The sequence below is a fragment of the Sphingobium sp. B11D3A genome (assembly GCF_025961695.1).
Classification (GTDB): domain Bacteria; phylum Pseudomonadota; class Alphaproteobacteria; order Sphingomonadales; family Sphingomonadaceae; genus Sphingobium.
On record NZ_JAOQOE010000001.1, the window covers coordinates 2,362,364 to 2,587,853 of the forward strand.

General features: G+C 65.1%; 208 protein-coding genes, 1 tRNA gene, 2 pseudogenes and 1 riboswitch (2 of these 212 cut by a window edge). Of the genes and pseudogenes, 124 read left to right on the plus strand and 87 right to left on the minus strand.

The window, feature by feature from the left end:
* From groES to M2332_RS11235, 4 genes are all read left to right on the plus strand, one after another.
* A protein-coding gene (gene groES, locus M2332_RS11220) for a co-chaperone GroES (protein ID WP_181560932.1) crosses the window boundary here: on the plus strand, positions 1-166 show its 3' portion. The gene continues 122 nt to the left of window position 1, outside the view; only the last 166 of its 288 coding nucleotides appear in the window; its start codon lies beyond the left edge, outside the window; it ends in the stop codon at positions 164-166.
* A gap of 38 nt (positions 167-204) precedes the next feature.
* On the plus strand, positions 205-1,851 hold the full coding sequence (gene groL, locus M2332_RS11225; protein WP_181560931.1) for a chaperonin GroEL: 1,647 nt from the start codon (positions 205-207) through the stop codon (positions 1,849-1,851).
* A 187-nt stretch (positions 1,852-2,038) separates the two neighbouring features.
* Positions 2,039-3,904: an oligoendopeptidase F gene (gene pepF, locus M2332_RS11230; protein ID WP_264574103.1), complete on the plus strand. Its 1,866-nt coding sequence runs from the start codon at positions 2,039-2,041 to the stop codon at positions 3,902-3,904.
* Positions 3,905-3,945: 41 nt separating this feature from the next.
* Entirely contained in the window at positions 3,946-4,245 is a 300-nt protein-coding gene (locus tag M2332_RS11235; protein ID WP_264574104.1) for a hypothetical protein, read from the plus strand.
* A 370-nt stretch (positions 4,246-4,615) separates the two neighbouring features.
* On the opposite strand, the gene M2332_RS11240 is transcribed toward M2332_RS11235, so the two are convergent.
* Together M2332_RS11240 and M2332_RS11245 are read right to left on the minus strand one after the other, a co-directional pair.
* The gene (locus M2332_RS11240; RefSeq protein ID WP_264574105.1) at positions 4,616-4,855 is read right to left on the minus strand and encodes a hypothetical protein; all 240 of its coding nucleotides are present in this window, start codon (positions 4,853-4,855) and stop codon (positions 4,616-4,618) included.
* Positions 4,836-5,243, minus strand: a complete 408-nt coding sequence (locus M2332_RS11245; RefSeq protein ID WP_264574106.1) for an EVE domain-containing protein — start codon at positions 5,241-5,243, stop codon at positions 4,836-4,838. Before M2332_RS11245 ends, M2332_RS11240 begins: the two co-directional genes overlap by 20 nt.
* Before the next feature lie 151 nt (positions 5,244-5,394).
* Between M2332_RS11245 and M2332_RS11250 the strand changes: the two genes are divergently transcribed.
* Positions 5,395-6,342: an isopenicillin N synthase family dioxygenase gene (locus tag M2332_RS11250; RefSeq protein ID WP_264574107.1), complete on the plus strand. Its 948-nt coding sequence runs from the start codon at positions 5,395-5,397 to the stop codon at positions 6,340-6,342.
* A gap of 89 nt (positions 6,343-6,431) precedes the next feature.
* Here the strand turns inward: M2332_RS11250 and M2332_RS11255 are convergent, their stop codons facing one another.
* Entirely contained in the window at positions 6,432-6,803 is a 372-nt protein-coding gene (locus tag M2332_RS11255; protein WP_181560925.1) for a dihydroneopterin aldolase, read from the minus strand.
* A gap of 165 nt (positions 6,804-6,968) precedes the next feature.
* Here M2332_RS11255 and M2332_RS11260 point away from each other — a divergent pair, with 165 nt between their 5' ends.
* The 4 genes from M2332_RS11260 to M2332_RS11275 all read left to right on the plus strand — a co-directional run bounded on the left by M2332_RS11260 (position 6,969) and on the right by M2332_RS11275 (position 9,977).
* Positions 6,969-7,514: a GNAT family N-acetyltransferase gene (locus tag M2332_RS11260; RefSeq protein WP_264574108.1), complete on the plus strand. Its 546-nt coding sequence runs from the start codon at positions 6,969-6,971 to the stop codon at positions 7,512-7,514.
* Between the two features lie 83 nt (positions 7,515-7,597).
* Positions 7,598-8,164, plus strand: a complete 567-nt coding sequence (locus tag M2332_RS11265; RefSeq protein ID WP_264574109.1) for a DUF1285 domain-containing protein — start codon at positions 7,598-7,600, stop codon at positions 8,162-8,164.
* Positions 8,161-8,760 (plus strand): CoA pyrophosphatase, encoded by a 600-nt coding sequence (locus M2332_RS11270; RefSeq protein WP_264574110.1) that lies wholly within the window; start codon positions 8,161-8,163, stop codon positions 8,758-8,760. The genes M2332_RS11265 and M2332_RS11270 overlap by 4 nt, the downstream gene beginning before the upstream one ends.
* The gene (locus tag M2332_RS11275) at positions 8,757-9,977 is read left to right on the plus strand and encodes a CCA tRNA nucleotidyltransferase (RefSeq protein WP_264574111.1); all 1,221 of its coding nucleotides are present in this window, start codon (positions 8,757-8,759) and stop codon (positions 9,975-9,977) included. The genes M2332_RS11270 and M2332_RS11275 overlap by 4 nt, the downstream gene beginning before the upstream one ends.
* Here the strand turns inward: M2332_RS11275 and M2332_RS11280 are convergent.
* The 4 genes from M2332_RS11280 to M2332_RS11295 all read right to left on the minus strand — a co-directional run bounded on the left by M2332_RS11280 (position 9,941) and on the right by M2332_RS11295 (position 16,095).
* A complete protein-coding gene (locus M2332_RS11280) occupies positions 9,941-11,656 on the minus strand; it encodes a putative bifunctional diguanylate cyclase/phosphodiesterase (protein ID WP_264574112.1) in 1,716 nt (571 codons plus the stop codon). The two genes, M2332_RS11275 and M2332_RS11280, sit on opposite strands and share 37 nt — an antisense overlap.
* A 207-nt stretch (positions 11,657-11,863) precedes the next feature.
* On the minus strand, positions 11,864-14,155 hold the full coding sequence (gene parC / locus M2332_RS11285; RefSeq protein ID WP_264574113.1) for a DNA topoisomerase IV subunit A: 2,292 nt from the start codon (positions 14,153-14,155) through the stop codon (positions 11,864-11,866).
* A gap of 41 nt (positions 14,156-14,196) precedes the next feature.
* Positions 14,197-14,682: a cyclodeaminase/cyclohydrolase family protein gene (locus M2332_RS11290; protein ID WP_264574114.1), complete on the minus strand. Its 486-nt coding sequence runs from the start codon at positions 14,680-14,682 to the stop codon at positions 14,197-14,199.
* A 48-nt stretch (positions 14,683-14,730) separates the two neighbouring features.
* Positions 14,731-16,095 carry an MFS transporter gene (locus tag M2332_RS11295; RefSeq protein WP_264574115.1) on the minus strand — a complete coding sequence of 455 codons (1,365 nt, stop codon included), beginning with the start codon at positions 16,093-16,095 and terminating at the stop codon, positions 14,731-14,733.
* A 175-nt stretch (positions 16,096-16,270) separates the two neighbouring features.
* Between M2332_RS11295 and hemB the strand changes: the two genes are divergently transcribed.
* From hemB to M2332_RS11310, 3 genes are read left to right on the plus strand one after another with little or no spacing between them, the layout of a single operon-like run.
* Positions 16,271-17,266: a porphobilinogen synthase gene (hemB, locus tag M2332_RS11300; RefSeq protein WP_264574957.1), complete on the plus strand. Its 996-nt coding sequence runs from the start codon at positions 16,271-16,273 to the stop codon at positions 17,264-17,266.
* Between the two features lie 21 nt (positions 17,267-17,287).
* Positions 17,288-17,863 (plus strand): GNAT family N-acetyltransferase, encoded by a 576-nt coding sequence (locus M2332_RS11305; protein WP_264574116.1) that lies wholly within the window; start codon positions 17,288-17,290, stop codon positions 17,861-17,863.
* Positions 17,860-18,417: a gamma carbonic anhydrase family protein gene (locus tag M2332_RS11310; RefSeq protein ID WP_264574117.1), complete on the plus strand. Its 558-nt coding sequence runs from the start codon at positions 17,860-17,862 to the stop codon at positions 18,415-18,417. Before M2332_RS11305 ends, M2332_RS11310 begins: the two co-directional genes overlap by 4 nt.
* Here the strand turns inward: M2332_RS11310 and M2332_RS11315 are convergent.
* Complete coding sequence (locus M2332_RS11315) at positions 18,392-18,916, minus strand: hypothetical protein (RefSeq protein WP_264574118.1); 525 nt, start codon at positions 18,914-18,916, stop codon at positions 18,392-18,394. The two genes, M2332_RS11310 and M2332_RS11315, sit on opposite strands and share 26 nt — an antisense overlap.
* A gap of 227 nt (positions 18,917-19,143) precedes the next feature.
* Between M2332_RS11315 and rplU the strand changes: the two genes are divergently transcribed.
* The 3 genes from rplU (at position 19,144) to M2332_RS11330 (ending at position 20,670) form a co-directional block, all read left to right on the plus strand.
* Positions 19,144-19,506, plus strand: coding sequence for a 50S ribosomal protein L21 (gene rplU / locus M2332_RS11320; RefSeq protein ID WP_181561558.1), 363 nt, complete (start codon positions 19,144-19,146; stop codon positions 19,504-19,506).
* A gap of 90 nt (positions 19,507-19,596) precedes the next feature.
* Positions 19,597-19,866 (plus strand): 50S ribosomal protein L27, encoded by a 270-nt coding sequence (rpmA, locus tag M2332_RS11325; RefSeq protein ID WP_181560913.1) that lies wholly within the window; start codon positions 19,597-19,599, stop codon positions 19,864-19,866.
* 231 nt (positions 19,867-20,097) lie between these two features.
* Positions 20,098-20,670 (plus strand): GNAT family N-acetyltransferase, encoded by a 573-nt coding sequence (locus tag M2332_RS11330; protein WP_181560912.1) that lies wholly within the window; start codon positions 20,098-20,100, stop codon positions 20,668-20,670.
* 67 nt (positions 20,671-20,737) lie between these two features.
* Here the strand turns inward: M2332_RS11330 and M2332_RS11335 are convergent, their stop codons facing one another.
* Entirely contained in the window at positions 20,738-21,706 is a 969-nt protein-coding gene (locus tag M2332_RS11335) for a magnesium and cobalt transport protein CorA (RefSeq protein WP_264574119.1), read from the minus strand.
* A gap of 125 nt (positions 21,707-21,831) precedes the next feature.
* On the opposite strand from M2332_RS11335, the gene obgE reads away from it, so the two are divergent.
* The 7 genes from obgE (at position 21,832) to lptG (ending at position 29,353) form a co-directional block, all read left to right on the plus strand.
* Positions 21,832-22,902 carry a GTPase ObgE gene (gene obgE, locus M2332_RS11340; protein ID WP_181560910.1) on the plus strand — a complete coding sequence of 357 codons (1,071 nt, stop codon included), beginning with the start codon at positions 21,832-21,834 and terminating at the stop codon, positions 22,900-22,902.
* Between the two features lie 262 nt (positions 22,903-23,164).
* On the plus strand, positions 23,165-24,295 hold the full coding sequence (gene proB / locus M2332_RS11345; RefSeq protein WP_264574120.1) for a glutamate 5-kinase: 1,131 nt from the start codon (positions 23,165-23,167) through the stop codon (positions 24,293-24,295).
* Positions 24,292-25,215 carry an NAD-dependent epimerase/dehydratase family protein gene (locus M2332_RS11350; protein WP_264574958.1) on the plus strand — a complete coding sequence of 308 codons (924 nt, stop codon included), beginning with the start codon at positions 24,292-24,294 and terminating at the stop codon, positions 25,213-25,215. The genes proB and M2332_RS11350 overlap by 4 nt, the downstream gene beginning before the upstream one ends.
* A gap of 101 nt (positions 25,216-25,316) precedes the next feature.
* On the plus strand, positions 25,317-25,565 hold the full coding sequence (locus tag M2332_RS11355; protein WP_181560908.1) for an acyl carrier protein: 249 nt from the start codon (positions 25,317-25,319) through the stop codon (positions 25,563-25,565).
* 4 nt (positions 25,566-25,569) lie between these two features.
* Positions 25,570-26,829 carry a serine palmitoyltransferase gene (gene spt / locus M2332_RS11360; RefSeq protein WP_264574121.1) on the plus strand — a complete coding sequence of 420 codons (1,260 nt, stop codon included), beginning with the start codon at positions 25,570-25,572 and terminating at the stop codon, positions 26,827-26,829.
* 214 nt (positions 26,830-27,043) lie between these two features.
* Complete coding sequence (locus tag M2332_RS11365) at positions 27,044-28,255, plus strand: LptF/LptG family permease (protein WP_181560907.1); 1,212 nt, start codon at positions 27,044-27,046, stop codon at positions 28,253-28,255.
* Between the two features lie 3 nt (positions 28,256-28,258).
* Entirely contained in the window at positions 28,259-29,353 is a 1,095-nt protein-coding gene (lptG, locus tag M2332_RS11370) for an LPS export ABC transporter permease LptG (protein ID WP_264574122.1), read from the plus strand.
* A gap of 568 nt (positions 29,354-29,921) precedes the next feature.
* Here lptG and M2332_RS11375 read toward each other — a convergent pair.
* Complete coding sequence (locus M2332_RS11375) at positions 29,922-30,737, minus strand: flagellin (RefSeq protein WP_181560905.1); 816 nt, start codon at positions 30,735-30,737, stop codon at positions 29,922-29,924.
* A 374-nt stretch (positions 30,738-31,111) separates the two neighbouring features.
* Here M2332_RS11375 and M2332_RS11380 point away from each other — a divergent pair, with 374 nt between their 5' ends.
* The 21 genes from M2332_RS11380 to M2332_RS11480 all read left to right on the plus strand — a co-directional run bounded on the left by M2332_RS11380 (position 31,112) and on the right by M2332_RS11480 (position 49,081).
* A complete protein-coding gene (locus M2332_RS11380) occupies positions 31,112-32,371 on the plus strand; it encodes a sigma-54 interaction domain-containing protein (RefSeq protein ID WP_264574123.1) in 1,260 nt (419 codons plus the stop codon).
* Between the two features lie 17 nt (positions 32,372-32,388).
* Positions 32,389-32,745, plus strand: coding sequence for a flagellar hook-basal body complex protein FliE (gene fliE / locus M2332_RS11385; protein WP_181560903.1), 357 nt, complete (start codon positions 32,389-32,391; stop codon positions 32,743-32,745).
* Between the two features lie 4 nt (positions 32,746-32,749).
* Positions 32,750-34,516, plus strand: a complete 1,767-nt coding sequence (fliF, locus tag M2332_RS11390) for a flagellar basal-body MS-ring/collar protein FliF (protein ID WP_264574124.1) — start codon at positions 32,750-32,752, stop codon at positions 34,514-34,516.
* Positions 34,509-35,525 carry a flagellar motor switch protein FliG gene (fliG, locus tag M2332_RS11395; RefSeq protein ID WP_264571519.1) on the plus strand — a complete coding sequence of 339 codons (1,017 nt, stop codon included), beginning with the start codon at positions 34,509-34,511 and terminating at the stop codon, positions 35,523-35,525. The genes fliF and fliG overlap by 8 nt, the downstream gene beginning before the upstream one ends.
* Positions 35,518-36,201: a flagellar biosynthesis protein gene (locus M2332_RS11400; RefSeq protein ID WP_264574125.1), complete on the plus strand. Its 684-nt coding sequence runs from the start codon at positions 35,518-35,520 to the stop codon at positions 36,199-36,201. The genes fliG and M2332_RS11400 overlap by 8 nt, the downstream gene beginning before the upstream one ends.
* Positions 36,198-37,529, plus strand: coding sequence for a FliI/YscN family ATPase (locus M2332_RS11405; RefSeq protein WP_264574126.1), 1,332 nt, complete (start codon positions 36,198-36,200; stop codon positions 37,527-37,529). Before M2332_RS11400 ends, M2332_RS11405 begins: the two co-directional genes overlap by 4 nt.
* The gene (locus tag M2332_RS11410; RefSeq protein WP_181560898.1) at positions 37,526-37,954 is read left to right on the plus strand and encodes a hypothetical protein; all 429 of its coding nucleotides are present in this window, start codon (positions 37,526-37,528) and stop codon (positions 37,952-37,954) included. Before M2332_RS11405 ends, M2332_RS11410 begins: the two co-directional genes overlap by 4 nt.
* Positions 37,951-39,342 (plus strand): flagellar hook-length control protein FliK, encoded by a 1,392-nt coding sequence (locus M2332_RS11415; RefSeq protein WP_264574127.1) that lies wholly within the window; start codon positions 37,951-37,953, stop codon positions 39,340-39,342. The genes M2332_RS11410 and M2332_RS11415 overlap by 4 nt, the downstream gene beginning before the upstream one ends.
* A gap of 12 nt (positions 39,343-39,354) precedes the next feature.
* Positions 39,355-39,975 carry a flagellar basal body-associated protein FliL gene (fliL, locus tag M2332_RS11420; RefSeq protein ID WP_264571515.1) on the plus strand — a complete coding sequence of 207 codons (621 nt, stop codon included), beginning with the start codon at positions 39,355-39,357 and terminating at the stop codon, positions 39,973-39,975.
* 38 nt (positions 39,976-40,013) lie between these two features.
* Positions 40,014-40,883 carry a flagellar motor switch protein FliM gene (locus M2332_RS11425; RefSeq protein WP_181560895.1) on the plus strand — a complete coding sequence of 290 codons (870 nt, stop codon included), beginning with the start codon at positions 40,014-40,016 and terminating at the stop codon, positions 40,881-40,883.
* A gap of 11 nt (positions 40,884-40,894) precedes the next feature.
* The gene (fliN, locus tag M2332_RS11430) at positions 40,895-41,224 is read left to right on the plus strand and encodes a flagellar motor switch protein FliN (protein ID WP_181560894.1); all 330 of its coding nucleotides are present in this window, start codon (positions 40,895-40,897) and stop codon (positions 41,222-41,224) included.
* On the plus strand, positions 41,221-41,493 hold the full coding sequence (locus tag M2332_RS11435) for a flagellar biosynthetic protein FliO (RefSeq protein WP_181560893.1): 273 nt from the start codon (positions 41,221-41,223) through the stop codon (positions 41,491-41,493). Before fliN ends, M2332_RS11435 begins: the two co-directional genes overlap by 4 nt.
* Before the next feature lie 103 nt (positions 41,494-41,596).
* Positions 41,597-42,445: a flagellar type III secretion system pore protein FliP gene (gene fliP / locus M2332_RS11440; protein ID WP_413715957.1), complete on the plus strand. Its 849-nt coding sequence runs from the start codon at positions 41,597-41,599 to the stop codon at positions 42,443-42,445.
* Positions 42,446-42,467: 22 nt separating this feature from the next.
* The gene (gene fliQ / locus M2332_RS11445; RefSeq protein WP_181560891.1) at positions 42,468-42,740 is read left to right on the plus strand and encodes a flagellar biosynthesis protein FliQ; all 273 of its coding nucleotides are present in this window, start codon (positions 42,468-42,470) and stop codon (positions 42,738-42,740) included.
* The gene (gene fliR / locus M2332_RS11450; protein WP_181560890.1) at positions 42,737-43,513 is read left to right on the plus strand and encodes a flagellar biosynthetic protein FliR; all 777 of its coding nucleotides are present in this window, start codon (positions 42,737-42,739) and stop codon (positions 43,511-43,513) included. Before fliQ ends, fliR begins: the two co-directional genes overlap by 4 nt.
* Before the next feature lie 3 nt (positions 43,514-43,516).
* Positions 43,517-44,662 carry a flagellar biosynthesis protein FlhB gene (locus M2332_RS11455; protein WP_264574129.1) on the plus strand — a complete coding sequence of 382 codons (1,146 nt, stop codon included), beginning with the start codon at positions 43,517-43,519 and terminating at the stop codon, positions 44,660-44,662.
* A gap of 58 nt (positions 44,663-44,720) precedes the next feature.
* The gene (locus M2332_RS11460; protein WP_264574130.1) at positions 44,721-45,164 is read left to right on the plus strand and encodes a hypothetical protein; all 444 of its coding nucleotides are present in this window, start codon (positions 44,721-44,723) and stop codon (positions 45,162-45,164) included.
* 120 nt (positions 45,165-45,284) lie between these two features.
* Positions 45,285-46,667: a flagellar filament capping protein FliD gene (fliD, locus tag M2332_RS11465; protein WP_264574131.1), complete on the plus strand. Its 1,383-nt coding sequence runs from the start codon at positions 45,285-45,287 to the stop codon at positions 46,665-46,667.
* Between the two features lie 75 nt (positions 46,668-46,742).
* Positions 46,743-47,111 carry a flagellar export chaperone FliS gene (gene fliS, locus M2332_RS11470; protein WP_264574132.1) on the plus strand — a complete coding sequence of 123 codons (369 nt, stop codon included), beginning with the start codon at positions 46,743-46,745 and terminating at the stop codon, positions 47,109-47,111.
* Positions 47,112-47,244: 133 nt separating this feature from the next.
* Positions 47,245-47,397 (plus strand): hypothetical protein, encoded by a 153-nt coding sequence (locus M2332_RS11475; RefSeq protein ID WP_264571511.1) that lies wholly within the window; start codon positions 47,245-47,247, stop codon positions 47,395-47,397.
* A gap of 166 nt (positions 47,398-47,563) precedes the next feature.
* Positions 47,564-49,081 carry a PQQ-dependent sugar dehydrogenase gene (locus tag M2332_RS11480; protein WP_264574133.1) on the plus strand — a complete coding sequence of 506 codons (1,518 nt, stop codon included), beginning with the start codon at positions 47,564-47,566 and terminating at the stop codon, positions 49,079-49,081.
* Positions 49,082-49,127: 46 nt separating this feature from the next.
* Here M2332_RS11480 and gdhA read toward each other — a convergent pair whose 3' ends face one another.
* Positions 49,128-50,477, minus strand: coding sequence for an NADP-specific glutamate dehydrogenase (gene gdhA / locus M2332_RS11485; protein ID WP_264574134.1), 1,350 nt, complete (start codon positions 50,475-50,477; stop codon positions 49,128-49,130).
* Between the two features lie 472 nt (positions 50,478-50,949).
* Here gdhA and ung point away from each other — a divergent pair, with 472 nt between their 5' ends.
* Both ung and M2332_RS11495 read left to right on the plus strand, forming a co-directional pair.
* On the plus strand, positions 50,950-51,690 hold the full coding sequence (gene ung, locus M2332_RS11490; RefSeq protein WP_264574135.1) for a uracil-DNA glycosylase: 741 nt from the start codon (positions 50,950-50,952) through the stop codon (positions 51,688-51,690).
* 74 nt (positions 51,691-51,764) lie between these two features.
* Positions 51,765-52,694, plus strand: a complete 930-nt coding sequence (locus M2332_RS11495; protein WP_264574136.1) for a DUF808 domain-containing protein — start codon at positions 51,765-51,767, stop codon at positions 52,692-52,694.
* 163 nt (positions 52,695-52,857) lie between these two features.
* Here the strand turns inward: M2332_RS11495 and M2332_RS11500 are convergent, their stop codons facing one another.
* Positions 52,858-53,175 (minus strand): hypothetical protein, encoded by a 318-nt coding sequence (locus M2332_RS11500; RefSeq protein ID WP_264574137.1) that lies wholly within the window; start codon positions 53,173-53,175, stop codon positions 52,858-52,860.
* An 80-nt stretch (positions 53,176-53,255) separates the two neighbouring features.
* Here M2332_RS11500 and M2332_RS11505 point away from each other — a divergent pair, with 80 nt between their 5' ends.
* The gene (locus tag M2332_RS11505) at positions 53,256-54,368 is read left to right on the plus strand and encodes a serine hydrolase domain-containing protein (protein ID WP_264574138.1); all 1,113 of its coding nucleotides are present in this window, start codon (positions 53,256-53,258) and stop codon (positions 54,366-54,368) included.
* Positions 54,369-54,380: 12 nt separating this feature from the next.
* On the opposite strand, the gene M2332_RS11510 is transcribed toward M2332_RS11505, so the two are convergent.
* Genes M2332_RS11510 through pdxH form a run of 3 tightly spaced genes read right to left on the minus strand, consistent with a single transcriptional unit; the run spans position 54,381 to position 56,834 of the window.
* On the minus strand, positions 54,381-55,199 hold the full coding sequence (locus tag M2332_RS11510; RefSeq protein ID WP_264574139.1) for a PhzF family phenazine biosynthesis protein: 819 nt from the start codon (positions 55,197-55,199) through the stop codon (positions 54,381-54,383).
* A complete protein-coding gene (locus tag M2332_RS11515; RefSeq protein WP_264574140.1) occupies positions 55,196-56,203 on the minus strand; it encodes a cation diffusion facilitator family transporter in 1,008 nt (335 codons plus the stop codon). Before M2332_RS11515 ends, M2332_RS11510 begins: the two co-directional genes overlap by 4 nt.
* A gap of 10 nt (positions 56,204-56,213) precedes the next feature.
* On the minus strand, positions 56,214-56,834 hold the full coding sequence (gene pdxH, locus M2332_RS11520) for a pyridoxamine 5'-phosphate oxidase (RefSeq protein WP_264574141.1): 621 nt from the start codon (positions 56,832-56,834) through the stop codon (positions 56,214-56,216).
* A gap of 163 nt (positions 56,835-56,997) precedes the next feature.
* Between pdxH and M2332_RS11525 the strand changes: the two genes are divergently transcribed.
* The 10 genes from M2332_RS11525 (at position 56,998) to M2332_RS11570 (ending at position 67,139) form a co-directional block, all read left to right on the plus strand.
* Positions 56,998-57,693 carry a DUF4136 domain-containing protein gene (locus M2332_RS11525; RefSeq protein ID WP_264574142.1) on the plus strand — a complete coding sequence of 232 codons (696 nt, stop codon included), beginning with the start codon at positions 56,998-57,000 and terminating at the stop codon, positions 57,691-57,693.
* A 237-nt stretch (positions 57,694-57,930) separates the two neighbouring features.
* A complete protein-coding gene (locus tag M2332_RS11530; protein ID WP_181560876.1) occupies positions 57,931-58,857 on the plus strand; it encodes a DnaJ C-terminal domain-containing protein in 927 nt (308 codons plus the stop codon).
* 94 nt (positions 58,858-58,951) lie between these two features.
* Positions 58,952-59,908, plus strand: coding sequence for a YihY/virulence factor BrkB family protein (locus M2332_RS11535; RefSeq protein WP_264572320.1), 957 nt, complete (start codon positions 58,952-58,954; stop codon positions 59,906-59,908).
* Complete coding sequence (gene fabI / locus M2332_RS11540) at positions 59,905-60,714, plus strand: enoyl-ACP reductase FabI (RefSeq protein ID WP_181560875.1); 810 nt, start codon at positions 59,905-59,907, stop codon at positions 60,712-60,714. The genes M2332_RS11535 and fabI overlap by 4 nt, the downstream gene beginning before the upstream one ends.
* Before the next feature lie 52 nt (positions 60,715-60,766).
* A complete protein-coding gene (aroC, locus tag M2332_RS11545) occupies positions 60,767-61,837 on the plus strand; it encodes a chorismate synthase (RefSeq protein WP_264574143.1) in 1,071 nt (356 codons plus the stop codon).
* Entirely contained in the window at positions 61,834-62,421 is a 588-nt protein-coding gene (locus tag M2332_RS11550; protein ID WP_264574144.1) for a hypothetical protein, read from the plus strand. The genes aroC and M2332_RS11550 overlap by 4 nt, the downstream gene beginning before the upstream one ends.
* Before the next feature lie 27 nt (positions 62,422-62,448).
* Entirely contained in the window at positions 62,449-62,865 is a 417-nt protein-coding gene (locus M2332_RS11555; RefSeq protein WP_264574959.1) for a secondary thiamine-phosphate synthase enzyme YjbQ, read from the plus strand.
* Between the two features lie 73 nt (positions 62,866-62,938).
* Entirely contained in the window at positions 62,939-64,261 is a 1,323-nt protein-coding gene (locus M2332_RS11560; protein WP_264574145.1) for a dicarboxylate/amino acid:cation symporter, read from the plus strand.
* Between the two features lie 8 nt (positions 64,262-64,269).
* Positions 64,270-65,205 (plus strand): glutaminase, encoded by a 936-nt coding sequence (locus M2332_RS11565; protein WP_413715958.1) that lies wholly within the window; start codon positions 64,270-64,272, stop codon positions 65,203-65,205.
* A 77-nt stretch (positions 65,206-65,282) separates the two neighbouring features.
* The gene (locus M2332_RS11570) at positions 65,283-67,139 is read left to right on the plus strand and encodes an ABCB family ABC transporter ATP-binding protein/permease (RefSeq protein WP_264574147.1); all 1,857 of its coding nucleotides are present in this window, start codon (positions 65,283-65,285) and stop codon (positions 67,137-67,139) included.
* Position 67,140: 1 nt separating this feature from the next.
* On the opposite strand, the gene M2332_RS11575 is transcribed toward M2332_RS11570, so the two are convergent.
* The 4 genes from M2332_RS11575 to M2332_RS11590 all read right to left on the minus strand — a co-directional run bounded on the left by M2332_RS11575 (position 67,141) and on the right by M2332_RS11590 (position 70,339).
* A complete protein-coding gene (locus M2332_RS11575; protein ID WP_264574148.1) occupies positions 67,141-67,833 on the minus strand; it encodes a methyl-accepting chemotaxis protein in 693 nt (230 codons plus the stop codon).
* Positions 67,834-67,933: 100 nt separating this feature from the next.
* The gene (locus M2332_RS11580; RefSeq protein ID WP_264574149.1) at positions 67,934-68,464 is read right to left on the minus strand and encodes a L,D-transpeptidase family protein; all 531 of its coding nucleotides are present in this window, start codon (positions 68,462-68,464) and stop codon (positions 67,934-67,936) included.
* Positions 68,461-69,525 (minus strand): GTP cyclohydrolase II, encoded by a 1,065-nt coding sequence (gene ribA / locus M2332_RS11585; RefSeq protein WP_264574150.1) that lies wholly within the window; start codon positions 69,523-69,525, stop codon positions 68,461-68,463. The genes M2332_RS11580 and ribA overlap by 4 nt, the downstream gene beginning before the upstream one ends.
* A gap of 13 nt (positions 69,526-69,538) precedes the next feature.
* Positions 69,539-70,339: an exodeoxyribonuclease III gene (locus tag M2332_RS11590; protein WP_181560868.1), complete on the minus strand. Its 801-nt coding sequence runs from the start codon at positions 70,337-70,339 to the stop codon at positions 69,539-69,541.
* A 621-nt stretch (positions 70,340-70,960) separates the two neighbouring features.
* Here M2332_RS11590 and M2332_RS11595 point away from each other — a divergent pair.
* Entirely contained in the window at positions 70,961-71,446 is a 486-nt protein-coding gene (locus tag M2332_RS11595) for a vgr related protein (RefSeq protein WP_264574151.1), read from the plus strand.
* Positions 71,447-71,451: 5 nt separating this feature from the next.
* Here M2332_RS11595 and M2332_RS11600 read toward each other — a convergent pair whose 3' ends face one another.
* The 9 genes and pseudogenes from M2332_RS11600 to M2332_RS11640 form a co-directional block, all read right to left on the minus strand.
* On the minus strand, positions 71,452-71,946 hold the full coding sequence (locus M2332_RS11600; RefSeq protein WP_264571491.1) for a flavin reductase family protein: 495 nt from the start codon (positions 71,944-71,946) through the stop codon (positions 71,452-71,454).
* 135 nt (positions 71,947-72,081) lie between these two features.
* Complete coding sequence (locus M2332_RS11605; protein WP_413715179.1) at positions 72,082-72,513, minus strand: SufE family protein; 432 nt, start codon at positions 72,511-72,513, stop codon at positions 72,082-72,084.
* 40 nt (positions 72,514-72,553) lie between these two features.
* Positions 72,554-72,814 carry a hypothetical protein gene (locus tag M2332_RS11610; RefSeq protein WP_264574152.1) on the minus strand — a complete coding sequence of 87 codons (261 nt, stop codon included), beginning with the start codon at positions 72,812-72,814 and terminating at the stop codon, positions 72,554-72,556.
* 25 nt (positions 72,815-72,839) lie between these two features.
* Positions 72,840-73,062: pseudogene (locus tag M2332_RS11615) on the minus strand (hypothetical protein).
* A gap of 103 nt (positions 73,063-73,165) precedes the next feature.
* Positions 73,166-73,468, minus strand: coding sequence for a cell division protein ZapB (locus M2332_RS11620; RefSeq protein WP_181561549.1), 303 nt, complete (start codon positions 73,466-73,468; stop codon positions 73,166-73,168).
* A gap of 95 nt (positions 73,469-73,563) precedes the next feature.
* The gene (pspC, locus tag M2332_RS11625; RefSeq protein WP_181560863.1) at positions 73,564-73,944 is read right to left on the minus strand and encodes an envelope stress response membrane protein PspC; all 381 of its coding nucleotides are present in this window, start codon (positions 73,942-73,944) and stop codon (positions 73,564-73,566) included.
* A 1-nt stretch (position 73,945) separates the two neighbouring features.
* On the minus strand, positions 73,946-74,212 hold the full coding sequence (pspB, locus tag M2332_RS11630) for an envelope stress response membrane protein PspB (protein ID WP_181560862.1): 267 nt from the start codon (positions 74,210-74,212) through the stop codon (positions 73,946-73,948).
* 3 nt (positions 74,213-74,215) lie between these two features.
* Entirely contained in the window at positions 74,216-74,884 is a 669-nt protein-coding gene (gene pspA, locus M2332_RS11635; protein ID WP_264574153.1) for a phage shock protein PspA, read from the minus strand.
* 66 nt (positions 74,885-74,950) lie between these two features.
* Positions 74,951-75,127, minus strand: coding sequence for a hypothetical protein (locus tag M2332_RS11640; protein WP_264574154.1), 177 nt, complete (start codon positions 75,125-75,127; stop codon positions 74,951-74,953).
* A gap of 182 nt (positions 75,128-75,309) precedes the next feature.
* Between M2332_RS11640 and pspF the strand changes: the two genes are divergently transcribed.
* Positions 75,310-76,350, plus strand: a complete 1,041-nt coding sequence (pspF, locus tag M2332_RS11645; protein ID WP_264574155.1) for a phage shock protein operon transcriptional activator — start codon at positions 75,310-75,312, stop codon at positions 76,348-76,350.
* A gap of 33 nt (positions 76,351-76,383) precedes the next feature.
* On the opposite strand, the gene M2332_RS11650 is transcribed toward pspF, so the two are convergent.
* Positions 76,384-76,947, minus strand: coding sequence for a urate hydroxylase PuuD (locus M2332_RS11650; protein ID WP_264574156.1), 564 nt, complete (start codon positions 76,945-76,947; stop codon positions 76,384-76,386).
* A gap of 247 nt (positions 76,948-77,194) precedes the next feature.
* On the opposite strand from M2332_RS11650, the gene M2332_RS11655 reads away from it, so the two are divergent.
* Positions 77,195-77,806 carry a superoxide dismutase gene (locus tag M2332_RS11655; RefSeq protein ID WP_264574157.1) on the plus strand — a complete coding sequence of 204 codons (612 nt, stop codon included), beginning with the start codon at positions 77,195-77,197 and terminating at the stop codon, positions 77,804-77,806.
* Between the two features lie 183 nt (positions 77,807-77,989).
* Here the strand turns inward: M2332_RS11655 and M2332_RS11660 are convergent, their stop codons facing one another.
* Positions 77,990-78,445, minus strand: a complete 456-nt coding sequence (locus tag M2332_RS11660; RefSeq protein WP_181561548.1) for a universal stress protein — start codon at positions 78,443-78,445, stop codon at positions 77,990-77,992.
* A 142-nt stretch (positions 78,446-78,587) separates the two neighbouring features.
* Between M2332_RS11660 and M2332_RS11665 the strand changes: the two genes are divergently transcribed.
* The 5 genes from M2332_RS11665 (at position 78,588) to M2332_RS11685 (ending at position 86,172) form a co-directional block, all read left to right on the plus strand.
* Positions 78,588-79,901 (plus strand): pyruvate dehydrogenase complex dihydrolipoamide acetyltransferase, encoded by a 1,314-nt coding sequence (locus M2332_RS11665; RefSeq protein ID WP_264574158.1) that lies wholly within the window; start codon positions 78,588-78,590, stop codon positions 79,899-79,901.
* A 7-nt stretch (positions 79,902-79,908) separates the two neighbouring features.
* Positions 79,909-80,313 (plus strand): acyl-CoA thioesterase, encoded by a 405-nt coding sequence (locus M2332_RS11670; protein WP_181560855.1) that lies wholly within the window; start codon positions 79,909-79,911, stop codon positions 80,311-80,313.
* A 66-nt stretch (positions 80,314-80,379) separates the two neighbouring features.
* On the plus strand, positions 80,380-81,795 hold the full coding sequence (gene lpdA / locus M2332_RS11675; RefSeq protein WP_264574159.1) for a dihydrolipoyl dehydrogenase: 1,416 nt from the start codon (positions 80,380-80,382) through the stop codon (positions 81,793-81,795).
* Between the two features lie 12 nt (positions 81,796-81,807).
* Complete coding sequence (locus tag M2332_RS11680) at positions 81,808-82,470, plus strand: phosphatase PAP2 family protein (protein WP_264574160.1); 663 nt, start codon at positions 81,808-81,810, stop codon at positions 82,468-82,470.
* Between the two features lie 378 nt (positions 82,471-82,848).
* Positions 82,849-86,172, plus strand: coding sequence for a TonB-dependent receptor (locus tag M2332_RS11685; RefSeq protein ID WP_264574161.1), 3,324 nt, complete (start codon positions 82,849-82,851; stop codon positions 86,170-86,172).
* A gap of 112 nt (positions 86,173-86,284) precedes the next feature.
* Here M2332_RS11685 and mtgA read toward each other — a convergent pair whose 3' ends face one another.
* A complete protein-coding gene (gene mtgA / locus M2332_RS11690) occupies positions 86,285-87,037 on the minus strand; it encodes a monofunctional biosynthetic peptidoglycan transglycosylase (protein ID WP_264574162.1) in 753 nt (250 codons plus the stop codon).
* A 29-nt stretch (positions 87,038-87,066) separates the two neighbouring features.
* Positions 87,067-88,404, minus strand: coding sequence for a dihydroorotase (locus tag M2332_RS11695; RefSeq protein WP_264574163.1), 1,338 nt, complete (start codon positions 88,402-88,404; stop codon positions 87,067-87,069).
* 49 nt (positions 88,405-88,453) lie between these two features.
* Here M2332_RS11695 and M2332_RS11700 point away from each other — a divergent pair, with 49 nt between their 5' ends.
* The 3 genes from M2332_RS11700 to M2332_RS11710 all read left to right on the plus strand — a co-directional run bounded on the left by M2332_RS11700 (position 88,454) and on the right by M2332_RS11710 (position 90,245).
* A complete protein-coding gene (locus M2332_RS11700; protein ID WP_264574164.1) occupies positions 88,454-89,230 on the plus strand; it encodes a YgfZ/GcvT domain-containing protein in 777 nt (258 codons plus the stop codon).
* The gene (locus M2332_RS11705; protein WP_264574165.1) at positions 89,227-89,973 is read left to right on the plus strand and encodes a glutaminyl-peptide cyclotransferase; all 747 of its coding nucleotides are present in this window, start codon (positions 89,227-89,229) and stop codon (positions 89,971-89,973) included. Before M2332_RS11700 ends, M2332_RS11705 begins: the two co-directional genes overlap by 4 nt.
* Positions 89,974-90,062: 89 nt before the next feature.
* A complete protein-coding gene (locus M2332_RS11710; protein ID WP_264574166.1) occupies positions 90,063-90,245 on the plus strand; it encodes a DUF2892 domain-containing protein in 183 nt (60 codons plus the stop codon).
* Positions 90,246-90,386: 141 nt separating this feature from the next.
* On the opposite strand, the gene M2332_RS11715 is transcribed toward M2332_RS11710, so the two are convergent.
* From M2332_RS11715 to M2332_RS11725, 3 genes are all read right to left on the minus strand, one after another.
* Positions 90,387-91,205 carry a DsbA family protein gene (locus M2332_RS11715; RefSeq protein ID WP_264574167.1) on the minus strand — a complete coding sequence of 273 codons (819 nt, stop codon included), beginning with the start codon at positions 91,203-91,205 and terminating at the stop codon, positions 90,387-90,389.
* A complete protein-coding gene (locus tag M2332_RS11720) occupies positions 91,202-92,626 on the minus strand; it encodes a M48 family metalloprotease (RefSeq protein ID WP_264574168.1) in 1,425 nt (474 codons plus the stop codon). The genes M2332_RS11715 and M2332_RS11720 overlap by 4 nt, the downstream gene beginning before the upstream one ends.
* An 89-nt stretch (positions 92,627-92,715) precedes the next feature.
* Positions 92,716-95,403, minus strand: coding sequence for an Rne/Rng family ribonuclease (locus M2332_RS11725; RefSeq protein WP_264574169.1), 2,688 nt, complete (start codon positions 95,401-95,403; stop codon positions 92,716-92,718).
* 512 nt (positions 95,404-95,915) lie between these two features.
* Between M2332_RS11725 and M2332_RS11730 the strand changes: the two genes are divergently transcribed.
* The 5 genes from M2332_RS11730 to M2332_RS11750 all read left to right on the plus strand — a co-directional run bounded on the left by M2332_RS11730 (position 95,916) and on the right by M2332_RS11750 (position 102,075).
* Positions 95,916-96,821, plus strand: coding sequence for an N-acetylmuramoyl-L-alanine amidase family protein (locus M2332_RS11730; protein ID WP_264574170.1), 906 nt, complete (start codon positions 95,916-95,918; stop codon positions 96,819-96,821).
* A gap of 71 nt (positions 96,822-96,892) precedes the next feature.
* Positions 96,893-99,394: a penicillin-binding protein 1A gene (locus M2332_RS11735; RefSeq protein ID WP_264574171.1), complete on the plus strand. Its 2,502-nt coding sequence runs from the start codon at positions 96,893-96,895 to the stop codon at positions 99,392-99,394.
* 183 nt (positions 99,395-99,577) lie between these two features.
* Positions 99,578-100,069: a DUF2062 domain-containing protein gene (locus tag M2332_RS11740; protein ID WP_264574172.1), complete on the plus strand. Its 492-nt coding sequence runs from the start codon at positions 99,578-99,580 to the stop codon at positions 100,067-100,069.
* Between the two features lie 120 nt (positions 100,070-100,189).
* Entirely contained in the window at positions 100,190-101,317 is a 1,128-nt protein-coding gene (gene prfB / locus M2332_RS11745) for a peptide chain release factor 2 (protein ID WP_181560842.1), read from the plus strand.
* Positions 101,317-102,075 carry a class I SAM-dependent methyltransferase gene (locus tag M2332_RS11750; RefSeq protein WP_264571472.1) on the plus strand — a complete coding sequence of 253 codons (759 nt, stop codon included), beginning with the start codon at positions 101,317-101,319 and terminating at the stop codon, positions 102,073-102,075. Before prfB ends, M2332_RS11750 begins: the two co-directional genes overlap by 1 nt.
* A 12-nt stretch (positions 102,076-102,087) precedes the next feature.
* On the opposite strand, the gene M2332_RS11755 is transcribed toward M2332_RS11750, so the two are convergent.
* Positions 102,088-102,759 carry a helix-turn-helix transcriptional regulator gene (locus tag M2332_RS11755; protein WP_264574173.1) on the minus strand — a complete coding sequence of 224 codons (672 nt, stop codon included), beginning with the start codon at positions 102,757-102,759 and terminating at the stop codon, positions 102,088-102,090.
* A gap of 102 nt (positions 102,760-102,861) precedes the next feature.
* Between M2332_RS11755 and M2332_RS11760 the strand changes: the two genes are divergently transcribed.
* Positions 102,862-103,047: a hypothetical protein gene (locus M2332_RS11760; RefSeq protein ID WP_181561545.1), complete on the plus strand. Its 186-nt coding sequence runs from the start codon at positions 102,862-102,864 to the stop codon at positions 103,045-103,047.
* A gap of 38 nt (positions 103,048-103,085) precedes the next feature.
* The gene (locus tag M2332_RS11765; protein WP_264574174.1) at positions 103,086-103,439 is read left to right on the plus strand and encodes a hypothetical protein; all 354 of its coding nucleotides are present in this window, start codon (positions 103,086-103,088) and stop codon (positions 103,437-103,439) included.
* Between the two features lie 21 nt (positions 103,440-103,460).
* Here the strand turns inward: M2332_RS11765 and M2332_RS11770 are convergent, their stop codons facing one another.
* Positions 103,461-103,940 (minus strand): hypothetical protein, encoded by a 480-nt coding sequence (locus M2332_RS11770; RefSeq protein ID WP_264574175.1) that lies wholly within the window; start codon positions 103,938-103,940, stop codon positions 103,461-103,463.
* 139 nt (positions 103,941-104,079) lie between these two features.
* On the opposite strand from M2332_RS11770, the gene M2332_RS11775 reads away from it, so the two are divergent.
* The 3 genes from M2332_RS11775 (at position 104,080) to M2332_RS11785 (ending at position 108,247) form a co-directional block, all read left to right on the plus strand.
* Positions 104,080-105,039 carry an NAD(P)H-dependent flavin oxidoreductase gene (locus M2332_RS11775; protein ID WP_264574176.1) on the plus strand — a complete coding sequence of 320 codons (960 nt, stop codon included), beginning with the start codon at positions 104,080-104,082 and terminating at the stop codon, positions 105,037-105,039.
* A 102-nt stretch (positions 105,040-105,141) separates the two neighbouring features.
* On the plus strand, positions 105,142-105,444 hold the full coding sequence (locus M2332_RS11780; RefSeq protein WP_181560836.1) for a hypothetical protein: 303 nt from the start codon (positions 105,142-105,144) through the stop codon (positions 105,442-105,444).
* A gap of 313 nt (positions 105,445-105,757) precedes the next feature.
* Positions 105,758-108,247: a PAS domain S-box protein gene (locus M2332_RS11785; protein WP_264574177.1), complete on the plus strand. Its 2,490-nt coding sequence runs from the start codon at positions 105,758-105,760 to the stop codon at positions 108,245-108,247.
* A gap of 16 nt (positions 108,248-108,263) precedes the next feature.
* On the opposite strand, the gene M2332_RS11790 is transcribed toward M2332_RS11785, so the two are convergent.
* The gene (locus M2332_RS11790; protein ID WP_264574178.1) at positions 108,264-108,758 is read right to left on the minus strand and encodes a MarR family winged helix-turn-helix transcriptional regulator; all 495 of its coding nucleotides are present in this window, start codon (positions 108,756-108,758) and stop codon (positions 108,264-108,266) included.
* A 269-nt stretch (positions 108,759-109,027) separates the two neighbouring features.
* Here M2332_RS11790 and ectA point away from each other — a divergent pair, with 269 nt between their 5' ends.
* The 12 genes from ectA (at position 109,028) to M2332_RS11850 (ending at position 124,326) form a co-directional block, all read left to right on the plus strand.
* Positions 109,028-109,543: a diaminobutyrate acetyltransferase gene (gene ectA / locus M2332_RS11795; protein WP_264574961.1), complete on the plus strand. Its 516-nt coding sequence runs from the start codon at positions 109,028-109,030 to the stop codon at positions 109,541-109,543.
* On the plus strand, positions 109,540-110,850 hold the full coding sequence (gene ectB, locus M2332_RS11800; RefSeq protein WP_264574179.1) for a diaminobutyrate--2-oxoglutarate transaminase: 1,311 nt from the start codon (positions 109,540-109,542) through the stop codon (positions 110,848-110,850). The genes ectA and ectB overlap by 4 nt, the downstream gene beginning before the upstream one ends.
* Before the next feature lie 15 nt (positions 110,851-110,865).
* Positions 110,866-111,279, plus strand: a complete 414-nt coding sequence (locus tag M2332_RS11805; protein WP_264574180.1) for an ectoine synthase — start codon at positions 110,866-110,868, stop codon at positions 111,277-111,279.
* 32 nt (positions 111,280-111,311) lie between these two features.
* Complete coding sequence (gene thpD / locus M2332_RS11810; RefSeq protein ID WP_264574181.1) at positions 111,312-112,232, plus strand: ectoine hydroxylase; 921 nt, start codon at positions 111,312-111,314, stop codon at positions 112,230-112,232.
* Positions 112,229-113,665, plus strand: coding sequence for an aspartate kinase (locus M2332_RS11815; protein ID WP_264574182.1), 1,437 nt, complete (start codon positions 112,229-112,231; stop codon positions 113,663-113,665). Before thpD ends, M2332_RS11815 begins: the two co-directional genes overlap by 4 nt.
* A 22-nt stretch (positions 113,666-113,687) precedes the next feature.
* On the plus strand, positions 113,688-114,923 hold the full coding sequence (locus M2332_RS11820; protein WP_264574183.1) for an MFS transporter: 1,236 nt from the start codon (positions 113,688-113,690) through the stop codon (positions 114,921-114,923).
* Entirely contained in the window at positions 114,920-116,266 is a 1,347-nt protein-coding gene (locus tag M2332_RS11825; protein WP_264574184.1) for an MFS transporter, read from the plus strand. The genes M2332_RS11820 and M2332_RS11825 overlap by 4 nt, the downstream gene beginning before the upstream one ends.
* A 236-nt stretch (positions 116,267-116,502) precedes the next feature.
* Positions 116,503-119,346, plus strand: coding sequence for a TonB-dependent receptor plug domain-containing protein (locus M2332_RS11830; RefSeq protein WP_264574185.1), 2,844 nt, complete (start codon positions 116,503-116,505; stop codon positions 119,344-119,346).
* A gap of 80 nt (positions 119,347-119,426) precedes the next feature.
* Positions 119,427-120,899, plus strand: a complete 1,473-nt coding sequence (locus M2332_RS11835) for an FAD-dependent oxidoreductase (protein WP_264574186.1) — start codon at positions 119,427-119,429, stop codon at positions 120,897-120,899.
* 34 nt (positions 120,900-120,933) lie between these two features.
* Positions 120,934-122,004 (plus strand): hypothetical protein, encoded by a 1,071-nt coding sequence (locus M2332_RS11840; protein WP_264574187.1) that lies wholly within the window; start codon positions 120,934-120,936, stop codon positions 122,002-122,004.
* Positions 122,005-122,038: 34 nt separating this feature from the next.
* On the plus strand, positions 122,039-122,950 hold the full coding sequence (locus tag M2332_RS11845) for a LysR family transcriptional regulator (protein ID WP_181560824.1): 912 nt from the start codon (positions 122,039-122,041) through the stop codon (positions 122,948-122,950).
* A gap of 38 nt (positions 122,951-122,988) precedes the next feature.
* Positions 122,989-124,326, plus strand: coding sequence for a hypothetical protein (locus M2332_RS11850; protein WP_264574188.1), 1,338 nt, complete (start codon positions 122,989-122,991; stop codon positions 124,324-124,326).
* 66 nt (positions 124,327-124,392) lie between these two features.
* Here the strand turns inward: M2332_RS11850 and M2332_RS11855 are convergent, their stop codons facing one another.
* The 5 genes from M2332_RS11855 to M2332_RS11875 form a co-directional block, all read right to left on the minus strand.
* Positions 124,393-125,181: a DeoR/GlpR family DNA-binding transcription regulator gene (locus M2332_RS11855; RefSeq protein WP_181560822.1), complete on the minus strand. Its 789-nt coding sequence runs from the start codon at positions 125,179-125,181 to the stop codon at positions 124,393-124,395.
* Positions 125,182-125,311: 130 nt separating this feature from the next.
* Entirely contained in the window at positions 125,312-126,799 is a 1,488-nt protein-coding gene (glpK, locus tag M2332_RS11860; RefSeq protein WP_264574189.1) for a glycerol kinase GlpK, read from the minus strand.
* A gap of 39 nt (positions 126,800-126,838) precedes the next feature.
* Positions 126,839-127,675 (minus strand): MIP/aquaporin family protein, encoded by an 837-nt coding sequence (locus tag M2332_RS11865; protein ID WP_264574190.1) that lies wholly within the window; start codon positions 127,673-127,675, stop codon positions 126,839-126,841.
* A gap of 28 nt (positions 127,676-127,703) precedes the next feature.
* Positions 127,704-129,221: a glycerol-3-phosphate dehydrogenase gene (gene glpD, locus M2332_RS11870; RefSeq protein WP_264574191.1), complete on the minus strand. Its 1,518-nt coding sequence runs from the start codon at positions 129,219-129,221 to the stop codon at positions 127,704-127,706.
* A gap of 99 nt (positions 129,222-129,320) precedes the next feature.
* Entirely contained in the window at positions 129,321-130,940 is a 1,620-nt protein-coding gene (locus M2332_RS11875; protein WP_264574192.1) for a carboxylesterase/lipase family protein, read from the minus strand.
* A gap of 104 nt (positions 130,941-131,044) precedes the next feature.
* On the opposite strand from M2332_RS11875, the gene M2332_RS11880 reads away from it, so the two are divergent.
* The 8 genes from M2332_RS11880 to M2332_RS11915 all read left to right on the plus strand — a co-directional run bounded on the left by M2332_RS11880 (position 131,045) and on the right by M2332_RS11915 (position 142,004).
* Positions 131,045-133,900 carry a TonB-dependent receptor domain-containing protein gene (locus tag M2332_RS11880; RefSeq protein WP_264574193.1) on the plus strand — a complete coding sequence of 952 codons (2,856 nt, stop codon included), beginning with the start codon at positions 131,045-131,047 and terminating at the stop codon, positions 133,898-133,900.
* A gap of 109 nt (positions 133,901-134,009) precedes the next feature.
* On the plus strand, positions 134,010-134,210 hold the full coding sequence (locus M2332_RS11885; protein ID WP_181561543.1) for a hypothetical protein: 201 nt from the start codon (positions 134,010-134,012) through the stop codon (positions 134,208-134,210).
* A 20-nt stretch (positions 134,211-134,230) separates the two neighbouring features.
* Positions 134,231-135,292 carry an FAD-dependent monooxygenase gene (locus tag M2332_RS11890; protein WP_264574194.1) on the plus strand — a complete coding sequence of 354 codons (1,062 nt, stop codon included), beginning with the start codon at positions 134,231-134,233 and terminating at the stop codon, positions 135,290-135,292.
* A gap of 540 nt (positions 135,293-135,832) precedes the next feature.
* Positions 135,833-135,909, plus strand: a riboswitch (cyclic di-GMP riboswitch).
* A gap of 264 nt (positions 135,910-136,173) precedes the next feature.
* On the plus strand, positions 136,174-136,701 hold the full coding sequence (locus M2332_RS11895; RefSeq protein WP_264574195.1) for a DUF4402 domain-containing protein: 528 nt from the start codon (positions 136,174-136,176) through the stop codon (positions 136,699-136,701).
* Between the two features lie 19 nt (positions 136,702-136,720).
* Positions 136,721-137,293, plus strand: coding sequence for a hypothetical protein (locus M2332_RS11900; protein ID WP_264574196.1), 573 nt, complete (start codon positions 136,721-136,723; stop codon positions 137,291-137,293).
* Positions 137,286-138,275, plus strand: coding sequence for a hypothetical protein (locus M2332_RS11905; RefSeq protein WP_264574197.1), 990 nt, complete (start codon positions 137,286-137,288; stop codon positions 138,273-138,275). The genes M2332_RS11900 and M2332_RS11905 overlap by 8 nt, the downstream gene beginning before the upstream one ends.
* Before the next feature lie 16 nt (positions 138,276-138,291).
* A complete protein-coding gene (locus M2332_RS11910; RefSeq protein ID WP_264574198.1) occupies positions 138,292-140,943 on the plus strand; it encodes a hypothetical protein in 2,652 nt (883 codons plus the stop codon).
* A 131-nt stretch (positions 140,944-141,074) separates the two neighbouring features.
* Positions 141,075-142,004, plus strand: a complete 930-nt coding sequence (locus tag M2332_RS11915; protein WP_264574199.1) for a DUF4402 domain-containing protein — start codon at positions 141,075-141,077, stop codon at positions 142,002-142,004.
* 61 nt (positions 142,005-142,065) lie between these two features.
* Here the strand turns inward: M2332_RS11915 and M2332_RS11920 are convergent, their stop codons facing one another.
* The gene (locus tag M2332_RS11920) at positions 142,066-143,520 is read right to left on the minus strand and encodes an amidohydrolase family protein (RefSeq protein WP_264574200.1); all 1,455 of its coding nucleotides are present in this window, start codon (positions 143,518-143,520) and stop codon (positions 142,066-142,068) included.
* A 334-nt stretch (positions 143,521-143,854) separates the two neighbouring features.
* Here M2332_RS11920 and M2332_RS11925 point away from each other — a divergent pair, with 334 nt between their 5' ends.
* Positions 143,855-146,206 carry a TonB-dependent receptor gene (locus M2332_RS11925; protein WP_264574201.1) on the plus strand — a complete coding sequence of 784 codons (2,352 nt, stop codon included), beginning with the start codon at positions 143,855-143,857 and terminating at the stop codon, positions 146,204-146,206.
* Positions 146,207-146,526: 320 nt separating this feature from the next.
* On the opposite strand, the gene M2332_RS11930 is transcribed toward M2332_RS11925, so the two are convergent.
* The 4 genes from M2332_RS11930 to M2332_RS11945 form a co-directional block, all read right to left on the minus strand.
* Complete coding sequence (locus M2332_RS11930; RefSeq protein ID WP_264574202.1) at positions 146,527-147,894, minus strand: lipase family protein; 1,368 nt, start codon at positions 147,892-147,894, stop codon at positions 146,527-146,529.
* 444 nt (positions 147,895-148,338) lie between these two features.
* Positions 148,339-149,127, minus strand: a complete 789-nt coding sequence (locus M2332_RS11935) for an SDR family NAD(P)-dependent oxidoreductase (RefSeq protein ID WP_264574203.1) — start codon at positions 149,125-149,127, stop codon at positions 148,339-148,341.
* Positions 149,127-149,984 carry a phytanoyl-CoA dioxygenase family protein gene (locus M2332_RS11940; protein ID WP_264574204.1) on the minus strand — a complete coding sequence of 286 codons (858 nt, stop codon included), beginning with the start codon at positions 149,982-149,984 and terminating at the stop codon, positions 149,127-149,129. The genes M2332_RS11935 and M2332_RS11940 overlap by 1 nt, the downstream gene beginning before the upstream one ends.
* 5 nt (positions 149,985-149,989) lie before the next feature.
* A complete protein-coding gene (locus tag M2332_RS11945; RefSeq protein ID WP_264574205.1) occupies positions 149,990-150,805 on the minus strand; it encodes a D-glutamate cyclase family protein in 816 nt (271 codons plus the stop codon).
* Positions 150,806-150,936: 131 nt separating this feature from the next.
* Between M2332_RS11945 and M2332_RS11950 the strand changes: the two genes are divergently transcribed.
* Positions 150,937-151,653, plus strand: coding sequence for an SDR family NAD(P)-dependent oxidoreductase (locus tag M2332_RS11950; protein WP_264574206.1), 717 nt, complete (start codon positions 150,937-150,939; stop codon positions 151,651-151,653).
* Here the strand turns inward: M2332_RS11950 and M2332_RS11955 are convergent, their stop codons facing one another.
* From M2332_RS11955 to M2332_RS11965, 3 genes are all read right to left on the minus strand, one after another.
* Positions 151,654-152,853 carry an MFS transporter gene (locus M2332_RS11955; RefSeq protein ID WP_264574207.1) on the minus strand — a complete coding sequence of 400 codons (1,200 nt, stop codon included), beginning with the start codon at positions 152,851-152,853 and terminating at the stop codon, positions 151,654-151,656. It lies immediately after the preceding gene.
* 918 nt (positions 152,854-153,771) lie between these two features.
* On the minus strand, positions 153,772-155,211 hold the full coding sequence (locus M2332_RS11960; protein WP_264574208.1) for a glutamine synthetase family protein: 1,440 nt from the start codon (positions 155,209-155,211) through the stop codon (positions 153,772-153,774).
* Positions 155,208-156,536, minus strand: a complete 1,329-nt coding sequence (locus tag M2332_RS11965; protein ID WP_264574209.1) for an aromatic ring-hydroxylating dioxygenase subunit alpha — start codon at positions 156,534-156,536, stop codon at positions 155,208-155,210. The genes M2332_RS11960 and M2332_RS11965 overlap by 4 nt, the downstream gene beginning before the upstream one ends.
* 191 nt (positions 156,537-156,727) lie before the next feature.
* Here M2332_RS11965 and M2332_RS11970 point away from each other — a divergent pair, with 191 nt between their 5' ends.
* Positions 156,728-157,315, plus strand: a complete 588-nt coding sequence (locus tag M2332_RS11970) for a TIGR00730 family Rossman fold protein (RefSeq protein WP_181560801.1) — start codon at positions 156,728-156,730, stop codon at positions 157,313-157,315.
* 14 nt (positions 157,316-157,329) lie between these two features.
* Here the strand turns inward: M2332_RS11970 and M2332_RS11975 are convergent, their stop codons facing one another.
* From M2332_RS11975 to M2332_RS12030, 12 genes are read right to left on the minus strand one after another with little or no spacing between them, the layout of a single operon-like run.
* The gene (locus tag M2332_RS11975) at positions 157,330-157,899 is read right to left on the minus strand and encodes a HupE/UreJ family protein (RefSeq protein WP_264574210.1); all 570 of its coding nucleotides are present in this window, start codon (positions 157,897-157,899) and stop codon (positions 157,330-157,332) included.
* A complete protein-coding gene (ureG, locus tag M2332_RS11980; protein ID WP_264572313.1) occupies positions 157,896-158,534 on the minus strand; it encodes an urease accessory protein UreG in 639 nt (212 codons plus the stop codon). Before ureG ends, M2332_RS11975 begins: the two co-directional genes overlap by 4 nt.
* Before the next feature lie 5 nt (positions 158,535-158,539).
* Positions 158,540-159,313 (minus strand): urease accessory protein UreF, encoded by a 774-nt coding sequence (locus tag M2332_RS11985; protein WP_264574211.1) that lies wholly within the window; start codon positions 159,311-159,313, stop codon positions 158,540-158,542.
* Entirely contained in the window at positions 159,228-159,746 is a 519-nt protein-coding gene (locus M2332_RS11990) for an urease accessory protein UreE (protein ID WP_264574212.1), read from the minus strand. The genes M2332_RS11985 and M2332_RS11990 overlap by 86 nt, the downstream gene beginning before the upstream one ends.
* 17 nt (positions 159,747-159,763) lie before the next feature.
* Entirely contained in the window at positions 159,764-161,473 is a 1,710-nt protein-coding gene (gene ureC, locus M2332_RS11995; protein ID WP_264574213.1) for an urease subunit alpha, read from the minus strand.
* Positions 161,473-161,781, minus strand: a complete 309-nt coding sequence (locus tag M2332_RS12000; RefSeq protein ID WP_264574962.1) for an urease subunit beta — start codon at positions 161,779-161,781, stop codon at positions 161,473-161,475. The genes ureC and M2332_RS12000 overlap by 1 nt, the downstream gene beginning before the upstream one ends.
* 31 nt (positions 161,782-161,812) lie before the next feature.
* The gene (locus M2332_RS12005; RefSeq protein WP_181560798.1) at positions 161,813-162,115 is read right to left on the minus strand and encodes an urease subunit gamma; all 303 of its coding nucleotides are present in this window, start codon (positions 162,113-162,115) and stop codon (positions 161,813-161,815) included.
* 1 nt (position 162,116) lies between these two features.
* A complete protein-coding gene (locus M2332_RS12010) occupies positions 162,117-162,935 on the minus strand; it encodes an urease accessory protein UreD (RefSeq protein ID WP_264574214.1) in 819 nt (272 codons plus the stop codon).
* Positions 162,936-162,937: 2 nt separating this feature from the next.
* Positions 162,938-164,395, minus strand: coding sequence for an aldehyde dehydrogenase family protein (locus M2332_RS12015; RefSeq protein WP_264574215.1), 1,458 nt, complete (start codon positions 164,393-164,395; stop codon positions 162,938-162,940).
* A 4-nt stretch (positions 164,396-164,399) separates the two neighbouring features.
* Positions 164,400-164,816: a DUF3830 family protein gene (locus M2332_RS12020; protein WP_264574216.1), complete on the minus strand. Its 417-nt coding sequence runs from the start codon at positions 164,814-164,816 to the stop codon at positions 164,400-164,402.
* Between the two features lie 17 nt (positions 164,817-164,833).
* The gene (gene metC / locus M2332_RS12025) at positions 164,834-166,030 is read right to left on the minus strand and encodes a cystathionine beta-lyase (protein ID WP_264574217.1); all 1,197 of its coding nucleotides are present in this window, start codon (positions 166,028-166,030) and stop codon (positions 164,834-164,836) included.
* 19 nt (positions 166,031-166,049) lie between these two features.
* A complete protein-coding gene (locus M2332_RS12030) occupies positions 166,050-166,826 on the minus strand; it encodes an SDR family NAD(P)-dependent oxidoreductase (RefSeq protein WP_264574218.1) in 777 nt (258 codons plus the stop codon).
* Positions 166,827-166,994: 168 nt separating this feature from the next.
* Here M2332_RS12030 and M2332_RS12035 point away from each other — a divergent pair, with 168 nt between their 5' ends.
* From M2332_RS12035 to M2332_RS12045, 3 genes are read left to right on the plus strand one after another with little or no spacing between them, the layout of a single operon-like run.
* Positions 166,995-168,005, plus strand: a complete 1,011-nt coding sequence (locus M2332_RS12035) for an isopenicillin N synthase family dioxygenase (protein ID WP_264574219.1) — start codon at positions 166,995-166,997, stop codon at positions 168,003-168,005.
* Positions 167,989-170,109, plus strand: a complete 2,121-nt coding sequence (locus tag M2332_RS12040) for a hydantoinase/oxoprolinase family protein (RefSeq protein ID WP_264574220.1) — start codon at positions 167,989-167,991, stop codon at positions 170,107-170,109. Before M2332_RS12035 ends, M2332_RS12040 begins: the two co-directional genes overlap by 17 nt.
* Positions 170,106-171,764 carry a hydantoinase B/oxoprolinase family protein gene (locus M2332_RS12045; RefSeq protein ID WP_264574221.1) on the plus strand — a complete coding sequence of 553 codons (1,659 nt, stop codon included), beginning with the start codon at positions 170,106-170,108 and terminating at the stop codon, positions 171,762-171,764. The genes M2332_RS12040 and M2332_RS12045 overlap by 4 nt, the downstream gene beginning before the upstream one ends.
* 24 nt (positions 171,765-171,788) lie before the next feature.
* Here the strand turns inward: M2332_RS12045 and M2332_RS12050 are convergent, their stop codons facing one another.
* Positions 171,789-172,778, minus strand: coding sequence for a LysR family transcriptional regulator (locus tag M2332_RS12050; RefSeq protein ID WP_181560790.1), 990 nt, complete (start codon positions 172,776-172,778; stop codon positions 171,789-171,791).
* Positions 172,779-173,017: 239 nt separating this feature from the next.
* On the opposite strand from M2332_RS12050, the gene M2332_RS12055 reads away from it, so the two are divergent.
* Together M2332_RS12055 and allB are read left to right on the plus strand one after the other, a co-directional pair.
* Positions 173,018-173,776, plus strand: a complete 759-nt coding sequence (locus M2332_RS12055; RefSeq protein WP_264574222.1) for an SDR family NAD(P)-dependent oxidoreductase — start codon at positions 173,018-173,020, stop codon at positions 173,774-173,776.
* Between the two features lie 25 nt (positions 173,777-173,801).
* Positions 173,802-175,226 carry an allantoinase AllB gene (allB, locus tag M2332_RS12060; protein ID WP_264574223.1) on the plus strand — a complete coding sequence of 475 codons (1,425 nt, stop codon included), beginning with the start codon at positions 173,802-173,804 and terminating at the stop codon, positions 175,224-175,226.
* A gap of 134 nt (positions 175,227-175,360) precedes the next feature.
* Here allB and M2332_RS12065 read toward each other — a convergent pair whose 3' ends face one another.
* Positions 175,361-175,945, minus strand: a complete 585-nt coding sequence (locus tag M2332_RS12065) for a YdeI/OmpD-associated family protein (protein WP_264574224.1) — start codon at positions 175,943-175,945, stop codon at positions 175,361-175,363.
* Between the two features lie 602 nt (positions 175,946-176,547).
* Here M2332_RS12065 and M2332_RS12070 point away from each other — a divergent pair.
* Positions 176,548-176,937 carry a MarR family winged helix-turn-helix transcriptional regulator gene (locus M2332_RS12070; protein ID WP_264574225.1) on the plus strand — a complete coding sequence of 130 codons (390 nt, stop codon included), beginning with the start codon at positions 176,548-176,550 and terminating at the stop codon, positions 176,935-176,937.
* Between the two features lie 66 nt (positions 176,938-177,003).
* On the opposite strand, the gene M2332_RS12075 is transcribed toward M2332_RS12070, so the two are convergent.
* The 3 genes from M2332_RS12075 to M2332_RS12085 all read right to left on the minus strand — a co-directional run bounded on the left by M2332_RS12075 (position 177,004) and on the right by M2332_RS12085 (position 181,394).
* Complete coding sequence (locus M2332_RS12075) at positions 177,004-178,098, minus strand: NADH:flavin oxidoreductase (RefSeq protein ID WP_264574226.1); 1,095 nt, start codon at positions 178,096-178,098, stop codon at positions 177,004-177,006.
* A gap of 128 nt (positions 178,099-178,226) precedes the next feature.
* Positions 178,227-180,767, minus strand: coding sequence for a TonB-dependent receptor (locus tag M2332_RS12080; protein ID WP_264574227.1), 2,541 nt, complete (start codon positions 180,765-180,767; stop codon positions 178,227-178,229).
* Between the two features lie 123 nt (positions 180,768-180,890).
* Positions 180,891-181,394 (minus strand): nuclear transport factor 2 family protein, encoded by a 504-nt coding sequence (locus M2332_RS12085; protein WP_264574228.1) that lies wholly within the window; start codon positions 181,392-181,394, stop codon positions 180,891-180,893.
* Between the two features lie 652 nt (positions 181,395-182,046).
* Here M2332_RS12085 and M2332_RS12090 point away from each other — a divergent pair.
* The 3 genes and pseudogenes from M2332_RS12090 to M2332_RS12100 all read left to right on the plus strand — a co-directional run bounded on the left by M2332_RS12090 (position 182,047) and on the right by M2332_RS12100 (position 185,547).
* On the plus strand, positions 182,047-182,595 hold the full coding sequence (locus M2332_RS12090) for a nuclear transport factor 2 family protein (protein WP_264574229.1): 549 nt from the start codon (positions 182,047-182,049) through the stop codon (positions 182,593-182,595).
* 249 nt (positions 182,596-182,844) lie between these two features.
* The gene (locus M2332_RS12095; protein ID WP_264574230.1) at positions 182,845-184,140 is read left to right on the plus strand and encodes a spinster family MFS transporter; all 1,296 of its coding nucleotides are present in this window, start codon (positions 182,845-182,847) and stop codon (positions 184,138-184,140) included.
* 271 nt (positions 184,141-184,411) lie between these two features.
* A pseudogene (locus M2332_RS12100) lies at positions 184,412-185,547 on the plus strand (autotransporter outer membrane beta-barrel domain-containing protein).
* A 291-nt stretch (positions 185,548-185,838) separates the two neighbouring features.
* Here the strand turns inward: M2332_RS12100 and M2332_RS12105 are convergent.
* Positions 185,839-186,477, minus strand: coding sequence for a TetR/AcrR family transcriptional regulator (locus tag M2332_RS12105; RefSeq protein WP_264574231.1), 639 nt, complete (start codon positions 186,475-186,477; stop codon positions 185,839-185,841).
* 95 nt (positions 186,478-186,572) lie between these two features.
* Between M2332_RS12105 and M2332_RS12110 the strand changes: the two genes are divergently transcribed.
* On the plus strand, positions 186,573-187,955 hold the full coding sequence (locus M2332_RS12110) for a sulfatase-like hydrolase/transferase (RefSeq protein WP_264574232.1): 1,383 nt from the start codon (positions 186,573-186,575) through the stop codon (positions 187,953-187,955).
* Complete coding sequence (locus tag M2332_RS12115; protein ID WP_264574233.1) at positions 187,948-190,845, plus strand: TonB-dependent receptor plug domain-containing protein; 2,898 nt, start codon at positions 187,948-187,950, stop codon at positions 190,843-190,845. The genes M2332_RS12110 and M2332_RS12115 overlap by 8 nt, the downstream gene beginning before the upstream one ends.
* A gap of 355 nt (positions 190,846-191,200) precedes the next feature.
* Here M2332_RS12115 and M2332_RS12120 read toward each other — a convergent pair whose 3' ends face one another.
* The 3 genes from M2332_RS12120 to M2332_RS12125 form a co-directional block, all read right to left on the minus strand.
* Entirely contained in the window at positions 191,201-191,731 is a 531-nt protein-coding gene (locus M2332_RS12120; protein ID WP_264574234.1) for a GNAT family N-acetyltransferase, read from the minus strand.
* Positions 191,732-191,827: 96 nt separating this feature from the next.
* Complete coding sequence (locus M2332_RS16665; RefSeq protein WP_413715959.1) at positions 191,828-191,980, minus strand: Arm DNA-binding domain-containing protein; 153 nt, start codon at positions 191,978-191,980, stop codon at positions 191,828-191,830.
* Between the two features lie 210 nt (positions 191,981-192,190).
* A tRNA-Ser gene (locus M2332_RS12125) sits at positions 192,191-192,282 on the minus strand.
* Positions 192,283-192,645: 363 nt separating this feature from the next.
* On the opposite strand from M2332_RS12125, the gene M2332_RS12130 reads away from it, so the two are divergent.
* Positions 192,646-193,803, plus strand: coding sequence for a M23 family metallopeptidase (locus M2332_RS12130; protein ID WP_264574235.1), 1,158 nt, complete (start codon positions 192,646-192,648; stop codon positions 193,801-193,803).
* Positions 193,742-194,155, plus strand: coding sequence for a bactofilin family protein (locus tag M2332_RS12135; RefSeq protein WP_264571390.1), 414 nt, complete (start codon positions 193,742-193,744; stop codon positions 194,153-194,155). Before M2332_RS12130 ends, M2332_RS12135 begins: the two co-directional genes overlap by 62 nt.
* 31 nt (positions 194,156-194,186) lie before the next feature.
* Here M2332_RS12135 and M2332_RS12140 read toward each other — a convergent pair whose 3' ends face one another.
* Positions 194,187-195,767: a peptide chain release factor 3 gene (locus M2332_RS12140; protein WP_264574236.1), complete on the minus strand. Its 1,581-nt coding sequence runs from the start codon at positions 195,765-195,767 to the stop codon at positions 194,187-194,189.
* Between the two features lie 402 nt (positions 195,768-196,169).
* Between M2332_RS12140 and M2332_RS12145 the strand changes: the two genes are divergently transcribed.
* Complete coding sequence (locus M2332_RS12145; protein ID WP_181560731.1) at positions 196,170-198,275, plus strand: TonB-dependent receptor; 2,106 nt, start codon at positions 196,170-196,172, stop codon at positions 198,273-198,275.
* Positions 198,276-198,458: 183 nt separating this feature from the next.
* Positions 198,459-198,995, plus strand: coding sequence for a hypothetical protein (locus tag M2332_RS12150; RefSeq protein ID WP_264574237.1), 537 nt, complete (start codon positions 198,459-198,461; stop codon positions 198,993-198,995).
* Positions 198,996-199,024: 29 nt separating this feature from the next.
* Here the strand turns inward: M2332_RS12150 and pheT are convergent, their stop codons facing one another.
* The 5 genes from pheT to rpmI form a co-directional block, all read right to left on the minus strand.
* Positions 199,025-201,427 carry a phenylalanine--tRNA ligase subunit beta gene (gene pheT / locus M2332_RS12155; RefSeq protein ID WP_264574238.1) on the minus strand — a complete coding sequence of 801 codons (2,403 nt, stop codon included), beginning with the start codon at positions 201,425-201,427 and terminating at the stop codon, positions 199,025-199,027.
* 130 nt (positions 201,428-201,557) lie between these two features.
* Complete coding sequence (gene pheS, locus M2332_RS12160) at positions 201,558-202,670, minus strand: phenylalanine--tRNA ligase subunit alpha (protein ID WP_264574239.1); 1,113 nt, start codon at positions 202,668-202,670, stop codon at positions 201,558-201,560.
* 89 nt (positions 202,671-202,759) lie between these two features.
* The gene (locus M2332_RS12165; protein WP_181561531.1) at positions 202,760-203,407 is read right to left on the minus strand and encodes a choice-of-anchor C family PEP-CTERM protein; all 648 of its coding nucleotides are present in this window, start codon (positions 203,405-203,407) and stop codon (positions 202,760-202,762) included.
* Positions 203,408-203,558: 151 nt separating this feature from the next.
* Positions 203,559-203,921 carry a 50S ribosomal protein L20 gene (gene rplT / locus M2332_RS12170; protein ID WP_181560727.1) on the minus strand — a complete coding sequence of 121 codons (363 nt, stop codon included), beginning with the start codon at positions 203,919-203,921 and terminating at the stop codon, positions 203,559-203,561.
* Positions 203,922-203,933: 12 nt separating this feature from the next.
* Positions 203,934-204,137 (minus strand): 50S ribosomal protein L35, encoded by a 204-nt coding sequence (gene rpmI, locus M2332_RS12175; RefSeq protein WP_014078133.1) that lies wholly within the window; start codon positions 204,135-204,137, stop codon positions 203,934-203,936.
* A gap of 214 nt (positions 204,138-204,351) precedes the next feature.
* Here rpmI and M2332_RS12180 point away from each other — a divergent pair, with 214 nt between their 5' ends.
* A complete protein-coding gene (locus M2332_RS12180; protein WP_264574240.1) occupies positions 204,352-205,191 on the plus strand; it encodes a universal stress protein in 840 nt (279 codons plus the stop codon).
* Positions 205,192-205,232: 41 nt separating this feature from the next.
* Here M2332_RS12180 and M2332_RS12185 read toward each other — a convergent pair whose 3' ends face one another.
* Positions 205,233-208,019: a [protein-PII] uridylyltransferase gene (locus tag M2332_RS12185; protein WP_264574241.1), complete on the minus strand. Its 2,787-nt coding sequence runs from the start codon at positions 208,017-208,019 to the stop codon at positions 205,233-205,235.
* 60 nt (positions 208,020-208,079) lie between these two features.
* Entirely contained in the window at positions 208,080-210,665 is a 2,586-nt protein-coding gene (gene mutS, locus M2332_RS12190) for a DNA mismatch repair protein MutS (protein ID WP_264574963.1), read from the minus strand.
* A 197-nt stretch (positions 210,666-210,862) separates the two neighbouring features.
* On the opposite strand from mutS, the gene M2332_RS12195 reads away from it, so the two are divergent.
* Positions 210,863-213,124, plus strand: a complete 2,262-nt coding sequence (locus M2332_RS12195) for an NADP-dependent malic enzyme (RefSeq protein ID WP_264574242.1) — start codon at positions 210,863-210,865, stop codon at positions 213,122-213,124.
* A gap of 59 nt (positions 213,125-213,183) precedes the next feature.
* Here M2332_RS12195 and M2332_RS12200 read toward each other — a convergent pair whose 3' ends face one another.
* Both M2332_RS12200 and M2332_RS12205 read right to left on the minus strand, forming a co-directional pair.
* Positions 213,184-213,951 (minus strand): hypothetical protein, encoded by a 768-nt coding sequence (locus M2332_RS12200; protein WP_264574243.1) that lies wholly within the window; start codon positions 213,949-213,951, stop codon positions 213,184-213,186.
* Between the two features lie 112 nt (positions 213,952-214,063).
* Positions 214,064-214,540: an outer membrane protein assembly factor BamE gene (locus tag M2332_RS12205; protein ID WP_264571380.1), complete on the minus strand. Its 477-nt coding sequence runs from the start codon at positions 214,538-214,540 to the stop codon at positions 214,064-214,066.
* 178 nt (positions 214,541-214,718) lie between these two features.
* On the opposite strand from M2332_RS12205, the gene M2332_RS12210 reads away from it, so the two are divergent.
* The 3 genes from M2332_RS12210 to M2332_RS12220 all read left to right on the plus strand — a co-directional run bounded on the left by M2332_RS12210 (position 214,719) and on the right by M2332_RS12220 (position 216,454).
* Positions 214,719-215,234 carry a ubiquinol-cytochrome C chaperone family protein gene (locus M2332_RS12210; RefSeq protein WP_264574244.1) on the plus strand — a complete coding sequence of 172 codons (516 nt, stop codon included), beginning with the start codon at positions 214,719-214,721 and terminating at the stop codon, positions 215,232-215,234.
* A gap of 4 nt (positions 215,235-215,238) precedes the next feature.
* Positions 215,239-215,787, plus strand: coding sequence for a YceD family protein (locus M2332_RS12215; RefSeq protein WP_264574245.1), 549 nt, complete (start codon positions 215,239-215,241; stop codon positions 215,785-215,787).
* 379 nt (positions 215,788-216,166) lie between these two features.
* Positions 216,167-216,454 carry a hypothetical protein gene (locus M2332_RS12220; RefSeq protein ID WP_264574246.1) on the plus strand — a complete coding sequence of 96 codons (288 nt, stop codon included), beginning with the start codon at positions 216,167-216,169 and terminating at the stop codon, positions 216,452-216,454.
* A 102-nt stretch (positions 216,455-216,556) separates the two neighbouring features.
* Here the strand turns inward: M2332_RS12220 and M2332_RS12225 are convergent, their stop codons facing one another.
* Positions 216,557-216,985, minus strand: a complete 429-nt coding sequence (locus tag M2332_RS12225) for a GFA family protein (RefSeq protein ID WP_264574247.1) — start codon at positions 216,983-216,985, stop codon at positions 216,557-216,559.
* A 48-nt stretch (positions 216,986-217,033) separates the two neighbouring features.
* Here M2332_RS12225 and dinB point away from each other — a divergent pair, with 48 nt between their 5' ends.
* On the plus strand, positions 217,034-218,131 hold the full coding sequence (gene dinB / locus M2332_RS12230) for a DNA polymerase IV (RefSeq protein WP_264574248.1): 1,098 nt from the start codon (positions 217,034-217,036) through the stop codon (positions 218,129-218,131).
* Here the strand turns inward: dinB and M2332_RS12235 are convergent.
* Positions 218,128-219,708: an SLC13 family permease gene (locus M2332_RS12235; RefSeq protein WP_264574249.1), complete on the minus strand. Its 1,581-nt coding sequence runs from the start codon at positions 219,706-219,708 to the stop codon at positions 218,128-218,130. The two genes, dinB and M2332_RS12235, sit on opposite strands and share 4 nt — an antisense overlap.
* Positions 219,709-219,813: 105 nt before the next feature.
* Positions 219,814-220,422, minus strand: a complete 609-nt coding sequence (locus M2332_RS12240) for a flavodoxin family protein (protein ID WP_264574250.1) — start codon at positions 220,420-220,422, stop codon at positions 219,814-219,816.
* Positions 220,423-220,560: 138 nt separating this feature from the next.
* On the opposite strand from M2332_RS12240, the gene M2332_RS12245 reads away from it, so the two are divergent.
* Positions 220,561-222,900: a prolyl oligopeptidase family serine peptidase gene (locus M2332_RS12245; protein WP_264574251.1), complete on the plus strand. Its 2,340-nt coding sequence runs from the start codon at positions 220,561-220,563 to the stop codon at positions 222,898-222,900.
* 50 nt (positions 222,901-222,950) lie between these two features.
* Positions 222,951-223,526 (plus strand): hypothetical protein, encoded by a 576-nt coding sequence (locus tag M2332_RS12250; protein ID WP_264574252.1) that lies wholly within the window; start codon positions 222,951-222,953, stop codon positions 223,524-223,526.
* 17 nt (positions 223,527-223,543) lie between these two features.
* Here M2332_RS12250 and M2332_RS12255 read toward each other — a convergent pair whose 3' ends face one another.
* Together M2332_RS12255 and M2332_RS12260 are read right to left on the minus strand one after the other, a co-directional pair.
* Positions 223,544-223,945, minus strand: coding sequence for a YidH family protein (locus tag M2332_RS12255; protein WP_264574253.1), 402 nt, complete (start codon positions 223,943-223,945; stop codon positions 223,544-223,546).
* Between the two features lie 11 nt (positions 223,946-223,956).
* Positions 223,957-224,487, minus strand: a complete 531-nt coding sequence (locus tag M2332_RS12260) for a DUF421 domain-containing protein (protein WP_264574254.1) — start codon at positions 224,485-224,487, stop codon at positions 223,957-223,959.
* A gap of 85 nt (positions 224,488-224,572) precedes the next feature.
* Between M2332_RS12260 and guaA the strand changes: the two genes are divergently transcribed.
* A protein-coding gene (gene guaA / locus M2332_RS12265; protein ID WP_181560712.1) for a glutamine-hydrolyzing GMP synthase crosses the window boundary here: on the plus strand, positions 224,573-225,490 show its 5' portion. The gene runs 663 nt beyond the window's last position; the window shows 918 of its 1,581 coding nt (coding positions 1-918); the start codon lies at positions 224,573-224,575; the stop codon falls past the right edge of the window.

Here is a 225,490-nt window from a genome sequence, read left to right on the forward strand (position 1 = left end):
CTCCGTGGGCACGGGCGCCAAGGCGGAAGACGGCAAGGTGACGCCGCTCGACGTCAAGGCCGGTGACCGCGTGCTGTTCGGCAAGTGGTCCGGCACCGAGGTCAAGGTCGACGGTGAAGACCTGCTCATCATGAAGGAAAGCGACATTCTAGGCGTCATCGCCTGATTTTCGCACTCCGTTGAATTCAAGGAAGGACTAGCAACATGGCAGCCAAGGACGTCAAATTTTCCCGCGATGCCCGTGAGCGCATCCTGCGCGGCGTGGACATTCTCGCCGATGCAGTGAAGGTCACCCTCGGTCCCAAGGGCCGTAACGTCGTGATCGACAAGAGTTTCGGCGCCCCCCGCATCACCAAGGACGGTGTGTCGGTCGCAAAGGAAATCGAGCTCAAGGACAAGTTCGAGAACATGGGCGCCCAGATGGTGCGCGAAGTGGCCTCGAAGACCAACGACATTGCCGGCGACGGCACCACCACCGCGACCGTTCTCGCCCAGGCGATCGTGCGCGAGGGCATGAAGTCGGTTGCGGCCGGCATGAACCCGATGGACCTCAAGCGCGGCATCGACCTCGCGGTGACCAAGGTGGTCGAGGACCTCAAGGCCCGCTCCAAGGCCGTTTCCGGCAACAAGGAAATCGCCCAGGTCGGTATTATCTCGGCCAATGGCGACACCGAAGTCGGCGAGAAGATCGCCGAGGCCATGGAAAAGGTCGGCAAGGAAGGCGTGATCACGGTCGAGGAAGCCAAGGGCCTCGATTTCGAGCTGGACGTCGTGGAAGGCATGCAGTTCGACCGCGGCTACCTCTCGCCCTACTTCATCACCAACCCCGAGAAGATGCAGGTCGAGCTGGCTGACCCCTACATCCTCATCCACGAGAAGAAGCTCTCCTCGCTGCAGGCGCTGCTTCCCATCCTGGAGGCCGTGGTGCAGTCGGGCCGTCCGCTGCTCATCATCGCCGAGGACATCGAGGGTGAGGCTCTGGCCACGCTCGTCGTCAACAAGCTGCGTGGTGGCCTGAAGGTCGCCGCCGTGAAGGCGCCGGGCTTCGGTGACCGTCGCAAGGCCATGCTGGAAGACATCGCCGTCCTCACCAAGGGCGAGGTGATCTCCGAGGATCTCGGCATCAAGCTCGAGAACGTCACGGTCGGCATGCTCGGCACCGCCAAGCGCGTCACCATCGACAAGGACAACACCACTATCGTCGATGGCGCTGGCGATGCGGATGCCATCAAGGGCCGCACCGAGCAGATCCGCGCGCAGATCGAGACGACCACGTCCGACTACGACCGCGAGAAGCTGCAGGAGCGTCTGGCCAAGCTGGCTGGCGGCGTGGCCGTCATCAAGGTTGGCGGTGCGTCCGAGGTCGAGGTGAAGGAGCGCAAGGATCGCGTTGACGATGCGCTGCACGCCACCCGCGCAGCTGTCGAAGAAGGCATTGTCCCCGGCGGTGGTACGGCTCTGCTGTACGCCACCAAGGCGCTGGCCGGCCTCAAGGGCGTCAATGACGACCAGACCCGCGGCATCGACATCATCCGCAAGGCCATCGAAGCGCCGCTGCGTCAGATCGCTCAGAATGCGGGCTTCGACGGTGCCGTCGTCGCTGGCAACCTGCTGCGCGAAAATGACGAGACCCGGGGCTTCAACGCTTCGACCGACGTCTATGAGAACCTGGTGGAAGCCGGCGTGATCGACCCGACCAAGGTTGTGCGCGCAGCTCTGCAGGACGCGGCTTCGGTTGCCGGTCTGCTCATCACCACCGAGGCGACCATTGCCGAGCTGCCCGAGGACAAGTCCTCGGCTCCGGCTGGCATGCCCGGCGGCATGGGTGGCATGGGCGGCATGGACTTCTAAGAAGTTCACCGCTTTGGTATCAGGGAAGGCCGTCGGGAAACCGGCGGCCTTTTCCTTTGGGCAACGGCGGGCCGTGCGGGCGCCGCCGGTTTCACACAAGCATCTTCCCATCGGCGCGCAATGCCGACACAGTAGGGCATCGCAACCTGGCGCTGCCTGTTCCGCGGCGCCCGATCAGGATGACCGCATGACCGACCTTTCCCGCCGCGAAGCCGTGGCCGCCGCCGCCATTGCCGGCCTCGCCGCGCTGGCGCCCGCGTCGCTTGCCGCGCAAACCGCCTCCAACCGGGATCTCACCTGGGATCTCAGTGCGCTTTATGCCGACGATGCCGCGTGGGACAGCGCCCGCCGTTCCGCGCTCGAGGCGGTCAAGGGCATGGCGGCCTATAAGGGGCGGCTTGGCGAAAGTGCCGAGACGCTCGCGGCGGCCTTCACCATGCAGTCCGACCTCTACCGGCAGATCCTGCGCGTCTATGTCTATGCCAGCCTGCGTGCCGACGAGGATGTGCGCGTCTCTGCGAACCAGGAGAAGCAGGGGCAGGCGGTTGACCTGTTCACCGCGTTCAGCGAGGCCAGCGCCTGGATCGCGCCGGAAGTGCTCAGCATCGGCGAGGCGAAGATCAAGCAGTTCATCGCGGGGAATGCCGTGTTGCGCGATCGGTTCGATCATGCGCTGGCCGACATGCTGCGTCGCGCGCCGCATACGCTCTCGCCAGAAGGGGAAGGCCTGCTGGCGAGCGCAACATCCGTGCTCTCGGCGCCGGGAGACATTTCGGACCAGCTGCGTAGCTCGGACATTCCCTGGCCCAGCATCACCCTGTCCACCGGCGAGAAAGTGAAGCTCGACAATCAGGGCTATACCGTCCACCGCGCGGCGCCCGAGCGGGCGGATCGCAAGGCGGTGTTCGATGCCTTCTGGAAGACCTATGGGGAGTTCCGCAACAGCTTCGGTGCGACCTATCTGGCGCAGGTCCGCGGCAATATCTTCGATGCGAAGGCGCGCAAATATCCCACCGCGCTGGCGTCGGCCCTCGCCGGATCGAATGTGCCGGAGGGCGTCTATCGCACCCTGGTGGCGGAGACCAACAAGGGCCTGCCCCAGCTTCACCGCTATTTCGAGCTGCGCCGCCGGATGCTCAAGCTGCCGGACCTCTATTATTACGATATCTACCCGCCGCTGGTCGAAACGGGGCGCCGCTTCTCGCTCGACGAGATGCGTCGACTGACGCTTGCTGCGGTGCAGCCGCTGGGCCCCGATTATGCCGCCTCTCTCTCACGCGCGACGGCCGCGCGGTGGATGGACCCGTGGCCGCGGACCGGCAAGCGGCCGGGCGCCTATATGCAGTCCAGCGCCTATGATGTGCATCCCTATCTGCTGCTCAACCTGAGCGACGAATATGAGAGCCTGAGCACCTACGCGCATGAGTGGGGCCATGCCATGCACAGCCTGCTCGCCAATACCGCGCAACCTTTCGAGAAAGCGGATTATCCGATCTTCACCGCCGAAATCGCCTCGACGCTGAACGAGCTGCTGCTGCTCGATTATATGGAGTCGCAGGCCAAGACGCGCGAGGAGAAGCTCTTCTATCTCGGCCAGCGGATGGAGAATATTCGCGGCACCTTCTTCCGCCAGACGATGTTCGCCGAGTTCGAACTGGTGGCGCATGACCGGGCCGAGGCGGGCGACGGTCTGTCGGGTGGCGCCTTCACCACGCTCTACACCGATCTGCTGGCGCGCTACCATGGGCCGAAGGTCGGCATGGAGCCGGCCTATGGCAATGAGTGGGCCTATATTCCGCACTTCTACAACAGCTTCTATGTCTACCAATATGCCACCTGCTTCTCCGCCGCCGTCTATTTCGCCGGGGAGATCAAGCGCGGCGGGGCGAAGGCGCGGGACAATTATCTGGCCGTGCTCAAGGCCGGCGGCTCGGATTATCCGGTCGAGATCCTCAAGCGCGCGGGGCTGAACATGGCGGGGCCGGAGCCCTATCGTGCCGTCGTCCAGCTTCTGTCGGATACGCTGGATGAGGCCGAGGCGCTGATGGTCTGATCGAAGGCCGGGCGTGCGGGGGTTTTCACCGCGCGCGACGCATGAAAATGGGGGCCGGCATCGCTACCGGCCCCCCCGATGCCATCGCCTTCCAGCCCGTCTCCGGGACATCCAGCGTCTGGCACGACGCTCTCGATCGTCAGATCGTGCGCCTCACGTCCTGTTCCTTGCGGAAGTCCGACGTGCTGATCCGGCTGCGGCAGGCCGCCTTCGGATCGGCCGCGCGAGGCTCGCCCGAAGGGCAAGCCGTGGCGGCCTTTGCGGATGCGGGATCATGCCTAGACGGCAGAGCCTGCATCCATCCCCGCTGCCTCGCGATCCTGTTCCCGGGGGAAGCGTGATCCTGCGGTTGGCGGCGGGCCGAACCAATCCGCCGAGCACGTTGCCGCGCGCAGGTCTTGGTCCGTAAGATCGACTCAACATCCTGATTTAACAGAACATTTCTGTCTCTCTATGGCTTGATGGTCTCACGAGAATCGAGTCGTGCAAAGCATTATCCGCCGCTGCAATGCGGGGAGCGAGATCAAAACTGTGGATGAGTGTGGATAAGTCCGGGGATAATTTGCGCCGGGCCGATCATTGGTCCGCGCTGTAGGGAAGCGGCCGCAGATTCGCCAGCAAAAAGGCGCACAAAAAAGGCGACGCCTTGCAGCGTCGCCTTTTTGATTTGCAGCAGAGCGACCTCAGTGGGTCGCGCCGTGCCTCATCTGCTTACAGGCCGCCGAACGGAACGCTCATGGCAGCGGCAGAGATGTAGGCAGCAAAAATCTTCTTGAGAATGGTCATGTCGTGGCTCCCGGAATTGATCGGGCGCAGCGCCCGTGTCTCTGGAGGCCATTTGTGTTGCAACGCAGCAAAGTTCAATTGCAAAGGCCGGGCGACGAATGCAAAAACTGCAATCGTTGTGGCCTGCGCATTCAATCGGGAATGATTATTGCTCTGATAAATCAACGATTCTCTGGAATTCCTCGTCGCTCACCGACGACACGGACAGGCGCGATTGTCGCACCAAAGCCATGTTCGCAAATGCAGGATCGGCCTTGATCTGCTTGAGCGTGACCGGCTTGGCGAGTTTGCGCACCGGCGCGACTTCCACCGCGAACCACTTGCCGGTCTCGTCCGTGCTGTCCTGCTCGGCCCCGCGCACGATCTCCATGATGCCGACGCATTCGACGCCGATGTTGCTGTGATAGAATAGCGCCTGGTCACCAACCTCCATCGCCTTCATGTTCAGCTTGGCGGCATGGTTGCGCACGCCGTCCCACTCGGCGCGAACCTTCTCGACCAGATCGTCCCAGGAGAACACATCGGGCTCCGATTTCATCAGCCAGTAGCGCATGGGCGATCGATCCTCCTTTGCCAGCCTGCCAGGGCGCCATTCCATGCCGGTACGCGGGGTGCAAGGGCCTTCCGCCTGCCAGGCCCGGCGTGACAGCCGCGCCGCGAACGCCTAGTCAGGCATCATCATTTCACGTTCGAATGAGACCGTCATGACGTCATCCGATCCGCTGGGGCATGTCCCCACTCTCTCGCTCGCGCGCCTCTCGCCGCAGGATTTCGCCGATGCGATCGGCAGCAGCTTCCGCGAATATGGCTTCGCCATCGTCACCGATCATGGGATGGACCCGGACCTCGTGGCGCGGGGCTGGGCGCTGGCAAAGGCGTTCTTCGCGCTGCCCGATCCGGTCAAGCGCGCCTATCTCGTGCCCGGCGGCGCGGGACAGCGGGGCTATACGGCGTTCGGGACAGAGGTCGCCAAGGGTGCCAGCGAGAATGACCTCAAGGAATTCTGGCATGTCGGCCGCGCCCTGCCGGCCGGTCATCCCCTCGCCGCCGATATGCCGCCTAACATCTGGCCGGGCGAGATCGCGGGGTTCGAGGAGACTTTTACGGCGCTGTTCGCGGCGTTCGATGTCGTGGGCACGCGCATCCTCTCCGGCGTCGCGCGCCATCTCGGCCTGGCGCCAGACTGGTTCGACGCCAAGATCGACGAGGGCAATTCCATCCTGCGGCTGCTGCATTATCCGCCCGTATCCGCGCAGGCGCCCGGCATTCGCGCGGGCGCGCATGAGGACATCAACCTCATCACCCTGCTGCTCGGCGCCGAGGAAGGCGGGCTGCAGCTGCTGACGCGCGAGGGTGAGTGGATTCCGGCCACGCCGCCCGCTGGCGCGCTGGTCATCAATGTCGGCGATATGCTGCAGCGGCTGACCAATCATGTGCTGCCTTCGACCAGCCACCGCGTCGTCAATCCGCCGCCCGAGCGCCGCCACATTCCGCGCTATTCCATGCCCTTCTTCCTGCATCTGGAGCCGGACGTGATGATCGAGGCGCTGCCGCAATGCGTGAGCGCGGAAAATCCGCTGCGTGAACCGCCGATCAGCGCGCATGACTATCTGCACGAGCGGCTGCGCGAGATTGGGCTGAAGAAGGGTTAGGTTTTCGCGCCCCCACACATCTCGTTCGTGTCTCGACTTCGCTCGACACGAACGGGGGGCGGAAGGATGTGGGTCTGCGGACCCGCAGCTTACTTCCGCCAGCGGGAGAGGGTGATGCCGATCTTCTCGTTCCGCTCGGAGAGGGCCAGCTTGACGATCTTCACCGTCACATGGCGCGCCTTGCGGTCCTGCAGGAAGATGGTGTCGATGATGTGATCGGCCACGGCCTCGACCAGCATGAAGTGCTGGCCGCGCGTGATCGCCGTGGTCGCCGCATGCTTGAGGTCCATATAGTTTTTGGACGTGCTGAGCGGCGTATTCGGCTCGTAATGGCTGCGATGCTCGAGCAGGGCGCGAATGCTGATTCGCAGCGGCTGCGGCAGATGGGTTTCCTCGGAATAGATGCCGGTCAGCACATCCACCTCAAGATCCTCAATCTCGAGCAGCAGCATGTCATCCATGGGATTCACGCCGTTTGCCGGATTGGCGCTGTGCCCTCCCGTTCCTGGCATTCCCGCCTCGCGTCCCGCCATCATAGCCTCGAATAACCCTTTTCATTTGGGCGTGAAGCGCTAAAGGCCGCCGCCTCGGGCGCTATTGCCCGCTTGGAAGGCGGACGGCAAGCGGTGACACGGATCGGCGAGCTGGCAGGAACCGGAGACGCGGCCATCACCGCGCTGCTCGATGCGGCATTTGGCCCGGCGCGCCACGGCCGCACGGCCTATCGCATCCGCCTGGGCATGGCCTGGTTCACGGACCTCTCCTTCGCCGCCTTCGATTCGGACGGGCAATTGATCGGCACGCTGCAGAGCTGGCCGGTGGCCCTGCACGGCCCGGACGGTCGCGAGACACCGCTGATCATGGTCGGGCCGGTCGCGGTGGTCCCAGCGATGCAGCGCCATGGCACCGGCCGCGCGCTGATGGACCGGCTGATCGAAACCGTCGATCTGCATCCGGGCGATCCGCTGGTGATGATCGGCGATCCCGAATATTATGGCCGCTTCTGGGGCTTTACGGCCGATGCAACGGGGGATTGGGCCGTGCCCGGTCCGGTCGAGCGGCACCGCTTGCTGACCCGCGCGGCGCCCGGCGTGGTGCTGCCCTCCGCCGGCAGTCTTGGCCCGCGCGGCACGGCCCTGGTGGCGGGGGCGACGGCCACGCCGGCGGTCTGAGCGCGCTGATCGCGGTCAGCACCGCGTGGCCCCGGTGCGAGACGCCCTTTGCCAAGCCGGCTGGCCTTGCCTATCTGCAGCGCATGGTTGCGCCTCTCGATCCCGGTTCCGATCCGCCCATTGCCGGTGTCCCGCAGGATGCCGATCCGGCGCGGCCCTATCCGGTCATGGATTGGGCGCCCACGCGCTGCGGGCACAGCGCCATGCGAATCGATGCGCAGGGCCGCTGGTTTCATGAGGAGCGGGAGATCCGCCGTCCCGAGCTGGTGAGCCTGTTCGCGCGCCTGTTGCGGCGCGAGCCGGACGGGCGGCATGTGCTGGTGACGCCGGTCGAGATGCTCGACATCGAGGTCGAGGACGCGCCTTTGTTCGCGGTGGAAATGGCGAGCGACGGGGAAGGGCAGGCGCGGACGCTGCGGTTTCGGATTGGAGCGACCGGGCAGTGGATCATAGCTGACGGCGCCCATCCGCTCGGGATGGAAGAGAATGCGGCGGGGCCGCGTCCCGCGCTCGGGCTGGAGGCCGGGCTGCGCGCGCGGCTGATCCGCCCGGTCTATTATGCGCTGGCCGATCTTGCCATTGCGGAGGGGCACGATCCCCTGGGCCTGTGGAGCAGCGGCGTTTTTCACGCGCTGGAGACGACGGCATGAGCTGGCGGGACCGGCTGACCGCGTCGTTGCGGCCGGAATTCGACTCGGCGCATACCCATGATTTCTTCCTGTATCGCAACCGGCCTGAGCCGGAGGGGCCGTTCACGCCGGCAGCGGTGCTGATCGCGGTCACGGACCGTCCCGATCCGGGCATGATCTTCACCCTGCGCCACGCAGGGCTGCGCGCCCATGCCGGGCAGGTCGCCTTTCCCGGTGGCCGGCTGGACCCGGGTGATCGCGACGCGGTGGAGGCGGCGCTGCGCGAGGCGCATGAGGAAATCGCGCTGCCGCCCGAAGCGGTGGAGGTGATGGGCCGATCGGATCGCTTCCGCACCGGCACGGGGTTCGAGATCGAGCCGATTGTCGGCATCGTCCCGCCCGATCTGGCGTTGCGGCCATCCGAGGCGGAGGTTGACGCCATCTTCGAGGTGCCGCTCGATTTCCTGCTCGATCCCACCAACCGCGCCTTGCGCACCGTGGATTGGGAAGGCGGCACGCGCAGCTATTACGAGTTTCTGTGGCAGGAGCACCGCATCTGGGGCGTGACGGCAGCGATGCTGGTCAACCTCGCCCGGCGCATCGAGGCGGCCGCATGAGCGCGCCCCTCCCCGAGCGGCTTCCCGATGCCGAGTGGCGGGCTTGGCCGGGCCTACTGGCACTCTGCGAGGCGCTGGGCGCGGACCAAGGCGAAGCGCGTTTCGTCGGCGGCGCGGTGCGGGATGCCCTGCTGGGCATCGCGGTTAAGGATATCGACATCGCCACCGTCCACCTGCCGGAGGAGGTGGTCCGGCGCGTCAAGGCCGCTGGCCTGCGCGCCGTGCCGACCGGCATCGCGCATGGCACGATCACCGCCATTCTGGATCATCGCCCGATCGAGATCACCACATTGCGGCGGGATGTTTCCACCGACGGACGCCGGGCGACGGTCGCGTTCGGCACGGACTGGCAGGATGACGCGGCCCGCCGCGACTTCACGATGAACGCGCTTTATGCCGATCCCGCCAGTGGCGTCTTGTCCGATTATTTCGACGGGCGCGCCGATCTGCTCGCTCGCCGCGTGCGCTTCATCGGCGATCCCCATCAGCGCATCGCCGAGGATCATCTGCGCATCCTGCGCTATTTCCGCTTTACGGCCCGGTTCGGCACGCTGGATCGCGACACGCCGGATTATCGCGCCTGCGTGGCGCACGCGACCAGCCTCATGGCGCTTTCGCGGGAGCGCGTCGCGGACGAGATGCTCAAGCTGCTCGGTCTGCCCGACCCGGCCGACGTGATCGCGGCGATGGTGGGCGACGGGGTGCTGGCGTCCGTGCTGCCGGAGATCGATGTGGAGGGCGTCGCCGCCTTGCGCGCGCTCATCGCCGCCGAGCAGGCGACGGGCATCGCGCCGGCCGGCTTGCGTCGTCTGGCGGCGTTGCTTCCGCCCGATGGCGCGCTGGCCGATCAGGTCGGCGCACGGCTGCGGCTCTCCAACAAGGCGCGCCAGCGTTTGCGCGCGGCCGCTACCCCGACCTCGGCGGCCACTCCGCAGGCACTGGCCTATGCGCTGGGCGAAGACAGCGCGGTCGATCAGCTGCTGCTGGGCCGGGCCTTTTCGTCCGACTGCGCGCCCACGCTGATCGGCTGGCAGGCGCCGCGCCTGCCGCTTTCGGGAGGCGATCTGATTGCGATGGGGCTGACGGCAGGTCCGCTGGTGGCGCGGACGCTTCAGGCGCTGGAGAGAGCGTGGATCGACCGGGGTTTTCCCGAGCCGGACGAGACGCGCGAGATGGCGCGTCAGATGGTCGGGGCGGCGCTGCGCTCCAGCCAGTAGTGGAAGGCTTCCTGCGGCGGCAGGGGGCGCGCGAAATGATAGCCCTGACCGAAATGGCAGCCGAGCTTGCGCAGGGCATCGGCCATATCGGGCGTCTCGATGCCCTCTGCGGTGGTTTCCATACCGAGCGCGCCGGCGAGGCTGACGATGGCGCGCACGATGGCGATCTTGTCGGCGTCGCCGATCATGTCCGTCACGAAGCTGCGGTCGATCTTGAGCACGTCGATGGGGAGCGACTGGAGGCTGGCGAGGTTGGAGAAGCCGGTGCCGAAATCGTCCATCGCCACCGTCACGTCCATCGCCTGCAGCGCGCCGAGCAATTGCCGGGTCTTGTCCGGGTCGGCGATGAGCGCGCTTTCGGTCAGCTCGATGATCAGGCGGTTGCCGGCAATGCCGGCATAGCGCAGCGCTTCCTCCACCGCGCGGGGCACATTGTCGCGCACCATCTGCACCGGTGAGAGGTTGACGTTCATCGTGATCGGCAGGGTTTCGCCGAACCGCCTGTCCCAATCCGCAAGGGTCTGCACGCACTCGCACATTGCCCAGCGCCCGAGCGGCACGATCAGCCCCGATTCCTCGGCGACCGGAATGAACTCATTGGGGGAGACCTGCCCCAGCACCGAATCCTCCCAGCGCGTGAGCGCCTCGAAGCCCTTCACCGCGCCGGTCTGCAGGTTGATCAGCGGCTGGAACACCATGGTGAGCTCGCCATTGTCGATCGCCTCGCGCAGGCGGTTCTCCAGCGTGAAGCGCTTGAGCGCCTCGCGGAGCACATTGGCGCGGTAGACCTCCAGCGCGCCGGATTTCTTGGCGCGCTTCACCGCCGCCTGCGCCTGCCTGAGCAGCCGCTCGATATCGTCGCTGTCTTCCTGCGCCAGCGCGCAGCCCAGCGCGACCTCGACGTTGATGAGATAGGTGGAGAGGCGGATCGGTGCCTCGAATGCCTTGCGCACGCGCTCGGCGATCTGCAGCACTTCGGACAGGCCATGGCCGACATGGGCGAAGATGGCGAACTCGTTGCCGCCGATTCGGGCCAGCACGTCGCCCGCGCGCAGCACGGATTTGACGCGGCGCGCGACGGTGATGATCAGCTCGTCGCCCGCCATCGCGCCCAGCGATTCGTTGATGCGGCTGAATCGCACGAGATCGAAGCCGATGATCGCATAGGTCGCCTTGCTCGCGGCCGGGCGGCCATTTTCGGCGAGGCCCTCGATCTGCTCGACAAAGCCAATGCGGTTGGGCAGCGAGGTCAGGCTGTCCGTCATCAGCTCCTTGCGCAATGTGCTTTCCGCATTGCGCTCGCTGGTGCGGTCGGTTGCGGTGAAGAGCACCAGCCGGGCGGGCTGCGCATCGTCTTCCTCAACCCAGGTCAGCGAGCAGCTGTAGGCCCGCAGCCCGAGCCGGTCGTGGAATTCCAGTTCGAAGCGGTCGGAGCGGCGCTGCGAATCGAACATCGCCTGCGCGCGGTGCCGCCAGTTACGCTGCCTGCGCTGGCTGTCTTCACTGTCGAGCAATTCGTTGGCGGCCTGATCCTCGACAAAGCTGAAAAACTCCGCATTGCCGACCAGAACGTGCAGGCCTGATGGGGATTGGGTCAACAGCGCGGCGGGATAAGGGAGCGCCTTCAGGAAGGCGGTATAGCCGCGCAGGTCGTCGACCGCCGGCAAGGGCTCTGTCATGGAGGCATCAAAGGGCGCAGGCCGCGGGCGTGCCGCTGCCTCTACATGCTCCGTCTCGCGTTTTGCGCTTGCCGTCATGGATCGCCGGGTTAACGGCCCATGGTAAATTAAGGCTGAAAGTCTGGCCCAAGCCCCTATTTTTGTTGATGCCGCAACAGTCCCCATCGTCCCGTGACGGGAAAAGGAGGATTCGCCTGCGCTGACGGATCAGTCGAAGCGGTTGTCGCGGGGGAAGCCGTTGGGCGGCATCCGCCCGGCAGCGCCGCGGGCCGCGCGCCAGGAGAGCAGGTCGGTTTCGGTGCGGGTCCGCCCGCTGTCCCCGCCCATCGTCCAGGAGAGGCCCTGCGCCAGCGTGAGCGTCATCGCGTCGGAGAGGCCGCCATCCTTGTAGCGCTGCAAGGTCACGCCCTGTCCGCGCGCCATTTCCGGCAGTTCGGCGAGCGAGAAGATGACGAGCTTGCGATTCTCGCCGATGACAGCGACCGAATCGGCCCCCGGTGCCACCGGCCGCACCACCTTGAGCTGCGCGCCGGCCTTGAGGTTCACCACCTGCCGGCCCTTGCGGGTCTCAGCGATGATCTCGCTCATCGCCGCGATAAAGCCGCGCCCGTCGCTGGCGGCGAGCAGCAGTTTGCCGTCCGCCCTGGCCGGCAACAGCGCGACGATGTCGGTCTCATTGGCCAGATCGATCATCAGCCGCACCGGCTCGCCAAACCCGCGTCCGCCCGGCAGCTTGTCCGCGCCCAGCGTGTAGAAGCGCCCATCCGATCCGGCGAGCAGCAGCTTGTCGGTGGTCTGCGCGTGGAAGGCATAGGCCGGGCCATCGCCTTCCTTGAACTTGAGCGCATCGGTGGCGGTGAGATCGGCATGGCCCTTCATCGCGCGAATCCACCCGCGCTGGGACATGATGACGGTGATCGGCTCGCGCTCGATCATCGCCTCAAGTGGAATCTCGCGCGCCGGCCCGGCCTGCTCCAGTCCAGTCCGCCGTGCGCCGATGCCCTTTTCCGGCGTGTAGCGCTTGCGCAGATCGGCGAGGTCGCGCTTGAGGCGGGTGCGCTGGCGGGCGGGCGATTCGACGAGCTTCTGCAGATCCTCGCGTTCGGCGGCGAGGTCGTCGCGCTCGCGCCGCAGCTCCATTTCCTCCAGCTTGCGCAGGGAGCGCAACCGCATGTTGAGGATCGCCTCGGCCTGCCGGTCGGTCAGCTGGAACTCCGCCATCATCACCGGCTTGGGCTCATCCTCGCTACGGATGATCTCGATCACCCGGTCGAGGTTGAGATAGGCGATGATATAGCCGTCGAGCAGCTCCAGCCGGTTGTCGATCTGCTCGATGCGGTGCCGGGCGCGGCGGACCAGCACCTCGATCTGGTGCTTGAGCCATTCGGTCAGCAGATCGCGCAGGCCCATCACGCGGGGCGTGTGGCTGGCATCCAGCACGTTCATGTTGAGCGGGAAGCGGCTCTCCAGATCGGTGAGACGGAACAGGCTGTCCATCAGCACGTCCTGATCCACCGTGCGCGCGCGGGGCTCCAGCACGATGCGCAGAACCTCGTCCGACTCGTCGCGCACGTCGGCGAGGATCGGCAGCTTCTTGTCGGCGATGAGCTGGGCGATCTGCTCGATCAGCTTGCCCTTGGCGACGCCATAGGGAATCTCGTCGATCACCGCGATCCAGGTGCCGCGCCCTTCATCCTCGCGGTGCCAGCGGGCGCGCAGGCGCATGCTGCCCCGGCCGGTCGCATAGGCGTCCGAGATCACCGAGGGCGGATCGACCAGCACGCCGCCGGTCGGGAAGTCCGGCCCTCTCATATACTGCATGAGCTGGGCGTGATCGGCTTCCGGCTGGTCGATCAGCAGCGTGGCCGCATCGATCACCTCGGCGACATTGTGCGGCGGAATGCTGGTCGCCATGCCCACCGCGATGCCGCTGGCGCCATTGGCGAGCAGATTGGGGAACAGGCCGGGGAAGACCTCGGGCTCTTCCTCCTCGCCATTATAGGTCGGGCGGAAATCGACGGTGCCATGGTCGAGGCCGGCCATCAGATCGGCAGCGGCCTGCGTCAGCCGCGCCTCGGTGTAGCGCATGGCGGCGGCGTTATCGCCATCGATATTGCCGAAATTGCCCTGCCCGTCGACCAGCGGGGTGCGCAGGGAGAAGTCCTGCGCCAGCCGGACCATCGCGTCATAGACAGAGGCGTCGCCATGCGGGTGATATTTGCCGATGACGTCGCCCACGACGCGGGCGCATTTCTTGTAGCTGGTGGTGTTCCGCTCGGGATTGGCGACCAGAATATCCGGCGCTGGCCCGCTCGGTTCGAGCCGCAAGAGGCGCATTGCCCACAGCAGGCGGCGGTGGACCGGCTTCAAGCCGTCGCGCAGATCGGGCAGCGAGCGCGCGGTGATCGTGGAGAGCGCATAGACCAGATATCGCTCGGACAGGGCTGAATCGAAGGGGTGGTCCTTGATGCTGTCCAGCGGATCGCGAAAATCTGTCATGCCGCGCGATTAGCAAGCGCAGCGGCGCTTGGGTAGGGGAGCTATGCGCCTTCGGTTGCGTCGCCTGCATTCTCCGAACCATTGGCCTCCATGATCGCGGAGGCGGCGTCGGCCAATCGGCGCGCGGCGAGGATGTCATTGGCCATGTTGGGGCGCAGCAGCGGCGCCAGTCGCTCGGCTTCCGACATGAGTTGCGCGCAGAGCCAGGTGAAGCGGTCGGCCAGCGCCACCAGATCGTCCGCCGCCTGCGCTTTCTCGCCATCCGGGCGGGCGCGGACGAGGCGCGGAAAACCGACGGCGTCCGCCTTGGCAGCGGCCAGCGCGCGATCCTGCAGGGCGCACAGCCGAGCCGCCGAATCGTGCAGGGCGGGGTCGACGGGGGGATGATGGAGGCTCACCGCGATCGCCTTGCGCAGGCAGGCAATGCCCATCGCCAGCGCGCAGGCTGCGGCCGTGCCGGAGCCCGACGAGAGGTCGCCCGAGGCGATCTCCTCCAGAACATCCTCAAATGGTGCGCGCGCCAGCATGCGCCTTAAGCGGACCTGCGCAGATTAGGTTCCCGCGGCTTGATCCGCTCAGGCCGGCAGCGGGACGGGGCGCCCGGCGGGCGGCATATGCTGGTCGACAATGAAGGAGGCTGCCGAGACGAGAATGGCGCCGACCGCCAGCACCGCGAAGAAGGGGATGACGCTGCCATTGCCCAGTTCCAGCAGCGCGCCGCCGAACGCACTGGCCGACACCGCGCCGACCCGGCTCATGAAGATACCGAAGCCGATTCCCGACGAGCGGCAGGAGGGCGGATAGCCATGGGTCATGATGACATACATGGTCGCGATGCCGCCGCTGAAGGCCGCCGCCGAGGCGCCGATCAGGCTGACCACGATCAGCCGCTCGGTCTCGGTCGGCGCCGGGGAGAGCGTCTCGACGAAAAAGCCGAGCGTGACGATGCAGAGGAACAGCGCGATGCTGATGCCGCTCATCACCGTGCGGGTGCCCAGCCGCCGGCTGAGGAAGCCAGCGGCAATCGCCGCGACCATGGAGGTGATGCCCGCCACCGAGACGGCATTGCCCGCCTGCGGCAGGGTGAAGCCGGCGGCGGTCAGGAATGTGGTGGACCAGTTGAGGATGCCATAGGCGACGAGGGCGCAGGCGGTGAAGGAGGTGCAGACGCCGATGTTCATCCGCAGGTTGCTGCGGTGGAGCACGCCGATGGCGACGCCGGCGCCATCATCCGCGCGATGGCGCTCCGGCATGAGGTCGATGTCTTCACCCAGCACGCGGCGGGCAACGGCCTGCGCCTCCGCCTTGCGACCGCGCGCGATAAGGAAGGAGGGGCTGTCGCGCAGCACGGCGATAATCAGCACGATGAGGAAAAGCGTCGCGATGCCGAAGACCATGAAGGTCCAGCGCCAGCTATAAAGGTCCGACAGGGCGGGGGCGACCCAGCCGACGACGGCGCCGCCAATCGGCGTGCCGACCGAGAGCGAGCTGACCGTGATCGGCCGCAGCCGGTCCGGCAGCCACTCGCTGGCCATGGTCAATGCGTTGGAATAGGCTGCGCCAAAGCCGATGCCGCTGACCAGCCGCCACAGAGCCATGCTGGTCACGCTGCCGGCCTGGCCTGCCGCGATGGTGCCGAGGCCGAAGATGATGGCGGCGAAGGCGAGGGCGTAGCGCCGGCCGATCCTGTCGCCCAGCATCCCGCCCAGCCAGCCGCCGAGACCGAAGCCGATCAGCGCCGCGCTCATCGCAATGCCGAATGTGCCGCGATCCACCCCGAAATCGGCGATCACCAGGGGCGCGACGATGCCGAGCAGCTGCATGTCGATGCCATCGCTGACAAGGATGAGCAGGCAGATGCCGACCGTGATCCACTGGAACCTGCGCACGGGCCTGCTGGCCAGCGCGGCGCTGAATGTGGTGGCGGCGGTGGATGCCATGCCTGCCTCTCCCTCGGATATGTTGTTGGCCGGATGTCGGCCGTTTGCGACGGCGTAACGGATTGAATATCATTTGTCGAAGGAATGAACGTGGATGGGCGCGCCCCACCGTCTCTCAGGGGCGAGCGGCGCCGCAGCCATTGATCGGGGCGCGCGAGAGGCCTATCCCGCCGGCATGACGCACGCTGCCTATCCCGAGCTTCGCCTTCGACGCACCCGCGCTGCCGCTTGGAGCCGGCGCCTTCATGCCGAGCATCGCCTGACGCCAGCCGATTTCATCTGGCCCCTGTTCATCACGGGCGGGCGCGGGGTCGAGGAGCCGGTCGGCTCTTTGCCGGGCGTCTCGCGCTGGTCGGTCGATCTCGCCGTGGCGCGCGCGCGGGAGGCTGCGGCGGCGGGCATTCCCTGCCTCGCCCTGTTCCCCAATACCCCGCATGACCGGCGCAGCGACGATGGCGTGGAGGCGCTCAATCCAGATAATCTGATGTGCGAGGCGATCCGCGCGATCAAGGATGCCGTGCCGGAGATCGGCCTGCTGACCGACGTGGCGCTCGACCCCTATACCGCGCACGGCCAGGACGGCCTGCTCGATGAAGCCGGCTATGTCGTGAACGACGCCACGGTGGAGATGCTGATCGGCCAGGCGCTCAATCAGGCCGCCGCCGGGGCGGACATCATCGCGCCGAGCGACATGATGGACGGGCGCATCGGCGCGATTCGCGAGGCGCTGGAGGCCGATGGTCACGCCAATGTGCAGATCATGGCCTATGCCGCCAAATATGCGAGCGCCTTCTACGGTCCGTTCCGCGATGCGGTGGGCTCGGGCGGGCTGCTCAAGGGCGACAAGAAGAGCTACCAGATGGACCCGGCCAATGGCGCCGAGGCGCTGCGCGAAGTGGCGATGGACATTGCCGAGGGCGCGGACAGCGTGATGGTCAAGCCCGGCCTGCCCTATCTCGATATCGTCGCGCGGGTGAAGGATGCCTTCAACATCCCGGTCTTCGCCTATCAGGTGAGCGGCGAATATGCGATGATCGAGGCTGCCGTGACCGTCGGCGCAGGCGAGCGCGACGCGCTGGTGATGGAAACGCTGATGAGCTTCAAGCGCGCCGGCTGTACGGGCGTGCTGACCTATCATGCGCTGCATGCCGCCCGGCTGCTGGGCGGCTGAGCGGGCCAGTGAGGCAACGCCATGGCCAGAATGATCGCTGAAACCGAGCGGCTGATCCTGCGGACCGAGCGGCCGGGCGATCAGCAGGTCTGGCTTGCCCACATGAACACGCCGGAAGTGCGGGCCTGTCTGGGCGGCCCCAGACCGGCGGAGGCCATTGCGGACAATTTCGCCCGGATCGCGGCCGACTGGGAGACCAAGGGCATCTCGCTGGCGATGATCGAGCGCAAGTCCGACGGGCTGCTGCTGGGCGATTGCGGGCTTGGCGTCATCGATTCGCCGGAAGCCCCCGACGAGCTGGCCGGGCAGTGGGAGATCGGCTGGATCATCCGGCACGATTGCTGGCGCAAGGGCTATGCGCAGGAGGCTGCGCGGGCGATGTTGGCGCGGGCGTTCGGGCCGTGGGATCTGCCGGCGGTCTTCGCGCAGACCTCGCTCAGCAATCCGCCCTCCTGGGGCCTGATGGAGAAGCTCGGCATGCGGCGTCGTGCCGATCTGGACTATGGTGACAGCCGTTATCCCGCTGCCGACAATCCCACGATCATCTATGAGATGCGGCGCGCGGACTGGACGGCGCACAGCGAGGACAAGTCATGACCAGGCCTCTTATCCTTCCCTTCAACGGCAAGACGCCGAAGATTCACGAGACCGCCTTCGTGGCGCCGGGCTGCGTCATTATCGGCGACGTGGAGATCGGCCCGCAGGCCAGCGTGTGGTACAATTGCGTGCTGCGGGCCGACATCAACGCCATTCGGGTCGGCGCGCGCTCGAACATTCAGGATGGCAGCACCGTCCATGTCGAGAGCGATTTCGGCGATGGGGGCCATCCGGCGATCATCGGCGACGATGTGCTGATCGGGCATATGGCGATCATCCATGGCTGCATGCTGGAGAATCGCGCCTTCGTCGGCATGGGCGCCATCGTGATGGACGGCTGCGTGATCGAGGGGGATGCCATGCTCGCGGCAGGCGCGATGCTCACGCCCGGCAAGCGCATGCCGGCAGGCCAGCTGTGGAGCGGGCGACCGGCCAAATATATGCGCGATCTGGGCGAGGCCGACCTGCACGGGATGCGCCGCGGCGTGGAGGCCTATGTCGAGGAGGCTGCGCTGCACACCGCCGCGCTCAAGGCTGCGGAAGCTGGCGCCTGAGGGCGTCGAGCGCATCATTCTGCGCGTCGACCATTGCCAGCACGCGCAGGCGGGCCGGATCGATGACGGCAAGGTCTGCGGCGACGCGGGCGGCATCCTCGGCATCCTGCCGCTCGACAAACAGCGTGTCGAGCGCGGCGAGCGCGGCGACGCTTTCATAGCGGGCACTGTCGAGCGCGCTGATTGCCGTCTGCGCGGTCACCCAGGATTCGCTGTTGGGCGCAGCGCCTGCGCCTGCTGCCACGCTGGCGCGACTGCCGGTGAGCAGGCTCTGAAAGGCCGTGTCGGCACTGCCTGCATCGCGGGTGAAGCGATCCACCTGCGTGGCGAGCGCCGGGTCCGTGGCGGCGGGCTTGATCGCCGGTGCCGGGGGCACCGTGCGGTCGCGGCTTTCGACCGGACGCTTGGCCAGCGACGGGAAGGCACGCGGGTCGGCCTGCGCGTTGACGGCAGAGCCCAGGATCATCAGGGCGAAAAAGGCGGTGAGTCGGCGCAGCATGATGCCTTTCATTTAGGGTGGCGGGAGAAGCGCTTCAACCATGGCGCGCAGGCGGTGCCCGTTGCAGGTTTGATGGCGCGGCGCGTGAGGTTGCGCGGCGAAAATCCGAGTCTTTCCGTTGACAGGTCCGGCGACCCTCACTAAGGGGCCACATTCCCGCGCGGACAGCTCCAAATGGCTGTGCCATGCCGTTCGCGCCAAGCATTTGATTGATGGAAGTTAAGCCCATGTTCGCTGTCGTGCGTACGGGCGGCAAGCAATATCGCGTCGCCGCCGGAGACAAGATCGTCGTCGAGAAGATCGCTGGTGAAGCCGGCGAAACCGTCACGCTGGACGATGTCCTGCTCGCGGGTGACGGCTCGGAAATCAAGGACAGCAAGGGCCTCACGGTCTCGGCTGAGATCATTGCCCAGGCCAAGGGCGAGAAGGTGATCGTCTTCAAGAAGCGTCGCCGGCACAATTACCGTCGTCGCAACGGCCATCGCCAGCAGCACACGATCCTCAAGATCGTGGCGATCGGCGGCGAAGCGCCGAAGAAGAAGGCCGCCGCCAAGAAGGCCGACGCCGCTCCGGCAGCCGCCGAAGCCTGAGCCTGAATTTGGTTGATTGAGCATTTTCGGACGCAAAACCGGTTTCCACTTTTGCTGAAAATGCTCTGAAAGTTTCGAGGAGTTTAGACCATGGCACATAAAAAAGCTGGCGGTTCATCGCGCAACGGTCGCGATTCAGAATCGAAGCGCCTTGGCGTGAAGAAGTTCGGCGGCCAGAGCGTGCTCGGCGGCAATATTCTCGTCCGTCAACGCGGCACGAAGTTCTACCCGGGCCGCAATGTCGGCATCGGCAAGGACCACACCCTGTTTGCGCTTACCGAAGGTCGCGTGGTGTTCCACGACGGCAAGCTCGGTCGCAAATTTGTGTCCGTGGACGTGATGGCGGAAGCCGCCGAATAATCGGACGATTCATGACAGGGATCGTCCAGCGGGACGATCCCTTGGTGAGCCGGTGCCGGTTCATCTGAAACCAAGGGAGAAGGGATCGCCCCTCCTCCCTTTTTTCTTGTTCTCCCTGGACCCTCGATAGACCTCGGCGCGTCAGGAGCACGGTTGCTCGCAGCGTTCGCAAGGCTGTCTCACAGGCGTCATCTGTCTGCGGCAGAGCGCCCCGGAACCGGAGACAAGACCATGTTTGCACGTACCCCCCGTTTGCTGCTGCGGCCCGGCTGGCCGGAAGATGCGCAGGCGCTCTATGCCGCCATCGCGGATGAAGCGATCGTGCGGAATCTTGCCCGCGCGCCCTGGCCCTATACGCTGGACGATGCGGTCGATTTTCTCGCCGGCGATCACGATCCGCTGCAGCCCAAGTTCCTGGTGATGAAGCGCACCCAGGGAGTACCGCGTCTCATCGGCTCCTGCGGCATCCATACGCAAGACGATGGCGCGCTGGAGCTGGGCTACTGGATCGCGCGCCCTTATTGGGGCCTGGGTTTCGCGACGGAAGCGGCTTCGGCCGTGATGCAGATCGCCCGCGCGACGGGCGTGCGCAACATTCGCGCCAGCCATTTCACCGACAATCCGGCGTCCGGCCGGGTGTTGCGCAAGCTCGGCTTCCGTCCGGCGGGCCGCCCCGAGCCGCGCCACAGCCGTGGCCGCAATCGCGCCGATCTCTGCCAATTCTATGAAGAGGGCGGCGAAGGCGACATGCGCGAGGACGTGGCGGTGGAAATCTATGCGGATCGCGAGCCCGTCGCAGCTTGAAAGTCGCGTGCTGTCGACGCGTTTGAAGTCCATGGCCGTGCTCGCCCCGAGCGCGGCCGCGGACCGCTCATAGCCAGCCGAGCTTGCGGAAGCGCCGATATAGCAGCGCGCAGATGATCGCGATTCCGCCCAGCACGATGAAATAGCCGTAGCGCCACTGCAATTCGGGCATGTTGCTGAAGTTCATGCCGTAGATCCCGGCAATGGCGGTGGGCACGGCCAGGATCGCGGCCCAGGCGGCGAGCATCCGGGTGATGTCGCCCTGGCGGCGCTGTTCGAGCAGGCTGCTCGTTTCCGCGACGGAGGTCAGATAGTCGCGCAGCCCGGCGACGCGATATTCGACCCGCCGAACATGATCCAGCACGTCGCGGAAATAGGGCAGCATGTTCTCGTCGATATTCGGCTGGACATGATTGACCATGCGCCCGGCAACATCGCTCATCACCCCGAGGATGCGCTGGAAGCGGACGATCTCCCGGCGGGTCGCGAAGATCTGGCGGATCTGGTCTGAGTCGAGGAAGGCCTCGCCGGCGGCGGCTTCCATCGCCAGCACCTGTTCCTCCAGCGCATCGACGACCGGGAAATAGCCGTCGACGATGAAGTCCATGATCGCGTGCAACACATAATCCGGGCCGTGGGCCAGGGCGGCGGGTGCGCTCTCCAGCCGGGCGCGCAGCTCCGAATGCGCCCGCGCCGAACCGTGGCGCACGGTGACGATGAAGTCGGCACCCAGGAAGACGGAGGTCTCCCCATAGCCGATGAGATCGCCTTCCAGATGCGCCGTGCGCAGGATCAGGAAGAGCTGGTCGCCATACAGCTCCAGCTTGGGCAATTGCTTGCCCTTGCGTGCGTCTTCCTGCGCGAGCGGGTGCAGGCCGAAACAGGTGCCGACCTGAGCCAGTTCTTCGGCATCCGGCTCATGCAGGCCGATCCAGACGAACTCGCCCCCCGGCAGCCGGTCATGGCGGGGGCAGTGGATGTCGACATCCCCCACAACCTCGCCATTGCGATATCGCCGTGCTGCTATGACGGTCACGCGCGTGCCTTTCACCAGTCGAACCCGGCTGAGGTAACGCCTCGCCGGAGAAATGGAAGCATGGGAAGGCGGGCCCGTATGAGGCCGCGCTTCACCTTTGCCGGCAAAGGCCTTATGGGCGGCCGATGCATTTCCTAGATCAGGCCAAGATTTTCATTCGCTCGGGTGCGGGCGGGCCGGGAGCGGTCAGCTTCCGGCGCGAGAAATATATTCAATATGGCGGCCCCAATGGCGGCAATGGCGGCAAGGGTGGCGACATCATCTTCGAGGCGGTGCCCGGCCTCAACACGCTCATCGACTTCCGCTACACCCAGCATTTCAAGGCGCCGCGCGGCGGCCATGGCGAGGGTGGCGACCGCACCGGTGCGGGCGGCGATGATCTCGTCATCAAGGTGCCGGTGGGCACGCAGGTCATCTCCGAGCCGGATGAAGAAGGCTATAGCGAGGTGCTGGCCGACTTTACCGAGCCCGGCCAGCGGATCGTCCTGCTGCGCGGCGGCGATGGTGGCCGCGGCAATGCCAGTTTCAAGACCAGCACGAATCGCGCGCCGCGCCAGCACGGCACTGGCTGGCCGGGCGAGGAACGCTGGGTGTGGCTGCGCCTGAAGCTGCTCGCCGATGTGGGATTGGTGGGGCTGCCGAACGCCGGCAAGTCGACCTTCATCAATCAGGTGACCAACACCAAGGCCAAGGTCGGCGCCTATCCGTTCACGACGACCAAGCCGCAGCTCGGCGTGGTGCTGCACAAGGGGCGCGAATTCGTGCTGGCCGATATTCCGGGGCTGATCGAGGGCGCCTCGGAAGGCGCAGGCATTGGCGACCGCTTCCTCGGGCATATCGAGCGCTGCCGGGTGCTCATCCACCTTATCGACGCGACCGGGGACGATCCGGTCGAGGCCTGGCGCATCGTGCAGACCGAACTGGAGAATTATGGCGAGGGGCTGGAGGACAAGCCACAGCTTCTCGCGCTCAACAAGGGCGATCTGCTTGGGCAGGAGCTGATGGAAGATGTCGCCAAGGACCTGAAGAAGGCCGGCGCGGGCAAGGCCTTCATCATCTCCGGCGCGACCGGCGAGGGCATGGAGGCGCTGCTCGATGCCGTGCTGCCCATGCTGGGCGAGGTTCACCGCGCCGAGGCCGAGGAGAAGGCCGCGCAGGAAGGTGAGGTGGAGGACAAGCCATGGTCCCCCATTTGAGGATGTATCTCCCCTCCTCTTTAGAGGAGGGGGCGGGGGTGATGATGCGCCGGTGTCGACTGCGCGGCGCTCACGCCCCATCGTTCAGCACCACCCCAACCCCTCCTCTGAAGAGGAGGGGCTTTTCCCCTGTCCCCCGCGCCGTTCGTGTCGAGCGAAGTCGAGACACGGCTGGCACTGTCCTCGCGTGTCTCGACTTCGCTCGACACGAACGGTGGGTTTGTTCTGGGCATGAGAGAAGAGTGCGTTGGGGATACCCATCATGACTGACGCCCTCACCGGTTTCCCGCCCGCCGCCATTCGGCGCATCGTCATCAAGGTCGGCTCGGCGCTGCTCGTCGCCCCGGACGGCTCCGTGCGGCGCGACTGGCTCACCAGCCTTGTCGACGAGATCGCGGCCCGCCGCGCGGATGGGCAGGAGATCATCGTCGTGTCCTCCGGCGCCATCGCGCTCGGCGCGCGCCGTCTGGGCCTCGCCAAGGGCGGTCGTGCGACGCTGGAGGATGCGCAGGCTGCGGCCGCCGTCGGCCAGATCGCGCTCAGTCAGGTCTGGGCCGACCTGCTTGCCGGGCACGATATTCCCGCCGCGCAGATGCTGGTGACGCTGGGCGACCTTGAGGATCGCCGCCGCTATCTCAATGCCTCCGCCACGCTGGACCGGCTCGCGGGCCTCGGCGTGGTGCCGGTGGTCAATGAGAATGACAGCGTCGCCACCGAGGAAATCCGCTTTGGCGACAATGACCGGCTGGCCGCGCGCATCGGCCAAGCGGCAGGCGCGGATGCAGTGGTGCTGCTTTCCGATATCGACGGGCTCTACACGGCGAACCCCCACAGCAATCCCGATGCCACATTGATCCCGCTGGTCGAGAAGATCGACGCCGCCGTGCTGGCCATGGGCGATGGCAACAGCGCCTCGGGCATGGGATCGGGTGGCATGATCTCCAAGTTGCAAGCCGCGCAGATCGCGACCGGCGCCGGTGCGCATCTGGCGATCATCTCCGGCCGGGTCGATGCGCCGCTGGGCCACTGGCAGAGCAGCGGACGCGGCACATTGTTCCGCGCCTCGGCCAAACGCGGCGGGCGCAAGGGCTGGCTGGCCGGGCGCCTCACCGTCAAAGGCAAGCTCAGCGTCGATGCCGGCGCGAGCGAAGCCCTGCGCAAGGGCCGCAGCCTGCTGCCGGCCGGTGTCACCGGGACGAGCGGCGTCTATGCGCGCGGCGACGTGATCGACATCGTCGGGCCGGATGGCGCGGTGATCGCGCGCGGCCTCGCGCAATATGACAGCCAGGATGCCGAGCGGATCATCGGCAAGCGCAGCGCTGAGGTTGCCGGCCTGCTGGGCGGCACCCCGCGCGCCGCGATGGTCCACCGCAGCTATATGGTGCTGCTCTGAGCACCCTTGCCCTCACCGGCGCCACCGGCTTTGTCGGCAAGGCGACGGTGGAGAAGGCGCTGGCCGCCGGCCATGCCGTGCGCGCGCTGACCCGCCGTCCCCAGCCGCCGCGCGAGGGCGTAAGCTGGATTGCCGGCTCGCTGGAGGATGCCGCCGCGCTGGATGCGCTGGTCGCCGGCGCGGATGCCGTCATCCACATTGCCGGCGTAGTCAATGCACCGACCCGTGCCGGGTTCGAGGCGGGCAATGCCACCGGCACCGCTGCCGTGATCGCCGCCATGCAGCGTGCGGGCGTGGTGCGGCTCGTCCATGTCTCCAGCCTCGCGGCGCGCGAGCCGGGGCTCTCCGATTACGGATGGTCGAAGGCGGAAGCCGAGCGCCATGTGCAGGCAAGCGGGCTCGACTGGACGATGATCCGCCCGCCCGCGATCTACGGTCCGGGTGATGCCGAGCTGCTGGAGCTGTTCCAGATGGCGACGCGCGGCTTCGTGCTGCTGCCGCCGGGCGGGCGCCTCTCGGCGATCCATGTCGATGATCTGGCGGAGCTGCTGGTGCGGCTCGGCGCTCGGCAGTGCGGCGAGACGCAGGGCAAAATCTATGAGGTGGACGATGGCACGCCCGAGGGCTGGAGCCATGTCGATTTCGCTCGTGCCATTGGCCGCGCCGTGGGGCGTGCCTCGGTGCGAACCATGTCCATGCCGTCCGCCCTGGTCCGCCTCGGCGCCCGCATCGACCGGCTGCTGCGCGGCGACAAGGCGCGGCTGACGCCCGACCGCGCCGCTTATTTCTGCCATGCCGACTGGGTGTCGAAGGCGGCGCTGCATCCGCCGGGCGATCTCTGGCGCCCGGCCATCGCCACCGAGGCGGGTCTTGCCATGACCGCGCAGGCCTATCGCGACAAGGGCCTGCTGCCGCGCTGATGCCCGAATCCCGCCTTATTCGCTTGCCATAGGCAGGGCGAAGCGGGCATTCGGCTCGCAACAGGGCCTTATCGGGCTATTACGGAAAGAAAGTCGCAGCCATGTCGGACCGTCAGGACGTCTACGCGCAGATTGCAGCGCAGATCGAACCCTTCAACAAGAAGGGCGTCGCCTTGAGTGACAGCACCACCTTCGCCGGCGACCTGGAGTGGGACAGCCTCACCGTCATGGATTTCGTCGCCGCCATCGAGGACGAGTTCGAGATCATCATCACCATGAACATGCAGGCGGAGATCGAGACGGTCGGCCAGCTGGTAGATGCGGTGATGAAGCTGAAGGCGGAGGGCTGAAGCCATGGCGAGCGTGATCGACGGGGCGGAAACCACCATGCGCGTGGCGGAGGCCGACAAGGACCTGTTCTCCAAGTTCGATCCCCTGATCGCCGAGCGCGAGGCGCTGCTGGCGACCGGCGTGCGCGATCCCTTCGCCATCGTGATGGACGAAGTGAAGTCGCCCACGCTTGCGGTGATCAAGGGCAAGGAGACGATCCTGCTCGGCACCTATAATTATATGGGCATGACCTTCGACCCGGATGTGGTGGCGGCGGGCAAGAAGGCGCTCGACGAGTTCGGATCGGGCACGACCGGCAGCCGCGTGCTCAACGGCACCTACCAGACCCACAAGGCCTGCGAGGATGCGCTCAAGGACTTCTACGGCACCAAGCATGCCATGGTGTTCTCGACCGGCTATCAGGCCAATCTCGGAATGATCTCCACGCTGGCCGGCAAGGGCGATTATATCGTGCTGGATGCCGACAGCCATGCCAGCATCTATGATGGCTGCGCACTCGGCAATGCCGAGATCGTGCGCTTCCGCCACAACAGCGTGGAGGATCTGGACAAGCGCCTCGGGCGCCTGCCGGCCGATGCGCTCAAGCTGGTCGTGCTGGAAGGTGTCTATTCGATGCTCGGCGACGTCGCGCCGCTGCCGGACATGGTTGCCGCAATCCGCAAGCACCCCAATTGCATGATCCTCGTCGATGAGGCGCATGGCATGGGCTTCTTCGGCCCCAATGGCCGTGGCGTCTATGAGGAGCAGGGCGTCGAGAAGGAGATCGATTTCGTCGTCGGCACCTTCTCCAAATCGGTCGGCACGGTCGGCGGCTTCTGCGTCTCGGATCATCCCAAGTTCGATGTGATGCGCCTCGTTTGCCGGCCTTATGTGTTCACCGCCTCGCTGCCGCCGAGCGTCGTCGCCACCGCCGCGACCTCGATCCGCAAGCTGATGCACGCCAGCGAGAAGCGCGCGCATCTGTGGGAGAACAGCCGCCGCCTGCACAAGGGGCTGATTGATCTCGGCTTCACGCTCGGCACCAAGACGCCGCAATCGGCGATCATCGCCGTCATCCTTACCGACCAGACGCAGGCCGTGGCGATGTGGCAGGCGCTGCTGGAGCTGGGGCTGTATGTGAACATGGCCCGTCCGCCCGCGACACCGGCCGGCACCTTCCTGCTGCGCTGCTCGCTCTGTGCCGAGCATTCGAGCGAGCAGGTCGGCCAGATTCTCGAGATGTTTGCGACGGCGGGCCGGATGACGGGCGCCATCGCTAGCTGATCGACCGGCCGGGCCTGTGTGAGGGCCCGGTCAAACCGCCCGCTGGTCGCACGACCGGGCGCCTTCGCGGCTCCGGCTGACGCGCGGCGCTATGATCTTGCGGGCGTTCACACACTCTAAGGTTGCGGCGCGGGCGCATCCCGCTTACGGCCTTGCCGTGTCCGGACCTTCCGGCCGGGCCACCTGAACCGGCTCAAGGAACCTGCGGACTCTCATGCTGACCGCTCTGGACCGCTACATGGCGAGGCTGATCGCGGTCCCGCTTTTCGCAAGCCTCATCGTTGCGGCGATGCTTCTGGTGCTGGACCGGATGCAGCGGCTGTTCGTCTTCGTCGCGACCGAGGGCGGTCCGGTGAGCGTGGTGTGGCGGATGCTCGCCAATCTCCTGCCCGAATATCTTGGCCTTGGCATTCCCATCGGCCTCATGCTCGGCATCCTGCTGGCGTTCCGCAAGCTGGCTCTGTCCTCCGAGCTGGATATTCTGCGCGGCGTCGGCCTCTCCTATACGAAACTGCTCAAAGTGCCGTATATGTATGCCATTGCGCTGGCGATCCTGAACCTGACCATCGTTGGCTTCATCCAGCCGGACAGTAAATATGCCTATGAGCGGCTGCGGTTCGAGCTGCGCTCGGGCGCATTGGGCGCCTCCATCAAGGTCGGCGAGTTCACCAAGCTGGGCGATGGCATCACCATCCGAATCGAGGAGAGCGAGGACGAAGGCAAGAAGCTGAGCGGCATCTTCGCGCGCATGGATAGCGACGGCGGCCAGTCGCTGGCGGTCACGGCGGCGCGCGGCCAGTTCCTGGCGACCGACGACCCCGATACGATCATCATGCGCCTCACAGATGGCGTGCTGGTGCATAATTCTCCGAGCTTCACCGAGCCGCGCATCCTCTCCTTCTCCAACCACGATCTGCCGATCTCGCTGCCGAAGATCGAGGAGTTCCGTACGCGCGGCGATGGCGATGTGGAGCTGAGCCTGCCGGAGCTGTTCCGCGCCGGCCTCACCCGCGATACGGCGCTGGGCCGGGCGCAGGCTTGGTCAAACTTCAATTTCCGCGTCGTGGAAGTGGCGATGATGATGCTGCTGCCGCTCGCGGCGATTGCCTTCGCGATCCCGCCGAAACGCTCGACCTCCGCGCTCGGCGTCTTCCTGTCGATCGTCTTCATCGTCACCTATCACAAGATCAACCAGACGATGCAGTCGCTGGGCGCACTGGGCCGGATCGATCCGTTCCTGGGCCTGTGGGGCCCGTTCCTCATTTTCGCCGGGATCATCGCCTGGCTCTATTATCAGACCGCCTATGTGCCCGGCGGCCAGCCCATCGGTGCGCTGGATCGTCAGTTCGCCAAGCTGCTCGGCCTGTTCAAGTCGCTGCTCAAATGGTTCGGCGACCGGCGTTACCGCAAGGCACATCGGGGATAGGCCATGCTGCTCAACTTCTTCCCTTCCCGCGCGCTGGCGCTGTATCTGGGCAAGACCTTCCTGCTGCGTTGCCTGGCGATGCTGGCGATGCTGGTGCTGATCCTGCAGATGCTCGATCTGCTGAGCGAGGCCGGCAAGGTGCTGGCCTATCCCGGCAATGGCGATGCGCAGCTGTGGCAATATGTCAGCCTGCGCGCGCCGCAGATCATCTCCCGCTTCCTGCCCTTTTCGGTGCTGCTCGGCACGCTGATCACGCTGGCGACGCTCAATGCCAATAGCGAGGTGGTGGCGATGAAGTCGGGCGGGCTCTCGGCCCACCAGATTCTCGCGCCGCTCATATTGGCCAGTCTTGCCGTGGCGGCGATCAGCTATGTGTTCAACGAGCGGGTAGTGGTGCGCGCCACCGCGACGCTCACCGCCTGGGAGGCCGCCAAGTTCGGTCCCATCCCCTCGGACCCGGGGGTCAAGGGCAACGTCTGGGTGCGGCACGAGGATGACCTCATCCGGGCCGGGACGATCACTGGTCGCGGCAACGCCGTGCGGCTGCAGGATGTGAACGTCTATGACCGGCATAACAATGCCCTGATCTCGATCGTCTATGCCAAGCACGGGCGCTTTACCCCGGATGGCTGGCTGCTTGAGGATATCCGCGTGTTCGATGTCGTGCGCGGGGTCAGCCGACATGTCGACCGGATGGTGGTCGGCAAGGGGGTCACGCCGGACCAGTTCACGCTGTCTTCGGTCGATCCCGATGCCATGTCCTTTGCCGACCTGAGCGAGGCGATCGATACCTTGCGCGAGGCGGGGCGCCCCGTGGCATCGCTCGAAGGGTCGCTCTGGCACAAGATCAGCGGGCCCTTGTCGGCATTGCTCATGCCGTTGCTGGGCTCGGTTGCCGCTTTTGGTATTGCGCGATCGGGCAAGCTGTTCGTGCGCGCGGTGATCGGCATGGCGCTGGGCTTCGCCTTCTTCGTGGCCGACAATTTCGCGCTCTCGATGGGCAATCTGGGGGTGTACCCCCCGATGCTGGCGGCCTGGGCGCCGTTCCTGCTCTTTCTGGTGGTCGGCGAAGCGGTGTTGATTACCACGGAGGAATAGCGCTCTGCCCGGATGGGTGGCGCGGTCCTTCGATACGCCGCTTCGACAGGCTCAGCAGCTACTCAGGACGAACGGAGGTGGGGCCTTGGCAGTCCACGTGCTGGACCAGAGCGGAACCGCCACTGTTTTCCCAACCTCGGAATTGTCCACGTCGCCTAACCTCTCGTTCGTGTCGAGCCCTTCGACTACCGGCAGGGCGGGCAACTATGCCGCAGACACGTCGTGCGCAATGCTTCTCGACTTCGCTCGAAGCGAACGGAGTGGTGGTGCAATGGAAGGGGCCATGGCTGGCCGTCCCCTTGCGGCCCGCCCCTACACCTCCGCATACGCATCGGCCTGACGGCTCACTACAGATGGCTGTTTGATCAGGCCCCTTGATCATCCGCCGGGGGCTGGCGCCCCGCTCGCCTACAATAGAAGAAACCCTCCGCCCGGGGGAGCGGAGGGTTTCCATATTCCCTGTTGGGGATGCTGACCCCCGGCACGATGGGGACTCTATGGTGCCGGGGGTCAACCGGGCCGGCGAGTGTGGACCAGTACCCTCGCCGTCCGATCTTAGGTGCTGCCCTTAGCGGAGCAGGCTGAGCACGCCCTGCTGGCTCTGGTTCGCCTGAGCGAGCATCGCCGTGGAGGCCTGGCTGAGGATCTGGTTCTTGGCGAGCGCCGTCGATTCCTCGGAGAAGTCGGCGTCTTCGATCCGCGAACGGGCGTCGGACAGGTTGGTGATCGTGGTGGTCAGGTTGCTGGCAGCCGATTCGAGGCGGCTCTGCGTGGCACCCAGATTGGCACGGCCGGTAGCAACCGCTTCGATCGCGGTGTCGATGGCGGTCATCGCTGCACCGATCGTCGTGCCGGCGCCGCCGATGTTCGGTGCGGCGGTGGCGAGCGCGGTGAGCGCCGTCGTTACGGTCGAGGTGTCAACCGAGACAGTGTCGGTCGAGCCGGTGCCGACCTGGATCGAGGTGGCCGTCGCGCTGAACAGCGCCACGCCGTTGAACTCCTGACCCTGCACCTTAGCGATCTGGTCGGTCAGCGCGGTGACTTCCGCCTGCAGATTGTCACGAGCGGCGGTGTCGTTGGTGCCGTTCTTCGCCTGCACAGCCAGTTCCTTCATGCGGACCAGCATGTTGGAGATGTCGCCCAGCGCGCCTTCAGCGGTCTGCGCCAGCGAGAGGCCATCATTGGCGTTGCGGCGTGCGGCAGCGAGGCCACGGACTTCGGCGGTCATCTTGGTGGCGATGGCGAGGCCGGCGGCGTCGTCCTTCGCGGTGTTGATGCGCTTGCCGGAGGACAGGCGCTCCATGGCCTGCGACAGGCCCTGATTCGCAGCGGCCGAGGCATTCTGGGCCCGAATCGCGGACACGTTGGATGCAATAACAGTCATGTGGTTTCCTTTCCCGCTTCACTGAGGGTCGCTGCCCTTTGGCGGTGGCGGCCTCGAAACCACAGAACGGATAAGGCCTCAGGAGCTTTAGGTGACCGTCTCAAATTTCCCCGAGACGCCGATTAATATTATGAAATAAAACGATATATTTTGCAACAAAGCGCGCCGGGCAGGGTTCGTCGAGAGGGAAAGTGGAGCTCTGCACGTCATGCGCGACATGATTTTCGCGCCTTCAGACGGTCGGCAAAATCCTGCCGCACTGCGGCAATGGTTCGCCGTCGTTAACCGAATGCTAAGCATTTTTTATCACTTTTAACGGGCAAGACGGGGGTGGCTCGCAAGAGCCCGGACTGGACCAAAACGGGGGCTTACGCATGTTGCATGTCGACATGAGTCAGCGCGTACAGCGGCTGTTGCCGGATCTGGACGCGTGGCTCGATACTGCCTGCTTTTCTGTACGAACGGTAGGCGCGGACACGCCGCGTGGTAAATCGATCCAGCGCATTCTCCTCGCCGAGGAAATTGCCGATGCCACATGTCGTGACCTGCTGATCGAGTGGCGCGAGGGCGCGCCGCGCTTCATGCCCGCCTCCAATGGCTTCCCCGCCCGCATTGCCTTCGGTGCGCAGGACAAGGCGATGGCCTTTGCCCTGATCGCCGAACTGCTCCGCCCGGCGCGGATGCCGGCGGTGGGTGATGAGAGCAGCGCCATGCTGATGCGCCTCGCCCAGCGGATCGCCGCCAGCGATGCGACGGTGCTCGTTCAGGGCGAGACCGGCACAGGCAAGGAGGGCATTGCACGCTTCCTTCATGATATGAGCCCGCGCGCCGACAAGGATTTCATCGCCGTCAATTGCGCGGCGCTGCCGGAAACCATGATGGAAGCCATGCTCTTCGGTCACAAGAAGGGCAGCTTCACCGGTGCTGGCGCGTCGTCCGACGGCCTGTTCCTCGCTGCCAATGGCGGCACGCTGTTCCTCGACGAGATCGCCGAACTGCCGCTGGCTTTGCAGGCCAAGCTGCTGCGCGCGCTGCAGGAAGGCGAAGTGCTTCCCGTCGGCGCGACGCATCCGGTCCCGGTCGATGTGCGCGTCGTGGCCGCCTGCAACCGCGATCTTTCGGCGGAAGCCGACGCCGGTCGGTTCCGTGCGGACCTTTACTGGCGGCTCAACGTGATGCCGCTGCACCTGAGCGCGCTCGCAAGCCGTCCGGGTGACATTCCGGCGATCACCGCTTCGTTTCTGCTGCGTCATCAGGGCGGCCAGTCCGGCTTTGCCTGGCCGACGCCCGCTGCCCTGGGGCATCTCGCCGCGCACAGTTGGCCGGGCAATGCCCGTGAGTTGGGCAATGTCCTGCAGCGGGCCATCGTGCTGCGGGAAGGCGACCAGATCGACGTGAGCGATCTCAGCCTTGCCGGCAACGCCATGCCCGCGCCCGTTCCGGCCGAGCCCGCGCCGCTGCCGGCCCGCGCTCGTCTTCAGGATGTTGCCCGCGCCTCGGCGATGGACGCCATTCGCCTCGCTCTGCGCGATACCGGCGGGCATCGCGCCCGCGCGGCGCGCATCCTTGGCATTTCCGAACGTACCCTGCGCTACCGTCTCGCTGAAATGCGTGACCTCGCGCTGGCCAGCTGAGCGCAGGAGGCATCATCATGTCGGGACTTTCCGTCGATAGCGTGCTGGCCCTGCGCCAGAGCATTCTCCAGCGTAACTCCGCGATCCAGGACGCCGCGAAAAGCGCCGCCGGTGCCGCGACCGGCGGCGCGCCCGCCAGCAGCCCTGCGGGTGGCGCCGATTTCGCGGACGCCATGCGCAGCGCCATCGAGGGCGTGAACAAGCTGCAGACCCAGTCGAGCGACGCGACCGCTGCCTATGAGCGCGGCGAGACCACGGACATCGCGGCGGTGATGCTGACTCGCCAGCAGGCGTCGGTGGGCTTCGAGACGACCCTGCAGGTCCGCAACAAACTCCTGTCCGCCTACAAGGACATCATGAGCATGCCGGTGTAATGAGATGAGCGACGCGAACATCACCACCACCACTGGCAACCAGGCAGCGATGCAGTCCGGCTTGCCTGCCCTCTCCGGGTCTGGCGCGGGCTTTGCGGCCGGCGCGCAGGGCATGAAGCTGCGCCTCACGGGCCTGCTCCAGCAGCCCGCCGTGCAGCGCAGCCTGCCGATGATCGGCCTGATTACTGTTGCTGCGCTCGCCGCGCTGGCCTGGCTGGCGCTGCGCGAACCGCCGCAGCGCGACCTGTTCCGGGGCTTGCCCGAGGCCGACCAGGCCGCCGTGGCCGAGGCACTGGGCAAGAGCGGCATCGCCTATAATTTCGATCAGACGAGCGGTGCGATCACCGTCGCCGAGACCGATTATTTCAACGCCAAGATGAAGCTCGCCGCCGAGGGCCTGCCCCGCAGCGCGCCGACCGGCGACACGCTGATCGACTCCATGCCGATGGGCGCGAGCCGCGCCGTCGAGGGCGAGAAGCTGCGCAGCGCGCGCGAGATGGATCTGGCCCGCACCATCGAGGCGATCGATGCGGTCACCAAGGCGCGGGTTCACCTCGCGGTCGAGGCGCCGAGCATCTTCCTGCGCGAGCGCTCCCGCCCGACGGCATCCGTGATGCTGCAACTGGCCAATGGTCGCTCGCTGTCCGAAGGGCAGGTCGAGGCCATCGTGCATCTGGTCGCCTCCTCCGTGGGCGACATGGCGCCGGAATCGGTGTCGGTCGTCGATCAGAATGGCCGCCTGCTCAGTAATGCGACCGGGGCCGGCGCGGAGACGGATCGGCAGATCCAGATCCAGAGCCGCATCGAAGATCGCTACCGTCAGGCTGTGACTGCGCTGCTCACGCCGATCATCGGTGCCGGCAAGTTCTCGACCGAGGTGCATGCCGAGGTGAACTTCGCCGAGCGGCAGGCCACGCGCGAAACCTATCCGCAGGACGAAGCCCGGCTGCGTGCCGAAACCGGCAGCTGGAACACGGATGCGCAGGGCAATGCGAATGCGGCACCCGGCGGCATCCCCGGCGCGCTGCAGCCCAATCCGCCGGTCAATCCCGCCGATCCGGGCGGCCCGCCGCCGACGCAGGCGCAGGCACAGGCCAACGCCATGCAGACGCCGCCCGCACCCGGCATGCCGCCGTTCAAGACGACCGAGACCTTCAACCGCAGCTTCGAGCTGGGCCGCGAAGTCTCCGTGACGCGGGACGCCGTGGGCACCGTGCAGCGCCTGTCCATCGCCGTCGCGCTGGATCAGGGCACCGATGGCAAGCCGCGCACGCCGCAGGAGATTGCCGCGCTCGAGGCGCTGGTCAAAGGCGCAATCGGCTTCGATCAGGCACGCGGCGACGTGGTGGCGATTTCCTCGCGCAAGTTCGCCGAAGCCGCCGGGGATGCCGCCACCGATGCGACGCCCTGGTATCAGGAAGCCTGGGTGGCGATGCTCACCCGCAACGTCTCGGCCCTGCTCGTCGCGCTGCTGCTGCTGGTCGGCATCGGCCGTCCGCTGCTCAAGCGCTGGTCCGCCGCGCAGGCGGAGCGTCAGGTGCTCGATGCGCAGATCGGCCAGCAGATCGGCACGGAAATCCAGGCAGAGATCGGCCGGGCCTCGGCGGCGGTGCATGACCCCGCTCAGCCGGTGACCCTCGATATGATCAGTGCCACGCACGACTATAGCGATCGCGCCACGCTGATCCGCAACTTTGTGAAGCAGGACCCCGATCGCGCTGCGCTCGTCGTTCGCGATCTCCTCAAGGATGGAGTGAAGGCCGATGGCTGAGGTCGAAGCCGCTCGCCCGCTCACCGGCAGCGCCGCTGCCGCCGTGCTGCTGATGCTCTTCGAGGAAGACGAAGCCGCGCAGATCCTCTCCCGGCTGGAGCCGGACGAGGTGCGCCAGCTCGGCTACGCCATGTATGACGTCGCCGATGTCGAGGTGGACGAGGTGAACGCCGCGCTGGACCAGTTCGTCTCCAAGGCGCGCGGTCGCACCACCATCGGCTACGGCGCCACCCAGCATATCCGCGGCGCCATGCACAAGGCGCTCGGGCCCGACCGCGCGGACAATATGCTCGCGCGGATCACGCCGCCAACGCGCTCGACCAAGCTCTCGATGCTCAAATGGATGGAGCCGGCTGAGATCGCCGCGATCATCGAGCCCGAGCATCCGCAGATCATGGCCATCGTGCTGGCCCATCTGGACCCGGCCGTCGCCGCCGCGACGCTGCAGCTGCTGCCGGCCGAGGTGCAGGACGATGTCGTCTATCGCGTCGCCACGCTCGGCCCGGTGAGCACCGAGGCGCTGGACGAGCTGGAGCAGCTCATCGCCTCCCGCCCGGCGCAGGGCCGCTCCTCCGCTGGCACCACCAAGCGCGGTGGCACCAGCGAGGCCGCCGCGATCATGAACAACATCCGCAAGGATCATGAGCAGCGCATCATCAAGGCGCTGAACAAGCGGGATCGCAATGTCGCGCAGCTTATCGAGGACGAAATGTTCGTCTTCGAAAATCTGCAGGCCCTGTCGGACAAGGATTTGGGCACGCTCATGCGGGCGGTGGACAACGCCATTCTGGTCGTCGCGCTCAAGGGCGCGAGCGACACGCTGCGCACGCGCATCCTGGGCTGCATGTCGCAGCGCGCCGCCCAGTCCATTCAGGACGAGATGGACGAGCGCGGCCCGATGCGCCTTGCCGAAGTGATGGAAGCGCAGAAGGCGATCATCGCCGAGGCGCGCCGCATGGGCGAGGAAGGGGCGATCATGCTGGGCGGAAAGGGCGACGACTATGTCTAGGATCTGGTCGGCCGATAGCGTCAGCGGCGCCGCGCCGCTGGAGAGCTGGGGCAATTTCGGCAGCGTCGGGCGCGATGGCAGGGGCTTTCGCCACCTCTATGCCGAGGAGCAGGGCCATCGGGCCTGGAATGTAACCTTCCCCGGCGGAAGCGGGCCGGGCGGCGGCTATGATGAGACGCTGGCCGCTCAGGCGCCGGTCGACCCCATTGAGGAAGCCGCGCGCGATGCCTTCGTGCAGGGCTTTCAGGAAGGCGAGCGCATCACGCGCGAAGCCGCCGAGCAGGACGATGCGGCGCGGCGGGAGCTGGCTGCCGCCGTTCTGGCGCTCGGCAAAGTGGATGAAGGCGCCTTCGCCACGCTGCTGTCCCAGGCGGTCATCCGTCTGGTCGGCCAGATCGTGGGTGAAGTGCCGATCGATGCCGATGTGCTCCGGGCGCGCTGCGAGGCAGTCGCCGCCTGCATCGACACCGAGGATGCCAAGGCCCGGCTGGAGGTCAATCCCGAGGATCTGCCGCTGCTGCAGGCCGAGCCGCTGCGCTTCTCGCTCGCGGCCAGCGCCGATGTGCCGCGCGGATCGGTCCGTCTCGCTACGGCGGATGGCTGGATCGAGGATGGCCCGGACGTGCGCCTGGCGCGCCTCAAGGCGCTGATGGACGATATGGAGGGCCGGCTGTGATCCAGGCGGAACTCGCCCGCGCCACGCGCCTGCTCGATCATATGCAGGTGCCCAATCAGGCGCCGCGCCATGTCGGCCGGCTGGTTGGCCATGATGGCGGGATGCTCGAAGTGACCGGCTTTTCCCGCCCCATCGGCGCCGGCGCGCGCATTCGTGCAGCCGATGGCATGTCGGTGCGCGCCGAGGTCGTTGGCTTCCGGGGCAGCCGCGCCGTGCTGGTGCCGCTGGATCAGGATGCGCCGCTGGAAAATGGCGCGCGCGTCGAGCCGGACAGCGCCGCCAATATGGTGCAGGTCGGCGAGGGGCTGATCGGCCGCGTCATCGATGCCATGGGACAGCCGCTCGATCGCAAGGGGCCGGTGCTTGCCAATGGTCAGTGGCCGCTCGCTGGGGTGCGCGGCAATGTGCTGGATCGTGGCCGGGTGCTGGAACGCTTCGATCTCGGTGTGCGCGCGGTGAATGCGTTGCTGACCGCCGGTCGCGGCCAGCGTATCGCCATCATGGCCGGTTCGGGCGTGGGTAAATCAGTGTTGATGGGCCAGATGATCGCCGGCGCTGAGGCGGACGTGATCGTCACCGGCCTGATCGGCGAGCGTGGCCGCGAGGTCAGCGACTTCCTCGAGACCAAGATCGGCGGCGCGCTCATGAACAAGAGCGTCGTCGTCGCCGTGCCGGCCGATCATCCGCCGGTGCTGCGCCTGCGCGCGGCTGCCCGCGCGACTGCCATCGCCGAATATTTCCGCGCCCGTGGCAAACAGGTGCTGCTGCTTATCGACAGTCTCACCCGCTGTGCCCATGCCCAGCGCGAGATCGGCCTGTCGCTGGGCGAGCCGCCGGCGATGAAGGGCTATCCGCCCTCGGCGCTGTCGCTCATCCCGCGCCTTGTCGAGCGGGCCGGCGTGGACAGCCGCTCGGGCGGATCGATCACCGCGATCTACACTGTGCTGGCCGATGGCGACGATACCGACGATCCGATCGTCGATACCGCCCGCGCCATTGTCGACGGGCATATCGTGCTCTCGCGGCATCTTTCAGAGCAGAGCATCTTCCCGGCTATCGACGTCGGGCGCTCGCTCTCGCGCGTGATGGCGGACATCGTCGATGACGAGCATCTGCGCGCGGCCGCCAATTATCGGCGGCTGTGGGCGGCCTATGAGGAAAATCGCGATCTCATCCTGATGGGCGCCTATCGCCCTGGCAATGATCCGACCATCGATGAGGCCGTGGAACGCCGGCAGCAGTTGCTGGGCTTCCTGCGCCAGAGCAGCAAGTCCACGATTGACGTCGACACCAGCGCCGCCGCGCTGATCGCGGAGTTCGGGGCATGAGCCGCATGGTCGCCGCGCGCAAGCGCCTCGTCCGGGTGCGGGACGTGCAGCACAATCAGGCCGTCGCCGCGCTCACGCTTGCGCAGGATGAGGCGAGCCAGATCGCCAGCAATGCCCGCCGCATCGCGCAGGTGCGCGAAGAGCTGTGCGGCCAGAGCGGGCAGCAGATCGGCGGACTCTTCGCTGCGCGGCGCGAACTGGCCAGCCGCCTGGAGCGCGCCGGCCGGCAGCTCGATGGCGCGCTGTTCGATGCCAATCGGCGGATCGACGCGCGCGATGCGGAACGGGTGGTGGCGGATCGTGAACGCGAAATTGCTGAGCGCCTCAAGGACAAGGCCAAGGCCGCACGGGAAGCGCAGCGCGAAGCCCGGCTGGCCGCGCAGCCGCGCGTCCGGCGGATGCAGAACAGGGGACTGGAAGAATGATCAACATCACGTCGCTCTTCAGCATGATGACGGGGCGCGCTCCGGCTGCCGATGCGAAGGCCGGGGAACCGGGCCTCGCCACGGGCGGGCAGTTCGCTGCGCTTGTCGAGCTGGCTGCGCTGAACGGCAATGCTCCGGCGGCCGGGGGCGCGGGCCTCAGCCTTGTCGTCGACAATGACGGGACTGCCACGACCGGACCGGCCGGTGCCCCGGACGAAGGCTTCAGCGCCGATATCCTCGCGCTGGTCGGCGGTGACAAGCTGGCTTTGACAGCGCCCGATCGGTTCGCGAGCCAGCCCCAGCAGGCTGTTACCGTCGCGGCTCAGCTGCAGGCGCAGCAGGCCCAGCAGGGCGCTGCGACAGCGCAGCCGCCCCAGGATGCCGCCCTGGTGTTGACCGAGGGCGAGCCGAATGCAGACGCCGAGGCCGGTGACACGGCCGCGACGGATGATGGCGCCACCAACGCTGCGGCGCCCGCGCAGCCGCTGCAGGCACAGGTCATTCCCTTCCCGCTCGCGCCCGGTATGCCGGCCATGGCTGCCCATGTTGCCGCCGGCACCGGGCCCAAGGGAGGCCGTGCCGCCGCTTCATCGCAGGATGGCGCGACGGCACCCGCCGGCGTGGCAGCGCTCGCTGCCCCCAAGGCCGATGGCGCGGACTCTCCAAAGGCGGAGGGTGCCAGCCTGGCAGATGCTCTGGCGGCGCAGGGCGCAACGACCGGCAAGGCCGCGGCGCCGGCTCCAGACACGGCCCAGCGCTTCGTCATCGACCTGCCGGTTGGCATCTCGACCGAGAGCGGCGCTGTCAGCAGCAGTGGCGGCGCAGGCCAGGCAGCGCCTTCGGCAGCTTCGGCGCTGGGCGCACAGGTTATCGACATGGGCGTCTCCGGCCAGTGGATCGACCGGCTGGCGCGAGAAATTGCCGGGCTGGCGGAAGGCGGCGGGCATAGCCGCTTCTCGCTCAATCCGCCGCATCTGGGCCGGCTTGAGGTCGATGTGTTCCAGGGCGCAGGCGCCATGGATATCCGCCTGACAGCGGAAACGGATGAAGCCGCACGGCGCCTCAACGAAGGGCGCGGCACGCTGCAGGCCGATGCACGTCTTGCCACCCTGCACCTCGGGCAGATCACGGTCGAGAAGGCCGGCGCCTCCTCGGATGCCGCGCGCGATCAGGGGCAGGCGCAAAGCCAGGCCCAAAATCAGGCGCAAAATCAGGCCCAGGGCCAGGCCCAGCGCGATCTGGCGAGCCAGATGCAGCAGCAGGGTCGCAGACAGGATGGCGATCGCGGGACATCGTTCACGCGCGTCGCCGGGGAACAATCTCGCCAGCCCGATGAGAGCAGGGTCGCCGCGCGCGACAGTGCCGACGGGCATGTGCGCTTTGCTTAAGGGGATCGATCGATGAGTGACGCACCGGACGCCGGCGCCGCCAAGAAGAAGGGCGGCGGCAAGAAGAAGCTGATCATCATCCTGGGCGCCGTGGCGCTGCTGGGTGGCGGTGGCGCTGCGGCGGGGTTCTTCGCCGCTGGCTCCATGCACAAGGAAAGCGGGCCGGCGGAAGACGCCTTTCGCCCGCAGCTGGTGCTGACCGGCGAGAAGCCCGAGGAGGTCGCCAAGACCTGGGCCGCCAAGGCCGCCGAGCAGCACGCGCCGGAGCGCGAGGGCAAGGGCGTGGATCTGCCCCGCCCGGCCAATGCCTCGGCCTATCAGGCGACCTATTTCCAGATCCCGGCGCCGTTCACCTCCAACCTCGCGGACAGTGACTCCTTCGCGCAGGTCTCGATCGCCGTGTCGACCTATTACGACCAGCGCGTGATCGAGGCGGTGCAGGCGCATGAGCTGCCGATCCGCTCGGCCATCCTGATGATGATGGCGCAGGAGCAGGAGCTCGACCTCTCGACCCCGCAGGGCAAGGAGAAGCTCCAGGCGAAACTTCTGACCGTTATTAACGATGTTTTGAAGGAAAAGACGGGCTACGGCGGCATTGATAACGTTTATTTTACCAATTTCGTTATTCAGTAGCGCCGTGTCCGACGGGGGTCGGACGGGGACAATGAACGATGAATGACGTGCAGCCTTTCGCGCTCGGGCGACAGACCAGTGAGCCGGTCGCCGCGATCAGCGGACTGGAAAAACTCGGCGAGCGGGTGAGCCGCCGGTTGCGCGCGATCATCGAGCCCTATGGGGGCGCGCGTCCGCTGGTCACCGCGCTGCCGCTCGAAGAAACCATGTTCATGATGTGGGATGCGAGCGCGCCGGAGTTCGCCAGCCTCTCGCTCTATCGCCTGCACCCAATCAAGGGGCCGGTGGTGCTGCGCATCGACGCGCCGCTGGTCTCGCTGCTGGTCGACCGCTTCTATGGCGGCAAGGGCGACCGTGCGAGCAGCGACAAGCGCGAGTTCACGCCCACGGAAACGCGGCTCGGCGCCCGGCTTGCCGATGGCATCATCGCGGCGCTGGTCGAATGCTGGGCCGAGATCGCCCCGCTGGAGCCGGTGCTCATCAACCGCGAGACCAATCCGGCCCATGCCCAGCTGATGCCCGGAGAGACGGCCATCGTGGTGCAGGGGTTCGAGGTCGACATGGGCGATCATCGCCCGCGCATCATCGAGTTCATTTATCCCAAGGCCGGCTTTGGCGGGCTAGAGATCGTCGGATCGCCCAAGGCGGGGGACGAGGCGCGGCCGGCCGATCCGGTCTGGCGGACCCGTCTGGCCACCCGGCTGGACGATGTGCGCTTCCCCGTCCGCACGGTGCTGGCGCGGCCCAATCTCAAAATGGCGGAGCTGATGTCGCTGAAGCCCGGCGACGTCATTCCCATTCACATCGCGCGGCAATTGCCGCTGCTCGTCGGGGACCGCGTATTCGCGCAGGGCACCGTGGGCGAACAGGACGGCAGTGCCGCCTTCATGATCGAAAAACTGGCCTGAGGACCAACATAATGAGCGAGATGAGCGAAACACTCCGGGCTGAGGCCGCCGCACCGGTGGACATGGGTCTGGGCCGCAACATGGCCCTGCTGGCCGATATCCCCGTCCGCATGTCCGTCGAGGTCGGCGCCACCCAGTTGCGTCTGGCCGAAATCATGAATCTGGGCGAGGGCAGCGTCGTGCAGCTCGATCGTCAGGCTGACGATCTGCTGGACATCATGGTCAACGGCACGCTGGTCGCCCGGGGTGAGGTGGTGACGGTGAACGGCCGTTATGGCGTGCGCATTGTCGAGATCGCCTCCACCGAGGCGCGCCTCGCCGGGCTTGAGCGCCGGGCATGAGCGCGCTCGCCTGGTATTTCCTCAAGCTGCTCATCATGCTGCCGCTGGTCGGCGGCATGGCTTATGGCGCGCTGTGGCTGTGGCGCAAATATCAGCCCGGCATGCTGGGCGCCGGCCAGCGCGATCGGATGGTCAAGCTGGTCGATGTGCTGCCCATGGGCACGCTCGGCAAGCTCGCGGTCGTGGAGTTCGAGGGCAAGCGCCTGCTGCTCTCGGTCTCGCGCGGCAAGGTCGAGAAGATCGCGGAGAGCGAAACCCGTCATGGTTGACCATATTCTGGCGACCATCCAAGTGCTCCCGCGCAGGCAGGAGCCCAGGGCGCAGTCGCTGTCCCTTGCCGCCCTGGGCTCCTGCCTTCGCAGGAGCACGGGTTTGCTGATCGGCGCTGCGCTGTTTTGCGCGCTGCTTCTAGCGACGCTGAGCCTCACGCAGCCCGCCTTCGCCCAAGCTGCGCCCGCCGCACCCGCTGCGCCAGTCGCCGCACCCGCGCCGCAAGTGCAGGCGCCGGCAACCGGTGCCCTGCCGCAAGGTGCCGCCGCTGCCTCGGGCGGGCTGACCCGCGCGCTCGACGATGTTTCGGGCGATGGCCGCCCGCTCTCCATCTCGCTGCAGATCCTCGTCCTGATGAGCCTGCTGACGGTGCTGCCGTCGCTGGTGCTGATGATGACCAGCTTCACGCGCATCATCATCGTGCTCTCGCTGCTCCGTCAGGCGCTCGGCCTCGCGCAGACGCCGCCGAACCAGGTGCTCGTCGGCCTCGCGTTGTTCCTCTCGCTGTTCGTGATGCGCCCGGCGATCGACCAGATCACCGCCAGCGCCTACACGCCTTATGGTGAGGGTCAGATCAGCATCGAGGAAGCGGTGAGCCGCTCGGGCAAGGTGCTGCATGGCTTCATGGCCAAGCAGACCCGCCAGAACGACCTCGCTCTGTTTCAGAACCTCGCCAACGTGCCGGCCTTCCGCTCGCCCGAGGAGATTCCCTTCTCGATCATGCTGCCGGCCTTCATCACCAGCGAGTTAAAGACCGCCTTCCAGATCGGCTTCATGATCTTCCTGCCCTTCCTCATCATCGATCTCGTCGTCGCCTCCACGCTGATGGCGCTCGGTATGATGATGCTCTCGCCGACCATCATCTCCATGCCGTTCAAGCTGCTGCTGTTCGTGCTGGTGGATGGCTGGGCGCTGACCATGGGCTCCCTCGCCGGCTCGTTCGCGACCTGAGCGGGCAGGAAAGGGACGCATCATGGAAAATGGCGATTTCTTCGTCGGCCTCGCCCAGCAGGCGCTATGGGTTGCCGCGCTCGCGACCGGGCCGATCCTGATCCCGGCCCTGCTGGCGGGCGTCATCATCGGCATGATCCAGGCCGCGACCTCGATCAACGAGGCGACGCTCTCCTTCGTGCCCAAGCTCATCATCGTCGCGGTGACGCTGGCGCTGTTCGGCGGGGCGATCCTGATGCTCATCGCCGATTTCACGCGCGAGATCTTCGAGCGGATTCCGGACCTGCTCAGATGATCGCACCGGCATTTGCGGGCCTCGAGGCGCAGCTGTGGCTCTGGATGCTGGCGATGATCCGGCCCGGCGCCGCATTGCTCGCCGCGCCGATCTTCGGCGCCGCCGCCGTGCCGGTGCAGCTGCGCATCATACTCAGCCTCGCGATCGGCATTGCCGCGCTCAACAGCGCCCCCTTTGCGCTGCCCGAACAAGGGCTGGCCAGCATCGCCGGCATCGCCCTCGTCGCGGCGGAAGTGATTGCAGGCCTCAGCCTCGGCTTCGCCTTGCAGATCGGCTATTCGGCGGCGTTCATTGCCGGCGAGACGATCGCCAATGCCATGGGCCTCGGCTTTGCCTCCATGGTCGATCCGCTCTCAGGCCAGCCAACGCCGGTCGTCGGCCGCTTTCTCTCGATCATTGCTACCTTCCTGCTGCTCGCCATGGATGGGCATCTGCTGCTCATCCAATACGTCGTGATGAGCTACAAGGCGCTGCCCCCGGGCAATCTCATGCCGGCGAGCGCGTTCGAGAGCATCGCGCAGTTCGGCGGCACCATGTTTGCCTCGGGCGTCATCATCGCCCTGCCGGTCACCTTCACGCTCATTCTCGTCCAGCTCGTCATGGGCATGCTCGCGCGCACCGCGCCGTCGCTCAATCTCTTCGCGGTCGGCCTGCCGGCGACGCTGCTGGCCGGCCTCGTGCTGCTCGCCATCGCCGCGCCGGTCATGGGCGAGGCGATCAGCGACGCCTTGCGCCAAGGGCTCGACATGAGCCGCTTGCTGGCGGGCGGCTGAACCATGGCGCAGGAAGCCTCCGGCGGCGGCGAAAAGACCGAGAAGCCAACAGCCAAGCGTCTGACGGACGCGGCCAGCAAGGGCGACATTCTCCAGTCCCGCGAACTCTCCACCGCCATGGTGGTGATGGCCGGCGTCGGCTGGCTCGCGATTGCCGGGCCGGCGTTGATCGACGCCATCCGCCTGATGCTCGCCGAGGCCCTGCGGTTCGATCAGGGCGATATTGCGGGCTTCGCCCCGGAGCAGCGCGCCTATCATCTGCTCGCCATCATCGCGCTGCCGCTCGCGGGCGTGCTGCTGGCGACGGTCGTCGCGGCGATTGCCGCGCCTGCCGTGCTTGGCTCGCTCGGCTTCCGCACCGGCGCGCTCGTGCCCAAGCCGGAGCGCATGAACCCGATCAACGGGCTCAAGCGCATCTTTGGCATGCAGGGCATTATCGAGCTGGTCAAATCCCTCGCCAAGGTGGTGCTGCTCGGCAGCATCGGCGGCGTGCTGCTGTGGCGGCAGTTCGATGCGATTCACGGCATGGCCAAGACCGGGGTGATGCCGGCGATGAGCGAGATGGGCCACATCTTCGTGGTCGTCACGCTCGCGCTCGCGGCGGCCCTGTTCCTCATCGCGGGCATCGACGTGCCGGCGCAGATCTTCCAGCGCATGAAGCGGCTCAACATGAGCAAGCAGGAAGTGAAACAGGAGCACAAGGAGACGGAAGGCTCTCCCGAACTCAAGGGCGCGATCCGCCGGCGGCAATATGAGACGCTCAACGGCTCGGTGCGTAAGGCGGTGGAAGAGGCCACGGTGGTGCTCACCAACCCGACGCACTTCGCCGTCGCGCTGCGCTATCATCCGGGGCGCGATGCGGCGCCTGTGGTAGTCGCGCGCGGTTCCGATGAAATCGCCGCGGCGATCCGCACGCTCGCGGCCGATCAGGGCCGGCCGGTGCTGCAATATCCCGAGCTTACCCGCGCCATCTACTTCACCTCGCGCGCGGGGCAGGAAGTGGACGAACGGCTGTTCATGGCCGTCGCCGCCATCCTCGCCTTCGTCTACCGGATCGAGCACGCCATGGCGACCGAGATGGACCGTCCGCACATCGATCTGCCCGATGCGATGCGATTCGATGCGGATGGGCGCAATATCGTGAATTAAAGCTTAGCCGAACTCGTCCGTCTTTTGTTGATGGGGACACATTAGAAGGCAATGTGTCATGAACGAGTTCTTGCCCCGCGCCGGGGCTGTCACCCCGGTGACCAGCGCAACGGAGCGCAGCCCCTTGGCTGTGCCTGCCGTTTCCCAATCCCGTGCCATGCATGGCGGGGCAGAGGGAGAGACTTCCCGCGCCGCCTTGCTGCGGGATCGCGAACGCTCCGCCGCCGCTGCCGATTATGCCCGCATCCATGCCGAGATCGCCGATGTGCTGGCGCATATCCAGCCCTCGGCCCGCAATGCTGAATCGAGTGTCGAACTGGCCGACCGGGCCATCGTCTCATTGATGCCGAGCCCCGTCGTCATGCTCCCCATGCCGCCGACCGACGAGCAGATGGTCACCTTCGTCGCCAATGTGGCGCAGGCGGTGGCGCGGCAGGCCGGGCTGGCCCAGGCGGCGCAGGCATCGGTCACCTCGCTCATGGTGGAAGCCGCCTCGCACTGAGGGTTCCGGCGCCAAGCGCGCCGCTGTTCGACGACTGAATGCGCCTGCCCTGATTCTTTGCCCGTGGCACTAAAGCCGCGCTCGCCGCTGCCGTTCTGAAGCCTTGAAAGGACGACGGATATGGCGACGGATATTGCGAGCGCACTGGGCATCGGCTCCGGGATCAACATCACCCAGATGGTGTCCGATCTCACCAATGCCTCGTTCCAGCCGCGCCAGAGTGCCGTCCAGTCCCGGCTGGATACCGCCAGTGCCCGCGTGTCGGCGCTGGCCTCCGCCAAAAGCTCGCTCGAGACCTTCTCCAAGGCCCTGACCGACCTGCTGCAGGGCACCGGCTATCGTGGCAATCCGGTCTCCAATGATCCGACCATCGCGGCGGTCTCGCTCATTCCGGGCGGCGTGCCCAAGGGCCTGCCGGCGCAGCTTGAGGTGCGCCAGCTTGCCGCCGGGCAGGTACTCCAGTCCGCCGCGCTGGCCGACAGCGCCGCCGTCGCTGGCACCGGCACGCTCAAGCTCACCGTGGGCAGCACCGAGACGATGATCACCGTCGGCGGCACCGGCACGCTGGCTGACCTTGCCTCGGCCATCAATGCCGCGAATGCCGGCGTGACGGCTTCGATCGTCACCGATCAATCCGGCGCGCGCCTCGTGCTCAAGGGCGAGACCGGCACCGCCAAGGCCTTCACGCTCACTGCCGAGGCCGATGCGGATGCCAATCTCCAGCGCTTCGTCTGGGATGGCGCCGCCGGGACGCTGACGCAGAGCCAGGTCGCCGCGAATGCGCTGATCCGCATCGACAATGTCGATATGGAATTCGGCTCGAACAAGATCACCACCGCCATCCCCAACATCCAGATCGACCTCAACAAGGCGGAGCCGGGCAAGACGATCACCCTCGCCACGGACCAGCCGACCAGCACCATGAGCGATCTCGTTCGCGAGTTCGTCACCGCCTATAATCAGCTCAAGGGCGCCCTCAACGACGCGACGGTCGCGCAGGGCGATACGGCCGGCCTGCTCTCGGGCGACTTTGGCGTGCGGGATCTGTCGCGGCGTCTCGCCGGTCTCGTCTCCCAGCCGCTGACCGACAGCGGCACCTATCGCACGCTGAGCGACCTGGGCGTGCGCACCGAGCGCAACGGCACGCTCACGCTGGATACCAAGCGGCTCGAAGCGGCGCTGGCGGCTGACCCCGAAGGCGTCACCCAGATGCTCAATCCCGCCGTGCCCAGCGCGACGCAGCCGGGCATTGCCGGGGCGCTCAAGGACATCACCGATTATGTGAACGGCAGCGAAGGTCCGCTCGCCAGTTCCGCAGCCATTTACGGGAAGCAGAAGGCCGCGCTGGAGAAGGAGCTGGAGAAGCTGGGCGATCAGCGCAGCACCTACAGCACCCAGCTCACCGCGACCTACGCGAAGATGCAAACGCGCCTGCTGCAGTTCCAGGCCACGCAGTCCTATCTTGAGCAGCAGGTCAAGATCTGGAGCAAGAACAACGACTAACGGTCCGGACGCAGACGCTGGACACACCAATAAGGGATACGCTGTATGTACATGGGTTCGCATCCGATGAGGCCGATGGCCGCGCTCCGCCATTATGCGGCGGTGGATAGCGGCAGCCGCGTCGAGGGCGCCACGCCGCACCAGCTCGTGCGCATCCTGTTCGACGAGCTGCTGCTCGCGCTGGATACCGCCGCACTGGCGCTCAAGGCCGGCGATCGCCACAAATGCCTGGACCGGCAGACGCGCGCGCTCGCCATTCTCCACGCGCTGGAGACGAGCCTCGATTTCGAGCAGGGTGGCGAGATCGCCATCAGCCTGGCGACCATCTACCGCGAGACGCGCCGCCGGACGCTGGAGGCGACCGTCGCCAATGATCCCAGCCTGATGGAGAGCGCTCACGGCTTCATCGCGGAAATCGCGTCGGCCTGGAAGCAGATCGGCTGACGGCCTACCCGGCCCGTCCGACGCTCCTTTCAACTCGTCCGCTTTTCCGGCATTCGTCGCAAAGCCGGGCACCGGCCGCTCTTCCATCCGTTTCTCTCCCATGCCCATCAAGGGCGACAAGAGAGGATGGACCATGGCAAACCAGAACCAGCAGAACGATCAACAGCGCCAGCCCGGCCAAGGCGGCCAGCAGGACCAGTCCAACACGGACAAGTCCGGTCGCCAGCAGGGCGGACAGGACGATCAGAACCAGCAGGGCGGCGGTCAACGCCAGAACCAGCGCTGATCGGATCAGACATGCGAAGGCCGCCGGTGTTCCGGCGGCCTTTGTTGTGTCCACGCATTCCGCAGCATCTTCACGCCCCCGCCGGCTCACATTTCACCGCCTTGTCCTTGACTTAGCGCGATATTGCCGATCTCCTCGTATCTGAAGGAACAGGCGGGAGCGAGTGATGCGGTCGGTTATCCTGTCGTGCATGATCCTCGCGCTGGCCGGATGCGGTGGCGATGACTCCGCCACTCCCACGCCGACGCCAACCCCCACACCGACATCCAATCGCGCGCCCGCTTTCACGTCGCCCGCCGCGGTCTCGGTCATCGAGAACGTCACGGCTGCTTATGCCGCCCGCGCCAGCGATCCGGATAATGATCCCGTCACGATCAGCATCGCCGGCGGTGCCGATGCAGCGCTGTTCTCGATCAACGTCACCGGCGATCTGGCCTTTCGCACCGCTCCCAATTTTGACGCGCCGGGCGATGCCAATGGCGACAATGTGTATGAGGTGGCGCTCAGCGCCAGTGACGGGCGCACGAGCGCCCAGCAGGATGTCCGCATCACGGTCGCCAATGATCGGGAGGGCATTGCCGTCCGCCGCGTCGCGCAGGGCTTCAGTCAGCCCATTGCACTGTATCGCAGCCCGGTCAGTTCCGCCCTTGTCTACGTCGCCGAGCGCGGGGGGCGCGTCTATCGGCTGGACACGACGAGTGGTGCGCGCACGCTCGTGCTGACTCTCAACAACCTATCGACCGATGGCGAACGCGGCCTCATCGGAATTACGGTGGGCAAGAGTGGAGGCGGTTTTCCGCAGAATCCCTACGCGCTCTACTTGCTGTGGACTGATTCGGCTGGGACTATCAATCTGACACAGCACCCCCTTCTTTCGGATGGATCCTTCTGGAATGGTGATTCGTTCAGCCCTCTCCGCCCGATCTTCTCCGCAGCCCACCCCGGCTTCAGCAATCATAATGGCGGGTGGGTCGATTTCGGCCCCGGCGGAGATAGCCTTGCCGGGGTGCTTTATATCGGGCTCGGCGACGGGGGCGGGGCAGGCGATCCCAATAATAACGCGCAAAATCAAAGCTCGCGATTGGGCAAGATCATGCGTTTGGCCCGCGATCCCGATCCCTACGCCGGGGCTTCGATCCGAGATTGGCTGCCGCCTACCGTCTTTGCCTCGGGCCTGCGCAATCCTTTCCGTGGCGGGTTCGAAGGATCGACCATGATCATCGGCGACGTCGGTCAGGATCAGCGCGAGGAGATCAATGTGCTGCCGATTGCAGAAGGGCCGTACAATCTCGGCTGGCCCTATCTGGAAGGCACGCTCCCCTATAAGGGCGCGGTCCCGGCGAATGTCACCCTGACCGGGCCCAAATTGCACTATGGCCACGGGACGGGGCTGTTTCAGGGCCGGTCAGTGATCGGCGGCGTGGTCTATCGCCAGTCGATTCCTGCGCTCAATGGTCATTATCTTTTCGCCGATTTCGTCAGCGGCAATCTCTGGTCGGTCCCGTTCGACCGGCTGCGGAACGGGCCATTGCTGGACGGGACGGGTTTCGAGAACCGCAATGCCGATTTTGTGCCGGACGTGGGCACGATCGATCAGCCCGTAGCGTTCGGCAAGGATTCCCTCGGAAACGTCTTCATCGTCGATTTCGACGGCGAGATTTTCCAGATCGTCCCAGCCAGTTGATTCGGACACGGAGGCCACCGTCTCGTCGGCAGCCTCCGTTACCGCGTCAGATTACCCCAAGCGCGTCCATCGCCTCGGCCACGCGGACGAAGCCGGCGATGTTGGCGCCCAGCACATAGTCGGCGGGGGCGCCATATTCCTCGGCGGTTTCCGCACAGCGATCGTGAATGTCGTGCATGATCGAGGCGAGGCGGCTTTCCGTCTTCTCGAAAGACCAGCTATCGCGCGAGGCGTTTTGCTGCATTTCCAGCGCGGAGGTGGCGACGCCGCCAGCGTTCGCGGCCTTGCCGGGCGCAAAGAGGATGCCGGCTTCCTGGAACAGCCGCACCGCATCCGGGGTGGAGGGCATGTTGGCGCCTTCGCCCACCGCGATGACGCCATTTTTGAGCAGCGTCTTGGCGTCATTGCCGGTCAGCTCGTTCTGGGTGGCGGACGGCATGGCGATGTCGCAGGGCACGTCCCAGACCGAGCCGCCCTCGACATAGTGGCTCTTGCCGCCCTTGAGGCGCACATAGTCGCTGATCCGGTCGCGGCGGACGAGCTTCACTTCCTTGACCAGTTCGAGGTCGATGCCGTCCTCGTCCATCACATAGCCGTTCGAGTCCGAGCAGGCCGCGATGATGCCGCCGAACTCAATGACCTTCTCCATGGTGTAGATAGCGACATTGCCCGAGCCGGACACGGTCACGCGCTTGCCATCGAAGCTCTGCTTGCGGGTCGCCAGCATCCGCTGGACGAAATAGGTCGCGCCGTAGCCGGTGGCCTCCGTGCGGGCGCGCGAGCCGCCGTGGAACAGCGCCTTGCCGGTCAGCACGCCAGCCTCATAGCGGTTGGTGAGGCGCTTATACTGGCCGAACATATAGCCGACCTCGCGCCCGCCTACGCCGATATCGCCGGCCGGCACGTCGGTATATTCGCCCAGATGCCGGAACAACTCGGTCATGAACGACTGGCAGAAGCGCATGATCTCGCCCTGCGAGCGCCCGCGGGGGTTGAAGTCCGATCCGCCCTTGCCGCCGCCGATCGGCATGCCGGTCAGGGCATTTTTGAAGGTCTGCTCGAAGCCGAGAAACTTGATGATGCCGACATTGACCGAGGGATGGAAGCGGATGCCGCCCTTGTAGGGCCCGAGCGCCGAGTTGAACTGGACGCGGAAGCCGCGGTTGATCTGGACCTGGCCATTATCGTCCAGCCACGGCACGCGGAAGATGATCTGCCGCTCGGGCTCGCACAGCCGCTCGATCAGGGCATTGTCTAGATAATGGGGCCGCTTTGCGACGACGCGGCCGAGGCTTTCCAGCACCTCGGTCACCGCCTGATGAAATTCCGGCTCGCCGCCATTGCGGCGGATGACGTCATGCAGGACCGGGCGAAGCTTATCGTCAATTCTCAGCAATGTTTGGTCTTTCTTCTCTGGACGTAAATTTGATGGCTGGGCTGGACGGCGCCGACAGGGCGCGCGTGGGGCAGGCAGAGACGAAGCGACCGAACATTGCCGGGCCGAGCAGGACTCAGCGCGCGGTGAAGGCCGGTGTGCGTGCTCTGGTCAGGCCCCGGAAGGGTGGCGGACTGGGATGGCGTGGCGTGGCATCATGCGGACTTTCGGGTGTGGGGCGCGCGCGTCTGGAACGTCGCACAGCGGTTCGGCGAAAGGGCCCCGAGCCCGGCGCGCACGGCGCCGGGTCCCGGGGCTAGATGCCCGCGAGAAGCTGCCCCGCATGATGGCGGATGGAAAAATGCCTGATGCATGTCCGCATGAAAAATCCCATGCGTTTCATCGCCTTGCGTGTCAACCGGCAGGGACTGTCTGTCGTTCGTGCCCTTGCGGCCCGATTTGCCCGGCGCCGCAAATGCTCTAAGCCGGGCGAATGACTGCCGATGCCGACACCGCCATAACCCCGCCCTCCATCCCTGCCTCGCTCGATGAGAGCTGGCGGGTGGCGCTGGCCGATGCGTTCGCCGCGCCCTCCATGGCGCAGCTCAAGGCCTTTCTTCAGGCCCGCAAGGCGGCCGGTGCGCAGATCTTCCCGCGCGGCAGCGACTGGTTCAACGCGCTCGCCCTCACGCCCCTGCCGGATGTCCGCGTGGTGATCCTCGGGCAGGATCCCTATCATGGGCCGGGGCAGGCGCATGGCCTGTGCTTCTCGGTGAAGCCGGGCGTGCGGCCGCCGCCGAGCCTCGTCAACATCTTCAAGGAATTGCGGACCGATGTGGACTTTACCCCGCCCGGCCATGGTCACCTCGTCCATTGGGCGGAGCAGGGCGTGCTGCTGCTCAACAGCGTGCTCACCGTCGAGAACGGGAAGGCCGGCGCCCATGCCAATCAGGGTTGGGAGCGGTTCACGGACGCGGTGATCGCTGCCGTCGCCGCGCAGGACAAGCCGGTCGCCTTCCTGCTCTGGGGGGCCTACGCTCAGAAGAAAGCGGCGTTCGTGCAGGATGTGAGCGCCGGGGGGCGGCATCTGGTGCTGAAGGCGCCGCACCCCTCGCCGCTCTCGGCCCATAATGGATTTTTCGGCTGCCGGCACTTCTCGCGGGCCAATGCGTTTCTCACCGCGCAGGGGCGGGGGGCGATCGACTGGTCGTTGCCGCCCGAGCCTGCCGCCTGACCCGCTGCCCGATCTTTCCGCTCGCCGGGAAATCGGGCAGGGTGGCTGCAATATCCTGACGAGGAGCATTCCTTATGGCCTCCGGCCTCGCCGCCCTGCTTGACGACGTCGCCGCCATCGCCCGCCTTGCCGCGGCATCCGTCGACGATGTGACGGCCGCTGCCGGCCGGGCCAGTATGAAGACAGCCGGCGTGGTGGTCGACGATGCCGCCGTGACGCCGACCTACGTCACCGGCTTTTCGCCGCAGCGCGAGCTGCCGATGATCTGGCGCATCGCGCTTGGGTCCATTCGCAACAAGCTCCTCATCCTTTTGCCGCTCGCGCTCCTGCTCAGTGCGTTTCTGCCGCAAGCGATCACGCCGCTGCTGATGGTCGGCGGCACTTTCCTCGCCTTCGAGGGGGCCGAGAAGATCATCGAGATGCTGCGGGGCGGCCATGCGCAAGAGGAGGACGCACTCCCCGCCGATGGCGACGCCAAGGCGCTGGAAAAGGCGAAAGTTTCTGGCGCGATCCGCACCGACCTCATTCTCTCCGCCGAGATCATGGCGATTGCTCTGGCGGACGTGGCAAGCCGCCCGCTGCTGACGCAGGCGCTGGTCCTCGCCGTCGTCGGCCTGCTCGTCACCGTGGGCGTCTATGGCGTGGTCGGGTTGATCGTGAAGCTCGACGATATCGGCCTGCACTTCGCCAAGACCGGCGGCCCTTTGGTCCAGCGGGTGGGTCGCGGGCTGGTGCGGATGATGCCGGGCGTGCTGAGCATGCTCGAATCGATCGGCATGGTGGCGATGTTGTGGGTCGGCGGCGGGATCATTCTGCACGGGCTGGAAGGCACGCCGCTGGCTGTGCTGCCCCATGGCCAGCATGCCATTGCTGAAGCGGTGAGCCACGCGCCGGTCATTGTCTGGACGATCAGCGCGATGCTGGCGGCGCTGTTCGGCTTCCTCGTCGGCTTGGTGGTGGCGGCGATTGTTCACCTCGTGCAAAAAATGCGTGGGGCGCATTGAGGCGATTTAGCCCCTCCTCTTTCGAGGAGGGGTTGGGGTGGTGTTGCACCCTCGCGTTTATTTACTGACTTTGCTATTTACTGACTTTGCGATGCTGGCGCATCGCCACCACCCCCGGCCCCTCCTCTGAAGAGGAGGGGAGACGTGTCGGTCCACCCCGCCCTCAGCGCTCGGGCATGCAGCCGAAGCCGGGCTTGAGTCGCGCGGATCGCGTGGCCAGCATGGGTATTTTGGCGGTCAGGCGCCGGGCCTCGGGCGCATCCTCATAGCGCACGAGCGCCATCCACGGCACGCCGGCCAGATCGCTCTGGCAGCTTTCGAGCGGGCGATTCTCGACATAGCGGCACGAGCAGCCCAGGCGCGCGGCGAGGCCGGCGGCCTGGTCGGCCTCCCGCTGCCAGCCGGGCCAGCTCACCGCGACCCAGAAGGCGACCAGAACCACCGGCAGCAGGGCGAGCCAGCCGCTCGCGCGCTTCATCATGGCCTTGCGCTTGAGAGGATCGCGCTGCCCCCACATCTGATTATCCCCTTTCATCGCGCTGCGTGATAAGGCCGCGCGCCATGAAGATCAAAAGCCTTTCCCGCTGGCTGTGCGTCACCGCCGCCAGCCTGATGCTCGCCGGGGCGGGTGCGTCGCAGGACGTGCCGGCCAGCCGCTATGCCGTGCTGAAGGACAGCCCCGGCCTCTCCGCCATGGCGCTGCGCGAGGCGGTGGACCCGCTGTTCGATCCCGGCGATGGCGCAGACGTGGGCGAGACGCGCGCGCTCATCGTGATGCGCGGGGGCGAGATTGTCGCCGAGCGCTATGCCGATGGGTTCACGCCGCAGAGCCGCTTTTTAAGCTGGTCAATTGCCCGCACGGTCACCGGCCTCATCGCCGGCATGATGGTCTCCGATGGTCTGCTGGCGCTGGACGATCCGGCCCCCGTGGCCGCCTGGCGACAGACCGGCGATCCGCGCGCCGCGATCAGCTTGCGGCACCTCCTGCAGATGAGCAGTGGCCTGCAATATCGCGAAGATTGGCAACCAGGCGAGCCGAGCGACACGCTCGCCATGCTCGCCGGCGAGGGGAGCACGGATCAGGCGGCGTTCGCGGCGGCCAAGCCGCTGGTGCAGGCGCCGGGCGCGACCTTCGCGCCGAGCGCGGGCAGCACCATGATCCTCACCGGCATCATGACGGACCGGCTGACTGCGAATCAGGACCCGCTCGCCCGCCGCGCTGCCATGGCGCGGTTTCTCGATGCCCGCTTCGCGAAACCGCTCGGGCTCAAGGACTTCGTGCCGGAATTTGATGCGCGCGGGACGCTCGAGGGCGCGTTGATGATGCATATGACGGCGCGCGACTATGCGACGATCGGCGAACTCATCCGCCAGCGCGGCCATGTCGCGGGGCGCCAGCTCATCGCCGACCCCTGGTTCGATTTCATGACGGCGCCATCGCCTGCGCATGCCGCATTTGGTGGGCATCTCTGGCTCAACCGGGGTGGCGACCCCTCACCGCTCTTTCCGGGCCAGGCCAGTGCGGGCGTGATGGCGGCGGTTGGCGAGCGCGGCCAGTTCGTCCTGGTTTCGCCCGAGCAGCGACTGGTCATCGTGCGCCTGGGCATCACCCGCGAGGAAGACATGGACGCCCTGCGCGAAGCCATGGCGCGGCTGGTTCGGCGCTTCTCCTGACGCGGATTGCACTCAGAGCAAAAACTGCCCCTCGATCACGGTGCGGCATCGACCGGTGAGAATGACGCGGTCGCCGGTGCGTTCGCAGTCGACATAGCCGCCGCGCGCGCTGGCCTGATAGGCGGTGAAGCGGTCGCGGCCGAGCCGGTCGCTCCAATAGGGCGTGAGCAGGCAATGGGCCGAGCCGGTCACCGGGTCTTCGTCGATCCCTGCGCCCGGCACGAAGGCGCGGCTGACGATATCGGTCTCGGCGCCCGGCGCGGTGGCGATGATGAGCAAATTGCCGAGCTTGCCGAGCGCCGCGAAATCGGGGCGCAGCGCGCGCACTTGCGCGTCGTCCGCATAGACGAGCAGGCGATAGCCGCCGTCGCGGGCGTGCGTCTCCTGCGGCGCGGGGCCACCGAGCAGGGCGGCGATTTCTGCCAGATCGGCTGGCGCGGTGGTCATGCCCGGCAGATCGAGCCGGTAGGCGTCGCCCTCATCGCCCGCCACGCGTTCGACCACCAGATCCCCGGCCTGCTGTGTGCGGAAGCGCAGGCTCTGTCGCGCAGCGCCCATCAGGGCATGGCCGCTCGCCAGCGTGGCGTGGCCGCACAGCGCCACTTCGACGGTCGGCGTGAACCAGCGCAAGTCATAGTCCGCGCCGGCGCCGGGTGGGAGCGGCACGGTGAAGGCCGTCTCCGCGAGGTTATTCTCCTGCGCGATCGCCTGCAGCACATCGTCCGCCAGCCAGTGATCCAGCGGCATCACGGCGGCGGGGTTGCCGGTGAACGGCGCATGCGCAAAGGCATCGACCTGGACGAAAGGGAGGATCATCGGCGCTGCCGTCATGGGGCCGGCGTCTCCGGTCCGGGCGCCTTGCCGCTCGCGGCGGCTTCGTTGACGAGCACCGTGCGGGCATCCTGCTGGGTGAGCAGGTCACCGCCTTCCGGCTGGTCGGCGGGGTCGGGGTGGATAATCAGCTCCAGACCGGGGAAGTCGGCGGTCAGGGCGCGGGTGATGTCCTCCATCACCTCATGCGCCTGTTTCAGGGTCATGTGCGGATCGAGCCAGATGTGGAACTGGGCGATGTCATGCGATCCGCTGCTGCGGGTGCGCAAATCATGGATGCCGTGCAGGGCCGGGTGCCGCTCGGCAATGTCGAGAAAGCGCTGGCGCTTTTCCAGCGGCCATTCCTTGTCCATCAACTCGCCAATGGCGTGCATCGCCGTCCGTCCCGCACTGAGGGCGAGCCACAGGCCGATGCCGAGGCCGAAGAGTGCATCGGCGCCGCGCAGGTGCAGCGCCGTTTCCAGCACCAGCGCGAGGATGACCGAGCCGTTGAGCAGCAGGTCGCTGCGATAATGCAGGCTGTCCGCGCTGATCGCGACCGATCCCGTCGCCCGGATCGCGCGTGCCTGATAGCTGACGAGCAGGATGGTCAACACGATGGCGAGGATGGAGACGCCGATGCCATATTCGATCGCCGTGGGCGTGCCGGCACTGCCGAACCGCTCGACCGAGCGCAGGATGATGAGCACGGCGGCAACGCTGATCAGCGAGACCTGAAACAATGCGGCCAGAGCCTCCGCCTTCCCGTGGCCGAACCGGTGGTCGTAATCCGCCGGGCGCGCGGCGAGGCGGACGGCGAAGAGCGTGACGAGGCTGGCGACCAGATCCAGCCCGGTGTCCGCCAATGAGCCAAGCATGGCGATGGACTCGGTGCGCAGCACGGCCCAGCTCTTGGCCGCCGCGAGAATGAGCGCCACGGCGACGCTGGCGAGCGCGGCCTTGCGATTGATCGCGCCGGTCGTGGCGAGATGATCCTCGCGCGCCGCAGGCGTCGCCGCACTCACCGGCCATGCCTCATGGATAGAGCATCTGCGCGGCCCAGCGACCCGCGCCGTCCTCCTCGTAGCGGCGACGCTCGTGGAGGCGGAAGGCCCGGTCCAGCCAGAACTCGATTGCGCGCGGGGCAAGGCGGAAGCCCGACCAGTGCGGCGGGCGGGGCACGTTGACGCCGGCGAAGCGCGCCTCGACCTCCCTGATGCGATCCTCGAAGGTTTCGCGGGCATCCAGCGGCCGGGACTGATCGGATGCCCAGGCGCCGATTTGCGACACACGCGGGCGCGAGGCGAAATAGGCGTCGGCCGTCGCGGCATCCACCGGGCCGACCGGTCCCTCGATCCGGATCTGCCGCCGCAGCGACTTCCAGTGGAACAGCAAGGCCGCCTCGGGATGAGCAAGCAGTTCCCCGGCCTTGCGGCTCTCGAAATTGGTATAGAAGGTGAAGCCTTCCGGCCCATAGCCCTTGAGCAGGACCATGCGGGTGGAGGGGCGGCCCTGCGCATCGACGGTCGAGAGCGCCATGGCCTCGGGATCATTGGGCTCGCTGGCGCGGGCGTCGGCCATCCATTGGGCGAAGAGGGCGAAGGGGTTGTCCGTCAGCGTGGTCGGCTCGGATGAGGTCGCGGTCTGTGTCGTCATGCGCTTCACCTAGCCTGTGCGGCCGCGCGTGGAAACTCTCCTGTCGATGGTCGACCGCCTTTCATTCATGCGCGCGCAAGGCGCCGTGCCATAAAGTTCCCGTGCCGATGCCGGGCCAGTGGGGTGGACTGGCGCGGGACAATCCCTGCGCAAGAGGACATTGATGATCGTCTCTCCCCTCGTCCGGCTGATCGCCGCCACTTCCTTGCTTGCTGTCGCGTCGCCGGGCGTCGCCCAATGGGGTCGCGGTCCGGACCGCTGGGGCGGCTCGCGCATCGATTCGCCGCGTGCACCTCTGGTGAGCAGCGGCCGTGACTCGCGCGAAGGGCAGGTCGATGCCGCACAGTTCACCGCCGAGGGCGAGGCCGCGCGGCTCGGCAGCGGACCGGTTCAGGTTTCCACGCTGACCGGCGCGGTCGATGACGTCGCGGGCACCGCCCCCTTTGAAGCGGCGGTGATTGATCAGCTGGTGAAGGCCGGCTATAATACGTTGGCGCATGGCGAAGGCGAGAGCGGGCAGGTGACCGAACTGCGCATTCGTCGCGAGGTGCTGGTGCCCGAGGAGACCAAGCGCAAGCCGGTGAGCGGCGAAATGATGGTCGGAACCGGCACCTATGGATCGACGATGGGCATGGCGCTCGCGGTCGATCTCTCCAAGCCGCGCAAGGCGCTGGTCTCCACCCGGATGGAAGCGCGCATCCTCGACAAGGCCACCGGCGCCCCCCTGTGGGAAGGCCGGGCCGAGATCGCGACGCGCGAGGGCGATTCGCGCTGGAGCGACCAGGCGATCGCCACGCGCCTCGCCGAGGCGATGTTCGAGCGCTTTCCGAACGGCCCGGCACGCGTCGCCGCGCGATAGGGCCAATCGACATTCAGCTCTGACGGCCTGCAAATGGCGATTTTCCGTGCTTCCGGTGCTCACGTACCTTGAGTACGCTGCGCTCCGGGTCACGAAAAATCACCATTTTCGCCACGTCATCATCTGAATGTCGATCGGCCCTAGCCGCACGCCAATCCCCACTTGCGGCGCCGCGCCGCAATCGCCAGATGAATGCCATGAGGCATGATATCTTCGTGAACGGGTGGGTAGAACGACATGGCTGATCCCTATTCGCTGCTGGGCGTCCCCCGCAGTGCGGACGAGGCGGCGATCAAGTCCGCCTATCGCAAGCTCGCCAAGGAGCTGCATCCGGACCGGAACAAGGACAATCCCAAGGCCGCGGAGAAATTCTCCGAGGTGACGCGCGCCTATGATCTGCTGTCCGACAAGGACAAGCGTGCCCGCTTCGACCGGGGCGAGATCGATGCCGACGGCAACCCCACGCATCCCTTCGGCTTTGGCGGACAGGGCGGGGGCCGCTCGCAGGGCGGCGGGCCGGAAGGCTTTGAGTTCGGGGCCGGCGGCGCGGACTTCTCGGATATTTTCGAGGGGCTGTTCAGCGGTGGACGCGGGCGACCGGGCGGCGGCTTCGGCTTTGGCGGGCGCGGTGCGCCACCGCCGCAGCGGGGCGCCAACATGGCCTATCGCCTGTCCGTGCCGTTCACCGATGCCGCGACGCTGGCGCCGCAGCGCATCACGCTCGCTGACGGCAAGACCATCGATCTCAAGCTCCCTGCCGGTGTCGAGAACGGCACCCAGATGAAGCTGAGCGGCAAGGGCCAGCCCGGCCCGGCGGGCGCGGGCGATGCCATCGTCACCATCGAGATCGGCGATCACGCCTTTTACAAACGCGATGGCGACAATGTGCGGTTGGACCTGCCGATCAGCCTCAACGAGGCCGTTGCCGGCGCGCGCGTCAAGGTGCCCACGGTCGATGGGCCGGTGATGCTCGCTGTTCCGGCCGGCGCGCATTCCGGGCAGACGCTGCGGCTCAAGGGCAAGGGTTTCCATCGCAAAAGCGGTGGTCGCGGTGACCAGCTCGTCACGTTGATGATCGACGTGCCGGGCCATGATGCCGCGCTGAAGTCTTTCGTGGAGAGCTGGAGCGACACGCGGCCGTTGCGGACGCATCTGGGCGTGTGATCCCGGCGCGGGCAAGCCCTGCGCTATGGCCGGGGGCGAGGGGTGCATGTGCGCGATTCCCTCGCCTGCCGCTTTGTTCTAGAGATCGGGCGTGCTGACCAATCCCTCTCCGCAATCGCCTGAAGCGCGCCGTCGCCGGTTGCGCGATCGGGGGGAGCGCCTGCGCGCGGAAATCGAGCGGAGTCGCTGGGCGAGCCGGGCCCTGGCCGTGGTCAAGCGCGTTGCGGTCGGCGTCTATAATGACGGCTTCATCCATGCCGGCAATCTCGCTTATCTGACGCTGGTCGCGGTTTTTCCCTTCTTCATCCTTGCTGCGGCGATCGCGCAGATCCTCGGGCGCACCCGCGCCGGTCTCGAAACGGTGAATGGCTTTTTGCTGACGGTGCCGCCGAGCGTTGCGCAGGTGCTGCGGCCGGCGATCGTCGATGTGCTGGAGGCGCGCACCGGGCCCTTGCTCTGGCTGGGTGCCATCATCGGCCTGTGGACCGTGGGCAGCTTGATCGAGACGATCCGCGACATTCTCCGCCGGGCCTATGGCACGCGCTCGACATCGCCCTTCTGGCATTACCGGCTGCGCGCGATGGGGATCATCGTGCTCAGCGTCTTTGGCGCGCTGCTCGCTTTGTCTCTGCAGGTCCTGCTTGTCGCGGCGGAGACGATCGTCGAGCAATTGCTGCCCGGCAGCGACCAGGCTTTCGCCATTCTGACCGCCACCCGCTTCGTGCCGGCGATCATCCTTTATCTTGCCCTTTACTTCATCTTCGCGGCGCTGACGCCGAGCCGTTATCGCGCCAAGCGCTTCCCGAAATGGCCGGGCGCGGCGTTCACGGCGGGCTGGTGGTATGTCACCTCGTTGCTGCTGCCGCTCTTCTTCTCCAACATTACCAGCTACAGCCTGACCTATGGCGGTCTGGCGGGCGCGATGATCACGCTCATTTTTTTCTTCATCATTGGGCTTGGCGTGGTAATTGGCGCCGAACTCAACGCCGCGCTGGCTGATTTCCCGGACGGGGAAGAACCGGCGGAAGAGACGGAGGATCCAACATCATGACAGGCCTTATGGCCGGCAAACGCGGCCTCATCATGGGGTTGGCCAACGACAAGTCGCTGGCCTGGGGTATTGCCAAGGCACTTCACGCGCAGGGCGCACAAATGGCCTTCTCCTATCTGGGCGAGGCGCTGGAGCGGCGCGTGCGCCCGCTGGCGGCGGAAGTCGGCTCCGATTTTCTGTTGCCCTGCGACGTGTCGGACATGGCGTCGGTCGATGCCTGCTTCGAGGGATTGGCCGCGCGCTGGCCGACCATCGACTTCGTGGTCCACGCCATCGGCTTCTCGGACAAGAACGAGTTGCGCGGCGGCTATGTCGACACCAGCCTGGAAAACTTCCTGCTGACGATGAACGTCTCGGCCTACAGCCTCGTCGCCGTGACGAAGCGCGCGGTGCCGATGATGAGCGAAGGCGGGTCGATCGTCACGCTGACCTATTATGGCGCCGAGAAGGTGATCCCGCATTATAATGTGATGGGCGTCGCCAAGGCCGCGCTGGAAACCAGCGTCAAATATCTCGCCATGGACCTGGGGCCGCAGAACATCCGCGTGAACGCGATTTCGGCCGGGCCGATCAAGACGCTCGCGGCATCGGGCATCGGCGACTTCCGCTATATCCTCAAGTGGAACGAGCTGAACTCGCCGCTGCGCCGCAACGTCACCATCGAGGATGTCGGCGGGGCCGGGCTGTATCTGCTGTCTGATCTTGCCTCCGGCGTGACCGGCGAGATCCATCATGTCGATGCAGGCTATAACGTCATTGGCATGAAGGCCGAGGACGCGCCGGATATCGCGCTCGACAAGGGATGAGCGGCAGCGCAGCCGTCTGCGCTGCCCTGGCGGCTGAGCTGGAAAGAATGGCATGAGCTTCAATAGTTTCGGGCGGGTCTTCCGCTTCACCACCTGGGGCGAGAGCCATGGCCCGGCGATCGGCGCCGTGGTGGATGGCTGCCCCCCGGGACTGACGCTGAGCGAGGCCGATGTGCAGCCCTGGCTGGACAAGCGCCGCCCGGGCACATCGCGCTTCACCACCCAGCGGCAGGAGCCGGATCAGGTGCGCATCCTCTCCGGTGTGTTCGAGGGGAAGACGACCGGCACGCCGATCAGCCTGATGATCGAGAATGTTGACCAGCGCTCCAAGGACTATTCCGAGGTCGCGCAGGCCTATCGGCCCGGCCATGCCGATTATGCCTATGATGCCAAATATGGCCTGCGCGATTATCGCGGCGGCGGGCGCTCATCGGCGCGCGAGACGGCGAGCCGGGTCGCGGCGGGTGCCGTGGCACGGCTGGTCGTGCCGCAGGTCCAGATCCTTGGCTATGTCAGCGAGATCGGCGGAGACGCCATCGATCCTGCCGCATTCGATGCCAGTGAGATCGGCAACAATCCCTTCTTCTGCCCGGACCCGGCTGCGGCCGCGCGCTGGGAAGCGCTTGTCGATGCGGCCCGCAAGGATGGCTCCTCGCTCGGCGCGGTGGTCGAATGCGTCGCCATGGGCGTGCCCGCCGGCTGGGGCGCACCGCTTTATGCCAAGCTGGACAGCGAACTGGCGGCGGCGATGATGAGCATCAACGCGGTGAAGGGCGTGGAGATTGGCGACGGCTTTGCGGCGGCGCGGCTGCGCGGCGAGGAGAATGCCGACCCGATGCGCCCGGGCAACGACGGGCGCCCCGTGTTCCTCGCCAATCATGCAGGCGGCATCGCCGGCGGCATCGCTACCGGTCAGCCGATCCGGGTGCGCGTGGCGTTCAAGCCGACCAGCTCGATCCTCATTCCGCAGGAAACCGTGACGCGCGAGGGTGCGGCAGCGGACATCCGCACCAAGGGTCGCCATGATCCCTGCGTCGGCATTCGCGGTGTGCCGGTGGTCGAGGCGATGATGGCGCTGGTGCTGGCCGATCAGGCGCTGCTCCACCGGGCGCAATGCGGATGAGGACGGCCCTCGCAATCCTCGCTCTGGCAAGCCTTGCCGCCTGTCAGTCCCAGCCTGCCGATCCGGACAATGGCGCGCAGGCGGGTCGCAACATGGCTGTGCCGGCCAATGACAGCGCCGCCGCGGCGAATGCGGCTGAGGAGCCGGCGGAGGCAGAGACGCTCGACCAGGTCGGGCCGATCCGCATCGGCGCCACCCTCGCCGAGCTGGCCGCGCAAGGGCTCGCGGTCGCCGGGCGGGATGATCCCATGCCGGGCTCGACCTGCACCTATGCGCATTTCAAGGGCTGGCCGGACGCGGCGGTGATGCTGGATGGCGACCATGTCGTGCGGGTCGATGTCTCCGATGCGCAGCATGAGGGACCATTTGGCCTGCGCGTGGGCCAGAGCGAAGCCGAGGCGATCAAGCGGCTCGGTTCGGCCGAGGTGCAGCCGCATCCCTATACCGGCCCGACCGGCCATTATCTGGTGTTCCATCGAGCCAATGCGCCGACGGGGCTGATCGCGGAGACGGACGGCAAGACCGTGCAGAGCTGGCGCATCGGCCAGTGGGAGCAGGTCCAGTGGGTCGAGGGCTGCTCATGATCTTTGCGCCCGCCGGTCATGGCTGATCTGCGGCAGGCCAGCACGGTCCTGCGTATCGCGACGCCGGGGCAGGCCATGGTGGAGATCAACCGCGAGGTTTCGCGCTGGGCTTTGGCGCAGGGCATGGACGAAGGCCTGCTTACCGTCTTCTGCCGCCACACCTCCGCCTCGCTCACCATTCAGGAAAATGCCGCGCCGGCGGTGCAGAAGGATCTGCTCGCCTGGCTGGCGCGGATGGCGCCCGAGGACCAGCGCTACCTGCATGACGATGAAGGGCCGGACGATATGCCGGCGCATCTCAAGGCCGTACTGACCGGCGTTTCGCTCAGCGTGCCGCTGATCGGCGGGCGGCTGGCGCTCGGCACCTGGCAGGGCATCTATCTGGTCGAGCATCGCCGTGCCCCGCATCAGCGCGAGGTGGCGTTGCATCTTCTGGGATGCTGAGTGGCTTTTTGCGTATTTGCGATGCGCTCCCCGCACTGTTAGCCTGCTTCGCAACACCAAAAGGGGATCGAGCATGACCGAAGCCAGCGCGGGCGAAGACCGCAAGGAAACGCGCCTGCAATACTGGATGCTCGGCGGGTTCCTGGCGGGGCTGGTGTTGGGGCTGATCGTCCACAGCGTCGCGGCAGACGCGGCCTGGGTGGCGCTCGTCACCACTTATGTCACGCAGCCCATTGGCCAGATCTTCCTGCGCCTGCTCTTCATGCTCATCATTCCGCTGCTGGTCTCGGCGCTGATCGTGGGCGTCGCGGATATGGGGGAGGCGCGGCATCTCAAGACCGTGGGCCTGCGCACCTTGCTCTACACGGTCGTCGTTTCCAGCATTTCGGTCGCCATCTCTCTGGCACTCGTCAATCTGCTCCAGCCGGGCGGCGGCATCGATCCGGCGCTGGCCCGGAGCATGATCGCGCAATCCTCGGAAGGGGCGGCCTCCATCGTGGCGCAGGCCGGCGAGTCCAAAACCGGCGTCGAGGCGGTGCTGGCGATCGTGCCGACCAACTTCGTCGCGGCGATGAGCGCGAACGACATTCTGGCGGTGATGTTCTTCGCGCTCTTCTTCGGCGTCGGCTTCCTGCTGGTCGATCCAGCGAAGACCGCGACGATCAAGGCCGGGTTCGAAGGCATTTTCGAGGTCTCGATGCGGCTCATCGGCCTTGTCATCAAGCTCGCGCCCATCGCCATCTTCTGCTTCATGTTCAATCTGGCGGCGCTGTTTGGCTGGGAACTGATCGGGCGTCTTTCCGCCTTTGTCTTTGTCGTGCTGCTGGCGCTCGGCCTGCAGATGTTCGGCGTGTTTCCGCTCATCCTCAAGTTCATCGCCGGCAAGAATCCCATCGCCTTCTTCCGCGAGACGCAAGAAGCCAGCGTGATGGCTTTCGCCACGGCCTCTTCCAATGCGACCCTGCCCACATCGTTGCGGGTCGCCGAGGAGGGCCTGAAGCTCCCGCGCCCTATCTCCCGCTTCGTGCTCACCATCGGCGCCACTGCCAACCAGAATGGCTCAGCCATGTTCGAGGGCGTGACGGTGCTGTTCCTCGCGCAATTTTTCGGCGTTGATCTGTCGCTCGGCCAGCAGCTCGTCGTGATGCTCATCTGCATCATGGGCGGGATCGGCACGGCGGGCGTTCCGGCCGGCACGCTGCCGGTGATCGCGCTCATCCTCGCCAGCGTGGGCGTGCCCCCGGCAGGCATCGGGCTCGTGCTGGGTGTGGACCGCTTCCTCGATATGTGCCGTACCACGGTGAATGTGGTGGGCGATCTGGTCGCGGCGCAGGTGATCGCCAGCACCTCCCGCGATGAGCTGCCGCGGGAGCCTGCCGATATCGTCATCCATTGATCGCTCCGATGGCTGGCGACCTGCAGACAATCGTCGACGAGATCGTCGCGGCCATGGCGGCCGAACGGGATCGCGGCGCCGTCGCGACCTATATCCCCGGCCTTGCCAACGTGTCCCCCGACCAGTTTGGCATGGCCATTGTCGGCGCGGACGGGACCATCGCCGTCGGCGGGGATGCGCGGACCAGCTTTTCGATCCAGTCCATCTCCAAGGTGTTCGCGCTCACCATGGCGCTCGGCAAGGTGGGGGACCAGCTCTGGAAGCGCGTCGGCCGCGAGCCTTCGGGCAATGCCTTCAACTCCATCGTCCAGCTCGAGGCCGAACAGGGCATTCCGCGCAATCCGTTCATCAACGCCGGTGCGCTGGTGGTGGCGGACGTCAATCTCTCCGGCCATCAACCGCGCGAGTCCATCGGCGCGCTGCTGCGCTTCGTGCGCTATCTGGCGGACGATGACAGCATCGCCATCGATGAAAGCGTGGCGCGCGGCGAGGCGGAGACGGGCTACCGGAACATCGCGCTGGCCAATTACATGCGGGCCTTCGGCAACATCCACAATCCCGTCGAACTGGTGACGGGCTGCTATTTCCACCAATGCGCCATCGCCATGGATTGCGTGCAACTGGCGCAGGCCGGCCGCTTCCTCATGCTGGATGGACGCCAGCCGGCGGGCGGGCGCGTGGTCTCACCCCGCCGCGCCCGCCGCATCAACGCGCTGATGCTGACCTGCGGCCATTATGATGCCAGCGGCGACTTCGCCTTTCGGGTGGGGATGCCGGGCAAATCCGGCGTCGGCGGTGGCATTCTCGCCGTCGTGCCCGGCAAGGCGAGCATCGCCGTCTGGTCGCCCGGCCTCAACGAAAGCGGCAACTCCCACCTCGGCACGCGCGCGCTCGAACGGCTGGCCGAAGCGACCGGCTGGAGCGTCTTCAGCGCGCGGGCGTGAGTGGGGCAGGGCCGCTCTTGCGCATTCGGGTGATCACCGCCCTTGGCAAGCGGTTGCCGCGCGCCTAACTGGCATCCATGCCACCGGACAATCAGGATAAGGATCTGCCCACGCCGCCTGCATGGGCGACGTTGCGGCGTTTTCTGCCCTATCTCTGGCCGGCGGGTGAGCCCAATCTCAAGGCGCGGATCATCGTCGCGCTGGTGCTGGTGTTGCTGGGCAAGGCGATCATCCTGGTCATGCCCTTCGCCTATAAGGGTATCATCGACCGGATGGGGCCGGGGATGCAGGCGGGGGTGGCCGTCGCATTGGGGCTGGTGCTGGCTTATGCCGGCGCGCGCTTTGGCGGCGTCGTCTCGGATAATCTACGCAATGTCGCCTTCGAGCGGGTCGGGCGCAATGCCCAGCGACTGATGGCCGAACAGACGCTGCGCCACCTGCACAATCTCTCGTTGCGCTTCCACCTCAACCGCAAGACCGGCGGCGTCACCAAGGTCATCGAGCGGGGCACCACGTCCATCGAGACGATGCTGCACTTCCTGCTCTTCAATATCGCCCCGACGGCGATCGAGCTGATCGCGGTGTGCATCATCTTCCAGGTCAAGTTCGGCTTCGGGCTGGTGGCGGGCACGCTGGTGATGATCGCGCTCTACACGGCCTTCACGCAGAAGATCACCGAATGGCGGAACGCGCTGCGGCGGGAGATGGTCGATCTCGATACCGGGGCGACGGCCCATGCCGTGGACAGCCTGCTGAACTTCGAGACGGTCAAATATTTCACGGCGGAGGACCGCGAGGCCGCGCGCTACGGGGCTGCGCAGCGCAGCTACATGAACGCCGCGACCAAGAGCAATAACAGCCTTGCGATGCTCAACATCGGCCAGGCGCTCATCACCAATGTGATGATGGGCGGGGCGATGGCGTTTACGGTGTGGGGCTGGGCGCAGGGCCGGTTCACGCCGGGCGATGTCGTACTGGTGAATGCGCTGCTGATGCAGCTCTTCCGCCCGCTCGATCTGCTTGGCATGGTCTATCGCACCATCCGGCAGGGCCTCATCGACATGGAGGCGATGTTCCGGCTGATCGATACCGAGACCGAGATCAAGGACGTGCCCGATGCGCCGCCGCTGGCGGTGACGGCGGGCGATATCCGCTTTGAGGACGTGGTGTTCGGCTATGATCCCGACCGGACGATCCTCAAGGGCGTGAGCTTCCACGTGCCGGCGGGCACGACGCTGGCGGTGGTCGGGCATTCGGGCGCCGGCAAGTCGACCATCGCGCGGCTGCTCTTCCGCTTCTACGATATTCAGGGCGGCCACATCCTCATCGACGGGCAGGATATCGCGCGCGTGCAACAGACCTCGCTGCGCGCCGCCATCGGCATCGTGCCGCAGGACATGGTGCTGTTCAACGATACCATCGGCTACAACATCGCTTATGGCCGCGACGGCGCGACGCAGGCGGACATCGAGGCCGGCGCGCGCGGGGCGGCGATCGACCGCTTCATCGACTCGCTGCCCAAGGGCTATGACACGCGGGTGGGCGAGCGCGGCCTCAAGCTCTCCGGGGGCGAGAAGCAGCGCGTGGCCATCGCGCGCACGCTGGTGAAAGATCCGCCGATCCTGGTCCTCGACGAAGCGACCAGTGCGCTCGACAGCCGCACGGAAGCGGCGATCCAGACCGTGCTCGATGACGTGGCGGCGCGGCGCACGACGATCATCGTCGCGCACCGGCTCTCGACCATCGTCCATGCCGACAGCATCATCGTGATGGATGACGGCCGCGTGGTCGAGCAGGGCACGCACGCGCAATTGCTCGCGCTTGGCGGCCATTATGCGCAGATGTGGATGCGCCAGCAGGCCGAGCGGATGAACCCGGAGGCGGGATTGGCGGCATCCGAACCCAGCGCATCGCTGGAGGATGCGGCGGAGTAGCTCAGGCGGCGATATCCGGCGCGATGCTGTGCTTCATCATGTCCACCGCGCGGGAGGTCGCGAGGCGGGTGTCCCCGGCCAGCTTCTTCACCTCATTGGCGACGACCGCGAAACCCTGACCGGCCTCGCCGGCGCGGGCGGCTTCGATGCGCGCGTTGAGCGCCAGCAGGTTGGTCTGGTTCGCGATGGCGCCGATCGTGGTCACGATGGCCGCCAGTTCGGCCATGGTGGACTGGAGCCGCGCATTGCCGCGCTGCAATTCACCCTGCAAGCGCTGGCTTTCCTCATAGCGGGCCTGCACTTCCTGTTCGAGCTGGACCTGCCGGGTGACGTCGGAGGCGATCTTGAGGATGCGCACCGGTCTGCCCTGACAATCGACAACGGGATTGTAGGTGGCCTGAAGATAGACGGACGCGCCGCCTCGTGAGCGCCGCTCATAGCGGCCGGCGTGGAACGCGCCTGAGGTCAGTGTCCGCCAGAAGGCCGCATAGTCAGTGGAGCGCACGAAGGATGGCGTGCAGAAGATGCGATGATGCTCGCCGACCACCTCATCGAGGCGGTAGCCCAATGTCTCGAGCAGCACGTCATTGGCCCACAGGATGGTGCCTTCGGGGCTGAATTCGATGACGCCCTGGGACCGGCAAATGGCTTGCCATGCTGCGTCGGTCCGCCCGTCTTCGAGATATGCGTTCATGAATCACCTTGTGGTCGTCCCGGCAGGTGAGGCCCCTGTGGTTAAGCGCTGCTTACCATCGGGCGGTTTCGCGACGAGCCGTTGAACGCGGCTGAAGGTGCTATCGCAATCTGAGCATCATGCCAGGGCGAAGCAGCCCAAGGACGGTGCCCATATCCTCCGGGGCGATGGCGACACAGCCTTCGGTCGCCTTGGGCTGGCCATTCTCGCCGATTACCCATTGATGGAAGAAGATCGCGCTGCCCATGCCGGGCGCTGGCGGCGCATCATTATGGCCAAGGACTATGATGACGTCATAGGCCTTATCCTCGCGCGCAAGCCGCTCGTGGCTGGTGTGGCGCGGCAGGTGGACGGGCCGGTTATAGGCAGGGTCGGCGGGATCGTCGCTCCAGCCATCGTCCGGCCGGACCCAGCGCCACGGGATTGCTGGCGCCTGAGCGGCATCGATGCGACCGGGGCGGAGCAGCGCGGCGCGAACCGGCCAGTCACCGATGGGCGAGGCGCCATCGCCCTCGCGCTTGTCCGCCGCAGCGATAAGGCCGCCCTTGCCGATGACGCAGGCGCAGGACCAGCCGCCGATGGTCAGCCGGCCAGCGGCGCCATCGACCAGAATGGCCGGCGCGTCGCTCACAATTGGTGGCCGGTGCGGTCCCGCTTGGTGGCGAGATAGCGCTCATTATGGGGGTTGGAGGGCAAAGCGAGCGGCAGCCGTTCGGCAACGCGGATGCCCTGCGATTCGAGGCCGGCGACCTTCTCCGGATTGTTGGTGAGCAGCCGGATTTCGTCGATGCGGAGCAGATCGAGCATGCGTGCCGCGACGCCGAAATCGCGCGCATCGATGGCGAAGCCCAGGCGGACATTGGCGTCCACCGTGTCGAAGCCCTGATCCTGCAGCTGATAGGCACGCAGCTTGTTGATGAGGCCGATCCCGCGCCCCTCCTGCCGGAGGTAGAGCAGCACGCCCCAGCGCGCATGGGCGATCTCGTGCAGAGCGCCGTGCAATTGCGGGCCGCAATCGCATTTGAGCGAGCCGAGCACGTCGCCGGTCAGGCACTCGCTGTGCAGGCGGACGACCGGGGCGCTGCCGTCACGCTCGCCGATGACGAGGGCGATGTGCTCACGCGGATCTTCGGGCGAGCGGAAGGCGACGATCTGCGCATCCACGCTGGCTTCGACGGGCAGCCGCGCGCGGGCGGCGATGGCGAGCCGGGTCGGGTCTGCATAAGTGGCGATGTCGTCCGCGCTCAGCTGCACCTCGGCCTCGGCGTCCTCGGAGCCGATGAAGAAGGCGGGCAACATGCCGGCGAGGCGCGCAAGCGTAAGGGCTGCGGCGGCCAGGGCCGGGTGCGGCACCGGCAGGGCGCGGAACGGACCTTTGAGCGGCGTCGCGAGATCACGCACCGGATCGGCAATGGCCATGGCGGCGGCGGGCGAATCGATCCAGCGCTCGCGGGCGATGAGCGCCGGCGCTTGCGGGTCCGCCGCCTCCCGCTGGTTGGCGAGCTTGAGCGTGACGGCCCGCGCTGCGGAGAGCAGCAGCGGTGCCTCTGCAACCGGGTCGAAGGAGGAGAGGCTGGCTGGCGTTGCGCCTTCCACAGGCAGCAGCGTCAGCGCCCCACCTGCATCGACCAGCCGGATGGGCCAGCCGCGCCGAAGGGCATCGATGGCGCGAGCCGCAGCGCGCCCGTCCATTATCGCGCGCCCATCAGAAGGCGAATTCCGTGATCAGCGGGGCATGGTCCGAGGGGCGCGTCCAGCTGCGGCAATCCTCGGCGACCTGATGCGAGACCGCCGTTTCCGCGAGATCGGGGCTCAGCCACATATGATCGAGCCGACGGCCGCGATCCGACTTTGCCCAATCCTGCGCGCGGTAGCTCCACCAGGTGTAGAGCCGCTCGGGCGCGGGCACGAAGCGCCGGCCAAGGTCGATCCAGTTGTGCGAGCTTTGGAGATGGCCGAGCAGGTCGCGCTCGATCTGGGTGTGGCTGACGACGTTGATGAGCTGCTTGTGGCTCCACACGTCGCACTCGAGCGGCGCGACGTTGAAGTCGCCGAGCAGCAGGGTCGATCCGCCGAGCTTGCCCGACCAGTCGATCATGCGCTGCAGAAAATCGAGCTTTTGGCCGAACTTGCGGTTGATCGTGCGGTCCGGCTCTTCGCCGCCGGCGGGCACGTAGACATTCTCGATGCGCAGGCCGTTTTCCAGCCGCACGCCGATGTGGCGCGCCTCGCCATTGGCCTGCCAATCGAGTCGCTCGTCCTCACGCACCGGAATGCGGCTGACGATGGCCACGCCATGGTGCATCGGCTGGCCGTGCAGCACCTGATGATTATAGCCGAGCCGGCGGAACAGGCCCTCCGGAAAGGAGCCGTCCACGACCTTCGTCTCCTGCATGCACAGAACGTCCGGCTGATACTCGGTAAGGAAGCGCTCGACGATTTCGAGGCGGGCGCGGACGCTGTTGATATTCCAGGAGGCGATCTTGAGAGTCTGCTTGGTCGACATGGCCAAAGTCCCTAGCCGCCCTCGGCGCCGAACCCAAGCCGCGAAGCGATTATTTTGACTCGAGCGGCTGTGCGCCGCGGCATCAGGCCGGGCGGATCGCGCGGACATCGAAAACCCCCGCTCCGGGGGGCATGGAGCGGGGGCTCGAAGAAAGCGCCTGAATTTTTGCGCATGTGGTGCGGGGCGAAGCCCGGGCAACAGGGGGGAATCCCGAGTTCAGTCCCCGCGCCACATCGCTTTTCTAAGTCAGCCCAGATGACCGCCCGATGAATGGACCTGTCAGACTTGGGCAAGATTGTCGGTTTTTGCGCACGGGAAGAGGGGAGCTGTGATCATCCGTAAAAAATTCCGCCGGGACGGGGCGGGCGCGCGGGTTTGATGCCGATCAATGTCGGCGGCGCCGTTCGGTGAAAAGAGGGCTCATCACATGGTTTGCAGGAGCATTCGCGATGAACCTTCTTATGCAGTGGCCGGTCCTGACCTTCATCGGCATGGTTGCGGTCTTTGGCGTCATTCTGGCGGCGGTTTCGGTTCTCGATCTCAAGAGCGAGTGACGGCCGGCGGGCATGCGCCGGGGCGGGCGGACCTTGCCGGTGAGGCAAGGGCGCCTATCTCGGCTGCATGGCCCTCCCATCCCCGCACGTTGCCGCCGTCGATCGGCCGCTATCCCAGCCGGAGCGCGCGCTGGTCGAGCGGATGTTCGGCGATGCGATCGCGCTCGATGAGGTGCGAATTCGCAACCGCAAATGGTGGCCTTTCCAGCCGCGTGCCATCGTCATGGCGCCGCGCGGGCATATTCATTTCCATCCGCAGGGGCGCAGCTACTGCGATTGCTTCGGTGCCGGCGATCTGGCGGCGCAAGGGCTGTTCATTCACGAAATGACGCATGTCTGGCAGCACCAGACCGGGACCAACCTATTGGTGCGGCGGCACCCGTTCTGCCGCTATGATTACGACTTCCAGCCGGGCAAGCCGTTCGCGCGCTACGGGATCGAGCAGCAGGCGGAGATCGTCCGCCATGTCTTCCTGATGCGCAGCGGTCGGCAGGTGCCGGGCAAGCCGTCTTTGCCGGAGCTGGAGGCGATCCTGCCGTTCGGCCGGGCGTGAGCCGGTCAGGCGGTGGCTTCTTCCAGATCGACAAGCCGGTGATAGCCACCGCGATAGAAGATCAGCGGCGATCCCTCGGGCGCACGCTCCATGGCCTGCACCGCGCCGACGACGAGAAGATGGTCGCCCAATTCCACGACCTTTTCGATCGCGCATTCGATCCATGCGAGCGCGCCATCGAGGATCGGCAGGCCGCCGGGGCTGGTGCCATGGGCCATGCCCTCGAACTTGTCGTCATGCCTTGAGGCGAATCGCCGGCAGGTCTCCAGCTGGGCATTACCCAGCACATTCACGCAGAAGCGGCCGGTGGTGGCGATATTGGCCCAGCTTCCCGAGCGCTTGTCGGGCAGGAAGCCGACCAGCGGCGGATCTAGCGAGATCGAAGAAAAAGTGCCGACTGCGAGGCCCCAGCGCTGACCGTCCGCATTGTTTGAGGTGATGACGCATACGCCGGTGGGATAACTGCCGAGAACGTCGCGGAAATGCTTGGGATCAATCAATGCGCCACCTGTTTCTTCTGGCGCCCGCCCTGTGCGTGACGGAGGCCGCATTCCAATTACACTGCGGTGAAAACCGCTCACCGGCATGGCGCCCAACCTGCAAGCTGTGACGTGAGCCTGTCAACCGCCCCCTTTTCAACCGGCAGCATCCTCCGCCTGCAGGCGAGTCGCCGTTTCCCGGATTAGCGCGATCATGTTCGGCAGCCCTTGCGTGCGATTGGACGAGAGCTGGCGCTTTAGGTCGAAGGGTGCGAGCGCCTGCTCGATATCGAACGTCGCGACCTCCGCCGGCATCCGATCCTGCACGGTGAGAAGGACCAGGGCGATGATGCCCTTGGTGATGGCCGCGTTGCTGTCCGCCAGGAAATGCAGCGCGCCATTGTCCAGCCGTGTCGGGTAGACCCAGACGGAGGCGGAGCAGCCCCGCACGAGCGTCGCGTCCGTCTTCAATGCGTCCGGCATCGGCTCCAGTTCGCGGCCCAGATCGATCAGCAGCCGGTAGCGCTCATCGCCTTCGAGCAGTTCGTAATCGTCCTGGATGGTCTGCAATGTCGTCATGCCGCCCATATAGGTCGCGGCGCGCGGGAGGCCAGTGAAACTCTTTGGGTCAGACGTCGATGCCGGCGGCGATGGCTTCCAGCTTGCGGACGCGCTCCTTGAGGTCGACCATCTCTATCAGCCCGCTGGCCAGGGGTGCGTCCGGGGTCGGCGCGCGCGGGGCGGCGCGGCTGGGGGCCATGTCCAGCTCCGCCCGCTTGAGCGCCAGCCATCCGTTCCAGCCCTTGAGCATGGCCAGGGCGACAAGTGCGAATGATAAAGTTAGCGCTATCATGGTCATGGCGTGCTTCACGAGGTCAAGATCGGTCATGACTCTATCTCCTCCTGTCGATGTCTTAGTGGTCGGTCCGCGTGGGGATTTCGTGCGGGGCGGATTCAGCGCCGCCGAGCTGGTCGATTTCATGGGCGAGGGCGGCGCCGCGATCGGTCACGATCCGCTCCAGCACGCGCACCCGCTGCTCCAGCCGCTCGACCTGCGCGGCATATTGTGCGGCCTTTTCTGCGGTCTGTGCCGAGTACGTCCAACTCGCGCTCGCGGAGCTTCATCTTCTGCCGCATATATTTGCTCCAGATGCCCCCGATGACCGGGATGCCGACGACAATCATGAAGAATAACAGCATTGAAGCAGGCATGATGGGCTCCCGGCCAGTTGAATGGCGATCAGTTGGAGGGGGTGCGCAGGCTCTCGATCTCGTTGGTCAGGTGAAGGGCGCTGTCGGTCACGATGCGCTCCACATTGGCCAGCCGATCCTTGACCGCGCCAAGCTCGGCACGCAGCTGCGCATTCTCCTGGCTGAGCAGCTTGATGCGCTCGCTCAGCTCCTCATTCTTCTGCGGATAGACCGCCTTGCCCCAGCTGTTCTCGAGCGGATAGCCGTGCCGGACGCGCAGCCATGTGTTGAAGACCCATCCGGCGATGGCCAGCAGGCCGAGCAGTGAACTGGCGCCGACGATGAGCGGCATCGATTCGACGACGGCGTCCGCGGTGATAGGATCCATGGTTCAAATTTCCCTGTAATCGAGCGCTGTTGCGCCTCTCATTCGCCTCGCGCGTCTTGTCAGCGCAGGCTGTCGATCTCGTCGGCGAGCCGGGTGTTGCGGCTGGTGTAGAAGGTCTCGATGTCGGACAGGCGCCGGTCGATGTCGCGGAACTTGCTGCGCACATCGCGGGTGGAGCGCGCCGGATTGGTACGCACGCCCTGCCAGAAGCGCTCGTCTTCCCGGTCGGCATAGAGGCCGGTCGGCTTGGGCTCGGCCATCCATGCGGCGAGCAGATAGGCGATCACCGTCCACGGGAAGCCGCCGGCCAGCGTAACGAGCACGGCGCCAATGCGGACCCAGAGCACGTCGATGCCCATATAGTCGGCAATGCCGGCGCACACGCCCATGGCCTTGGCATTTTTCTTGTCGAGGTAGAATTTGGTGCGGCGGGCGGACATCTCAGTTCCTCCTGTCGAAATAGGGATCGTCGCTCGCGCTCGGGCGGGCTGGACGGAAATCGGGATTATCGGCGGCGATGATCCGCTCGACCGTCTGGAGGCGCTCCTCCAGGCGACGGGCGAGCATGTGCATCTCATCGAGCAGCCGTTCGTCCTCATCGGTGATCTTGGGCGCCTGCTTCCACTTGGTGACATAGTGGAAGATCAGCCACGGCATGCCGATGAACAGCATGCCGCAGATGACGATGGGCAGAAAGACGTCCTCCATGGATCAATCCTTCCTGGCTTGCGCGGCCTTGAGCGCCGCGAGTTCGGCTTCCACCTTGTCGGCGGACTGAAGTTCGGCGATCTCCTGCTCCAGCGTCTTGGGCTGACCGCCCAGACCCATGGCATCGGCCTCGCCTTCGGCCAGATCGACCCGGCGCTCCAGCAGTTCGAAGCGGGAGAAGGCATCCTGCACGCGCTCGCCATTGTACATCTCGCGCGCACGCCGGCGCGTCTGTGCGCTCTCCATGCGGGCGACGAGGCTGTTCTGCCGGACGCGCGCCTCGCGCAGCTTGGCCTGCAGCTTGGCGATGTCCTCTTCGGATGCGGCCAGCGCCTCATCCAGCATGGCAATCTGCCCGCGCAGCTGCTCGGCCATGTCGCCGGCCTTCTGCTTTTCGACCAGCGCGGCCTTGGCAAGGTCTTCGCGATCCTTGGAGAGGGCGAGCTGCGCCTTATCGACCCAGCTTTCCTGCAGGGCGTCGAGCTTGGCGATGTGGCGGCGCATCTCCTTCTGGTCGGCGATGGTCCGCGCTGCCGATGCACGCACCTCGACCAGCGTCTCCTCCATTTCGAGGATGATCATGCGGATCATCTTTGCCGGGTCCTCGGCGCGATCCAGCAGATCGGTCACGTTGGCGGCAACGATGTCCCGGGTGCGAGAGAAAATACTCATGTACATACTCCAACTGAGGCGGTTCGGTCGGGGCAGCGGGGGTGTGCTGCCCCGACCTTGAAGCCGTCACACAAGGGATTGTGACGGCTTGTCCGGTGTGTTGTCCAGAGCCGCTGCAGTCGTGGCGGCAGAGTTGCCGGTGACAGCAGGGCCGACAGCGCCGATCACCATGATGGCGCTGAAAATGAGGGTGAGAAGCGTTGCGGCGGTTTGGGCACCGAAGCGGTCGATTGTGTTCAACATGGCGGTCTCTTCCTGATCCTGGTTAGGCCTTCAAATCCCGCTCATTGGCGGATTGCCCAATGCATTGCAGGGGGCGTGCCAATTTCTGATAAGCCCGGATTTTCGCCAATTTCTTCCCGGCCGAGGTGCGCGCGAAGCATTGTTTGTTGCAATGAGTTGGGAAATATCCCTAAAAGTTGGGAATGGAAAAGACGACGCATTTTGTCGGGGAATCCCTCGCCTTTCTGGATGCGGTCGAGCAGGCCGGCCGCGCGGCCGATCTCAACCGCCCGGTGCTGGTCATCGGCGAGCGGGGTACTGGCAAGGAGCTGATCGCCGAGCGCATCCATCGCCTTTCCCAGCGCTGGGATGGACCGCTCATCATCATGAACTGCGCCGCCTTGCCCGAGATGCTGATCGAGGCCGAGCTGTTCGGCCATGAGGCTGGCGCCTTCACCGGCGCGACGCGGGCGCGGGCCGGTCGCTTCGAGGAGGCCGATGGCGGCACATTGTTCCTCGATGAACTGGGCACGCTCTCCATGGCGGCGCAGGAGCGGCTGCTGCGCGCCGTGGAATATGGCGAGGTGACGCGCATCGGCAGTTCGCGGCCGCTCACCGTGGATGTGCGCATCGTCGGGGCGACCAACGAGCATCTGCCCGATGCGGTGGAAGCCGGGCGGTTCCGGGCCGACCTGCTCGACCGGCTGAGCTTCGAGGTGATTACCCTGCCGCCTCTGCGCGGCCGCGAGGGCGATGTCGACGTTCTGGTCGAGCATTTCGGGCGCAAGATGGCATCGGAATGCGGCTGGTCGTCCTGGCCGGGCTTTTCCAAGCGGATGATGACGGCGCTCAACGCCTATCGCTGGCCCGGCAATGTGCGCGAGCTGCGCAATGTCGTCGAGCGCGCCGTATATCGCTGGCCCGATCCGGATCGGCCGATCGACGAGATCCAGCTCGATCCTTTTGCCTCGCCATGGAAGCCGCAGCCGATGCCGGGCAAGCCCGCTGCCGCCAGCGCGGCGCCTGTTGCCGGTCCTTCAGAGGAGGGCGCGGCCGAGGACGGGCGATTGCTGATCGCGCTGGACGATGTCGCCGACTTTCGCGGCGCTGTCGACGCGCATGAGGCCGCGATCCTGCGCCATGCGCTCCAGCGCCACCGCTTCAACCAGCGCGCCACGGCCAAGGCGATCGGGCTCTCCTACGACCAGTTGCGGCACTGCCTGAAGAAACACGCCCTGCTTTGAGGCGCTTGCCGCCTCGCGCAGGGCGCCGGCCGCTCAGCCGCCGTTGAAGTTGACCATGCAGTAGAGCATCGGGATCGACAGCAGCGTGTTGGTGCGGCTGAAGATCATCGCGCGCGTGGCAGCGCTGGCCTTGGTCGCATCGTCGGCGGCCACCAGCCCCAGCGCCTTCTTCTGCGCCGGCCAGATCACGAACCACACATTGATCGCCATGATCACGGCGAGCCACATGCCCAGACCGATCAGTTGATAGGGTGCCTTGAACGCGAACGCCTCGTGCAGATAGCCGGTGCGCCATGCCACCAGCAAACCGGTCAGCACGGTCAGCGCCGCGGCCCAGCGGAAGAAGAACAGCGCGGAGGGCGCGATGAACTTGGAGACGCCCGGCTTCAACTCTGCCGGCACCTTGGGCATGGTCGGGATCTGCACGAAATTGAAGTAATAGAGCAGGCCGATCCACAAAATGCCGAAGAAGGTGTGCAGCCAGCGCAAGGCGGCGGAGACGGATTCGCCATTCGGGCCAATGCCGTAAATGACAGCCAGGGTCAGAATAACCCCGATCAGCAGGACGAGATGCAGATTGCCGAACAGTTTCGTCATGATGCTCCCCCAGTCGTTTGCCGGGTGCTTTGACCGCACCCTCCCCTAAAGCCGGTTATCGGCCATCGCACAGGCTATGCCAAAGTCGCGCCGCTGTCATATCGAAATTATATTTGGCGCTGATCGGGAGAGATGACTGGAAAGCTGCCGGTCTACGCGCCATCTGCTGCGGGCAACCGACACGAATCGCGCGCCTGCGCGTTTCGCCTGCAGAACGACTTTAATGCACCAAGAGGAGATTAGCGCCATGGCATTCACACTGCCCGACCTTCCCTATGCCAAGACCGCCTTTGGCGACGACATGTCGGCCGAGACCTTCGACTATCACCACGGCAAGCACCACAATGCCTATGTGACGAAGGCCAATGAGCTGGTTGCCGCCGATCCGGCCCTGCAGGGCAAGTCGCTCGTGGAGCTCATCAAGTCCTCCAAGGGCGGGCTGTTCAACCAGGTCGGCCAGATCTGGAACCACAGCTTCTTCTGGCAGTGCCTCTCGCCCGAGACGCAGCAGCCGAGCGGCAAGCTGGCCGATCTCATCAACGAAGGCTTCGGCTCGACCGACGCGCTGATCGAGAAGCTGAAGGCGGAAGCCGTCGGCCACTTCGCCAGCGGCTGGGCCGCGCTGATCCTCAAGGACGGCAAGCTGGAAGTGACCAGCTATCACGACGCCGATTGCCCGGTGGCGCATGGCGATACGCCGCTGTTCATCCTCGATGTGTGGGAGCATGCTTATTACATCGATTATCGCAACGCGCGCCCCAACTTCGCGGACACGATCCTCAAGAAGCACGTCAACTGGGCGTTCGTCGCGGAGAATCTGGACGGCAATGGCGCCGAACGGGCCAATCAGCCGGGCTGAACCCGCCGCAATCGGATTTTGAAGGAGGGGCTGGCGAAGGTCGGCCCCTTTTTCATTGTCGTAATGAAATTAACAGTGCTCCTGCGAAGGCAGGAGCCCAGGGCTCAACCGACGAACCTCGCCGCCCTAGGCTCCTGCTTTCGCAGGAGCACGGCTTTGATTTGACTTGGCGGCAGCGGACCCTCAGCTCAGCCGCTCGATATCCTCGCGGCTCAGCGATCCGGGAATGATCATCACCGGGCAGGGCAGTGTGCCGGCATCATTGCCGGCAAAGTGCGCCACCAGTGGTCCGGGCGCACCCTTGGGCGCGGCGCCGAGCACGAGCGCGGCGACCGTTTCGCCCGAGGCCAGCATCTCCTTCACCGATGCCACGGGATCGCCGACCTTGACCGTGATTGCGGGCTGGATGCCGGCTTCCGCCATCAGCGTGCCGGCGGCGCTGGCCGCGAGAGCCTCGGCGCGGGCGCGCGCTTCCTCCTCCATCGTCGCCTGCACGGCGCCCCATTGGACGAACTCGGTCTTGGGCACGAGCGCCAGCATATGCACGCCGCCGCCCGTCTTGGCAGCGCGGCGCGCGGCGAACAGCAGGGCCGATTCCGCCTCGCTGCTTTCGTCCACCACGACGAGATAAGTCCGCATCATCGCCTGCTCCCCCGAAGAAACCGGCTCGGTAGGTGCGGGAAATTCGGTCTGGATGCAAGGGATGGCCTTGACCCCGACGGGCAAAGCGTGAAGGTGGCCGGTGATTGTCCAACCCGAAAAACAGGAAAGCCTGGCCCCCATGGCGATCAATATCCAGATGCCCGCCCTCTCGCCGACCATGGAGGAAGGCACGCTTTCGAAATGGCTCGTGAAGGAAGGCGACACCGTCTCGTCTGGCGATCTGCTCGCCGAAATCGAGACCGACAAGGCCACCATGGAATTTGAAGCCGTGGACGAAGGGGTCGTCGGCAAGATCCTCGTCGCCGAAGGGACCGACAATGTGAAGGTTGGCACCGTCATCGCGGTGCTGGTCGAGGAAGGCGAGGACGTGCCGAGCGGCGATGCCCCCGCTGCAGCCAAGCCCGCGCCCAAGGCCGACGCCGCTCCGGAGAAGAAGCCGGAAGCCGCCAGCGCCCCCAAGCCGGAGCCGGAAGTCGCGAAATCGACCGCTGCGCCGGCCGCTGCCTCCTCTGGAGATCGCGTCAAGGCGAGCCCGCTTGCCCGCCGCATCGCCACGAACAGCGGCATCGATCTGGCTGCGGTTTCCGGTACTGGTCCCAATGGCCGCATCGTGAAGGCAGATCTGGAGGGGGTGAAGCCCGGCAGCACCGCGCCCAAGCCCGCCGCGAGCCCGTCCGCGGCGCCCGCAGCGTCTGCTCCGGCCGCGCCTGCCCCGGTGGCCGCGACCGCGCAGGATTTCGGCATTCCGCACGAGGTCGAGAAGCTCTCGAACATGCGCAAGACCATTGCGCGCCGCCTCACCGAATCGAAGCAGCAGGTGCCGCACATCTACCTCACCGTGGATGTGCGCCTCGATGCGCTGCTCAAGCTGCGTGGCGATCTCAACAAGGCGCTCGAATCGCAGGGCGTGAAGCTCTCGGTCAACGATCTGCTCATCAAGGCGCTGGCCAAGGCGCTGATCGCCGTACCCAAGTGCAATGTGCAGTTCGCCGGCGACCAGCTGCTCAAGTTCAGCCGGGCCGACATCTCGGTGGCGGTGTCCATCGAGGGCGGACTGATCACGCCGATCATCACCGATGCCGGCGCCAAGTCCGTCTCCGCCATCTCGACCGCGATGAAGGACCTCGCCACCCGCGCCAAGGAAGGCAAGCTCAAGCCGGAAGAGTTCACCGGCGGCACGGCCAGCCTCTCCAACATGGGCATGATGGGCATCAAGCAGTTCGAGGCAGTGATCAATCCGCCGCAGGCGATGATCATGGCGATCGGCGCAGGCGAGAAGCGGCCTTATGTGATCGACGATGCGCTTGGCATCGCGACCGTCATGTCCGCCACCGGCAGCTTCGACCATCGCGCCATCGATGGCGCGGACGGCGCGGAGCTGATGAAGGTGTTCAAGGAACTGGTAGAGGCGCCGCTGGGTCTGGTGGCGTAAGCGCACCATGGCCGCTGACGAGGATGTCCTGCCGGAAGGTGCGCCCGCCACGCGGATCACCGCGATGCCGGCGGATGCCAATCCCTATGGGGACATTTTCGGCGGCTGGCTGATGGGCCAGATGGATATGGCGGCGGCGCTTGTCGCCTCGCGGCACAGCAAGGGCCGGGCTGTCACCATCGCCGTGGAAGGCATGCAGTTCCACCGCCCGGTGCTGGTGGGGGACGAGGTCTCCGTCTTCGCGACGCTCGTGAAGGTGGGCAGCACGTCGATGACCATTGAGGTCGAAGCCTGGCGCCGCGCGCGGCACAGCGAGGAAACCTACAAGGTCACGCAGGCCCGGTTCATCTTCGTCGCCATCGACGAAGTGCGCCGCCCCCGCAGGGTGCCGCCCCTGGCGAACGCGCAATGAAGGCGCAGTTGGTCATTTTAGACCTCTCTCCCTCAAGGGGAGAGGGGCTTTTGAATGGAGCATTTCGTGTCTGAATCCTATGACGTCATCGTTCTCGGTTCCGGCCCCGGCGGCTATGTCGCGGCGATCCGCGCGAGCCAGCTTGGCCTCAAGACGGCCATTGTGGAGCGCGAGCTGCTCGGCGGTATCTGCCTCAACTGGGGCTGCATCCCGACCAAGGCGCTGCTGCGCTCGGCCGAGATCTTCCATTATATGAGCCACGCCAAGGATTATGGCCTGGCCGCCGAGAAAATCAGCGCGGACATCGAGGCGGTGGTGAAGCGCTCGCGCGGTGTCGCCAAGCAGCTCAATGCCGGCGTCACCCACCTGATGAAGAAGAACAAGGTCGCCGTGCACATGGGCACGGGTACGATCACCGGCAAGGGCAAGCTCTCGGTCACGGACAAGGACGGCAAGAAGACCGATCTGGCGGCCAAGCACATCATCGTGGCGACCGGTGCGCGGGCACGCGACCTGCCGTTCGCACCGGCCGATAGCAAGCGCATCTGGACCTATCGCACCGCGATGACCCCGCCGGAAATGCCCGGCAAGCTGCTGGTTATCGGCTCGGGCGCCATCGGCATCGAGTTCGCGAGCTTCTACAACGACATGGGCGCCGATGTGACCGTGGTCGAGATGATGGACCGCATCGTGCCGGTCGAGGACAAGGACGTCTCGGCATTCCTCGAAAAGCAGCTGGTGAAGCGCGGCATGAAGATCGTCACCGGCGCTTCGCTGGAAAGTCTCAAGGCCAGCGACAAGGGCGTCACCGCCGCCATCAAGGGCAAGGATGGCAAGAGCGAGACCAGCGAGTTCAGCCACTGCATCGTCGCCATCGGCATCGTGCCGAACACCGAGAATATCGGGCTGGAGGCGATGGGCGTCACGCTGGAGCGCGGTCATATCAAGACCGATGGCCTGTGCCGCACCGGTGTGGACGGCATCTGGGCGATTGGCGACGTGACCGCGCCGCCATGGCTCGCGCACAAGGCCAGCCATGAGGGCGTGACCGCCGCCGAGGCAATCGCGCAGGCGCTGGGCAACAAGGATGTCCACCCGCATGCGATGGACCCGCTCAACATTCCGGGCTGCACCTACTGCCAGCCGCAGGTCGCCTCCGTGGGCCTGACCGAGGCGAAGGCCAAGGACGCGGGCTACACGGTCAAGGTCGGCACTTTCCCGTTCATCGGCAATGGCAAGGCGATCGCGCTTGGCGAGGCGGAAGGTTTCGTGAAGACCGTGTTCGACGCCAAGACCGGCGAGCTGCTCGGCGCGCACATGGTCGGCGCTGAGGTGACCGAGATGATCCAGGGCTATACCATCGGCAAGACGGCCGAGCTGGTGGAGCAGGACTTCATGCAGACGGTCTTCCCGCACCCGACCATCAGCGAATCCATGCACGAGAGCGTGCTGGCCGCTTATGGGCGGGCGCTGCACATCTGATCCGACGGGCGGATGCGGCAACTGCCAACTCCGGGCGTCGCGCTCAGTTTTGCGCTCGGTCTGGCGTTGCTGGTCGCGGCCATCGGCTTCCTCCAGCCCACCGGCCTGTTCGCGCCCATTGATGAGCGGCTGATGGGACTGGCGGGCAAGCTGCACGGCGTGCGCGGTGCGGGGCTTGTGACGCATGGCGCGGTGGCGCTGGACCGGCTGGGCGCGGTCGGCGGTCGCACGTTGATCGTGCTGGCGGTGGGGCTGGTCTTCATCAAGCTGGGGCATCCCGAACGCTTGATCCCGCTGCTGGTCGCGGGCGTGGGGACCGCGCTCGTCATCGGGGTGGTGAAGCTCGGCTTCAATGCGCCGCGCCCGATGATGCTCTCCCCCGATATGCTCCCCAGCCTCGTCGAGACTGTGGGCACCAGCTTTCCCAGCGGGCACGCTGCCGGCGCCATGGCGCTCTATGGCGCCATCGCGCTGCTGGCGCGGAGCCGGGTGGTGACATGGATCTGCGCGGCGATGATTCTCGCCACCGGGGCCAGCCGGGTGTGGCTCGGTGTGCATTGGCCGAGCGATGTGGTGGGCGGCTGGGCGGTCGGCCTGATCTGGCTGCTGCTCGTGCTTTTCATCCTGCCCTGGTGGCGTCCGCTTCTGCAGCGGCCCGCCATCTCGCGCGACTGAGCCTCGCGGGCAGCCCAGACGGTTGATCGGCCCGGCGATCCGTTCATCTTATGGCAAGATTCTGCGCGAGCGTTGCATGGATGCCGCACTGCACAATATGCCCTTGATATTGCGCGATTTTATCGCTGCATAACGAGCGAGTTGCGGAATTTTGCTCCTTATTCCGGGTACATACCGCTTATTTCGCAATGGCGAGAATGGGCCGGTCGCCAGTATGAACCCGCCATCGTCATAATTGAGTCACGTCCGCCAGACACGGGCGCTGACATAAGGATCGCAGACTAGGCGAGAGGATGTGTCCGAGCCCAGAGGGGTGAAGGCAGCCGTGAACAGGACGGCTCAAGACCAGTTTTCGTGATGATCTAAAGGGGATCTTCGATGCGCAACTTCCGCTTCTTCCTCGCTGCCTCGGCCGCGAGCATTGCCACCTGCGTGGCGCTCAGCCCTGCCCATGCGCAGGAAACCACCTCGTCCGTGCGCGGCACGGTCACGGCGGAAGGCGCGCCGGTCGCCGGTGCCGCCGTCACCGTGACGCACGTCCCCTCGGGCACCGTCTCGCGCACGACGACGGGCGCCGACGGCAGCTTCTCGACCAGCGGCCTGCGTATTGGTGGGCCTTACACGGTTGAGGTCGCCGCATCCGGCCTCGAAGATGTTCGCGTGACGGACGTGTACACGGTCGTTGGCCAGTCCTTCACGCTGCCGATTGAGATGGCCTCGGGCGACGCCATCGTCGTGACAGCATCGGCCATCCGCGGCGCGGGCAACGTATCGCAGGGCCCCGCCATGGTCATGACTGCTGAGCAGATCGGCAAGATCGCTTCGGTCAATCGCGACATCCGCGACATTGCCGCGCGCGACCCGTTTGCGACGCTCGACACCAGCCAGACGACGGGCCGCCAGGTTTCGTTCGCGGGCCAGAATCCCCGCTTCAACCGCTTCACCGTGGACGGCGTTCCGGTCACCGACAGCTTCGGCCTCAACCCGGACGCGCTGCCGTCACGTCGTGGTCCGGTTCCGCTCGATTCCATCGGGCAGTTCGAAACCAAGGTTGCGCCTTATGATATCCGCGAAGGCTTCTTCCAGGGCGGCGTTTCGAACGCGATCCTCAAGTCGGGCACCAACGAATTCCACGGCACGGCCTTCTTCACCTTCAGCTCGGACGAGCTGACCGGGAAGCGCACCAAGCCCTATATCCTCAACACCGCCGGACGCGTCACGCAGCCCGATTTCACCAGCAAGGACTTCGGTGCAACCCTCTCGGGTCCGATCATCAAGGACAAGCTGTTCTTCATGGTCTCCGCCGAGCGCGTGCGCGCTGCCCGTCCGGTGGCCTTCGGTACGCAGGAAGACAATGCCGGTACGCCGGTCATCGGCGCGACGAATGCAGCCCTGCAGCAGATCGTGGGCATCGCGCAGAGCCGTTACAACTACGATGCCGGTGGCATCCTTCGCACGGATGGCGACAAGGACGATCGCATCGTCGGTAAGCTGGACGCCAACCTCTCCGAAACTCAGCGCGTCTCGCTGACCGGCCTCTACACCAAGGACGAGCTGAACGTCAGCTCGACCACCGGCACCCGTGACCTTGGCCTCGAATCCAACGCCTATCGCAAGCCCAACGAACTGAAGGCCGGTATTCTGGCCTGGAATGCCGATTGGTCGGATAGCTTCTCCACCGAGACCCGCGCGCTCTACAAGACCTATGACAGCGGCCAGTTTCCGTTGATGGGCCGCAGCGCCCAGATGTCCGTCTGCGCAGCGCCGACCTCGGATCGCGGTATCGCCCCCAACAACACTGCCACCGGGACGGCGGCCAGCATCGTGTGCCCCACCGGTACGCCGCAGTTCGTCCTGGGTGCCGGTGGCCCCAGCCAGTCGAATGTGCTGAACATCAAGAGCTGGGGCGGGTCCGTTTCCGCTAAGCTGAAGGCGGGTGACCACAACCTCCGCGCTCTTGCGGAATGGAATCACACCAAGTCCTTCAACATGTTCGTCAATCCATCGGCGGGCACCTATTATTTCGACTCGATCGCCGACTTCCAGGCCGGCACGGCGCAGAGCTTCAGCTACAACAACGCGGCTTCGCTCAATCCCGAGGATGCCGCCGCCAGCTTCTCTTACAATGTCTACACCTTCGGCCTGCAGGACGACTGGCGCGTGAACGAGACGCTCTCGGTCGGCGTCGGTCTGCGCTGGGATGTGTTCGGGATGAAGAGCACGCCCGTGGCCAATCCGAATTTTTATTCGCGCTACGGCTTTTCCAGCAACAATAACATCAGCGGTATCGATCTGCTGCAGCCGCGCTTCGGCTTCACCTACAAGCCGACGTCGCGCCTCACCGTTCGCGGTGGCGGCGGCATCTTTGGCGGCGGGTCGCCCGACGTGTATATCGGCAACTCCTTCTCCAACACCGGCGTCATCAACACGTCGATCACTGCGCGTCAGTTGGACGGCGGCGCTTACCAGCTTGTCGGCGTCTCAGGTGGTTCCGCAACCGCATCCTCGATCCTGAACAACCCGTCGTTCACGACCGTCCCGGCAGCGGCCAATACGGCGGTCGTAACGGCCGCCAACAATCTCACTAATCCCCTGAGCTCTACCTCGATCAATGCCATCGATCCGAACTTCAAGGCGCCCAACCAGTTCCGCGCGACCTTGTCGGCAGACTATGAAGCCAATCTCGGCCCGCTGGGCGATGGCTGGCGCTTTGGCGCGGACCTGCTGTACTCGAAGGTCCGCTCGCAGGTGAAGGTCATCGACCTGCGGTCGGTCGCGGTCGCAGGGTCTTTCACGCCGGACGGTCGCCAGCGTTATACCAGCAAGACTGGTTCGACTTCTGACACCGGCCAGGATTTGCTCCTGACCAACACCGATTATGGTCACGGCTGGATCGGCGTTCTGCGCGCCGAAAAGAGCTGGGACTGGGGCCTGACACTGGGCGGTGCCTATACCCGTCAGGACGTGCGGGACGACACCTCGCTCACCTCGTCGCAGGCCAGCTCGATCTACGGCAACACCGCCGCTTATGACGCCAATCTGAGCGGCCCTGGCCATTCGAATGATGAAGTGACTTGGGCGTTCCGTTACAACGCCTCGTTCGAGCGCGCGTTCTTCGGTGATTACAAGACGCGCATCGATCTGTTCGGCTCGACCCGTGCCGGCGCACGGTACAGCTACACGATGCAGGACATCCAGGGCACTCGCTCGAGCGTCTTCGGCACGGCCGGCAGTTCGCAGCGCTATCTGTTCTACGTCCCCACCGGTGTGAACGACCCGAAGGTCATCTATGATAGCGCGGCGACAGCGACGCGGATCGACAGCATCATCGCGGCCTCGGGCCTTGCGAACTATCGTGGGCAGGTTGCGCCGCGCAATGCCTTCCGCTCGAAGGCGTTCACGCGCATCGACCTTCATGTGGAGCAGGAACTGCCGCTGCCGCTGGGCACGCGCTTCGCGCTCTTCGCGGACATCGAGAACTTCACCAACCTGCTCAATCACAAGTGGGGCCAGCAGCTTCGGTCGAGCTTCCCCTACCGAAAGACGGTCGCGAAGGTCAGCTGCGTTGCCGCTGGCGCCAACGCCTGCGCTCAGTACAGGTATCAGGAGCCGAGCTCCGACACCGTTCTGGCGGACGAGCTGGTGACGACGAATGGATCGTCGCTCTACGCGATCCGCCTCGGCGCACGCTTCAGCTTCTGATCTGAGCAAATAGAAACCGGAAGGGCGGGGGCAGCGATGCCTCCGCCCTTTTTGTTGTCCGACTTGTTTGCAAAATCTCCTGACCCTGCAAACGGGCTCTGCTTGTGCCCGCTCAGGTCAGATCAAGGCAGGCATCTAGGCCATCGGCTTTCACATGGCCGATCCAGCGGGCGATGTTGTTGCCGTGGCGGCGGGTGAAGCCGGTGGGGGCGACTGCGCCGCGCTTCTTGGGCAAAGGGAGGACCGCCGCGATGCGGGCGGCCTCGGTGCGGCTCATCTTGTCCGCGCCATGGTTGAAGTAGCGGATTGCGCCGGCCTGCACGCCATAGGTGCCGATGCCGGTCTCGGCGACGTTGAGATAGACTTCCATGATCCGGCGCTTGCCCCAGATCGCCTCGATCAGCACCGCGTACCAGGCCTCCAGCCCCTTGCGGAAGAAGCCGCCGCCCTGCCAGAGAAACACATTCTTGGCGGTCTGCTGGCTGATCGTGGAGCCGCCGCGAATGCGCCCGCCGCGTGCGTTCTGTTCCATCGCCTGCCGGATGGCATCGGTGTCGAAGCCGTGATGTTGGCAGAACTTGGCATCCTCGCCCGCAATGACGGCACGCGGCATGTCCGGATCGATCTCCGAGAGCGGCGTCCAGTCCTTGGTGATGCCGTTCTTGTCCATCAGCATGGTGATGGTCACCGGCACCGGCACGAATTTATAGACCAGCACCTGCAGCAGCGAGATGCCGATGAAGCCGAGGATGAGCATCAGCAGCCAGCGGAACAGCTTGCCCGGCAGGCTGGTGGGGTTGCCGGGAAAGCGCAGGCCCTTGCGCCGCGGCGCCTTGCGTCTCGTGGTGCTGCGCGTTGTCGCCATCGCCCCGCCTTCCCCCTTTTGCCTTCGCCTTAGTGGCCAGGGAACTCGGTCGCCTCGAAGCGCACCGGTTCGCCCACCGCCTCATTGGCGAGCTGGTTGTCCCACATCACCCGATGGCCGCGCACGATGGTGCCGACCGGTCGGCCGGTCACGCTCATGCCCTCAAACGGCGACCAGCCGCAGCGCGAGGCCATCCAGTCCGCGCCCATCGTCCAGCGCGCCTTGAGGTCGACGACGGTGAAGTCGGCATCATAGCCGGTCGCGATGCGGCCCTTGCCGACCAGGCCAAAGATGCGCTGCGGTCCGGCGCTGGTCAGATCGATAAAGCGCTGCAGCGTCAGGCGGCCGTTCGCCACGTGATCGAGCAAAAGCGGCACCAAAGTCTGCACGCCGGGCATACCGCTCGGGCTGGCAGGATAGGTCTTGGCCTTTTCTTCCTTGGTGTGTGGCGCGTGGTCGGAGCCGAGCACATCGGGCACGCCCTGGCCGACCCAGTGCCACAGCCCCTCGCGATGGGCAGCGCTGCGGATCGGCGGGTTCATCTGCGCATAGGTGCCGAGGCGCGGATAGGCATCCTCGCCCGCCAGCGTGAGATGCTGCGGCGTCACCTCGCAGGTCGCGACATCCTTGTGCTGGCTGAGGAATTCCAGCTCGGCGGGCGTTGTGACGTGCAGCACATGGATGCGGCGGCCGGCTTCGCGCGCCAGCTTCACGATGCGGCGGGTGGCCATCATCGCGCTTTCATCGTCGCGCCAGACCGGGTGGCTGGCCGGATCGCCCTCGATCCGCTCATCTTTGCGCGCATTCATCCGCGCCTCGTCCTCGCAATGCACGGCGACGCGGCGATGACCATGGGCGAGCACCCGCGCGAGGGCCTCGTCCTCGGCGACGAGCAGGCTGCCGGTGGAAGCGCCCATGAATATCTTGACGCCCGCCGTGCCGGGGATGCGCTCCAGTTCGCCGAGCTGCTCGGCATTGTCGCCGGTCGCGCCGACATAAAAGGCATGGTCGCACCACATGCGGTGATGGGCGCGCTTGAGCTTGTCGGCCACGCGCTCGGCAGTGTCCGTATTCGGATTGGTGTTCGGCATCTCGAACACGGCGGTCACGCCGCCCAGCACCGCGGCACGGCTGCCCGATTCGAGATCTTCCTTATGCTCCAGCCCGGGTTCGCGGAAATGGACCTGGCTGTCGATCACGCCCGGTAGCACGTCGAGGCCGGCGCAGTCGATCGTTTCGCCCGCATCGCCAAGGCTGGTGCCGATCGCGGCGATCCTGCCGGCATTGACTCCCACGTCCACGCGTGCGGGGCCGCTCGGGAGGTGGACGGTGCCGCCCTTCAGCAGCAGGTCGAATGTCTGGGCCATCGCGCGAACCTCTCTTGGCTTGGTGCTCCTCTCCCCCTACCTAAAGCGCATGTCCGCCACCACCCCCCTTGCCACGCCGCCCCTCGCAACCACGCTGCGCGATCGGGCCATCCTTCGTGTCGGCGGGGCGGAGGCGCGGCCGTTCCTGCAAGGCCTGCTCACGCAGGATGTGCTCGGCCTGCAGCCGGGCGCGCCGCGTTATGCCGGGCTGCTCACGCCGCAGGGCAAGGCGCTCTACGATATGCTCCTCTGGGCCGATCCGGCGGGCGGCGAGGATGTGCTGATCGATTGCGAGGCATCGCGCGCCGAGGCGCTCGCCCGCAGGCTGACGCTGTACCGGCTGCGCCGCCCCGTCACCATCGGGATAGAGGAAGGGCTTGCTGCCCACTGGTCTGCCGATCCGGTCGAGGGGGCATCCGCCGACCCCCGGCTCGCCGCGCTGGGCTGGCGGTGGCTGGCCCCAGCGCGGGAGGGCGACGCTTCGGACTTCTATCGCGCGCATCGGCTGGCTCAGGGCGTGCCCGAGGGCGTGGCGGAGCTGGGCGAGGACAAGACGCTCTGGCTGGAGTGCAACGCGGAAGAGCTGCACGGCGTGGATTATGGCAAGGGCTGCTATGTCGGGCAGGAGAATACCGCGCGGATGCACTATCGCAACAAGGTGAACCGGCGGCTCGTGGTGGTGCCGCTTGACCGGTCCGACCCGGCCCGGCTGCGCATTGCCTATCCGGCTTTGGGGCTCGCGGTGGATCATCGTCCGGTCGATTCGCTCGAGGGGATCACGCTGCCGGACTGGCAGGCCGACGCGCTCGCGGAAGACGCCGAATGAAGCGGCTATTGGTCTCGCTCTTCGTCCTCGTCTTCAGCGCGGGGCCAGCGCAGGCGGAGATCAAATGGGAGATCGTGCGCGAACTGCCGCATGATACAAAAGCCTTCACCCAGGGCCTCACCATCCATGGCGAGCTGATCTACGAAACCACCGGCCAAGTCGGCGAGTCAGATGTGCGGATCATGCGGCTGAGCGACGGCAAGATCCTACAGCGGCGGCCCATGCGCGCCGATGTGTTCGGCGAGGGCAGTACGATCTGGGGCGACCGGATCGTGAGCATCACCTGGAAGGACGAGACCGGCTTCGTCTGGAACCGCAAGGATTTGAAGCCGATCGGCTCGTTCCGCTACACCGGCGAGGGCTGGGGCCTCACTCATGATGGCCACGCGCTGATCATGAGCGATGGCACGCCGGACCTGCGCTTTCTCGATCCCGAGAGCTACAAGGAGCAGCGCCGCGTCACCGTCACATGGGAAGGCGAGCCTGTGCGCTTTCTCAACGAGCTGGAGCAAGTCGGCGACGTTCTCTACGCGAACATCTGGTTCTCGCCGCTCATTGCCCGCATCGATCCGGCCAGCGGCAAGATCGACGACTGGATCAACCTGCAACCGCTGGTGGCGAAGAATATGAGCGCGAGCGGCGAGGGCGTGCTGAACGGCATCGCGTGGGATGCCAAGGCGCAGCTTCTCTACGTCACCGGCAAGAACTGGCCCAAAATCTACGCGCTGCGCTTGTTGGACTGAACGCCGGGCCTGTTTGATCTTCATCAAGGTCAGGCGCCCGCCACCCGCTTAGCATCACCATCAGATGAAATGGTGAGAGGGCTGTGGCCATGGCTGCGAACATCGGACGACTGGACCGGACCATCCGGATCCTGATTGGCCTCGGGCTGATCGCGCTCGTCTTTGTCGGCCCGCGAACGTCCTGGGGCTGGATCGGCCTGGTGCCGCTGCTCACCGCGTTCGTCAGCTTCTGCCCGCTCTACGCACTGATCGGAATCAGGACCAAGTCCTGACCGTCACTTTGCGCGCCTCTCGTCCCACCGTCCGGGCATTGGAGGCCAGTGCAAAGGGAGGCCCCCTCTTGGCAGCGGAGGGGGCCTCCAACGTCCGGCTTGGAGCCCTGAACGGCGCCGACCCAAGCCGTCTCTGGTCAATCAGCCCTTGGTGCGCGCCTTGTCCACGGCCGCCTGTAGCGTCTCGGTGCCGACAAGGCCGTTGAACACCTGATCGCCCACGACGAACAAAGGCGTGCCCTCGGCGCCGAGGGCCTGGGCGAGGCGGATGTTGCTCATGAACTCATCATCGCCGCCCTTCGCCGCAATGGCGGCCTTCGCCTTGTCGGCATCCAGCCCCGCCGTGCGCGCGGCCTTGAGGATGGCGTCCGAGGAGACGCCGCCGGCCGCGTACATCGCCTTGTGGAAGGCCATGAACTTGTTCTCGCTGGCGGCCAGCAGGCTGACCTTCGCCGCATTGGCACTGCCATCGGCAATGATCGGCAGTTCGCGATAGACCACGCGCAGATCGGGATTGGCCTTCACCAGTTCCTCGATATGCGGCAGCGCGGCGCGGCAATAGCCGCAGGCATAATCCATGAAGGCGACGAGGGTGACCTTGGGCTGGGCCGCGCCTTCCCATGCGCCCGGATAGGGCGTTTCCAGCGCGGACCGGTTCTGATCGACGGTGCCGGCGGTCTGCTTGGCCTTCAGCCGTTCCATCGCCTGCGGAATGATCTCGGGATGTTCGAGGATATAGTCGCGCACCACCGATTCGATGGCGGCGCGGTCCGCCGTCGGCATGGCTGGGCTTTGATTGGTCGCCGCATAGGTTACCGCCGCGCCGCCGGCGAGCAGCGCAACGGCCAGAGCCGGAATTACCATCCGCCCGCGCTTGCGCTCGCCGGTGCGGGTGCCCAGCGCGGACACGATCACCCCGGCTGCGCGGAACAGCGCGCCCGCGCCTGCCTTGTTCGTCATTTCTTTCGTGTCCTTTCCATGGCGGCGCGGCTGGCCATCGCAATGTCCTGCGCCCGCAGATAATCGGGTGAATTGGGTTGGATGCCGGCCAGTGCCACATCGGCATGGCGCAGGGCGAGCGCGTCCTGCCCTTCCATCGAGTAGCGCTCGGCCGTGGCGAGCGCGGCGCGGGCGGTGTCGCCCTTGCGCTGATAGACGACGCCGAGCGAATACCAGGCGAACGGATTCTGCCGATCCCGCGCAACCGTGTTGCGCAGCACGCGCTCGGCCTCATCGAGATGGCTGTCATCCTCGGTCGCGACGAGGGCATGGCCGAGCATCGCGGCGATCAGCGGCTCGCCATTGGTGCGCTGCACGGCCTCGCGCAGCGGCGGGATGGCATCGGCGGGCTTGCCGGATTCGAGCATGACCTGCCCTTGCAGCTCCAGAAAATAGGGGTCGTGCGGCGCGGCCTTGAGCAGGGTATCGACTTCCGCCAGCGCTTTCTCGGTGAAGGCGCTCTTATGATAGGCATAGGCCCGCGCATAATGGGCGGGCAGGCTCTGGTCCGAGGGCGGATAAAGCTTGAGGGTCTTTTCCGGCTCGCTGACGAAGCCGATCAGCTTGGCGCGCACACGCTGGAAGCGGGCTTCCAGCGCCGGATCGGTGGGCTTGTTCCAGGCCGGATCATTCTCATACAGCGCCGTCAGGGCCGAGATGCGGTCGCGCGAGAGCGGGTGGGTGCGGACATAGGTGTCCTGCGGCACGTAGAGCCGATATTCCAGATTCTGCAGCTTCTGGAAGAAGGCGATGCTGCCCTTGCCGCTGATGCCTGCGGCCTTGAGATAGCGCGCGCCGGCGGCGTCCGCGCTCGATTCCTGCGTGCGGGTGAAGGTGAGGAAGCGGCCCATGGCGGCCTGTTGACCGGCCGCCATGATGCCCATGCCGGCCTCGCCCCCGCCCGCTGCCATCGCCGCCGCACCGAGCAGCAGCGAGACGAGCTGGATGCCGGTCGCTTCCCGCGCGCCATCGGCAAAGCGCACGATGTGGCCGCCCTCGATATGGCCGAGCTCGTGGGCCATCACGCCCTGGACCTGATTGAGATCATCGGCCTCGGCGATCAGGCCGCTGTGGAACCAGACGATCTGTCCGCCCGCGACGAAAGCGTTGAGGCTGGGATCGTTGATCACCAGCATCTGCACATTGCGCTCATCGAGCCCGGCGGCCCGGATGATCGGGACGGAGGCATCGCGCATCAGCGCTTCGGTTTCGGCATCACGCAGGACGGATTGGGCCAGGGCGGGCTGCGCGGCGAGCAGGCTCAGCAGCGCAAGAACGGCGACAAGGCGGCCGATCAGCCAGGGCGCGACAGCCGCCTCACGGGCATGATGGGGTTTGAGCTGGCCGGCAAGCTGCCGGGGAGGGGAGAGCGGCCGATCCATGACCGGCCCCTTAGCCCGGCGAGCCTGAACCCGGCATGACGGATCGGGCGACCCATCATGCCGGTTCTCAGACCGCAGGGCGGTGTGCGTCACGCGCCGAACGTGCGCTGCCACCAGCCGCGACGGGGCGTTTCAGCGCTGTCGCCATCGGCTTGCGCCGACGCATCAGCGTCCGTGGCCGTGTCGGCGGCATCCGCGACCAGCGTCTCGCGCGCCTCGGTGGCGGCCTCGACGGTCTTGGGCTTGCGACGCGCGCGCGGCTTGGCGGCGGGCTTGGGCGCCTCTTCTGCCGCCTCGGTGCTTGCCTCAGCTTCGGGCTGGGCTTCACCCTCGGTCGCGGCGGGCGTTTCTGCAGCCTTGGTCGTCTTGCGGCGCGTGCGGCGCTTGGGTGCCGGTGCCTCTTCGGCGGCCTCGGTCGGTGCTTCCGCAGCAGGCGCTTCGGGGGTCGGAGTCTCCGCCAGTTCCGGCGAGACTTCCACCGTCACGGCTTCATCCGTGGCTTCGGCAGCCTTGCGGGTGCGGCGGCGGCGCTTGGGCGCAGGCGCTTCTTCCGCGTCGGCAGCAGGCTCGGGCGATGCGGGCTCGACCGTCTCCTGCACTGCCTCAGCAGCGTCCGCCGATTCGACCGGCGCGGCGTCTGCTGCGTCGTCCGTCGCGCCTTCGCTGGCTTCGGCGCCATTGTCTGCACCGTCGCTCTGTCCGCCCCGCCGGCGACGACCGCCACGGCGACCACGGCGGCCGCGACGCGGTGCCTCGTCAGACCCTTCGGCCTCGCTCGATTCGGACGGGCCGGCTTCGGCCTGCTCGTCATCGCGCTCATCGGCATCGGCCTGCGCGTCGTCATCCTCGTCGGACGCAGCGCCATCGCTGTCCTGCGGCGACTGGTCGTCCCGGTCACGCCGGCCACGGCGACCACGACGGCGACGCTTGCGCTTGCGTCCCTCGCCACCTTCGTCGTCTGCGCGAGGCTGGCGCTCTTCAGCGACCTCTTCCTCTTCCTCGACGTCCTCGATCTCGTCCTCTTCGTCCTCCACCTCTTCGGTGATGACGGGGGCATAGCTGACCTGCATGGTCGGGCGCGGGCCACTGGCCTCGACCGACATGCGGGCGCCCTCGATCTCGCCATCGGGCAGGATGAGGATGGTCACGCCATAGCGGTTCTCGATTTCATCGAGTTCGCGGCGCTTGTTGTTGAGCACGTAGAAGGCCGCTTCCTGGCTGGCGCGCAGGGTGATCTGGCTCCCGCGACCGCGCGCGGCTTCCTCTTCCAGCATGCGCAGGGCCGAGAGGCCCGCCGAGGATGCCGTGCGGACGAGACCGGTGCCCTCGCAATGGGGGCAGGGCCGGGTCGAGGCTTCCAGCACGCCGGTGCGCAGGCGCTGGCGGCTCATTTCCATGAGGCCGAAACCGGAAATGCGGCCCACCTGGATGCGGGCGCGATCGTCCTTGAGCGCCTCCTTCATCGCCTTCTCGACCTTACGGATGTTGGAGTTGTGCTCCATGTCGATGAAGTCGATGACGACGAGGCCGGCCATGTCGCGCAGGCGCAGCTGGCGGGCGATCTCGCGCGCAGCTTCCAGATTGGTGGCCGTGGCGGTCTGCTCGATACTGTGCTCGCGCGTCGAGCGGCCCGAGTTGATATCGATGGAGACCAGCGCCTCGGTCGGGTTGATGACCAGATAGCCGCCGGACTTGAGCTGCACGACCGGATTATACATCGCGGCGAGCTGGTCCTCGACCCCGAAGCGCTGGAACAGCGAGACCGGATCGGCATATTGCTTCACGCGCCGGGCATGGCTCGGCATCAGCAGCTTCATGAAGTCCTTCGCCTGGCGATAGCCTTCATCGCCCTCGACGATCACTTCCTCGATATCGCGGTGGTAGATATCGCGGATCGCGCGCTTGATGAGGTCGCTGTCATTGTGGATCAGCTCCGGCGCGGCGGCCCTGAGCGTGTTCTCGCGAATCTCGTCCCACAGGCGGGCGAGATAGTCGAAGTCGCGCTTGATCTCGGTCTTGGTGCGCGAGAGGCCCGCCGTGCGCACGATGCAGCCCATGGTGTTGGGCAGCTTCATCTCGGCGATGATGGACTTCAACCGCTTGCGATCCGCACCATTGCTGATCTTGCGCGAGATGCCGCCGCCATGGCTGGTGTTGGGCATCAGCACGCAATAGCGGCCGGCGAGGCTGAGATAGGTGGTCAGCGCCGCGCCCTTGTTGCCGCGCTCTTCCTTCACGATCTGGACGAGCAGCACTTGGCGGCGCTTGATGACGTCCTGAATCTTGTAGCGACGGCGCAGGGCCATGCGCTTGCGGCGCACTTCTTCTGCGGCCTGCTCATTGCCCTTGCCGTTCTGCTTGCGGGCCGGCGCTTCGCCTTCGCTCTCTTCGTCTTCGTCGAGATTCGGGCGCTCGACGACTTCTACGCCGTCCTCGCCATGATCATCCTCGTCGTCGACATCGCCGCGCAGGGCAGCCTCTTCGGCGGCATGTGCGGCTTCTTCAGCCAGCAGCGCCTCACGGTCCTCGCGGGGGATCTGGTAATAATCCGGGTGAATTTCCGAAAAGGCGAGGAAGCCGTGGCGATTGCCACCGTAATCGACGAACGCCGCCTGCAGCGAGGGTTCGACTCTGGTAACCTTGGCGAGATAGATATTGCCCTTGAGCTGCTTGTGTTCAGCGCTCTCGAAATCAAACTCCTCGATCCGGTTCCCCGTTACGACCGCGACCCGGGTCTCTTCCCGGTGGCGCGCATCGATCAGCATACGCATTGTCATTAAAGTCTCTCCAGCCGGTCATCGCCATGCGCCGCAAGCGGGGATGGCGACCCGGTGTCATGTAGGGGGGCGCGCTCTTGCGTGTCGTGTCGACACGGCAGCGGCGCTGAAAACCCCGGTTTTCAAAAAAGGATTGCGTGTCTGTCGCCTGGGCATGTCCGCGTCCTGCGGATACCGGCTTGAACAGTGCTCGCGGCTGAAGGCCCGCTTTCGCGCGCTCCAAGCTCATCAAGCCATGCCCCATGCAACATCAACCTGTCGGATCGCCCAGAAGGCGATGATTAACCGGAAAAATCCCCACCGCGCGCCAGTCGGGCACAGCGGGTTGTCCGGGAGAACGAAGCGCTAGCAGGGCTTGCTCCGCAGAGCAACGTGGAAAAGCAGAAGGCCCCGCGCTGCCAGACCAAGCCAGGCCGCTTGCCAGCGCGGCGCCACCCTGCACGCAAGAGCCTTGCCGGCCGGTTAACTTTTGGCTGGCGCTGGCGGCGCATGGGCGGCAAAAGTCGCCTTCCATGGCCCTGCTGACCGCATTTTCTGCTCTTGTGCTGAGCCTTGCCGCGCCGTCGGACGGGGGGCTGGCGCCTGTAGTTTGGGCGCCTGCGTCCGGCGCTGGTGACCTCACAAACCATATGAGCCGGCCGCCCAAGGGCCCGCGCCTTGTTGTGCGTATTCCCGATGCCGCGCCGGCTGTGCCCCTGCCAACGATCGAAGGGCCGAAAGACCCGCGCCGTCCGCTGGTGGTGATCGACGCCGGCCATGGCGGGCACGATCCCGGCGCTTACAATGCCAGCCTCGATATTCGCGAGAAGGATCTGACGCTGGCCATCGCGCAGGCCGTTCGGGATGAGTTGCTCAAGACCGGGCGCATTCGCGTTGCGCTGACACGGTCGGACGATCGCTTCCTCATCCTGCAGGAGCGCTACAGCATCGCCAGCAAGCTGGGCGCCGGACTGTTTATTTCGATTCACGCGGACGCCGCGCAAGACGGGGAGGCGCGCGGCGCGACCGTCTACACCCTGTCCGATGTCGCGTCCGATCGCGAGGCCGCGCGGCTGGCGGCGCGCGAGAACCGCACGGATATCATCAATGGCGTCGACCTCTCGGGCGCCAGCACGGCGGTCAGCTCGATCCTGATCGATCTGACGCGGCGGGACACGATGGAATCCTCGGCGCGCTTTGCCGAGATACTGCATCGCGAGGGGCTGCCGCATTTCCGCTTCCGCACGCCCTATCACCGCCAGGCCTCGCTGGTGGTGCTCAAATCGGCCGATACGCCCTCGGTGCTGCTGGAAACCGGCTATGTCAGCAACAATGCCGAGGCCGGCTGGATGGCGACGCGCGATGGGCGGTTGCAACTGGCCAAGGGCGTTGCCGCCGCTGTCTCGGTCTATTTCGCGCGGCAATCGGTGCAGCGCTGAATTCCAGATTTGCGCGCACCCTGCCGCAAAATCGGTTCCCTCACGCGGCAGAATTGGTCTAGGTGGCGCGCATGGAAGAAGCGACAAACGAAGCGACGAGCTTCCGGTTGCAGCGGGGCGGGCGTCTTGACGCCGTGCGCGCGCGCCTGCGCGACATGATGAGACGGCGGCGCTGGCGCTGGCTGGCTTATGCGCTGCTGGCCTTCATTGGCGCGATTTTCCTATTCTGGCTGCTGTTCGCGCGCGATCTGCCCGATGCGCGCACGCTGCTCGATTATCAGCCGCCGCTGCCCACGGTGGTGCGCGATATCGATGGCCAGCCCGTCTACAGCTTCGCCCGCGAACGGCGCGTCCAGCTCCAATATTCCGATTTCCCGCCGCTGCTTGTGAATGCCTATCTGGCGGCGGAAGACCGGACGTTCTTCAGCCATCACGGCCTGGATTATCCGGGGCTTGCCCGCGCCGCGTTCCAGGGCCTGATGAGCGGGCAGACGCCGCGCGGCACCTCCACGATCACCCAGCAGGTCGCCAAGAACCTGCTGGTCGGCAATGAGGTGAGCTATACGCGCAAGCTCAAGGAAGCGATCCTCGCCTGGCGCATGGAGAGCGTGCTGACCAAGCAGCAGATTCTCGAACTTTACCTCAACCAGATCTTCCTCGGCCGCAATGCTTATGGCGTGCAGGCGGCGGCGCGCGCCTATTTCGACAAGGATGTAGGCGATCTCAAGCTGCATGAGGCGGCGTATCTCGCGATCCTGCCCAAAGGGCCGGCGAATTATCGCCCGGAAGTGCACATGGATCGCGCGCTCGAACGGCGGAACTGGGTGCTGGGCGAGATGTTGCGCAACCGCTTCATCACGCAGGGCCAATATGAGGAAGCGCGTGCGCAGCCGCTGGGCGCAGTGCGGCAGCGCGGCAGCGGCTACAGTGCTGTCGGCGGCTATTATATCGAGGAAATCCGCCGGCGCCTGATCGCCGAGTTTGGCGAAGCTGCCGAGCATGGCCCCAACAGCGTCTATGCAGGCGGCCTGTGGGTGCGTTCGCCGCTCTCGCCTTTCATGCAGGAGCAGGCGGCGCGGGCCCTGCGCGAGGGCCTGCTGCGCTATGATTCGGGCAAGGGCTGGTCCGGGCCGATCGCGAAGATCGACAATGTGGATCGCTGGGAAAGCGAGCTTGCCGCGTCCAATTTGGGCATCGATTATGCGGACTGGACCGTCGCGGTGGTGCTGGACAAGTCCGGCAGCAGCGCCTCGCTCGGCCTGCCCGGTGGCCAGACCGGCACATTGCCGCGCGCGTCGGCGCTGCTGGCGGACCGGCGCAATGGCCGGCCGACCTTCGATTCGCTCAAGGCCGGCGATGTCATCGCGGTGAAGCCGGAAGGCAATGCCTATGCGCTGCGCAACGTTCCGGGCGTCTCAGGCGGCTTCATGATCGAGGGCGTCCACACCGGCCGGGTCTTCGCCATGCAGGGCGGGTTCGATGCGCGCCTGTCTTCATACAACCGGGTGACGCAGGCGATGCGGCAGCCCGGCTCGACCATCAAGCCGTTCGTCTATGCCGCCGCGCTCGACAATGGCATGACGCCCGCCTCGATCATCGTCGATGGCCCCTTCTGCGTGTGGCAGGGCGCCAATCTCGGGCAGAAGTGCTTCCGCAACTTCTCCGGCGGCGGCGGTGGCGCGCAGACGATGCGCTGGGGCATTGAGCAATCGCGCAACCTGATGACGGTGCGCACGGCCGCGCAGACCGGCATGGACCGCGTCGTCCGCACCATCAAGGCGATGGGCATCGGTGACTACCAGCCCTATCTCGCCTTCGCGCTCGGCGCCGGCGAGACGACCGTCGAGAAGATGGTCAATGCCTATGCGATGCTCGCCAATCACGGCCGCCAGCTCACCCCCAAGGTGATGGATTATGTGCAGGACCGCAACGGCCAGGTGATCTGGCCGCGCAACTGGAAACCCTGCCAGGGCTGCAATGCCGATGACTGGAACGGCAAGGCCATGCCGCGCTTCGCCCATGGCGGTCGTCAGGCGATGAACCCGATGACCGCCTATCAGATGGTGCACATCACCGAAGGCGTGATCCAGCGCGGCACCGCGACCAGCCTGCGCGATCTGGACCGGCCGCTGTTCGGCAAGACCGGCACCACCAACGGCCCGACCAACGTCTGGTTCGTGGGCGGATCGCCGGACATCGTCGCGGGCGTCTATGTCGGCTTCGACCAGCCCCGCAACATGGGCGGCTATGCCCAGGGCGGCACGCTGGCGGCACCGATCTGGAAGTCCGCCATGGCGCCTATTCTCAAGGATATGCCCAAGACGCCGTTCGTGGCGCCGGCGGGCGTCCGCATGGTGCGGGTCGACCGGCGCAGCGGCAAGCGCGTCTACGGCGGCTGGCCGTCGGACGATCCGCGGACCGCGATCATCTGGGAGGCGTTCAAGCCGGAAACCGAGCCGCGTATTTCCATGCGGCGCGATGAGCTGGAAGAGCGCGCGCGCGAGGACAAGCCCGCCGCGGCCCGCCGCGATGTGAGCCGCGATTTCGCCGGGGAGCAGGGCGGCATCTATTGAGCCGCGGGCCCGGCGACCTATATCGCTTGTCTGGCCCGTTACTTGTCCCGTCCTCGTGCGCCGCGTTCACGCGATGCTCAGCCTTGATGGGATAGACAGGTCGCCTGTCATGGAGGACCCGTCTTGAAGCGCTGGTTGATCGGCCGCCTGCCGACCCGCGAAAGCCTGCTATCGAATCGGTGGATGAAGCCGTTCGCGCACCGCATCGCGCACCCGCTGCTCTGGCATTTCAACCGGCGGTCGACAGCACGCGGGGTCGCGCTGGGTCTGTTCGCGGGCTTCCTGATTCCCTTCGGGCAGACGCCGGTTGCGGCCATGCTGGCATTTTCCGCACGGGCCAACATATTGACCGCCGCGTGCGCAACGCTGGTCACCAATCCGTTGACCTTTCCGCCCATTTATTTCGCGGCGTACAAGCTGGGGCATGGCGTGCTTGGCGACCGTCTCTCGGCAAGCGGCGACACGATGATTCGCTCCATTGGCGCGCGCGCGCTGGATTTTGCGGCGCCCACCGCGCTGGGGCTTCTGCTGTTCGCCATTGTGGCATCGATCCTGGGCTTTTGCCTCGTCCACCTTGGCTGGCGGGGCTGGGTGGCCCATCGTTGGCGGCAGCGCAGCCGCGCGCGGCAGGGCGATTCCGCCGCATCCGATCCGCCGGATCAGTCGTTGATCTGAGAGCAACTTTCCGCCCGCTGTGCCAAGGCCGGCCTTCTCGCCCCTTGACCGGGGGGAAGCGGCGTCGCATCGGGCTGCATTCGGCCCACCATCTGGCCACGGACTTGACGGAGATTTCTCATGCGTGCCGAAGCGCAGGCCCATGTCGACCACATTCAGGCAGCGCTGGATTTGCTGCGCCGGTTCCTCGACTGGGATCGCGCGCTGCGCCGCCTGGATGAGCTGAACGCGCGCGTGGAGGATCCGACGCTGTGGGATGATCCCAAGGCAGCGCAGGATGTGATGCGCGAGCGCCAGCGGCTCGACGCAGCCATCAACGCCACCCGCGCCATCGAATCCGAGATGAACGATACCGTCGAGCTGATCGACATGGCGGATGCCGAGGGCGACGAGGAGATGGCCAATGAGGGCATCGCCGGCCTCGCCGCGCTGGCTGAGCGGGCCGACCGCGACAAGGTGACGGCGCTGCTCTCCGGCGAGGCGGACGGCAACGACACCTATCTGGAAATCCACGCCGGCGCCGGGGGCACCGAGAGCCAGGACTGGGCGGAGATGCTGCTGCGCATGTACCAGCGCTGGGCCGAGAAGCGCGGCTACAAGGTCGAGATGATCGAGTATCAGGCGGGCGAACAAGCGGGCATCAAGTCCGCCACTCTGCTGCTCAAGGGCGAGAATGCCTATGGCTATGCCAAGACCGAGAGCGGCGTGCACCGGCTGGTGCGGATCAGCCCCTATGATAGCTCCGCGAGGCGCCACACCTCGTTCAGCTCGGTGTGGGTCTATCCGGTGATCGACGACAATATCGAGATCGAGATCAAGGAAAGCGACCTCAAGATCGATACCTATCGCGCGTCCGGTGCGGGCGGTCAGCACGTCAACACCACCGATTCCGCGGTCCGCATCACCCACGTGCCGTCCGGCATCATCGTGGCGAGCCAGAACGACCGCTCCCAGCACAAGAACCGCGCTACCGCGATGAACATGCTCAAGGCGCGCCTCTATGAGGCGGAGCTGCAGAAGCGCGAGGCGGAAGCCAACACCGACTATCAGGCCAAGACCGAGATCGGCTGGGGCCACCAGATCCGCTCCTATGTGCTGCAGCCCTATCAGCTGGTGAAGGATCTGCGCACCGGCGTCACCTCCACCGCGCCGGATGACGTGCTGGACGGCGCGCTCGATCCGTTCATGGCGGCCGCGCTCAGCCAGAAGGTGACCGGGGAGAAGGTCGACGTCGAGGATGTCGACTGATGCTGCGCGGGCGGGATGCGCGGCGCTCAGCCGCGCTGGTCCTGCTGCTTGGCCCTGCCTTGCTCTCGGGCTGCGATTCGCTCGCGCCGGCGTCCAGTGGCCGGCCTGACACGGCCGAAGCCTTCCCCCGCGCCGACCGGCCTGTCGCACCGATCATCTCGACGCGCTGGTCCACGGAGGAGGCGCGCGACCGGGTCAACGAGGCCGAGGAGATCATGGACCGCGCCGGCATCGCGCCGGGCATGACCGTAGCCGACATTGGCGCGGGTGAGGGATACTACACCGTGCGGCTCGCCACACGCGTGGGGCCGAGGGGCCGCGTGCTCGGGCAGGACATCATCGCCGAGGTGATCGACCAGCTCGGCCAGCGCGTGACCCGCGAGAATCGGGACAATGTCAGCGTCAAGCTCGGCACGCCGGACGATCCGCGCCTGCCGGAGCACAGCTTCGACCGGGTGCTGATGGTGCACATGTATCATGAGATTGCCGAGCCCTACGCCTTTCTCTGGCGGCTCTATCCCGCGCTCAAGCCTGGCGGGCAGGTGGTGGTCGTCGATATCGATCGCCCGACCGAGCATCATGGCACGCCGCCGGCGCTGCTGCGCTGTGAGTTCGAAGCGATCGGCTTCCGCTTCGTCGGCATGGAAGGCCGGACGGCGGCGGGCGGCTATCTGGCGCGTTTCGAGCCCGGCGAACGCCGTGTCGAGCCGAGCGAAATCAGGCCGTGCCGCTTGGCGCGTCGTGGTCGCCCCGGATAGCCGGCGAGGCGATCAGCCCACCCGGCGCCCGGCCCAGATCACGCGACCGACGATATTGACGAGGGCGGGGTCGACATCCTCCCATGTGGGATAGAGCGGGTTGTCGCTGCGGATCGAGAAGAGCCCGCGGCGGGGCGCCAGCGCGACGCGCTTGACCATCAGCACATCATCCATGCGCAGCACATAAATGCCGTCGCGCAGCCGATCGATGCCGTCGGCCCGATCGACCATGATATCGTCGCCATCGCTGAGCGTCGGCGCCATCGATTCGCCATCGACGCGAATGATGGAGAGCTGATCGGGCTGGCCGCCCAGGGCCCTCAGCCAGCGCATGTCGAAGGCTAGCGCGCCGGCCGCCGCCTCATCCTCGACCAGCGCGCCGACGCCGGCAGAAGCGCCGAGAGCGAGGCGAGGAACCGCGATGAGGCCGCGCGGCAGGGTGGCGCTGTGCCTCATCGGGGCGGGCGCCAGCGCTGAAGAGCCGCCGAGCAGCGCCTCCTCGACGCCGAAGAAGCGGGCGAGCAACTGGCGATCGGCCTCGTCCAGCTTGCGGGGCGAGCCGCGCTTCACGAACTGCTGAATATAGGCCGGATTGCGACCGAGCAGGCGGGAAATGCTGCCATAGCTTTCCCCACGCTCCTGAATCAGCCGCTCCAGATTAGCTCTCGCATCGACGCTGCCCATTGCGGAACACTACACATAGGAATTTTCCTAGACAAGTAGGAAATAACTTTAGAACCTAGGGGTCTTCCTATTGTCGAGTCCAGTGAGGAGGTTCGGTTGGCGATGACGGTCCTGAGATCCATAGAGTTGTTCCTGCGCCGCACAGGCATGGCGGCAACCCGTTTCGGTCGCGAATGCGTGCGCGATCCCCGTTTCGTGCATGATCTGCGTCGGGGGCGTGAACCCTCCGAACGCACGCGGCGCCGCGTAGAACATTTCATGAACATTTATGAAGAAGGTGCGCAATGAGAGCGCTGTTGAGATCCAGGCCGGCTCATTCGTCTGCCATGGCCAGCTCGTTGCCTCGCAAGGCTGCCCCGCCCCGCAGCACGCGGCGCGATTGTCACGGCCGTCTGCTGGCTGCCTTGCAGGCGCTGGCAGGCCCGGGCTGCGCTGTGGAGGATGGCGGACAGCGCCCCTGGTGCAGCGCGACGTTCGTCGGCGCGCAGCATCGGATCGTGCTGCACCTCGCAGGTCCGGATGCGTGGGACAGGGCGACGGCGCTGACCAAGACGTTGCCGAACGCAGAGATCGCCCTTGTCCATCACATTGTCGTCGATCTGGCGGTCGATTCCGTGATGGATGGGCAGGATGGCGGGGTGGAGATGGTGCTGGCGGTCCTCACGATTGAAGATTGGTGACCAGCGTGCGGTGCGGCTTTGTCAGTGGCGGGACTGGATGGTCAGCGCGCGCAGGCGGGCGAGCGCCTCGCTCAGCGCAGCCTGCATCGCGGCGGAGTCCTCCTCCATCGTGTCGCTGCCGACGCGGATGGCAGCCTCATCGCTTATCGGGCGGATGCGGGGCCAGTGCGCAGCGGCCAGCGCGCTGACCTCGAGATCGCTAAGTGGCGCCGGCATGATCGCGCTGAACGACGCCCATGCGGGCAGCGCGTTGGTCTCGGTGACGAGCATGAGGGCCGGGCGGCGCGGCGTCGGCGCTGTCTCCGCCACATCCGGAGTGGCGGGCAGGTCGTCGTTCTTACGAAGGCGAGGCGCCGGCCTTGGGCTCCATGCGGAGGGTACGGCCTGACTCTGAGCCGATGCCTGCGCGCGACTCGTGCGGCCGAACAACCGCGCCAGCAAGCTCGTCACATCCGGCGCGGCCCATGTCAGGCCTGCCCGCATCGTTCTTGTCTGTCCCATGCCGCTTACCCCCTTTGCCTCGATTGGCCCTGCCGTAGCGGTAGCGCGCAGATGGTAAACGAAACGGTAACGATGCGATTTTCGCCGGCATTGACGGGTGCATGCCGCCATGTCAGGCCGGGCGGGAGAGGAGAAACTGGTGTCCGTTCCCGAGAGCCTTCGCCGTGGTTTGCGTCTGCCCGTCATCGGCGCGCCGCTGTTCATCATCTCCAATCCCGATCTGGTGATCGCGCAGTGCAAGGCGGGCATCATCGGTGCCATGCCGTCGCTGAATGCGCGCGCGCCGGACCGCCTCGAGGACTGGCTGGAGCGCATCGTCACCGAACTTGCGGCGCATGATGCCGCCCACCCCGAGGCGCCGGCCGCGCCCTTTGCCGTCAATCTCATCGTTCATCGCTCTAACCCGCGCCTGATGGAGGATCTCGCGATCTGCGCTCGCTTCAAGGTGCCGCTGATCATCACGTCGCTGGGCGCCAATGAGGAGGTGAATGCAGCGGTGAAGGCCTGGGGCGGGCTCGTGTTCCATGACGTCATCAATCAGCGCTTCGCTCACAAGGCGGTCGAAAAGGGCGCGGATGGCCTGATCCTGGTGGCGGCGGGCGCAGGCGGCCATGCCGGCAGCCAGTCGCCTTTCGCGCTGGTGGCAGAGACGCGGGCGTGGTTCGACGGGCCGATCGCCCTTTCCGGCGCCATCGCCACGGGCAGCGGCATCGCTGCCGCGCAGGCGATGGGCGCGGACTTTGCCTATATCGGCTCGGCCTTCATCGCCACGGCGGAAGCGCGGGCCAGCGCCGCCTACAAGCAGGGCATCGTGGACGGGCAGGCGGCGGACATCGTCTATTCGGATTACTTTACGGGAGTCTCCGGCAATTATCTGCGCGCGTCCATCGTCGCACAGGGGCTCGACCCCGACGCGCTGCCCGCAAGCGACCCATCGGCGATGGACTTCGCTGCGGCGACAGGCGCCAAGGCGTGGAAGGACATTTGGGGCGCCGGCCAGGGCATTGGCGCGGTCACCGATGTGGTGCCGGCCGCTACACTCATCGCGCGATTCGCCACGGAATATGAGGATGCGCGCCGCCGCCTTTGCGCATCGTGAAGGCGCGCACGGTGCGCGGGCTGCACGGCGCGCAACGCGCCCGCCCGGCAAAACGCGCCATGGGCCTTGATAATCGGCGACAAACCGGCCAATGGCCCGGCCATGGACAATAGTCGCATCTTTGAAGCGATCGCGCTGCGTCGCTGTCTTTCCGCCCGCTACAACAAGCTGGCGCTCGTGCTCGCGCCGCATGTGCTCTACAAGCGCAACGACAGCTACTTCATCGATGCCATCACCATCACCCGCGACGGCGCCGAGCCGCGCGAACCGAAGGTGGGCAGTTACAATCTGGCTGGCCTGAGCGAACTGGACGTTCTTGAGACCACGTTCGATGTCCACCCGCTGTTCGACCGCATGGACCCGAAATATCGGGAAAACACGCTGTTCATGATCGACGCGGACTGAGTCTGGGTGGGGCGTACGCCCTGAAGACTTCCTCCCGTCCAGGCTCATCTGAGTCGGATGACGCCGCAGCGCCCGCCATTTTTGGCTCCTCTGCATTCCAAGACGGCCCGAGATTTCTGCTGTTTGTAGCCTGTTCCTGTTTCAGAGCGGGCACAGGCTAGTCTTTGGGTGAACGCGCTGAGCAAACTCTGTACAAAATGGCATTTCGCGACCGTAGGTGGTGAGATAAACCGTCAGACCTTGGCGTATCGGCGAAGATGGCAAAATCTCGCGGGCGGCCCTCGATAGGATCTCGATACGAATGCTCCAGAATATGCCTGCGCGCGCTCAACATCTGGCCTCTGCCGATCTGGCCTTCCTGGCTGGCGGGGGCGAGTGCGCTGCGTTGATCAGGGACAGGGACTGGAGCGCCACGCCACTCGGTCCGATCGAAGACTGGGCGCCCTGCCTCAAATGCGCCGTTTCGCTGCTGCTTCGCTCGCAGGTGCCGATCGTGATGTTGTGGGGCGAGGAAGGCGTCATGCTGTATAACGACGCCTATTCCGGCTTCGCGGGCGGGCGCCACCCCGAGCTTCTGGGTTCCAATGTTCGGGAAGGATGGGGCGAGGTCGCCGACTTCAACGACAATGTCATGAAGGTCGGGCTGGCCGGCAAGACGCTCCATTATCGCGATCAGGAATTGACGCTGCACCGCCACGGCCGGCCCGAGCAGGTGTGGATGGACCTCGATTATTCGCCGGTGCTCGATGAGCAGGGGCAACCGGCAGGCGTCATCTGCATTCTCGCCGAAACGACCGAACGCGTTGCGGCTGAGCGCAAGACCGCATTCCTGATGTCGCTGTCCGACGCGTTGCGCCCTTTGACCACGCCGGCCGACGTCATTGCCCTGACGGCGGAACGCCTTGGCGCGTATCTCTCGGCCAGCCGGGTGTTCTACGCGGAAATCACGAACGGCCGCATGACAGTCGAGCGTGATCATCATCGCGGTGTCGGATCGATCGTCGGCGAACATTCGCTCGAAGCCTTCGGCCCGGATCTGCTGAACGCCTATCGCGTCGGCACGCCCGTGGTGGTGCGCGATGTGCAGGCCGACGCGCGCCTGAGCGCCGAGGCAAAGGCCGGCCTTGGCGCGCGCGAGGTTGGCGCCTTTGTGGACGTGGTGCTGTTCGAGGAAAAGCAGTGGGTGGGCTTGCTCGCGGTCCAGAATGCCACGCCGCGCGTGTGGACGGCGGAGGAGGAAACGCTCGTTCAGGAGGTGGGCGAACGCGTCAAGGTCGCCGTGGAGCGCGCGCGCTCGGAGCGGGACCGGCTGTGGACCTTGTCGCAGGATATGCTCGCGCGCGCCGATTTCACCGGCATGATGTCCGCCGTGAGCCCCGCCTGGACGCAGGTGCTCGGCTGGACCGAAGCCGAACTGCTTACCCGCGGTTACGCGACATTCATGCATCCCGAAGACATGCCACCGACGCTGCAAGCCATTGAGCGCATGGCGCAAACCGGGGAGCCCACGCGGTTCGAGAACCGCATTGCGACGCGCGATGGCGGCTGGAAGCATATCGAGTGGACCGTCGCGCCGGAGCCCGATGGCGTGAATTTCGTCGCGGTCGGCCGTGACCTCAGCGAAACCAAGGCTCGCAATGCGGAACTCGAAGCGGCGCGAGATGCGCTGCGGCAGAGCCAGAAGATGGAAGCCATCGGCCAGCTGACCGGCGGCGTCGCGCATGATTTCAACAATCTGCTGATGGCCATCACGAGCAGCCTCTCGCTGCTCGGCAAGCGGATCCCCGATGACCCGATGTCGAAGCGACTCCTCGACAATGCCCAGCAGGGCGCCGAGCGCGGCGCCGCACTGACCCAGCGCATGCTGGCTTTTGCGCGGCGGCAGGACCTCTCGCCCGAACCGGTCAACGTCTCCTCGCTGCTCGACGGGCTCAAGGAACTGGCGCAGCGGACGCTGGGGCCGCTCTGGCCGCTCGAATTTCACGGCGTTGCGAACGGCCCCTTCATCGTCGCCGATGCCAACCAGATCGAGATGGCGCTGCTCAACCTGCTGGTGAATGCGCGCGACGCCTCGCCCGATGGCGGCGCGATCCGGATCGAGACGGATACCAAGCGGATCGCGCCGGGCGAATCGGCCGAACTGGCGCCGGGCAGCTACGTGCGCATTCTGGTCATAGACCAGGGCACGGGGATGGATGCCGAGACGCTGGCGCGGGCGACCGAGCCGTTCTTCACCACCAAGGGCGTCGGCAAGGGAACGGGCCTTGGCCTGTCGATGATCCATGGCCTTGTGCGCCAGCTCGGGGGCACCTTCACCTTGACGAGCGCGCCTGGCATCGGGACGACGGCGGCGCTCTGGTTCCCTGTCTCCAGCGACGATGCCAACCGGCCGGCACGGGAGGCGGAGCCGGCGCTGTCTGCGGACGGCACGGTTCGCCCGCTCAAAATTCTCGCCGTGGACGATGATCCGCTCATCCTGATGAACACGGCGGCGTTTCTGGAAGATCTCGGTCATCAGGTGTGGGAAGCCGATTGTGCGGCCGATGCCCTCAAGATCTTGCGGGACAATCCGGGCATCGACCTGCTCGTCACCGATCAGGCCATGCCGAACATGACCGGCGTGCAGCTTGCCATGCAGCTGATGGCGGAGGACATTCGCCTGCCGATCATCCTCGCCACGGGCTATGGTGAGGTGCCGACGGATAGCGGCCTCAACGTCGTCAAGCTGGGCAAGCCTTTCTCGCAGGGTGAGCTGAAGGCGGCCATCGCCCGCGCCATGGCGGAAGTCCGGCAGGCTCTGTAAGCGCCGGAATCAGCGCTCAGGATGAATGCGGCCGCGCCCGGTCGATCGGGCCGCTGTCGAGCAAAGGCGCTGCGTCGATATGTTCGGCGTCCATCAACATGGCGAGACGCTCGGTCGCGGCGAGGACCATCGCCTGTTCCCAGACGGGCAGGGCTGAAAAGCGCTCGGTAAAGGTCGCCTGAAGGGGATCGGGCGCTTCTGCGAGAGCCGTTTCTCCCGCCGCCAGAACATGCAGATGGAACTGCCGCTTGTCGCGTTCGCTGCGCTCCCGCTGGACAAAGCCCAAGGCGACAAGGCGGTCGACGATCGCCGTGATGGTGGCCTGGCTGAACTGCAGCGATTGGGCAATCGCGCTTGGCGTGGCGGAGGGGGCGGCGGCGATTTCTCGCAGCACCAGCAGTTGCGAGGGGGTGAGGCCCGTGGCCGTGGCGAGCTGGCGGCTGCCGATCTCCGTGGCGCGCAGAATCCGTCGCAAGGCGCGCAAAGTGGATGAAGCAATATCGAGGTTCATGCCGTGTCGATAGCGCAAGGCGCGCCCCACGCCAATTCGCCGGAACGACGGGAGTGGGCGGGTTTATGCTTTATCAGATGAACTAAAATTTGCCTCCTCCGGTTGAAGTGAGCGAGATAAGTGCCATATATGGCGCCGAACGACGCTCTGCACAGCGTCGCGTCTCAGAAAAATAATTCGGGAGATAAACAATCTTTGATCGACAAGCTACAGCGGCTCTTGAGCCGCCAAGGGCTTCTGCGCACTTTTTAGATCGCGAGGGGCGATCTATCTCGCTTCGAAAGCCCGCCGCCACGGACGGGCCTGCCGTCAGTGCCCTGATTGCCGCATCACCGCCGCTGGATGCGAACTCCGCCTATTGCAACCTCCTGCAATGCACCGATTTCGCCGACAGCTGTGCCGTCGCGGAATACGATGGCGCGCTGGCGGGCTGGGTGTCTGGCTATCGTGTGCCGCGCTCGCCCGAGACGTTGTTCGTCTGGCAGGTGGCCATCGCCGCCGCCATGCGGGGCCACGGCCTCGCAGGCCGGATGATCGAGGCCTTGCTGGCGCGCCCGCAGCAGGATGGGGTGACCCACATCACGACCACGATCACGCAGGATAACCGCGCATCCTGGGCGCTGTTCGAAGGACTGGCGCGGCGGTGGAACGTCCCCATCGAGAAGACCGCGCGCTTCGAGCGCGAACCACATTTTGCCGGAGCGCACGCCACCGAGTGGCAGGCACGCCTCGGCCCGCTGTCTCATCTGGCAGCCGCAACAGAAGAAGGAACGCTGACAGCATGACCGCCAACATCTTGCCCCACCCCACGGCCCGCAAACCCGACACCGCCATTTATGAGCGGCGGGAATCCGGCGTGCGCAGCTATGCGCGGGCCATGCCGCGCCAGTTTAACCGCGCACAGGGCGTCTGGATGCACGACAATCAGGGCGGCCGCTATCTCGACTTCCTGTCGGGCTGCTCGACGCTCAACTATGGCCATAATCATCCGGTGCTCAAAAGCGCGCTGGTCGATTATGTCGCCAGCGACGGCATCACCCATGGCCTCGATCTCCACACCGATGCGAAGGCGGATTTTCTCGCCGCGCTGGAGGAGGTTATTCTGCGCCCGCGCGGGCTGGATTATCGGGCCATGTTCACCGGGCCGACCGGCACCAATGCGGTCGAGGCGGCGATCAAGCTGGCCCGCAAGATCACCGGTCGCGAGATGGTGATCGCGTTCACCAACGGCTTCCACGGCATGACGCTGGGCGCGCTCGCCTGCACCGGCAATGCCGCCAAGCGCGGTGGCGCCGGCGTGCCGCTGAGCCATGTCGCGCATGAGCCCTATGATGGCTATCATGGGCCGGACGTCGACACGGCCGAACTGCTGGAACGGCGCCTCTCCGATCCGTCGAGCGGCCTCGATGCGCCGGCTGCCATTCTCGTCGAGACGGTGCAGGGCGAGGGCGGGCTCAATGTCGCGTCGCCGGAATGGCTGCGCAAGATCGCGGCGATCGCCAAGCGCCACGGCGCGCTGCTGATTATCGACGATATTCAGGCGGGCTGCGGCCGCACCGGCAACTTCTTCAGCTTCGAGGGCATGGGCTTCACGCCGGACATCGTGACGATGGCGAAATCGCTCTCCGGCATGGGCCTGCCCTTTGCGCTCACTTTGTTCAGCCCCGCGCTCGATCAATGGTCGCCGGGCGAGCATAATGGCACCTTCCGGGGCAACAACCATGCCTTCGTGACCGCCACCGCCGCGATCCGCCATTTCTGGAGCGACGATGCATTCCAGCGGGACATCGCGCGTCGCGGCGCGCTGCTGGAGCGGCGGCTGGAGGCGATGGCCGCCGAACACGGCCTCTCCACCCGCGGTCGCGGCATGATGCGCGGCATCGATGTCGGATCGGGCGAGGTCGCCGAAACCATCACCGCCGCCTGCTTTGCGCAGGGGCTCATCATCGAAACCAGCGGTGCGCATGACGAGATCGTGAAGGTGCTCGCGCCTCTCGTGATCGACGACGACGTGCTGTCGGCCGGCCTCGACATTCTCGAGGAGAGCATCCGGTCCGCGCTCAGCGTCCCTTATGGCGTCGCCGCAGAGTAAGAGGAGATACGCACTATGATCGTTCGTAAGCTGCAGGACATCCGCAAGACGGACCGCAACGTGAAGTCCAAGGGCTGGGAGAGCGCACGCCTCCTCCTGAAGGACGACGATATGGGCTTTTCCTTCCACGTCACCACCATGCACGCGGGTGAGGAACTGCACATGCACTACCAGAACCATCTGGAGGCGGTGCTGGTCCTCAAAGGCACCGGCACCATCGAGGATCTGGGCACCGGCGTTACGCACAAGCTTTCGCCCGGCGTCATGTACGCCCTCAACGACCATGACCGGCACATCGTGCGCCCGGAGACGGACATATTGTGCGCCTGCACCTTCAATCCGCCGGTGACCGGCAAGGAAGTCCATGACGAACATGGTGCCTATCCCGCCGACCCCAGCGCCCCGCGCGAGCCCGCGCTCGCCGACTGAACCAGCTTTCAACCATTAGAAGGGGGAGAAGCATGCAAGACCTCTACCCATCCCGCCATGACAGCGTGGCGGCCTTTTCGCCGCGCCTCGACCCCGTCGTTCACAGCGACTGGAGCGAGGACTCACCCATCAGCCGCGCACAGGCCGAGCGCTTCGACCGCGACGGCTATCTGGTGCTGGAAGACCTGTTTTCCGACGAGGAAGTCGCGTTCCTCCAGCGCCATGCCGGCAAGCTGCTGGCCGATCCCGATGCGCTGGAAGACGAAACGGTGATCAGCGAGCCGGGCAGCCGCGAGATCCGCTCCATATTCCGCATCCATGCGCAAAGCCCGGTGCTCGGGCGGCTGGCCGCCGATGCCCGCCTGGCCGAGGTCGCCCGCTTCCTGCTGGGCGATGAGGTGTACATCCACCAGTCCCGGCTCAACTATAAGCCCGGTTTTCGCGGCAAGGAATTCTACTGGCACAGCGATTTCGAGACCTGGCATGTGGAAGACGGGATGCCGCGCATGCGGGCCCTGTCCATGTCCGTGCTGCTGGCAGAAAACACGCCGCATAACGGCCCGCTGATGCTGATCCCCGGATCGCATCGCCAGTTCCTCACCTGCGTCGGCGAAACGCCGCAGGACCATTATCGCCAGTCGCTCAAGAAGCAGGAATATGGTGTGCCGGACGAGGACAATCTCGCCGAGCTGGCCGACACGTTCGGTATCGTCGCGCCGACCGGCAAGCCCGGATCCGTGGTGATCTTCGACTGCAACATCATGCATGGGTCGAACGGCAACATCACGCCCTTCCCGAGGGCCAATGCCTTTCTGGTCTACAATGCCGTCTGCAACCGGCTGGTCGCGCCGTTCGGCGTCGAGACGCCGCGCCCGGCCTTCATTGCCGCGCGGGGCGAGCCGCAGGCGATCACGCCTGTGAAGGGACCATTGATGGAGGAGGCGCTGGCATGAGCCATAGTGTGGAAAAGATCGGCGGCACATCCATGGCCGCCACGACGACGTTGTTCGACAATGTGCTGATCGCCGGCCGCAAGGGCGCCGATCTCTACAACCGCATCTTCGTCGTCTCGGCCTATGCCGGCATGACCGACCTGCTGCTGGAGCACAAGAAGAGCGGCGAGCCGGGGGTCTATGCCCGCTTCGTCGCGGATGACGATGCCGATGGCTGGCGCCACGCGATGAACGCGGTGCGCGACGCGATGAAGACGCGCAACGCCGGGATGTTCGTGCGCGAAGAAAGCCTCGCCGAAGCGGATGCCTTTGTCGAGATGCGGATCGCCACCGTCTCAGCCTGCCTCGATGATCTGGCGCGGCTGCGCAGCCATGGCCGCTTCTGCCTCAAGGAGCAGCTGGTGACGGTGCGCGAGCTGCTGGCGGGCCTCGGCGAGGCGCACAGCGCGCATTCAACGGCGCTGCTGCTGCGCGACCGGGGCGTCAACGCCGCGTTCGTCGACCTCACCTTGTGGGACCAGCAGGACATGCGTGAACTGGACGAGCGCATCCTGCAGGCCTTCGCGTCCATCGATCTCACGACCACCCTGCCTATCGTGACCGGCTATGCGGGGTGCAGCGAGGGCATGGTGCGGCTCTATGCCCGTGGCTATTCGGAAATGACCTTCTCGCGCATCGCGGTGCTGACCGGCGCGCGGGAGGCCGTGATCCACAAGGAATTCCACCTTTCGAGCGCCGACCCGCGCCTCGTCGGGACGGACAAGGCCCGCAAGATCGGCCGCACCAATTATGACGTTGCCGATCAGCTCGCCAATCTGGGCATGGAGGCCATTCACCCCGGCGCCGGGCGGGGCTTGCGCCAGACGGAAATCCCGCTGCGCGTGCGCAATACCTTCGACCGGGAGGATGGCGGCACGCTCATCTGCGGCAAATATGTCTCCGATACGCCGCGCGTCGAAATCGTGACCGGCGTGCGCCAGGCGCAGGCTTTGCAGTTCTTCGAGCAGGATATGGTCGGGGTGAAGGGCTATGACGCCGCGATCCTCGAGGCGTTGACTCGCCATGGCGCGTGGATCGTCAGCAAGGCTTCCAATGCCAACACGATCACCCATTATCTCTCGACGGATGCGCCGACGGTGAAGCGCGTGATCGCCGATCTGCAGGGGCGCTACCCGGATGCGGCGATCTCGGCCCAGCCAGTGGCGATCGTCTCGGTGATCGGCAGCGATATCTCGCGGGCGGGGCTGCTCGCCGATGCCTTGCGCGCGCTCGCGGATGAAGGCGTGCCGATCATCGCGATGCAGCACCAGATCCGCAATGTCGACGTGCAGTTCGTCGTCGCGGTCGAGGATTATGACACGGCGGTGGGCGCGTTGCACCGTGCCCTGGTGGAAGGTGACGCGGCCATGACGGAGGGCCGGCGCGCGGCCTGATCCGCGCGCTGCTCCATTCCTGATGCTCACCGCGATCCAGCCCGTCCGCAGCCTCCTGCTCGCCATCTTCATGCTGATGGCGGGCAGTGGCTTTTTGTCGACGCTGATCAGCCTGCGGCTGGAGCGGGCCGGGGCGGGCACGATCGTGATCGGCGTGGTGGCCACGGCCTATTTCGCCGGGCTGGTCGTCGGCGCGCTGCGGGCCGGCGAGATCGTCCGGCGGGTGGGGCATATCCGCGCCTTTGCGGTGTTCGTCTCGCTGCTTTCGGCGAGCACGCTTTCTTATGCCCTCATCCAGTCCGCGCCGTTCTGGGCAGGCCTGCGCCTGATCGACGGCCTGTGCGTGGCCGGGGTCTTCATCTGCCTCGAAAGCTGGCTCAACGACCGGGCGGAGATGGAGACGCGCGGCAGCATCCTCGCGGCTTATATGGTCGCGCTCTATCTCGGGCAGGCAGTGGGCCAGCTGCTGCTCGGTGCCAGTGGTACGCTGCCGGCCGCGCCGTTTCTGCTCGCGTCCATTCTCATTTCGCTGGCGATCATTCCGCTCTGCCTCACCCGCAGCAGCGCGCCGGCGCCGGTGGATGCGGAGGCCTTCACGATACGAGGACTCTACGCAGCCTCGCCGCTGGGCACGGTCGGTGCGGTGGCGACCGGCCTGATGCTCGGCGCCTTTTACGGCATGGCGGCAGTCCATGTACGGCGGCTGGGGCTGGACCTGAGCGCGACGGCCACGTTCATGATGATCGTGATCCTCGGCGGCGTGGCCCTGCAATGGCCGCTGGGCCGCCTGTCCGACCGGCTGGACCGGCGGCGCGTCATCGTCGGCTGCTTCACCGCGACGCTGGTCGTCAGCCTGATGCTCGCCACGCTGGCATCGCGCGGGCTGGACCTGCTGGTGCTCGGCGCCTTATTCGGTGGGCTGAGCTTTGCGCTGTATCCGCTCTGCGTCGCGCACTGCAACGACCGGTTGCTGGCGGCCGAGCGCGTCGCGGCGAGCGGGCGGCTGGTGCTGCTCTACTCGGCCGGCGCTGCCGCCGGTCCGCTGGGTGCGGCGCTGCTGATGAGCGCGGCGCCCGTGGGCGGCCTGTTCTTCTTCATCGCGCTGTGCGCGGGCCTGACGCTCGCTTTCGGCCTCTGGCGGCAGGCATCGACCCCGCCTGTGCCGGCGCCCGACCAGCAGGATTTCCAGATCGTCCCGCGCACCACCCCCATGGCCTCGCTGCTGGACCCCAACACTGTCGACGGACACACCGAATGACCGCATCCCCCCTGCCAGCCTCCCCCGACCAGCCGGTCGAGACTGCCACGCTGCGCCGCGCGATCGCGGCCTCGGCATTGGGCAACGCCACCGAATGGTTCGATTACGGCATCTATGCCTATGGGGTGACCTATATCTCGGCTGCGCTCTTCCCGGGCGATCTGGATGATGCGGTGCTGTTCGCGCTCGCGACCTTCGCCATCTCCTTTCTGGTGCGTCCGCTCGGCGGGCTGTTCTGGGGACCGCTGGGCGACCGGCTGGGGCGCAAGTCGGTCCTCGCGTTCACGATTCTGCTGATGTCGGGCGCCACCCTCGCGGTCGGGCTCATCCCGTCCTATGCCAGCATCGGCCTCTGGGCGCCGGTGCTGCTCATCCTGCTGCGGATGGTGCAGGGCTTCTCGACGGGCGGCGAATATGGCGGCGCGGCGACTTTCATGGCGGAATATGCGCCCGACAAAAGGCGCGGCTTTTACGGCAGCTTTCTCGAATTCGGCACGCTGGCCGGCTTCTCCTTCGGCGCGATCCTCATGCTGAGCTTCTCGATGCTGCTGGGGGAGGCGCAAATGTATGAATGGGGCTGGCGCATTCCGTTCCTGGTGGCGGGGCCGATGGGGCTTGTCGGCATGTATCTGCGCTCGCGCATGGAGGACACGCCGGTCTTCCGCGCTCATGAGAGCGAAGAGCGGCCGTCGGTCTCGCTCCGCCAGCTCATGCACAGCCACTGGCGCCCGATGCTGGTCGTGGGCGGACTGGTCGTCGCGCTCAATGTCGTCAACTATACGCTGCTCAGCTACATGCCGACCTATCTCGAGCGGCGCATCGGCCTCACCGCGCAACATGCGCTGATCGTGCCGATTATCGGCATGCTGTTCATGATGCTGTTCCTGCCCTTCGCCGGGTCGCTCTCGGATCGGATCGGGCGCAAACCAATGTGGCGCTTCTCGCTCATCGGCCTGCTGGTCTGTGTTGTGCCGCTCTATCTGCTCATGGGCACGGGCTTCCTCGGCGCCACGATTGCATTCGTGTTGCTCGGCCTCCTCTATGTGCCCCAGCTGGCGACGATTTCGGCGACATTCCCGGCGCTGTTCCCAACCGCCGCGCGGTTCGCGGGCTTCGCCATCGCCTATAATGTCTCCACCTCCATCTTCGGCGGCACGGCGCCGGCCATCGGCAGCGGCCTGATCACGCTGACCGGGAACGAGCTGATGCCGGCCTTCTATATGATGCTGGCCTGTCTGGTCGGGCTGGTTGCCCTGCACTTCATGCCGGAGACGGCAGGCCGCTCGCTTCATGAAGATGTTTTTGCTCGCGGTGACCGCCCCGGGAGGCCGACGCGCCACTGACAATTCTCGAATCGAGAATGCACCGCCAAAGCTACATGGCCTTCTGAACTGGTCCTCTCGCGCGTACCGCAGATGCTATCGCGCTCAGCCCCGACGGGAATCGTGTCGAACCCAGCTCTACTGGTTCGAATCTTCGGTCTGGCGATGCGCAAAAAGAGCTTGAGCAGGGAGAGGATCAGATGAAAGCTATCAGCGCAGCCCGTTCGCGGTTCCATTTGGGCGTTTGCATTGCGGCCATGGTATGCCCCCTCAGCGGCGCCTTGGCGCAGGTGAGCGACGATGCCGCCGAGCCGGCGACGGCTCAGATTACGAGCGCGCAGCCGGAAGGCACCGGTGCGGCCTCTTCTGCCGGCGCAGCGGCCGATCAGGACATCGTCGTCACCGGCTCACGCATTCAGGCGAGCGGGTTCACGGCGCCGACCCCGACCTCGGTCATCAGCACCGCGCAAATTCAATCCGTGGCGCCGACGCGGGTCGATGACGCGCTCCGCCTCATCCCGGCCTTCTCGACGACGGGCAACGGCGTTGCGCGGGCCTTGTCATCCGCGACGGTGGTTGCCGATCTGCGCAATGTCGGCGCGCAGCGCACGCTGGTGCTGGTGGATGGCCGCCGCCATGTCGCGACTGCGCCGGAGGGTACGGTCGACCTCGGCGTCATCCCGGCCATTCTCATCGAACGCACGGAAGTCGTCACCGGCGGCGCCTCGGCGTCCTGGGGGTCGGACGCCGTGTCCGGCGTGATCAACCTCATTCTCAAGTCCAAACTCCAAGGCGTCGAGGGCACGGTTCAGAGCGGCATTTCGCAATATGGCGATGCCCAGAACGTGCTGGCAGGGCTGGCGGCCGGAACCAGCTTTGGCGGCGGGCGCGGCCATATTCTGATCGGCGGCGAATATTCCAAGAATGAGGGGATCGGCCAGACGCCCTATCGTCCGCGCCCCTGGGTGAGCCGTGGCGTCGCCGGCAACTCGGCTTATGCGCAAAATGGCCTGCCTGCGACCATCTACGCGGACGACGTGCGCCGCACCGACCTGTGGGAAGGTGGCCTGATCACCAGCGGTCCGCTGCGTGGCACGACCTTCCTCCCGGGGCAGCAGACCGGCCAGTTCGGCTATGGCGAAGTCTTCGGCAACCGGATGATCGGCGGCACGAGCAACTACACCGAGATCATCAATCCGGGCGGCAACCTCCAGCAGCCGGTCGAGCGCTATTCGGCGATGGCCCGCGTCTCCTATGAGGTGGTAGACAACCTCACTCTGTTTGCGGAAGGCAGCTTCGCGCGGTCGATCACCAATGGCTATTTCGCCGAGCCGCGCCAGCAGGGCTCCGTCACCGGCAACCCCACCTGTTCGGCGACCACCATTCCCGGCGGGCAGACCGGCAATGTGCTGGTGCCGATCACCAACCCCTATCTGAGCGACGACTTCCGCACGCGTGCGCTTGCCGCCGGCGTCACCTGCTTCAACTTCGGTCGCTCTCTGCGTGAGCAGGGCCTGGGCGCCGTGCGCGGACATGTCGGTTCGCCGTCGGTCTATCGCGGGGTCGTCGGCGTGGAAGGCACGCTCGGGGACTGGTCGTTCGATGCTTATTACCAATATGGCCGCAATCACTTCGTCCAGGAGTATGTCGGCCAGATCAACATGATCAATTATCGCAAGGCGATCGACGCCGTGCGCTCTGGCAGCAACATCGTTTGTCGCGTGAATGCCGATGCCAATCCGCTCAATGACGACCCGGCGTGCGCGCCGCTCAATCTGTTTGGCTTTGGATCGCCTTCGCAGGAAGCCATTGCCTACATCACAGGCACGTCGCGCTTCGACCTCATCACCAAGCAGCAAGTCGCTGCGTTCAGCGCTAATGGTGCGCTGTTCGAGGGCTGGGCCGGCCCGATCAACGCCGCGTTCGGCGCGGAGTATCGCGAAGAGTCGATCGATGCGACGGTGGACGCCATTTCGCAGGCCGGCCAGTGGCAGAGCGGCGCGCGCCAGCCGATCTCCGGCAGCTACAATGTGAAGGAAGTGTTCGGCGAACTGGCGATCCCGCTGTTGAAGGATCTGCCGTTCATTCGCTCGTTCGATCTCAACCTCGCCGCGCGCTACACGGATTACAGCACATCGGGTGGCGTCACGACCTGGAAGGTCGGCGGCACGTGGGAATTGTCGAGCGAGCTGCGGCTTCGCGCCACGCGGTCCCGCGACATCCGGGCGGGCAATTTTGCCGAGCTGTTCGCGCCGACGACGGTGGCGCGCCAGAACATTCGCGATCCGCGCCGGTCGACCAACTACACGGTCGAGGTCGCATCTCTGGGCAATCCCAATCTCGATCCTGAAAAAGCCGATACGCTCACGGCGGGCATCGTCTATCAGCCCCGCTGGCTGGACGGCCTGCGTCTCTCGGTCGATTATTACGATATCGACATCAAGGGCGTGATCGGGACGATCTCCGCGAACGAGGTGCTTGAGCGCTGTTATGTGGACGGCATTTCCGACTTCTGCAGTCTCGTCACGACCTCTGGCGGTGCCCCGGCCGGCGACATCACCGGTGTGACGGTCCGCTTCGAGAATCTGGATCGCCTGAAGACCAAGGGCGTCGACTTCGAAGCCGCCTATCGCTCCTCGCTGGAGAACATCTTCGGTCAGGGCGCCGGGTCGCTCTCCATTCGCCTGCTGGGGACATATCTGGACACATTGGCCACCACGGCCGTGTCCACCGCCAGCACGGAAGAACGGGCAGGCGAATATGTGACGCCGCACTGGCGCGTGTCCGGCCTCGTCACGCATGAACTGGGCCGCCTGACGAGCACGCTGGACCTGCGCTGGCTGCAGGGCGGCAAGATCGACAATGATTTCGTTGTCGGGACTGGCACGCTGAACAGCATCAACTTCAACGATACGAAGAACACCTTCTACACCAACGCGACGTTCACGGTCGATGTCTCGCGGGACGCCGATCGGAGCCGGGAGATGTTCATTCGCCTGAACAACATCTTCAATGTCGCGCCGCCCTTCCCGGATCAGGCATCGCCCTTGTTCGATCAGGTCGGGCGCGCATTCCGCGTCGGTCTGCGGTTCAAGATGTAAGGGCGCCCGCGCTTCACCAACACTCATGGGATGGCGCCCGCAGCGCCATCCCTCCCCAGAAAGGATATGGTTCGCCGATTATGGACAGACCTAAAGTTCAGGAAGTTCGCCAGTCGGAGGATCGTTTTCTGGCCTCTGACGTGTTCGAGACGGGTGGCCGGGTGCTGCCGCGGGCCAATGGCACGGGGACCTGGGTCGAGCCCGCGCGCGAGATCCCGGTGTATCATAGCTGCGACGTGCTGGTGGTCGGCGGCGGGCCTTCGGGCACGGCGGCGGCATGGGCGGCGGCGCAGGCCGGGGCCGATGTGGTGCTGATGGAGCGCTATAATCATCTGGGCGGCCTTTCCACCGGCGGCCTCGTCATCTGGATCGACCGGATGACCGATTGGACCGGCCGCCAGGTCATCCAGGGCTTTGCCAATGATGTGCTCGGGCGCCTGCCCGCCGCGGGCCTCGCCGGGCCGCCGCGCGCCGACTGGGGCTCGCGCGATCCCAAGAAGGCGAGCTACTGGGGCCAGCGCACTGCGGCCTTCCACGGCACGGTCTGCTGGTCGCCCACGCTCGATCCCGAGCGGTTGAAGCTGATCAGCCAGGAGATGCTGCTGGCGGCCGGCGTGCGGCTGGTGTTCCACAGCTGGGCAGCAGTGCCGATGGTCGCCGACGGCAAGGTCGAGGGCGTGGTGTTCGAATCCAAGGCCGGGCGTCAGGCGCTGCGGGCCAAGGTGGTGGTCGATACCACCGGCGATGGCGACATCTTCGCGCGCGCCGGCGCCGAGTTCGACACCGATATCGAGGAAGGCGACGTCCACCACAGCGCCAACACCGGCTTCATGCTGGGCGGTGTGGACATGGACCGCTGGCTGGCGTTCCGCGCCAATGAGCCCGAGCAATATGCCGAGTTCGCCAAGCTCGGCCGTGAGCGGCTCGGCTTCTTCCAGCCGCCTTATGTCTCCTGGCGCAACGACATCGCGCTGTTCCTCGGCCCACGCCAGTCCGGCCTGTCGGCGCTGGATGTCGACGACCAGACCGAGCTGGAGATCCGCTCGCACCGGTTCATGCAGACGCATTGCGAATTCTTCCTCGCCCATGCGCCGGGGTTCGAGCAATGCTATATGCTGCAGAGCGGCTCGCAGCTTGGCGTGCGGCACACAAGGCGTCTGGCCGGCATGGGCAAGATCCTGCGCAGCCAGTGGGCCGATGGCATTGCGCTGCCTGACGAGGTCGGGGTCAGCCCCTCGGTCAGCCTCAAATATCCGGTGATCTCGGTGCCCTATGGTGCGTTGGTGCCGCGCAAGCTCGATGGCCTGCTCGCAGGTGGCAAGCACATCAGCTGCGATGCCAACTCGCATGGCTTCATGCGCGAGATCCCGCAATGCTGGCTGACCGGACAGGCCGCTGGCGCCGCAGCCGCGCTCAGCGTGAACGCCGGCGTCCAGCCCCGCGCGCTCGATGTGACCAGCCTGCAGGCAGAGTTGCGCAGGCAGGGCGTGTTCCTGCATGACCAGCCCGGTGAGATGAGCCAGACAGCGCAGGCAGCCAGCCGGCAGGCCTGAGGCGCCCATAGAGACGATGGAGAGGATCAGAGAGATGCGCAGCGGTAACAGGACGAAGCGAATATATGCCGGGTTGCTGGCCGGTCTCCTGATCTCTCCGATCCTCGCCAGTACCTCTCCCGCGACGGCTCAGGCGCCGACATCGCGCTCGACCGAGAGCGTCAAAGTCTCGGCTGTGGTGGCGGAGCGCATCGGCTCAGGCCCCGTCATCTATCCGGACATGCCGGGGCTGGAAGGCGATCTGGGCAACAATATCAACGGCCCCTCGGTGATCCGGGTGCCGAGCTGGATCAAGAATCCGCTCGGCAAATATTATATGTATTTCGGCCATCACCGCGGCGGTTACATCCGCCTGGCTTATGCCGATCGGCCCGAAGGCCCCTGGACCGTCTATAAAGATGGCACATTGCGGCTGGAGCAGACCTCGGCGCTGCACCACATCTCGTCTCCCGATGCCGTCGTGGATGAAGAGAATAAACGGATCGTGCTCTATTATCATGGCGCCACCGAGATGCCCGGCGGCGACTATGGCGGCCGGCCCTACGCCCAGCGCAGCTTTGTTGCGACGTCGCCAGATGGTCTGAGCTTTACCGCTGCGTCCGGCGCGTTCGGGGCGCCCTATATTCGCGTGTTCAGTTACAAGGGCAGCAGCTACGGCCTGGGCATGGCCGACAAGGCGAGCGCCTATCCGGTCTGGCTGCGCAGTGGCCAGTTCTTCCGGTCGGCATCGCTCCTGCCGCCGTTCGAAGCCGGCCCGCGCATTCTCGATGAGATGCGTCATGCCGGCGTGACGCGCATCGGCGATACGCTGCATGTCTTCTACACCAATGTAGGGGACTCGCCCGAACGCATCCTCCATGCCAGCGTCGATCTGCGGCCCGACTGGTCGGAGTGGACAGCCTCGACGCCAACGGAAGTGATGCGCCCGGAAAAGGCCTATGAAGGCGCCAATCTGCCTTTGGTCTCCTCGCGCGGGGGCATGGCGACGGGCGCGGAGCATGCCTTGCGTGATCCCGGCGTTTTCAACGACGATGGCCGCATCTATCTCTATTATGCCGTCTCCGGCGAGAAGGGGATTGCGGTGGCGCGAGTGACTTTCAAATGATGACGCGCGGGCGGCCATTCGTGAGCGCGCCCTGATGGATACGCTGCTCAACATGCGCGCCTTTCTGGCCGTGGTTGAATGCGGCAGCCTCGCCGCTGCCGCGCGCAAGCTCAATATCGCGCCGTCGGTCATGTCCAAGCGGATCGGGAGGCTGGAGGATGAACTGGGCGCGGTGCTGTTCGTCAGGACCCCGCGCAAGGCCGAGCTGACAGCCTTTGGCGAGCGCCAATTGCCGCGCATCCGCGCGCTGGTGCGCCAGACCGACGATGTCGTCGCCGGCGCGCGTCGATCCCGCCAGGCGCTGGACGGGCATCTGCGGATCAAATGCCCGACCACGGTGGCCAGCAGCTATTTCGGCCGCTTCTTCGCGGATTTCGTGCAGAGCCATGTCGGCGTCAGCATCGATCTCATGCTGGTCGATCGCTCCGTGAACCCCATCGAGGAGGGCTTCGATCTGGCGATCGGCGCCATGGCCGCCTCTTATGCCGGTGTGATGGATGTCCCTTTGTGCGAGCATCCGATGGTGATCTGCGCCGCGCCGTCCTATCTGGCCCGGCGGGGACACCCCAAGCATCCGCGCGAGCTGGTCGAGCATGATTGCCTCAACTCGCAGTCGATTGGGGGAACCTGGGTTTTCGAAAGCGAGTCAGGCGATCTGGCGGTCGATGTCAGTTCGCGCTTTGCGGTCAACACCGCCATCGTCCTGCGCGATGCCGCTTTGAGGGGCGCGGGGATCGTCATGCTGAGCGAGTTCGTCTCGCGGGAGGCCGTGCGCGCTGGCCGGCTCGTGCAATTGCTGCCGGACTTTCCAGTCAAATCTCTCTGGCTCAAAGCCCTGGTTCCCAATGTCAAAATGAGCCTGCCGCTGGTGCAGGCGCTGATCGAAGATCTCCTCGCCTTCACCCAGCCCGTCGCGCCCTGGGACCGGGCGGACCCGGCCAACTGAACCAGCGCCTGCGGGCGACCCATAGAAGGAACACATCGATGCAGAGCAGGCGTGATATGCTTCAGGCTTCTGTCGGGCTGGCGGGCGTTGCCGTCTGGGCTGGCGGAGCGCCGGCCTCGGCTGCATCCGCTCCGGCACCCACCGGCGCCGCGCCCTTCGCGTCTCCGCTTCAAAAGCAGCTGCGCGAAGACATGGAGACCTACGCCTCGTTCGGCAGCAAGGTCTCGGGCTCTGCGGGCGATCTTGCCACCGCGGCGTGGATCGGCAAGCGCCTCGCGACGGTCGGCTTCAAGGTCGATGAGGTTAAATTCCCGATCCCCACATTCGAGCCGGCGGTGACGGAGTTGCGCGCCGGGGACAAGCGGGTCGCGGTGGCCGCGCAGCCGGTCGTCGTCTCCACGCCTGCGAAGGGCATTACCGCCCCGGCCGTTCTGGTCCGTGATGCGTTCGAGGCGCAGGGCGTCGCCGGGAAGATCGCCATCGTCGTCCTGCCTTATGGTCGCCACGCGGCGATTTTCTCGGGCGAGGTTAAGCCGATGCTGGATCGGGTCATTCCGAACAAGCCGGCCGCGATCGTCATCGTGACGACCGGGCCGACCGGCAGCATCGTGGCGCTCAACACCCGGTTGAAGCCCATCGCGGACGTGCCCATCGCGCTGATGGCGCCGCGCGACCTTCCGATCATCGCCGAGGCCGTTGCCGCGCGCCGACCCCTGACCCTCATTCTCACGGGGAAAAGCGCGACCGGCCACAGCAGCAATATCATCGCGCGGCGCGAGGCGGGCCCCAAGTGGCTGGCTTTCTCCACGCCCCGCTCGGGCTGGGGCGTCAGCGTCGGCGAGCGGGCGCCCGGGACTGCCGCCTTTCTCGAGCTGTGCCGCTGGGCGGCGATCCGCTACCCGGATCATTCGCTCTTCGCCATCAACGCCGGCGGGCATGAGCTCGATTTCGCCGGCACGCACCACTCTCTCTCCGAGGGGCCGCCAGCCGCCCAGACACAGATCTGGACCCATCTGGGGGCCGGGCTCGCTACCCGCGATGCCTATGAGGTGCTGAGCCGCAATCACCAGCTTCTCTCCTGCGCCGATCCGCAGCGCGTCCTCATGACCTCGCCGGGCTTGATGGCAGAGACCACTGAGGCGTTTCGCGGGCTTGTGGGGTATGAGCGGCCGATCGAAGTCGTCGGCGGCGCGGGTGAGCTGTCCTCCATCATCGACCGGGGCTATGTGAATGCCTTCGCCGGCCTGGGCATCCATCGCTGGTGCCATGTCGAGGACGATACGATCGACAAGGTGGATGCCGCGCTGCTCGAACCGGTTGTGGAAGCCCATCGCGCCGTGGTCGAAGCGGCCGTCGCGCGGGCAGTGAGGGCCTAGGCGGGATCTTGAGCCTCTCCTCGGAAGAGGAGGGGAGCCAACCCCACGAACCTCCTGCGCTGCGCCTTACTCCGTCGTGGCGCTTTCGGGCATTGCGTTGACGACCTCGACATTATGCTCGGCGCAGACTGCGGCGAGTTCCGGGCTGTCGAGATAGTCGGTCACCAATATGTCGACGGCGCTGATGTGGCCGATGCGGACCGGGGCGCTGCGGGTAAGCTTGCTGCTGTCCGCGACGAGGATGACGGAGCGCGAGTTCTCGACGATGGCGTGCGAGACCTGCACCTCGTTCAGGTCGAAATCCAGCAACGAGCCATCCTCATCGATGGCGGACGCGCCGATGACCGCGAAATCGACCTTGAAGTTTCGAATGAAATCGACCGCAGTGGGGCCGACCGCAGCGCGATCGGCATGACGCACCCGGCCGCCGACGACGATCAGGTCGATCGCGCTGTTACGGCAGAGGATATCGACCACGTTCAGATTGTTGGTGAGGACCATCAGATTGCTGCGGCCGGCGAGCGCCCGCGCGACTTCCTCGGTCGTCGTGCCGATATTGATGAACAAGGAGGCGCCATCGGGAATGCGGGCCGCAGCCTCCTTGCCGATCGCCTTTTTCTCGGCCACGGACAGGCGGCGGCGGGCCTCATATTCCAGATTCTCGACGCCAGAGCCGAGAATGGCGCCGCCATGCACGCGCGACAGATAACCGCGCTCGCACAGATCGTTGAGATCCTTGCGAATGGTCTGGGGCGTCACATTCATGCGGCCGACGAGATCCTCCACCGTCACCTTGCCGTTGCGGCGCGCCAGATCCAGGATCTGGCGGTGGCGGGTGTTGGATGCGCTCGTCATGCCGGCGTTCTGACGCTTCGATCCTTGAGTTGCAAGCGTCCTTGTAGCCGGGCGCACGGCATCACGGGGGGGCCGTGATGGCTGCGCGGCCGGCCCTTCGTGGCATGGAACAGCGGGGCGAAAGCGCAACTCAGGAAATGGCGCGTTCGACCGCCTTTCGCCAACCATCGACGGCGGCCGATCGGGTTGCTTCCGGCATCTTGGGCTCGAAGCGCCGCTCGCGGGTCCAGATCCGGTCGAGGTCATCCAGACCGCTCCACACGCTGGTCGCCAGCCCGGCCATGAACGCCGCGCCCAATGCCGTCGTCTCGACAATGGCGGGCCGCTCGACCGGCGCGACCAGCACGTCGGAGAGGAACTGGCAGAGCCAGTCGTTGACGGCCATGCCGCCATCGACGCGCAAGGCAGTTTCGCCTTCGCCGACATCGGCCTTCATGGCGTCGATCAGGTCCATGGTCTGATAGGCGACGGATTCCAGCGCGGCGCGGGCCAGGTGCGCGTCGGTCGCATCGAGCGTGAGGCCGCAGATCAGTCCGCGCGCGTGCGGATCCCAATAAGGCGCGCCCAAGCCGACAAAGGCGGGCACCATATAGACGCCATGACTGTCCGGCACGCGGGTGGCCATGCCGTCCGTTTCCGAGGCATGGGTGATGATCTTGAGCCCGTCGCGCAGCCATTTGACCGCCGCGCCGGCGACGAAGATCGAGCCTTCCAGCGCATAGGTCGTCGTTCCGGCCAAGCGATAGGCCGGGGTGGTGAGCATGCGCGTTTTCGAGAGCACCGGCTCCGTGCCGATGTTCATGAGCGCGAAGCAGCCCGTGCCATAGGTCGATTTCGCCATGCCGGTGCGGAAGCAGCCCTGCCCGAAGAGCGCGGACTGCTGATCACCGATCATCCCCGCGACCGGGATGGCCTTCCCGAGAATCTCGGCATCGCACTGGCCGAAGATGCAGCTATTGTCCCGAACCTCAGGCAGCATCGCGGCGGGCACGCGGAAGAGGCTGAGCAACTCGTCGTCCCAGGCCTGGTCCATGATGTTGAACAGCAACGTGCGGCCCGCATTGGTGGGGTCGGTTGCGTGGACCGTGCCGCCGGTCAGCCGCCAGAGCAGGAAGCTGTCGATCGTGCCGAACGCCAGTTCGCCGCGCTCGGCGGCAGCGCGGGCGCCCGCGACATTGTCCAATATCCACGCGGCCTTGGTCGCCGAGAAATAGGGGTCGATCAGCAACCCCGTCTTGGCGGTGACCATCTCTTCGGCGCCGCTGTCCTTCAGCCGCGCGCATTCATCGGCGGTCCGCCGGTCCTGCCAGACGATCGCGTTGTGAATGGGCTTGCCGGTCGCCCGATCCCACACCACGACGGTCTCCCGCTGGTTGGTGATGCCGATCGCGGCGACATCCGCGACATCGACGTCGGCCTTGGCCACCACATCCTGCATCATGGCGACGGTGTCGGTCCAGATGTCCTCGGGATCATGCTCTACCCAGCCGAGATTGGGATAATGCTGCTTGAATTCGCGCTGCGTCGTGGCGACTGGATTGGCGGCGGCATCGAACAGGATGCACCGCGTCGAGGTCGTGCCCTGGTCGATCGCGAGAATATAGGGTGGCTGGGCCATGATTGCTCTCCTGTGGTCGCCGGCTGCGCGGCGCGATTGTCAGTTGGCCGCGTCAGCCTCGGCGGGGATCGTCTCCTGCACGGCGCGCTTGTGGCGTGCGGGCAGGAACGGCCGGATCAGCCAATGATAGACGCTGGCGCCCAGCACGCCGCCGCAGAACGGGCCGGCGATGGGCACCCACCAGTAATTGCCCGGCCCCGGAAAAGCGGATTCGCCCCAGCCCGCCAGATAGCCGAAAATGCGGGGGCCAAGGTCGCGCGCGGGGTTGATCGGCCACCCTTCCAGATATCCCGCGCCGCCGCCGATCATGGCAACCAGCAGGCCGATGATGAGCGCGCTCGAATTGGCCTCGGGCGCCTGCGTGTTATATTCCTCAGTGATCGCGAAGATGCCGAGCAGCAGGAAGCCGGTCAGCACGATCTCGTTGAAGAACGCCCGGATCGGTGTGATGTGCGCGCCCGGCGCGGTGAAGAACACGCCGGCGCCGCCACCGGCCGCCCGCTCCACCCGCTGCGTCGCGTTGAACGCATCGATCACCGGCGAGAACATCATGTAGACCACGGCGGCACCCAGAAACGCGCCGAGGATTTGCGCCAGCCAGAACGGCACGACCTTGCGCCCGGGGAAGCCGCGATAGATCATGAGCGCGAGGGTGACTGCCGGGTTGGCGTGCGTGCCGGAGACGGCGCCCGTCACATAGATGGCGATGGTGACGGCAAGGCCCCAGGTGATGCACACCCCGAAATAGGCTGTGCTGTAAGGGCTTGGATCATAGAGAAAATACATCGCGGCGGCAGAACAGCCGATGGTGATGATGATGAACACTGCAATGCATTCGGAGATCAGTTCTCCAATAAATGCCTTCCCCGGTGACATTGGCCCCTCCACGTTTATCGATTGTCATTTATCCGACGGCGTTGACGTCCACCCTCGCATGGTTCGCGAGATAGGCTTCCAGCACCGCCACCTCTTCCCTGCGCATATGCAGCCCAAGTTTCGATCGACGCCAGACAATATCGTCGACCGAGCGTGCCCATTCATGCGCGAGAAGATAATCCACTTCGGCTTGGGTGAGCCCGGCGCCGAAATGCTGCCCGAGATCGTCGGCCGTCTTCACGCCTGCGAGCAGCTTGAAGATGCGTGAGCCATAGCTCTCCGCCAGGCGGCGGATGGTGGTTTCGCCGAGAAAAGCAAACTTTTCCCGCAGGTCGGCAATGAGGCCATCCAGCCCTCCCGTACCCAGATCGCCGCCGGGCAGCGGAGCGGCGGCTGTCCAGGCCGGTCGCTGGTTCGGAAGGTGCCGGGCGAGCTTGTCCATCACCTCTTCGGCCAGCGCGCGGTGCGTGGTGATCTTGCCGCCGAAAACGCTCATCACCGGCGCCGCGCCCCCGGCATGATCCAGCGAGAGGACGTAGTCGCGACTGATCTCCGAGGCGTTGGTCGTCGCGTCGTCATAGAGCGGGCGCACGCCGGCAAAACTCCACATCACATCCTGCGGCGTGATCTGCGTGGCGAACCAGCGGTTCACGGAGTCGCAGAGATAATCCGTTTCCGCCGCATCAATCGTCACGACGTCCGGCGCGCCCTGCCACTCCACATCCGTCGTGCCGATCAGCGTGAAGTCGTTTTCATAAGGAATGGCAAAGACGATGCGCTTGTCCGGATTCTGCAGGATATAGGCATGGTCGCCCTCATACAGCTTGCGGGTGACGATGTGGCTGCCCTTGATCAGCCGCAATGTGCCGGCGCCCGTGATGCCGGCCCGCTCGGGCAGGAAATCAGCGGCCCAGGAGCCGGTGGCGTTAATGAGCACATGCGCCGTCACGGAGAACGGCGTGCCGTCAGTGCCCTGCAAGGACACGCGCCAGCCGTGCTGATCCCTTTGCGCGGAGAGGCATTTTGTGTGGGTGAGGATCGTCGCACCATGCTCGGCGGCATCCTGAGCATTGGCGACGACGAGGCGGCTGTCGTCGCCCCAGCAATCGGCATAGACATAGCCGTGGCCAAACCGAGATTGAATGGCGCTGCCATAGCCATCCCCGGCCAGCCTGATCGCCCGCGAGCGGGGCAGGCTGCTGCGCCCGCCCAGCCGATCATAAAGGAACAGGCCGATGCGCATCATCCACATGGGCCGCATGCCGCGATCATGGGGCAAAACGAACTCGAGCGGGCGGATGAGGTGCGGCGCCGCACGCATCAGCCGTTCCCGCTCCGCCAAGGCCTTGGCGACCAGCCGGAACTCATACTGCTCGAGATAGCGCAGCCCGCCATGAATGAGCTTAGTGCTGGCCGAGGAGGTATGCGCGGCAAGATCGTCCTGCTCGACGAGCATGACACGCGCGCCACGGCCCGCCGCATCGCGCGCAATCGCAGCGCCGTTTATGCCTCCCCCAACGACCAGAACATCATACTCAATAGCCATGGAGCGACTTTCGCAGGGCCTGACAACGAAAGTCAATTGCTTTCGCATCTTTCGTTATTGAGCTGATGCAAGCAGAGCAGTTGCTCTGTCGCGGGTTGCTCAGTGAACCGCACCGTCGATCAGCCGCTGCGCAGGGCCAAGTGGATCTTCGACGGCCCGACTTTCCGTGTCGAAGATCATCGTCATATGTTGCCCAGGCCGATAGGGTGGCCATTCCGTCAGGCCCGGCGCATTGGGGCTGCCGTGCCGCGCAAATGCCAGCCAGGCACCGCTCATGGCGTCCGCCACCCTCTGGGGCGCCCGCGGATATTCGCCAAGGATCGATGGGGATGACGCGACAGTATCGAACACCAGCGGAAGGTCCAGGCTGTGCGGGGACCCCAGCCTCCCGCCTTCCACGGGTGTTTTCCAAGCAAGAAGATAGGCGAAGACATTTGCCCCGTCGCGGCCGGCCGCCAGGTCCTGCACATTTCGCGCGCCGCGCCCCATGCCCGCCTCGGTCGTGATGGCGAAATAGATTTGGCTGGGGGATTTCTCGGGATCAAGCGCGCGAAACCCGGCGATCAGGGCGGCCGGATCGGCGAACTGCGAGGCCAGCGCGGCGGCCGCCTCTTCCCATGAGAAGCTGAACGCGCCTTCCGGTGGGAACAGCACGGTCGTTTCGCTTGCCGTGTGGCCGACAAGGAGGGGGATATGGGCAGATTGCGCCGGGAAGCGCTTGTCGAATGGCCGGACGGGAAGGACCTGACCGTCGGCGACGATGCTGGGTCCACGCATCGGATGTCCACCTGCCGCAGACTGGAGGGCCTTGAGAAGCTGGCTATAGGATAGGGCACGAAGGGCGCGCAGATCGCCGGGCTCCACTCCCAATTCCTGGCACAAGGCGGTCGCAATGGCCCGGGCTTCGTCGGGGCTCTGCACAACGGTGCCGAATCCGCTCTGCAAAGCTGCCTTGTGGAAAAGACCAGACGCCGCCGGCATGTGCATCAGGGCCGCCACCTTGGATCCCCCGCCGGATTCCCCAAAGATCATAACATTCTCGGGGTCTCCCCCAAAGGCGGCGATGTTGTCGCGGACCCATTGCAGGGAGGCGACGAGATCAAGCTGGCCGACATTCGCCGGCGCATCCTCGCCCTCGCCGAGATAGAGATAGCCAAAGACGTTCAGTCGGTGGTTGACCGTGACGACGACGACATCGCCCTTTCGCGCCAGATTGCCGCCATCATAGACGTTGATGGAACCGGACCCGACGGAGACGCCGCCGCCGTGGAACCAGACCATGACCGGGCGGCGACCCGAGTCCGGTGCAGGTGTCCAAATGTTGAGCTTGAGGCAGTCTTCGCTTTCGCCCTCTGGCTCTGTCCATGATGAAAAGGCCGCTGTTGGCGGTGCGGTCAACTGCGGGCAACGATCACCGAACGTCGTCGCGTCGCGGATGCCTTGCCAGGACTGCGGGAGCGCCGGCGCGCGGAAGCGCCGATCGCCATCGGTCGGGGCGCCGTAAGGCAGGCCCTTGAAGGCGCAAACGTCATTTTCGCGGGCACCCCGCACGGCGCCCTGACGAGTCTGGGCATGGGGAGCTGCCTCGTCCACATTCCCCATCGCCCAAAGCGGAGAGGCGGCCATGCCGACACCCAGTGCGCTCCCGACAAGCACCGAGCGACGGGACATATTTGACATATCGGCGTGTGGAATACCGAAATCATCAAACGAACTCATCGAAACCTCCCCGTTTTCGCTTGTTATAATCGCATCTATTGAGTAATCAACGAATCAAGGTGTTACGTCAACGGTCGATCGCCAAAAACAGGGAGAGGGAACAAATGGCATATCAGTGCTCCAGCACGTCGCGCATGTGGCAGGGAAGCCTTGCATCACTGGCCGCAAGTTTGCTGCTCGCAACACCGGCCTTGGCTCAGCAGGACGAGGGGCGCGAGAGCAACGCATCGGCCGAAGCGCCGGCGATCATCGTCACCGGGTCGCGCATCCAAAGCTCAGGTTTTACGGCGCCGACGCCCGTGACCATGATCGGCGCGGAGGAGATACAGGCCCAAGCCGCGACCAACGTCGCCGATGTGCTGAATGATCTGCCGGCCTTCCGTGCTCAATCCACGCCCGCCACCACCGCCATCTTCATCGGCAGTGCCGGCGCACAAACCATGGACCTTCGCGGCATTGGCGGCACGCGCACGCTGGTGCTTGTCGATGGCCGGCGATTTGTCGGCGGCACCACGCAGGGCAATTTCACGCGCCCGGCTGGCGCGGTCGATCTCAACATGATCCCGACCTCGCTCGTTGAACGGGTGGAAGTCGTGACGGGCGGCGCCTCGGCGGCTTATGGATCGGATGCCGTGGCCGGCGTCGTGAACCTGATCCTGGCCAAGGACATTCAGGGCATTCGCCTGACCGCCCAGCAGGGCATATCCCAGCGCGGCGACGCCAGCGAAACCTCGCTGTCACTCGGTGCGGGCAAGGCATTTGCGGGCGGCCGCGGCCATGTGATCATCGGCGGTGATTACGTGAAGAACCGGGGCGTAGGCGACTGCTACACCAGAACATGGTGCGCGGAAGAATATGGTCCGGTGGCCAATCCGGTGCCCCAGCTCAACGGCCTCGCTCGCCAGCTGATCCTGCCGGACATGCGTCCGTCGGTCGCGAGTTTCAATGGCCTCATCCACACCGGGCCGCTGGCGGGGACCGAGATCGCGCCTAATGGCAACATCTTCCGGCATGATTATGGAACATATTATGGCGCGCCGATCTTCCAGTCAGGCGGCAGCATCGACCCGCAGCACGCTTTCTACCAATTCTTCCCGCTCTATTCGCCGGTCGAGCGCTACTCGCTATATGGCCGCGCGGATTTTGACGTGACGCCGGATATCAACCTGTTCGTCGAAGCCTCTTATGCCGACATCAAGGCCAGCAACCTGTCGTCGCAGGGCCGCCTCTTCCTTGGCACCGCGCCCACGATCCGGCGAGACAATGCCTATATCTCCCCGCAACTGGCAGCCGCGATGGACGGGGCTGGCGTCACCTCGGTCACGCTGGGGCGCATCACCAGTGACTTCGGGCCGCAGCGCGGGGAGACCAACCGCAACACCATGCGCTTTGTCGGCGGCCTGACCGCCCAACTCGGCAATGGCTGGACCGCCGATTTCTACTATCAATATGGCCGAACCAAATATCAGCAATATGGCTATAATTCGCTGATTACCGATAATTTCCAGCGGGCGGCCGACGCTGTCGACCAGGGCGCGTTCCTGACGGGGGTGCCCAATGGCAATATCGTGTGCCGCTCCACCCTGACCGACCCGACCAATCCGCTGGTGCAGGGCTGTCTGCCTTTGAACATTCTTGGCCAGAACAATTACAACCCCAACAATGTCGGCTATTCCTTCGGCACCGCCTTCCAGTCGACCCTGCTGACCCAGCATGTCGCTTCGGCCAGCGTTCAGGGTGAACTGGCCGATCTCTGGGCGGGGCCGCTCGCCGTGGCCGCGGGCGTCGAGTACCGCGTGGATGATGTGGAAGGGACCTCCGACCCGGTGTCCACGGCACTGCGCTTCCATACCAACAACACCGGCGCAATCACGGGGCCGGCGACCAAGGTGAAGGAAGGCTTTGTCGAAGCCAGCCTGCCACTGGCCACGGGATTGAGCGTCAATGGCGCCGTTCGGCTGACGGACTACTCGACCAGTGGCTCGGTCTGGAGCTGGAAGGCCGGCGGCGTGTGGGACCCCACCAACTGGTTGCGCCTGCGCGCGACCCGCTCACGCGATATCCGCGCGCCCAACTTCTTCGAGCTCAACAACCCCCGCTCGGCATCCTTCGCCTTCCTGACCGACCCGCAAAATGGCGGGGTCAGCTCGCTGACGCAGATTTTCGGCGGCGGCAATCCTGCCCTGAAGCCCGAGGTCGGCAACACCTTGACGGCGGGCGCGGTGCTGAACTTCGGCTGGTTGCGCCTGTCGGCAGACTATTTCGACATCAAGATCAGCGGCGCGATCGCGACGGTTGGTGCGCAGGTCATCGTGGATAGCTGTTCGAACGGCGCTTCGGAATTCTGCGCGCTCATCACGCGCAACAGCGCCAACGCCCTCGCGCGCGTCGAATCGGCAGCCCTCAACCTGAACACCATCAAGACCCGGGGCATCGATGTCGAAGCGCTGATCCGCAAACCGCTCGGCAGTGGCGACATCTCGCTTCGCACCGTCGGCACCTTCGTGTTCGATCTCATCACCGTCGATACCGTCCGTGCGATCGATTATGCCGGGCAGAATGGCTTCCCGGTCTCCGGTCAGTCGGGCCTGCCCAATTTCGAGGGATCGGCCACGCTCGGCTGGGAGAATGAGCATCTCGGCGGATCGATGCGGGTGCGCTACATTTCGGCGGGCAAGTACGACAATACCAAGATTGCTCCCGGCGACGCCGGATACAGCGCAACTGCTGTCAACAGCATCAACATCAATCATGTTCCGGCCTACGCCTATGTCGATCTGAACGCGCATCTCAACGTGTTCGAGAACGGCAAGCGCAGGTTCCAGCTGTTCGGCGCGATCAACAATCTGCTCGATCAGAACCCGCCCAATCGCATTCCGTCCAGCTTCGGCGTGACCAACCCGGCGCTGTACGATGTGATCGGCCGTAACTTCCGCATTGGGGTGCGTGCGGATTTCTAGATCAGGTTCGTGTGATGCAGGCGTGGGGGCGAGAGGACACCTCTCACCACCATGTCCGGCCTTCAATATCACTGGACCGCAGCACGCCATGGTGGCTATCGGCTGGGCCATGAGTGTCATCGCAACCATTATGAATTCGGCCACCGGCCAGCCCGTTCAGAAAATGACCTTCGGTCGCATGCCCAAGCCCTGGGCCAGCTTTAATCTGGAGAGCGGCGAGCTGGTGACGATCGATCGCGTGCAGGTCGGCAAACCGGCGCCCGGCAAGTTCGTTGCGCCTGTCGAGGTCTGGGTCACGCCGAAAAGCTGATGTCGGCGACCTCGGAGCGGATGAGCGACATTCTGATCGTCGGCGGCTCGCTCGCTGGCCTCATGACCGGCCTCGCCTTGTCGCGACATGGCTTCTCGATCACGCTGCTGGAGCGCTCGACCGATACCGACCGCACCGGGGCCGCGCTGCAGGTCGGCTATGGCTTGCTTGAGCAGTTGACCGGGCGCCCTCACGCTACGGGCGCGCTCGCCACGGGCGTCCAGGCATGGCAATTGGTCTATCGCGGTCTGCGCGCAGCGGCGGACGAGGCCGGCATTGTCGTCCTGCAGGATGCCCGTGTGGAAGCGACGGGAGAGACGGAGGATCGGGCCTGGGCAAGGACCGCCGATGGTCGGCGGTTCGACGGCAAGCTGCTGGTCGGCGCGGACGGCTATCAGAGCGTTGTGCGGCGGCAGGTCAGTCCGGAGCGCCCCGATGCGGTCTTCGCGGAGTATCTGGCCTGGGTCGGCTTTGCCGAAGAGTCGGCGCTGTCTGTCCGCTATCCGCCCAATCTGGAGTTTCTCGAGTCCGGGCCCTATGTGCTTCTCGGCTTTCCGCTGACAGCCGCCGATGGCAGTCCCGAGCGGGGCCACCGCCGGGTCGGCTGGGGCTGGTACGACGCCGGACATAACGCAATCCTGCGTAGAACAGGGGCGGTCGAGGGCGCGTTGGTGCGGCATTCGCTGCGCCCGAGCGACATGCCGGATGAATTGTTCGACGAGCTGGCCGCACTGGCGCGCCGGCACTGGCCATCGCCCTGGCGCGACGCGATCCTGGAATGTATCGCCCGCAAAGCGGTGCTCGGCACACCGGTCGTGGAATATTGTCCGGACCGCCTCGTCGCCGGCCGCATGTGTCTGGTTGGCGACGCTGCCCATGTCTGCACGCCGATGACAGGCAATGGCTTTGCAACCGCCGCGCAAGATGCTCTCACCCTCGCGTGCTACCTTGACCCGGTGGCCTTGCGGACCGACCCCAAAGCCGCGCTCGTGCGATATGAAGCGTCCCGGCTGCCCGAGGTACGCAGACTGGCGCGGTCCGGCCAGCAGATCAGCCAGAATTTCGTGCGCTCTGCCGGTTGAGGCGGTTGCTCTGACATAGCGGTGGGTCGGTAGCACGAAGACCTTTTCAAGCCTGCCTTTCGTTGCTCTCCGGCATTGCGCCGACATCCTGAGGCAGCGCCCCACCGCAGAAGCGCTTCGATGAGGGCCGACGCTTGGCCGCGTCGCGCGCTCCACGCCCTGACAAGCGAAGCGAGGGGAGAGGAGCCCAAGCGGCGCTTTTCGCGAGACGGGCCTTGGCATTTAGCCCGGATGTGTAATTCGTCGGGATCATAGCGACGGCAACGAAATACATCCTCATGGAATTCGGTTTGGCGCGAGCTAACCGCATCGTCGGTTCGCTTCAGTCCGCGAAGTTCTTGGCGTGTTGCTTAGGCTCTGATGATCCAAACCTCGCGTTTATTTCATTGAAAACAAACGCTCTCCTAATCGGGCTGCTCGATCGGCGGTTCAACATGGGAGTAGTCGCACAATTCTCCATCTGGTCGTTCACCACATAGGCGTTGACTGTGGAGCGTATAATAGTTAAATCAAAATTTACCTAATAGCGCCCGAGATTCTCGGTCGAAACGGCAAACCATCGGCGACGATGGGACGCAAAGCCTCCGGTCCCTCACAGGGATAGCGGGGTTACCGAAACGGAGAACTATTGTGGACCTGTCGTCCTCGCGCATTCCAGATCCTTTCCGCCCTCGTCGGGCAAGGGCCCGTCTTTGGCGACGGCCAGCAAGCACCCGTACCGATCATCACTTGATCCAGTTGCTTGCGACTGGTTCGCCAGACGCAGCCGCTTGCAATCCCAAGATCCGCGAAACGCTGCCGCCCGCGGGCCTGTAAGGCGCGTTTGGTCTATATTTTCCGATTAAATTCATAAGTATATCAAACAAGAGAAAGACAACCTCATGTCCGCAAACTTTAAGTCTATCGCGACGATTGCGATCCTGGCCTCTATTCCCGCGGCAGGCCATGCTCAGTCCTCAGCATCTGTGTCGACCACGGGTACAGCCCGGATCGTTCAGCCGATCTCGATCGCAAAAACCAGCGACCTTGCGTTCGGCACTATCGTGAAACCCTCGGTAGCAGGGACCAACACGGTCACTGTCGATGCCTCGACGGGCAACCGCAGCCTGTCTGGTTCCGGCGACGCCGTTGCCGCAGGTGGCACGACGTCGCGCGCAGCCTATACGGTCTCGGGTGAAGGGGGGCAGACCTTCTCGATTTCGGTGCCCGCCAGCTTCTCCATGACCGGTACGCCCGGCGGCACGATCACCGTCACGCTGACGCCGAGTGCCGCAACAGGCACATTGTCCAGCTCCATCGGCACAGCTGGCACCGCGACCTTCGGCGTCGGCGGTAGCTTCTCCCTGCCCAATACGCAGGCCTCTGGCAATTACTCGGGCACCTTCACGGCGACCGTCGCCTACAACTGACCCGTGACAGGAGCGTCTCGTGACGGTCTCATCATCCATCCGGATGGGAGCGCGCCTGTTGCGGGCGACCGCTCCTGCGCTGGGAGCGCTGTGCCTTTGCGCGGCGATTCCAGCCTCACAGGTGAACGCGGCTGAAGCGACCGCGAAAGGCCAGGTTTCGATCGTGGAGCCGGCTTCGATCAGGCAATCGGCGAAGGACATTGTCCTGCAGCCGGTGCTGGTTCTTCAGTCGAGCCTCCGGGTCATGATCTTGTCGCCAGGGCCGCAGTCAACAGAGAGCGACCAAAACGCCGGGCTTTCCATGGCCGCTCCTATTCAAATCGCCGGGGGCAGCAACCAGACGTTTTCTCTCCTGGTCTCACAAGCATTCGTCCAGCCAGGCACAGGGGGTTCGCTCAGGGTACCGATTGCGACGCTGAGCGATGATAATTTCCCGTCCTTTGAAGCCGGTCCCTCGGGGTTCGAGGATGTCCTCATGGGCCGGCTGAGCGGCGATGGGCTTCTGTCTGTTCCGCCGTTTCTTTTGAAAGCGCTACGCGACAGCTATGGGTCCGACGGCGGGCCTTTGCTGGTCCTGGCGCAATATGAATGAGCTGGAGACGCCGGTGATGACTCTGCCAGGCGTCGTGAAGCGTGTCACGCGATCTGCGAACCAACGCAAGAGCATCGCTATCGCTATCGCGTTGGTCGCTGGCGCCTTTCCATCCGCTTTTTGCACTTCCTCTTCTGCCCAGCCTGCGACGACAGAGCAGGCCGGCGGGAGCGCCAGCCTCAACATCAATCCAAAGCGGATCACCTTTGATAGGCTGGGGCGGACGGCGAGCATATTCCTCTTCAACCAGGGCACTGCCGAAGGGGTATATGACATAAGCTTTGTCGACCAGGTCATGTTGCCCACCGGCCAGATCCGCCCAACGGATGAAGCAGACGGCGCGCCGGAGGTGAGAGACCTCAGTGTCAAGCTTCAATCCGCGCGTTCCATGATGCTGGTGACGCCCAGGCGCGTGCTGCTCAAGCCGGGGACGGGGCAGACAATCCGTCTTCGTGCAGGTGGCACCGGCGACTGGCCCGCCGGCGAATATCGCACGCATCTGACGGTGACGGCGGTGCCGCCACCTGACACGGGCCTAACCGCCGATCAGGCTGCGAATGCTGAGCCCGGTGCTGTTTCGTTCCGCATCGCATCTGTTCTTGGGATTTCCATCCCTGTGATCCTGCGCATCGGCACGCCCCAGGTTGAGGCCGCGATCGAAAACACACGGTTCACGATGGAGAGCCCTGGGTCGGGGTCTGAGTTTAAAAGTCCTACGCCAGTCGTCACTTTTGACCTGGTGAGGCGTGGGCCGAATTCCCTTTTCGGCGATATCGAAATCCGGAAGGCGAAGGCGCGCCGCGAGGACGAGCCGTTGGGTGTCGTGCGCGGGATCGGTGTCTATCCTGAGATAGAGCGGCGACAGGTAAAGATCGCTTTGCGCTCTCATCCGCAGCGAGGCGAGCAAATCAGCGTTGTGTTCACCGACCAAGACACAGCTCCGGGGAAGATACTTGCGCAGAGCCAGATCTCCTTGCCGTAGCCTGTGGATTGGACTGATGCTCATGATCGCCACTGCTCAGCCTACTCCTCTTTGGGCGGACAACGGCGAACTGGCCGCTGACGATAATCAACTTTTGCTGCTGGAGGTTGTCCTTGACCGGGCATCTTTATCGGATGCGCTTCCCGCACTTCAGGTGGGCGAGGATATCGTTCTCATCCCCGTCGGCGCGCTGACGCGCCTTCTCGATCTGGATGTTCAGGTTTCACCGGCAGATGGGAGATTGACGGGGCAGGTGGGCCAGGCTCGCCAGTCCATCTTCCTTGATATTGCGTTGGGTGAGGCGCGGGCGGGCACTGCGCGCATCATTCTGAAGCCGGGTGACGCGCTGCAAGACAGCGGCGACATCTACCTGACCGTTTCCCTGATGGAACGGCTGCTCCCGGTTCGAATGACATTGGATGTGTCGGAATTGAAGCTCAATCTCGAGGCTCGAGAAAAGCTGCCCGTGCAGATGCGGGCTGAGCGGATGGCGCAGGGAGAGGGCATCGCGCATTCTGGCGCTGTCCTGGAGCCGGTTCTTTCGGTGGCGGCGCCAGCTGGCATGCTGTCTTTTCCCGCCTTCGATGTAACCATGGATTTGGGTTCCGATACGCGGGGGCAACCCTTTCAAAGGCGGTTCGATGTGCGTGCTTCGGCCGCATTCTTGAACGCCGGATTTCAAGGTTATCTCGCGTCCGACGATCATGGGAAGCCAGCTCTGGCGCGGTTGCTTCTTGAGCGGCGTGAGCCGAAGGGCGGCTTGCTAGGCCCCCTGCAGGCGACCAGTGCTTCCTTGGGCGACACATTCCTGCCGGCCCTCTCACTGGGGCCCAGAAGTGTTGCCGCGCGCGGCTTTGCGTTTTCAACCCGGCCTTTGGAGCAGGCGAGCATCTTCGAGCGCGTCGATATTCGCGGCGAACTCCCGCGTGGGCATGACGTCCAGATCTATGTGAACGACATTCTGAGCGGTGCGCAGTCAACGGCGGTCGAAGGACGCTACGAATTTGACGATGTCCCGCTGGTTCGCGGCCTCAATGTCATCCGGATTGTGGATTATGGCCCCAATGGCAGCCGCACTGAGACCACCCGGGTCATTTCCGTCGGCAGCGGACAGGCCGCTCCCGGAGAAATGATCATCGACTTCGGCATTGGCGAGCAGGGCAAGACCCTCATTGGCTTCGACGGCTCGCAGGAGCCATCCGTGGGCGCTGGGCGGCTCGTCGGTACGCTGAATGTGCTGTACGGCTTTTCCGAGCGCTGGACAGGCGCGGTCGGTCTCGCGCGCTACTCGCCCACGCAGGATGCCGCGCGCTTCCTCCTCTCGGCCGGCGTGCGAGGTTCGGTATTCGGCTTGGCTGTTCAGGGCGATGCAGCGCGAGACGGTCTGAGCGGATATGCTGCTGCCGTGGGCATCGCGGGCAAGCCGTTCGGGATCGCATCGACGATACGACGCGCTGAATTCCGAAATGGCTTTGTCGATGACGCCGCCCCCCATGGTGGTGACGGGCGCGCTCTGCGATCTGGAACCGAAGCAACTTTCGACTTTGGCCTGAAGACCGGAAACCGCTCGATCATTCCGGTGGCCTTGCGGATCGGTCAAGACGCCTATGTGGACGGACAGAGCGCCGTCTATGGGACATTGAGCATGTCGCTTCCCGTTGCCCGTGCGCTGGTCTCTGCCAGCTGGGATTATAACCGCGTGGCCGGGCCAGGGGCTCAAAACCGATTGACCGGAAATGTCTCGGCTTCTTTCAATCCGGGCTATGAATGGCAAGTTCGGGGCGGCTTTGACTATGATGTGCAGCCCTCTCTTCAGGCCCGATCCTTCAACCTGGCTGTCGACCGAAGCGTGGGAGAAGGCTCCTCCCTGCGGCTCGCGGCCGGACAATCATTTGTAACGACCTGGGATACGACGGCGGAAGCGGGATTGAGTGTCCGCTTGCCGATAGCCGATATTACCTTCAGCGCGGATTATTCCAGACCCCGAGGGGACTGGAGCGTCGGCATCCAGCTAAGCTTCAGTCTGGCCCCCAATCCGTTGAGCGGGCGCTACGCTGTGCGGCGCTCCGGGGCGGCATCGGGTGGGAATCTGGCGTTCGAAAGTTTCTTCGATTCCGATGGCAACGGTCGACGAGATCCGGGCGAATTGCCTGTATCCGGGCTCAAACTGAAAGGTGGGACTAGGGAGGAGGTCACCGACGCGAACGGCCGAGCGCTGGTGACGGGCCTGGGATATGGCCCCTCCGCCCGAGTCACGATAGGGCTGGATGATGTGGATTTGCCCTATGTCGCCGTCCCTCCCCAAATTGTGGAATTTGCGCCCGTCCGGGGCAAGGTGGCGGTGCTGGCTTATCCGTTCAAGCCGGTAGGGGAAGCGCTTGTCCACATCGTCTTGCGGCAACCGACTGGCAAGCTCGTGGGCCTGTCGTCCGTGCGCGCTGCGCTTGTGGGTGAGGATGGCACGCGGAAGGAGGCGGTTTCCGAGTTCGACGGCAGCATTTATTTCGAGAGCCTGCCTCCTGGCACCTATGATCTGCAACTCGATCGCGAGCAGGCCGGGCGGCTGGGCATGGCCATGGCCGCGCCGGTCTCCGTCACCATTCCGGAAGCGGGAGGCATGGCTCCGGACGCGAGCGCAACCGTCATTTTCGAAGGGACAAGGCATTGAGACATGCGACCGCATCTGGGGCGGCGCGCAGCGCTTGGCCCACCAGGCAGCCGGCGCTGGCGCGGCGGCTGCGCACACTGGCAGCGACTTGTGCGGCAATGCTCTGGGTGGCGCTTCCGCAAGGGCCGGCGTTGGCCCAGTCTTTCACAGTCAACACTATCACAACGAACACGCCGAACTTCGGCAATGTGGCGGCGGCGGCGAGCGGCAACACCGCCTTCGCCATTACGACGAGCGGCGCGGTCTCCTCGGCGGCGGGCAGCGGGGGAAATATCGCCTCGGGGACCAAGTCGGCCGCGACCGTCACCATCCGGTGCTCGGGTGGCAGCGCGTGCACGAGCGCGACCGCGATCGTCCGCCTCTTTTCGCTGACGACGATCAGTGGCCGGGCTCAGGCAGTCAAAAACTTCATTGTGGCTTCCGGCACCGGAACGGTGGGCGCTGTCACCACGAATCCCGATGGCTCGATCACCTTTCCCCTGACCGGCTTCTCCTCAACGAGCAGCCGCACCTTCCTCGTTGGAATGACCCTGCCGATTCTTGGCGATAACGCCTCTACCAGTACGAGCGCGTCAGCCTCATGGGGCGTGGGCGTCGCGAAATCGCCGACAATCCCCTCCGCATCCTCGCTTTCCCGAAACGCAATCGCGACCATTCGCAAGTCGCTGACCCTCACCAAGAGCAGCGATCTGGCGTTCGGCGCGATCCGGCCGCCTGCGAGCGGTAGCGGCACTGTCTCGATCAGCAACGTGAATGGTGCCCGGTCCATCGGAACGGGAAGCCCCGTCCTGCTTCCCGGCCTCACCAGCGGTCGCGCGCAGGTTTCCATTGGCGGACAGGCAAGCACGGCAATCACGGTCACAACGCCGGGCAGCCTGACAATGAGCGGGAGCGGCGGGGGCACGCTCAGCGTCACACTTTCGCCATCCGCCAGCGGCGCACAGACACTGAATACATCGGGCTCCCTCACGTTGGGCGTAGGGGGCACTCTCACGGTGCCGAGTAGCACAGCCTCGGGAGATTACGCCGGCAGCTTTGCCGTTACGGTGAGCTATAATTGACGAGCGTCCTGTTGCGCCTCGGAAGCTGCCGCAGGGCTCGCTTGAACCAGCATCGATGTATCTATTCGCAGCAATAGTAGCGCCCTATGGCCGACTTTGCCTGCGCGATGTCTCGCTCAGACGCCGGTGACCGGGCGAAGGCGTCTCGCGCTTCCTCGACGAGGCGCGCTTCTAGTGCGCGCAGATCGATCCCGGTGCATTGCCCTCCCTGAACGACGGGGCGACCGCGGATGAGCAGACATTCGACATGCTCGGCTCTGGCCCGTCCGAGCACAAGGCGGACAGGATCGGGATCAGGCATGACGCAATCGGCGGCCAGAACGCCGAAGCGAAGGATCAAAAGATCCGCATCCTGGCCTGCTGCGACCGTATGGGCGGGCGTCGAAGCAGCGCCGAGGATAGACTGCCTCCCCCAGTCGAAAACGCCTTTCAGGATTTTGCCGGGGTCGCGGCCCATGCCCCACTTCGTCTCGCGAGCGCCTACATGCCATGCCAGCCTCAGCTCCCGTAGCATATCCTCGTCGTCATCCAGAGCCATGCCATCCAGCCCGAACGCGACACGAACGTCGGCATCGAGCAGACGGCCGATCTGAGGCATGCCCGACCGGAGACGCAGATTGGAGGAAAGGTTGACGCTCACGATGACGCCGCGTTCGGCGAGTAGCGCGATGTCGCGATCATCGAGCCAGATTGCATGTGCGACAGTGAGCTGCTCATTGAGCAGGCCCAGGCTGTCTAGCCAGCTCACGACACCCCCCGGACAATTGGCCCGCGACCAATCCCGTTGAAGCTCGGTTTCCAACATATGTGTGTGCACCCGTCGTCCGTCCGCTGCTGATGCACGCGCGATCGCCTCGAGCGTCTCGGGTTTTGTCCATTGCGGCGCCACCGGATGGTACTGAAGCGTGAAATAGTCGTGCTCGAGTGCCTTGGCTTGCTCGAACCATGAGAAATTCGTGGCACAATCCCGCATTCCATCAGCGGACGCGAGAATTCCCGCGCGCTGTTCTTCAGGATAGAAAGCCGCGAGACGGGCCAGATCGCCGTAGACTTGGGGGTTTCTGTCAAAGAATGGCCAGCCAAACCCGACGCGGATTCCCACGTCGCGCGCGGCCCGCGACACAGCCTCCGCCTCAGCGAGCAAGGCGCGCCCGTCCTGCGTATTGTGGCAATGGTTTACGGCGGCGACACCACTCAACGCGATCCTGCCGAGCGCCACGACAGCGTTGAGCCAGGGATCGACTCGAGGGTGGCGGCGCAGGTCGGGCAACCAGCTTTCCAGAGATTGATCGGGCGCGCCAAAGGCGAGGGTCCGAAGGCCTCTGCCATGATCATGCGCGTTGGACAGTGCGGGCATGATCAGGCGCCCGGCCTCCTCCGGACTTAACAACTCCGCGGGCACCGGCTCGACCGTCACGATCCGTCCATCGGTACCGATGCTGATCCGGCTCGGTCCGAGCAGCGTGCCTTGCGCATCCACAAGGACGCGTCCCGCCAGCAGTGTCCGCAGTGTCATGACGGGTTTCCCATTCTGCCTGTGCTCACCCAAAACCCAACGGCCTTGATCTGCAATCACTCTAAAGCGCCTGGGCGCTCCAGGCGGTGCAAAAAAGAGATCGCTCGACGCCGCTTGCAACAACGCCGGACCCTCCTCTTACACATTTAGCAACAGGTCGGTTCGCTTCTTGCAATGGTGCAGCGGGCAAAACTTTGTCTTGATGTGCGTGCGCCGGGGAACGCGGTGCCCAGAAATGCTGGTCAACAGCAGGGAGGTTACACGCGAGGACATCTGGACGGTGCGTGGCGCAAGAGAGGTTACTCGCAAGTATCGAGAAAAAGGGGTCGGAGTCATGTCTCTCATCAAGAACGAAATCGGGTCGACGCGAAGCGGGCGCACATTCAGTGCCCTTTCCATATCCTGCGCAGTCGCTGCGCTGGCGACGTGCATCGGCACGGCCCATGCTGCTGACGCAGCCGATGCTGCCCCAGCCGATGCGGCTGACGATCAGGGCGTCATCGTCGTCACCGCAACGCGGCGCGAACAGGCAATCAATGAGGTTCCGCTCTCGATCACCAGCTATGACAAGCGGCTGATGGATCAGCAGGGCGTGCGCACCATCGACGACCTCTCCCGCCTGACTCCCGCGCTGAACTTCACGTCGAGCGCCGGTTCTACCGCCAATAATGGCAGCAACATCGCGATCCGCGGCCTTTCCTCGGACGTCGGCTCCGCCACCACCGCGATCTACATCGACGAAACGCCGATCCAGATCCGCAACGTTGGTTATTATGGCGGCAACCCTTATCCCCGGATTTTCGATCTCGACCGTGTCGAGGTTCTGTACGGCCCGCAGGGCACCCTGTTTGGCGCCAGTGCGCAGGGTGGTGCGGTGCGCTTCATCACGCCGGAACCGAACTATGACTCGCTTAAAATTTACAGTCGCGCGCAGGTTTCCTTCACGCAGGAGGGCTCGCCGAGCTACGAAGCCGGTCTCGCTTTCGGGGCGCCGATCAGCGACAAGGTCGCCTTTCGCCTGAGCGGCTGGTATCAGGACACCGGCGGCTACATCGATCAGGTCGTGCAGGGCACTGACGTGGTGAAAGCCAAGGACATCAACTCCGGCAACGCAGCGGTCTTCCGCGCCGCTTTGGGCATGAAGCCGACCGAGACGCTCACCATCACCCCGAGCTTCTATTATCAGCGCGTCCACAGCCGTTCGCGTGATGACTTCTGGGAAGGCTATGGGCTGGCCGAGAAGAATGACTACCACAGCGGCGTCTACGCCCTCGAGCCGAGCACGGACACCTTCTATCTACCGGCCCTGAAGGTCGAATGGGAAGTTGCGCCCAATATCGACCTGATCACCAACACGTCCTACTTCGATCGCAAGCAGAAGCAGACGCTGAACTACGCGACTTATTTCTCGGTCCTGCGCTCGGGCAGTCCTTTCGGCACCTACGCCAACAAGGACCTGAACAACATGGGCGTGTACCTGAACATGCGTCAGAAGAACTTCGTTCAGGAAGCGCGTCTGCAGTCCTACGAGAATGCGCTGCTCGATTGGACGGCCGGCGTCTATTACTCGAAGAGCAAACAGGAATTCGCCAACTACACTGGCTCTGGCCGTATTCCTGGCGTTCTGGTGAACGGCTTCCAGCAATATCAAGGCGTCTACAGCTATGTGAACCTGGTCGATGCCAAGGACGAACAGATCGCCGGCTACGCAAGCCTGGACTTCAAGCCAACCGACAAGCTGACGCTGACCGCTGCGATCCGCTACAGCCATGTTGATTTCGACTTCACCAACATCACCGATGGTCCGACCTCACGGGGCGTGCGCACCGTCACGACGGCCAGCATGAAGGAACACGCCTGGACGCCGAACTTCGGCATCTCCTACAAGTTCGCGCCCAACAACATGATCTATGCCTCGGCGACCAAGGGTTTCCGCCCCGGTGGTGCTCAGGCGAAGATCGTCAGCGACCTGTGCACGGGCGATCTTGCCACGCTCGGCCTGACCGAGAGCCCGACTGCTTATGAGTCGGATAACCTCTGGTCCTATCAGGCAGGCACCAAGAACTCGCTGTTCGGCGGTGCGCTCCAGGTCGGTGCCAGTGCCTATGTGATGAAGTGGAAGAACATCCAGCAATCCGTGCGTTTGCCGACCTGCGCCTTCTCCTTCATCTACAATCTCGGCAACGCCACGGGTAAGGGCGGCGAACTCTCGCTGGATCTGCGCGCGGCCCGCGGCCTGAACATTGGCGGCAACGTGGCCTATGTCGATCTGACCTATGACAGCGACGTGCTCGGCGGCAATGGGCTGGTGCTCAAGGCCGACGGGCAGCACATCGGCGGACCGGCCTGGACCGGCCGCGTCTATGGCAGCTACGAACGGGAGCTCAGCGCAGGTGTGGACGGCTATGTGCGTGGCGAATATTCCTTCGCCAGCCACACTTTTCGCGGCGCGGTGCCCGGCACCTATGGCTATGATGCCGGCCTGACCGACCTGCCCGGCCGCAACTTCGTCTCGGCCCGTGCCGGCGCGCGGTTCAGCGGCGTGGACCTTTCCGTCTTCGTCGACAATCTGCTGAACTCGAACGACCTGCTGGCACGCAATCACGACTCGGTAGGCTCGCCGCTCTACTACAACCAGACCTACCGCCCGCGCACGGTGGGGCTGACCTTCCAGTATCGCTACTGACGACAGGATTTGAGACGAAGGGCAAATAGCCCTTCGGGTCGCGCGGACGGCGGGAGCAGCGATGCTTCCGCCGTTCTGCTTTGTCATGCGCGAAAGTCGTGGGCCGACTTGATCGGCGTAGGCCCGGGGCGCCTGCTTGGCAGAAATGGCGGTACGCGATGTATAGCCGAGGCGGTTCCGGCGCGCGACTGTCCTTCACCCAACGCCTCTCCTTGACTGGAGGGGGCTAAGGATAGGGGTTACGCCAAATTGCGCGCGCAGTAATCACGCGCAAAAGCGGGCTCGCCCGCCGGGAAAGGGCTTGTGAAGTCGCCCGTCGCTCAGTCGATATAAGCGCCCTTGCGCTGTTGGACTGGCCCAGGGTGCTGGATGCTTGCGCAGTTAGAGGCTGGCACATGGCCCTTGAGCAGATTCTGCGCGAAGGGGATGGAGTCGGCAGCCGAAACCGTGACGGCGGTGCTGTGGTCCTCACCCGGATAGGTGTGCCAATGTACCTGCGTCCCCGCCGCGCACATGGCGCGCACGGCGTTGTACTGTCCCTGCGTGCCGGCCATGTCGTCGGCAAGGCCGGTGCCAACGAACAGCGGGCCGGGGATGCGCCCGTCGGTAAAGGCGAAGGCGGCGTCCATCTTGCTGTCGAGCGGCGCGAGATCCGCTGCGAAGACCGTCTGCCCGTCCTTGAGTCCCATCTCCTCCGCCTTGGCCATCAGGTCGCGCAGGCAGCCGCGCCGCGAAAGGCGCAGCAGCGGATAGCCCGCGGGCGTGACGAAATCAGCCGGATCAAGATCGGGATTGAGCGCGCGATCTGTGCCGGCGATGCGCAGCATGGCAAAGCCCGGGTCCATCGCACGGGGATCGGTCATCTTCTCGCCCTTTGCTGCCTGCCCGGCGGCCTCCGGCGTATCGAAGGTCATGACGAGGCCGGTCGCGACGGTGCCGAGCAGGTCTAGCTGTGGCGCATAGCTCTTTGCCAGATAGGCAGAGCCAATCGCCGCGCCCGAACCTTGCGACTGACCGACGAGTACCACACGGCGCGACAGCACAGCGGGATAAGCGGCGGAGGCGGCGCGGGCGGCGTCCAGCACGGCATGCCCCTCGGAACGCCAGATGAGATAGGGGTGGACGCCATCTGTCCCCAACCCTTCATAGTCGGTCGCGACGACGGCAAAGCCCGCCTCCAGCCAGCGCTGCAGATAGCCCTGATCGCGCAGCGACGTGCCATTCCACGAGGGCGCGCAGACATCGGCAAAACCGGTCGTGCCATGCGCCCACGAGACGAGCGGCCAACCGCCGTTCGGTGCGCTTCCCTTGGGCAGGAATAGCATGCCCGAAACGACGATCGGCCCTTGACCTCCCACGCCGCTCATAGAGGAATAGAGGATGCGCAGTGCTTGGCCGCTTTCCGGCTGCCTGCGATCCGCCGGCAACGGCTCTTGCCGCAGCATCTGGCCAGGTGCGGGGATTTCGCCGGTCCATTGATAGAAAGTCGAAACGCCGCCATCGCCATCGATATCGCCCAGATCAACCGGGCTGGCAGCGTGCTGCGCCGTGTGTTCAGGCGCGCGCGCGGTCTCCTGTCCCATCGCCGGCCGGGCTAGCACCACCAGAGGCAGTACGGACCACAGCGCAAGGCGGGCCAATCGATCTGATCGGTGCGAGCGCGCAGGGCGCAGGGGGCGGGTCATCATCGGCGGAGTCACTCCTTGTACATCCTGCCGTTCTAGCTCGCTACGGGACAGTGTCGCGGGGGGATTGTGGCACCGGGGAGGTGCTGGCGGGGCAACGGGGTTGGCCCGACGCGGACAAATCCTTGCCTGCCCGGTCGTCCGCTATTGGGTCTCGCGGAACGCTAGCGCCATGACTAAAAGTCGTTGGGGAGCGCTCTTCGCCGGTCTTCCGCGTTCGTGCTGAGTAGGGTCTGAGTAGCGCCGCTGGGGCGGATCGAAGAGCCGTATCGAAGCATCGCAGCGCACGTAGCGGTCCTTCGATACGCCGCTTCGACAAGCTCAGTAGCTACTCAGGACGAACGGCGGGGCGTCCAGCCGATTTGGAACTCAGTCTTGCAAAAGCGCTGCCGGGATGATCGACAAACTGGACTCACCGCATCATCGATTGATCGGATGGTCCAAGCCTCAAAGCGTCGCGCCGCCGTCCACGACCAGTTCCTGCCCTGTCACGTTGCGGCCGCCGTCGCCGACAAGGTAAAGCACCATGGCGACGATGTCCGCCATCTCGCTGGGGCGATTGAGCGGGATGCCCATGTCCGCCACATAGGCGCGCAGGGCTTCCTCTTCCGACAGGCCTTTCAACTCGGCCATGGCGCGCCAATTGGCCTTCATGCGCGGCACGGCGATGGGGCCGGGCGCGACGTAGTTGACGGTCACGCCGTCCGGTCCCGCTTCCAGCGCCGCGCTGCGCGTGAGGCCACGCAGGCCCCATTTGGAGGCGGAGTAGCTCGAGCGACCGGCCCGGCCGCGCATGCCGTGATTACCGCCGATGTTGACGATGCGCCCATGCCCCGCCGCACGCATCACCGGCAGCAGGCGGCTCATGACGATGAACGGTGCCCGCAAATTGGTGGCGATGGTGCTGTCGAACTCTTCGATGCCAAACTCGCCGATGGGCGGTGACAGCGGGCCGGTGTGGCCGGCGGCATTGACGATGACGTCCACTACGCCTTGCGACCAGCCCAGGAAGCTATCGAGCGCGGCCTCCAGCGCGGGCGCATCGCGCACGTCTGCGGTCAGCACCAGCGCTCGGCGGCCATTCGTGCGGATCTGCTCGGCGACTTCCTCCATGGCGGCGGTGCGCCGCGCGACCATCGCGACATCATAGCCCTGCGCGCCCAACGCCAGCGCGATCTCCCGCCCCGTGCCCGCACTGGCACCGGTGACGAAAGCGATGGGGGTTCTGCCCGCCATCACTGCGCGTCCGCGAAGAATTTGCGCTTCGAGCCGGCCTGAATCTTGTAGATCGAGCTGCCCGCGCGCGAAGGGAAGGGCAGGCGCACATAATTCTGCTCGAAGCGCACTTCTCGCGTCGAGGGGCCGCAGACGAGGCGCGATTCATACTCGTCCCAATCCACCTTGTAGAAGAGCGGGAAGGCATCGCTGGCGGCATATTCATAGAAGAGGATGCGGCGCGGATCGCCCGAGCGATTCACGCTCGAGCCGTGCAGCGTCATCGGATGATGGAAGCTGACGGTTCCGGGCGGACCTTCCAGCAATACAGCCTTCGTCATGTCGAAGGCCGCTGGATCGACCGCGCCGCAGAAATAGCCCTCCTCGTCATGATGATCGAGCAGCGGCCCCTTGTGGCTGCCGGGGATGACTTGCATCGCGCCGTTGGAGGCGTTCGCGCCATCCAGCATCACCGAGGCGACGCAGGTGGACATGTTGGTGTGCGGCGCGAAGGCCCAGTCCTGATGCCACTCCAGCGCGGCGCCGCCATTGGCGGACTTCATGTTGATCTTGGTGTGCGAGAGGCGGACATTGGCTCCAATGATGCGCGTGAGGACCGCCAGAATATCCGCATTGCCCGCCTGCTCGGCATAATAGGGATCGATGCGGTTGGGCTTCTTGATCCGCTGGATGGTGCGGTTGCCCTGAACGTCCGTGTCGAAATCGAACCAGGCGTCATCGGCCTCCACCGTCTCCGCCTTGGCGGCGACGCGGTCGGTGAGCGCGCGCAGATTGTCCAGCACCGGACCCGCCAGCAGGCCGGGCAGGACGACATAGCCGTTTTCGTAATAATCGGAGACGATCTGATCGATGTTCATGAGGGTCAGTCCTTGGGGAGCGGCAGGTCTGTGACGACCATGTGCGCCTTGTGGTGCGTGATGCAGAGCGGCAGACGGGCGTTGCGCACGGCATTCTGGCCCGTCGCGCCGCACGCCCAGAAGACCGGCAACTCGCCGGGGTTCAGGGTCGTGAGGCCGTGGCCGCCATAGCTGTGCGAAAGATCGGCGATCCCCAGATCGCCAGGCAGGCCGAGCGAAACCGGCGCGCCGTGACATTGCGGATAGCGGGCGCTGAGCAGCGTCGCGCGGATGGCATCGGCGGGGCTGAGCGCGCGCATCGAGACGATGAGCTTCCCACCGAACGGGCCGACGGGGGTCGTCTCGCGATCCGTCTCGTACATGGCCGAGACATTGCCCTCATCGAGATGGCGCAGGCGTACACCGGCGCGCTGAAGAATGGCTTCGAAGGAGAAGGAGCAGCCGAGCACGAAGGCGACGAGATCGTCCGCCCAGACGGCAGAGGCATCGCGCCGGGTCTCGACCAACTCGCCATCGCGAAACACCATATAGCCGCCGGTATCGCGGGCGATGTCGAGATCGTCGGCGAGCGCGGGGATCGCACGGACGCCCCGCTCGCTGCGGCCGAGGATCGGCAGCGCTTGGGCGTTGGCGCGGCAATAGGCCTCGAAATCATCGGCATAGGCGGCCGGGACGGCGACAAGATTGCCCTGCATGAAGTCGCGCGCGACGTGGTTGGTGAAATCGGTGAATGCCCCCGCGCGGATCGCACGCCGCACGGCGCGCGGATCGGCGCGGTCGAATGCGGGCGCGGACGCCCCTGCGGAGAGGGCTTGGGTCATATTTGCTCTTTTACGCGCGCGGGGCGTTGCCGAGAGTTGCTTTTTGATGCCTCCCCCGTTGCCGATCCGGCCATGGGCGGCACCGCGCGGCCGTGCTTGGCTACGCCTTTCGGTTGCGGGAGTGCGCAGATATGGCGGGCATGATGATCATCGGCGGCGCGCGCGGACTGGGCGGCACGATTGCAGGGGAATTTGCGCGGGCTGGACATCAGGTGGCGCTGGCGGATGAAGGAGCAGCGCCTGAAGGTGTCTATCCCTACGTCGCCATCGACTTCGCCGACCCTGAGGCTCCAGCGTACGCCGTCGCGCAAGCGCTCACCCACCTCCCCACGCTCGATGCGCTGGTGATCGCCGCCAGCGCCATGGAGAGTGCACCCATCGAACGCTGGACCGCGGCGATGTGGGACCGGGCGGCAGCGATCAACCTGCGCCTGCCTTTCCTCGCGGCGCAAGCGGCGCTTTCGGAGCTGCGCCAATCGGCCAATGCGAGCATCACCCTGCTCTCATCCACCGCAACACTGCGCGGGCAGCCCTTCACTCATGGCTATCAGGCGACCAAAGCCGGTGTTGCGGGGCTGGTGCGCAGCCTCGCTGCCGAACTGGGGCCGGACGGCATCCGCGTGAATGCGGTGTTGCCAGGCTGGCTCGATACGCCGCTGACTGACGCATACTGGACTACGCGGGAAAATGCCGCGGATGAGCGCGCGCAGATCGAGGCGCGCATTCCGCTGCGGCGGCATGGTTCAGCGCAGGAGGCTGCGGCGCTGGTCTGCTTCCTCGCGTCACCTGCCGCCAGTTATCTCACCGGGGCCATCCTGCCGGTGGACGGCGGCGACACGGCGGTCTGATCAAGCCGCCGACGCGGCCGCTTTGGGCGCCGTCGGCACGCGGGGCAACGCAATGAAGCAGACCAGCAGGCCGACGATCGCGACGCCGACATAGCCTGACCAGTGCGTCAGCGCGAAATAGACGGTGGGGGTGAGGAACGAGGCCAGCGACACGAACTGGTTGACCGAACCTGCCACTGTACCGCCGCCGACCGTTCCGGTCGCGAGCGCCGGCATAGTCGCCATGCAGATTCCGGTGGCGGCGCCATAAGTAAATAGCCAAGCCATCAATCCTGCAATGGCGATGATCATCGGGCTGGACGGCAGGAACAAAGCGATCTGCGCGACGATGCCGATGACCACGACGATGCCGAGCAGCCGCCGCATCGGGAAATCCCGCGAGAGCAGCGCACCGGTAATCGTGCCGCCCAGCAGCACGGCGGCGATCTTGGCAATGGCCACGATGCTCGCGGACGCGGCGAGCGACACGCCATGCACCTTCGCCAGATAGGTTGGCGCGGCAAGGCTGGTGCCGTAGGAGATCATCGCCGGCATCGCCATGGCAAAGCCGAGCATCAGGATCGGCGGACGGCGCAGGCCGGCAAACAGGGCAGCCAGCTTCTCACGCCCGCTCTGCCCTTCCTTGCGGATTGCCGCGACATGCGGGAGGATGAAGGCCAGCGCCGCGCATCCGAGCATGATCGCGCCGTGGAAGGCAATCGCCAGCCGCCAGCTGTCACTGGTGGTGAATGGCGCTGCCATCAGCAGGCCGAGCGAAAAGCCGGTCGGCGCATAGGTAGACCACAAGGTGAGCGCGCGGGTGCGCGTGCCGCCCTCCAGCGAGCCCATCAGCATTGCCGCGCCGCCGTTCAGGATGCCGAGATAGCCCACGCCCGCCATCAGCACGCCCAGGTTGAACAGCCAGATATCCTGCGCGAACCACAGGATCACGTCCGCCAGCACGAAGACCGGCGAGGTGAGCAGCAGCACCAGGCGCGGCCCAAGGCGATCGACAATGCCGCCGCCAACCGTCGCCACGATCGTCGCGGGCAGGGAGAAGAGCGCAATGGTGAGGCCAATCGCGGCAGCGGGCGCATCCATCGCCTCGGTAATGCGCAGCGCCAGCGGAGAGAGAATGCCGACCAGCGCCATGCTCATCAGGCCGATGAGATAGACCAGCGCTATGGTGCTCCAGTTTCCTTGCGTTCGCGGCGGCAGCATCGTTAAGTCCCTCATCATGCGGCCGGACGAGCGCTCCGGCATGAGGAGGCAGGATAAGGAGACGCCCGGTGCCCACAAGCCGGGTTCGCAATCTGCACCGAGGCGTTCACTTTTTTTGGGGTGAGGCTTAGCCGGTGAATGGGAGGAGACGGGCGGACGCCGCCTCATAGAAGTATGGTGGGAGACCCGCCTGTCCAGAAACGACGGCATTGCTGACGTTCGTCATTTCCGCGATGGTATTCCGATGAAGCAGAGCGCAGATGCGAAACTTGTGGCGGAAGCAGTCGCACACAGCGTTGGCAACCGCCGCGAGGTCGAAGCGAGCAAATACGCTGGCTGCTTCTCCTGCTGCGCAACATTTGATGTAAGCGAAGTCCGTGAATGGCTTGATGAATGGACTGTTCCCGAGAAGCAGAATCGAGTGAGGCGTTGGACGGCCAGATGCCCCCGATGTAGCGCCCCAACCATCATCGGCAGTTCTAGCGGGCTTTTAGATGACCAAGGTTACCTGCCCATTTTGCATCATGTTATCAAGCATCAGCCGACGGTTCAGTGAGGTCCTTTAACCATCTCAAACTTGCCGGGCGCCGCTCCCCATGAACGCTTAAAAGCGGGCTGATCGGACACGGCAAACATAGTGACGGCATTCCGGGGGCCTGAGTAGCGGCTGAGCCTGTCGAAGCGAGGTATCAAAGGACCAGCCCCTGCTCTGCGATGCTTCGATACGCACCTGCGCCGATACTCGGACTCTACTCGGCACGAACGGTGAAGATCGGCAAAGACCATTCCTGCGGGAACTCAGCTGTTTCCGCCTTTTGGTTTGTTTCGCAAACCCGGACGTGCATTGCGAGGAACGCTTTTCAGGCGACCTGTTTCACGCATAGACGGCAGGGATGCCGTCCCGTGATCCGCTTCCCCTCAAAACAAATCGAAATACTCGCGATGTTCCCAGTCCGTCACGGTCTGGTTGTAGCGGGCGACTTCGGCGCGTTTGATGAGGAGGAAGTGGTCGACGAAATCATTGCCGACGGCGGCGCGCAGGAGGGGGTCTGTGTCCAGCCGGTCGAGCGCGGCATCGAGCGTCTGGGGGAGTTTTTCGACCTGCGCAGCATAGGGTGAGTCCACCGGGGGGGGCAGGTCCATGCCGCCCTCGATTCCGGCAAGGCCGGTGACCATTTGAGAGGCGAGGTAGAGATAGGGATTGGCGGCCGGCTCGCCCACGCGGTTCTCGATGCGGCGCAGTTTTGCGGCGCCTCTGGCGAGGACGCGCAGCATGGCGCCGCGATTGTCCTCCGCCCAGGCCACGCGATCGGGGGCAAGGCTGTTGGGCCGGTAGCGCTTGTAGCCATTGATGGTGGGGGTGGAGAAGGGCGCGGCCCCGGCTGCGCCGGCGAGCAGCCCGGCGAGGAATTGCTGGCCAACGCCGGAAAGGCCATCCGACCCGTCGGAGGGCGCGAAGGCGTTCTCGCCGGTGCGGATATTGCGCAAGGACTGGTGGAGATGCCAGCCGCTCGCCATCGCCTCGGGCAATTGGGGACGACACATGAAGCTGACATGATAGCCATGGCGCCGGGCGATCTGCTTGGCGGCGCTGCGGAACAGAATCATGTCGTCCGCCGGGCCAATGCCGGTGCCCGCCTTGAAGACGAACTCGCATTGGCTGGGGCCGAACTCCACTTCCAGTGAATGCAGCGGCAGGCCGAGCGCGAGGCAGTTTTCGCGCAGGATCTCGACGATTGGCTCGACCTGATCGTAACGCTGCTCGGTGAGATACGCATAGCCCTGGTGGAGCAACGAGACCTGCGGGGGGCGGCCGGGCTGGCCGGCATCACCCAGGCCAAGCGCCGCGTCTTCCAGCCGGGTGAGGTAGAACTCCACTTCGAGCCCGCTCACATACTCAAAGCCGCGCGCCGCCAGCCGGTCCACCGCCGCGCGGGCGAGCCGGCGGGTGGAGGCGACGACCGGGCGACCATCATGATGATAGAGATCGCACAGCATCCAGCCGGTGCCGGGTGCCCAGGGCAGAACGCGGAAGGTGGCCGGATCGGGCACCATGATGACATCGCCGCCGCCCTGCAGATCGGCATCGCCAATCCCGGCGCCGGCCGCGAAAACCGGCACCACTGTGCGGTGCGATGTATCCTTGAGCAGCAGCGTCGAGGTGATCGCGCAGCCATCCTCGAAGGCGCCCGCGAGGGAGCCGGCCAGCAACGTCTTGCCGCGCGTGATCCCGTGCATGTCTGCAAAGACGAGGCGGACGGTATTGATCCCGTCGGCCTCGATGCGCTTGAGGACATCGGCGGCCTGGCGACGGGCTTCGTTGCTCCACAGGCCATGGGTGGCGATGAAGTCGCTCATTCTGCGGAAACAGGAGCCGGCTGGGAGGCCCAGGGTGCGGCATCGCGACGGCGGCGGTCCACCTCGCGCCAATAGGCCTCAAGGTCCGCACCGGCGGGCGCGACGCCATCGACAGTGCCCGGATCACGCACCTGCTGCGCTTCCTCCGCTGTCAGATCGAGCAGTGGGCGCTCGCCCTTCTGCAGCTTGCCGATCTCGCGGATGAGCATGGTGCGATAGGCGACGATGCCCTTGTCCGTGGTGCCGAGATGCTCGCGGGTGCGATCCTGGATGCGGCCCATGGACTCCACCGCCCACTGGTCGTGCACGTTGATGTCCTCGCCCATGCCCGTATAGGTGCGGCTGCGCTGCTCCACCACGTCATAGCCATAGTCGTTCTGGCGATTGAGGCGGGGCTTGTAGTCCGGCAGCTCATAAAGCGTGAGCCGCTGCCGGCGCATCTCTTCCTTGTCCACCGCATCGGTGAAGCTGGTGAAGGCGGCGTACCAGTAGCAACTGTGATCATCGATCGGCACATGCCATTGCGTGATCGTCATCGTCTCCGAAAGCGGGATGACGAAGGCCTGCGGAAAGAACAGGTTGGTGATGCGCACATGCGTCTTGCCCTCGGGCAGCGAGCGCAAGGCGGTGAGGCGGAAGCCGATATCCGTCTTGGTAATCGTGATGTCCGGGTTTTCGAACTCGCGCAGCACCTGGATCATGGTGAGGTCGCTGTCTGCCGAGCGGCCGCGGAACTGCTTGCCATAAGCGTCCGCCTCCTCGTCCTCGAAGAAACGGTGGAGGAAGCTGGCATGAGCCGGGTCGACACCGACCTCCAGCGCCTGCAGCCAGTTGCAATCCAGATAGCCTTTGAAGGCAAAGACATGGCTGTCCGGCGCGGCGAAGCAATCCAGGCCGGGGAAGGCCGGCGCATCGCCCTCGCCCAGAAAGCCGAAGATCATACCGGCACGCTCGACCACCGGGTAGCTGCGCTGCTTGACGCGGCTGCACAGGCTGGAGCCGGCCGGCTCGCCGGGGGTCTGGATGCAATTGCCATCGACATCGAACAGCCAGCCATGGAACAGGCAGCGCAGGCCGCCATCTTCCAGCCGCCCGAAGGCGAGATCGGCGCCGCGATGCGGGCAATCGCGATCGAGCAGGCCGAGGCGGCCCTGCTCGTCGCGGAACAGCACCATGTCCTGCCCCAGCACCTTTACGGCCTTGGCGGGCCGCGGCCCTTCCAGCTCCTCCAGCAATGCGATGGGCTGCCAGTAGCGGCGCAGGAGTGCGCCGAGCGGCGTACCCTTGGCGCTCAGGGTGATGAGATCATTTTGTGCTGGTGTCATGCTTGGCTTCCCGTGGGTCGTCTGTGCGGTGCTGGTGCCCTGATCACGTCCGTTTTGCCTCAACCGCTCGCGCGCGCGTGTTGCCGACTGGCGCCCGCTGCGTTGCTGGAATCAGAACCCATCAGCGCTTGCCGTGACGGATTTCGAAACATAGGCTCGCGCATCGACCATTCGAACATGCGAGCACATCAATGAGCCAGCCAAAGCGCGACATCCGTACCGTTGCCGTCTTCTGCGGATCCAATCCGGGCCTTGGCGACACCTATGAACGCGCGGCGGCCGATCTGGGCGCAGCGCTGGCCCGGCGCGGCATCGGCATCGTCTATGGCGGCACGCACAAGGGGCTGATGGGCATCCTGGCCGATGCCGCGCTGGCGGGCGGCGGCCATGTTCACGGCGTGATCAACCAGCGGCTGTTCGATCGGGGGCACCTTCACCCCAAGCTCTCCCTGCACGAGATCGTCGAGACGATGCGGGTGCGCAAGGAGCGGATGCTCAGCGTCGCGGATGCCTGCATCGCCCTGCCCGGCGGCATCGGGACGCTGGAGGAGTTCATGGAGGCCTGGACGCTCAACCAGCTTGGCGAGATCGACAAGCCGGTCGGCCTCTACAATGTCGGCGGCTTCCACGAGCCGTTCATGACCTTTATCGACACGATGATCGGGCAGAAATTCCTCCCGCCTGAGCATCGCAACGGCATCGTCGTCGAAGGCGATCCAGACGCGCTGATTGACGCCCTCATCGCCTTCGAAAAGCCCGACGTGCCGAAGTGGCTCTGATCGCCTGAGCGCGATCAGGCCGCGAGCAGAAACACCGCGAAACCGGCGCCCATCGCACCCATCGCCCGCAAGGCCTGTGCGGGAACGCGGCTTCCGATCACGACGCCCAGCGCGTGCAGCGCCGCTGTCGCCGCGATAAAGCCGAACGTGAACGTGGCGACGTCCCCAGCCGGAGCCTCAAGACCATGCGCCATGCCGTGCACAAAGCCGAAAGCACCCGTCACTGCCGCCGCGACAGCCCATGAGGCCTTCAGCCGAAGGGCCAGCGCCAGACCAAGCAGGAGGATGGAGAGCAGAATGCCGCCTTCGGCAAGGCCGGCTGGTTGGCCGAGCAGCGCATAGCCAAAGCCGATCACCATCGCGCCCACGAAGGCGGCCGGTGCGGCCCATTTCGCACGGCCCGCCAACATGCCGCCCCACAGTCCGACCATGACCATCGCGACGAGGTGGTCGGCGCCGGTGAGCGGATGCAGCAGGCCCGAGACCAGCGGACTGGCGACCTCATGGCCGGGATGTGCCTGTGCCGCCGCCGGCAGCATCAGCGCGATCATGGCGACGAGCGCCGTTTTGCAATGTCTGATCATCCGTTCAGCCCTCCATGTTCGATGATAAATGCCTCGATCTCCGCGACGCCCTGGCCCGCCCGCACATTAGCGAAGACGAACGGGCGCTGTCCGCGCATCTTGCGCGCATCCCGGTCCATCACCTCAAGGCTGGCACCGACATGGGGCGCGAGATCGATCTTGTTGATGACGAGCAGGTCCGAGCGGGTGATGCCCGGTCCGCCCTTGCGCGGGATCTTGTCGCCCGCCGACACGTCGATGACGTAGATCGTCAGGTCCGCCAGCTCGGGACTGAAGGTGGCGGCAAGATTGTCACCGCCGCTCTCGATCAGCACCAGTTGCAGGCCCGGGAAGCGCTTTTCCAGCGTGTCCACCGCCGCCAGGTTCATCGACGCATCCTCGCGGATCGCGGTATGCGGGCAGCCCCCGGTCTCGACGCCAAGAATGCGTTCAGGCTCCAGCGAGCCGGCGCGGGTGAGGAACTCGGCATCCTCGCGCGTGTAGATGTCGTTGGTGATGGCGGCGATCCGATAGCGCTCGCGCAGCGATTTGCAGAGCGCGTCCATCAGCGCCGTCTTGCCCGAGCCAACCGGCCCGCCAATGCCGACGCGCAGGGCGCCGGTGGTCTGCGCCTGCATGGCGCCATCCTGTTCCATTGTCGTCATGTCCTGAACAGCCTCGTATATTGGGTTTCATGCGCCATGCAGCCGATCTCGGCGACGAGCGTGCAGCCGCGCAGGGCGAGGAAGGGATCGCTGTCGGGCAGCGCCATCACCTCCGCTGCCAGCGCACGGATCGGCTCGCGCAGGGCAAGCAGGGCCTGCTGGCCATCGGTCTGACCGAGCGGCACGAGCCGCTGGGCGGCGGAAACGAGATTGGCGACGCAGCCATGGAGATAGGCCACAAGACCATGCCGCTCCGATATGCCCTGGCAGCCGAAGAGGCAGCCCGCCGCTACAGGATAGGCGAGCGCGCCATCCGGCACATGGGCGATCAGCGCTGCAAAGGCGGAAGGCTGCGTCGACTGAAGCGCGATGCGGCGAAAGGCCGCACCTTGCGCCGTGGTTTCCAGATGGCGCTCGAAGCCGCTCTGGGCGGCAACCGCCAGTTCGGCCACTTCGGTCAGCCGTGCGACATCACCCGCCAGCGCGGCGCGAAGGGCGTGGAGGAAAAACACCGCCTCGTTGAACAGCGGGCCATGCTCCAGCAAGTCGCCGATCCACGCCACCGTCTCGTCGCGGCTGGTGACATGCCCGGCCTCCACAGCCCACTCGATGCCGCCGGAATGTGCGAAGGCGCCGATGGGCCAGGCGGGCGACATCCAGCTCAGCAAATCGAAGAGGGCGCCGTCATCCATGGCTGTGATGATGGTGATGGTCGTGGTGGTGATCCCCGTGACTGTGATGATCGCGACCGTGATCGTGGGCGTGAGCATGGCCGGGCGCACCCTCATAGGCGCCACCTTCGGGATCGAACGCGGCTTCGACCGCCTGGCACGTGCCACCCAGCCCCTCGACCATATGGGCGATGACATGATCCTCGCGGATCAGCAGCCGTTCGCCATCGAGCTGGGTCGGCAGATGGCGGTTGCCCAGATGCCAGGCAATGCGCACCAGCGCGGGGAGGTCCGGGGCGGTGATGGCGGTGAGTCGCTCGGGCAGTGCCTTGACGGCGACAAGCGTGCCATCGTCCAGCAGCAGCCCATCGCCATGGCGCAGATGGACGACATTGGGCTGATCGAGCAGGATCGCGCGGCCGGCCCGCGTACGATAGACGATGCGGCGGCGACGACGCTGGTCATGATCGAGCAGCACCGTGTCGGTGGCGTCATGGCTGTGGCCCGGCTGGATGGCGGTGATACGGAGCATATTGCGTCCCGACCCTTTCAATAGAGGAAGTAGCGTTGGGCGAGGGGCAACTCGTACGCAGGCTCGCAGGCCAGCAATTCGCCATCCGCCCGTACCTCATAGGTCTCGGGATTGACCTCGATATGCGGCAGGGCATCGTTGAGTTTCATATCGCGCTTGCCGATGCTGCGGGTGGCGCGCACCGCGCTGAGCGTCCGCGAGAGACCGAGGCGTGCCGCAGGATCGGTGTCCAGTGAGGCGGCGCTCACGAAGGTGATGCAGCTTGCGGCCATGGCGCGGCCGTAGCTGCCGAACATCGGCCGGGCATGAACCGGCTGCGGCGTCGGGATCGACGCATTGGCATCGCCCATCATCGCATGGACGATCATGCCGCCCTTGATGACCAGCTCCGGCTTGGCACCAAAGAACGCCGGATGCCACAGCACCAAATCGGCCAGCTTGCCGACCTCGACCGAGCCGACCTCATGCGCGAGGCCCTGCGCCAGCGCGGGGTTGATGGTGTATTTGGCGACATAGCGCTTCGCCCGTGCGTTGTCCGCCTGCGCATCGTCGCCGGTAAGCGGACCGCGCTGGCGTTTCATCTTGTGCGCGGTCTGCCAGGTGCGGGTAATGACCTCGCCCACGCGGCCCATTGCCTGACTGTCCGACGAGATGATCGAAAGCGCGCCGAGGTCGTGCAGGATGTCCTCGGCCGCAATCGTCTCCTTGCGAATCCGGCTCTCGGCAAAGGCGAGATCCTCCGGGATCGACGGATCGAGATGATGGCACACCATCAGCATGTCGAGATGCTCGTCGATGGTGTTGACGGTGAAGGGCATGGTCGGGTTCGTTGACGACGGGATCACATGCGCCAGCCCGGCGAGGCGGATGATGTCCGGGGCGTGGCCGCCGCCTGCACCCTCGGTGTGGAAGGCGTGGATCGTGCGCCCTGCGAAGGCGGCGATCGTATCCTCTACGAATCCGCTCTCGTTAAGCGTGTCGGTGTGGATCATGACCTGAATGTCCATCGCATCCGCGACGCTCAGGCAGCAGTCGATCGCCGCAGGCGTGGTGCCCCAATCCTCATGCAGCTTGAGCGCGCAGGCACCGGCGCGGATCTGCTCAATGAGGCCATCGGGCTGGCTGGCATTGCCCTTGCCGGCAAAGCCGAGGTTCACCGGCAAGCCCTCGGCGGCCATCAGCATCCGCTCGATATGCCAGGGACCGGGGGTGCAGGTGGTGGCGTTGGTGCCGGTCGCCGGGCCGGTGCCGCCGCCGATCATGGTGGTGACGCCGCTGGCGATAGCCTCCTCCACCTGCTGCGGGCAGATGAAGTGAATATGGGCATCGACGCCGCCAGCGGTGAGGATCTTGCCCTCACCTGCAATGATCTCCGTGCCAGGGCCGATGACGATATCGACGCCCGGCTGGATGTCCGGATTGCCGGCCTTGCCTATGGCGGCGATGCGCCCATCGCGCAGCGCAATGTCCGCCTTGTAGATGCCGGTCCAGTCCAGCACCACGGCATTGGTGATGACGGTATCGGCCGCCCCGGAAGCGCGGGTGACCTGGCTCTGGCCCATGCCATCGCGGATAACCTTGCCGCCGCCGAACTTCACTTCCTCGCCATAGTCGGTGAGGTCACGCTCGATGCGGATGATGAGATCGGTATCGGCGAGGCGCAGGCGGTCGCCGGTGGTGGGGCCATACATGTCGGCATAGGCCGCGCGGGTCATGCGATATGCCATCAGTCCAGTGCTCCCATCACGTCCTGCCGAAAGCCGATGACCGTGCGCGCGCCGGCCACCGGCACCAAATCGATCTCGCGGCTCTGCCCGGGCTCGAAGCGCACCGCCGTGCCAGAGGGAATATCCAGCCGGTGCCCGCGCGCGGCAGCACGGTCGAAATCGAGCGCCGGATTGGTCTCGGCAAAATGATAATGGCTGCCGACCTGCACCGGCCGGTCGCCGGTGTTGGCGACGGTCAGGCGCAGCACGGGACGACCGGCATTCAGCTCCAATTCGCCATCGGCGGGGAGAAGTTCGCCGGGAATCATCTCGGCCGGCGCGCGGGGGTGGGCCGGGGCGTCAGCGGATCGGGTCATGGACTGTCACCAGTTTCGTGCCATCGGGAAAGGTCGCCTCGATCTGCACATCGGGGATCATCTCGGCGATGCCCGGCATGACCTGCTCGCGGGTGAGCACATGCGCGCCGGCTTCCATGAGATCGGCGACGCTGCGCCCGTCGCGCGCGCCCTCCAGCACGAAGTCGCTGATCAGGGCGATGGCCTCGGGATAATTGAGCTTCACCCCGCGCTCCAGCCGCCGCCGCGCCACCATGGCAGCGACGGAGAGCAGCAGCTTGTCCTTCTCTCTAGGTGTCAATTGCATCTCAGCACCTCCACAGACCGGGCAGATCGGGCCGGCCCCGCAGCAATTTGAGCGATGCCGCCAGACAGCGACGCAGCGCCGGCGGATCCCGAGCGAGCAGTCGGACGGCGAGGATGCCGTTCCACAGGCTCGCGCCGGCCAGCACATCGAGATGATCCTCAAGCATGGCGCGCACCGCATCGAGGCGGGTGACCGCATCGCCGCCAATGGCCAGAAGCACCGCGCTGGCACGGGCGCCGTCGCCCAGCGCCGGGCGACCGAGCTGGGCAGCCGGCGCCTCGCCGAGGGCCAGCACATCGGCATAGATCAACGCGCCCCCGCGACGGACCCGAACGCGATCGAACAGCTGGCCGGTTGAAAACTGCTCGCCGCGTGCGAGGCGGCCGAACACGACGGATTCGCACCAGAGCAAAGCAGCGTCGGCCTCCAATGCGATGTCGGTCATGCGCTCCAGCCGGGCGCCATCGAACAGGATGGTTTCCTGCGGCAGCCACTCTGCGCTGGCGCGGGGACCGACATGAAGGCGCGTGGCAACGGTGCAGGCGGGGCCGGTGCTGCCATAGACCTTCTCGGCGGCCTGCGTGGTCAGCAGCGATGCGGTATCCTCGGCCCACGCCACGCGCTGGTCGATGCTGTCTCCGCCGCACAGGCCGCCGGATGTGTTAATGACCACCGCCTCGACTGCCGGGCCGCGCGGCACGCGCACACGCAGGCAGCCGCCCTCCTGCCGGCGGCGCAACACCGTCTTGCCGGCGCGTTGCTCGAAGCGCAGCGAAAGCGTCCCATGGCTACGAAGGTAGGAGGGGACGGCCTGCAGCACCGTCAGACCGCCGTATCGATCCAGACGGACTTGAGCTGGAAATGCTCCTCGACATGCTGTCGACCATATTCCCGGCCCTGACCGCTGGCCTTGACGCCCCCGGAGGGCACGGCAGGATCAATGCGGTTATAGCAGTTCACCCACACCGAGCCGGCCTTGAGCGCGCGCGACAGGCGATGCGCACGGCCGACGCTGCTCGTCCACACGCCCGCGCCAAGGCCGAATTGCGTGGCATTGGCGCGGGCGATGACCTCATCCTCGCTATCGAAGGGGAGCGTGGCAAGGATGGGGCCGAAAATCTCCTCCCGCACCGCGCGCATCTCGTCATGCGCATCGACCAGCACCGTGGGTGGGAAGAAAAAGCCCTGATCATAATCCGCGCCGGAGAGTCGCGCGCCGCCGGACAGGGCCTGCGCGCCCTCGGCCAGCGCATCCTCCATATGCGTAGAAACCCGACTTAGCTGCCGCGCCGACACGAGCGGGCCGAGATCGGTCTGCGGATCGAGGCCATTGCCGATCTTGAGATCGGCTGCGATGCGCGCGACCTCGGCGGCGAACGCGCGATGCACCGGGCGCTCGACGAACAGCCTTGTGCCGGCGCTGCACACCTGGCCGGAATTGGCAAAGGCGGCACCGACTGCGGCCCGCGCTGCGGCTTCGAGATTGGCATCGGCAAAGACGATGTTGGGCGACTTGCCCCCCAGCTCCAGCGACAGGCGCTTGAGGTTGCCAGCCGAGGCGCGAATGATCTGCTGGCCGGTTTCGACCGAGCCGGTAAAGGCGATCTTGTCGACGCCCGGATGGGTGGCGAGGGCGGCGCCGGCCTCCGTGCCGAAGCCCGTGACCACATTGAACACGCCATCCGGAACGCCGGCTTCCAGCGCGAGCTCAGCAAGGCGCAGCGGTGCGAGGCTGGCATCTTCGGCAGGCTTGAGAACCAGCGTGCAGCCACTCGCGAGCACTGGACCAAGCTTGAGCACGGAAGCCCAGAGTGGGCCGTTCCAGGGGATGATCGCGCCGCAAACCCCGACCGGCTCCTTGACGGTACAGGCGAACAAGCCGGGATCGGAAGGGGCGTTGGTCGTACCTTCGATTGAACGGGCAATGCCGGCGAAATAGCGCAGCAGATCGACGAGCATCGCCACCGATCCGCGCGTGTGGCGGATGGGGGAGCCCATTTCCAGTGTATCGAGCCGCGCGAAATGCTCGGCGTCGCGCTCAAGCAGGTCCGCAAGGCGCATCAATAACGCCTGTCGGTCGACAGGAGAGAAGCGCGACCATGGCCCCTGCTCGAACGCCGCGCGCGCAGCGGCGACAGCGCGGTCGACATCCTGCGCCGTAGCGCGCGCGATATGAGCCAGCAGGCTGCCGTCGGCGGGGTTGATCGTCTCGAACGTCTCGCCGCCGCTCGCTTCCGTCCACTGGCCGTCGATCAGGAGCTTTTCGATGCGCGGCGCCATGCGATCAGCCCCTCACCCGGAAGCTGACGGATTGGGCGCCTTCCCACAAGACGGTGCGGCCGAGTTCGGGCAGATGCTCCAGTCCTTCGATGATCGTGAGGAAATGGATGCCCGCCAGCGGCCCCAGCTTGCTGGCAAAGGCCACGCCACCATAAGCGAGCAGGATCTCGCATTCGCTGTAGCCGCCGGGGTAGAAGATGAACTGGCCCGGCGCCGGATAGCGCGTGGGGTTCTCCCAGGGCAGATCGTATGTGGCATCGCCAAGCGGAATCCACACGCCCTCACCGCTCCAGCGGACGTGAATCAGCCTTTCGTCATAAGGCAGCATTGCCTTGAAGCGCGCGGCGGTCACGGGCGCCAGCTCTTCTTCCAGCTTGGCGACGAAGCTGAACGGGCCGGCGGTAATGTCGATCAGGGTCATGGGGTGTTCCATCAAAATCAGGCTGCGGCATGAAGCCGGGCGAAGCCGCTCTCGAGATCGGCGATGAGATCGTCGACCGCCTCTAGCCCGACATGGATGCGCACGGCCGGGCCAGGCGCGGACCACTCGGTCGCCGAGCGCAGCGTGTTGGGATAGGTCGGCACCACGAGGCTCTCATAGCCGCCCCAGGAATAGCCGAGCTTGAAGAGATCCATATGGTCCATGAAAGCCGCGAACTGTGCCTCGCTGCATGCTTCCAGGACGAAGCCGAACAGGCCCGAAGCGCCGTCATAGTCGCGCTTCCAGATCGCATGACCGGGATCATCCGGGAGCGCGGGATGCATCACCCGGTGAACCTCCGGCCGAGCCTGCAGCCATTGCGCGATGGCAAGACCGGAGGCGTGATGCTGCTTCATCCGCAGTGGCAGGGTGCGCAGGCCGCGCATCGCCATGTAGATATCGTCCGGCCCGCCGCAATAGCCCGAGGCAGAGGCCGTTTTCTTGACCGGAATGAAGGCCGCTTCGGTCGTCACGGCGATGCCGAGCATCAGATCGGAATGGCCGGAAATATATTTGGTCGCGGCGTTGATCGACACGTCCACGCCATGTTCGAGCGGCCGGAAATTGATCGGCGATCCCCACGTGTTGTCGAAGATCGTCCAGATGCCGCGCGCACGGCATTCTCTGGTAATGGCGGGCACATCCGTCATCTCGAAGGTGAGCGAGCCGGGGCTCTCCATATAGACGACGCGAGTGTTTGGCTGGAAGAGATCGACAATGGCGGGGCCGACGTCGGGGCGATAATAGGTCACCTCGACCCCGAACTTTCGCAGAAAGCTTTCGCAGAAATCGCGTGCCGGGCCGTAAAGGCTGTCCACGATCAGCAGATGATCTCCAGCAGAGAGGAAGGCCGTGAGCGAAGCACAGATCGCGCCGAGGCCGCAACTCGTCGTGATGCCGCGATAGCCGCCTTCCAGCAGGGTGATCGCATCCTCGAACGCGCGTGTGGTCGCGGTGCCTTCGCGTCCGTAGGTAAAGCCCTCGAACGCGCCCGAAGCCCGGTCCCGCCGCGTTTCCAGCAGCGCATCCACGGACTCGAACAGGACCGTGGAGCAGTGGTAGACCGGCGGATTGACGACGCCAAAATTGGCTTCCGGATTGCGCCCGGCGTGCAGCGCCTGCGTATCGCGATGGAAGCCCTTGAGATCGGCCATGCTCTTGCGTTCCCCTGTTTTAGATGACGGTGCCGGCATCCACGACGATGTCCTGCCCGGTGATCATGTTGCCTGCCGGCCCGACAAGATGGAAGAGCGCCGCTGCGACATCTTCCTCGGTGACGAGACGGCCCAGCACCGTGGTGGCGAGGAAGCGCTTGAGCGGCGCGTCCTCCGGCTCGCCATTGCGCTGCGCGGATTCACGGAACATGCGCGACAGGCGCTCGCCCTCCACGCCGCCCGGAGAGATGAGGTTGACCCGCACGCCATAAGGCGCGGCATCGAGCGCGGCGGATTTGACGAGGCCGCGCAGAGCCCATTTGGACGCCGAATATATGGCAAAGCCGGCGTTGCCCTTATGGCCATAGGTCCCGCCAATGGTGACCACGCGGCCCTCGCCTCGTTCCACCATGCTGGGCATCACGGCAGCCATGGCATTCATCACGCCCAGCACATTGATATCGAAGCAAGCGCGATAGTCTTCCGGTGTCGCCTCCCACACGGGACGGCGCGGCACGCCCACACCGGCCACGCAGACCAGAAGATCTATGGCGCCAAGTGGTGCGACGGCATCGCGCAAACCGGCTCCGTCGGAGACATCTGCCGCAACGGCCTGTGCATCGATGCCTTCCGCGGCGAGCGCGGCGACGGCCTTCGCTCCGGTGTCAGGATCGCGACCGACCAGAACCAGCTTTGCACCTTGCCGCCCCAGCGCCCGTGCCAGGCCAAGGCCGAGGCCACGCGTGCCGCCGGTCACCAGCGCGGTCTTTCCGGTCAGATCGGGGGCATTCTTCATGTTAGTCATTCGTGGCATCATCCGCAGGGGGACTTCTTTTACATGCCTACCGCAAATCGGCTGCGCGGGAAGTTGATCATTCGGCGACAGGCCCGTACCTAAAAAGCACCGCTAGCCCCATCCGCGTTGTCCTAAACGAGTCACGGACAGCCATTGGAGTGTTCAGATATGAGCCGTAGCGAAAGAAGCGAGGACGATATTGCAGCAGCAGCTGCCGTGTCGCTGGACGAGATTCCCATCGTGGATTTCGCGCCTTTCCTGTCCGGCGACCCGGCCGCTCGCAAGGCTGTCGCCGAAGAAATCGCCTTTGCCTGCGAGAATATCGGCTTCTTCTATCTGACTGGCCATGGGGTCCCGCAGGCGGTGATCGACGCCGTGTTCAAAGCTGCTGCGGATTTCTTCGCCAAGCCCATGGCGGAGCGGGCTGAGGCATTCGCCACACCGGACTGGTATCGCGGTTACATTCCCATGCCCCCGCAACAGCCGCTCTCTCGCAACACCCGCATGTTCGAGCAATATCGGATGCAGCATGAGTGGCCGGCCGATCCGGACGACATGGAGCATGCGCGCATCTTCGATCAAATCAATCGCTGGCCCGCTGACATGCCGGAGTTCCAGGCGGCGGGTGAGGCCTATCTCGATGCCATGGTGACCCTTGGCCGCGAGTTGTTGCGTGCCTTTGCGATCGGTCTGGGTCTGGACGAGCATCGGTTCGATGGCTGGTTCAAGCATCCACCCTCGCAGTTGAGCATGAACTATTATCCGGTGTTGCCGAACGCGGCGGACAGCGACGTGTCCAACATGATTTCGCACACCGACGAAGGGCCGTTCACGATCCTGGCGCAGGGCGAGGTCGGCGGCCTTGAGGTCAAGCGGCGCGACGGCGCATGGATTCAGGCGCCGCCGCTGCGTGGCGCGTTCACGATCAATGTGGGCGACATGATGATGTGGTGGTCGAACGGCCGCTTCATCTCCAACTATCACCGCGTGCGCAATCGCACGGATGTGGAGCGCTTTTCTGTGCCCTATTTCGCCAATCCCGACCGCAATGTGACGGTAGCGCCGCTGCCGGAACTCGTTGGCGCAGACGGCCCCAGCTACCAGCCGGTGCGCGTTGCCGATCACCTCGCCCGTTTCTACAGCCAGCTCTCCAAGAACCCCCATGACGTCTATAACTGAGGCTGCCTCCCCCGCCGCTGCGGGGATCGGCGCGAAGATCGGTGCCGATATCGGCGGAACCTTCACCGATGTCGTTCTGGAGGTTGGCGATCGTCGCCATTCGACCAAGCTGCTGACCACCTATGACGCGCCCGAGCGCGCTCTTCTTGACGGGGTGAGCCTGCTGCTGGACGAGGCCGGCATTGGGCCGGCGGATGTCTCGCTGGTCGTTCACGGCACGACGCTGGCGACCAACGCCCTGATCGAACGACGCGGCGTCAAACTTGCGCTGCTGACTACCGACGGGTTCCGCGACGTGCTGGCGCTCGGCACTGAAAGCCGGTTCGACCAATATGACATCGGCATGGAGAAGCCCGATCCGCTGGTGCCGCGCAAGTGGCGGCTCGGCGTGGCGGAGCGGATGGATGCGCTTGGCAACGTGCTGCTGCCGCTCGATGAAGAGGCCGTGCGCGCCGCCGCTACCCAGTTCCGCGCCGAGGGTGTGGAGAGCGTCGCCGTCGCGTTCCTGCACAGCTATGTGAACCCGGCGCACGAGCTGCGCGCGGCGGAAATTCTGCGCGAGGAAATGCCGGGTGTGGCTCTCTCGCTCTCCAGCGAGGTCTCGCCGGAGATGCGCGAATATGAGCGCTTCTCCACCACCACGGCCAATGCCTATGTGCAGCCGCTGGTCGATGCCTATCTGCGCCGGCTGCAAACGCGGTTGACGGAGATGGGCTTTGCCTGCCCGCTCTACCTGATGCTGTCTTCCGGCGGCCTGACCACCGTGGATATCGCCGCGCGGTTTCCCGTGCGGCTGGTGGAGAGCGGCCCGGCGGGCGGCGCAATCTTCGCCGCGTCCGTGGCCAGCGAATGCGGTGAGGACCGCGTGCTGGCACTCGACGTGGGCGGCACGACCGCCAAGATCTGCCTCATCAACGATGGTGCGCCGCAGACATCGCAGGTGTTCGAGGTCGGACGCGCCCACCGCTTCCGCAAGGGAAGCGGCTTGCCGTTGCGCATCCCCGTGGTGGAAATGGTCGAGATCGGTGCCGGCGGTGGATCGATTGCCGCGGTGGATAGCGCCGGGCGCCTGACGGTAGGGCCGCATAGCGCGGGATCGGAGCCCGGCCCGGCCGCTTATGGACGTGGCGGCGAGCGCCCGACCGTGACCGACGCGGATATCACGCTCGGCCGCATCGACCCCAGCCGCTTTGCCGGCGGCAAGGTAACGCTGCACCCCGAAAAATCGAACGCCGCGCTGGCCGGGCTCGGTCTGTGGGATGGCAAGGCGGAGACGCTGGCAGTGGGCGTCAGCGAGATTGTCGATGAGACAATGGCGAGCGCAGCGCGTGTCCACGCCGTCGAGCAGGGCATGACGCTGGACGAGCGCACGCTGATCGCCTTCGGCGGCGCTGCGCCGCTCCATGCGGTGAGCTTTGCCGAAAAGCTCGGCATCGGGCGCGTGATCATCCCGTCGGGCGCCGGCGTGGGATCGGCTGTGGGCTTCCTGCGCGCGCCGGTTTCCTATGAGATTGCCCGCAGCCTCACCATGCGGCTCGATCAGGCCGATCTGACCCGCCTCAATGCTCTGCTGGATGAAATGGCGGCGGAAGCGCGCGGCCTGGTCAGCGCCGGCGCGACAGGAGCGGACCAGAGCGAACGCCGCGTCTGCTTCGCCCGCTATCAGGGACAGGGCTATGAAATCCCGTTCGAGATTCCGGCCCGCCGGCTCGGCGAGGCCGACATCGTCGTGCTGCAATCCAGCTTCGAGCAGGCATATCGCGCGCAATATGGCGGCATGGTGCTCGACCTTCCCATCGAAATGCTGACCTGGCGCGTCAATGTGAGCGCGAGCGGCTTCCGCGCGGAAGCATCCGGCACGGCGGTCGCAACCCGCACCGCCACGACGGTCGGCAGCCGGCGCGTGGTCGATCCCACCACCGGTCAGGCGATGGATTTCGCGCTCTACGCCCGCGAGACGATGCAGCCCGGCGAGCGGTTCTCCGGCCCGGCGCTGGTCGCAGAGCGTGAGACGACCACCGTGGTCTCGCCCCGCTTCGATGGCCAGATGGATGAACGCGGCTATCTGGTGCTGACGCGCCGCGAGACAGGAGACGCCCGATGAGCGATGCGCTGACCGAACTGCGGATGCAGGTGATCTGGACGCGGCTGATCTCGATTGTCGAAGAGCAGGCCCAGACGCTGATGCGCACAGCCTTCTCGACCACGGTGCGCGACGCCGGCGATCTTTCCGCCGCGCTGTTCGATCTGGACGGACGACTGGTGGCAGAAGCGGTCACGGGCACGCCAGGGCATGTGAACTCCATGGCCGAAGGCGTGCGGCACTTCCTTGCCAAATTCCCGGTCGCGACGATGAAGCAGGGCGACCATTTCATCACCAACGATCCCTGGCTGACGGCGGGACATCTCCACGACGTCACCGTGGTCTCCCCGGCTTTCCATGAGGGGCGGGTCGTCGGGCTGTTCGGCGTGTGCTGCCATCAGGTCGATATCGGCGGCCTTGGGCAGGGGCCGGATGGCCGCTCGATCTACGAGGAAGGCTTGCAGATTCCGTTGATGAAGCTGGCCGACGCGGGGCGTATCAACCAGGATCTCATCGACATTCTCTGCCAGAATGTGCGGATGCCGCTGCAGGTGAAGGGCGACGTGCTCTCCTACATCACCAGCAACGAGGCAGCCGCCCGTCGCCTGAGCGCCATGCTCGGGGAATTCGGCATGGCGGATCTTTCACAGGTCGCGGACTACATCATCGAGCGCTCGCTGGCGGCGACGCGCGCGGAAATCGCCAAGCTGCCGGATGGCCAGTGGTCCAGCACGCTGGTGATCGATGGCTATGATGCGCCGGTGACCATCGTCGGGACGCTCACCATCGATGGCGACACCCTCTCGATGGATTATGAGGGCACGGACGGCTGCCTGCCGCGCGGCATCAACGTCGTGCTGAATTATTGCCGCGCTTACACCGTTTTCGGCCTGCGCTGCGTGATCTCGCCGGAAGTGCCGAACAATTTCGGCGCGCTGGAGCCGTTTGAGGTCACCGCACCGGAAGGCTCCATCCTCAATGTCCAGCGCCCCTGGCCGGTCGCGGCGCGGCATGTCATCGGGCAGATGCTGCCGGATGTGGTGTTCGGTTGCCTCTCGCAGGCCATCCCCGACCGGGTGCCGGCCGAGGGCTCGTCCTGTTTGTGGTCCGTGCAATTGCGCGGTCGGCTGCCGGCGGAAGGCAATGGCCGACAGGGCGATCCATTTGATGCGATCTTCTTCAATTCCGGCGGCTCTGGCGCGCGACCCGGGCAGGATGGCCTCTCTGGCACTGCCTTCCCCAGCGGTGTACGCGCCATGCCGGTCGAGGTGACCGAGAGCGGTGCGCCCATCGTCATCTGGCGCAAGGAATTGCGTACCGATAGCGGCGGGGCCGGCGCGTTGCGCGGCGGCCTGGGGCAGACCGTGGAAGTCGGGATGCGTGATGGCAGCGGCTTCGAAGTACTCGCGATGTTCGAACGGGTCGACCGCCCGGCCAGGGGGCGCGATGGCGGGCATGACGGCGCGGCGGGCACGGTGTCGACCTCCGGCGGCAAAATGATGCGCGCCAAGGGCCTGCAGGTGATACCCGCCGGCGAGCGGCTGGTGCTGCAGATCCCCGGCGGCGCGGGCCTGGGCGACCCAGCCCAGCGCAGGCCGGACAGCGTCCGTGCCGACTTGGATGAAGGCATGATTTCCCGCGAGAGCGCGAAGGCGATCTACGGCCAGGCCCTCTAGTAACGGCCTGGTCGGCCATGCCGGTCAGGCGTCGAGCGTGAACCCGTGGGCGGCATCGTCATCGTCCTCATCCATGGACCATTCCGCCGCCCCCGGCAGGGTCGGCAGGGACCGGCACTCATGAAGATCGCGCGCCATCTGCTCGGCAAACTTCGCAGCGACCAATGGCAACGGGCGGCCCTTGAGCTGCCCCAGCACCAGCGGCCCGTAGGTCCGGTCGATGTCGCTGATCCGGCGCACCGCGAACCGGGGATCATGGCGCCAGACATCGGCACCAATGTCGATCTGAAAGGTGATGAGATCGCCGCCGGCAACCAGTTCGCCCAGAAAGTCGAAGCTGTTGGCTTCCACCGCTACATTGAGCTTGGCCGAGCTTGAGAGCAGCCGGTTCTCGACGATTTCGCGCCCGCCAAAGGCCATGTCCGGCATGGCGACGTCATATTCTGCGCATTGCCGCAGACGCAGCACCTCATGCTGGGCGAGCGGATGGTCCGCCGCCATGACGGCCACCAAGCCCTGACCGATCGACATGATCGGGTGAAGCTCCGACGAGCGAAGCGGACGGAAGATCAGCACGATATCCATTTCATAATCGATCAATGCGCGCACCGCCGTGCTGTGATCGGTCACGGAGAGCTTGAACTTCACATTGGGATGCTTTTCGCGAAAGCTGACGATGTGACGCAGGACGAAACTGCGGGCGACTGCCTGGCTGCAGGCAATGCGCACCTCGCCCCGCTGCAAACCTTCCAGCTCCTCGATCTGCGAGTAGACGCGCCGCAATTCGGAGGTCTGCATCCGTATCCAGCTGATCAGCACTTCGCCGGCGGCAGTGAGGCGGACGCCAGAGGTATGTCGCTCGAAAATAACGGCGTTCAGGTCATGCTCGACATCCTGAATGCGGCGGAGCAGGGCGGAGGGCGTCACGTTCAACCGCTCGGCCGCCTGACGGACCGAACCCACGCGCGCGACCTCATCGATATACTGCCAGATCCTCTGGTTGCGTAGCGCCATCAGCGACTCCGTTCGATTTTCGGCTACACCATGCCCCTGGTTTAGCACCACTTGGTCACCGGCACATCCCTTATGCACCGATGTATCGAATATCGTCTTTGAAGTCGGCTTCGGTCGAAACGCACCTCTTTAAAGTCGAATCGAATATCAGAAGTCAATATCAATTTTGATTCTGGTCTATTTTCGAACAATAACGTCACGGGCGGGCAATGAATCTCGATCTCGATAGTAAAGTTGTGATGATTACAGGCGCCGGGAAAGGTATGGGGCCTGCAATTTCACAGGCCTTTTCTAGTGAAGGCGCCAAGATCGTCATCCTTGGCCGTGATATGACTGCGCTGGAGACCCTGAAGGAAGAGATCGGGCCAAAGGCCTCCGTTACCGTCATCCGCTGTGACGTCACCAGTGCCTCCGACTGCGAAGCCGCGGTGAGCCAGGCCGAGACGGCGCATGGTCGTGTCGATGTGCTGGTCAACGTCGCTGGCGGCACCGGGCCTGTCGGCGACACCGCCTGGGAGACCACGCCGGAAGGTTTCGATGAAATCATCAAGCTCAACATGGGCGGCTGCTTTTTGATGATGAAGGCCGTCCTGCCCGGCATGATCGCGCGGCGCTATGGCAAGATCGTGAATGTCGGCGGCACCTTCGGCATGCATGGACGCGCCGGCCGCATGGCCTATTCCGCCTCCAAATGGGGTTTGCGCGGCATCACCAAGTCGACGGCGATCGAGGCTGGGCCTTACAATATCAACGTGAATATCGTCGCGCCCGGCATGGTTGATGGTCCGCGCTTCCGCACCAAGGTGATGCCGGGTATGGCCGAGGCAGCCGGGCGCAGCGAAGAGGAAATCATCGCCGAGCACGCTGCCGAATATGCGCTGCGCCGCATCAGCAGCGCGCAGGACGTGGCCAATGCCTGCCTGTTCCTCGCCTCCGACGTTTCGCGCCAGATCACCGGCATCGACCTGCCCGTCGATGGTGGCTGGGCCGCTCTCTGATCCTCTCATAACCATGGAACCCGCCATGAAAGCCGATATCGTCATCAACGGCGCCACAATCGTCACCGACAGCGCCATGTTCCCCGCCTCGATCGCGATCAAGGACGGCCTCATCCTGGCCATCGGAGCGCGGGAGGCGATGCCCGAGGCCGCCGAGGTGGTCGATGCGACCGGCAAGCACATTCTCCCCGGCGCCATCGACGCGCATGTGCATTTCCGCGATCCCGGCTACACGCACAAGGAAACCTGGGAAACCGGTACGGCCAGCGCTGCGATGGGCGGCGTCACCACCGTGTTCGAGATGCCAAACACCAATCCGCCGACGGGCACGGTGGAAGCACTCAACATGAAGCTGGAATCGGCCAAGAAGGCCTATGTCGACTTCGGCATCTACGGCCTGCTCGGCGAGGATAATCTCGACCAGCTCGAGGCGCTGATCGAGGGCGGCGTCGCCGGCTTCAAATGCTTCATGGGCAACACCTTCGGCAACCTCCCATCCCCGCCGAGCGGTGCGATCCTCGAAGGGTTCGAGATCGTCGCAAAGCACGGCTATCGCGTCGCGCTGCACGCCGAGAATGCCTCGATCATGGCGCGTCGCTCGAAGAAGCTGCGCGAGCAGGATTGCTGCGACCCGCTGGCGCATCTCGACGCCCGCCCGCCGGTCGTTGCAGTGGAAGCGGTCTCGCGTGCGGCCATTCTCGCGGAATGGACCGGAGCGCGCATCCACATCCTGCACGTCTCATCCGGCGACGAACTGCGTCCGCTGCGCGAGGCGAAAGCCCGCGGTGTCGACATCACGGCCGAGACCTGCCCCCATTATCTGCTGCTCGACGAGCGCGCTTATACCGAGAAGAAGTCGCTCATCCGCGTCAATCCGCCGGTGCGCGAGAAGGTCCATCAAGAGCAGCTCTGGCAGGGCGTTGCGGACGGCACGATCGACATGATCGCCACCGACCATGCGCCGCACAGCCATGCAGAAAAGCATAACGATGACATCTGGAGGGCCGACTGCGGCTTTACCGGTGTGCAGACACAGATGCCGCTGATGCTCACCCAGATCGCCAATGGTCGGATGACGCTGACGCAATATGTCCGCATGACCTCGCTGGCGCCAGCAAAGGCATTCGGCCTCTATCCGCGCAAAGGCGCCTTGCTGCCGGGCTCCGATGCGGACATCGTCGTCGTCGACATGGAGAAGGCGGTCAAGGTCGACTCCGCGTTGCTCAAGTCCAAGGGCTCCTCGACGCCCTTCCAGGGTTACGAGACCAAGGGTGCCCCGATCCATACACTGGTGCGCGGACGCTTCGTGATGCGTGACGGAGAGTTGGTGACGAGCGCGATGGGCCACGGCCTCAACGTGCGGCGCATCCAGCAGATGCCTGCGCCGACACCGCGCAATACCCACACTACGACCAAGGCCATTCTCGAAAAGCGAGGCAAGCGTTACTGAAATAGGGCGCCTGGCGCGGCGAGCGTGACACCCGGTTCATAGCGGCGTGCTGTATTTTACATGAGGTCGGTTCAACAGCCGACCTTTGCGGTCCGATTTCTGCCCACCAAAGCTTGCCGTGTGCAGCCGGCAAGCTATCCGTAAATTGTCTCACCACGTTCCAGCATGGCGATGAATTCTGCGATTTTGCGCATACGCGTTTGTGCCCGCTTAGCCGTGCTGATTCTATAGAGGATGGCGTATCGGTTCGCGCCCGCGAGCGTCGCGAAAAAGGCAGCAGCCTTCGTGTTCGCGTTGAGAGCGTCTTGCAGGTCGGGCGGCACCTCAGCCTTGCTGGCAGAGGCATAGGCGGCATCCCATCGTCCGTCGGCTCTCGCCGCTTCTACTTCTTCTATCCCGCGCGCAGCCATGAGGCCCTCCGCGATGAGGCTAAGTGCACGTGTTCGATTTGCCTGAGACCATTTGCTCCGAGGCTTGCGCGGCGTGAAACGGATCAGCCAACTGTGCTCGTCATACTTATCCAGTTGTCCGTCGATCCAACCGTGGCAGATGGCGGTGTCGATCGCTTCTGCCTTGGTTAAGGTGACAAGGCTCGACCCCCGCTTCGCAAACCGAAGCCATGCACCCTTGGCATCGGGTCCCTGACGCGACAGCCACTCGGCGAAATGCGTATCGGTTTCGAAAAGAAGGATTTGAAGACCGGATTTGGTACCACTCATATCACTATCCTAGGGCCCCCTAGTGGACTGAACAGGGTATGGGGTCGGCGGGAGAGCGCCACATGTGGAAACTGCGCACCAGCGTTCATACGCCTTGTTCTGGACAAGGGGATGACTGGCACGCCTAGAGCGCGCTTTAACGTCGTAGAGAAATTGCGCGCGCGTCACCGCCCAGATCCAGCGCCACGGATGTGATAGGCTCGCCCGCCGCCAGCTTGGAAGGCGGAACGGAAAGGCGCCTGTTGGCGACGCTGCGTGAAATTCATGCCGGCTTCCCGCCGAACGATGCGCCTAAATCGGAGTCTGGTCATGCCAAGGGCGTCGGGCCATTCCTCATGGTCGCGGTCATGCAGCATATCAAACATTAGCTCAGCAGCGCGGCTCTCGACATCAGCTCTGTCGCGAAGCGATGTTTTGATGCTCGGGCCTTGAGGTCTGGCGGGCACCCCGGTCATGTACTACTGTTCTCGTTATCGTTGGCTGGAACGTCACGATATATTTGTCGCGTTCGATGACTCCATCCAATTTCACCAATTCCGGGATAATATGTGAGCAAGCCTCCTAAATTGCCGAAGTACGAGCAGACGCTTTCAGCAGTTCTGTTGAGCGCCAAGGAAGCCGTGATACTGCCGATGCGGCCGAAGATGCGGGAGCATGACATTACCGAGCCGCAATGTCGGGTCATGCGGGTCATTAACGATCACGGCCCCACGGATGCGAGCCGGGTCGCTGAAATTGGTCAGTTGCACAAGCCCAGCGTCACCCGCATCCTGAAGGAACTCGAGGCGCGCAATCTTGTGGCGCGCGAGACGGACAACCGGCGCCGCGTTCTGGTGGCACTCACGCCCGACGGGCATGAACTCGTCAAGACGCTGACCTATGATGTCAGGCGGGTGATGGCGGAATATTCAGAGCGCTTTGGAGCGGAAAGGTTGGAGCGTCTCATCAACGAACTTCGGGCATTGACCGCGACGATCAGTGGCGTCGAGTAGCCCCTTGCCATGGCTCACCCGAAGCGATCCGCCCACGGTTTGGCGGATCGCTCCCGGCGCGCTGACTTAACGTAGCTGAAGAATTGCCTCGCGGGTGAACGGGGCAATCTCGCCGAACCGCCCTTCGCGGACCTTTTCTGAAATTTGCGGTTCGCTCAGGATCGCCCGGCCGATGGCCACAAGGTCGAACTCATCGCGCTCAAGGCGTTCGACCAGTTCCCGCAAAGTCGCCACGCCGGCCTCGGCAGTGTCCCCGTAGAAACTCTCTTCCAGCCCGATCGACCCGACCGTGATGCTGGGCTTGCCTGTCGCCTTTTTGGCCCATCCCGCCAGATTGAGATCGCTGTCGGGGAACGCTGGCGCGGTGAAATTGCGCTGGGAGCAATGGAAGATATCGACGCCTGCATCCGCGAGCGGTCCCAGCCAGTCCGTGACCTCGGACGGGCTGGAGACCAGCAGCGTGTCATAATCCTGGATCTTGTACTGAGAGACGCGCATGCCGAGCGGCATATCTGCAGGAATAGCCGAGCGGACGGCCTGGACGATCTCCACGGCAAAGCGCGCGCGTTCGGCCAGCGTGGGGCCACCCCAACGATCGTCCCGGCGGTTGGTGCCGGCCCAGAAGAACTGGTCGATCAGATAGCCATGCGCGGCATGCAGCTCGATGCCGTCGAAGCCAACGGCCTTTGCATCCGCGGCGGCGCGCGCGAAAGAGGCGATCGTATCGGCGATGTCGGACTCGGTCATCGCGTGGCCGAGCGGCTGGTCTGGCGCGGTGAGGCCGGAAGGCCCCTCGAAATTGTTCGGCCAGTCGGGCGCGCGTGGGTCCGGCAGGGCGCCGACATGCCACAACTGGCTCCACATCCGCCCGCCCGCGTCATGCACCTCTGCCAGCACCTTCCGCCAGCCCGCCAGCCCATCGCCATGGATGCTGGGAAGGTCGGCATTGTTGCGCGAGAGGGGGCGGTCGATGACCGTTCCCTCGCTGATCAGAAGACCTGTTCCGCCTTTCGCGCGCCGCCGATAATAGGCTGCGACCTCATCGGTCGGGATGCCACCGGGGCTTTTGGCGCGGGTCATCGGCGCCATGACCAGACGATTGGGCAGGGTCAGCCCGTTCACCTGCAAGGGCGCATAAAGAGGCGAAACATCAACGGTCATTCTTCAACTCCAGTTTGCCATCGACGCGATGGCTCGGGACAATGGCGTCCTCTACAGGCTGGCTCGCTGCGAGCGGATGCGGGTGCGACATGGCTGCCGCACCCGCATTCTGCCCGTACCGATGAGGCTCAGAACCTCTTCTTCACGGTCACGGCCCATTCCCGCGGACGGCCGGGCTGCGCGATGGAGAAGCCCGCCGCACCGCTCGACCGGTCGAAGCCGGTCAGCAGATAATATTTGTCGAACAGGTTCGTGACTTCAGCCGAGACGTCCAGGTCTCCATCTGCGTTGCTCCACGTCAGTCGGGCATTGGAGACGACGTAGCTGTCGATCAGGCTCGTCGGCAGATTGACGCCGAAGTAGATCTCGTCCTGGAACGAGGTGTCGATGCGCGGCGTCAGTGACCCCGCATCGCCAAGATCGATCTCATATTGCGCTCCGATGCTCCACTTCCAGCGTGGCGTATAGAGCGGATAATCGCCGAACTGCGGCCCGGCCGGGTTGCCCGGGCCACCGACCGTCGCCGTGCCGAAGGTGCGGAAACTGGTGTAACCGAAATCGACGAAGCTGACGGCGCCGTCGATCATCATGCCCTCGACCGGCCGTACCGACGCCTCGACCTCGAAGCCCTTCACATCGGCGTCGCCCGAGTTGGTGATGAGGTTGCAAGGCGAGCCCAGTGTAGCGCCCACGATGGCGATGCAGTTCGACAGGCTGAGCTGGATGTCGGAATATTTGGAGAAGAAGAAGGCCGCGTTGAGCCGTACCCGCCGGTCGAACAGGTCGCTCTTGAAGCCGAGTTCGTATGTCGTCTGCTTCTCCGGTCCGAAGGGCAGCACCTGCGCGAAGTTGAAGGGGCGGGGATTGATGCCGCCGCCCTTGATGCCTGTCGCCACCTGACCATAAATCGAAATGTCAGGCGTGATCTCATATTGCGCATTCAGGCGGTAATCGAAATTGGTGCTGATCGGGCCATCATAGATGCCCACGCGGCCATCCAGCGCACCGACCGCCGAGCCAGCGGGCAGGGGGCTGCCATCCGGCAGACGGCGACCGAATTCATAGCGCTTATACTCATCGGTATAGCGCAGGCCCGCCGACAGGGTCAGCCGATCGACTGGCTTCCATGCAAGGTGGAGAAACGCCGCCTTGGTGTTGGCATCGGTAGGATCGTTGTTGAAGAAGGCCGGATCGGTCGTGTAGCGAATATCGGAACCGGCGAGAATGCTCGAGAACTGCTTCATGTAGAAGCCGCCGACTGTATATTGGAGGGCATCCTCGAAGAACGATCCGTTGAGGCGCAGCTCTTGGGTGAACTGCCAGTAACGCAGCTTGCTGGTATTGTTCTGATGTGCGAGCGGCGAGAGGTCGTCGTCCGCATCCCATTTGGAATGATAGGCCCGGTAGGCCGTGATCGAGACCAGTTGCAGATCGTCCGACAGATCATATTCGATCTGCCCGGAGATGCCCCAACCCTCGTAGGTGAGCCGGCCATCATAATAAGTTCCGGCCCTCACGCCCCCGGTGTTCGCGAAGGCGCCCTGAGGGCCCGTCGAACTGTCCGGCGCGCCGATATAGGTGGCGTAATTGCAATAGTTGCCGCAGACGAAGCGGGCGTCATAAGGAATGACCCCGCCAAAGGGGTTGATATCCGTCGCGCCCCGCGGATTGCCGGGGAGCCGATCCGTGAAATTCGGGCTGCGCCGAACCCCGGCGATGCTCCGGTCCAGCAGGACGTTGCCGGCATTGACGCGGTCCTCATTGGTATAATCGACGGCGATATTGATATCGAGGTCGCTGCTCGGCTGAAAGCGCAGCTGGCCGCGCGCCGCCGTGTATCCCACACCGCCCTCGCGGCCGAGTTCGCAGTTGTCGGACGCCGTCATGCGCGGGATGCCGCCTGCAGGATTGATCGGAACCGTCGCGCCAGCATTATTGACGACCGTCGTCGGGCCGCCAGCGGGGAACAGGCAGCCAAAATCCAGCCGCTTGATATAGCCGTCTTGCTTCTTGGAAACGCCGGCGATCCGCGCGCTGATGGTATCGGTCAGCTTGAAGTCGGCCGATCCACGCAGGTCGATCCGGTTGCGGCTGCCATAGGTCGCGGCCACATAGCCGGTGTTCGATCCGGTCGGCCGCCTCGAGTAGAGCTTTACCGCGCCGCCGATCGAGTTCTTGCCGGCCAGCGTGCCCTGCGGGCCACGCAGGATCTCGACCCGGTCAAGATCGAGCAGGTCGAGGATGGAACCAGTCAGCGTCGCATAATAGACGTCGTCGACATACAGGCCCACGCCGGGTTCCAGCGCGGCGCTGAAGTCTTGCTGGCCGACGCCACGGATGTTCCCGACGAGCGAGGAGCCATAGGATGCGCCCTGCGGCTTGAGGGTGACCGAGGGCGCCTGATTGGCGACATCGGCGATGCTGGTCTGGCTGCGCGCTTCGAGCATCGCCCCGGATACAGCGGTGATGGCCAGCGGCGTGTCCTGCAGGTTCTGCTCACGAAACTGCGCGGTCACCATGATCGTCTCGACGTCTCGGGCCGTCGACGCGCTCTCGGCCTGACCGCTGGTCGAAGCCTGCGGTGTCTGCGCGCCAGCGGCGCTCGACAAGGCGATCCCCATCGCGAACAGACTGGTCCGGCAGACGATGCCCTTTCCTTTCTTGGTCATGCTCATCTCTCCTCTCGTTTTTCTTTTCGGTGCGGCCGCCCTTTGATCGGGCGGTCCTTTGGGCGGTCGTCTTTCTCAGCGCGACCGCCCAAAGTCGTTCTCAGGCGCGGGTTCGGCCCCGGCTCAGCTGAACCGCTGGTAGGAAATGTCGGTTTTGTCGGCCCGCCCACGCAGCGTTGCCGGGTTATTTTCGGAACCGAACGGCGTGCGCGGTCCGGTGTGGGTAAAGTCGAGAACGGCCCAGCGTTCCGCGATCTTCCATTCTCCCTCGCGGCGCTCGAAGCGGTGGACATAGCGCCCGAACATCTGGTTGAGCTGGGCGTCGGCATTGTGGATGGCATGGTAATAGGCCTCGCACCAGGCGGTGTCCCCATCCACTTCGATCGAGATATTCGTCACATGGTGCTGGGTGCCGCCCGGTGCGACCTGCGGCATGCGCTCGACCGCGGCTTTTGCGAAATCATGCGCCAGCCGGTCGTGCCCGGCATGATGATCGATGGCGTCGGAATGGAAGGCCGACATGATGAGGTCGACGTCGCAGCGATCGACACCGCGCCAATAGCGGCTGAGCACCTTGGTGATGAGACGCTCATCGATCATCTCCTGCAGACTGGATTCAGAATTCACGCAACCACTCCATTTCTAGAAAGCGCGGGCCAGAAATCCGGCGTCGCGCGCACGCCCCATCGCTTTCGCGCCTTCGCCTGAAGCCGCGCAGCAACGAATGATCAATGATGTCGACACTTGCCTTTCCGGTTCTCACCGCCTGTCACAGGGCCACACAGCTGGCCTTGCGTCTGCGCGCTCAGAGCGGACCGTCGCACGGCCTTACATCCTCCCTCATCCACAGCCCTCATGCTCGACTCGCTTTGCGGGCTTGGTGTTGAGTTAACATGATAACTGATAGACGGCAATATGATTGATCGCCATTGTCCGGGAGGCAGGATCGCCGGCCGATGTGATCTTAGCGTCCCCAAAGCTCTAACCGTCGAGATGTCATCGCGCCCGGACAATTGCGAGATTGCTAATTAAAATATTGATATATTTGGTTATAATTATCAGATTCTCGTTCTGTTGGTCGAAGCCTGTCTGTCCATGCGAGGCGGGCCCAGGCTTCCGCACTGCCACGCGCGATATCCGCTTGACACCTGAGGGCCTCAGCGACACATTGAATTAACGTGATAACTAAATTTCAGAAGGTAGCCTTGGCTTGGCTGCCTTTCAGGATGCTCGCGACACGACGAGCGCTGGTGCCGATGTGACAAGAGAGGATGCCGTGATGGCCAATATCGATTCCCCCGATCTTCAGGCGCGCCTCGAGCGCTTGCTCGACATGGAAGACATTCGCGAAGTCCTCCGCCGCTATACTCGCGGTCTCGACCGTCATGACGATGCGGTCATCGCCAGTGCTTTCTGGCCGGACGCGGAGATCAATTATCTCGACGATTTTTCGGGGCCGACAGACGCGTTCGTAGACTGGGGCAACCAGCGGCACGAAGAGCGTTATGTCTGCCACCAACATCACATCACCAATGTGAACATCGATCTCGACGGGGATCGGGCGCATGTCAGCAGCTATGTGATCTACATGCTGCGCCAGAAACAGGATCTGCAGAACATCGGCAGCGGCCGGTACATAGACCAGTTCGAGCGCCGCAATGGTGAGTGGCGGATTGCCCTGCGGGAATTCCTGCCGGAAATGGGCGTGACCGTTCCGACGGGCCCTCGTCGCGAACTCGCGAACCCGCCGGGCAATGGGCGGTGGGACAGGGACGATATTTCCTATCGCCGCCCGCTCATGCGGCGGGATTCATCCGGTTCAGCATAACCGTCTGAACCTGTCGTGCTGCTGAGAGCGCATCTTGCACGCGGCATCCGTCTGCGGCCATGATCGAGGCAGCCGCAAAACATCGGCTGTTGGAAAGCATAAGCGCGCGCGAGGGGAAGCAAGGCCATGTCCGGTCCGTCGACCACGCCAGATCGAGAGGGTGATATCATGCAGGCTGAAGGCCTTCCAAAGCCTGCAGGCAAGCCACAGTTCGGGCCTGGTTATCGCGCGTGGCTACTCGCCCTCACCATGGCTGTCAGTGCGTTCGGCTTCATTGACCGGGTCATCGTTGCCACGCTGGGCCAGGCGATCAAGGACGACCTGGGTCTCTCCGATTTCCAACTCGGCATCCTGAGCGGCCTCAGCTTCGCCATTCTCTACAGCACGATGGGATTGCCGATCGCGCGACTGGCCGAGCGCCGCAGCCGGATCAATATCATCTCCATATCGGTCGCCCTGTTTTCGGCCGCGACGGTGGCCTGCGGCATGGCTGCAAATTTCTGGCAACTCTTTTTGCTGCGCGTGGGGGTCGGCATCGGCGAGGCCGGCGTGCAGGCGCCCGCGGTTTCGCTCCTTGCGGACCATTTTCCCAAGGAGCGGCGAGGGGCCGTGATGACCGTCATGAAGCTCGGCAACCCGGTCGGTTCCGTGATCGGTGCGCTCACGGCGGGGTGGATAGGATCGACCTATGGCTGGCGCGCGGCGATCATCTGCATCGCAGCGCCCGGGCTCATCGTGGCGCTTCTCTTCCGACTGACACTGCGCGAGCCGCCACGCGGCCTGTCCGATCCGGATCTTGCAGAGGCAAAGAGCGAACCGCCACCGCTGCGGGCGGTGCTCAAGATGATGGCCGCCCGGCCCGAGTTTCGCCACATGCTGATCGGGTTGGCCCTTGTCACGCTCGGCATGTATGGCTCCGGTGCCTTTTATGCGCCCTTCTTCATGCGTGTGCATGATTTGAGTTTGAGCCAGGTTGGCGTGTTCTATGCCGTCCAGAGCGGCATCGCGGCGACGCTGGGCCTCGCCATCGCAGGATTCGGCGTGGATCTGATTTCGAGATGGGGCGCCCAATGGTATGCGCTGCTCCCCGCGCTCGGCGTGCTGATCGGCGCGCCGTTTACCCTGGCAGGCTACAGCGTGGCGCATCCCATGCTGGCGCTTGTTTTGCTCATCAGCGGCGCCGTTCTGGCCTTCTTTCACAATGTGCCGACGCTTGTCGCCTTCCAGAATATGGTAGGGCCGAGAATGCGCGCGACGGCGGCGTTCGTCTTCTTCTTTGTCACCACCTTGGTCGGGGTCGGCTTGGGGCCCGCGCTCATCGGCTTTATCAGCGATCTCTATGCCAACGCGCTCTTTGCGGATGGAAATTATGCTGCCTTGTGCGGCAGCAAAACCGTCTCCACGGTCGCCGCCGTGCAAAGCGCCTGCACCGCTGCCTCCACAAGCGGCATTCGTTATGCGCTTATGACAAGCGTTCTGCTGCCGCTTTGGTCTGCGCTCCACTTCTTCCTCGCGGCTCGGGCGATCCGGCAATCGGGCTCTTGAGTGGTAGTTTATGACGCCGTAGCCGATCGCCGCCTTCGACTCTTTCGGCCTGCATAGTTGCGGTCGGACTAGACGGGACAGTCGACCGGAACCGAGGGGCCGCTGGCCCGGCGTGGGCCGCTAAAGCGGTGCTGCGTCCATGGGGCATAACGAATCGTTGGTTATCGGCGCGGCGCGTCCCGACCCCGCTGCCGACCCGGTCGTTCGCGCGATTTTGGACACGCAGGTGGAAACGGCACGGCGATTTGCGCGTACGCAGGTGTCCAACTTCATGGCGCGCACCCAACAACTGCATAATGGGGATGGGGCGACCAACGCGCTTGGCGTCGGGCTTAGCCTGCGGGACCTGGCGTTCAACCAGCGTGCGCCCGACAATACCGTGCATGATGCCGCGACGTCGTTCGATGGCCGGCACCAGTCGATCCTCGGCCGCAGCGTCGATGGCACCTATGGCGATCCGACCCAGGCTCAGCTGAACCATCGCGCCGCGCAGCAGGCTGCCGGCCAGAGCGGTGAGGCCGCAGAGGCTGAATCGGAGGATGAAGGGGACGACACCGGCTCCGGCGAACGCGCCATCGGCTCGCTGGCGCTGTGGACCGGCGGTTCGATTGAAGTCGGTACGCTTGATCGCCAGTCCGGTCGCGCCAAGATCACCGTCTCCAGCGGTGGCCTTTCCGGTGGGGCGGACGTGCGGGTTGCGACATGGGCGACGGTTGGCCTGGGTCTCGGCTATGGAAGCGACGTCAGCCTGATCGATGGCGGGGCCGCGCGGGTGGAGAGCGAGACGGCCGTCGTTGCCGCTTATGGCAGCTTCGCCCCCGTCGACGGCACCTTCATCGACGCCATGATCGGCTATGGCAGCCTCGATTATCGCACCAGCCGGCTGGTGACGACGATCGATCGGGTCGCGCTCGGTAGCCGCGACGGTACAATGACGTCCGGCGCTGTCTCGGCCGGGATCGACGGCAGAAGGGTGCCCTGCGCTGGTCGGGCTATGGCCGTTTCGAATGGCTTGCCGGTAAGCTCGACGCCTATAGTGAAACCGGAGCCGATCGCTATGCGCTCCGCTTCGACCAGCGGAACATCCGTTCGCTCACCGGCGCACTCGGCGCGCGTCTGGAACTGCCGACGAAGGTGCGTTTCGGTCGGATGATCCCGCGCGTGGGTGCCGAGTGGCTTCATGAGTTCCAGGGCGCTGGCGTGCAGAGTCTGGATTATGCCGACTATACCGGCGCCGCGACCTACAGAATTCGCAGCACCGGCTGGCAGCGGGAGCAGTATCAGCTTCTGATCGGTAACCGGCTACTGCTGCCACAGTTCTGGACCGTGGATCTGGAGCTGGGGGTTCGGGGCGCTGCACGGGAGAATATGGGCCACATGCGCTTCCGCGTCAGCAAGGCATTCTGACGAGGGCGGCGGCCTATGGGACGGCTCCCTCACACGGACAAATCCTCTTGCACGCTGTACGGAAGCCGTCTGCCACGCTACCGGGCCGTGCGAGTAAAGGTGGCCGCGCAATACGCAGCGCCGGAATGGCCAGGTCGGATAAAGCCAGCGCTTGATCGCCAAGCATGTCCGCTAAAAGCACACTGGCTACCATTCGCGGGAGAAGAAATGATCGGGCAGGGCCCCCAAGCGACCGTCCAGCCTTTCGGACAACGCCCTTGCCGTGCTTTAATTTCGGCTTCTTAGGATCATCTACAATCGCTCTAGGGACATGGTTGTCTGCACTGCGTTTCTCAGCAAGATGGGAAAATCGGGATCTTCCAGAAAAATCGGCCCTGGACGATTGATCAAAGCATTGTTGAGAGTGCCTAAAAGGACCTGAACCGCGAATCTGATTGTCGGCTCGTGAACCGAGCTTTGGACAATGCTGGGTTCGACCTTGATCCTCTCTATCAAAAAATCTGCAAGCTCATGGCTGTTCCGCCGAAAGGGCTCCCAAGCTTCTGGTTCTTCGAGCGATACCTGGATGGCACTGCGCAGAAAAACGGCGTTGCCCATGTAAGCGCGGACCAAGCTGGCTATCATCTCATTCAACAGATCGTCGAACGGAACCTGACCGAGACGTTGGCGCGATTGCGCGCGGCTGCTTATTGCGTGCTTGACGATAAGCGCTTTGAAAAAAGCCTTTTTATCTGGAAAACGCGCGTAAAAGGCGCCGGTGGAGCAACCCGCTTCAGCGCAAATCCGCGCGACCGACAATTGATCGTAGCTCAGCCGCTTGGCGAGCGAAAGGCCGCTTTCAATAAGCATGTCCCGCATTTGCTTGCTGCGTTCCTGCTGCGCGGGAAACGCGCCCGCTCTATCAAGCCGTTCGTCCAAATCTTCTGACAAGTGAGCGCTCCATTCATGGGACAGTTGACATACAACCGAGCAGATCACAAAAGCCACAAAACATAATGCGAGTATGATTCTGTTTTGGAGGGGGCATGTTCACCCGGCGTACCTTTGTAAGCACGGCTGCCGCCACCGTATCATTCGGTGCTGAGAGGGCCCACGCTGCCCCGCTCAGGCAGCCCAACATCATCTTTATTATGGCTGACGATCTTGGTTATGCGGACCTGAGCTTTACCGGCCAGACAGAGTACGCCACGCCGCATATCGACAGTTTTGCGCAGCAGGGCTGTTTCTTTTCCGAGGCCTACGCCAATTCCTCGGTCTGCTCGCCCACGCGGATGGCTCTGGCCACGGGTCGATATCAATATAGGCTGCGTGGAGGCCTTGATGAGCCGATCGGTGCTGGAACGGACGATGTGGGCTTGCCTCCCGAACATCCGACCATTGCCTCGCTGCTGCGCCAGAGGGGATATCGAACTGCTCTCGTCGGAAAGTGGCATCTTGGGTCATCGCCAAATTTCAGCCCCCTAAAGAGTGGGTACGACCGCTTTTTCGGTGTTCACGGCGGCGGCGTCGACTATTTCACGCATAGCGGGTCTATGGCCGGCCCTGGCACGAGCGATCTCCGTGACGGCGATGAGATCATCAATCGCCACGGCTATCTCACCGATATTCTGACGGACCGCGCAATTGCGGAAATCGACTTGGCTGCCGTATCAAACAAGCCACTCTTCCTCAGCCTCCATTACACAGCGCCTCATTGGCCCTGGGAAGGGCCCGAGGATGAAGCGCTCGCAGCCAAGATCAAATCGCTTCTGCATTACGATGGCGGCACCGACTCTACATTTGCAGAGATGGTTCGATCTCTGGATGCCGGTGTCGGCCGGGTGCTTGCGACGCTGGAGGCCCGGGGGCTGACGCAAGACACGATCGTTGTATTCACGAGCGACAATGGGGGCGAGCGCTTTTCCAAGGTCTGGCCCTTCGACGGCATGAAAGGAGACCTTCTGGAAGGCGGCATCCGCGTACCGATGATGATGCGCTGGCCGGGCCAAATAATGGCCGGATCTCGTTGCGATCAGGTCGCCATGACAATGGACTTTCTGCCGACATTGCTGGCCGCCGGCGGCGGAGCCCCGCACCCCAGCTATCCGAGTGACGGCATGGACCTCCTCCCGGTTACCCGGGGTGCCAGTGCTTCAGCCGAACGCACGGTGTTCTGGCGATACAAAGCCGGCGAACAGGCTGCAGCACGGCGCGGCCAATGGAAAATGCTGCGAGTGAATGGCCGTGAATACCTCTTCGATCTCGTGAACGACAAGCCAGAGCGCGCGAACCTCAAGAACGCACATCCACAGATATTCGCAGAACTGAAGGAGGCGTGGCGGGAGTGGAACGAGACCATGCTCCCATATCCCGCAAACTCGCCAAGCTACACCACCAAAGGCAAGGGCCTTCTGGCCATACATGATTGATCCGCAAATCAAAAAACAACCCTGGGAGGGTGACATGAAATCCAAGAATTCGATTCGAACACTGGCTTCCGCATCATCCGCGATTGCCCTGATAATGGGGATACAGGCACCCGCTTCGGCGCAGGAGAGTGCCGAAAGCGCAACCGCTACGACCGATAATGCGCCGCAGCCTGCCGAGGCAATTGTTGTGACCGGAAGCCGCCTGGCTCGCGCCGGCTTTCAGGCGCCCACGCCGGTCACCGTTCTGGGGCAGGAAGAAATTGCACGGCAAGGCGCGGCGAACATCGGCGATGCGCTCAACCAGTTGCCGGCTTTCAGAGCGCAGTCGACGCCGGCTACCGCCGGCGTATCGCTTCAGAACGCCGGAGCTCAGCTTTCCGACCTTCGCGGTCTGGGGGCAAACCGTACGCTCGTGTTAGTGAATGGTAGGCGCTTCGTCTCGGGCACTGTGGCAGGCAACGCCCTGTCTCCGGCAGGCGCCGTCGATCTCAATATGATCCCCACCGCCCTGGTTGCGCGTTCGGAAGTCGTGACCGGCGGCGCTTCTGCCGCCTATGGCTCGGACGCGGTTGCCGGCGTGGTCAACCTGATCCTCGATGACAAGCTGGACGGGCTGCGAGGTTCGGCGCAGTTCGGCATGTCCGAGCGCGGCGACAACTTTGAGCGCTTCTTCTCACTTGCCGGGGGAACCAGCTTTGCCGGCGGCGCCGGGCATCTCGTGCTGGCGGGCGAATATGCCCAATCCGATGGCATCAAGAGTTGTTATGATCGTCCGTTCTGTGCGGCGGAATTTGCCCCGATCAGCAACCCCGCGCCGCAGACGAACGGTCTGCCAAGGCAGATACTGTTGCCCAACGCTCGGCCGGCATCGGCATCTTGGGGTGGGCTCATCGTCTCCGGGCCGCTGCGCGGCACCGAATTTGCCGATGACGGCACGACCTTCCGGCATGATTATGGCACCTATTATGGGGCGGGCCTGTTCCAGTCCGGCGGAAGCGCGGACCCTCGCAATGCCTATTTCGACAACTTTCCGTTGATGGCGCCGGTGGAGCGTTACTCTCTCTATGGCCAGTTGAGCTACGAGGTGGCGCCCGACATCAACTTCACGCTGGATGCTTCCTACGGCAGGGTGAAAGCGGAACTGGTCGGAACACAGACGCGCGACACGAGCATCACAATCCAGCGCGACAATGCCTTTCTGCCGGCGTCCGTCGTCGACAGCATGACGACTCTTGGGCTGGCATCATTCACCTTCGGCCGCATCGGCCAGGACCTTGGCCCCATGGTGGGCCGAACGGCGCGCGAGACTGCGCGGATCGCAGCGGGTCTCGATGGCAGGATTGGTTCTAACTGGTCGTGGGACGTGTACTATCAATACGGTCAGACAGACTACGCGCAGACGGCCGCCAACAATCGGATCAACGACAATTTCACTCGCGCAGTGGACGCAGTTCGCGCCGGTGACGGTTCAATCGTTTGCCGATCGACCCTGACTGACCCCTCCAATCCCCTCGTCCAGGGATGTTTACCGCTGAATCTTTTCGGCCAGAACAATTTCTCCGCGACCGCGAAGGCCTATTCCTACGGAACGGCGCAACAGAACACCAAGCTCACTCAGCACGTTGCTGCAGCGACACTGAGAGGCGATCTGTTCGAAGGCTGGGCAGGCCCCGTCCCGGTTGCCTTCGGCGCTGAATATCGGGTTGAAAGCGCTGAAGGAACCGCTGACCCTGTTTCGACCGCACTTCGCTTTTACACAAACCCTGGCTCCGGGATCACCGGTCCAGCAACCAAGGTGAAGGAAGCATTTGCCGAGGCAGCATTGCCGCTGGCTCGTGATCTGCCTCTTGTTCAAAGCCTTGAGGTCAATGGCGCGGTCCGCGTGACGGATTACTCGACAAGCGGCACGGTAACGACATGGAAGCTCGGCGGCGTCTGGGACGTATCCAGTCTCTTGCGTTTGCGGGCGACACGGTCGCGCGACATCCGCGCGCCGAATTTCTTCGAGCTTTACAGCCCGCCGAGCAGCTCGTTCCAGCGTATCGATGACGCTCGCTTCGGCGGTTCAAGCGCGCTCGTTCCTATTATCGTCGGCGGAAACGACCAATTGCGTCCAGAAACTGCCGACACGTTCACGGCCGGCATTGTCCTCTCGCCGATGGCCGGCTTGCGTATTGCCGCTGATTATTACGACATCAATTTGGAAGGGGCGATTTCTACACTGGGAGGCGGGACAATCGTCACGCGCTGCGAGCAGGGCGCGGCTGAATTCTGCGCGCTTGTTGATCGCGATCCCACTACACAGCAGCTGCTACGCGTCCGCAACGTCAATCTAAACGTGAATTCTCTCAAGGTCCGCGGCGTCGATTTCGAGATGAGTTATCGCACACCGCTCGGCGATGGGTCGCTGGACGTGCGTCTCCTTGGCACCCACGTGATTGATCTGATTACGGTGGATAGCGGCGGCCCCGTTGATCGGGCCGGCATGAACGGCGCGCCGACCTCCCAGACATCGGGCCTGCCTAGCTGGACCGTGACCGGCAACATAGGCTGGTCGAAAGGGCCTTTCGCTGTGCAATTGCAGGGTCGCTACCTTTCGAAGGGCTCGTACAACGCACAGCTGATCGGCCCAGAGCAGGAAGGATACAGCCCAACCGCGCCCAATAGCATCAGCGACAATGAAATCGGCGCACGGTTCTATCTGAACCTAACCTCGCAGATCACAGTTCATGAAGTAGGCCGGCAGAAGCTGGAATTGTTCGGTGTCATGAACAATCTTCTGGATACCCTGCCACCGGATAACACGCCTTCGAGCTCGGGTCCGGGCAATGCGGTACTCTATGATGTGATTGGCCGTGCCTACAAGATCGGCGTTCGCTTCGCTTACTAAGTCCCGGAAAAGGGTGGAAGTGGGGTGGCAAGTGAGTAACCTGCCGCCCCAAGAACCCACGGAGTATTTCTAGAGACCAACTGGCCATTAGGTTCGCGCCGAGGGGTGACACTGATGGGGCCCTGATGCTGCCCTTCGCCCTCATAGCCGACATTGGGCCGTGTAAAGCGGCTCCCTGAAACCTGCGCCGTCGTTCATGCGGTCGTCACTGAAGGATGTAGACTGACGTTGGCACAAAGCGGTCCGTCACGGTCGCTTGCGGGAAGGTCCGGCTACGCCGAAACCCGCCATCCGCGGAGCGGAGTAAGCTACCACTCCATCGCCAGATTGTCGGAAAACTTATCGGCGAAGAGGTCTATAGCTCCTGATCGTGACCGATGTTCTTCCGCATCGCGCAGCGGCTTTCTGGCGCGAAACCGGAAGTGACCTCCTGCGCCACCAAGCGACGAAGGCGGCTTTCGGAGGCTCGTTCTTCCAGGATCCTGAACCCCAATCGTTCGTAGTACGGAGCGTTCCAGGGAACATATCTAAAGGTGGTGAGAGTCAGCCCGGTGCAAGCCCGCCTTTGAGCATAGGCTTGTGCCGTGTCGATCAATTTCCGGCCGATCCCTTGTCTCTGATAATGCCTGACTACAGATACTTCGTTGATGTGCAGATCGCTTTCAAATTGCTCAGCCGCCAAGAAGCCCATCACCCGCTCACCTACGACGGCGACCCAGGCGCTTCGAGCTGCGATGAACTGCAGGTAGTATTGAGGAGGCTGCGGCTCCGCATCGGCCACCCAGGCAAGATCGGGATAACGTCTGAAGACAGATGCCGCCGAGCGCTCGACGTCCGGTAAGAAGTCGGCGTCCATAAAACTGGCGGTGCGGATGAGAAGGGGCATCGCGCGTAACTAGCCCGCCGCTAAAGCTGCTGGAAGCATCCTGAAATCGCCCCCGCGGAGGAAACGAGATCAGCCCTTCGTTCTGAGCCGCCTTCGCTAACGAAACATCGTGCACCGAGCCGAGGCCTGTTCTCGACGCCGGCCATTCAGCCAGCACACATAGAGCCAAGACCGATTGCCCGAGTTACGCACGCGTAAATATAAACCGCCGCCGTCGGAATAGATTCCAGGTTTCGTGAGTCGCTCCACCTGCTTGACGTTTAGTTTGTTCGAGTGCGCAGCCCATTATCAGCTACGAGAGCGGTCTCGCGGGATCAAGTCATGAAATTGGTCATAAAATCGGCTCGGTTGTACGCGTTTCTGACGAACTGGCGCGACACGCGATTTCACGAAAACCGCAGTTTTCTCAAATGCTGTGGGTTCGCATTAGGTTGAGGGGGATCGCTGAGGTTCAGGATCTGGCGGAGACGGAGGGATTCGAACCCTCGGTAGCCCCTTAAGGCTACGACGGTTTAGCAAACCGCTGGTTTCAGCCACTCACCCACGTCTCCGCGCTCACCGGGGGAAGTGGCGTCCCGTACCGGCTGAGAGCGGCCTATAAACAGGCTGTTCGTGCATGGCAACGCCCAGCGTCGCCTGTTTCTAGAAAGGCTGCAATTTATCGCGCCAACAAGCTCTGGTAGGCAGGCGTGACGGGGATCGCAAAATGATGCGACTCGACGCAGTGCCCGGCGGCGGTTTGGTGGCAACCGGACGCGAACCAACGCGGAACACGCGCCGCCGTTCCACCATCATTCATCGACTCGTCGTGTCCACTTTTCGACTCATCGCAGGGCTTGGCGCCGCGATTCGCTTGCGATGGGTCGCTCTGGTAGCCGCCGTGGCACTTCAAACGATATAGAACAGAGCAATCCTTGTCCGCTGACAAAACCAATTCCGGGGGTGTGATCGCACGTCTGCTGTCTCTCGCGCCCGAGCGGGAGATTTTTCTCCGCACTGGCGGACGCGTGCGCTTCATCCGTATCTCCACCCGCTTCCAGATCGTCGCTGCCAGCGCGCTGGCGGTGCTGGCTTTGCTCTGGGCCATCGGAACGTTTGCGATCCTGTGGAATCAGGCCAGCCTGCTTCTCGAGCGCGGCCATGTCGCGCGGGATCGGGCCGAGGTTCTCTCCCAGCAGGCCAAGGTGAAGGCCTATCGCGAGTCGGTGAACGATATCGCTCAGGATATCGAGCAGCGGCAGAAGGCCCTCGATGAACTGCTGCGCTCCAGCCTCGGCACGGGGATCGAAGAGGGCGGCGCAGGTGCGCCCGCTGACGGTCCGGAGGTCAGCAAGCCGCTGAGCGCGGCGTCCCCCGAGGCCTCGCGGCTGGAGGCGCTACGGCGTCATCAGGAAGTGCTCGAGACGCGCCTGGCTGGCGCGGTCGAACATCGCCTTGCGGCGGTCGAAAAGGCGATCCGCAGTTTCGGCCTCGATCCGGCCCGCATGGCGGTGCGCGAGCGGGGGCAGGGCGGTCCCTTCATTCCCGTCGCCTCGATTGTCGCCGACCAGCCGGAGCTGCGGGATATCGCCCTGCTGCTGACCCGTCTCAACACCATGGAAGCTGCGCTGGCGGCGATCCCTTCCGGCAAGCCGACGGCCGCGCCGATGACCACCAGTTCTTATGGCTATCGGCGTGACCCCTTCAACGGCAGCCTCGCGTTCCACGGCGGCATCGATTTCCGGGGACGCATGGGTCAGCCCATCCTCGCCGCCGCGCCCGGCACGGTGACCTTCGTCGGCACCAAGCATGGCTATGGCAATGTCGTGGAAGTCGACCATGGCAAGGGCCTCTCGACGCTCTATGCGCACCTCTCCGGCTTCAATGCCAAGCCGGGCCAGAAGGTGGCACGCGGCACCCAGATCGCGCGCATGGGATCCACGGGCCGTTCGACCGGCACGCATTTGCATTTCGAAGTCCATGTCCATGGCGCGGCCGTCAATCCGCGTCCCTTTCTGGAGGCACGCAGGGATGTTCTCGAAGTCCAGCAAACGGCCAAGCGGCGCGTCGCCGACAGTGGCAACCGGGGCTAAGCACACGCCGTTCTCGATCCTCGGCAGCGATGTCAGGATCACGGGCAATCTGGAAGCCAGCGTGGATCTGCACATCGATGGCACCATCGAGGGCGACATTGCCTGCGCGGCGCTGGTGCAAGGCGCCGAAAGTCGCATCGCCGGCCATGTGAAGGCCAAGAGCGCCCGGATCGGCGGCCTGATCGAGGGATCGATCACGGCGGAGGAGCTGGTGGTGGAGGCGACAGCCCGGATCACCGGTGATGTGAGCTATGAGCGCATCACCATCGCCACCGGCGGCCAGATCGACGGGCGCATGACGCATAGCGGCCAGCCGACCGAACTCAAGCTGATCAAGAGCGATGTCGGGTAAGTGAGCAGGAGGCCGGGGCTAACCCCTCCGATCAGCGCTCGCGTGTGGCGCTGAAACTGATGTCCGGGTTGCGCTCGGCCTGATAGCCCACATCCCATGCCGATCTGGCGAGGAAGACGGGGTTCTCGTCGCGGTCCTTGGCCATGCTCGTCCGATTGATGCTGGCGAAGTCTTCCAGCTTCTTGGTCTCGCCGGTCAGCCAGCGGGCCGTGTCGAACGGCGCCGGTTCCAGCACCGCGCCGACCTTATATTCCGCCTCCAGCCGGCTGATCAGCACATCGAGCTGCAGCTGGCCGACGACGCCGATGATCCACTGGCTCCCGATCTCGGGATAGAAAACCTGGATCACGCCCTCCTCGGAGAGGTCGTCCAGCGCCTTGCGCAATTGCTTGGTCTTGGTCGGATCCTTGAGCGCGATGCGGCGCAGGATTTCCGGCGCGAAATTGGGCAGGCCGGTGAAGCGCACGTCCGCTTTCTCACTCAGCGTGTCGCCCACGCGCAGCGTGCCGTGATTGGGGATGCCGATGATGTCGCCGGGGAATGCCTCGTCGGCAATCTCGCGGTCCTGCGCGAAGAACAGGATCGGGGAGTGGACGGCGATCGGCTTGCCGCTGCCGGAGGGTGTGAGCTTCATGCCGCGGCGGAACTTGCCCGAGCACAGGCGCATGAAGGCAATGCGGTCGCGGTGCTGCGGGTCCATATTCGCCTGCACCTTGAAGATGAAGCCGGTCACATCGCTGCGCTCGGGCTCGACCGGCGCGGGCTCGGCCGGTTGGGTGCGGGGCGGCGGGGCGTGGGCGGCGAGCGCATCGATCAACTCGCCGACACCAAAGCGCTTGAGGGCGGAGCCGAAATAGACCGGCGTCAGATCGCCATGGCGATAGGCGGTCAGGTCGAACGCGGCATAACCAGCCTGCGCCAGTTCGGCCTCTTCCCGCAGGCGCGCAAGACCTGCGGCGGAAAGGACGGTGGTGAGCTTTTCGTCGTCCAGGCCGGTGAGCTGGGTGAAGCTGCCGTCGAATTCCTTGCTCGGGCCGACCGGCTGGTAGAGCCGGTTGGTGGCAAAATCGTAGATGCCCTCAAACTCGCCGCCCATGCCGACCGGCCAGCTCATCGGGCAGACATCCAGCGCGAGCGCGTCGGCCACTTCGTCCAGCAGCGAGAAGCTGTCGCGCCCCTCGCGGTCCACCTTGTTGACGAAGGTGATGATCGGCACGTTGCGCAGGCGGCAGACCTCGAAGAGCTTGCGCGTTTGCGGCTCGATGCCCTTGGCAGCGTCGATGACCATCACGGCGCTGTCGACGGCGGTCAGGGTGCGGTAGGTGTCTTCCGAGAAGTCCTCGTGTCCCGGCGTATCGAGCAGGTTGAAGGTGATCACGCTGCCATCGGGCTGGGTGCGCTCGAAGGTCATGACCGAGCTGGTCACCGAGATGCCGCGCTGCTGCTCGATCTTCATCCAGTCCGAGCGTGCGCGCCGGTTCGCCCCGCGCGCCTTCACTTCGCCGGCGAGGTGAATGGCGCCGCCGGCGAGCAGCAGCTTTTCGGTGAGTGTCGTCTTGCCCGCGTCCGGGTGGGAAATGATCGCGAACGTGCGGCGGGAAGGGATCGTCATAGCAAGCGTCTAATCCAGGGAGCGAGCGCGCCGGGCGTGGTCGGGCCGGCACCAAATGTGGCGCTGCTATAGGGGCTGGGGCGGCGATCCTGCAAGGCGCGGCTTTGCACAGGGCGAGCGTGGCGTGGGGCACCGAAGGCGCGCGCTCTTCCTATCCGCGCACGAGCGGGCTGCATGGTGTTTCAGTCCTAGCTTGCACCAAGGGGGTTGACGTGCTGCCGGTAATCGATTGTACTGAAAGCCGGTTGATAGACGTAAATCGGGACGCCCCGCGTCGCCGATGACCGTAGCATTTCGGTAACACTCCACCATAAACTGGTCTGCGCGCGCATCGTGCGTTGGACATTGTCATGCATCTCTCTATGCAATCGATTGCTCGATTTTGTTTTTTGCAGGAGATGGATGATGAAGCGGCTTCACGCCGGTGTTGCGGTTTTGGCACTGATGGCTGTCATGGGTGCAGCGCCAGTTCGCGCACAGCAGACCACCACAAACAGTGTTGATACCGCGCCTGACGAAATCATCGTCACCGCTCAGAAGTCCGGTGTGCAGGCGCTGCAGGAAGTGCCGCTCGCCATCCAGGCGTTCAGCGGTGAGGACCTCAAGGAGCGCAACATCAACAATATCGCGGACCTCGCCACGGCGATTCCGGGTATTTCCGAGAGCCAGCGCCAGTCGGTCGCTTCGCGCTCGTTCAGCATCCGCGGCGCCGGCGCCGGCGCTGCCAATGGCGACTCGGCCATCGGCTATTATGTCGACGACGTGCCGTTCGTGGTCACCAACTTCGGCATTGCGCCGCCGATCCGCTTCCTCGACCTCGACCGCGTCGAGGTTCTGCGCGGTCCGCAGGGCACGCTCTATGGCCAGGGTTCGGCCGGCGGTGTGTTCATCTTCCACACCCGCGATCCTGACCTGACCGAGATCAAGTTCGCTGCCGAGGCGCAGGCCTCTCAGACGCGCGGGGCCGGTGGCCTCAACTATGGCGTCGCGGGCGTCGTCTCCGTCCCGATCATCAAGGATGTGCTTGCTGTCCGCGTCAGCGGTGGCCACTCCTATAATCCGGGCTGGGCGGACGAATATTATGGTGCGTTCGACGGCACGCCGGATCGCAAGGGCGTGAACGAGGTGCGCGACGACGACATTCGCGTGGTCGCGCTGTTCCGTCCGGTCGACAACCTGAATATCCGCGCGCAGTACTGGCATTTCCGTCCGCGCCAGCAGTTTCTGGGCGGTCTCGCCTCGACCCAGCCGCCTTATTACGCGAACACGGCGGCGCAGCCGAGCTTCGGCAATGGCGACTTCAAGCTTTACAGCCTGTCGGCCGGCCTGGACTTCGATACCTTCTCGATCTCCAGCGCCACCACTTATCTCAAGGGCAATTTCGGCATTTACGTGCCGATCGCGCCGGCGGGTGCCTTCTCGAGCCAGTTCTTCCCGGACATGTTCAGCCAGGAAGTGCGAATCAACTCCACGACCGACGGTCCGTTCCACTGGCTGCTCGGCGGCGCCTATCAGGACGGCAGCGGCCCGCAGGAAAACTATCTGCGCATTCCCGTTGCGGGCATCGACACCAATGCCGACAACAACACCATCACCAAGAACTGGGCGGTGTATGGCGAACTGGGTTACGACCTGTTCGATGGCAAGCTGCGTCCCCGGGTTGGCCTGCGCTATTATCATGACAAGCGCACGTTCGAAGACGCCAACACGACGAACACGAACAAGAAGAACGTGACGACCTGGCGCGTCAACCTCTCCTATGTGCCCAATGATGATCTGACGGTGTTCGCTACGGCGGCGACCGGCTTCCGTCCAGGCATCGTGCAGTCGCAGATCCAGGCGGACCTGCTTGCGGACGTCGGCATCCCTGCCGGCACCCAGACCCGTCCCGAAAGCTCGACCAACTATGAGGCCGGCATCAAGTGGCGCTCGCCCGATCGCACGCTCAACGTCGGGTTGAACTTCTACGTCAACAAGCTCGAGGACATGCTGACGCCGACGCCGACGCTGGACGCGAACGTCTCTGGCTTCTCGAACTTCGGTGACGGCACCAGCAAGGGCGTCGATATCGAGATGCGCTGGCGGACGCCTCTGGACGGGCTGACGCTGAGCGCAGTCGCGAACATCAACCAGGGCAAGTATGACACGGTCGATCCCGCCGTGCAGGCGCGCCTGCCGTACCTGCGTCCCGGTACGCGGCTGGTCAACACGCTCGAGGAAAACGCCCGCGTGGATGCGACCTATGAGACATCGCTTGGCGGTGACCTCAACGGCCTGTTCAACGTCGCATGGACCTACAATGGCAACCGCCTGCAGACCAACGGCGAGTATGTGAAGGCCTATAGCGTATACAGCGCCAATATCGGCCTGCGGTACAAGGCCTATGATCTGACGCTGTTCGGCGAAAATCTCGGCGATTATGACGGGGCTGTGCTCACGCTCAACACCTCCAGCATCCGGGTGACGCCGCGCACGATCGGCCTGCGGTTGCGCGTCAACTATCAGTGATCCTGCCACGGGCGTGATGACACGCCCGGCAGTCAGACGAAAAGGGCGGGCGCGGCGAAGGCTGCGCCCGCCTTATTTTTGGGGCTATCCGCCGGCAGAGATCGTGCAAAGCGGCGGGAACCAGATGGCAGGGATCGCAATTCTGCAGGCACCGCAGCTGTTGCGGTCGGAGACACGGTCATCATGAACAGGCTTATCCGCGCCGCCCTTCTCAGCGCCGTCCTTGCGGCAACTCCCGCGCTTGCGCAGAACGAGCCCGAGAAAGAGGACAAGACAGCGCAGAAAGCGGGCGAGATCGTGACGCAGCCCGCGCGGGACGTGGGCATCGAGAAAACGAAAATCCCCGAGGTGCTGGCCCGCGCTGTCGAGCAGCCTTATGCGCCGGCCGGCAAGGGTTGCCGCGCGGTGATCGACCAGATCGCCGAGCTGAATGCGGTGCTGGGCCCGGACTTTGATGCCAACAGCAAGGCCAATGAGAACAAGTTCGGCAACCTCGCGGCCGCCGGTGGCGCGGCGATCGTCAATTCGATCATTCCGTTCCGGGGCCTCGTTCGTGAAGTGAGCGGCGCGGCAGGGGCCGAGCGTCGCCTGCAGGCTGCCATCAACGGTGGCGTCGCGCGCCGGGGCTATCTGCGCGGGCTGGCGGTCAGCCGAGGCTGCAAGCTGCCCGTGCCGCCGGCGCCCGCTCCAGCCGAGGAGGAGAAGCGGAAAGCGGACTGATCGCCCGCGTTTCCGCCGCTCCTTTGTTCTTATCCGCGCAGAGTTGCGCCCTGTTTAGCCGCAGCAGCCACTACGCGATCAGCGATGGCCTTCAGCTCTTCATCCGTGAAGCTCTTCTCGCCGGGCTGCAGAGTCACTTCCACCGCGAGGCTCTTCTGGCCTCCCGGCACGCCCTGCCCGGCGAAGAGATCGAACAGGCGCGCATCGACGATGGCGTTCTTGTCCGCCCCCCGCACGGCGCGCACCAGCGCGTCGGCTTCCAGATCGGCTGGCACGAGGAAGGCAAAATCGCGCGTGACGGCCTGCAAGGCCGGCGGCGCATAGGCCGTGCGCATGAATGTGGTCTTCTTCGGCACCGGGATCGCATCGAGGTGGATTTCCGCTGCGACGACCGTGCCATCGAGATCGAAGGCGCGGGCGAGGCGGGGGTGCAACACGCCATAAGCGGCAAGCACATTTTTGGGGCCGAGGCGCAGCGTGCCGGACTGGCCGGGATGATAGGCATCGCCAGCCTCGCCCATCATCTGCAGGCGTCCGGCAGGCGCACCGGCGGCCGCCAGCAGCGCAATGACCTCCGCCTTGATGTCGAAGGCATCGAACGGGCGGGCCTTGCCGCCCTGCCAGCCGCGCGGGCTTTTTTCGCCGGCCATCAGGATGCCGAGGGTCAGCTTCTCGTCGCTGCTGCCATCATCGGCGCGGAAATAGCGCCGGCCGATCTCGAACAGGCGGATCGAGGATGCGCCACGATCGGCATTGCGTCGCGCGGCGGAGAGCAATCCGGCGAGCAGCGTCGGCCGCATCACCTTCATGTCTTCGCTGATCGGGTTGGCGAGCGTCCAGTCGCCGCCACCAAAGGGCGCGGCTTCGCTTTCAGAAATGAAGGACCAGTTGATCGCCTCGTTAAGGCCGCGAGCGGCAGCCGCGCGACGGGCGCGGCGCTCGATGAGCTGCAGCGGCGTTGCGGTCGGGCGGGCGACCCCCGGTGTGCGGGGCAGGGGCACGGACGGGACATTGTCCAGCCCTTCGATCCGCACGACTTCCTCGACGATGTCGGCGGTGCCGTGGATATCGCGGCGCCATGTCGGGATGGTGATCCGCCAGTTGGCGCCGGCCTCTACGGTGAAGCCGAGCGCCGCGAGGATCGCCTGCTGGCGCTCCGCGCTCACCGTCATGCCGGCCAGCGCATCGACCATGTCGGGCCGATAGCCCTCGATGACGCGCGGCTCCGCCGGCGGAGTGCCGGCGCGCGTCGCCTCGGTGGGCGTGCCGCCGCACAAGGCGAGGACCAGTCGCGTCGCGATGTCCAGGCCCTCATCGAGGAACGCCGGGTCCACACCGCGCTCGAAGCGCTGGCGGGCATCGGAGGTGAGGCTGAGCGCCTGACCGGTCCGCGCGATGCTCTCGGGCGTGAAATAGGCGCATTCGATCAGCACATCGCTGGTGCTCTCCTGCGCGCCGCTATGCTCGCCGCCCATGATGCCGCCGATATCGTGAACGGCGGAGGCATCCGCGATCACCGTCATGCCCTCGGCCAGCGTATAGGTCTTGCCGTTGAGCGCGAGCACCTGCTCACCAGCCTTCGCCTTGCGGGCGACGAGGCCGCCATCGAGGCGGGCCATGTCATAGACATGCAGCGGGCGGCCCAGGCCGATCATGACGAAGTTGGTGATGTCCACCAGCGCGCTGATGGGTTTCTGGCCGATGGCCTTGAGGCGCCGCTGCAGCCATTCCGGGGAGGCGCCGTTGCGCACGCCGCGCACGGCGCGGGCATAGAAAGCCGGGCAGCCATCGGCATCGTCCGTGCGCACGTCCGGGCCTGCGCCCTGCGCGTCGATCGCCGGGAGCTGTCCGATGATGTCATCGAGCGGCCGCAGCGTGCCGAGGCCCTTGGCAGCGAGATCGCGCGCGATGCCGCGCACACCCATGCAATCCTGCCGGTTGGGCGTGACCGAGACCTCGATGACCGGATCGTCAAGCTGCGCATAGTCGGCAAAGCGCGTGCCGATGGGCGCGTCGGCGGGCAGCTCGATGATGCCCTCATGATCTTCGCCCAGCTCCAGCTCGCGCGTGGAGCACATCATGCCGTTGGATTCGACGCCGCGAATGGCCGCGACCCGCAGCACCATGCCATTGGCCGGCACCGTGGCGCCGGGCAGGCCGAACACGCCGACCAGACCGGCGCGGGCATTGGGGGCGCCGCAGACGACCTGCAGCGCGCCGTCGCCGGCATCGACGCTCAGCACCTGCAGCTTGTCGGCCTGCGGATGCGGCGCGGCCGTGAGCACCTTTGCGACGCGGAAGCCATCGAGCTTCTCGGCGGGGTTTTCGACGCCCTCGACCTCAAGGCCGATATCGTTGAGCGCGCGCAGGATTTCCTCCAGCGAGGCGCTGGTGTCGAGATGGTCCTTGAGCCAGGAGAGGGTGAACTTCATGCGCGGGCTCCGGGATTGCCGGTAAGATCAAACCCGTGCTCCTGCGAAGGCAGGAGCCCAGGGCGGCGAAGGACGGCGGTTGCGCCCTGGGTTCCTGCTTTCGCAGGAACACGAACTCGCAAGAAATGGCTCATGCGCCCACTCCTCCGCTCAGCGTAGGCACATCCAGTGCGGAGAAGCCGTAATGGCGCAACCAGCGCAGATCGCCGTCGAAGAAGGCGCGCAGGTCGTTCATGCCATATTTGAGCATGGCGAGGCGGTCGACGCCGGTGCCGAAGGCGAAGCCCTGCCATTCGGCGGGATCGAGCCCGCAATTGCGGATGACATTGGGGTGGACCATGCCGCTGCCGAGCACTTCCATCCAGCCGCCATTCTCGGCATCGCCGCTGCCGCCGATGACGCGCTGGCCCTTCTCGATGGTGTAGCCCACGTCCACTTCCACCGAAGGCTCGGTGAAGGGAAAGTAGCTGGGGCGCAGGCGCAGGACGATGTCCTCACGCTCGAAGAACGCCTTGAGGAAGGTCTCCAGCGTCCATTTGAGGTGCCCGAGGTGAATACCCTTGTCGATCACCAGACCCTCGATCTGGTGGAACATCGGCGTGTGGGTCGCGTCGCTGTCCGAGCGGTAGACGCGGCCGGGCGCGATGATGCGGATCGGCGGCGGCGTGCTCGTCATGGTGCGGATCTGCACTGGCGAGGTGTGGGTGCGCAGCAACATCGCGGCCGGATTGCCATCGCCGCCGGTCGCGCGGGCATTGTCGCCGAAGTAGAAGGTGTCGTGCATCGCGCGGGCGGGGTGCGTCTCGGGGATGTTGAGCGCAGTGAAGTTGCGCCAGTCATCCTCGATCTCCCGGCCGGTAGCGACCGCGAAGCCCAGATCGGCGAAGATCTCGGCCAGCTCGTCCATCACCTGGCTGACGGGGTGAATGCTGCCCGGCGGGGGCAGGTCTACCGGCAGCGTCATGTCCAGCGTCTCGGAGGCGAGGCGGGCATCGAGCGCCGCGGTTTCGAGCGCGGTCTTGCGGGCGGCGATGGCGCTCGTCACGCTTTCGCGCAGGTCGTGGATCGCGGGGCCTTGCTGCTGGCGCTCTTCCGGACTCATCCGCCCCAGCGTCTTTAGCAGGGCGGTGATGGCGCCGCTCTTGCCCAGCGCGCTGACGCGCAGCGCTTCCACGGCATCGAGGGTGTCGGCGGCGGCGATGTCGGCGATGAGGCCGTCCTTGAGGGATGTGACGTCGGTCATGGCCGCGTCCGCTAGCCTAATTCACCGCAAACGAAAAGGGCGCCGGCACGCCGACGCCCTTTCCTTTGATGGTTGCGACCCGGTTTCGATCAGGAGAACTGAACGACCGACTGACGACGACGCAGCGTGCTGCCGATCAGCGCGAAACCGCCGAGCATCAGCGCCCAGGTCGTCGGCTCGGGTACCGGCACTGCGCTCATCGCGGTAACCGTCACGCCATCCAGCGCCGGGCCGGTCCAGGGCGAGTCGGTCATCGACGCAAAGCTGAGCGTCGTGAGGTTGCCCGAGGCCGTGAAGGTGTAGGTGTAGTTCGTCCAGCCCATATTGGTCTTCGAGAAGCCCGTATTGTCGAAGCTGAACAGCTGGCCGTCATTGCCTGTCGCGGCGACTTCCAACGTCTTGACCGCCGGCCCACCTTCGGGATTGCCGGCCATCAGGAAGTCGACATTGTAGGTCATGCCTTCAATGGTATCGAACGTCTGTGCGATCGCGCCCTGGGCGCTGCCGTTCAGATCGATACTGCGGCTGCCGCTGCCCGACTGCCAATAGCCACCGATCAGCTCCACATTGCCGGATGTGATGGTCCAACCCGTCAGGGCCGTGCTCTCGGTGCCCAGGCGGAGGAAATAGGTGCCTGGGTCATTACCGGTCTCGAAATCGCCGTTGATGAACGTTGCTGCCTGCGCAGCGGACGGGAGGGCGAGCGTCGCCGCGACCCCCAATAGCAGTCCCTTCATTTGGTTCTCCACTTATAGTCCCACGCACTCGCAATGCTGCAGTGCGGAAAAGGTTTCCGAAGCGTTAACCAAAATTTCAGAGAGTCGCGAAATGATACAAAAAGGGCGCCGGAAGCATCCGACGCCCTCTTCGCGATGATTGTGCAGATGCTCAGGCTGCGGGCAGGGCCGCGCGCGCCTGGGCAATGATGCCCTTGAACACATCGCCTTCATGCATGGCGATGTCGGCCAGAACCTTCCGGTCCAGTTCGACGCCCGCCAGCTTGAGGCCGTGCATGAACTGGCCATAGGTCAGGCCTTCCATGCGGACAGCTGCGTTGATGCGCTGGATCCACAGGGCGCGGAAGCTCCGCTTCTTCACCTTGCGGTCGCGATATGCGTACTGGCCAGCCTTTTCGACAGCCTGACGCGCGATGCGGATCGTGTTCTTGCGACGGCCATAATAGCCCTTCGCCTGATCCAAAATCCTCTTGTGCTTCGCCTTGGTGGTTACACCGCGTTTGACACGTGCCATGTCGCCTGCTCCTTACTTGAGGCCGTAGGGCGCCCAGAGGCGCACGTGAGCGACATCCGCGTCGGAGAGAACCTCCGTACCGCGATTCTGGCGAATATACTTCGCGTTGTGGCTGATCAGGCGGTGGCGCTTGCCGGCGACACCATGCTTGACCTTGCCGGTGGCGGTGAATTTGAAGCGCTTCTTCACACCGCTCTTGGTCTTGAGCTTGGGCATTTTCGTCTCCTTTGTCTTAGCGCAAGCACCCCGGAGGATGCTCGCAGACGATTACGGACGAACACGGCAGCCCTTACTGGCCGGCCCGTCCTTGCGGTCTTCCATAGGACATGGAAGCGCGGGCGTATAAGCGCGGCCGCGCGCCGACGCAAGCCCCTTAGGTGCGGGCCGGATTTGACGCCGGTCAACGACTCCTCGCCCCCATCGCATTAATATGGCACCAGTTTCGCACGATCCCGATGCGGTGAACAAGGAGGCTGCCATGAAGACGGTGATGGTTCTGATCCATGATGACCCGAGTCAGGAAGCGCGCCTGCAAACCGCGCTCGACATTGTGCGCGCGGTGGAGGGGCATCTGCTCTGTCTCGATGTCGTCCAGATTCCCATGATCGCCGACGGTTTTGGCGCGGGCGGCGGCACCGGCGTGCTGATGATGGATGAGCGCGACCGGGAGGACAAGAATATCGAGGCGCTCGAGCCCCGGCTCGCCAATGAAGGGGTGAGCTATGAGTGGGCGCGGGTGCAGAGCCAGTCCGAGGAGGGCATTACCGACAATGTCCGGCTGGTCGACATGATCGTCGTGGGCAAGCAGGCCTTCGGCGCGGTGAACGAGACCGGCGACACGGCCTCCCGTCTCGCGGCGCTGACCTCCGCCCCGGTCCTGCTGGTGCCGACGGAGCAGAAGCGCCTGGATCTCTTCGGCAAGGCGCTGGTCGCCTGGGATGGATCACGCGCGGCCGATGCCGCGCTGCGGGCTGCCATCCCGCTGCTGCGCATGGCCAGCGAGGTCGAGGTGGTGACGATCGGCGAAGGGGAAGGCGACCCGGACGAGGCGGCCGCCTATCTCGATCGGCATGGCTGCAAGGTCGTCAGCCGGCGCCTGCCCAAGGCTGGCGCGGTGAGCGAGCAACTGATCGAGGCCATGCGGACCTCCGGCGCGACCTGGGCGGTGATGGGCTGCTATGGCCGCAGCCGCCTGCGCGAGCAGCTGTTCGGCGGCACGACGCGGAAGCTGCTGGCCAAGGCGCCGATCCCGATCCTGCTCTCTCACTGAAGCGCCACGCGGGGCGCGCACCCGAAGCGCGGGCGCGCGCCTCAGTTGGCCATGGCGAAGCTGTTGGTGTCGATCAGCTCGCCGGCCTGATTGCCGGCGGCTTCGATCAGCCGCCGTTCGAGCGTGGCAAGGCGGCTCTTGCTCTCCAGCTTCCCGCCCAGAAGATCGGTTAGATAGAAGGTGTCGACGGCGCGCTCGCCGAAGGTGGCGACATGCGCGCTGTGGACCATGGTCTTGGACTGGAACAGCGCGAAGGCGAGGCTGAGCAGCAGGGCAGGGCGGTCGCGAGCCATGACTTCCACCACGGTGAAGCGGTTGGAAGCCTTGTTGTCGATCAGCACCTGCGGCACGATCTGGAAGGCTTCGGCCCGCCGACGAGCCAGCGGGCGCTCGTCCAGCTTGTGCATCAGCTTGTGGCGGTTGAGCAGCGCATCCTCGATATAGGTCTTCACCCGCTGCAATTGCTCGGGCGCATCGAAGCGGCCCCCGAGCGGGTCCTGCACCAGGAAGTTGTCCAGCGCCGTGCCATCCTTGAGGGTGTGGATGCGCGCATCGATGATGTTTCCGCCGGCCAGATGGATCGCCCCGGCGATCCGGTAGAACAGTCCGGGATGGTCCGAGGCGTAGACGGTGACCAACGTGGCGCCGCGCTCGGGATAGGAACGGGCATCGATGGAGAGATCGGACTGCCCGGCGTCCAGCAGATGCCGCGCATTGCGCTCCAGGATGTCCTGCGATTCGGCGATCCAGTAGGATTGCGGGAAGCGCTTCACCAGCCGGTCGAAGGCCTTGTCGTCCAGCGCCAGGCTCGCGCGCAGTGCGTCGCGCTTCTCCTCGATGCGTTCCTGACGGCCCCGCTGCTTGTGTCCGGGGCGGATGACCTCCTCGGCCGAGTCGTACAGCTCGGCGAGGAGCTGGCGCTTCCAGCTGTTCCACACGCCCGGTCCGACCGCGCGGATGTCGACGATGGTCAGGATCACCAGCAGCCGCAGCCGCTCGGGGCTTTGCACCACTTCGGCGAAGTCGAGGATGGTCTTGAAGTCCGAAAGGTCACGCTTGAACGCGGTTGCGGACATCAGCAGATGGTAGCGCACCAGCCAGGCGACGGTCTCGGTCTCGGCATCGCTCAGGCCCAGGCGCGGGCAGAGCTTGGTCGCCACCTCCGCGCCCAGAATGCTGTGATCGCCGCCGCGCCCCTTGGCGATATCGTGCAACAGCACCGCGACATAGAGCACCCGGCGGGAGATGATCTTCTCGATGATCGCGCTCGCCAGCGGATGATCGACCTTGAACTCGCCCTTTTCGATCTGGGAGAGCAGGCCGATGGCGCGGATGGTGTGCTCATCCACTGTATAATGGTGGTACATGTCGAACTGCATCTGCGCGACCACGCGACCGAAGTCGGGCACGAAGCGCCCGAACACCCCGGCCTCGTTCATCCAGCGCAGCACCTTTTCCGGGTCGCGGGGCGAGGTGAGCACGTTCATGAACAGCGCATTGGCCTGCGGGTCTTCCCGCTCCTTGCGAGTAATCAGCACCGAATCGCGGTTGAGCGCGCGCATCGCATCCGGGTGGATCTCCAGCCCGTGCTTGTCCGCCAGCGAGAAGATCTCGATCATCCGCACCGGCTGCTCGCGGAAGAAATCATCCTCGGGAATGGTGATCCGGCCCCGCTCCAGCACGAAGCCATCCAGCTTGCGCGGGCGGTTGAACATGGCCGGGATGTAGCGCCGGCCGCGGCTGGCCATCTTGTCATCGAGATGGGCGAGGAACACGCCGGTGAGGTCGCCCACCGTCTTGGCCATCAGGAAGTAGAGGTGCATGAACCGCTCGACAGCGGAGCGGCCGCGCTTGGGCGAGAACCCCATGCGCTCGGCGACTTCGATCTGCAGATCGAAGGTCAGGCGGTCCTCCGCGCGGCGGGAAATCTCGTGCATGTGGCAGCGCACGGCCCAGAGGAAATTCTCGGCCCGCTGGAACTGGGACAGCTCGGCGCGGGTCAGCAGGCCCACGTCAACCAGTTCGGCGACGGTGCGCACCCGGTTCACATATTTGCCGATCCAGAACAGCGTGTGCAGATCGCGCAGGCCGCCCTTGCCCTCCTTGATATTGGGTTCGACGACATAGCGGCTGTCGCCCATCTGCTTGTGCCGGGCATCCCGCTCGGCCAGCTTCTCGGTGACGAAGGTCTTGGCCGTGCCCTGCATCACATCCTTGTCGAAGCGGGCGACGCATTCGTCGTAAATGCCCCGGTCCCCCCACACGAAGCGCGATTCCAGCAGAGCGGTGCGGATGGTGAGGTCCGACTTCGCCATGCGCACCGTCTCGTCGATCGAGCGGCTGCTGTGGCCGACCTTGAGGCCCAGATCCCACAGCGCATAGAGCATGCTCTCGATGACCTGCTCGGTCCATTCGGTCGGCTTGTAGGGCGTGAGGAAGCCGATATCGACATCGCTATAGGGCGCCATTTCACCGCGCCCATAGCCGCCCACCGCAACCACGGTCAGCCGCTCGGAGGCGGTGCGGTTGCTGATCGGGTAGAGGTGCTTGACCGTCGCATCGAAGAGCAGGCGGATGATCTGGTCCATCAGGAAGGCCTGCGCCGTCACGGCGTCGCGCCCGCGCGTCGGGTTGCGGGCAAGGCGGCGGGAGACTTCTTCCCGGCCGATGGCAAGCGCCTCGCGCAACGCCGCGACGATCACTTGCCGACGCGCGGCGGTATCGCTCAGTTCCGTCAATTGGGCAGTGAGCGCATCGGCAATCTGGCGGCGATCGATGATCGCACGGCGGCCGGGCAGCGAATCGGGCACCTTGTTCATGGGTGCCATATAAGCGCGCTTTGCCGCAGTTGCAGGTGCAACCTCGGCATGGCGCGCAAATCGACGGGCTCAGGCGGTGGGCGCGGTGGCGATCTGCTTGAGCTGATAGATGAGGTCGAGCGCCTCGCGCGGACTGAGTGTATCGGCGTCGATGGCGTCCAGCTGGTCGCGCAGTGGGTCGGTGGCGACCTCCGGCGCGGCGGACAGCGTGGCGGCGAACAGCGGCAGGTCATCGAGCCCCGCCGCGATGCCGCCGGTCTGCGCCTTGCCGGCCTCCAGCTTGCCGAGCACGGCCTTGGCGCGGGCCAGCACCGGGGCGGGCAAGCCTGCAAGCCGCGCCACCGCGATGCCGTAGCTGCGGTCGGCCGGGCCTTCGGACAGCTCGTGCAGCAGCACCAGATCGCCATTCCATTCCCGCGCGCGAACATGGTGGAGCGAGAGGGCGCCGAGGCGCTCGGCCAGGCGCGTCAGCTCGTGATAATGGGTGGCGAACAGGCAGCGGCAGGCATTGCTGTCATGGATCGCTTCCACCACCGCCCAGGCGATGGCGAGGCCATCATAAGTCGACGTGCCGCGCCCCACTTCATCGAGGATCACGAAGCTGCGCTCGGTTGCCTGCGCAAGGATCGCGGCGGTCTCGATCATCTCGACCATGAAGGTCGAGCGCCCACGGGCCAGATTGTCCGAGGCGCCGACGCGGCTGAACAGACGGTCCACCAGCCCAAGGCGGGCGGCGCGGGCGGGCACGAAGCTGCCGGCCTGCGCGAGAATGACGATCAGCGCGTTCTGCCGCAGGAAGGTCGATTTACCGCCCATATTGGGGCCGGTCACCAGCCACAGCCGGTTGTCCGGCGTGAGCGTGCAGTCATTGGCGACGAAACTGGTGCCGTCCTTCGCCAGCGCGGCTTCCACCACCGGATGGCGTCCGCCCTCGATGGCGATGCAGGGCTCTTCGGCGAAGACCGGCCGGCTCCAGCCGCCTTCAACAGCGCGCTCGGCCAGAGCCGCCGCCACGTCGATGCGGGCGAGGGCATCCGCCGTGCGCGCGATGGCGGTGCGGCTGTCCATCACCAGCGTCACCAGTTCCTCGAAATGCGCCGCTTCGGCCGCCAGCGCATGGGCGCCGGCCTGCGTGACCCGGCTGGCCTGTTCGTGCAGGTCCACCGAGTTGAACCGCACGACTCCCGCCAGCGTCTGGCGATGGGTAAAGCCGCTGTCATTGGCCATGAGCTGGTCGGCGTGACGGGCGGGCACCTCGACATGATAGCCGAGCACGCCATTGTGGCGAATCTTCAGCGCGGAGATGCCGGTCTGCTCGCGATAGCGCGCTTCGAGTGCAGCAATGGCGCGGCGGCCGTCGCCGGCCATACGGCGCAGCTCGTCCAGCGCGGCATCATAACCATCGGCGATATAGCCGCCATGCGCCGCTTCCGTCGGCGGGGCGGGCACGAGGGCGCGCGCCAGCTGATCGACCAGCGCGCCATGACCATCGAGCGATGGCAGCAGATCGTCGAGCAGGGGCGGTCGGTCGGGCAGCGCCCCCAGCCGCTCGCGCAGCGCACGGCCGCCGTCGAGGCCATCGCGCAATTGCCCCAGATCGCGCGGGCTGCCCCGGCCGATGGCGACACGGCCGAGCGCGCGGCTCAAATCCGGCAAGGCGCGCAGGCGGGTGCGGACCAGCTCGCGCAGCGGCCCGTCATCATGGAACCAGCGCACCAGATCGAGTCGCGCTTCCACCTTGGTGCGGTCCATCAAAGGCGCGGAGAGGTCCGCCGCGAGCAGTCGGGCGCCTGCGCCCGTCACGGTGCGGTCCACAGTGGCGAGCAGGCTGCCGGCGCGCTGCCCGCTGGCCGTCGTCACGATTTCCAGGCTCTCGCGCGTCGCCGGGTCGATGGCGAGGTGATCCTGCGCGCCGGCCCGCACCGGCGCGGCGAGGAAGGGCATGCGCCCCTTGCCGACATGCTCCAGATAGCCAAGCAGGCCCCCGAGGGCGGAGAGCTCCGCGCGCGAGAAGCTGCCGAAGCTTTCCACCGTCTTCACGCCGAAATGGCGGCAGATGTCCGCTTCCGCCCGCGCGCTGTCAAAGCCGCGATTCTCGAAGGGGAGGGCGCCGGTCAGCCGATCGGCGAGGCCCGGCCGCGCAATGACTTCGCTCGCGTTGATCCGCGCCAGTTCCGCCTCGATGCCGCCGGCGTCCACTGCCACCACGTCCAGCCGGCCGGTGGAGATGTCGGCGGCGGCGACGGCATAATGGCCAGCGGCTTCGCCCACGGCGGCGAGCAGATTGGCCCTGCGGCTGTCCAGCAGCGCATCCTCGGTCAGCGTGCCGGCGGTGACGAAGCGCACGATGGCGCGGCCGACCAGCGCCTTCGATCCGCGCGCCTTGGCCTGCTCGGGCGTCTCGGTCTGCTCGGCAATGGCGACGCGCAGCCCGGCCTTGATGAGTCGCGCCAGATAGCCCTCGGCACTGTGCACCGGCACTCCGCACATCGGGATCGGCTCGCCCTCATGCTCGCCGCGCGTGGTGAGCGCGATGTCGAGCACGGCGGCCGCGGTCCTGGCGTCCTCGAAGAACAGCTCGAAGAAATCGCCCATGCGGTAGAAGAGCAGGTCGCCCCCGGCTTCCGCCTTGAGCGCCAGATATTGCGCCATCATTGGCGTGGGGCCGCCGGATGCGGCGCTGGCTTTGGAGGATTTGGCTGGCAGACTGGTCACGCGGTTGCGTTAGCAGGGGCTTTCGGTCTCGAAAAGCCGGCGGTGGCGTTTCATCCACGGGGTTGTTCGTACCTCGCCTCTTGTGGAGCCGGGCGGAAAGTCGCTAGGGCGTTCCCAATTGCCGAGGAACCCTGCTGATGACCGATAAAGCCGCCATCGAATTCTCCGAGCGCGAGGCGCTGCTCTTCCATTCCTTCGGGCGGCCCGGCAAGATCGAGATCATCGCCTCCAAGCCGATGGCGACGCAGCGCGATCTCGCGCTGGCTTATTCGCCCGGCGTGGCGGTGCCTGTGCAGGCCATCGCTGACGATGCGGCCAAAGCCTATGACTATACCGCCAAGGGCAATCTGGTCGCGGTCATCTCCAACGGCACGGCGATCCTCGGCATGGGCAATCTCGGCGCGCTCGCCTCCAAGCCGGTGATGGAAGGCAAGGCGGTGCTGTTCAAGCGCTTCGCCGATGTGGACGCGATCGACCTGGAGCTGAACACCGAAGACCCGCAGGCCTTCATCGATGCGGTGGCGCTGCTGGAGCCCAGCTTCGGGGGCATCAACCTTGAGGACATCAAGGCACCCGAATGCTTCATGATCGAGGCGGCGCTCAAGGAGCGCATGAACATCCCGGTCATGCATGACGACCAGCATGGCACCGCGATCATCTGCGCCGCCGGCCTGATTAACGCCTGTTTCCTGACCGGGCGCGACATTCGCGAGACCAGGGTCGTCGTGAATGGTGCCGGCGCGGCGGCCATCGCCTGCACCGAACTGATCAAGGCGATGGGCGTGGCGCATGACAATGTGATCATGTGCGACCGCGAGGGCGTGATCTATCAGGGCCGCACCCATGGCATGGACCAGTTCAAGTCCGCCCATGCCGCCCGCACCGAGGCGCGGACCCTGCACGAGGCGCTGAAGGATGCCGATATCTTCCTCGGTCTTTCAGCCAAGGATGCGCTGAAGCCCGAATGGATCAACGAGATGAAGCCGCGGCCGATCCTCTTCGCCATGGCCAATCCCGATCCGGAGATCCTGCCGCCGGTGGCCAAGGCCGCGCGCCCGGATGCGATCATCGCCACGGGCCGCTCGGATTATCCCAATCAGGTCAACAATGTGCTGGGCTTCCCCTTCATCTTCCGGGGCGCGCTGGACGTGCGCGCGACGGCGATCAACGAGGCGATGAAGATCGCGGCGGCGCAGGCCATTGCCGAACTGGCCCGTCAGCAGGTGCCCGAGGAAGTCGCGCTGGCTTATGGCACCAAGCACAGCTTCGGCGCGGATTACATCATTCCCGCCCCCTTCGATCCGCGTCTGATGGAAGTGGTGCCGGCAGCGGTGGCGCAGGCGGCGATGGAGTCGGGCGTCGCCCAGCGGCCCATCGAGGATATGGACGCCTATCGCCAGTCCCTGCGGGCGCGGCTCAATCCCACCACCTCCGTTCTCACCCTCGCTTATGAGGGCGCCAAGGCCAGCCCCAAGCGCGTGGTCTTTGCCGAGGCGGAAGAGGAAGTCGTGCTGCGCGCCGCGATCCAGTTCCGCGATGGCGGCTATGGCACCCCGGTGCTGGTCGGCAGGCAGGATGTCTATGATCGCCTGCGCGATCTCGGCGTGCGCGATCCCGAGAGTTACGAGCTCTACAACAGCGTCAATTCGCCGCTCGTGCCGCGCATGGTCGACATGCTGTACGAGCGCCTGCAGCGCCGGGGCTATCTCCGCCGCGATTGCGAGCGCATGGTCAACCGGGACCGCAACATCTTCGGCGCGCTGCTGCTGCAGATGGGTGAGGCGGACGCGATGATCACCGGCGTCACCCGCACCTATGCGCAGACAATGCGCGAACTGCGCCGCGTGCTCGACCCCGCCGAGGACCGCACGCTGTTCGGCATGCACATCCTCGTCGGGCGTAGCCACACCGTGTTCATGGCGGATACCACTGTCAACGAGCGGCCGAATTCCGCCGAACTGGCGCATATCGCCATCGAATCCGCCGCGCTTGCCCGGCGTATGGGGCATGAGCCGCGCGTGGCTTTTCTCTCCTACTCCACCTTCGGCAATCCGCACGGCAACTGGCTCGATAATATTCGCGGCGCGGTCCAGATCCTCGACGGAATGGAGGTGGACTTCGAATATGAAGGCGAGATGGCGCCCGACGTGGCGCTCAACCGGCGCGTCATGGCGAATTATCCGTTCTGCCGCCTGTCCGGCCCAGCCAATGTGCTGATCATGCCCGGCCTGCAGTCGGCCAATCTCTCGGCCAAGCTGCTGCGGGAACTGGGCGGCGACTCGGTCATCGGGCCGGTGCTGCTCGGGCTGAACCAGCCGGTGCAGGTGGCGACGATGGCCTCGACCGCCTCGGAGCTGGTGACGCTGGCCGTTCTGGCTGCTGGCGGGATCGCACGCTGATCGTGATCGGGATCGGGTGAGCGCCGCCGGCTGAACCGCCGCGCAGCGCTCCCTTGGCCTTACAGGCAGCGCTGGAACGTCTGGGTGCGGCCCTTGATGGTGCCGTCGCGCAGCAGGATCGTGCCGTCCCGGCAGGATTTGCCATCTTGGGCCACGGCGTCGCCGACCACCACGATGCCGTGATAGGAGCCGGCCATCCAGTTCTGCGCATCGCCGCTCTTCAGCGCGAGGCCCACAGCGCGATCGACGGCCGGGATCAGCAGGAAGTTGCCGGACTGGACGATCGCCTCATCCGGGGTCGCGCTCGGGAGCGTCGGCGCCTCATCGGACTTGGGCGCAATCGCCTGGCCCTGCGCGATCGGCACGGTGGCCTGTTTCGCCGGTGCAAAAGCGGGGGCCGTCGCGCGCTTTTCAATCACGGCGGAGAGAAACGGCGCAGGACGGTCGGCGGGGATCAGGGTCGGCTGCTGGCCGGCGGGCGTCGCATCTTCGCTTTCGGTCGCGCGGGGCGCATGATCGATGATCGCTGCCGATACCGTCTCACCGCCCCAGATCGGCCCGCGTGCCGACCATAGCCAGCCGGCCAGGGCGATCACCAGCAATGAGATGCTGACCATGCCTGCCGCGATCAGGAGCTTTTGGGCAAGGCCGGGCCGGGCATCCACACCGCTTCGCGCGTGAAGCTGCTCGCTCGCGCGGTCGAAGCCGATCTCCAGCGACCCGATGGCGAATCGCCAGCGGCTCCGGCTGGCCTTGTAATGGCCGACTGTCTCAGTCCGTCGCGCGTAAGTCCGCTCGAGCGGCTGCAGATCGCCAATATGCTGCATGACCACGCTCCCGCTATAGGACGATTTGAAGCGATGGCGCGGTTAATGCAAGCTAAACCAGTCCGTCGGCGCGCGAACCGGCGCCGACTGATGGCAGACCTGCAGCGCTGATTTACTGAGACGGACCTGCCGCTCCGGCCCCGCCAGCGCCAACCGCGCCGATATTGCCGAAGATTTCATCGAACAGGCTGCGCTTGCGGCCGAGCGTCGGCGTCGTGGCGCCGGTCGGCGAGATATTGGCGACCTGATCGAGCGTCGCGTTGCGATCGATCGTCGCGACATTGCCATTGGCATCGAACTGCACGGTCACCAACGTCTGCGCGGTCGGACGCGGGGAGGCGAACGCCAGCGCGCGGGTGTCGCGCGCCACATAATACCAGCGCTCCGGGCCGAACTGGGAGACGAAGGTCGGACGACCCAGCGCGCCTTCCACGGACGCCTTGTTGTCCACGCCCGGCAGCACCGAACTCACGATCAGATCGTCGATCATGAAGCCCTGATGCGCACGGATGCGCGTGCAGCCGCCCGCCAGCAGAAGGACGGCCGCTGCGCCCACGACCAGAAACGGCCGCCTCAAGCCACGCTGCATTCTCGTCTCCTGCCAATCATGCGGTCAAAAACCGGACATCCAATCAAAAAAGCGTCGCATCGCCTAACCCGCCCATTGCATTGCCAGCCGCCGCAATCAATATGCAAGTGCTGGCGCGGGCCAATGGTTGATCGGTCCCGTCCGCGCTTTCCTGTGCCGCCGCAAAGCTGAACCGAGCATGAGCCTCTTATCCACTCTGTTTTCCCGCAAGGATGATCGCGCTTACCTGCGCCCGCTCTACGATGCTGTCGTCGCGACGGCGCGGGAGCCGCATTGGTATATGGAAGGCGAGGTGGCGGACACGCTGGATGGCCGATTCGACATGGTGGCGCTGGTCCTCTCGCTGGTGCTGCTGCGACTCGAGGCGCTGGAGGCCACCAACGATTCGGCGCGGCTGACCGAGCTGTTCATCGACGATATGGATGGGCAGATCCGCCAGATCGGCTTTGGCGATGTGGTCGTGGGCAAGCAGATCGGCCGCATGGTCGGCGCGCTCGGTGGCCGGCTTGCCGCCTATCGCGCCAGCTTGCAGGGCGAGGCTTCGCTGAGCGAGGCGCTGATGCGCAACCTCTATCGCGGCGAGGCGCCGGCAGCGGATGCGCTGGCCTATGTCGAAGCACAGGTGCGTATGCTGGTGGCAACGATCGACGCATGCAGCCGCGACACGCTGCTGGCCGGCCAGTTGCGGGGGTGATGCCGTGAGCGAAGCGACATCAGGCGCCGCGCCGGAATTTTCCCGCATTCTGCGCCTCAACGAGCTTGGGGACGGGCGGCGGGACCGCACCGTCGAGGCCGACGCCGCAGAGCGGGCCGCGCTCGCGCGCCGCTTTGGCCTGCGCAGCCTCGATCGGCTGGAGGCGCAGGCGCATGTCGTGCCGGATGCCGGTGGCTGCCGGGTGACCGGGCGCGTGCGCGCCTCGCTGGTGCAGGCCTGCGTCGCAACCGACGAGGATGTCCCCGCAGAGCTCGACGTGCCGATGGACGTGCGATTCGTGCGCGGTCTCGACGAGAACGGCGAAAGCGACGCGGAAGAGATCGAACTGCGCGAGGAAGATTGCGATATCCTCCCGCTGGAGGACGAGCGAATCGATCTTGGCGAAACGGTCGCGCAGACGCTGTTCCTGAACCTCGATCCCTATCCCCGCGTGCCGGATGCCGACGCCAAGCTGCGCGCGCTGGGCGTGCTGAGCGAGGAAGACGCCGGACCTTTCGCGGCGCTGAAGGGCTTGAAGCTTGGTGGCGCCTAGGACGCGCACAGAATCTCGCCCGGATGGATTGTCCGCTATTAAGCGGTCTAGAATACGCGACCAACGGCTAAATGGGTGTGGGAAGCGGTCTTCGCCAAACTACGCCGTTCGTGCTGAGTTGGTTCTGAGTAGCGCCGCAGGCGCGTAACGAAGAGCCGTATCGAAGCATCGCAGCGCACTGCCGGTCCTTCGATACGCCGCTTCGACAGGCTCAGCGGCTACTCAGGACGAACGGAGGGGATGACCACAATAACGTCGTTGGCTGTCAGGCCTCTTTCTAGCCCGCGGCCTCTCTAGCTGCCAGGCAGATTGCAGACTGCCGCCGGCTTGAACGAAAGGATGGTAGAAAGAGGACTTTCTGGCATGTAGCGTGGTGGCCATGTCCCTTCCGCCTCGCATCCTCCTCCACTCGCCGGTTTCCAATGACCTGGTTCTGGCCCAGTTTGTAGAAGAGTGCCTGAAAGACTGCGTCCGTCTCATCGCGATTGCTGGCGAGGATGCCGACAAGCTAGAGTTGCAAGTCGATACGCTCGTTGTTGGTGACGGGTCCGATAAAAGCCGCTTCCTATTCACCTCAGCGCACCCGAATGAGCCGCTGAGCGACGTGCGGGATTTCGCTTCCGAGTGGTTTTGCGACCGGGACGGATTTCTCGAAGTTCGGCTCTGAGCCAAATGTCAGTAAAGGCATAGACTCCGGTCAGCCCGCCTCCGGAAAATGAGCACAGCAGCCGCCGTTCTACAAACCTTGGACCTTGCCCACGCCGCCTAGCTACGCCCCGTCCGCCGGGATGAACCGCAACACGCCCGCGATCCGCGCGACGCCGGTGTCGGAGGGATGCGACACCCCGTCATTCACGATCACCTCGGCAAAGTCGAACGGGCTGATGCCCGACAGGCAGGCGACATTGACGCCATATTCATGGGGGTTCGAGCGGCGCCGGTGGTGGGTGTAGATGCCGCAGGTTCCGCAGAAATGGTGCTGCGCGGTCCCGCTGTTGAAGGTGTAGCAGCGCAGCGCCTCCTCGCCCGCCGTCACCTGCAGGTCTTCGATCCGGGCGGAGACCGCGATGGCGCCGCGCATCCGGCAATATGAGCATGTGCATCGGCGTGCCGAGCGCAGGCCGTCCTTCAGGCGCACGTGAAAACGCACCGTGCCGCAATGGCAGGCGCCATCGATCTCAGTGACATTCAGGTCCATGCTTCGTTCCTCTTTCGTTCGCGCGGTTGCCATGGCATAACAGGGAGCATGGCGCAGACGCCCGAGCAGGATCGCAAGATCATCCATATCGATATGGACGCCTTTTACGCGTCGGTCGAGCAGCGCGACGATCCGGCGCTGCGCGGCTTGCCGGTGGCTGTCGGCGGCGGCGGGCCGCGCGGCGTGGTGGCAGCGGCGAGCTATGAGGCGCGCGTGTTCGGCGTGCGCTCGGCCATGCCGGGCGGCAAGGCGCGCCGGCTCTGCCCGGAGCTCATCTTCGTGCGACCGCGCTTCGAGGCCTATCGCGCCGTCTCGCAGCAAATTCGTACGATCTTCGAGCGCTTTACCGACATCATCCAGCCGCTCTCGCTGGACGAGGCCTATCTTGATGTGACGCGCAACAAGCCCGGCGTTGCCTCGGCCACTTATGTCGCGCAGGAAATCCGGCGGATGATTCGCGAGGAGACGGGGCTGACCGCCTCGGCCGGCGTTTCGTGTAACAAGCTGATCGCCAAGCTCGCATCGGACCAGAACAAGCCCGATGGCTTGTGCGTCGTGCGGCCCGATGAGGCCGAGGCGTTCATGGCGGCGATGCCGGTGTCGCGCATCCATGGCGTCGGCCCCGTGACGGCGCGGCGCATGGCGGCGCTGGGCATTCATAGCGGCGCGGACCTCAAAGAGTGGCCGCTGCCGGCGCTGCAGCGCCATTTCGGCAAGGCGGCGGCCTTTTACTTCGGTGCGGCGCGCGGGCTGGACGAGCGCCCGGTGCGCGACCGGGAGTCGCGCAAGTCGATCAGCGTGGAAGATACCTTCGCCAGCGATATCGGCGCGGAAGGTCTGTTGCTGGCGGAGCTTGAGAAGATCGCCGCGCGCCTGTGGGGCCGGGTCACCGCGAGCCGGGCCTTGGGGCGCACCGTCACGCTCAAGATCAAGCTGGGGGATTTTCGCATCCTCACCCGCTCGCGCTCGTTGCCCGCGCCGCCGGGCGATGCCGAGGATCTGTTTGCGATCGGCGCCGACCTGCTTCGCGCGCAATTGCCGCTGCCGGTCGGCGCGCGGCTGCTGGGGCTCGGGCTCTCAAACCTCATCGATCCCGAGCGCGAAGAGCCGGACGAGACGCCCCAGCTCAGCCTCGCCTTCGGTTAGAAACGCAGGCCGAGCGCGACGCCGCCGAGCAGCCAGCAGAAGAAGGTGATGAGCACGATCCCGACGAGGTTCAGGATGAACCCGCCGCGGACCATCTGGCGCATGGTGACGGCCCCGGTGCCGAACACGATGGCATTGGGCGGCGTGCCGACCGGCAGCATGAAAGCGAGCGTGGCGGCGAAGGCGGCGGGGATGAGCAAGGTCATCTGATAGGCCCCGATGCCGAGCGCGACGGCGCCGAGGACGGGGATGAAGGTGGCGGCGGTGGCCGTGTTGCTGGTCACTTCGCTCAGGAAGACGATGAGGGTCACGACGGCGATGACGAGGAGCAGGATCGGCAGCGTACCAAGCCCGCTCACCTGCGCGCCCAGCCAGCCATCGAGCCCGCTGGCGACAACCTCCCCCGCAAGGCTCAGGCCGCCGCCGAACAGCACCAGCACGCCCCAGGGCACGCCGCTTTCTGCATCCTTCCAGTCGAGCAGCATCTGCCCTCGGCCCTCGCCGGGCAGCAGGAACAGCGCCAGGCCGGCGGCAAGTGCAATGGCATTGTCATCGAGGCGCCCGAACCAGCCCAGATCGGCCTTGCCGCCGAGGATGGCGCCGACCACGCCGGGCACGACCCAGAAGAAGACCGCGCAGCAGAAGACGAGGGTCACCAGCAGTTCGCTGCGGCTGAACTGGCCGAGACCGGCCAGCTCCCGGTCGATGAGCGCGCGGCCGCCCGGCACCTCGCCGAAGGTGAACCGATAGAAGACCCGCGTCATCAGCAGCCACGCAATGAGAATGAAGCTGAAGGCAATCGGCACGCCGACCAGCATCCAGCTCAGGAAGTCGACCTGCCGGCCCAGTTCCTTCTCGATATAGCCGGCCACGATGGCATTGGGCGGGCTGCCGAGCAGCGTGCCCACGCCGCCCATGCTGGATGACCAGGCGATGGCGAGCATGAGGCAGGCGCCGAAATTGGCGAGTTCTCTGGGCGCCACGGCGGATGCGCCGTCACAGGCGAGCGCGCCGGTCTCGTCGCGGCGATCGCAGACGAGCGTGAGGACGGACAGCGCAATGGGCAGCATCATGAGCGTCGCCGCCGTGTTGGAGACCCACATCGAGACAAAGCCCGTCGTCAGCATCAGGCCCAGCACGATCTGGCGCGGGCTGGTGCCGACCCGGCGGAGCGTCAGCAACGCGACGCGGCGGTGGAGCTGCCATTTCTGCATGGCGATGGCGAGCAGAAAGCCACCGAGGAACAGGAAGATGATCGGGCTGGCATAGGGCGCGGCGACCTGCGCCACGCTGCGGTCGCTCGCCATTGGGAAGAGCAGGATCGGCAGCAGTGCGGTAACGGCGATCGGCGCGGCTTCGGTGATCCACCAGAGCGCCATCAATGTCGCGACCGCGGCGACCCAGCGGCCCTCCGACGACAGACCCTGCGCATCGCCCAGAGCCAGCCAGACCAGCGCTGCACCGGCCAGGCCGAGCGCGCGCAATGCCCAGATTTTGAGGGGCGAGCGCCCGGTCGTGGCAGGGTCGCCATCCCCCTGCTGCCCGGTTGGTTCACTCGCTTGCGATGATGGTGCCACCTTGCCCCCGCTCCCTGTCCCGCGCGAATGTGCGGCAGGAGCGGCGGCGTGGCAAGCCGCTCGCGGCTGGAATGCCGACTGGGATGGCGGCTGGCGTCCGGCCTGTCAGCCGGGGTAGGGGCTGTCCTTGAGCCGGCCGGCGAGGTGCGCGGCATTGGATGCCACCATGCCGGCGGTCTTGCTCACCGGTTTGGGTGTCGACTTGAGGTCCTTGAAATCCGTGCTCCCCATCGCCTCGCCCACCCAATAGCAGGCGGCGACGGCGGGGATCGTCCAGCCGACATCGTTCATCGCCTGGAAGAGCTGCGCGCTGGAGAAATGGGCACCATCCTCATTGCCGACAATGGCGGCGACGGCGACTTTGCCATAGCTCGGCATCCGGCCCGCATCGTCCGTTTCGCTCAGAAACGCGTCCATCCGCTCCAGCACGCGCTTGGCGATGCTGGAGATCTGACCCATCCAGATTGGCCCGCCGAAGATGAGGATGTCGTGTGCCAGGATTTTCTTGCGCAAGGCTGGCCAGTCATCGCCCTTGCCTTCATCGGAGGTGACGCCGGGCAGGATGTTGAGTGCGGCAACGCGCACGGTTTCGCTCAGTGTCACATCATGTTCGGCGAAGGCGTCGGCCAGAACCGCGATCATCGCGTCCGTCGATGAGGGTTCGCTGCTGTCGGCTTTCAGGGTGCAGTTGAGGGCGAGGGCCTTCAGGGTCATGCTGGTGCTCCGTGTCCGTCCCCCTTGCACACAACACCCCAGCCCCCAGAGAGTTCACCGCCCTGTCCTGCACCATTGCACGCGGGCGGCCGCAGGGCTATCGCGCGCCGCAAGCCCGTTTTCCCAAGGGCATTGAGGATGTTGGCCGTTTCCTTTCGCCTGCCTGTTGCCGCCCTGCTGCTGGCTTTCCTGGCGCTGCCTGCGCAGGCGCAGCCGGGCGCTGCTGCGGCCGAGGACGCCGCCGTCGTCATCACGACGGACGCAGCCGCGGGTCGGGCCGTGGATTCCGCTGCCAAGCCGGGTGCGCTGCGGATCGGCCCGGCGCCCCGCCTGCCAGCGCTTAGCTACCCGCAAGCCCGCCGCCTCGACCTGACCGAGACGCATTTTGGCGTGCCCGTCGCCGATCCCTATCGCTGGCTGGAGGGCGACCCGCGCCACGATGCCGATGTGCAGGCGTGGATTGCGGCGGAGAATGAGACGACCTTCCGCTACCTCAAATCCTTGCCGGGCCGGGAGGCGTTGCGCGCCCGCATGGCGACGCTGCATGGCTTTGAGCGCTTCGGGAATCCGCGCAAGGCCGGCGAGCGCTATTTCTATACGCGCAGCAAGGGCGAGAATTTCTCGCCCATCTATATGCGCGAGGGCGTCGATGGGGCGGAGCGTCTGTTGATCGACCCCAACAGGCTCTCCACCGATGGCGCGGTTGCGCTCGCCGAGTGGCTGCCTTCGCGGGACGGGCGGGCGCTGCTGCTGGCGCTTCAGGAGCGGGGCAGCGACTGGCGGACCGTGCGGGTGCTGGATGTCGAGAGCGGCGCGCTGATGCCTGACCAGGTGGCCTGGGTGCGCTATTCGGCGCTGGCCTGGAATCACGAGGGCAACGGCTTTTATTATGCGCGCTTTGCCGCGGCGACCGAGGGCGGGCGTGATCCCTCGTTCGAGAACCAGCAGGTCTGGTTTCACGCGCTGGGCACTGAGCAGGCGCAGGACCGGCTGGTCTATGCCACGCCGGATCGGCCCCGGCTGCTTCACCGCGCCGAGGTAACGGCGGACGGTCGCTGGCTGCTGATCAGCTCGAAAATGGGCACCGAGCAGACCGCCGAACTGGTGCTGATCCCGCTGACCGTGCCGGACGCCCGGCCCGTGACGCTGGTGCGGGGACTGCGCAATGCGTGGCAGATGATCGGCCAGCTTGGCGATCGGCTCTATTTCCGCACGGATGCAAAGGCGCCCAACGGACGGATCGTGACCATCGATGCTGGCCATCCGCGCCGCCGCCCGGTCGAGGTCGTCGCCGAGCGGCCGCAGACGCTGGCCGGTGGCTCGATGATCGGCAGCCGGCTCGTACTCGCGTACATCGTGGATGGGCGGATCGTCGCGGAGATCACGGATCTCGCCGGCAAGCGTCAAGGCGATGTGCCGCTGCCCGGGCTGGGCGCGGCCGCCGGCTTCAGCGGCCGGCCCGGCGATCCGGAAACCTTCTACGCCTTCTCCAGCTTTACCCAGCCGCCGACGATCTACCGCTTCAATGTCGAGACCGGCGAAACCAGCATCTTCGCGCGCTCCGCACTCGGCTTCGATCCGGCGGATTATGTGACGGAGCAGGTCTTCTACCCCGCGCGCGATGGCATAGCGGTGCCGATGTTCATCGTGCGCCGGCGCGACATTGCCAACTCGGGCACGCCTGCGCCGACCCTGCTCTATGGCTATGGTGGCTTCAACGTCGCGCAAACGCCCAGCTTCTCGCCCACCCGCTTTGCCTGGGTCGAGCAGGGCGGCGTGCTCGCCATTGCCGGCGTGCGAGGCGGCGGGGAGTTCGGCAAGGCCTGGTACGACGCTGGACGGGGCGCCAACAAGCAGACGACCTTCGATGATTTCATCGCGGCGGCCGAATATCTCAAAGCCCAAGGCTATACCGGCGACAACCAGCTGGCCATTGAGGGACGCTCCAATGGCGGCCTTTTAGTGGGGGCCGTGGTCAACCAGCGGCCCGACCTGTTCGCCGCCGCCTTGCCTGGTGTCGGCGTGATGGACATGCTGCGGTTCGACCAGTTCACGGCCGGCGCCTTCTGGGTGGACGATTATGGCCGGCCCGACCGGGAGGCGGATTTCCGCACGCTGCTGGCTTACTCGCCCTATCACAATATCCGCAGCGAGGCTGACTATCCCGCCATTCTTGTGACCACGGCGGATAGCGACGACCGGGTGGTGCCCGGCCACAGCTTCAAATATGCCGCAGCCCTGCAGGCGGCGCCGCTCGGCGGAAGGCCAAGGCTGATTCGCGTGGATACCGGCACAGGCCATGGCATCAATCGCCCGACCGACAAAATCGTTGACGAATATGCGGATATGTACAGCTTTGCGGCCTATTGGACCGGCCTGACGCTACGGCAGCGGCCTGACCGCTCCAGCGCGCCGACAGATGGCGCCAAAGGGGGGGCGGTCGCTATTCAGCCCGCGCTCATCGACCCGGTGCGATAACGCTCTGGCCGGCGATGCTGTTGCCGGTGTTGCCAGGAAGCGATCTGCCGATGAACGTTCACTCCAAACTTGCCTTGGCCGCTGCGGCCGGGGCGATGGTCATGGGCTCCGCGACACCCGCCTCCGCGCGCGGCTATGACGGCCGCTGGGATCGGTATCCGCGCCATCATCGCGGCCATGACAATAGCGGCGCCGTCATTGGCGCGATCATCGGTGTCGGGCTGATCGCAGCGATCGCGACGGCGGCTGCCAGGCAGCGCGATGCGGAGCGCTATCCTACGCGCCGCCCGGGCGATCGCGGTTATGACCCGCGCTATGATGATCGCGCTGGCGATTATGGCAATGACCGCTATGACGACGGCTATGATGGGCGTCCCACGGGTCAGGCGCTGGACGATGAAGACGCGGCGGTCGATGCCTGCGCCATCGCGGCGCGCGATCAGGCCTCGCGCGATGGCAATTATGCCGAGGTGCGGGACATCACGGGCGCGCGGCCGTTCGGTTCCGGCTGGGATGTGACCGGCACGCTGAGCATGCGATCGAACTTCAGGGCCGGCGAAGGCCGCCTGCGCAGTTTCCGCTGCATCTGGGACGATGGCCGGGTGGACGGCGTCACCTTCGGCTGACCCTGACCGGACCGGTCTCAGATCAGCAGCCAGATGGCCAGCATCAAGCCGCCGGTCGTGATCACCAGCGCGCCGGCGAGCAGACGCAGGCGGGCCGGTTGGAGCGCTGCCGCGCGATCCGGCTCCAGCCGCTCGCGGATCGCCATGGCCCGCCGGGTCGCCAGAATGAAGATGACGATGGCGACCAGCATGAAGCTGCTGGCGATCGTCTTGGGGACCCAGGCCGGTTCAAGCGTGTGAAAGAGCGCGCGGAAGCCAAGGCCGATGCCGATGGCGGCGAGCCCTGTTCGCACCCAGCTGGCGAAGCTGCGCTCATGGGCAAGGACGGTGCGATCTTCGGCGAAGTCCAGTCGATCTTCCGTCCGGGCATTATCGTCCGACAGCGTGTCTTGGGAGCGTTCGCGAGGGTCTTCATCCATGTCCAAGCCTGCTATTCGGAGAGCCCGACAAGCAGATCATCCGGCCCGTCCGAACGGCCGATGACACTCATGCTCCCGTCGGTCTCCAGCACGACCCCGGCGACCTGCGCCCGCCGTCCGAAGCCGGCGCTGCGGATGGCCGCGTCGATCTCCGCCCGAGTGACGCGCTCGGCTGCCATGGCGCGCTCAAGATATGCACCATCGCGCAGCAGCAGGCGCGGCTGGCTGCGCACCAGCCCGCTGAAGGTGGATGAGGCGACAGACAGGCGCGACACCAGCCATTGCAGACCGGCCAGCATCGCAAAGGCCAGCACCCCTTCCGCCAGGGCGACATCCTGCGTGAGCAACACGGTTGCGAGCGTGGAACCCAGTGCGACCGTCACCACCAGATCGAACGCGTTAAGCTTGGAAAGGGCGCGTTTCCCCGCCATTCGCAACACGAAGACGAGCAGCGCATAAGCGAGCACGGAGATGACCGCCACGCGCACGAGGCCGAAGAGATCGTCGAACAGCATGAAGAGGTAACGAGCCCGAGGCCACAAGTCTCCCGCGCGCCTGATCTCTCTTGCCCATCTATGTTGCCCGCCAAGGCTGGACAGGTTCCATGGCGCGGATTATCCGCTGCCCATGTCAGCACATTCCTCAGCTCACCCCGATTCCATCCTCATCGTCGACTTCGGCAGCCAGGTGACGCAGCTCATTGCGCGTCGCGTGCGCGAAGCCGGGGTCTATTCCGAGATCGCCCCGTTCACGCAGGCGCTGGCCGCCTTCCAGCGGATGAAGCCGCGCGGCATCATTCTCTCCGGCTCGCCCGCCAGCGTGTGCGACGAGGGCAGCCCGCGCGCGCCGCAGGAGCTGTTCGAGAGCGGCCTGCCGATCCTCGGCATCTGCTACGGCCAGCAGGTGATGAGCCACCAGCTCGGTGGTGAAGTGCGGCCCGGCCATGAGACGGGCGAGGGCGGCGAGTTCGGCCGCGCCTTCCTTACCGTCACCGAGCCCTGTGTGCTGTTCGACGGGCTGTGGGAGACGGGCGAGCGCCATCAGGTGTGGATGAGCCATGGCGACAAGGTGACGAAGTTCGCGCCCGGTTTCCGCATCGTCGCGACCTCGGACGGCGCCCCCTTCGCGCTCATCGCCAATGACGAGAAGCGCTATTATGGCACCCAGTTCCACCCCGAGGTGGTGCATACGCCCGACGGCGGCAAGCTGATCGCCAATTTCGTGCGCCATGTCTGCGGCTGTGCCGGCGACTGGACGATGGCGGAATTCCGCGCGACAAAGATCAAGGAAATCCGCGAGCAGGTCGGCTCGGGCCGGGTGATCTGCGGCCTGTCCGGCGGCGTGGATTCAGCGGTTGCCGCGGTGCTGATCCATGAGGCGATCGGCGAGCAGCTGACCTGCGTATTCGTCGATCACGGCCTGATGCGCCACGCCGAGGCCGAGCAGGTCGTCAGCCTATTCCGGGGGCATTACAACATCCCGCTGGTGCATGTGGATGCGAGCGAGACCTTCCTCGGCGGCCTCGCCGGCGTCACCGATCCGGAA

What these genes read in the sequence shown, in the direction of transcription:
- groL (WP_181560931.1), top strand. Translation starts at nt 205, where the DNA reads ATGGCAGCCAAGGACGTCAAATTTTCCCGCGATGCCCGTGAGCGCATC.
- pepF (WP_264574103.1), top strand. Translation starts at nt 2,039, where the DNA reads ATGACCGACCTTTCCCGCCGCGAAGCCGTGGCCGCCGCCGCCATTGCC.
- M2332_RS11235 (WP_264574104.1), top strand. Translation starts at nt 3,946, where the DNA reads ATGAAAATGGGGGCCGGCATCGCTACCGGCCCCCCCGATGCCATCGCC.
- M2332_RS11245 (WP_264574106.1), bottom strand. Translation starts at nt 5,243, where the DNA reads ATGCGCTACTGGCTGATGAAATCGGAGCCCGATGTGTTCTCCTGGGAC.
- M2332_RS11250 (WP_264574107.1), top strand. Translation starts at nt 5,395, where the DNA reads ATGACGTCATCCGATCCGCTGGGGCATGTCCCCACTCTCTCGCTCGCG.
- M2332_RS11255 (WP_181560925.1), bottom strand. Translation starts at nt 6,803, where the DNA reads ATGGATGACATGCTGCTGCTCGAGATTGAGGATCTTGAGGTGGATGTG.
- M2332_RS11265 (WP_264574109.1), top strand. Translation starts at nt 7,598, where the DNA reads ATGGTTGCGCCTCTCGATCCCGGTTCCGATCCGCCCATTGCCGGTGTC.
- M2332_RS11270 (WP_264574110.1), top strand. Translation starts at nt 8,161, where the DNA reads ATGAGCTGGCGGGACCGGCTGACCGCGTCGTTGCGGCCGGAATTCGAC.
- M2332_RS11275 (WP_264574111.1), top strand. Translation starts at nt 8,757, where the DNA reads ATGAGCGCGCCCCTCCCCGAGCGGCTTCCCGATGCCGAGTGGCGGGCT.
- M2332_RS11280 (WP_264574112.1), bottom strand. Translation starts at nt 11,656, where the DNA reads ATGACAGAGCCCTTGCCGGCGGTCGACGACCTGCGCGGCTATACCGCC.
- parC (WP_264574113.1), bottom strand. Translation starts at nt 14,155, where the DNA reads ATGACAGATTTTCGCGATCCGCTGGACAGCATCAAGGACCACCCCTTC.
- M2332_RS11290 (WP_264574114.1), bottom strand. Translation starts at nt 14,682, where the DNA reads ATGCTGGCGCGCGCACCATTTGAGGATGTTCTGGAGGAGATCGCCTCG.
- M2332_RS11295 (WP_264574115.1), bottom strand. Translation starts at nt 16,095, where the DNA reads ATGGCATCCACCGCCGCCACCACATTCAGCGCCGCGCTGGCCAGCAGG.
- hemB (WP_264574957.1), top strand. Translation starts at nt 16,271, where the DNA reads ATGACGCACGCTGCCTATCCCGAGCTTCGCCTTCGACGCACCCGCGCT.
- M2332_RS11305 (WP_264574116.1), top strand. Translation starts at nt 17,288, where the DNA reads ATGGCCAGAATGATCGCTGAAACCGAGCGGCTGATCCTGCGGACCGAG.
- M2332_RS11310 (WP_264574117.1), top strand. Translation starts at nt 17,860, where the DNA reads ATGACCAGGCCTCTTATCCTTCCCTTCAACGGCAAGACGCCGAAGATT.
- M2332_RS11315 (WP_264574118.1), bottom strand. Translation starts at nt 18,916, where the DNA reads ATGCTGCGCCGACTCACCGCCTTTTTCGCCCTGATGATCCTGGGCTCT.
- rplU (WP_181561558.1), top strand. Translation starts at nt 19,144, where the DNA reads ATGTTCGCTGTCGTGCGTACGGGCGGCAAGCAATATCGCGTCGCCGCC.
- rpmA (WP_181560913.1), top strand. Translation starts at nt 19,597, where the DNA reads ATGGCACATAAAAAAGCTGGCGGTTCATCGCGCAACGGTCGCGATTCA.
- M2332_RS11330 (WP_181560912.1), top strand. Translation starts at nt 20,098, where the DNA reads ATGTTTGCACGTACCCCCCGTTTGCTGCTGCGGCCCGGCTGGCCGGAA.
- obgE (WP_181560910.1), top strand. Translation starts at nt 21,832, where the DNA reads ATGCATTTCCTAGATCAGGCCAAGATTTTCATTCGCTCGGGTGCGGGC.
- proB (WP_264574120.1), top strand. Translation starts at nt 23,165, where the DNA reads ATGACTGACGCCCTCACCGGTTTCCCGCCCGCCGCCATTCGGCGCATC.
- M2332_RS11355 (WP_181560908.1), top strand. Translation starts at nt 25,317, where the DNA reads ATGTCGGACCGTCAGGACGTCTACGCGCAGATTGCAGCGCAGATCGAA.
- spt (WP_264574121.1), top strand. Translation starts at nt 25,570, where the DNA reads ATGGCGAGCGTGATCGACGGGGCGGAAACCACCATGCGCGTGGCGGAG.
- M2332_RS11365 (WP_181560907.1), top strand. Translation starts at nt 27,044, where the DNA reads ATGCTGACCGCTCTGGACCGCTACATGGCGAGGCTGATCGCGGTCCCG.
- lptG (WP_264574122.1), top strand. Translation starts at nt 28,259, where the DNA reads ATGCTGCTCAACTTCTTCCCTTCCCGCGCGCTGGCGCTGTATCTGGGC.
- M2332_RS11375 (WP_181560905.1), bottom strand. Translation starts at nt 30,737, where the DNA reads ATGACTGTTATTGCATCCAACGTGTCCGCGATTCGGGCCCAGAATGCC.
- M2332_RS11380 (WP_264574123.1), top strand. Translation starts at nt 31,112, where the DNA reads ATGTTGCATGTCGACATGAGTCAGCGCGTACAGCGGCTGTTGCCGGAT.
- fliE (WP_181560903.1), top strand. Translation starts at nt 32,389, where the DNA reads ATGTCGGGACTTTCCGTCGATAGCGTGCTGGCCCTGCGCCAGAGCATT.
- fliF (WP_264574124.1), top strand. Translation starts at nt 32,750, where the DNA reads ATGAGCGACGCGAACATCACCACCACCACTGGCAACCAGGCAGCGATG.
- fliG (WP_264571519.1), top strand. Translation starts at nt 34,509, where the DNA reads ATGGCTGAGGTCGAAGCCGCTCGCCCGCTCACCGGCAGCGCCGCTGCC.
- M2332_RS11400 (WP_264574125.1), top strand. Translation starts at nt 35,518, where the DNA reads ATGTCTAGGATCTGGTCGGCCGATAGCGTCAGCGGCGCCGCGCCGCTG.
- M2332_RS11410 (WP_181560898.1), top strand. Translation starts at nt 37,526, where the DNA reads ATGAGCCGCATGGTCGCCGCGCGCAAGCGCCTCGTCCGGGTGCGGGAC.
- M2332_RS11415 (WP_264574127.1), top strand. Translation starts at nt 37,951, where the DNA reads ATGATCAACATCACGTCGCTCTTCAGCATGATGACGGGGCGCGCTCCG.
- fliL (WP_264571515.1), top strand. Translation starts at nt 39,355, where the DNA reads ATGAGTGACGCACCGGACGCCGGCGCCGCCAAGAAGAAGGGCGGCGGC.
- M2332_RS11425 (WP_181560895.1), top strand. Translation starts at nt 40,014, where the DNA reads ATGAATGACGTGCAGCCTTTCGCGCTCGGGCGACAGACCAGTGAGCCG.
- fliN (WP_181560894.1), top strand. Translation starts at nt 40,895, where the DNA reads ATGAGCGAGATGAGCGAAACACTCCGGGCTGAGGCCGCCGCACCGGTG.
- M2332_RS11435 (WP_181560893.1), top strand. Translation starts at nt 41,221, where the DNA reads ATGAGCGCGCTCGCCTGGTATTTCCTCAAGCTGCTCATCATGCTGCCG.
- fliQ (WP_181560891.1), top strand. Translation starts at nt 42,468, where the DNA reads ATGGAAAATGGCGATTTCTTCGTCGGCCTCGCCCAGCAGGCGCTATGG.
- fliR (WP_181560890.1), top strand. Translation starts at nt 42,737, where the DNA reads ATGATCGCACCGGCATTTGCGGGCCTCGAGGCGCAGCTGTGGCTCTGG.
- M2332_RS11455 (WP_264574129.1), top strand. Translation starts at nt 43,517, where the DNA reads ATGGCGCAGGAAGCCTCCGGCGGCGGCGAAAAGACCGAGAAGCCAACA.
- M2332_RS11460 (WP_264574130.1), top strand. Translation starts at nt 44,721, where the DNA reads ATGAACGAGTTCTTGCCCCGCGCCGGGGCTGTCACCCCGGTGACCAGC.
- fliD (WP_264574131.1), top strand. Translation starts at nt 45,285, where the DNA reads ATGGCGACGGATATTGCGAGCGCACTGGGCATCGGCTCCGGGATCAAC.
- fliS (WP_264574132.1), top strand. Translation starts at nt 46,743, where the DNA reads ATGGCCGCGCTCCGCCATTATGCGGCGGTGGATAGCGGCAGCCGCGTC.
- M2332_RS11475 (WP_264571511.1), top strand. Translation starts at nt 47,245, where the DNA reads ATGGCAAACCAGAACCAGCAGAACGATCAACAGCGCCAGCCCGGCCAA.
- M2332_RS11480 (WP_264574133.1), top strand. Translation starts at nt 47,564, where the DNA reads ATGCGGTCGGTTATCCTGTCGTGCATGATCCTCGCGCTGGCCGGATGC.
- ung (WP_264574135.1), top strand. Translation starts at nt 50,950, where the DNA reads ATGACTGCCGATGCCGACACCGCCATAACCCCGCCCTCCATCCCTGCC.
- M2332_RS11495 (WP_264574136.1), top strand. Translation starts at nt 51,765, where the DNA reads ATGGCCTCCGGCCTCGCCGCCCTGCTTGACGACGTCGCCGCCATCGCC.
- M2332_RS11500 (WP_264574137.1), bottom strand. Translation starts at nt 53,175, where the DNA reads ATGATGAAGCGCGCGAGCGGCTGGCTCGCCCTGCTGCCGGTGGTTCTG.
- M2332_RS11505 (WP_264574138.1), top strand. Translation starts at nt 53,256, where the DNA reads ATGAAGATCAAAAGCCTTTCCCGCTGGCTGTGCGTCACCGCCGCCAGC.
- M2332_RS11510 (WP_264574139.1), bottom strand. Translation starts at nt 55,199, where the DNA reads ATGACGGCAGCGCCGATGATCCTCCCTTTCGTCCAGGTCGATGCCTTT.
- pdxH (WP_264574141.1), bottom strand. Translation starts at nt 56,834, where the DNA reads ATGACGACACAGACCGCGACCTCATCCGAGCCGACCACGCTGACGGAC.
- M2332_RS11525 (WP_264574142.1), top strand. Translation starts at nt 56,998, where the DNA reads ATGATCGTCTCTCCCCTCGTCCGGCTGATCGCCGCCACTTCCTTGCTT.
- M2332_RS11530 (WP_181560876.1), top strand. Translation starts at nt 57,931, where the DNA reads ATGGCTGATCCCTATTCGCTGCTGGGCGTCCCCCGCAGTGCGGACGAG.
- fabI (WP_181560875.1), top strand. Translation starts at nt 59,905, where the DNA reads ATGACAGGCCTTATGGCCGGCAAACGCGGCCTCATCATGGGGTTGGCC.
- aroC (WP_264574143.1), top strand. Translation starts at nt 60,767, where the DNA reads ATGAGCTTCAATAGTTTCGGGCGGGTCTTCCGCTTCACCACCTGGGGC.
- M2332_RS11550 (WP_264574144.1), top strand. Translation starts at nt 61,834, where the DNA reads ATGAGGACGGCCCTCGCAATCCTCGCTCTGGCAAGCCTTGCCGCCTGT.
- M2332_RS11560 (WP_264574145.1), top strand. Translation starts at nt 62,939, where the DNA reads ATGACCGAAGCCAGCGCGGGCGAAGACCGCAAGGAAACGCGCCTGCAA.
- M2332_RS11565 (WP_413715958.1), top strand. Translation starts at nt 64,270, where the DNA reads ATGGCTGGCGACCTGCAGACAATCGTCGACGAGATCGTCGCGGCCATG.
- M2332_RS11570 (WP_264574147.1), top strand. Translation starts at nt 65,283, where the DNA reads ATGCCACCGGACAATCAGGATAAGGATCTGCCCACGCCGCCTGCATGG.
- M2332_RS11575 (WP_264574148.1), bottom strand. Translation starts at nt 67,833, where the DNA reads ATGAACGCATATCTCGAAGACGGGCGGACCGACGCAGCATGGCAAGCC.
- ribA (WP_264574150.1), bottom strand. Translation starts at nt 69,525, where the DNA reads ATGGACGGGCGCGCTGCGGCTCGCGCCATCGATGCCCTTCGGCGCGGC.
- M2332_RS11590 (WP_181560868.1), bottom strand. Translation starts at nt 70,339, where the DNA reads ATGTCGACCAAGCAGACTCTCAAGATCGCCTCCTGGAATATCAACAGC.
- M2332_RS11595 (WP_264574151.1), top strand. Translation starts at nt 70,961, where the DNA reads ATGGCCCTCCCATCCCCGCACGTTGCCGCCGTCGATCGGCCGCTATCC.
- M2332_RS11605 (WP_413715179.1), bottom strand. Translation starts at nt 72,513, where the DNA reads ATGGGCGGCATGACGACATTGCAGACCATCCAGGACGATTACGAACTG.
- M2332_RS11610 (WP_264574152.1), bottom strand. Translation starts at nt 72,814, where the DNA reads ATGACCGATCTTGACCTCGTGAAGCACGCCATGACCATGATAGCGCTA.
- M2332_RS11620 (WP_181561549.1), bottom strand. Translation starts at nt 73,468, where the DNA reads ATGCCGCTCATCGTCGGCGCCAGTTCACTGCTCGGCCTGCTGGCCATC.
- pspC (WP_181560863.1), bottom strand. Translation starts at nt 73,944, where the DNA reads ATGTCCGCCCGCCGCACCAAATTCTACCTCGACAAGAAAAATGCCAAG.
- pspB (WP_181560862.1), bottom strand. Translation starts at nt 74,212, where the DNA reads ATGGAGGACGTCTTTCTGCCCATCGTCATCTGCGGCATGCTGTTCATC.
- pspA (WP_264574153.1), bottom strand. Translation starts at nt 74,884, where the DNA reads ATGAGTATTTTCTCTCGCACCCGGGACATCGTTGCCGCCAACGTGACC.
- M2332_RS11640 (WP_264574154.1), bottom strand. Translation starts at nt 75,127, where the DNA reads ATGTTGAACACAATCGACCGCTTCGGTGCCCAAACCGCCGCAACGCTT.
- pspF (WP_264574155.1), top strand. Translation starts at nt 75,310, where the DNA reads ATGGAAAAGACGACGCATTTTGTCGGGGAATCCCTCGCCTTTCTGGAT.
- M2332_RS11650 (WP_264574156.1), bottom strand. Translation starts at nt 76,947, where the DNA reads ATGACGAAACTGTTCGGCAATCTGCATCTCGTCCTGCTGATCGGGGTT.
- M2332_RS11655 (WP_264574157.1), top strand. Translation starts at nt 77,195, where the DNA reads ATGGCATTCACACTGCCCGACCTTCCCTATGCCAAGACCGCCTTTGGC.
- M2332_RS11660 (WP_181561548.1), bottom strand. Translation starts at nt 78,445, where the DNA reads ATGCGGACTTATCTCGTCGTGGTGGACGAAAGCAGCGAGGCGGAATCG.
- M2332_RS11665 (WP_264574158.1), top strand. Translation starts at nt 78,588, where the DNA reads ATGGCGATCAATATCCAGATGCCCGCCCTCTCGCCGACCATGGAGGAA.
- M2332_RS11670 (WP_181560855.1), top strand. Translation starts at nt 79,909, where the DNA reads ATGGCCGCTGACGAGGATGTCCTGCCGGAAGGTGCGCCCGCCACGCGG.
- M2332_RS11680 (WP_264574160.1), top strand. Translation starts at nt 81,808, where the DNA reads ATGCGGCAACTGCCAACTCCGGGCGTCGCGCTCAGTTTTGCGCTCGGT.
- M2332_RS11685 (WP_264574161.1), top strand. Translation starts at nt 82,849, where the DNA reads ATGCGCAACTTCCGCTTCTTCCTCGCTGCCTCGGCCGCGAGCATTGCC.
- mtgA (WP_264574162.1), bottom strand. Translation starts at nt 87,037, where the DNA reads ATGGCGACAACGCGCAGCACCACGAGACGCAAGGCGCCGCGGCGCAAG.
- M2332_RS11695 (WP_264574163.1), bottom strand. Translation starts at nt 88,404, where the DNA reads ATGGCCCAGACATTCGACCTGCTGCTGAAGGGCGGCACCGTCCACCTC.
- M2332_RS11700 (WP_264574164.1), top strand. Translation starts at nt 88,454, where the DNA reads ATGTCCGCCACCACCCCCCTTGCCACGCCGCCCCTCGCAACCACGCTG.
- M2332_RS11705 (WP_264574165.1), top strand. Translation starts at nt 89,227, where the DNA reads ATGAAGCGGCTATTGGTCTCGCTCTTCGTCCTCGTCTTCAGCGCGGGG.
- M2332_RS11710 (WP_264574166.1), top strand. Translation starts at nt 90,063, where the DNA reads ATGGCTGCGAACATCGGACGACTGGACCGGACCATCCGGATCCTGATT.
- M2332_RS11715 (WP_264574167.1), bottom strand. Translation starts at nt 91,205, where the DNA reads ATGACGAACAAGGCAGGCGCGGGCGCGCTGTTCCGCGCAGCCGGGGTG.
- M2332_RS11720 (WP_264574168.1), bottom strand. Translation starts at nt 92,626, where the DNA reads ATGGATCGGCCGCTCTCCCCTCCCCGGCAGCTTGCCGGCCAGCTCAAA.
- M2332_RS11725 (WP_264574169.1), bottom strand. Translation starts at nt 95,403, where the DNA reads ATGACAATGCGTATGCTGATCGATGCGCGCCACCGGGAAGAGACCCGG.
- M2332_RS11730 (WP_264574170.1), top strand. Translation starts at nt 95,916, where the DNA reads ATGGCCCTGCTGACCGCATTTTCTGCTCTTGTGCTGAGCCTTGCCGCG.
- M2332_RS11735 (WP_264574171.1), top strand. Translation starts at nt 96,893, where the DNA reads ATGGAAGAAGCGACAAACGAAGCGACGAGCTTCCGGTTGCAGCGGGGC.
- M2332_RS11740 (WP_264574172.1), top strand. Translation starts at nt 99,578, where the DNA reads ATGAAGCCGTTCGCGCACCGCATCGCGCACCCGCTGCTCTGGCATTTC.
- prfB (WP_181560842.1), top strand. Translation starts at nt 100,190, where the DNA reads ATGCGTGCCGAAGCGCAGGCCCATGTCGACCACATTCAGGCAGCGCTG.
- M2332_RS11750 (WP_264571472.1), top strand. Translation starts at nt 101,317, where the DNA reads ATGCTGCGCGGGCGGGATGCGCGGCGCTCAGCCGCGCTGGTCCTGCTG.
- M2332_RS11755 (WP_264574173.1), bottom strand. Translation starts at nt 102,759, where the DNA reads ATGGGCAGCGTCGATGCGAGAGCTAATCTGGAGCGGCTGATTCAGGAG.
- M2332_RS11760 (WP_181561545.1), top strand. Translation starts at nt 102,862, where the DNA reads ATGACGGTCCTGAGATCCATAGAGTTGTTCCTGCGCCGCACAGGCATG.
- M2332_RS11765 (WP_264574174.1), top strand. Translation starts at nt 103,086, where the DNA reads ATGGCCAGCTCGTTGCCTCGCAAGGCTGCCCCGCCCCGCAGCACGCGG.
- M2332_RS11770 (WP_264574175.1), bottom strand. Translation starts at nt 103,940, where the DNA reads ATGGGACAGACAAGAACGATGCGGGCAGGCCTGACATGGGCCGCGCCG.
- M2332_RS11780 (WP_181560836.1), top strand. Translation starts at nt 105,142, where the DNA reads ATGGACAATAGTCGCATCTTTGAAGCGATCGCGCTGCGTCGCTGTCTT.
- M2332_RS11785 (WP_264574177.1), top strand. Translation starts at nt 105,758, where the DNA reads ATGCCTGCGCGCGCTCAACATCTGGCCTCTGCCGATCTGGCCTTCCTG.
- M2332_RS11790 (WP_264574178.1), bottom strand. Translation starts at nt 108,758, where the DNA reads ATGAACCTCGATATTGCTTCATCCACTTTGCGCGCCTTGCGACGGATT.
- ectB (WP_264574179.1), top strand. Translation starts at nt 109,540, where the DNA reads ATGACCGCCAACATCTTGCCCCACCCCACGGCCCGCAAACCCGACACC.
- M2332_RS11805 (WP_264574180.1), top strand. Translation starts at nt 110,866, where the DNA reads ATGATCGTTCGTAAGCTGCAGGACATCCGCAAGACGGACCGCAACGTG.
- thpD (WP_264574181.1), top strand. Translation starts at nt 111,312, where the DNA reads ATGCAAGACCTCTACCCATCCCGCCATGACAGCGTGGCGGCCTTTTCG.
- M2332_RS11815 (WP_264574182.1), top strand. Translation starts at nt 112,229, where the DNA reads ATGAGCCATAGTGTGGAAAAGATCGGCGGCACATCCATGGCCGCCACG.
- M2332_RS11820 (WP_264574183.1), top strand. Translation starts at nt 113,688, where the DNA reads ATGCTCACCGCGATCCAGCCCGTCCGCAGCCTCCTGCTCGCCATCTTC.
- M2332_RS11825 (WP_264574184.1), top strand. Translation starts at nt 114,920, where the DNA reads ATGACCGCATCCCCCCTGCCAGCCTCCCCCGACCAGCCGGTCGAGACT.
- M2332_RS11830 (WP_264574185.1), top strand. Translation starts at nt 116,503, where the DNA reads ATGGTATGCCCCCTCAGCGGCGCCTTGGCGCAGGTGAGCGACGATGCC.
- M2332_RS11835 (WP_264574186.1), top strand. Translation starts at nt 119,427, where the DNA reads ATGGACAGACCTAAAGTTCAGGAAGTTCGCCAGTCGGAGGATCGTTTT.
- M2332_RS11840 (WP_264574187.1), top strand. Translation starts at nt 120,934, where the DNA reads ATGCGCAGCGGTAACAGGACGAAGCGAATATATGCCGGGTTGCTGGCC.
- M2332_RS11845 (WP_181560824.1), top strand. Translation starts at nt 122,039, where the DNA reads ATGGATACGCTGCTCAACATGCGCGCCTTTCTGGCCGTGGTTGAATGC.
- M2332_RS11850 (WP_264574188.1), top strand. Translation starts at nt 122,989, where the DNA reads ATGCAGAGCAGGCGTGATATGCTTCAGGCTTCTGTCGGGCTGGCGGGC.
- M2332_RS11855 (WP_181560822.1), bottom strand. Translation starts at nt 125,181, where the DNA reads ATGACGAGCGCATCCAACACCCGCCACCGCCAGATCCTGGATCTGGCG.
- glpK (WP_264574189.1), bottom strand. Translation starts at nt 126,799, where the DNA reads ATGGCCCAGCCACCCTATATTCTCGCGATCGACCAGGGCACGACCTCG.
- M2332_RS11865 (WP_264574190.1), bottom strand. Translation starts at nt 127,675, where the DNA reads ATGTCACCGGGGAAGGCATTTATTGGAGAACTGATCTCCGAATGCATT.
- glpD (WP_264574191.1), bottom strand. Translation starts at nt 129,221, where the DNA reads ATGGCTATTGAGTATGATGTTCTGGTCGTTGGGGGAGGCATAAACGGC.
- M2332_RS11875 (WP_264574192.1), bottom strand. Translation starts at nt 130,940, where the DNA reads ATGAGTTCGTTTGATGATTTCGGTATTCCACACGCCGATATGTCAAAT.
- M2332_RS11880 (WP_264574193.1), top strand. Translation starts at nt 131,045, where the DNA reads ATGGCATATCAGTGCTCCAGCACGTCGCGCATGTGGCAGGGAAGCCTT.
- M2332_RS11885 (WP_181561543.1), top strand. Translation starts at nt 134,010, where the DNA reads ATGAGTGTCATCGCAACCATTATGAATTCGGCCACCGGCCAGCCCGTT.
- M2332_RS11890 (WP_264574194.1), top strand. Translation starts at nt 134,231, where the DNA reads ATGAGCGACATTCTGATCGTCGGCGGCTCGCTCGCTGGCCTCATGACC.
- M2332_RS11895 (WP_264574195.1), top strand. Translation starts at nt 136,174, where the DNA reads ATGTCCGCAAACTTTAAGTCTATCGCGACGATTGCGATCCTGGCCTCT.
- M2332_RS11905 (WP_264574197.1), top strand. Translation starts at nt 137,286, where the DNA reads ATGAATGAGCTGGAGACGCCGGTGATGACTCTGCCAGGCGTCGTGAAG.
- M2332_RS11910 (WP_264574198.1), top strand. Translation starts at nt 138,292, where the DNA reads ATGCTCATGATCGCCACTGCTCAGCCTACTCCTCTTTGGGCGGACAAC.
- M2332_RS11920 (WP_264574200.1), bottom strand. Translation starts at nt 143,520, where the DNA reads ATGACACTGCGGACACTGCTGGCGGGACGCGTCCTTGTGGATGCGCAA.
- M2332_RS11925 (WP_264574201.1), top strand. Translation starts at nt 143,855, where the DNA reads ATGTCTCTCATCAAGAACGAAATCGGGTCGACGCGAAGCGGGCGCACA.
- M2332_RS11930 (WP_264574202.1), bottom strand. Translation starts at nt 147,894, where the DNA reads ATGATGACCCGCCCCCTGCGCCCTGCGCGCTCGCACCGATCAGATCGA.
- M2332_RS11935 (WP_264574203.1), bottom strand. Translation starts at nt 149,127, where the DNA reads ATGGCGGGCAGAACCCCCATCGCTTTCGTCACCGGTGCCAGTGCGGGC.
- M2332_RS11940 (WP_264574204.1), bottom strand. Translation starts at nt 149,984, where the DNA reads ATGAACATCGATCAGATCGTCTCCGATTATTACGAAAACGGCTATGTC.
- M2332_RS11945 (WP_264574205.1), bottom strand. Translation starts at nt 150,805, where the DNA reads ATGACCCAAGCCCTCTCCGCAGGGGCGTCCGCGCCCGCATTCGACCGC.
- M2332_RS11950 (WP_264574206.1), top strand. Translation starts at nt 150,937, where the DNA reads ATGGCGGGCATGATGATCATCGGCGGCGCGCGCGGACTGGGCGGCACG.
- M2332_RS11955 (WP_264574207.1), bottom strand. Translation starts at nt 152,853, where the DNA reads ATGCTGCCGCCGCGAACGCAAGGAAACTGGAGCACCATAGCGCTGGTC.
- M2332_RS11960 (WP_264574208.1), bottom strand. Translation starts at nt 155,211, where the DNA reads ATGAGCGACTTCATCGCCACCCATGGCCTGTGGAGCAACGAAGCCCGT.
- M2332_RS11965 (WP_264574209.1), bottom strand. Translation starts at nt 156,536, where the DNA reads ATGACACCAGCACAAAATGATCTCATCACCCTGAGCGCCAAGGGTACG.
- M2332_RS11970 (WP_181560801.1), top strand. Translation starts at nt 156,728, where the DNA reads ATGAGCCAGCCAAAGCGCGACATCCGTACCGTTGCCGTCTTCTGCGGA.
- M2332_RS11975 (WP_264574210.1), bottom strand. Translation starts at nt 157,899, where the DNA reads ATGATCAGACATTGCAAAACGGCGCTCGTCGCCATGATCGCGCTGATG.
- ureG (WP_264572313.1), bottom strand. Translation starts at nt 158,534, where the DNA reads ATGGAACAGGATGGCGCCATGCAGGCGCAGACCACCGGCGCCCTGCGC.
- M2332_RS11985 (WP_264574211.1), bottom strand. Translation starts at nt 159,313, where the DNA reads ATGCTCACGCCCACGATCACGGTCGCGATCATCACAGTCACGGGGATC.
- M2332_RS11990 (WP_264574212.1), bottom strand. Translation starts at nt 159,746, where the DNA reads ATGCTCCGTATCACCGCCATCCAGCCGGGCCACAGCCATGACGCCACC.
- ureC (WP_264574213.1), bottom strand. Translation starts at nt 161,473, where the DNA reads ATGGCATATCGCATGACCCGCGCGGCCTATGCCGACATGTATGGCCCC.
- M2332_RS12000 (WP_264574962.1), bottom strand. Translation starts at nt 161,781, where the DNA reads ATGATTCCCGGCGAACTTCTCCCCGCCGATGGCGAATTGGAGCTGAAT.
- M2332_RS12005 (WP_181560798.1), bottom strand. Translation starts at nt 162,115, where the DNA reads ATGCAATTGACACCTAGAGAGAAGGACAAGCTGCTGCTCTCCGTCGCT.
- M2332_RS12015 (WP_264574215.1), bottom strand. Translation starts at nt 164,395, where the DNA reads ATGGCGCCGCGCATCGAAAAGCTCCTGATCGACGGCCAGTGGACGGAA.
- M2332_RS12020 (WP_264574216.1), bottom strand. Translation starts at nt 164,816, where the DNA reads ATGACCCTGATCGACATTACCGCCGGCCCGTTCAGCTTCGTCGCCAAG.
- metC (WP_264574217.1), bottom strand. Translation starts at nt 166,030, where the DNA reads ATGGCCGATCTCAAGGGCTTCCATCGCGATACGCAGGCGCTGCACGCC.
- M2332_RS12030 (WP_264574218.1), bottom strand. Translation starts at nt 166,826, where the DNA reads ATGAAGAATGCCCCCGATCTGACCGGAAAGACCGCGCTGGTGACCGGC.
- M2332_RS12035 (WP_264574219.1), top strand. Translation starts at nt 166,995, where the DNA reads ATGAGCCGTAGCGAAAGAAGCGAGGACGATATTGCAGCAGCAGCTGCC.
- M2332_RS12040 (WP_264574220.1), top strand. Translation starts at nt 167,989, where the DNA reads ATGACGTCTATAACTGAGGCTGCCTCCCCCGCCGCTGCGGGGATCGGC.
- M2332_RS12045 (WP_264574221.1), top strand. Translation starts at nt 170,106, where the DNA reads ATGAGCGATGCGCTGACCGAACTGCGGATGCAGGTGATCTGGACGCGG.
- M2332_RS12050 (WP_181560790.1), bottom strand. Translation starts at nt 172,778, where the DNA reads ATGGCGCTACGCAACCAGAGGATCTGGCAGTATATCGATGAGGTCGCG.
- M2332_RS12055 (WP_264574222.1), top strand. Translation starts at nt 173,018, where the DNA reads ATGATTACAGGCGCCGGGAAAGGTATGGGGCCTGCAATTTCACAGGCC.
- allB (WP_264574223.1), top strand. Translation starts at nt 173,802, where the DNA reads ATGAAAGCCGATATCGTCATCAACGGCGCCACAATCGTCACCGACAGC.
- M2332_RS12065 (WP_264574224.1), bottom strand. Translation starts at nt 175,945, where the DNA reads ATGAGTGGTACCAAATCCGGTCTTCAAATCCTTCTTTTCGAAACCGAT.
- M2332_RS12075 (WP_264574226.1), bottom strand. Translation starts at nt 178,098, where the DNA reads ATGACCGTTGATGTTTCGCCTCTTTATGCGCCCTTGCAGGTGAACGGG.
- M2332_RS12080 (WP_264574227.1), bottom strand. Translation starts at nt 180,767, where the DNA reads ATGACCAAGAAAGGAAAGGGCATCGTCTGCCGGACCAGTCTGTTCGCG.
- M2332_RS12090 (WP_264574229.1), top strand. Translation starts at nt 182,047, where the DNA reads ATGGCCAATATCGATTCCCCCGATCTTCAGGCGCGCCTCGAGCGCTTG.
- M2332_RS12095 (WP_264574230.1), top strand. Translation starts at nt 182,845, where the DNA reads ATGGCTGTCAGTGCGTTCGGCTTCATTGACCGGGTCATCGTTGCCACG.
- M2332_RS12110 (WP_264574232.1), top strand. Translation starts at nt 186,573, where the DNA reads ATGTTCACCCGGCGTACCTTTGTAAGCACGGCTGCCGCCACCGTATCA.
- M2332_RS12115 (WP_264574233.1), top strand. Translation starts at nt 187,948, where the DNA reads ATGATTGATCCGCAAATCAAAAAACAACCCTGGGAGGGTGACATGAAA.
- M2332_RS12120 (WP_264574234.1), bottom strand. Translation starts at nt 191,731, where the DNA reads ATGCCCCTTCTCATCCGCACCGCCAGTTTTATGGACGCCGACTTCTTA.
- M2332_RS12135 (WP_264571390.1), top strand. Translation starts at nt 193,742, where the DNA reads ATGTTCTCGAAGTCCAGCAAACGGCCAAGCGGCGCGTCGCCGACAGTG.
- M2332_RS12140 (WP_264574236.1), bottom strand. Translation starts at nt 195,767, where the DNA reads ATGACGATCCCTTCCCGCCGCACGTTCGCGATCATTTCCCACCCGGAC.
- M2332_RS12145 (WP_181560731.1), top strand. Translation starts at nt 196,170, where the DNA reads ATGATGAAGCGGCTTCACGCCGGTGTTGCGGTTTTGGCACTGATGGCT.
- M2332_RS12150 (WP_264574237.1), top strand. Translation starts at nt 198,459, where the DNA reads ATGAACAGGCTTATCCGCGCCGCCCTTCTCAGCGCCGTCCTTGCGGCA.
- pheT (WP_264574238.1), bottom strand. Translation starts at nt 201,427, where the DNA reads ATGAAGTTCACCCTCTCCTGGCTCAAGGACCATCTCGACACCAGCGCC.
- pheS (WP_264574239.1), bottom strand. Translation starts at nt 202,670, where the DNA reads ATGACCGACGTCACATCCCTCAAGGACGGCCTCATCGCCGACATCGCC.
- M2332_RS12165 (WP_181561531.1), bottom strand. Translation starts at nt 203,407, where the DNA reads ATGAAGGGACTGCTATTGGGGGTCGCGGCGACGCTCGCCCTCCCGTCC.
- rplT (WP_181560727.1), bottom strand. Translation starts at nt 203,921, where the DNA reads ATGGCACGTGTCAAACGCGGTGTAACCACCAAGGCGAAGCACAAGAGG.
- rpmI (WP_014078133.1), bottom strand. Translation starts at nt 204,137, where the DNA reads ATGCCCAAGCTCAAGACCAAGAGCGGTGTGAAGAAGCGCTTCAAATTC.
- M2332_RS12180 (WP_264574240.1), top strand. Translation starts at nt 204,352, where the DNA reads ATGGCACCAGTTTCGCACGATCCCGATGCGGTGAACAAGGAGGCTGCC.
- M2332_RS12185 (WP_264574241.1), bottom strand. Translation starts at nt 208,019, where the DNA reads ATGGCACCCATGAACAAGGTGCCCGATTCGCTGCCCGGCCGCCGTGCG.
- mutS (WP_264574963.1), bottom strand. Translation starts at nt 210,665, where the DNA reads ATGATGGCGCAATATCTGGCGCTCAAGGCGGAAGCCGGGGGCGACCTG.
- M2332_RS12195 (WP_264574242.1), top strand. Translation starts at nt 210,863, where the DNA reads ATGACCGATAAAGCCGCCATCGAATTCTCCGAGCGCGAGGCGCTGCTC.
- M2332_RS12200 (WP_264574243.1), bottom strand. Translation starts at nt 213,951, where the DNA reads ATGCAGCATATTGGCGATCTGCAGCCGCTCGAGCGGACTTACGCGCGA.
- M2332_RS12205 (WP_264571380.1), bottom strand. Translation starts at nt 214,540, where the DNA reads ATGCAGCGTGGCTTGAGGCGGCCGTTTCTGGTCGTGGGCGCAGCGGCC.
- M2332_RS12210 (WP_264574244.1), top strand. Translation starts at nt 214,719, where the DNA reads ATGAGCCTCTTATCCACTCTGTTTTCCCGCAAGGATGATCGCGCTTAC.
- M2332_RS12220 (WP_264574246.1), top strand. Translation starts at nt 216,167, where the DNA reads ATGTCCCTTCCGCCTCGCATCCTCCTCCACTCGCCGGTTTCCAATGAC.
- M2332_RS12225 (WP_264574247.1), bottom strand. Translation starts at nt 216,985, where the DNA reads ATGGACCTGAATGTCACTGAGATCGATGGCGCCTGCCATTGCGGCACG.
- dinB (WP_264574248.1), top strand. Translation starts at nt 217,034, where the DNA reads ATGGCGCAGACGCCCGAGCAGGATCGCAAGATCATCCATATCGATATG.
- M2332_RS12240 (WP_264574250.1), bottom strand. Translation starts at nt 220,422, where the DNA reads ATGACCCTGAAGGCCCTCGCCCTCAACTGCACCCTGAAAGCCGACAGC.
- M2332_RS12245 (WP_264574251.1), top strand. Translation starts at nt 220,561, where the DNA reads ATGTTGGCCGTTTCCTTTCGCCTGCCTGTTGCCGCCCTGCTGCTGGCT.
- M2332_RS12250 (WP_264574252.1), top strand. Translation starts at nt 222,951, where the DNA reads ATGAACGTTCACTCCAAACTTGCCTTGGCCGCTGCGGCCGGGGCGATG.
- M2332_RS12255 (WP_264574253.1), bottom strand. Translation starts at nt 223,945, where the DNA reads ATGGATGAAGACCCTCGCGAACGCTCCCAAGACACGCTGTCGGACGAT.